The sequence below is a fragment of the Mesorhizobium sp. M3A.F.Ca.ET.175.01.1.1 genome (assembly GCF_004791945.1).
In the GTDB taxonomy this organism is placed as follows: domain Bacteria; phylum Pseudomonadota; class Alphaproteobacteria; order Rhizobiales; family Rhizobiaceae; genus Mesorhizobium.
In genome coordinates this window covers 1-230,686 of record NZ_SRTP01000010.1, presented here as the reverse complement: position 1 = coordinate 230,686, position 230,686 = coordinate 1, and the positions used below count along the sequence as shown (strand labels likewise).

The following is a 230,686-nucleotide window of genomic DNA, read 5'->3' as shown; positions in this document are numbered from 1 at the left end:
CGCACTCGCGTGATGCGACCTCGGCTAGGCTGAAGTGGAGACCGTCGCAGGGGTTGGTTTCCAAGTCGAGGGCCATCCACCAGAGGTCGGACGCCCCCGGAACGCGGAGGACGACCCCGCCATTCTCGCGAGCTCGGAGTTCGGGATTCGATGCGTTGTAGGTTTGTGTCGCCGCTTTGAAAAGACTGCGGTCGAGCGCCCAATCGGCGGATACCCCGCCAATGCGCAGAGGATAAGAGGCTGGCTGGATGTTGGCGTTCTCGGAGAAGGCGTTTCGATCTACAAAAAAGCAAAGGTCGCCCTCTCCCGAGGCGTCGACGAATGCGGTGGCCGAAATGCGCAGTTTGCCGAAATGGCCACATACCTCGACAGCGTTGAGTCTCCTGTTAGCCATTTCGGCGCCGGTGACAAACGAGTGATAATACACCATTACGCCGGCATTAATTAATGTCCGATCCAGCGCTACTTTGACGGCCTCCGGATTTAGCGGGACGATCCAATTGCCTGTCGCCCTGAGACGAACCGGGGCAACAGGGAGGCCCAATTTCCCAAGCTCGCTGAGCACCTCCATTGCGACGCCGCCGACTACGGGACAAGGCTCTTCGGTGTTGGCGTACAATCCGCAGTATGCCAGTACGGACGATGTAGTGGCTGCCCCGCCTGCGAAGCCATAGCGCTCAATCAGAATGGTTCGCGCGCCCGCCCTTGATGCCGATGCCGCCGCCGCAACCCCTGCAGAACCGCCGCCTACGACAACGACATCAAACTCCAGCTCTGAAATAGTAGTCGATCCATCCATCACTTAGCACCGAGAAGAGGGTGCACGCGCACCTCACGAAGCTCTTTTGCTTCACCTGAGGCGGGATCCCTAATTTGGAAAGCTTCAGTAGGAATGTCTTTAAGCTAATCGACAGGTATGAACCACGTCCGATCACCGATCGAGTTTCTCCCCGCAGGCGAAATCACTCAACGAGCTCGGCTTCGACGCCCGCAGGGACCCACACTTCAGCTAAACCGCAAGGCACTCTCTATAATTTGCAGAGTGTCGTTTGCCTCAGATCGTATGTTCTTGGGGTGAAGGCGGCTCACCCTCGCAGTAAGCTGAATCGGAGGTTGCTTCGGAATGGCCGAGGCCGAGCCCAAGCTTAGCGAGGATGAACCGTGGATCAGAATAGCAGACTTTTCGACTTTTCATCGGACTGGACGTGTCAAAATTGAAGATTTCGGTTGCCGTGGAGCGGGGCGTGTGCGTAGTGGTCGCGCCGTCCATGATACCAAAGCGCCCTGGTTATCGGGTGAAGACGAACCGCGACGCGGTCAGCCTGGCAAGGTTGCATCGTGCAGGCGAACTGGTGGCAGTCTGGGTTCCAGATCGCGGACACGAACCATGACGATCTCGTGCGGGCTCGAGAAGTAGCCCAGGAGACTCAGAAGCGGGCGCGTCAGCAGCTTTCAGTCGTTCCTGCTTCGACATGGCCGCATCTATTCGGGCCGCTCATCCTAGTCGCTTGATCGACTCTGAAGTTCGAGCATCCGGCGCACTTCATCGTGCTCAAGGAATATTGCCAGGCGATCGAGGATGCCGAGGTGCGCTTGAAGAGTCTGACCGATCTGATCTCGGAGACCGTCAAATCCTGGACGATGGCTCCTGTTGTCGAAGCCTATTAGGCGTTGCGGGCCTCGTTCCGTCAGAGAGCTCGACAGGTGAACATGTCAAACATGGTGGGATCACTAAGGCCGGGAACTCTCGAGCCCGTCGCATGCTGATCGACGGCGCATGGGCTTACCGTTCCCCGCGCGGCTAAGTCGATCCAAGCAAGTGCAGTTGGAACGCCTGCCGAGAAGCGTTCGCGAACAGCGTGTAAAGGTCACCTCCGCCTCTGCTCACGCTATTGAAAAATGATCCTCGCGGGCAAGCATAAGGCCGTCGCGATCACTGCAATCGCGCGAGAAATGGCGGCATTCCTCTGGGCTACTGGCCGGGAAGTGCAACCAGTTCATCAAGCTTAGCCAAGCGCCCCGCATAGCAGCGCGCATCAGAAGGGGCAAACATCGATCATCTGCTGATGCCCAACGTTGGAGGCAGGGCTCTAGTCGAGGAATCTTCGATGGAATTGAGTGGCCGACGACGTCGATGCCCGTGCTCAGAGAGAAGTAGCCCCAGGCGTGCACACGGAAATGCGGTATTCAACCCGCGGATAAGAGTTTGCAAACCATTGTCTCGACGCCAGGTCTTCCTACATTGCTTCCCTGCAGCACTTCGTGTCAATCTTTTCCACCGTCCCCAATCTCTTCGTTCCTGACGGTTCAACCAGATCCGCAGCCCAGATCCGGAACCCCCGCCTACGCGCGAAGGCGAGTGGAACGCTATCGCCGCTCAAATTGACTTGATTATCTTGTCCTTTTCTCCGCTCGCCCGCGCCAAAACAATGTGACAGCACCAGGAGCGACTTAACCATCAAGACGATTCGGGAAAGGTGCCTCGACGCATCGCTGCCCTCGAGGCGTACTCTTCCGCCCGAGCACGACATCCTCCCAAGCTTCGCGTTCGGCGCCGTACGATGTCCGACAATGTCGGATACGCAACTTAGCTGAGCAAGATCTATCCCGTGCCTCGAAACGGTTTCTCATTTTGGCATGGCACCTGCATCTCATCGGCAAACCACGTTATGGACTGGACGGTTACCCAAGGCAAGGAGCCAAAATATGTGCGGCATCTGTGGATGGATTGATTTCGATCGTGACCTAGGAAGTCCCCAAGCGCGCAGGGAGCTTGCCGACATGACGGCCAGCATGGCGAACCGCGGTCCGGACGACGAGGGGACTTGGATCGACGGGCCTGCGGCACTGGGACACCGCCGCCTGGCGATCATCGACATCGAGGGCGGTCGTCAGCCGATGACGCACCAGGAAGACGGCCGACCGGCGTTGGTGCTCGTCTACACGGGCGAGACTTACAACTACCGCGAGCTGCGTCAACGGCTTGCCGCCTCGGGCCATCGGTTCGACACGAGCAGTGACACCGAGGTGGTGCTGCGCGCCCATCGCGAGTGGGGCCACCGCGACCCCCGCAGCGCCGTGAGCGAACTCAACGGGATGTTTGCCTACGCACTCTGGGACACCGCCAAGCGCGAACTGCTTCTCATACGCGACCGGCTCGGCATCAAGCCGCTTTACTACTACCCGACCGAGCACGGAGTGTTATTTGGCTCCGAGCCAAAGGCGATCCTCGCCAATAGTCTCGTGGAACCGGCCATGGACGCCGACGGGCTTCGTCGCACCCTATGCTCCATCCCCGACCCGGACAGCACCGTGTTCCGCGGCATGCGTGAGGTACGGCCCGGCCACATAGTCCGCGTAACCCGCGACGGCGTCAAGGAGATGAGCTACTGGCATCTCACCGACAGCGGGCACACCGACGACGTGCCTACCACCATTCGGCGCGTCCGCGAGTTGCTCGAGGATACGATCCAGCGGCAGCTCATCGCCGATGTGCCGCTGTGCACACTCTTGTCCGGCGGGCTTGATTCCTCGGCCATGACTGCACTGGCCGCGCGCTTCAGCGACGAAAGGATCCGGTCCTTCGCCGTCGACTTCGTCGGCTACACCGACAACTTTATCCCCGGCCCGGGGCGCCCCACTCCCGACGGGCCGTACGTGCAGGAGGTCGCAAAGTTCGTTGGTACCGACCACACGGACATCACGTTGTCCGCGCACGAACTCATGGACCCGGACGTGCGGGCCGCCACTCTCCACGCCCGCGACTTGCCGTTCACTTGGGGCGACGCGGACAGCTCGCTCTACCTGCTGTTCCGGGCCATACGGCAACACTCGACGGTGGCCCTGTCTGGGGAGGCGGCGGACGAGCTTTTTGGCGGCTACTCTAGGTTCCACGATCCCGCGCACATTCAAGCCGACACGTTTCCGTGGCCAGAATCGGATATTGCCCGGCAGTCCCTAGACCCCGGCCTGGTCGAGAAACTCGACCTCCCCGGCTACCTCGACGCGCAGTATCGCAGGGCACTTGCGGAAGTACCCGCCCTGACCGGGCCGGCCTCGGCCGATCCGCACGAGCGTCGTATGCGCGAGGTCTGCTACCTTTTTCTCACGCGTGAGCTGCCGATGCTGCTCGACCGCAAGGACCGGATGAGCATGGCGTGGGGTCTCGAGGTGCGAGTCCCTTTCTGTGACCACCGCCTTGTTGAGTACGTGTTCGGCGCCCCATGGGCCCACAAGACATTCGACGGGCGCGAGAAGAGTCTTCTTCGGGCCGCCACCGCGGACCTGCTCCCGCTATCGGTGGTCCAACGAGTGAAGAGCGCGTATCCGGTTATCCAGGATGCCACCTACGACAAAATGCTGCGCACGCGGTTCGCCGCGCTGCTGAATGACCGCAATGCGGCAGTTGCACCGCTGTTGTCCGTCGACAAATCCCGCGCGTGGCTCAATGCGACCGACAACCTCGAGGGGGTAGAGCATATCCTGACCCTGCAGGATTTCCTGACCGATTACAACGTGAGCCTCACGATCTGAAACGACAGAGGGGCTGCCGCCCGATCACATGGGCGACGTATAGCGGCCAATCCGATGATGGTGCGCAGTGGCAATTCGGCCAGCCGATGACGGAAACCCGATGAAGGAATGCTCACAACCCGCACGCGATATCTATTTTCCCAACGTTTGCGATTGAGGTCGAGGTGTTGTCGCCGTTCCAGTGGGTAAGATGGGATACGCTATCTCCGATAGCTTTCCGGTCAGCGCATTAATGAAGGCAACGAGCAGGTCGACTTCGTTTTGCGTTAACTCTTCGCCAAGTTGGGTGGTCCCCATCATGGCGACGGCCTGTCTCAGGTCCCAAACCTTGCCCGAATGAAAGTACGGCGCGGTGATTGCCACGTTGCGCAGCGGTGCCACGCGGAAAACATACGAATCGTCGGCTGCATTTGTGACGGCAAATCGGCCCTTGTCGTTCTCCGGCAGAACGTCGGCGCTAGGCTTCTCGGTGCGCATTTCGCTGATTGTGAGAAGCCGTTACAGGCGATGGTGAGCGCTCGTTTCATTCGATCGTGGTATTTCGCGCGATCATGAGCGGCCGTTTCGACCGACGTGTTGATTGATTCAGGTGTTTGAGGCGCCGTCAAGAGGGCGGGCGCAGGCATTGTGTTTTCGCATGCTTTCTCGGTGAGCTGAAGGCGGTGAGCATTGTGAATGAGGCGATCCAGGATGGCATCGCCAACAGTGGGATCCGCGAATGCTTCATGATGTACCTTTCCTTGATCGCCTGGTCCGTTGCAGTCGGCGTTGAAGTTGATCGATCTGGTCGCTGGAAAGGCTGATCTGCCAAGGCTGGCCTTTCGTGCTTTGCCGACCGCGGATAAGGCCCTGGGCGAGGTAGTCGAAGATGGTTTGAGCCGTCACGCCGATCGCGGTGGCTGCGCCCTGTACAGAGTAGGTCCCATCAGGCCAGCGTGTCGGATTGGCTGCGACACCGTTAATCTTGGCTGTCGGGATTCCCAGCGGTGGCGCAGAAGCCAGACGTTCTCGTAGGTGAATGGTCTGCCTCGGGCTGAACGAATGCCCTCGTCGTTCAATTTTTTGGCGATTTGCCTGTCCATATCGCCCGCAGCATTGAGTTGCGTGATCCGCTCACGCACAAGCTCGAGTTCGCCATAGTCTCGATCGTAAGATTGAACTCGGCGTTGGATTTGATGTTGGCTGGTTGCGCCGGTCTGCCAAAGAATCCTGATGGCGACCTGGCCGCGTATCTTCTTCTGGTCGAGAACGACCTCCTGCACGATAAAGCGCAAGATACGTTTGCGGTCTTCTGGTTGGGTGGTTTCTGAGTGCCAGATAGCCGGCAAATTCTCGGCGAGTTGCTGAAGCGCCCGCGTGATCCTGTGTCTGTACCACCAAGGGCTCTCGGTCTCTCCACCGACGATATTCCTGCTCGATCTCATCGACCCACCGCAGCTTGTCTTCCCATGCCTTTTCGAGGGTTCTGGCGACGAGACGATTTTCCGGTTCCACGGTGTCGTATTGTCGTCGAGCCCGCTCGGCGTCATACCGCGCACATTCCCGCCGTAGCGTCCATTGTTTCTCGAGGCTCCGCGTTTCCTCCGCAATCTCGTCGAGCGCAGCGATGGCGATGGCGATTTGGTCAGGTTCCAACGCCTTCAGGAGGGTTTGGGCGACCAACTCATCTACTGCGGGCGCCCGAACCTCCTGACAGAGTGAGCTGCCGGTCTGGTTGCGGTCCGCCAGGCAGCAGTAAACGGGGCATGCACTGTCCGGGCCGCTGTAGCGCACGGTCATCCGCCGCCCGCATTGGCCGCAAACCGCCAAGCCCTGCAGCAAAGCAATGCCCTTGCGCGGCGAGCCGCGGTGGCCGGCCTCGTATCGATTGGTGTTATCGGCGAGGCGTCGCTGATTGGTCATGAACTCCTCCCAGTTAATATAACCAGGGTGTGCGTCTTTGATCAACATCCCAGTCGTCAATGGCCACCTTCGAGGTTGCGCGGTGCGAACGCGGACCTTGGCGGACCGCATTTATTCGGCGCCAGCCGTAGACATATGCGCCGGCATAGGCCCGGGTTGTGCAAAATATGATGGACGTGGGCGATGGTGGCGTCTGGCCACACCAGCTCATGGGGTCCCGGCCCGCGGAGCGGCCGCACAGGTATGCGTAGGTCGTGCGTGCGCAGGTAACGCATAACGCGTCGCGCGGTCTGAAACTCTTTAAATTTGTCGAAGATCAGACTTAGCCTAGCCTGAACCTCTTCATCAGGGTTGAACACGATCTGGCCGGAGCGGTTGTAGGTCAAGCCACCTGGCAGCGGTATGCGAAGCTCGCCCCGCGCAGCCTTCTGCCGCTCCCCTTGATGCAGGCGGATGCGGATCTGGTGCAACTCCGCTTCGCTCATGATCCCCGAGAGCCCTAACAGCAGCCGGTCGTGATAAGCGCAGGGATCGTAGAGACGTTCACCATCGGCGATGATAACGCCGAACAATGAACACAACTCGAGGAGTTGATGCCAGTCCCGGTTGTTGCGCGCCAATCGAGATGCATCGAGGCTGATCACCAGACCCGCGTTGCCGAGCCCGATCTCGGCGATGAGCCGTTGGAAGCCGCCGCGCTCGACTTGGCCGTTTCCTGATTTTCCAAGATCCTCGTCGATGACGACGACCCCGGCGGCCAGCCCAATCTGACGGCGCGGTCCACCAAACTACTGAAGTTCGGTGCTTTCCTGGTGGTGGGGCACCTGGTTTATTGAGGATTGGCGCACATACACGTAAGCGAACTTTGAACGTCGGACGGCCATGACCGCTCGTCAGGACTGCTCGGAATAGCCGTTTGGTGTCGCGCGCATCTACTACTACGACGCTCCTCCGTCCCTTGGAGACGGCAAGATGCCGGTAAGCGGAGAGGAACATCCGTTAGCTGTGACCGACCGAGCGCGGCACGCCCAAAGTCTTTACGATCAGCTGGAACTCACGGACGATATGCACTTCGCATGGGCGAGACACGCCTGTCGCGCTTTCAGTGGAAGCTGAAACCCGCCAAAGCCGCACAGCTGATCAAGAAGCCACGCGAACTGGTGGACGGAGACTTTAGCCTGGACATCAATCAGAAGGGTGTCGATATCCGAATCGGCCTCGATATGGCGCGGCTGGCGTTGCGGACATGTGTTCGAGCATTGGTCGTGGTCACCGCAGACAGCGACTTTGTCCCAGCCTTTAAATTCGTGCGTCGCGAGGGTGTCAAGGTAATGCTGTGCACCCTTGGGCACAAAGGAGCGCCGCGGACTGTCAGGAATCTTGTGCGTGAGGCCATGATGATGGAAAGGAGAATCATCGCATAGACCATTGAGAAGGAACTTCTGGGCCGGTTGCTTGCTGGACGCGACCCACAGGAGCTGTTTGCCAGGGACGGTTTATTCGACGTCTGAAGAAGGCGCTTTCGGAGCGGATACTGAACGCCGAACTGGATGATCATCTTGACGAGGAGCAAGCCGAAGGGCTGGCGAACCGCCGCAACGGACATTCGAAGAAGACGGTTTGACGGGCACGTCGAAGCTCGAACTTTCGATCCCGCGTGACCGTGCCGGCTCCTCCGACCCGAAGTTGATCGCCAAGTATCAACGCCGCTTTCCCGATTTTCGACGCCAAGATCGTATCCATGTATGCGCGCGGCATGAGCGTGCGCGAGATCCGCGGCCACCTGGAGGAACTCTATGGCATCGACGTCTCGCCGGACCTGATCTCGGCCGTCACCGACGCCGTGCTCGAGGAAGTCGCCGAATGGCAGAACAGGCCGTTGGACGCCTGCTTTCCCTTGGTCTTTTTCGACGCCATCCGGGTCAAGGTCCGCGACGAGGGCTTCGTCCGCAACAAGGCGATCTACATTGCGCTCGGCATCCTGCCCGACGGTGGCAAAGAGATATTGGGTATCTGGATTGAGCAGACGGAAGGCGCCAAATTTTGGCTGCGCGTCATGAACGAGTTGAAGAGCCGAGGTGTCGCCGACATCCTGATCGCCGTCGTCGACGGCCTGAAGGGCTTTCCAGAAGCCGTATTCCCGCAAACGGTCGTGCAGACCTGCATCGTGCATCTGATCCGCCACTCGCTGGAGTTCGTATCTTGGAAGGATCGCAAGCCTGTCGTGCCGGCGCGCGGGCGATTTCGTTATTTCGTAGCCTTCAGCTTCTGTATCCGACGCAACTGGGTCGAATTTCAGTTCCATGCGGCGACCGAACGGCGCAATAGCTGTTTCGCCACCGCTCCTCGCTAAGTTCGGGGTCCGAAGACACCAAAATGGGGGCGCTACTACAGTAACGGCTCCTTAGCTATGAGCGGGCATTGTGAGCGTGGGCGTTGCCTCGCGCCTACCTGACCCTCCGCCTTTGACGGCGCAGCCTTCGCCTGGTGCCGGCGACCGACGCTTTCATGTATCCCACCCCCCAACTGTTTGCGTCGCGGCCGCCGGCCGGCTGCGGATTACTGTTGGGTACGGTGGTAGGTTCAGCCAATCCGAATAGTCTGGACCTCCAGGCCTTTCTTGCCCGGCCCCTGCTCAAACAGCACCTTCTGTCCCTCGGCCAGCGCGCTGAGCCCAGAGCGGGATAGCGCCGAGGCATGAACGAAGACGTCTTTACCTCCGCCTTCAGGCGCAATGAAACCGAAGCCCTTTTCGGCATTGTACCACTTCACGGTGCCTCTGGTTGCGAACTGCGTTTGCGGCCGAACGATGGCTGTCCCACCGGCAGGCGCATTTGCAGAACTTTTCGGAATTTCCTCTCCGATCTCCAGTACTTGCGCTACCTGATGTCCCTTTTTCGTTTCCTCCAACGTGACCTTCAGATGCGCTCCTTCGGCGACACCGTGGCTTCCAATCGCCTCCAACACGCGCGAGGGCAAATAGGCCTCTGTGCCGTCTGAGGCTTTGACGAACCCAAACCCCTTGCCTGCGTTGAACCACTTTACCTGGGCGTCGACAGGTGCCGCGACCGCCGACGGTGGCCGCTGAAAGAAGTTGGGTACGATAGGCTTCTCCGGAAAAGAAAACGGCTCGTCGTCATCTCGATGCCGACGCGGCCTGCAATGGTCTTTGTACCTGCTCATGTTCTCTCGGCTGGCGTAGAAGGAGGCGTTGAGCGCCTATGAATAAGCTGGGACGGCTGGCCGATCAACAATCGGGGTTGTTTTCGCAGCAGCGTTTCCCTACCCGCGAAATGTCGTGGCACCCGTCGCCACTTCGTCGCGCGCCGTAATTGCCGCCCCCTTGCCCACGCCATTCACGCGCGGCATGCTTGCCACATGCTCGACCCTTTTGCTCCCGACAGCTACATCGTGCGCGCAGAGGCCCGCATTTATCGGAATTGAGCCGGAGATTAGGCGCACCCTCGAGCTGCCGATGGCGCTCAACCTTGCCCAACTCCACGAGGTGCCCCAGGCCTCCTTTGCTTGGACCGATAGCCATTTGCACCAGTTCAACATCGGCGGCATCATCTATGGCGCGCCGGAGTTCGACGACGACGGCTTCACCGCCAATCGTAACTTCGAGGCAACCGAGTTACGGATGGTCGATTTCGTTTTTTCCTGCGATCCCGACGAACAGCCCATCACGATCCTCTATGAGTACGACTTCGGCGACAACTGGCGCCATCTGCTCCGTCTGGAACGCCTTCCGCGCGACGCAGGCGTCAATTATCCTGGCTGCAATCCAGCTGGCCGGTCAGGGCCGCCAGAGGACGTCGGCGGCCCGCACGGCTATGCCGAGTTCCTCGAAGCATGGCGCGACAGCAGTCACGAAGAGCACAAGGCCAGGCGCCGGTGAGCCGGCCGCAAATTTCATCCCGAAAACTGCGACCTCGACGCCATATGCAAGGCGATCGCCAAGGCAGTGCGCGCCGCACGAGGAAACTACCGCTTCCGCCGCCAACCCAGGGCAGAGTTGTCCGCACGCGACAGAAACCGATTCAAGCTCAAACCCGCCAGCAAAATGTAAGGCAGCATGGCGAGCGAATAGTGACCACAGTTCAATTCCAAAACAGTCGGCCTGGCTCCAGCGTCCTTGAGCCTCTGCATGAACCTCGCCGAGAGCTCCGGCAACACCACTTTGTCTCTCTTGGCCAACACAACGTGAAGATCGAGATCAGGCCGTGCCAGACTATGTGCGTAATTCTCCAGGTTAAGTGGAGCCCAGGCCCTTCCGAGATCGGTCAGCTCAATCTCGGCCTCAAGGCTATCGCGTATCGATCGTGTCGCGCGGCCCGTCCAGACCATGTCCGCCAGACTCCCCGCTGTCAGATACAACGAGGCTTTTGACACGGCGGCATCGCGCGCAGCAATCAACCCCGCGACCCAGGAACCTAAGCTCATACCAAGAACCGAAATCTCTCTGTAGCCTTCGCTCTTCAACCAACGTATGAGCTTTCGCCCGTCCAATACCCCCTGCCTCATTGACTGGACCGTTCGCCCAAGGTTGGGGCTAAGCATATAGTCGGCGTAGGCGGAGCCGGGACGGCTGCGCTCGAAGTGATAAGGCATGGCAATCTCGACAACGGTGATACCACGCCGCGAGAAAAAACTGGCAATCTGACGGTTCCGCGCGCCGGCATTCCAATGGTGAAAGATCACCATCGCCCGATCGAACGACCCGCTTTCCGTGATTTTCGCCCACACAACATTGTTCGCCGCGATATCAGTCGCAATGTCCGATGGAAATCTTAGCCACTCATCTTTCCGGTCGAAACGCTGATCGCTCTCGCTCGGCTCATCGAAAAAGGCTGGATCGGCCACGGCCTGGTCGGCAAGGACACAAAACTCTTCGATGCTTGCAATCTTCCCCGCGCCTGGAAAGGCACGGTCCGCGTCAAGGATGAAATCCGTTGTCTTCTTCCCTTCCTCACCGCGTCGCGCACGCCGCTCATCCCAACGATCAAGCCAGCTATGATACACTGTGATTTTTTCCTAATTCGCTTGCTCGCCATCGCCCAAATCCGGGATCACATAGGCCGTATATCGCGAGCAGCACTCCAAAGCCCAGCAGGATCGAAAAGCCAGCAAATGCATCGATCAGCAAGTAGCCCGAAACGAGTAACGCCATGACCGCGGACATCTTCCACAAAGGAACCTGAACCCGATTTCCGACGCCTAAACGGGTGATCCCGTACACAAACACAACGCAGGTCGAAATAGCGATAAGCAAGCTGCTGTAGTGCGTCGGCATCCTATAGGCGACCCCGTCGCTCACGTCGTTGCCGCCATACCAGGCTGAAGACAGATCGCCGACCAACCAAGCCACGATATTTTCTCCACGCGATGTCAGGTATGCGCTTTGGACCTTCATGCACATGGCGATCAGAACGCCCAAAACAGTACATCGAAAAATCCCGCGCATCACCCTGAGGCCGACTTCATTGGCCCTATGGCGATGGTCCGCCTCCGGTCCACTTTTCGACGCTCCGCCAATTCTCCAAAGGTCATGGACAATCGTGTAAAGCAAAATGAGGCCGACAAAGAAAAGGTAAAAGCACAGGCACATATAGAGGTAAGCGAGCCCGGTGAACACGACCTCTTCCGGCACCGATATGAGCTCAGGGCGCACAATCGCCAACTTGCCCCAATCGGTCGCATAATTGCCACCGCCTTTCATCAGCGGGAGCAAACACACGCCGATCCACTGAAAAAGACCGGCGAACACCACACAAATCAAAAAAACAGCCCAATATGAATACGAAGACGCTTCGACGCTGTGCGCCCAAGCATCGTCGCTTTTCACCTGGTCGCCCTCCGCGACCAGCTTCAAGCGCCCGTCATTTTTCCAAAAGACAAGCAGCTCTGTCACGAATGCAAAAAACAGGGGCAAAAGCACCATGAAGAGGAACGTCCAATTCGGCGCCCAGAGAAACCCAACCTGCTTAACTAGGCCATCCGCCCGGACGTAGGTAGCGTCGTGAATCCCAGTAATATACGACAAAAACCCGAGAGCGGCGGCACCCGCAAACACCGAGGCCGGTAAATTCAAGGGAGATCCGCGACTGAAAAGCGCCTCCGATCTCCTCGCCAAGCTGAAACGCTGCCTCGGCCGCTTGGCGTCGGTATCCCGCACCAGCTCCGCCGGGAACCCTGACTCGTCATCGAAGGTCGTGGGCCGAGCCATATCTGGAACCGCCAGCGCGACGTCGCTTGCAGCGCTCTTCCGTACCCGTCTCTTGGCCGCTAGTCGCGATTGCGCCGCACTCAGCTCCATCTGCCATTCGCTGGTAGCCGCCGGATCACCGCAGCCAAAAACCCTCGCCAGCCAACGAATGTTGGCAGCGCTAATTCCCTTGTCGTTGTCTTGAAACCAAAGCTGCACCGTTCTGAGATCGACCCCGATCCGGTTCGAATCAATCTGCGAAATCGCCTCTGCAAGAAGCTCGGGCGTCCATGGGCCTGCTGGAAACCCATCTTTGCCCAGTGGCCGACCGGCACCTGCTGCCGCTAATCGTTTGAATAGTTCCTTGAGGTCGCTCCCGTCTCTCGGTGGCGGAAGAAATAACTTTCCATTCTTAAACAACAACTTGCAGGCTCTGATTTCGCTTCGTTTCGTATCCTATCGTGCCATCGTTCCTGATCAACGTATTTTTCGACTCGCTGCAACGGGCGAGGGGCGGCCGTGAATCACTCGGAGCAGGACAATGGCTGTTGAACTGGCGTGCAGAAACGGAGAGGTGCAGGAGGCGGACGCAGTCGTCGATCTGATCGCGGCGCACCGCCGCGCCATTTCAGAGCTGGAGTGTCTCGGAAAACGTATGATGCACGCCGGAGAGGCCGAGGCGGCGCTGATCGGGCCACGGCTTGACGCCGTTTTGGCGAACGAAACGGTTATTCGACGGCGGGCACCGATGGCGCCGGTGGCCGATGTTGGCGAGCTCAAAATGAAGGCCGCATATTTCGCGCGGCTCATCTTCCTTCGGACATAGCTGGCAAGAGGATGGCGGCCCTTGAGAATAAGGGGATACAGCCTGACTAGATCAGCGGGGAATGTGATTTCGTCGCCATGACGCGCACAAGAAACTTCCACTGGCTACGCATGGTAAGTGACCGCGGACTCGCCCCATCGAGGGCGATTGCGGAGCTCGACCGGATAGGCGCTGCCAATCGGAGACTTCAGCGAATCTTGCGCTTGCGCTGGCAACCGATCAGATTGCCGCTGACTTGGATTATCAGACGAGATATGCGACGGGCGGTTGCCAAGTTGATTGCAGCTGAGCCCACGAATGCGCCGGACGCTTGCGATAAGATACTTGGTGTCGCGGCCGTCTTGATCGCCACTGGCACCGACATCGGTGACGGACAACAAGCCCGGCTTCTTGCGTCCACGGCACGCTTCCGGGACGAAGTCGCGGAACTGCTTTGCTCGAAGCAACCGAAACCGAAATCCGAAGCCAGGTTCGCCAGGCGGATCAGGCGCTAACGCCGCAGATTGAACCAGTGCCGGGACACAGACCCGTCTTTGGCAGAAATATCGAAGTAATACGGCTCCCCGCGCGACGGACGTGGCATCGAAATCGTATCACTGCATCCGTCGCGTCGGCTGCAAATTCTGCCGCCCCTCTGGACGCAAAGATTCGGTTCACTGCTCGGCCCGTGACCAACCTCGGAATATCCAACCGTCCAGCCCGCCGGACAATCGGCGTATCTTTCGTAGCCGGGCGAGCCGGTGCCTGCTTCGGGGCAGGTGGGCCACGAGAAACCCCAGCTGCTCATGGCCGAGATCAATCGATCCATGGGCGGCTGGCAGGCAGGCACGCTATGCCAGGATGGGTTTGATGACGACGCGCATAAAAGCACTTCGCAACCCCACTCGCTGGCCTGCGTGTCAACAACCGCGGCTGCTAGCGAAGCCAATGCGCTCGACGCGAGGACAATGGTGGACCTGATGAGCCGCATGTTCATTTCTCCTGAGCATCCAAATTCAGCGGTCTGATCGGCGCGGCCGTTTGCGCGCGTCGGCGAATGGCGGAGAGATTTCTCGCGCTCGCTCAGCCAGTAGATTGAAGTCGGCGACCGGTTGTCTCTGCAGCGTTCGATCGACGGCCCTTCCGCGCCACTCGTCCATGTCGAGCACGTAGGTGGCCCACATCCCGTATCGGGCCGTCATGGCGTGGCGTTGCCACGCGTCGTACCCTGGAAGGGCAGGGGAGGTGACCAGCGCCCAGCCGACCCGCAGCATCTCGACAGCGAGGTCGCGTCCCCTCGTGGAACAGGCACCGACATAGGCGCCGTCTGAATTAAACGCGGTCGCCCGACACGTCACGTGATCGTCGCCGACCACCCTCTTGAGCCAAGCCTTGGCAAGGGGGCCGCACGGCACGGGTTTCAGCACAGTGTTCTTGCCGTATCGGGTTGGATCGAAGGCCCATTGGGACAGTTCGCACACATCTATACCTGCAAGACGGACTTTCTCGGCCGATCGCGGAAACCAGAGTGTCCGTCCATCGATGACCGCTACCCGGCCGACGATTGCCTTAGAGATAGTTTGGCTCGAAGACGGCCCCGCTCCCGGCCCGATGGCGTCGGCCGGCCAGCTAGGGGAGACGGCAACCGACAGCGCCAGAAGAGCAGCAAAACAGGTCGCTCGCATTCTCATTGGATCGTCGGGCTCCGGGCCGCGGCACGACCGAGCAGGATCGCCGGATGCTGCACGTCCTTGAACTGCCACAGGCCAGCGTGCTTTTCGCGCGCAACCTGTTCAGCTACGGCATATGCGGGCGAGTAAGGAAGGCCGTCCGCCTGCAGAGCGGCGAAGGCGTAGCCAGACGTGATTATCAGATTGCCAAGATCCAACTGATCGGCGCCGACTGTCGCATAGCAAACGACATGAGTAACTTTGGCAATCGTCGCTATCGGCGAGCAGACCGGCTTGGTGTCAGCAATGAATGCCGCCATGACAGCAAGGGAGGCTTCGCCGCACGCCTCTCGGTGGCCGGAGCTGTCGGCATAGTACGTGCCGCGGAGGCAAGACTGGACACCGTAGAGGTGATACCTCGCACCGGCGTCTGTCCAGCTGTCGCCGCTCTCGAGCGCCACGCCGGGCCGGAGGTTGAAATAGCCTGCGGGGGCGGCGGCCACAGACCCCGAAATCACGGCGGCCAAGACGACAGCGAGCAATCTCATTTCGTCTTCATCCGGGGATCTGCCCACATGCCGTAGCCGCCACCCCGGCCAGTCTTTTCTGCCTGCTCAAGATCGGGCCGTGCGAGGCCTCCGCCCGGCTTCTTGGCAAGTCGATGCGTGCCGAGCGATACCAATTGCTCCTCGAACATGTCGACCGTGTCGAGACTGCCGGGGTAGTTGTAGTAGCCGTAACAGGTCGCGTCCTGGATAGGCGCGTTGGCTTCGCTGACGAAGGCACGGCAATAAATCACCTTTGGCGACTTCAACAGTGTCTTGAGCCCTTGCTCGGCATAGTCGGCGCAGCTGCCGGCGAAGTTCTCGCGACGGTTCACCATGTCGCCCTCGCAGGGCTCGATACCGAAGAGGTGGACGGTGACCTTGTCGTCGACCGCGAAATCGGTCGGCGAAACCGTTTTGAAGCCACTGGCTGAGGCGAAGCCTTTACGATCCGTGACGCCGCCCTTGCCGTCGTAATATTCGACGACCAGCACGGTTTTCCCGGGTGCGGCGAGCGAACGGATATAGGCCTGGTCGACGGGACCCGCGGCAAGCGCTGGCATGGCCATCAAAAGGGACAGACCAAGGCTGCTGAGGCAACGTTTCATAGGGGCCGTTTTCCTCGGTTGCGGGCGGTGGGGCGAATTGCAATGTGCTCTTTTCGCATTCTCGACGCAAGAAAAAATCATAGGCAAATTGACATTCTTTTTTATCTGACATACCGATTCCTGCATTCGACGTTCCGCCTCGGATGATCTGGAATGGCCTTGTCACGTTTTCACTCGCAAGTTTTGCACTACGTCGCGCCAGTCCTGCTCGCGACCATAGGAATGCATTCCGTCGGCTCGGCACTCTCGGCAGAACAAAGGCGTGAGACTGCGCAATCTACCGTCAGTTCCACTCAAACTGCGGGTCCAGAGACCGATTCCGACGCAGTGGACAGCGTCTTTCGCAATCGTTGGCTCGATGGTGCCCGGCAATACGTTGTTTCCGCAGACGGCAAGCTTCAAACGGCCGACGGTCCATTTGGCGACGTCGATGCGAAAAGAGCAAGCAGCGTCGAGTCTGCCAACCATGGCTCTGACCAGAAGAGTCAAATTGACCCTTCTGCGGTCAAGACTGTATTCCCGTGTGGCCCATCACCTTTAACGGCAGCGGAAATTGCTCGTCTGGTGGTCGATGCGGCACAAAAGTACCGGGTCGATCCCGCTTTCGCGCTCGCAGTCTCGGCAGCCGAGAGCCGTCTGGACCGCGATCGCAACTCGCCCAAGGGCGCTCGCGGGCCGATGCAGCTCATGCCTTCGACCGCAGATTTTCTTGGGGTCGCCGACATTTGCGATCCAGCCGAGAACATCGACGCTGGAGTCAGGTTGCTGAAGTCGCTGTTCGAGACCTACCGCAATCCGCTGATCGTAGCGGCCGCCTACAACGCCGGCGAGACCAACGTCCAGAAGTATGGGGGCGTCCCGCCATTCCCGGAAACCGTCCGCTTCGTCGCCGAGGTGATCAATCGCCAGATCGGACAGCCCCTGCCAAGGGCGGAGGGCGAGGGCACGAGAAGGACGGGCTCGGGAGCCAACGACAACGTTGTGGCCGGCGTGCTGGCCAACAGCAAACCGCGCCAGTGGGTTGGCGGCGTCATGCAATTCTAGAAGGAGGCCGACATGAAGAACTACATCCTCTCGCATTTAGGGTCGCCCGCCGCGCGGCCCGCATTGCTCTTGCTGATCGTTGCGGCGCTGGCGGTCACGGCCGCTGAACCGGCCCTCGCCCAGCAGACTTCGGGCGCATTCGCACCGCTTGAAACGGCCGTCCAGATGATCGTCGATTTCATCACCGGGCCTTTCGGGCGGCTGCTGGCGATCATCGCGGTGATCGGCCTGGGCTTCCTCGCCTTTGCCGGACGGCTTTCCTGGTTTACGGCCGGCGCCGTGGTTATCGGCATTGGCCTTGTCTTTGGCGCCCCGGCGATCGTCGACCAGATGATCGCGGCGGTCGGGAAGTGAGCCATGAGCGAGATCTCCGACGACAAGCCCCATCTGACGCCGCTGGTGATCGGCCTGACGCGGCCGCCGATGATGTGGGGTATTCCGCTCACCGCGTTCTATCTGATCATTGGCGTCACGCTGATCGCTTTCCTGGTCACGACCAGCTTCTGGGCCGCGACGATAGCGCCCGTTGCATACCTGGCGCTCTTCGCGCTCACCAGCCGAGATATTCGCATCCTTGACCTCGCCCAGGTCGCCGGTCGCCGCACGCCGCGGACGCCGAACAAGCTGTTCTGGGGCACAGACTCTTATGGGCCATGACCATGCTCAATGTCGTTGCTGATGAGCTAGGCTTTGGACGCGAGCGCCGGCGCGAACGGTCGATCGCCTCGCATATCCCTTACATGCGCCACCTTTCTGATACCGTCATCGGTCTCGAAAGCGGCGCTGTGCTCAGCGTCATCAAGCTCGATGGCCTGTTCTTCCAGACCGAGGACCAGGCCGAGCTCAACATGCGCGCCAGCGTACAGAACACGTTGATCCGCGCGCTTGGATCAAGCCGCTATTCGCTGTGGTCGACGGTGATCCGCAGACAGGTCAAGCCGGAGCTCGGCGGCTCGTTTTCCGATCGCTTCTGCGACCTTCTGAACGGACGCTACATGACGGCGCTTCGCGAGAAGCGCATGTTCACCAACGAGCTCTACTTGACAATCGTGCGGTCCGGCATGCGCGGTCCCTTGGGAACCGCCGAGACGATCTCACGAGTGTTCGATCGATCCGCACGGCCGGGCGTGCGTCAACAGCGAACCCATGAACGCATCAGCGAGCTGGAAGAAGTCGTCGGCAACGTCACACCCGAGCTGCAGAAATACGGCGCGCGTGCCCTCGGCATTACCTACCGCGACGGCGACCCCTATTCCGAACCATGCGCCTTCTTCAACGCCATACTGACCTGCGGCCTGTCGCGGGACATGCGGCTGCCTCGCATGGGTATCCGCGGCTATGTCGGGACCTCGCGGCTGCACTTCTCACGGCGCACTCTGCAGGCGCAGGGTCCCACGGAAGTCGACAATCGCTTTGGCGCGATGCTGTCGATCAAGGAGTACCCGCCGTTCTCGGGCCCGGGCATGCTCGACGGCCTGCTCCAGATCAACCACGAGTTCATCCTTACCCAGTCCTTCACGCTTGCCGACAAGCCGGTCGCGCAAGAAAGGATCTCGCGTCTGCAACGGCAGATACGCGCTTCCGACGAAGCCGGCAGCACGGTCGAGACGGACATCGACTTTGCGCTCAACAGCCTGGTCAATCAGGAAGCCGTGTTCGGCTACCACCATTTCAGCCTGCTTTGCCTGTCGCGCGACCTGGCTGGTCTCGACAGGGCGGTCTCGGAACTCGGCGCCTGCCTCACCGACATGAACGTCAACTGGCTGCGTGAAGACCTCAACATGGAAGCCTCGTTCTGGGCGCAGCTTCCCGGCAACCATGCCTACATCGCGCGCTCCTGCATGTTGTCGAGCGCCAACTTCGCAGGCTTCTCTTCCATGCACAATTTCGCAACAGGACAGTCATTGGGTGTGCATTGGGGTCTGCCGATTTCGATTCTTGAGACGACGTCGCAGACGCCCTACTGGTTCAATTTTCACCAGCGTGACGTCGGGCATTTTCTGGTCACGGGGCCGACGGGGTCCGGCAAGACCGTCGCGCTTACCTTCCTGCTTGCGCAAGCGTTTCGCGTTGCGCCCGAGCCTCGGGCCGTTTTCTTCGACAAGGACGAAGGTGCATCGATCTTCATTCGAGCCGTGAACGGCAACTACGAGGTTCTTCAGCCAGGGCAGGCGACCGGCTTCAATCCGCTGCAGCTGGAAAACACGCCTGCGAATCGAGAATTCCTGGTCCGCCTTCTGAAGGCCATGCTGTCGCCCGCCGGCGGTCACGGCTTTTCCCAGGAAGAAGAAGACACGCTCGAGCGAGCAATCAGGCGCATCTGCGAGGAGCCGGTCGAGCAGCGGACGCTCGTCAATCTGTCGGGACTTCTCATGGGGCGTTCGCGCTCGGACGCCAACGACCTGCAGTCGCGGTTGAGGCCATGGTTCGAAGGCGAGAAAGCATGGCTCTTCAACGCGCCACGCGACGCGCTCTCCTTTTCCGGCCGGCGCATCTTCGGTTTCGACATGACGCACGTCCTCGACAATGAAGACGTGCGCACGCCGGCGCTGATGTATCTATTCCATCGCATCGAAGAGCTGCTCACTGGCGATCCCGTCCTGATCTTCATGGACGAGGGCTGGAAGCTGCTGCAGGACCCAGCGTTTTCCAGCTATATCGTCGACAAGATGAAGACGATCCGCAAGCTGAACGGGATCGTCGGCTTCGGCACCCAGTCGGCCGCGGATATAGCCCGGGCGCCGCAATCGCATACGCTGATCGAGCAGTCGGCGACGAACCTGCATTTCCCGAACCCGCGCGCGGATGAGGAAAGCTACATCCGCCGCTTCGGTCTGACGGCCAAAGAATTCGCCTTCATCCGCAACACGCCGCCGGAGCGGCGGACCTTCCTCGTCAAGCATGGCAACGATTCCGTCATTGCCCGGCTGGACCTTTCAGCGATGCCGGAAATCGTCAAGGTGCTGTCCGGCCGCAAGGACACGATCGAGGCCTGCGCGGCGCTGCGTGCCCGCCTTGGTGAGGACCCGGCGGCGTGGCTGAACGAATTCTGCGGCTGGGGGAGGACGGCATGATCCGACGAATTCCCCTATTGCTCGTCCTTCTCGCGACGCCGGCCGCAGCCGATATTCCGACCGTCGATGGAACCACCCTGGATGAGCGCCAGGACCGGAACGACAAGATCACCGAAATCGATCATGTTGACCGCGATCGCTACACGACCAACGAAAGCGTCACCTGCGCGGTTTATCGACCGGGCCGCAGGGATGATCCGGTCGCCGCGGCCAACGCAAATCCATCGATCGCAGGCATGGTGCGGCGTGTCGCGCGCGAGGAAGGGATCGATGAGAACCAGTTCCTGGCGCTCGTCTATCAGGAGAGCCGGTTCAATCCTTGCGCCAAGTCCGGCGCCGGCGCCATCGGGCTCGGCCAGCTCATGCCGGGCACGGCCTCGGACCTCGGCGTCAATCCTTATAACATCGAGCAGAACTTGCGGGGTGGCGCCCGCTATTTCAAGCAGCAGCTCAAGCGCTTCGACGGAAACGTCTCGCTGGCGCTCGCCGCCTACAATTCCGGTTCGGGAAATGTCGAAAGCTATGGCGGCATTCCGCCGTTCCGCGAAACGCAAGATTACGTCCGCATTATCACGCAGAAATGGCTGCCGGCGTTTGGCGGATCGGACAAGTCGGGCATTCCGCTGAACTATGGCGGCACGAGCACCGCCTACGAGGGCATGCGTGCCAGCACCGTCAATGCGATGGGTCGAACCAGCGCCACGGGCGACGGGTCAGGCGATGTCGCATCCTGGTTCGAGCAGTTCGGTTCTGTCGCGACCGGCACGGTGCAGGACAGCTGGGACCAGAATTCCGGCGCTCGCAACGCCAACATCGATATGCTGAACCGCATGATCGGGCTCAGCGCCAGCTTTGCCGATCTCGTCAATTCCAGGAACGCGGTCACGCTGAGCGACATTTCGGGCGCCAGCCGCTCCGGCCGCTACCAGGACGGTGACGAAGGCGACCCTCAATCCGTTACCGGCTTCTGCGACGACCGCACCGGCCTTGTCGGGGATGTCGAGGCGAAGACCTGCGCCCGAAAACCCGACCAGAAGACCGAACTGCTCCTCGTTCCTCAATGATTGGAGGTTCCTCATGAGACGCATCCTCTTGCTTGCTGGCGTGATCTCCATTGGTGCGACGGCGGCGCGCGCCGACATTCCGGTGATCGACAAAACCAACTACGCCGTCGCCAAGGATACGGCGGAAAAGACCTCCAAGATCCTCGACACCAACAAAGATATCCTGACGACGGTCGAAAAGACGCTGCAGGCGGTTACCGGCGACCGCGGCAGCGATGCCGGATCGCTGAAGGACCTCGCCGTCGGCAACGGCTTCAGCGTCACCTCGGTTCCGTCCTTCGACAGTCTTCTGCAGAGCGGCATGCCGAACTTCGGCTCGATGGGGCCGGAGATCGCCAAGGCGGCAACGCTTTTCGTCAACGGCCTTCAGCTGGTGAAATCCCTCTCCGGCAAGGACGACAGCTCGCTCGCCAGCGACAAATCCTACGAGGAGCTGGTCAAGACCGTGCTTGGGGTTTCGGCCCTGATCAACGGCTCGCAGCAGGCCGTCGAGACCCGACGGACTGCCCTCGAGGGCGCGGGGCAGGGGATCGGAACCTCTAAGGATATCAAGGGCTCGATCGATCAGAACACGCAGCTTCAGGTGCAGACCGGGCTTACCTTGAACGAGATGATCGGCACCATGAACGGCGCCGTGCAGTCGCTGCAGGCCGACAACCAGCGCAAGCTCACCGACATCTCCAACACCAGAAAAGCGCTCACCTACGAATGAGCGCAGTGAAGGTTTCAACGGTTATGACCATTGTCGCGATCATACTCCTCACGACCGGCTGCGGCACGCCGAAGGAGAAGACCGCGCCCTGCAAGCGGCCTGCCAATGTCACCAGCTACGCTGAGGATCCGCGTGTCAAGTGCGGACCAATGCGACTGGTCAATCCGGACCGCAGGGCGGCATTGGCGGCAATCAATGATCTGACCGGGCAAGCGGAGTAGGGCAGGGCGGTGGAGGATTTCATTGGCGAGCTGCTGCAGCGTATCGACGCGTCGGGCCAGAATTTCTCGCAGCGTGCATACGAAGCGCTGAGCGCAGATCTCGAGCCGCTGCTTCGGGTGCTCTTCGTTCTGGTCGTATTGTTCTACGGAACGCAGCTCTTCCTCGGCACGTCGCGGCTGAGCGTTGCCGAGATCGTCAGCCGTCTTGCCCGCGTCATCATTATATTCATCCTCGTCGGCACCTGGTCCAATTTCGACGCGCTTGTCTATGACTGGCTGACCAAGGTGCCGGAGGCCGCCGGCCGAGCCGTGCTCTCCGCGTCGGGAACTGGCGTGACCGAGCCGACAAACGGCCTTTCCCAAATCTGGAAGACAGCCAATGTGGCGGCCTCGACCTTTTCCGAGCAGGCCGGTTATTTCTCGGTGCTGCCGGCGCTGATCGGCATGGTCATCATGGTCTTTGCCGGCCTCTTCGTCGCGATCGCGCTTGGCATCCTGGTGCTCGCCAAGGTGATCCTCTGGGTGCTGCTGGGCACCGCGCCGATCTTCATTTCCTGCATGCTCTTCAATCCGACCCGCAACTACGCCATCGGCTGGCTGAACCAGTCGCTGCTTTACGCGCTGATCCCGCTCTTCGTCTACGTCATCGCCGCCTTCCTGATTGCGGCCATGGCTCCTGAACTCACCAAGATCAACCAAATCTCCGGCAACCGGGAGCTGAAGCTCAGCGACTTCGCCGCCTTCATCATGCTTTGCCTCGCCGGCTCGTTCGTTCTGATCCAGATCCAGTCGCTTGCCCAAGGCATTGTCGGCGGCCTGGCGACGCCGATCGGGCAGCGATCCCGCTCCTTCACCGACCGCGGCATCATGTTCGGTCGCATGGCGATCGGCACATCGTCACGGCAAATGCAGGCCGCGGTTCATCGCGTGCAGGCGCAGCTTCATCCGCCGCGCAACGTGGCCCGCGAGGCCATGCAGCGCGCCATCACAGCCAATGGAACGCCCGGATAGGCGCTCGAGCCCAACCAATGAATGTCCATACCAACCTCGACGGAAAGCATGGCAGACAGCACCGACGACAGACTGCGATCGTACTTCCAGCAAGGCGATATCTGGGAAGCAGAGATCATCAAGCGGGCGAAACGCTCGAGCCGCATCGCCTGGTTCTTCGCTCTGGTGTTTGCCAGCATTGCCGCACTCAGCCTTCTGGCGGTCGTTCTGATGCTGCCGCTCAAGAGCTTCGAACCGTACCTGGTCGAGGTCGACAGGAACACCGGCTACATCGAGTTGAAGTCGGGTCTCACCCGGCCAGCCAATCTAACCGAACAGGAGGCGGTAACGCAGGCCAATGTGGTGCGCTATGTCCGCAATCGCGAGGGCTACGATCCATATTCGATCGACGAATATTTCGGGATCGCAGCACTTCTTTCTACAGGCGATGCCGCCCGCGAATTGCAGGCGCTCTACAGCGCCGTCAATCCGCAAAACCCCGCCAAAGTCTATGGCAAGCTGAAGCGGGTCCTGGTCGACGTCAAGTCGGTCAGCTTTCCAAACAATTCGACGGCGATCGTGCGTTTCTCAACCACGGAGAAAAGCGAGACCGAGGCCGTCGACCGTCATTGGATCTCCGTCGTGCGCTACCGCTACACCGACACGCCGATCAAGAACGAATGGCGTTTCGAGAACCCGCTCGGCTTCCAGGTCTACGACTATCGCCGCGACCAGGAGACCGTGACGCCGGGGAGCCCGTGATGAGGAAGGGAATGGTCCTCACCACGGCATTATGCCTCGTCGTCTTCGGCTCCGCCGCCATCGCGGCGCAAACGCCAAAAGGCGGGTCTCTCGATCGACGCATCACCAGCGTGGTCTATCAGGAGAACAATGTCGTCCAGGTCTTCGCCACCTACGGCATCTCGACCATGATCATTTTCGATGAGGACGAGAAATTCCAGACGATCTCGCTCGGCGACACCGAAAGCTGGCAGGTCGTCCCGGCCGATAAGGGCAACATCCTCTTCGTGAAGCCGATCGCCAAGAACGTGACCACCAACATGAACGTCGTCACGGACAAGCGCATCTACTATCTGGAACTGCGCGACAACGCTCCGGAGGCGGGCAGGGAAGTCTTCGGCATCCGCTTCGTCTACCCTGAAAAGAATCTTAATGCGGCCCTGCGCAAGGAGGCCGAGCAACGCGCTGCCTGGCCGAATATTGCCGGCATCGACAAGGCCAACGTCAATATCGATTATTCATTTTCCGGCGATGCGCGACTGAAGCCGCTCATGATCTTCGATGATGGCGCCAAGACCTTCTTCAAATTCGACCGTCGTGTGCCAGCGATCTTCACCGTCAACCCCGATTTCTCCGAGACATTGGAGAATTTCCGCAGGGAGGGCGACTATATCGTCGTCGACGGGACCGCCACGCAGTTCACCCTGCGCGACGGCGACCAATGGGTCTGCATCTTCAATCTCAGAAAACCCGATTTCGGCGCGCCTGATCCTGGTGTCCTTGGACCGGTCGAGGATCCTTATGCGACGAAGCGCAGGAGGAGCGGCAATTGATCCAGCGTAGCCCCGAGCTCGAGGTCCTGGCGAGCCGCGACGAGCCGGCGATCGCGGACAGAAGCGTTCGGCGCAAGCAGGTCATCGGCGGCGGCGTGCTCATCCTGATTGGCATGGTCGCGGGCTATTTCGTCGTTGCCGACGGGCGGCCTCAGCAGCGTGATATGCTCACCGGCGACGAAGAGTTCTCAACCACCACGTTTCGGCCGCCATCCTTTGCGCGCGACGGAGAGCCGCAGCCGAAACCGGCAGAGCCGGAAGTCCTTCAAATCCCGCCACCACCCCCACCACCGCCGAAGGAGGAAGAGCGTTCCGACACGACGGAGTTCAACGTCCCGCCTCCGCCACCGCCGGCGGCGGCGCCCGCACCTGATACAGCAGCACCATCGCCTGAGGATGAATTCCCGAAGCGCTATCGTTCGAACATGGTGGTCTTCGACAACAAAGGCTCAAGTGGTGAGCGACTCGGATCGGCCGCCGGGGAAGGGCAGGGCGCGACCGTCGCCGGCGAGGACCGCAACAGCAAGTTCCTGGCGTCGGCAATCAGTCTGGGCGACCGCACGGCAAGGGCCAGAAAGATTGACCGCATCGATGCCCTGGTGCCGGAAGGAACGCTGATCCCCGGCATTTTGGAGACCGCCATCGTCAGCGACCTGCCCGGCCAAATCCGCGCCATCGTTTCACAGGACGTCTATTCGTTCGATGGGCGGCGCGTTCTCATTCCGACAGGCACGCGCCTCATCGGCGAATATCAGTCCGACATTGTACGCGGTCAGAAGCGCATTTTCGTAATCTGGACACGGATGCTGCGCGATGACGGCGTCAGCGTCCGTCTCGATTCCATCGGCGCCGATAGCCTTGGCCGCTCCGGCCTGACTGGCCATGTCGACAACAAGTTCCGGGAACGCTTTGGCGCGGCGATCCTTCTCTCGATCGTCGGCGGTGGCGCGAGCTACCTGACCGGCTACGGCAGCCAATCCGTGAGCAACAACAGCGACAACAGTCAGCGCGCAGAGGACATCGCCCGCACCACGCTCGCGCAGACCTTCTCCGACATGGCCAACCAGGCCCTCGGCGACAGCCTCAAGATTCCGCCGACCATCAGCGTAGCGCAGGGCGAACGTATCTTTGTTTTCGTACGGCAGGATCTCGACTTTTCCGCGCTCTACGATGATCCGGTATCCGAGGCGCTTAAGGAGATCCGTCATGAACGTGGTCTCAACTGAATTCGGCCGCAGCGATCGCCACTATTTTCTCTACCGCGCGCTGGACCCGCTCAAGCCATTTCTCGATGATCCGCGTGTCGTCGAAATCTCGATCAACCGGCCAGGCCAGGTCTATGTCGAGCGGCTGGGTGACGAGCATATGGCGTCCTTTTCCGTGCCGGAGCTGACGACGGCAGAGATCGTCAACATCGGCGAGCGTGTAGCGGCCTCGACGAACCAGTTCATCAGTCCGGCCAGCCCGGTCCTAAGCGCCGCCTTGCCGACCGGAGAGCGCATCCAGGTCGTTCTGCCGCCGGCGGCGCCCGATGGAGGCGTCGTCTCGCTGCGCAAGCAGGTCGTCAGCGATTTCAGCCTCGACGACTATCGCGACAAGGGCGCCTTCGACCATGTTTCCGTAGCCGTTGGCGGCATGAGCGATGTCGACCGCGAGCTGATCGAGCTTCTGCGCAAGGAGGATTCCTACAACTTCATACGGTCCGCCATCGCGAACCGCGTCTCGGTCCTCATTAGTGGCGGCACCTCGAGCGGCAAGACGACCTTCCTCAATGCCTGCCTCAAATCGGTCGACGAGCGTGAGCGCATCATCACGCTCGAGGATACGCGAGAGCTGTTCCCATCGCAGCCGAATGCCGTGCATCTCCTGGCCTCGAAAGGTGACCAGGGCACTGCCAGCGTGACGATCCAGAGGCTGCTCGAAGCCTCGCTTCGCATGCGGCCCGATCGCCTGTTCGTCGGCGAGGTGAGGGGATCGGAGGCTTTCTCTTTCCTGCGCGCCATCAACACCGGGCATCCCGGCTCGATGACGACGGTGCATGCCGACACGCCGCTCGGCGCTTATGAGCAGCTTGCAATGATGGTCATGCAGTCGGGTCTTTCAGCTGCTTACCCGAAGGCAGACCTGATCTCCTACATCCGCAGCGTCATCCCGATCGTCATTCAGCTTCGCCGCGACGGCGGCCGTCGCGGCGTTTCCGAGATCTTCTTCGCGCGTGGGAAATGATCATGATTGGCTCCCTACGACTCGTCTACATCGCGTTCTGTCTGGCGATTGCCTTCGCCACTTGGCTGCTTGGCTATGGCCTGGCGCTGAAGCTTCTTTACGGTGACGGCCGCATCATTCAGGCAACGATCACCACAAACCCGTGGGCGCCTCTCCAGCAGCTCGCTCTTTATGCTAACAATCCTGTACTGCGAAGAATCGGTCTCGGCGCCGCGATCCCCGCGCTCCTCGTCGCCGGCATAGTCGCCTATGTCGGTCTGCGGCCCGTATCCAATCCCCTTGGCGACGCACACTTCCAGAACGCCATGTCACTTCGCCGCGGTAAATGGTTTCGACGCAAGGGGCACATTCTCGGGCGTTTCGGCCGCCAGATCCTGCGCGTCGATGACGAGCGTCATCATCTGGTCATCGGACCGACACGATCAGGGAAGGGGGCTTGCTACGTCATTCCGAACGCGCTCGCGCATGAAGGCTCAATGATCGTTACCGATCTCAAGGGCGAGATCTTCCGGTCGACCGCTGGCTATCGCAAATCGAAGGGCAACCAGGTTTTCCTCTTCGCGCCCGGATCGGACCGGACCCACCGCTACAACCCACTGGACTTCATTCGCACCGACCGCGGGGACCGCACGACCGACATCCAGAACATCGCCAGCATCCTCGTTCCCGAAAGCATCGATTCCGAAAACTCGATCTGGCAGGCGACGGCACAGCAGGTGATGGCCGGCGCGATCAGCTACATTAACGAGAGCGTCTTTTATCGCGGTCGCCGCAATCTCGGCGAGGTCACAGCCTTCTTCAACAGCGGCGTCAACCTGCAGGCGCTGATGGAATTCATCAAGGAGAAGGAGCCTGGCCTGTCGCGCTTCACCGTCGAGAGCTTCAACGCCTACATCGCGCTTTCCGAGCGCGCCGCGGCCTCCGCGCTGCTGGACATCCAGAAGGCACTGCGGCCTTTCCGCAACGAGCGCGTGGTCGCGGCGACGTCGGCCACCGACATGGATCTGCGTTCCCTGAAATACAGGCCGATCTCGATTTATCTGGCGCCGAACATTACCGACATCACGCTGCTGAAGCCGCTGCTGGCGCTGTTCGTCCAGCAGACGCTCGACACGCTCCTGCTCGAGCATGATCGCCGGTCGCTATCGGTTTATTTTCTTCTGGATGAGTTCCGGCAGCTGAAGAAACTCAGCGAGATCACCAGCAAGCTGCCCTATGTCGCTGGCTACAACATCAAGATGGCCTTCATCGTCCAGGATCTGAAAAACCTCGATGAGATCTATGGCGAAACCGCACGGCAATCCTTGATGGGAAACTGTGGCTATCAGCTCGTCCTCGGCGCCAACGACCAGGCGACCGCCGAGTCGGTCTCAAAAAGCCTTGGCCGTCGTACCGTCCGGTATAAGACAGAATCTCGGACGATCGAACTGATGGGGTTGCATCGCCGCACCAAGGTGGAGCAACTGAGGGAACGCGATCTGATGATGCCGCAGGAAATCCGCCAGCTCCCGCCTGAAAAAATGCTCGTACTGGTCGAAGGACAGAGCCCAATCCTCGCCGACAAGCTGCGCTTCTTCGCCACGAAGCCGTTTCTCGAGCGGGAGGCTTTCTCACGCAACCACGTCCCCTCGGTGCCAGCGATGGAATTCTTCCCGCCGATGGCCGTGCCAGCGACCACGGGGAGCTACGCCAGTTCGGGTGAGGAGCATGAAATTCTCTCCCATTTGCCGCCTACGGTTGGGTCATTTGACCCATCGCAGGAAAATGACAGCAAAAAGTCCATTGTGAAAGGCAACACGGCTGTCGCCTCTCAAAGCTCTCGGCGTCGCGAACCGCATTTCGAGGCGCTGGAATCGCGCTTCGATTCAGCTACGGCGAAATTGAAGAAACTGGTGATGGCGAAATCGACAGGAGGCCCGAGAGATTGGTCGATGGTATTTGATGAGACCGTTCCAGACGCTGACTTGGAACGCGGGCTGGAAACGGCGTGAGCCAACCATATCGGATGGATACCTGCACTCAGGATTCGGTGAGCCAGTTTTCGACCACCAGCCCAGGCACACGGGAGAATTCGCGCTCATTGTCTGTGACCAAGACAGCGTTGATGGCGAGAGCTTGTGCTGCGATCCAGGTGTCGTTTGCACCAATGGGTGTACCGTGACGCTCAAGGAGGGCACGGATTTTTGCATAATGCCGTATTGTGTCCTGGTCGATGCCGACCAGCGGTAGGCGCTGCGTCAAGGTGGCCAGACGGGCGCGATTGCGGTCACCATAGGCACTTTTCTCCGCGCCGAACTCCAATTCGCCCATTACGATCGCAGAGAGCCGGATAGCGCTTATTTGCTGGGCCTCCAGCCGTTTTCGCACCTCCGGACGGCCTTTCATGGCTGCAATGAGAATATTCGTGTCCAAAAGATAGAGCGACGCCACGATCTAGTCGTCCAGCGAGGCCACATCCTCCGCAGGCTTGTCCTCTGGTGCAACCAGATCGAACTCGTCGGCATCCGCCCAAAAATCACGAAAGGCGTCGGCGGCAACACGGCGATGATCAGGCACCATGCGCGCGATGACCTTGCCATGTCGGGTGACAGCAATTTCCTCGCCCGCCTCGACTTCGGCGAGGAGCCCGGAAAAATTCGCTTTTGCCTCAACGACGGAGATACTCTTCATCGGCCGCAAGTCCATTATATGGCCACATGGCCAGAATATAGAGGCTAGGGTAGTTTTCGTCAAATGCTTGACCGGCCTTGTAACTTGAGATTGCTTGATGCTGGATTGCCATTTTAAGTTGCATAATCTATCTTATGGAACAACCTAACGCGTTGAAATAAAAAGGTCATTTCCCATCTCATTCCCTTAACAGCCGGATGTCCAGCTCGATTCGCTCGACGCGCGCGATCTGAACCGCTGCGGCCGCAAAGTGGCGTGGATTGATAAGGACATTGCGGTCAGGGCTATCCGCGATCGGTACGATTGCCGACGGAACAAAGAGCAGCGCGGTATCATTTGCGGTGAGCCATCCGTCGCCAAGACGCTGCGTCATGGCTTCCTGCTGGCGCCAATCTGCAGGAAGGTCACCGACGGATCGATGCGATGCCGGTATCTCATCCGGGATATCGTATGCCACCATGGCGAGCGCCGGCAGTAGCGCGGGGTCTTCAATGTGGACAAGCTTCTCCAGGATGCAGAGCGAGGGCGACGTGGCGGCGTAGGTGACTGGATGCCCGACCGTATTCCAGCGGCCATCGAACAGCAGGCCGTAGCCGCCGTCCATCGCATTCGCATACTGGAGGCTCGAAAGCCGCCACAACCGCATCAGGCGGCGGCGCCCCAGGCGATCTTCCCGAGGATGGTTTCCACGACGCGGGCGCCGGCCTCGGTCTGGGCGACGCTCAAAGGCGTCTCGCCACCCAATTCGCCGAGCTCCTTACGCAGCCACCGATTGGCCTTTGCTGCATCCCCAAAGGTCTCTTCCGCCAGCGCCTGGATGCGAACCAGTCTCACGGCGCGGTCGGACTCTTCCACAGTCAGCGGCTGGTTCTTCTCGGCCCGATGGCGACGGGTGCGCTGCGGGATGACGAAGCGCTCGATCTCCTGCTCACTGAGGCCGGCAAGCGACAATCCCTTCAAGGCGGCCAAGGGCAATCTGCGACGGACGATCATAGCGAGATCTGCCTGAGAACGAACATCTGTTCCCAGCACGCTCGGTCCCCCGAGCTTGCGTGAAACCTCTTCAATGACAGCAATGGCAGTGGCCATAGTTCAACTCCGGCAATGTGCCTACAAATTTAGGGCATATTGCCGGAAAATACAATGGCCGGAATGCTGATGCACGCCACTAGCCCAAAAACCAATCCCGAACGGGTAAAAGCCAGCTTTCGACCGCTTTGTAGACGTCGACCAGCCACGTCTCCATAGCACCCAGCTCATGCCCGAACAAAATCAATGGGCCGATGACAATCAGAGCCAACAGCGCAAATCCCACAAAGCCATCCGGACGATCAGCACTGTCGTCGGGCGGTGGAAGCGGTTTGATGTGCCAATGCTGCCTCATTGTCCTGACCTAGCGTTCCTGCTCGCTACGCTCGCGGTCGTGCCGCTGCTCGACTTCACGCTCCAACTCGCGCAAGCGCGGAACCTGCTGCTGTGGCGGATCCGCCCGGTACTCCTCATTCAACCTCGCCGCACGGCTGCCCGGTTCAGACCGTCCAGATGTAACCCGTACGTTATCGTCACGTTCCTGTTCAGCTTCCGCTCTGCGCCGGCTCTCCATGTGGATTTCGTTGTTCAGATCGTGTCTGATCGTTGCCATATCGCGGATGTAGCCGTTGCCGTCGAGAGCGGCTCGGGCAGCCTCCCGCAACAGATCGGCGTATCGGGTCTCCGCCTCGCTCAATTTTGCGATCCGGGCGTCACGCTCGGTTTCTGTTTCGGCAAGGCTCGAAGCGGGTGATCGGCCGTCGCGATTTTCCGGGTCGTAAAGGCGATGAGCGGCGATCCTTGCGGCGTCGATGCGGGCGAACAACTCGTCACCGGCTCGCACCATCTGCTCGTCATGCTGTCGTGCAGGGAGATTCCTTATAGGATCGTACATGTCGATCGCCTGCTGGGAAGCACGATGCTGAGCCTCCTCCTTCAGCGCCTCCTGCAGGTTTTCCTCTCCCTTCGATTGTTCGTAGAGATAGGTGTTCCCGTCGAGTGCTTCCCGCGCGTAGCGTTGAAGCACGGCGTCATATCGACTTGACGCCGCAAGATAGTCAGCGCGAATGGTTGCACGCTCGTCATCGGATAGGTCACTGCGGGAATACTCATTAGAGAACCTTGTCGTGGCGCGCTCAAGTGATTGGGTGGCAGCATCATACCCGGCCAAGATCTCATCTCCTTCACGCACAGCCCTTTCGCCATGGCGAGCGATGGCACTGTCGAAGAGATCGTCCCGCGAGACGCGCGCCTCGCCATCGAAGCGCCCTCGATCCGGGTTATCTTTCACCTTTCCATCTACTGTGCCGTCAGCACTGGCCCGCTCCGCCATCTGGAACTTGACCGCATCCTGCGGAGGCCGCGGCGCGTCCCGTTCGCCTTGACCCTGTGGAGCAGCCTCGAGACGCTCGGCCTGAGCCTGTTGCTCCGAAAGCTCCAGATACTCGCGACGGATATCCACCACCTCGCGTGCCGTCGCGGCGATCTCGTCGAAATCCTTTTTCTCGACCGGCTCGATCGCGGCCTCGACGGTTGCGAGCACTGCTTCGACGCGCTTTTCATAGGCTTCGAATTCAGTTCGTGTCATCGAACGCATGGGTAGGCCTCCAGCTGCGACCAATTTCTCCAACTCTACCATATTGGCATTCATATTTGTAACATTGTGCGAATTCTCAAATTTATCGATGTCGATGTGACTTTCTCTCAATGCCATCTGAAGGCGATCTATCTGTGCGGTCGCAAAGTCGGCGACGGCCTTGTCTGGATCGGCATGCTTGATCTCGCTCCAAGCCTGGACCGCTTCGACAGCATAGCCGGCGCTGCGCACTGATCGGGCCGCAGAGTGCCGGTTGGTACGCTTGGCATCGTAGCGGACCTGTGTAGCCCTGCTCGTGCCTTCATGCTCGGTCCGCCCGGCATAACTCACCGGCCGCACCTGGTTCCGCCCATAGGCTGGCGGATTGCCAAATTCGCGGCGGTCGGTCATCTCCATGTCGATGCCGTGCTCCCTAGCCTTCTCGGCCATCAGCGCACGCCATTGCCGGAATATTTGCGGGCTGGTCACGATCCGATCACCCGTCTCGGAGCGCATGGTGACGATGACGTGGGCGTGAATATGCGGCCGCCGTCCGCCCTGCTCCGTTTCCTTCGGATCGTCGGCCGGATCATGCAGTGCGAACACGTATCGGTGACCGCCGAACTGCTCACCAAGAAAATCGCGCACCGCGGCCTGGAATGCCGTTACATCTGTGCCGGCGCGTGCCGAGACGATGAGATGCATGACGTCCCTGCCCTTGCGGCTGTGCAGCTCCCGCCGCCATTCCTTTTGGACCAGGTCGCCGGCTTTTTCGAAGTCTCCGATGATGCGGGCCGTCTCATCGCGCACGACACCCTGTTGCATGCGCTCGACCAGATCTCGTACCCGCGCCGTCGCGAATTCCACGCCATTGCCGTAACCGCGAAACCAGAAACGGACTTCCGCTTCTCGTCCGACATCGGAATTGTCTACCCTCTCCTGGACGATCGCCGTTGCCTTGGCGTCAGCGGTCAGGCGCTCGCCGCCTGGGTCGCGCAGCACCACGACGCCCCGCACCTCGAGCTCGCCAGCGTTCTTCTCCTCGACAGCATAGACAAAGCGCCGGTCACCAAGCCCTGCCTTCAGGATCTCACGAGCAAATTCTTCCCGATCGTCCATGCCCGCGACTGATGCCAGGGTAATAGACGCATGAAACATGCCGACATCGCGGCTGGCGGTGCGGTTGTCGAAGAGATGCTCCCAGTCCCCGCGCAATTCGGCGAGCGCTTGCTTGCCGATGATGCGCTCGCCCTTTTCGTTCTCGACCGGGAGTTCACCGGAACGCGAGGCGTAGCTCATCATGGCTGCCGCGCGGATGCCGCCGCCATAGGAGGCAAGCTTGACCACCGCCGGCTGGCTTCCGCGGGCGAGCGCCGCAAACCGAGCATGCATTGGCCGGCCACCACCGGTTCCGCGGAAAGCAACGACGCGGCCTTGCCGCCGCGCGCCGCCCCAACCACCAACACCCGCCGGCAGATGGGCAACCCCTCCCCTTCGCGGCCGGTCCCAGTCGAGATCCTCGTGCTCGCCCATCTGCAATTCATGCAGCAGCGCCGCGCGCCGGCGCTCCCAATCCCGCTCGAAGGCGCCCAGGAAGAATTCCATCACGTCGCCTCACCGCGCCGGCCAGCGCCGGCACGCTTGGTCATCGCAGCGAGCTCGGCCGCGACCGTGGTTGCGATCGCGCGGGCATCGTCGATTGCTCCTTTGAGATCCGAGCCAGCCACAGACCGACTTCTATTAAGGGCGCGAGCAATCTGATTGAGGTTGCCGCCAACGGCCCGCATGTCCTGGATGAGCATCTCGAGGACCGCCCGATCTTCCCTGTTCATGAACGGCCGGACGCCAGCGCCCTCGAGCGAGAGCGACCGGATAAAAGCCGAAACGGAAAGACCGGCTTGCTCCGCCGCGGTTTCTACAGCTGATATCTCATCCTCCGCAAAGCGGATGTGGGCGACCTTCTCCCGCCTAGCGGCCCGTCGTGAACGCAATGCGTCCGGCGCTTTCATCGGCGATCTTTCCTGCCTTTGCGGCCGCAGGCCGCGGATCGAGGGCTTGTCCCTCGATTGTCAGGAAAAATGTATCACATTTTTCCGTATCCTGCCAACTCAAAAAGACATTGATTTGACGCCAACATCGCCATCACTCCATTTTTCTATGGTCAATACGACCCTATATTTCTATACTCGTGTAAGCGTGGAGTCATACGAATCCACATCTCCACGGACATGGATTCGTGTGTGAGTAGAAACACATATTTGTAGGAGAACGCAGGATGCCGACCGTGATCTCCGCCATCAACGGCAAGGGTGGCGCAGGCAAGACCACCGCGCTCATGAACATTGCCGGCGAGTATGCCTTGCGGGGCCTGACCGTCGCGATGGTCGACATGGATGCCCGCAGCAATTTGACCAAGTGGTGGAGCGACTGCCGGGAAAAGGAAGCGCAGGCAGAGGGGATCGATGTCCTTGGCCATAAGACCGCCAAAGCAGTTAGCGCCTTTCTGGATCGTGCAGCCGACAGTTTTGACTACGTTCTGATCGACACGCCGGGAGAGGACACCGCGATCATCGATCCGGTGATCGGATGGTCCGACCTGGTGATCTCGCCGATCCAGGCATCGAAGCGGGAGGTGCTCGGGGCGATCGATTGTTTCGAGTCCGTCCTGCGCGTCAACGACGCGTTCGGTCGCGATTGCCGGCATGGCGTGCTGCGGACGCGCGTCTCGCTGACCGTTCGTCATACCGAGCTTTATCGCAAGATTCGTCCGATCATCGCGGACAAGGTCGGCACCTATCTGTTTCGGACCGAGGTGATGGAGCGCAACGTCTACAAGGACATCCAGAACGGCATCGGCACGCTGCAGATGCAGGATTTGACCGAGGCAGTCGCCAAGGCGCGCCGCGAGACGCGGAGCGTCGTCGAAGAGATCGATACGCTTCTCAACCTTGGCGGCGAAAATGGGGAAGTGGAATGAGCCGCCGGGAAAACCTGTCGCTTGATGAGTTCGCGACAGCGCCTCGAAAGCAGATCGCCGCTGGCCCCGTCAACGTGCGCCAACAAGACATAGCGACCAGATCGCCGGAACCGCCAAGCAGCAAGCCGGAGGTCGAAATCGACATCCGGCAGCAGGCAAGAAAGGCACTGCGGCGGGTGAAGCGCGAACGGGTGAAGGGAGAAAACTTCTTCGTCAATGTAAGTCTCGACCGGCAGACGAAGCGCCGGTTGAAGCTGGCATCGTTCACTGCAGAAACCTCGATGCAGGCGATTATCGAAGCGGCGATCGTCAAATATCTCGATGAGATCGGGGCTTGACGAAAGAGGAGATTTGATCCGCGGCTAATTTTCCTGCTAGTTATGTCAAATTGGCTCTACTTTCTATTGAATTAGGGCCGATCGGGGCGAACGCGTAGGTCAGACCGACGCGCATTTTTGGGCAACAGAGAACGGGCAGAAGCCGCCGCCATGGCGATCAAGGATGTTCAAAAATACATCGAGGAGCAGGGGCTCGTCGAAACGACCGATGAAGAATCGGAAAAGCCGATCTACAGGAAGCCCGGCTTTGAGGGTATTCTAAGCTTTGGCGAAATGGAGCAAATATTCAGCCAGTTCATCCGCGAGCACCGCGACGCCAAGCGGCTGAACCGCGCGCAGATGGGTACAATGGTCGGCCTGCACGAGACCATCTTCGCGCGCTATGAGCGGGCCTTCTCCAAGCTCCAGGCGACGCGGCTGATCCATCTTTGCGAAATTCTCGACTGTTCGCCGGTGGAGATGATTCACGCAGCAGCCCCTCACCTGTTCGGGGAAACCCGGAAGGAAGCCGACGACAAATTGAAGCTGATGTTGCGTATCTTGGACATGCCGGCATCGACGGCATCCAGCCTGCTCGGCATGATCGAAGGATTGGTGGGCGAACGCGACCGCTCAGGTCAGTCATAAGGGAAAAAGAGGCAAATCCCGGCGTGCGCAGTGTCCGCCCGCCCGCGACCTGCCGGTCACGCGCCCGCTTCGCGCTGCAGTCGTCGGGGATGCGCGCCGGCGGGCCGACCTTCGCGAGAGGATCGTCACGCGAATGCGCGGAGACCGCTTGCGGGCTCGGGGAGCGCCATTTGGGGCGCGAGTAGAGCCGTGCCCGAAGGGCCTCGCCCAACGCTTCCTTACCGAAGACAAGCCAACCATGCGTCGGCCGACGCTGCGATCCATCATCTCCACGAATCGGTCCTGCGGGATCGATTCAGCAATGTCGTTGGACGCCACTTCCGCAGGAAGCGAGACTCCGGCCATGGATCACGAGAAAACAGTGCCAGTTCATCTTCACCGCATCGACCCGTCACGGAACATGCGGCGTTTCTATATGCTCGCCATCCAGCCGACCCTGTTCGGCGGCGCCTCCGTCATCCGCAACTGGGGAAGGATCGGCACCCACGGCCAGTCTATGATGGAGACGTTCGACAGTGAGGATGACGCGGCGAGCGCTTCGATGCGACTCGAACGTACGAAGCGTCGCAAGGGATATCGCGACAGCAGCGCCGCGTGAAATCTGAGTCGCAGAGTAGGACGAAATAGCCAAGAATCCCGCGATTTTCGGTGGATGCGGGCGTTACTCGAACGCCTGCCCTACCCTTACGGCGAATTGGTTGCCATAGGGGAGGGATTGATCCACCAGCGAGGAGAGTTCTCGACATGACTACAGCGACCGAGATTGCCGACAAGATTGCCGCAACTCAGAACCTGACCATGGCGCAGGCCAAGGCCATTGTTGACGGCGTCTTTAAGGAGATTGCGTCCGCGGCGGCGAGCGGGGCCGAGACGAACATCCCCGGCTTCGGAAAATTCAAGGTGAAGGCGACGCCGGCCCGTGAAGGCCGCAATCCGGCTACCGGCGGAACGATCAAGATCGCGGCCTCGAAGAAGTTGGCCTTCGTGCCGGCGAAGGCCGTGAAGGACGCGCTCAACGGCTGAGGCCGACAAGCGCGTCCAATGCGCGACACCCCTAGAAGGGCGGATCGCTGCTGAAGAGGCTTTCCTGCTCGGCCCAGATCGCCTCGCGCTCGGCCAGCGCCATCGCCAGCTCCTCCTTGATCCAGCGCCGCTCGTCGGCGTCGACGGCGTTCCGCAGCTCGGCCCGAAGCTCTTCAATGTGTTGATCGATCGACATCGTCATCTCCTTGATGTTTGTGAAGGACGACGCCGGCGGCGATGGCGGGCCGGAGGGGTCAAGGATCGCGCAGCGACCGCCGGAGGCGGCGAGTGGGGGAGCCGAAATGCGCAAGCATTTTGGGGGACCGCTCGTCCTTGAGGCCTTCGGAGCGCCATGGCACCATGGGACGACCTGAGCAGACACCCCGTGCCCGGATATGCGACCGGAAACCGAGAAGCACGCGCGGCACCGTCCCGTGTGAGGCGCCAACGTGACCACCGTGACAGGTCAGCGTTGTGATGACGTTCGACGGAGGCGGCCCGGGTTGGCAAAAAAAGAGGCCCGTGCCGGACGCTTGCCCGGCACGGGCCTCTTTCGTGGCTACTTCGATCGCAGATGCCGCAAGAATGCTGCGAGCGGGCCGTCATGCGGCTGTCCGTCAGCGCCCTTGGCGAGATGTTCTACAAGCAGCAGTGCGACATCGTCGGGAAGCGGCATGAAGTCGAACCCGCGTGATCGCGCTGCCGCGTGCAGCGCGTCGAGCGTTTCGTACTCGCAGTCGCTGGTGCCGAGCCACAAAGCGAGATCGTCGCCGCTCTCTTCGGGGAACGCCTGCAGGAACAAGGTGCGAAGCGGCGGATCATAGCCGATGACGGCGTTGGGATCGGAGCGGTGGTCGCTGGTGACGGTGATGGTGTAGCGGCTCATTGAAGCCTCCTGATCGGGTGGAGCGAAAAGAGAGCCGGCCCCTTGCGGAGCCGGCTCGCTGCGGTTCACTGGGGGTTGTTCCAGAGGATGACCTTCTTGTTTTCCTCGCCGCCCGGGGCGGGAGCGAGATTGCCAAAGATGACGCCGATCTCGGGGGCTTCGAGCTTGACCGAGAGGTATTCCTCGCCCGAACGCTGGGAGATGCGGTGCCAGCCGGCTCCGATCTCGAAGCCCGTGCGCTTGTTGACGATGCGGTAGTCGGGGGCGTCCTCGCGCGACTTGTTGGTGTTTGGGATGAGGGTGATCGGGGCGTTGACCCGGAGCGTGGCAAAGACGCCTTCCATCGAGCCGTCGGCCTTGGTGGTGAGATTTGCGATCGTGGTGGCCATGGTAGTTCTCCTTCGGTTGCATCGGGACCATTCCCGATGGCGCCAAAGGAGAGGGCCGTCCTGCTGCGGTCATCTCGGCGAAAATTCTGGAAAATTCTATTTGCCGAAAAATAGCGGGCAGGCCCTTCGCCTGTCCGCAGACAAAAACAGAAATCGAATTTTCCTGAATATTCGCCGAGTGTACCCCCAACGGGGGTTGACCGCACAAAGCAGGCGGTCGTCTACAAAGGCGACATGAAACGGGAATGGCCCCGGATGCAGCAGATGGACAAGAACTCAGGCCGCCATCGCTTGGCCGCACACGCTGCCGGATCGCCGGAACATGTTTGTCGCGCACCTCTCGGGTCATGTCGTCTGCGTTGTCACATCTCGAACAGCAGCCTGGCGCGTGAACTGCCCTGTGCGTTCGGTATGGCGGCACAGCGGTTTTGAGATCGGAGCCGACTGGCCACGAAATTCAAGCCATCGCTGGTGATGCCTCGCTGCCATGACGGATGACCGCGCAGGCCAGGATGTTCGGCAATCTCGCTGCCTCCCCCGGGTGGCGAGGCGGGCAAGATGATTGTCCTGCACAACGCCCTGCGGCTCTGCGCGTGGGCCGGTTTCGAAAGGGGCCGGCTCCGGCCACTCATACAAATGGAGTTGGGGGCTCGGGCCGGATCAAGCATCGGATCGCACCCGCCTGGCTGTCGGCGGGACCGCACCTACATCATCCTGGCAACGCCAGACGCTCGTCCGGCGTCATGCGGGCTTCGGCTTGGCGGCGAATGTCGGGATCGGCATGGCGGAGCATGGCGCACCAATCTTCCACATTGTACGTGGTCGCCATGCTGCCCCTGGCCAGATCGTAAATAACGCACGGCTTGTTCGAGATGGCGAGCCGAAGCACGTTGACGGCCGTGCCGGCTGATGAGCCGTCCCAGACCATCATGCCAAAGTCGGCCCGCCGCGCCATCTCCCGGTCTTTGACGGCGTGGACCCAGCACCCTCTGGCATCCTCAGGAGAAGGAACATGGTAGGCGGCCCAGTCGCCCAGATTGATGGTGTGGAACGGCCCCGCTACCGACAGCATCTAAGTGCTAGAACGTGGTCGTTGCAAGCAACGCCACAAGGAAGGGAGCCGTTCCGTGAAGCAGGTTAACACCATCGGCCTGGATTTGGCCAAGAACGTTTTTCAAATTCATGGCGCCGACGCCGAGGGCGCGCCGATTTTCAATCGCAAACTGCGTCGAGCCGAGCTGCTGGTTTTTTTCCAAAAGCTTCCGCGGTGTCTGGTTGGTTTGGAAGCGTGCGGCGGTTCGCATTATTGGGCGCGCGAGATTGCGGCGCTCGGTCACGACGTGCGGTTGATCCCGCCGATTTATGTGAAGCCCTTCGTGAAACGAGGCAAGACGGACGCCGCCGACGCCGAAGCGATCAGCGAAGCCGTCACCCGCAAGACCATGCGTTTCGTTCCGATCAAATCGGCTGATCAACAAGCGGCGGCCATGGTGCTGAGGACGCGCGCCCTTTTGATCCGCCAGCAAACTCAGGCGATCAACGCGCTTCGCGGGCATTTGTCGGAGTTGGGCGTTGTTGCCGCCCTCGGCACGGCTAAAGTGGCTGCGTTGATCGAGATCGTGCGGGACGAGGAGGACGTTTGCCTGCCAAAAGCCGCTCGATTGGCTTTGGCTGAAATCGCCGATCAGATCGAGGCGCTGACGCGTCAAATCGACAAGCTCGAACGAGGGATCGTCGGCGAGGCGAAGCGCGACGAGGACATGCGACGGCTGACGACAATTCCGGGCGTCGGAGCGATCACGGCTGCTACCGTCAAAGCGCTGATCCCGGATCCCGACGGGTTCAAATCCGCCCGTCACTTCGCCGCCTGGCTAGGACTGACGCCAAAGCCCCATTCGAGCGGTGGCAAGGAGCGGCTCGGCGGCATATCGAAAATGGGCAACCCGACGCTCCGCTCGCTGCTTGTTTGTGGCGCGACGTCGGTCTTGCGACGCGTGAAGGGCAACGACAAAGCGCCGCGATGGCTAGTCGCGCTTTTAGCGCGACGGCCTTTCAAGGTCGTCGCAATCGCGCTCGCCAACAAGATGGCGAGGATCATCTGGGCGCTGCTCACCAGGGGCGGGACATACCGAAATACTGGCGCGGCGAGCGGCGCGGCACACGCCTGAGCCGAACGACGACCAGGACGGACTGGCCGGCGCGACGCCGGACAGAGGCGAGGTGCAAAATTAGACGATGATCCACGGGACGAAATCCCGAGGCGAGAGAGGCCGGCGCGACAATGCGCTTAAAGCGCGTCAGATTGATCAGCCCCTCGCATCGCGAATTTCATCGAGGCCAGCGGTCTTAGACCGCGCTGAAAGGCCGGACATATGACCGCACCGATCCCGCTGGATGAAATGTCTGCAAAAAGTCCTTGCCCGCGTGGCCGTTCCACATATGTTGCGGGGTTCCTTGCCGGCATGGAAGACCCCGACATGCTCGTACTTGTAGCCCGCAAGCAGGCCCTGCATTTCGGCATCTGCTCCCGGCGCGTCACCGATCAGCACGCCGTGCTCGGCCGCAACGATCGCGCCGATGCGTTCGATCGCGGGGACCGGCAGCTCGAAGATGTCACGCGAACCGCCAAGGAATATTATCGTCATTGGTCGCTTTCCTTTCTCTCAGATCAACCGCCCCCCGGCCCGGCCGCCCTCTCCCTCTGGGCCCGCGCGAGGGATCGTCACCCGAAGTCCGAGACGGCGAAGCCGGCTCGGGGAGCGGCGGCACGCCGCGAGTAGAGCCCGGCCGGCCGGAGGCCGGCCCGCCCAACCCGTGTCGGAGGACTTTTGGCCACTCTCCATCCTGCGCTCTTTCGCACCGCGCTCCCGCCGGATTGCTGACCGGAACGGGTGTGCACACGCGAAGAACCCGACCGTGAGCGGGTCGGATTCTTCGACGCGGGGAATGAAAGCGGCGCTCACGCGCCACCTTCCGTGAACCGCCAGACGGGGATGCCGAGTCGTTGAGCCTTGTCGGCCAGGTTCTCGGTGATGCCGGAGCCGGGGAAGACGATCAGTCCGTAGGGCATGACCGAGAGCAGCTGATCGTTTCGCCGGAACGGGGCGGCCTTCGCATGCCGGTTCCAGTCCGGCTTGAAAGCGATCTGCGTGACCTTGCGGTTCTCGGCCCAGCAGGCGGCGATCCGCTCGGCGCCGCGTGGGCTGCCGCCATGCAGCAGCACCATGTCCGGGTGCTTCTCGCGGGCTTTATCCAGCGCGTCCCAGATCCGGTCGTGATCGTTGCAGTCGAGGCCGCCGGCGAAGGCGATCCTGGTGCCGGCTGGCACCAGCACCTCGGTCTCGGCGCGACGGCGCGCGGCGAGGAAGTCGCGGCTGTCGATCACCGCCGCCGTCATCGCCTGATGGGAGACCTTGGAGCCGGTGCGCGGCCGCCACGCCGAGCCGGTCTGTGCTTCGTAGAGGTCGGCGGCCTCGTCGCGCATGATTTCGAGGACGTTGCGGCGCTCGATATAGGTGATGCCTTCGGCCGTGAGCCGTTCCAGCTCGACGGACTTCACCTCCGAGCCATCCTGCTCGCGTTGGCTCGACCGCTGCGCCTCCTCGTTGCGGTCGAGGCTGCGGCCGACGCGTTCGGCGGCACGATGGAAGACGTTTGCGAAGGACCAGAGCAGGTCGTCGAGATCGGGTTCGAGCCTGGTGTCGCCAAGCATACCGGCGAAGGTCTCGACGATACCGGCAAGCCCGGCCCGGATCACTTCGTCGTCGGGAAGTGGCCGAGGATCCGGTTCGTCCTGATGCGGGCGATGGCCGTACATCTGCAGTTCGAGGATGACGCGGTCGGTCGGCGAGGAGGCGTGGTAGTGCTCGTAGGCGTCGTCGAAGGGAAGCTCGTAGGTCATGGCGTGTCTCCGTCGGTTGTGGCCGCGCTATAGCGGCCTGACAGCGCATCCCGGCCGCGCTCCGGGCGCGGCCGCACCGAAGGCCGGAGCGAAGCGGAGGACGGCGCAGCCGTTGCGGCCGTGACCGGGGGGTGGCAGGGATCGCCTCTCAGGCAGGCCGCGGGCGCGGCCTTTCCGGCGGACTGCGCGCCCATGGTTGCGAGACTTCCGGTGATGCCGCCCTACCCGCCTGTAGCCCCTTGACCGCTCATCCCGACGTCAGGAACTGACGGGCATCTTCCGGGGCGAGCTGATCGCTGAGCCATGCCGCGAGATGGGTCGCACCGCGATGGCGCAGATCGTCGTTGAAGTCGCCGAGCTGCGGGCGAAGCACTATAGCGAGAATGCCGGCCTCGCCTGCGCGCCGGCTGAGCCGCTCAATGCCATGTCGGCCGGCAGCGTCGGCATCGGCCGCGATGTAGAGGCGGCGGCAGTCGGGCGGGAAGGACAGGCCGGCAAGATGATTGGCCGAGGTCGCGGCGGCCACCGGCAGTGCCGGCATCACGACGCGGAGCGAGGCCATCGTCTCCAAACCCTCGCCGGCGACCATGACCGAAATTGATGCGCCAAGCTCTATGCCGAGCCAGATGGCGTTGCCTAGAAGATTGCCGAGCGAGCGGCGCGGATCGGCAACCGGCGCCTTTCCGTTGCCGTTCGAATCCAACCAGGTGCGTTGCAGGCCGGTGACGCGTCCGTCGAGGGAAGTGACGGCCGCGATCAACGCGGGCAGGGTCTGCGTCTCGCCGGTGACAAGATCGCGGTAGTAGCAGCCGGGGTGGAAGCGCAAGGCGCGTTCACGCGCGGCGAGCAGGATGCCGCGGCAAGCAAGATAGCGTTCGGCCAGCGTGCCGGCGATCGGCTGCGACATGGCGAACAGGCGACGCGCGGCGTCGGGTGAGCCGCGTGCCGCGGCTGGCTGGCGCTCCGCGCCGGAGTCTTGCGCCGGCGGTCGCGGCATGGCGAGGAAGCGGCGCGCCTCGTCCGCGACATCGCGGAACTCGATAAGCCCGCAGCTTTCGCGAATGACATCGAGGAGATCGCCGAACTCGGACGTCGCCTCGTCCACCCACTTGCCCGCCGGGCCTTTAGCGTTGCTTCTCAACCGCACATGCATGGAGCGGCCGCGCGTGTTGCGCACGTCACCGACGATCCAGTGATTGCCCGAACGATGGCCGTTAGAGAGATATTCGCGGCACACCGCCTCGGCATGATCGCCAAGACGGCGCGCCAGCTCGGAGGCCGAGCCGGTCATGATCGCCTCCTATCAAGCCGCCGCCGTGCGGTCGGTGACGCCGGTGAGCCGGTGGCGATCGAGAAGCGATGCGAGCATCGCGGAGCCTTGCTCAGCCGTCGGGATGAACAGCCTGAGCTTCCAGGAGATGATCTCCGCGATCAGGCCCAATGCCTTCAGGCGCGGCACCATGGCGTCGGTGAAGCCGATCAGCTCGACGCGGTAGTCGTTCATGACGCGGCTGCGGCGCAGGACCAGGCCATCGGCAAGCTGCAGGCCGATCCGTCCCTCCACAAGTCCGGTCCAGGCCTCCTCCGGCGCCAGTGTCGGGACATTGTCGATGCCGAGATTGCGCAACATGGTGGCGACCAGCGTCGGCGCGATGTGACGGCCGATGATGCGTTCTCCGGCATCGGTCTGGATCCGGTAGACCTGGCAATCATGGTCCGGCAGCCGCCGCCAGATCGGCAGCAACAGGCCGGTGACGATGTGGAAGGTGCTGGTCGTGAATTCCGGAACGGCGGTGACTTCTGCCTGCCACAGCTCGCAGAACAGCCTTCGGTCGGCGGGCTGCCAATGAGTTTCGGCAAGGGCATCGAGACCGAAGCGCAGCTCGTCGGTCGGCCGCAGCAGGCGCACCCGGTGCTCTATCGTCCCGTCGTCGAGCATCAGACTTGCCGTCGGCAGCTGGATCGCCGCGCGGCTTGACCGCGCGTTGACCAGGAGAACCGACTGCGGTTCCGCGCGTGCGATCGCCAGTGCTTCGGACAGGCCGAGCGGGCGGATGCGATCCTTGCGTGCCACGGTCAGCACATGAGACTGCGCGCCGGAGACCGGATGCGTGTAGACTGTGCGGCGATCGGTTACGATGATGCTTTCCGCCGTGATCGTCTCCAGCCCCTTGTCATAATTGCCCGCGGCGATGGCGCCTTCTATTCTTGCCGTCATCAGCTGCTCGAACACTTCGAACAGCAGGTTCTGGGTTTCGATGCGCAGCGCCAGCAGCCGGTTGAGCCAGGTCGTGATCGGCGGCAGCTCGTCGCGCAGACCGCCTTCTTCCGTGGTGAGAGACAGCCCGGTGACCGCCTCGAAGGTCGTCAGCGAGCAGCCCTCGATCTTGCCCTGGTGCAGCAGATAATAGAACTGACGTAGCGCCGCACGGGCGTAGGGGCTTTCGAGATTGTCCTCGGACCGGAACAGCCCTGCCCCGCCGGTCTGACGCTGGCCGCGGGTGATCGCACCAAGCGTGTCAAGCCGTCGGGCAATGGTCGACAGGAAACGTTTGCCGGCCTTCACATTGGCGGCCATCGGTCGGAACAGTGGCGGCTGCGCCTGGTTGGTCCGGTGCGTCCGGCCGAGTCCCTGGATGGCGTTGTCGGCGCGCCAGCCGGCTTCGAGCAGATAGTGCTTGCGCAGTCTCTGGTTTTTCGCGCCGAGATCGGCGTGGTAGGAGCGGCCGGTGCCGCCGGCATCGGAAAAGACCAGTACAGTCTTGTCGTCATCCATGAAGCTTTGAGTCTCTGCGAGATTGGCCGAGCCGGGCCGGTTCTCGACGGCGAGCCGGTCGATGCCGTCGCGACCGGTCTTTTTGACGATGCGGCGCGAGCGACCGGTAACCTCGGCGACGGTGTCGGTGCCGAAATGGTGGAGGATCTGGTCGAGTGCGCTGCCGACGGGCGGCAGCGAGGCCAGCTTCTCGATCATCTCGTCGCGGCGGCGCACAGCCTCGCGGCACTGCACGGCATTGCCTTCTGCGTCATGCACAGGGCGTGAATAGACGTTGCCATCTGCATCGGAATATTCCTCGAAGAGCTGGGTCGGGAAGGAATGCATCAGATACCCGAGCACAAATTCGCGCGGGGTCACGTCGACGTGGAGGTCGGACCATTCCTCTGCCGGGATCTCGGCCAGCCGCCGTTCCATCAGCGCCTCGCCGGTCGAGACGATCTGCACGACCGCCGAATGACCGTCGGCGCAGTCCTGCTCGATCGCGCCGATCAGGGTCGGCGTCATCATCGAGGTGATGAGATGACTAAAGAAACGCTGCTTGGTGCTTTCGAAAGCCGAGCGTGCTGCGGCTTTGGCATTGCGGTTCAGCGTGCCGGTCTCGCTGGTGATATTGGCGGCCTCGAGCGCGGCGGTCAAATTGTTGTGGATGACCTGAAAGGCGTCCGCATAGGCGTTGTAGATGCGGATCTGCTCTTCCGTCAGTTCGTGCTCGAGCAGGTCGTATTCGACGCCGTCATAGGAGAGCGATCGCGACGTGTAGAGGCCGAGCGATTTGAGATCGCGGGCGAGCACCTCCATGGCGGCGACGCCGCCATCCTCGATTGCCGCGACGAACTCGGCGCGGTTGGCGAAGGGAAAATCCTCGCTGGCCCAAATCCCGAGCCGCTGGGCATAGGCCAGATTCTCGACGGCGGTTGCGCCGGTCGCGGAGACATAGACGACACGGGCGTCGGGTAGCGCATGCTGAAGCCTGAGGCCCGCCTTGCCCTGCTGTGAGGGTGCCACATCGCCATGTTCGCTTTTGCCTCCGGCGGCGTTGGCCATGGCGTGGGCTTCGTCGAATACTATGACGCCATCAAAAGACTTACTTGTTCCTATCGCGCCTCCGGCGCTCCCCGCCTCTTGGCTCACCCAATCAATGATCTGCGCAATGCGAGACTTCTTGCCGTCGCGCTCCTGCGAGCGCAGCGTCGCATAGGTCGTGAACAGGATGCCTTCGGCAAGGCGGATCGGCGTGCCCTGCCGATAGCGCGAGAGCGGCTGGACGAGAAGCCGTTCCTGCCCGAGGGCAGCCCAATCGCGCTGTGCGTCTTCCAGCAGCTTGTCGGACTTCGAGATCCAGATTGCGCGCCGACGGCCCTGCAGCCAGTTGTCGAGGATGATGCCGGCGACTTGTCGCCCCTTGCCGCAGCCGGTGCCGTCTCCCAGAAACCAGCCACGGCGAAAGCGAACAGCATTCTCTGCGCCGTCGGGAGCGGCCGCGACGACGTCGCAGGTTTCATCCACCGTCCAGGCGCCGGCGAGATGGTCGGAATGGGCTTCGCCGGCATAGATGACGCTCTCGATCTGGGCATCGGATAGCAGCCCTTCATCAATGATCGCATCAGGAAGGAGAGGCCGGTACGACGGTTTCGGCGGCGCGACAGCGGCCATCGCCGCCGACTGGACGAGCGGGCTCGGATGGGGTTTCGCACGCGGGATGTGAATCGACTGCAGCGCATAGCGCTCGTAGATCGTGTCAGTGAGGCGACCGCCCGCCTCGGGTATCCAGTCGCGCAGTTCATAGGAAAGAGGAACAGCTGATGTGCTGGCCGAGGTGGTCGGACGGACTGGCTTCGCCCGGGCGACAGGAAGAACTGGCCGCGTGCTCTTCGCGACAGCAGCCGATGCTGCGATCGGCGCAGCTCTGGCAGCAGAGCGCGCGGCCATGTGCGTGGCGGCATTCCGCAGGATTCCGTTCGACAGGGCGCCGATCGAATCCGGAAAGCCGCCCGGTGTGCGTGGCGGCAGGTCGGAAATCCAGGAGAGCAGTGTCTCGACATCGGTAGCCTTGCCCGGCGAGGCCGCGAATGCGGACGGATCGGACGCTGGCCTCTTGTCGATGATGGTCAGGCGGGTTTCCGCCGTCGTGCCGTGGCGGGCGTAGACGCGACCATCGATCGCTGCGGTGAAAACCACCCTGCCCTGCTGCTGGAGCCGCTCGAAGGCCGGCCGCCATTTGGGGTTTTCGGGCGAGAGCCCGGTGCCGGTTATGGCAACCAGGCGACCGCCAGCGCGCAGACGGGCAAACGCTGAAGAGACATGCCGCCATGCTGCATCGGCGACATGTCCGTCGACATAGGCGCCCACGGTGAAGGGCGGGTTCATCAACACCACGGATGGCTCGACGGCGACGTCGAGATGATCGTCGATATGGGCGGCGTCATGCCGAGAAACCGGAACGCGCGGGAACAACAGGCCGAGCAGATCGGCGCGTGTCGCGGCGATCTCGTTGAGCGCGAGCGGGGCCCGGGCAATCTCGGCATGGACGGCAAGAAGGCCGGTGCCGGCTGAAGGTTCGAGAACGAGGTCCGAAGAGGAAATCGCGGCAGCATGAGCGGTGACGAAGGCGAGCGGCAGTGGCGTGGATAACTGCTGCATGGCCTGGCTCTCGTCGGAGCGCCGCGTGTGAGTGGGGAGGAGTTCGGCGATGCGTTTCATCATCGCCAGCGCCGCCTGCGGCGAGGCCGATCGCGACAGGATCGCCGAGCCGAAGCGGCGCAGAAACAGGACCTGAGCGGCTTCCAGCGCCTCATAGGCGTCCTTCCAGACCCAGAAGCCTTGCGCATCGGTGCCGCCGAAGCTGTCGGTCATGGTCGCGCGCAGCGCTGCGGTGGTGACGGGCTTGCCCTGTTCCAGGACGGGAAGAAGCCGGGTGGCCGCCTGATGAATCGCCTGGGCGGTGTCGATGGTGCGGATCGCCGGCGCGGCAGGGGGAGCGACCGTCCGGGCGACGGTCGATGTGGTGGTGACGATGTTCATGGAGATGTCCTTCGAGCGAGAGTGTCCGCCCTGCCGGCGCGCTCTCTGCGCTCCGGCAAGGCCGCACTCCTCCCGGCCCCTCTCTCCCTCCAGCGATGTGGGCCGAAAGAACCGGCGAACGACTCTTGGACTGACGGCTAGGTGTCGCTGCTGTGCGGCGATCCGGGCCACGGCGGAACGTCCGGCGAGATGTCGCGTGCTTCAAGCGCGAAGCCTGCTAGAAGCGCGCGCAGGTCGGTCTCGCTCTGGATGTCATCGATCTTAAGTTGCGCCAGACGTAAAATTAGCGCCGCTGTCTTTGGAAACAGGGGGCGCGCGCCGTCGAATTCGATCGCCTCGGCGATTTCATCACGGCCCTCCATATCGACGCGATCGATATAGGAAATGAGCCCTTCACGGCGCTCATCGGCTTCGATGGATTCCGGATAGCTCGCCGAGAGCATCATCTCACTGGCAAGCTGCGGGGCCGCGGCAATCGCGTCAGCGTCGTTGCCGGCATCGATTGTCATACTGTCCCAGCAGCGAAGCCAGAAGCGGAGCTTGACGACATATTCGGTCATTGCCCGATCTCCCCTGTGCCGCGTGAAGTCGCGCGAACGCAGGGCTCAGCTGGCGCAGCCGTGGCGGTGTTTTCCAAGATTTCCAGTACGACGGCGTCGTAATCGAGTTTGTACGCAAGCGCACGGGAGAGAAGAAGGATGGCGTGCTTTTCCGGCAACCCGGGCCAAGTTTCTGTGACGACACGCAGGATGACGGCGCGATCGCGAGGGAAGGCATATGCGTTGATTGCCCATTCGATCAGGCCTGGAGCATGAACGAGCGGGCTCGATCGAGTCGATATGTCGGCATGTGAACCTCCTGAGGGGTGGGGCGGAGCGATCGCTATTTTTGCTCGTTGGGGTCTCGGCGTTCCTCGATGATCGCCCTGGCTTTTTCGACCGCTGCCATCGCCTTTGGCAACCAGCGTTCGAACTCCACCTGCGAAACGCCCATGGGTCGTGCGACGAAAGCGAGCTGGTCGAGCAGCTCAGAGAAATGATCGGCCTTGCGTTGGATGGTCTCGTCGAAATGCGACGGTACTGGGATCTCCTTGCCCTCATAGGCGGCGCCGCCGCCTTTCCAGATGCCCGTGACATAGGTGGGGCCGGCGCACTCATAGTCGGGCAGTTCACTCGACCAGTCGTCATCCTCGATGGCGAGGCGACATGCTTCTTCGGGCGTGGCGGCGTCGTAGACTCGATGTCGGTAGTTCGGCATGCGGTAGGTGGTTTCGATCGTGAACCTTGGCATGGTCTTGCTCCAGTCATGGAAAAGCGATGCCCGACGCAAGCGCCGGGCAGGGAAGGGAAGTCGGGGACTCGGTCCGGTTCCAGTCGGCGCGCCGAAACCGGCGATCGGTGATGTCGTCCTGATCGATTTAGTTTCTAGCTAGGTGATCAGGACGGTGCGGAAAGGAGGGATTTCGGCCGGTCGGGCACGGTCGACGACGAAGACCTCATCCGCATTAGCTTCGAAAAGCATCAGGATGCGATCGCCGACCGCGACACACTCATTGATCCAGTGACGGTCGGTATCGCGGTACTTTTCAGCGCGATCGGGCGGCACGTAGACGATGGTAAAATGCGACAGCGGCTTGCCCGTCGGTGCCGCATAGAAGTATTCCTTCACCTCGATCACGACACCCCCGGTGCCGTAGGAGGTCGAGACCGTATCGCCGGACCGAACCAGATCGGCGACGGTCGGGGAGCCGGGCGGTGTGCGCCGGTATCGGCACCTGTCAGGAGCTCCAAGGTCGGCAGTGTAAGTGGAGTGCGCCTCCCAGGTCGGCTTGTCCGCCGGTCGCGGCGGCTTACGATGGTTTCGCATCGTCGCCCCCTCCCCTCCTCGACCGTGCGTGGACTGCCGGCATGCGGCTGTCGATCTCTTCGTCGGTCAGATCCTCCAGAAGCTTGAGGGTGGTGCCCTGCCCGACTGTGTAAACAAGGATGGTCCGTTTGCCATGATGCTCCGATGGCCAGGCATCGGGGTCGGTCTCGCCGGCGATGCCTCTGAAGTCGGCATTCGTGGCGGACCAGATCGCCTCGAGCTTTTCCTCGCGCGTCATGCTGTCGACCGCACCCGTCTCATGCGCGATGATCGCTGCCCGCATGGCGTCGGGACTGCGTTTGTCGGAGAGATCGCAGAAGCCATGGAACCACCGTTCGCGGCCGCGGATCCTGATCGCGAAGAAGACGCTGGTGACATTGCCGGACTTGTATTCGGACATACCGAACATGCCGGTTCGCTGGAAGAGCGGCGGCAGAAGTCCGAGCATGAAGTGGTATTCGCTGGCCGAAATCTCGAACCACTCCGACGCATACGGCACGCCGGACAGGGGATCGACACCCGGCGTATCGCTGTGACGATTGAAGAGGGCAAAACATCTGCGACCGGGTCGCGACGCCCTCGAACACCTTTCGGAACGTGGGATGGGTGGACATGACATGCCTCCGGAATAGCCGAGCCTCCCGCCGCGCGGGGGCGCCGCGCGAGAGGGGGGTCGGCGGGTGGGGGGTCGTGGGGCTGCTTCAGGCGGCGTGGCGATCGGCGGAATGTGTTCCATCGCGCGTGACACCGGTGATGGCGCGGACGGCGGCGGCGAGCGCCGGAACATCGTCGAGCATGTCGAGCGCGACGAAGTGGTTGGTTCCGCCGGTATAGTCCTTGCGGCCCTTGCAGGTCCGGATCAGGATGCCGTGGCCGGAGGACATGCCGAACTGGCCAACCTGGATGTATGCCCGGTCAAGGTGCAGGGTAATTTCGCCGGAGACGGCGATACCCGCCTTGTTGGAGCGCAGGTCATAGCTTCCCCGCGGCAGGGCAAGTTCGGCAGCGAGTTTCTTCAGCCGCGAGCGGGCCGTGGTGTGAAAGCGTCTTTTCTGCTGCTCGTCATAGGAGCAGCTTCTGGTCCAGTCGAACATATCGATCTCCATGAAACGGAACAGGTCCGGCGATCACTTGCGCGATCCCGGGCCTGTCGGTGGCTGGGCCTATGGGGTGCGGAAAGTCAGGCGGCCGTGCGGCCCTCGATGACGTCGGCGCCGACCTCGTCGGCGGAGACTTCTTCGAGATAGGCTCGGCTGTACCGGTTGTTCGCGAGCCAGCGTTCGGCCGCCTCGCGGCCCCTGGCGAGATGCAGGAGTTCCGGGTTGTCGCCAAGATCCTGCAGGACGCGTACCATGCCGATCTCGGGACGTTCGACGATCTCGAAACGCAGGTCGCTCTCGACGGAGTAGGTGCGCCGGACTGAGACAATGACAGTACCGGCCTGGCCGAAGTCGCCCTCATGAAGGGTAAAATATGCCGGCGAGCTGTAGGTCGCGCGCGTTCGCGGCGGCTCCTTCTTCACCAGGCGGCCGGTGCCATTGCGGCTCTCCCACGCGGAGAGCTTCTGAATCGGGCCGGCGGTCTTGCCGTGCCGTCACAGTAGCGGATGACGCTCCCCAGAGGGGCGGAATCGTAGACGATATGGGCGGACATGCGGAATCTCCATGTCGGAAACGAAAAGGGGCCCGGCGGAGATGCCGGGCCCGGTGCGGAACGGGAGGCCGATTACTCTGCGGCCTCGAGCCGATCTGTTTCCTCGTCGGCGACGGTCGGTTCCTCGGACGCTGTGTCGGCGAGGAAGGCAGGCAGATCGGCAGCATCGCCGTCGAGAGCCGTCTCGTCTGTCACATCCTCTGTGACGGTCTCGCCGGCGTCGTCTGCCGCGTCGTCACCAGCGAGGCGCAGCGGCTCGGGCAGCCAGGTCGACCCTTCGAGAAGACGGGCGGCCTCACGGGCCATCAAGTCCTTCTTCATGTGGTCGATCAGTTGCGCCGAATCCGCGCCGCGGGCCTCGCGGACCGCCTGGACGATCCGAGCCTTGGTGACGCGGCCAAGGTAATTGGTGACGGTCGGTTCCCAGCCGGCGGTGACCATGTCGAAGCCAAGCGTGGCGGCGAGCGCATCGGCATGGGCAAGCGCGCCCGGCCGCCTGTTCCAGGGCTCGACGACGGCGTTCAGCGAGAGCGATACACAGTGCGCGAATAGCGCCTTGCGGCTCGCTTCGTCGAGGTCGAGCAGGAAGTCCCAGAGCTTGTCGCTGTCGGGCATATCCCGGTCCCATGCCTCGTGACGCTCGGCGATCTCCTTCGCCCAGGAGGTCTCAGCAAGGCCCTGGACCTGACTGAGACTGTTGCTCGCAAGAGTGATTTCGAGGCAGCTGTCCTTAGCGAAGCGATAGAACACCTGCAGCACGAGGGCATGGAGAACGGCGACGAAGGCGATGTCGACGTTGCTCGCGAGCGCGTTGCGCAGCGCCAGCGTCTTCTGCGCGGTAAGGTCGAAGACAAGCCGTTCCGGCAGAGGCTTGATGCCTTCGTCCTCGGGTTCCTCGGTCGCATCGGATCCGCCATTCGTGGGCCGGCCGTTGACGACGACGCCATTAGCGCCGTCCTCGTCGGACTGCGACGCGTCGCGATCCCCGCCGTCGGCCTTCTCGTCATCGTCCATCTCGGCGCGGGGCTCATCCTCGGGACGAACGAAACCAGCTTCGACCTGCAACTGGCCATTGGCGCCGAGCGTGATGAACGCGCCGGCAATGGCCTTCTGTGCCGGATCGTAGACCTGGGGACGATCGCCAAAAGCGTCGAGCTCGGCGCCCAGCTGATCGAGCCTGTCCTCGGTCACCTGGTCGGCGTCCTCCATCTCGGCATATTTGGCGTCGAGCGCATCGTACTCGGCCTTCACCGCGTCGTGGCGGGCGATCTCCTCTGCGCTCATCTCAGCCGGTTCGGCATAGACCCGCCGCATGCCGGAGGTGTGGCCATAGGGGAAGCTGATCGCCGCCTCGACCCACTTCCATCCGTCGGCGCGGATGGTCTCGGCGTCGGCCTTTAACCTCTCGAAGACCAGTTGCTCGAGCAGTGCCGCATCCTGGAACCAGCCGCCGGAATCCTGCTCGAACAGGTCGCACAGAATGACGCCGCCAGCAGCTTCGTATGCCTCGGCGCCGACATAGACCGCACGGCGATCATCGGCGCGAACCGTGGTCTCCGTCAGCAGGCGCCGGATGTAATAGGGCTCCTGCATATGCGGATTGCCGGAGATGCGCTCCCAGATCTGCTCCTGTCGAGCGTCGTCGTTGGAGATCGAGAACGCCATGATCTGCTCGAGGCGGATTTCATCCTTCTCGTAGAGTTCGAGCAGCCTTGGCGAGACCGAGGCGAGCCTCAGCCGCTGCTTGACGGTCGCCGCCGACACGAAGAAACGAGCGGCAATCTCCTCGACATCAAGGCCCTGATCCCTTAGTGCCTTGAATGCACGAAACTGGTCGAGCGGATGCAGGTCCTCGCGATGCACGTTCTCGGCAAACGAGTCTTCCTCGGCCGAGGTCGTTCCGCTGCGATTGACGATGCAAGGGATCGGTTCGTTCTTCGCCAGGCGCTTTTGCTTGACCAGAATGCCGAGCGCGAGATAGCGGCGGCCGCCGGCGGGCACTTCGTAGGTGCCGGTCTCCTCGCCGTCTCCATCGAGGACGGGACGAACGTTCAGGCTCTGCAAAAGCTTGCGCCGACCGATGTCCTCGGCGAGTTGCTCGATGGTGACGCCGTCCTTTACCCGGCGAACATTCTGCTGCGACAACACAAGCTTGTCGTAGGCGATATTCTCCGAGGGGTTCATTGCGATCTTCTGAATGGCGCTTTTTGCCATGATCAGGGTCTCCATGACGGGCGGCCCGGGAACTATCCCCGAACCTCCAAACCCGTCAGGAACCCTCCCCTCCGCCCTCTGCCTCTCGCGGCGCCGCACCGGCGCAGCCCGGCGGCCTCGACGCGGTTCGGCAACATCGACCGGGTCCAGCCTTGCGCAGCGCCGTGAGCATGCGTGCATGATCCATGAGAAATGTGGATGAGCGCCTGGCGATCGACGGTGACCGTCTTGCTGGTGCTGCGCATCCGATCGTGCCGCTCATGCAAGGTCTCGCACTCGTCCATGGTGATGCAGAGATGGAGAATGGGGCGACCGCTCATGACGCGGTCCTCCGTTCGGGCGGTGCGGACATGGCTCCGACACCTGGGATGTCGCCGTCAAGCTCGGTTGCAAGCCAGGTGCGGATCCCGACCGGATTGAAGAACTTGACCACCGGGACATGGTCGCGATCGCTCTGGCGGCCGTTGGCGAGGAACTGTTCGCGCTGGTCAGCTGTTAGCAGCGGCATTCGGGTCTTGGCGGTATCGTGCATGGGTCGCGCTCCATGACGGACGATCGAAAGCCCGCCTTCCGACCTCGTGGTCCGTCGCGACGAAAGGCGCCGCCCTCATGGTTGTGAGGACGGCGCCTTGAAGTGGCGATGAAAGGGACGCCGGCTTGCGATATGTGGATCGCCGGCCTGGGCGGGGATCAGTGAACGAGGTCGAGGAGCTTCTTGGCTTTGCCTTCCATTTCGAGCCGCACATCCTGGTGCTGCTTGTCGCGCGCAACGCGGGTGATACCTTGGACGAAGTCGAACACCGATGCCGGCGGATGGCCTTCGTCGGTGAGCACAGCATCGATAATCTTGGTGGTTTCGCCTTTCGAGAAGCCGCGCTTGCGCAGGAATGTCGTCCGATCATCGTCGTTGCGGGCAACAACGCGCTCGCGCGCTGCCTTGATGCCGTTGACGAAGGGCATGGGCGAGGATTCCGCGAACTGGATCAGCGCCGGTTCGGCTTCCAGCGCAAAGCGCGAGGCAGCGTATTTGGAGTGACGGATTGTGATTTCCTGGAAATCCTCGACCCCCCAAAGATTCCGATTTTGGCAAACGGCTCGCAGGTAAAAGCTTGCAATTCCTAGGGTTTTAGCGCCGACCTCGCTGTTCCAGGCGTAGAACCCGCGGAAGTAGAGATCGGGTTCGCCGTTTGGTAGTCGCCCGGCCTCGATCGGGTTAAGATCGTCGACCAGGAACACGAAGATGTCGCGGTCCGAGGCATAGAGCGTTGTCGTGTCCTTCGAGATATCGACGTTGGGGTTGTAGAAGCCTGTTGACCAGTCGAGTACGCCCGGTACCTTCCAGCGCGTGTCGCCGGTGCCGTTGCCGGCGATCTTTTGAACGGCGTCGATCAGTTCTGAGTCGAATATTCTGCCGTAATCTGGACCTGTAATGGCTCGAAGCTCCAGACGGCCGTTCTCGATCTCGAGCGTTTTTACTTGCTCGGCGCGGTGCGTGGATAGGCCATACTGCAGATTGATCCCGGCAAGCGCGGCTGGCAGCTGGCGCAGATAAGTCGTAGGCGCACCGACCAGGCTGGCGAGTTGGCCAAAGCTCCAGTGTGTCGGCGTAACCGGCATATTGCCATCCGGGAGCATGAGGGTGAGCCGCTCGGGATTGTCGCGGGATGCTTCGACGCGGATCGCCTCGCTTTCCACGATGCGCGTCTTGCTGCGTTCGGACCGCCGCTTCACAGCACTGTTGAGGTCGGTGAGCGACAGGTAACGGTCGTCGTCAGGCCGGTTGAACCATTCCGATGACACGCGCCCGATACGCTGGCCGCGGCTGACATCGACCTTGTAACCATTGGGCGTCGTGCGTGACGGCGCCAGAATCTCCATATGGGTCATGATCTTTCTCCGCGACGGGTGCCGGGAGCCTCTCTCCTGGCCTCGACCCGCCATCGCATCACGGCCTCCCCTCTGCCTCTCCAGCGCCGGCCAATGCCGGAAGGGCACCAACGCCGCGATCGCTCATGCCATAGGAACATCAATTATCTGCACCGAAGGCCTCGGCTGCGTCAGTCATTCGTTGCAAAAGGCAAACTCGGCGACTGCCCTGCTCTGGGTCGCACGATTATCCAAGCGAGCGGGTTGCGCTTGTTGCAAAGGCGTGACTCAATGGGCTCACAGGGATGCGGCGGCGACCTGGAGCTTTGGAGGTGATGCGGCGGTTCAGGATTTGTGGTTCGCTCTATAGGGAGGATGCACCTGAGCTTCAGGAAGCTCTGACGATCGCTTATCAACGGCACGAGCGGCCGTTGTGCATGTGCCGGGGCGACGGTCTGCCCATGTACATCGCGCGCATGGGCGGCCTTTACGTGATCAAGCGCATGCCGCTCAGCGGCGACGAGCACGATCCCTCATGTGCGTCTTACGAGTCGCCATACGAGCTTTCGGGTCTTGGCGCCCTGATGGGCAGCGCCATACAACTCGACCCGCAGACCGGGATGGCGGCGCTGAAGCTGGATTTCAGCCTGTCGAAGATCGGCAGTCGCGCGGCCTCGCCGCAGGCTGGTCCGGGCTCAGACAGCGTTTCGAGTGAGGCGAAAAAACTGTCGTTGCGCGGGCTGCTGCATTATCTGTGGCACGAGGCGGAGCTGACGGTCTGGACATCGCTTTGGGCGGGAAAACGTCATTGGTGGAATGTGCAATGGCACCTGCGTGAGGCTGCAAAGCAGATGGTCGTTAAGGGTCGCCCGCTGGCCGAGACGCTGTATGTGCCGGAGGCATTCCGAGCCGAGAAAAAAGACGTGATCGAAAGGCGTCGCGCTGAAGCGCTGGCGCCGCTGGCGACTTCGGGATCGGGTCCACGCAAGCTGATGATCCTTGTCGGCGAGGTGAAGGAGTTCGAGCCGGCTCGCGTTGGTCAAAAGCTGGTCATTCGCCACGTGCCGGGCTTTCCGTTCATGGTCGAGGATGACCTGCATCGTCGCCTGCGGACGCGCTTCGAACGGGAATTTTCGTTGTGGGAGGCGGACGACCGCTCCCATCTTATCGCTATTGCCACGTTTGGGGTCAATGCGGCGGGGCTTGCGGTGATCGAGGAGATCGCAGTGATGGTCGTGAATGAGAACTGGATACCGTACGACTCCGTTCACGAACGGAAGCTGGTCGACGTCCTCGCAAGGATGAGGGACAAGAGCATCAAGGGATTGCGATATAACCTGCCGGCGGAGCAGCCGATCGCCAACGCGATGATACAGCGCCTCGGTCAGTCGATTGCGCTCTACATCGTGCCGGCTGGAGTCGACAACAAATTTGAGCTGATGCTGAACGACATGATCGAGGCGCGCCCGCAAATCGGTTCGTGGATCTGGCGCGTGAGTGACGGCGAGATGCCGTCACTACAACTGTAGCGGCCGCCTTAAGCGGCCGCGACAGGGCCGCCGCAAGCGCCTCGACGAGTTGAAGACTGGAGACGGGCCCGGCCTACCTGTCCACCTGAAAAGACAGGTCAGCTGAGAGCTGGTTCGCCTGGAGCTGCTGCTTGAACAGATTCAAATCTGTAGAGCCGAACGCAATGCGCTCCTTCGGTCTCAGGTCAAGAAAGCAACCAGCCTCACGAAATGCTCTGGGCATAAAGGGAATTGGCGTTGAGGTCGCCACGATTTGTGGACGGAGGCACAATATTGCCATTTCGATAATCCCCGGCGGATCGCCTCCTACGCGGGTATTGCCCCTACGCCGTGGCAAAGCGGTTCAATCGATCGGGAACAAGTCGAAGGCCGGCAATCCCCGCCTCCGGGTCACGCTTGTACAGACGGCTTGGCTCTGGTTGAGGCATCAGCCGAATTCAGCGCTCTCCAAGTGGTTTCGCGAGGTCGTCGGAAGAAATCAACGATCGTGGCGCTGGCGCGAAAATTGCTCGTGGCACTTTGGAAGTACGTGACATCAGGTGTGGTGATGGAAGGCGTCATCACAAACAAATCCTGATCAGTTCTGGCATCCAGGTCGACGAACCGGGGGTGCGCATGGCTAACCGCCGTTTTGCTAGAATGGTCTCGTCGTCCTGAGCCTGGCCGCCGTATGCGGGATATTGGTGCAGCCGAATTTTAAGGGCGACCGGATGTGAGGTTGATGGGCTCAGCTGTGAGCCGTGTCTTGGAATTGGCTCAGACCTGGATTCTAAAATTTCCGGAGGTTAGCATGCAGCATTGACAACAAAGGTCCCATGTGAGCGGACCCCCCCTGAGGGTTGATCGTGGAAGATCCGGAACAGGACCAGGAAAGCCATCGCAGAAGAGCGGGGTTGGGTTGCTCCTATGGACACCGCCAACGCGTGCCGATCTTGCGGACTGGATAAGCGCCGAGGTTTTGTGCCCCAGCAGGCTGATTGTTCAGGTGAACTTGCTGCCGTGAGCCCGCGAACCGCTGCGATCCTCAGAGGTCGCAACCACGATATGGCCCGAAGACGCCAAGCCGGCAGCGCCGTGCACAGCCGCGCACCCGAATGGCGACGCCTTGAAATCAGAACCGCGCTCGCTGCTGGCCCGACGGAGCTAGCGCGCAATCGCTCGGCTTACCCAGGCGCGATCATGGCGCTGGCAATCGCAATGGAGAGAGGGAGTGACGCAAATGGGCGCCGCAAGTTTAATCGCCGCGCAGGATCTTTGCTTCAAGCGCGGCCGCGACGAAAGCTCTGCGGGCGGCCGGTGGATGGCTCTCACCGCGCAATACGCGCAGACACGCGTCCATCGCTGCCTTGCGCTTTTCCGTTTCACGCGTGAGATCCCGCAGCAAGATCGTGGCCGCGTCATTGACATCGAACACGACGCGCTCCGCGGCGTGACGGCTCAGCTGGATAACGACCGGCCGCTCAAATCTGCTCAACTCACCGTTCCCCTCAAGTCGTGCGGCAAGGTCCGCTCGGCCCAGCTTTATGCCTCACCCGAGGTGACAGAGACAGGCGAATAACCCGAAAGCCCAACTCGATGCCTCGGCGGCTATCCGATCGCCATAAGCACTGTCATCCCGGCTTTCCGGAATTACCAGCGATGATGGAGATTCTTCCGCCCTTGTCCGCGCTCGGTGAAAATCTGAACGGAATACCCCCAAGCTTGGCTACAATCCACCCGTCCCTACGCGCGCCGCTTCTTGCAGGCGGCGATCCACTGCATGGCAGAGATTGGATCTTCGAGGATGGCGACCTGCCTGGCGAAATCGATAAAAGCATGGTGCGCGGCGGTCACGGGCTCCCATCCTCTGCGTCAAAGCAAGCCCGAAGAGCGGTCTGGTGGGTCAGATCTCTTTGATCCTCAGGCCAGTCGTTGAGGAAATCGATGGCGTCCGCGAGGCTCGCAATCTCTTGGACGATGTAGGTCGCACGCTTCACGAAAATAGGGCTCCCGAAGTCCTCTGCATCCATGCGCTCCTCCCACTTGGCGAACGCTTGCTTTGCACGAGCATTCCTCGGCAACCATCGCAATGTGCTGTCCGGACCGAGACGGTTCAAGGGGCTGGATCGAAGATTTCTCCTTGGCGCAGGTGCCTAGGGGAGGTTGTGGGAAGATGCGCAGCGCAGGTTGATTTTCGAGGCCGTCAAAGGCGGCGAAACGAAACCCATTCTGCTCGAAAGCAGTTTCATGAACCGCAAAACCCCCTCGGCGGGTCCGACCGATTTTTTGCCGGAAGCTGTCGGCATCAGGGTAGAACCATCGTGTGCCTCAGGCCCGCAATTTGGGACCCAAGTGCTACGGGAGCCCTGACTTTGATTGCATTCTATGGCTGCCTTCATTAATAAAACCGATCCGCCGCCGTTTATCAAAGCAGGAGCATTGCGTGACAGAAGAAGCCGAAAACAATACTGACGCCCTCATCGAGCTTACCGCCGAAGTCGTGTCGGCCTACGTGTCGAACAATCCGCTCCCCGTGGGCGAGCTTCCGGCTCTAATCGGCCAGGTGCATACGGCGTTGAAGGGCACGATGGGTGGCCCGGTCGCGAAGCCTGAGGATCTCAAGCCTGCCGTTCCCATCAGGAAGTCGGTCACGCCCGACTACATCATCAGCCTGGAGGATGGAAAGAAGTTCAAGTCGCTGAAGCGGCATCTGGCGACCCACTATGGTCTGACGCCCGAAGAATACCGGGCGAAATGGGGACTATCGGCAGACTATCCGATGGTTGCCCCGAACTATGCCGCCGCGCGCTCAGCTTTGGCGAAGACCATGGGCCTCGGCAGAAAACCCGATGAGGCCCAACAGGCCGCACCGGCAAAGAGGAGCCGCAAAAAGGCGGCCGCTTGATCGTCCCGGCTTGTTTGTTGGCCAGGTGCCGTTTGAAAGGCGGGACCTCCCGGCTTCGGCATCTCTGCGATCCAGGCGAACTCGCCTACGTCCCGCAGCGCTGACATGATCGTGGAGAAGGCCTCCTTGTGTCTGCCGGACCTCGGGACGGCTCGTCGAGTTGTCAGCCTTCAAAGGTTGAGAGCTCAGCATGGCTGCAGGGGGCTACCGGACCATAACGATGCTGCCCGACTGATCCGACAGGGGAAGCCGAAGGTCCTCAAGGCGCATTAGTGTAGATTTTCTGTGCCAGCGTGCTTTGGCAGCAAGGCCTGCGGTTCTTTTGGTTAACCGAATACAAGGCGGAGGGCTAACGGGCATAATTGCGAAAACCTGGATCAGGTTAGCTCGGCGATGACCTAAGGGAAGATCGCGTTTTCACTATCTTCGAATTTCCAAAACCCTTGGCTTCCCAACTGGGCTGTCCAAATTTGCGGTTGAAATTTACTTTTTCAGAATTGTTCGGTGTTAGGGGACCGACCAATACGCAGCTGACTACTCTAGCGCGGGGGAGTGTAAGAGTGATGCAGCGTCTGTCTGCCGCAAGGCTCGGCGACCTCCTGGCGGGAGACCTGCGTGCTTTTGGCGGGCCCTCAACGATCGAACCGCTTGCCGGCCGCATCAGGGCGGAGCAGGTCAGTATCGTGCTTCGCAGCACGCTTCTTGGCATGGCTGCGAACATACTCAATGCGGCCACTTTTGTTATCGCGGTCTGGGGCTCGCCCGACCAGACGAAAGCCATCCTCTGGGCGAGTGTGATCATCGCCGCCGCTGGGTTCGTAGGCCTAAGAGCGAGATCATCGTTTCAGTCAGTCAAACCAAGGTCAGTGTCTCGCCGGACAACGCAAAACCTGGTGCGAAACGCCTTCCTGTTCGGCACTTGGTGGGGTGCACTTCCCGTTCTGTTCTTCGGAGGAGCAACGAGTGCCGCCCAGGTTGTCATTACCTGCCTGAGCGCTGGCATGATCGCAGGCGGTGCCGCTTCTTTTTCCACGATTCCTATTGCGGCCGTCGCGTATACGCTGCCGATCTTCGTCGGTTCGGCGGTTGCGATTGTGTGGCTGGATGGAGCCGTCAATCTGCCCGTCGCAATCCTGATGGTGAGCTACGCCATCACGCTGTTTCGTGCCGTGCTTGCTCACGCGTCCGAATTTACCCGACGCTGCATTCTGCAAGCGGAAAGCGAAAATGCCATTCGCAGGGATGTTCTAACGAGTTTGCCAAACCGGTTCAGCTTCAACGAGCGGCTGGAAAACGCGTTGGTGGACGCAAAGCAGTTTGACCAGCACTTTGCGTTACTCTTGTTCGATCTTAACAATTTCGACGAGGTGAACGATCGCTTTGGCCGCGCAATAGGGGATGCCCTTTTGGTCGAAGTGGCTGCGAGACTTCGGAAATCGACGCGGGAGAGCGATGGCATCGCGAGATTGGAGGGCGACGAATTTGCTATAATCGTCACGTGCGATATTAGGCCAGATCAAATCAGGTCCTTAGCCAAACAGATCATCGATGGCATGCGTACCCCTTTCATGATTGAAGGACGCGAAATATATTGCAGGGCCTCTATCGGTATCGCCTTGGCGCCCACTGATGGTTTGGATGCCAATCAACTCCTGCGCTGCGTCGACACCGCGCTGCACAGGGCCAAGACGCTGGGGACGGGTTCCATCCAGTTTTTCAGCGCAAACGACGATGAAGCTGCCACAAGGCGCCATGCCCTTGAACGCGATCTGGCATCTGCGCTCGCCAGTGACCAGCTTTGGCTTGCATTTCAACCCTTTCTCGATCTCGGGAGCGATCGCATCCGAGGTTTTGAAGCGCTTCTGCGATGGCAGCATCCCACCCTTGGCGCGATCGCTCCCTCGGAGTTCATACCTATCGCCGAAGAAACGGGTTTGATTCACTCCATCGGACACTGGGCTGTCAAAACGGCTTGTTCGGCGGCTGCGCGCTGGCCGCGCGACTTGCGGGTCTCCGTCAACCTGTCGGCAGTGCAGCTTAAGAACAAGGCCTTGCTAGATGGAATTTTAGAGGCCTTGGCTGAAGCCGGTTTGGAGCCGCGGAGACTGGAGGTCGAGATTACAGAAAATGTTCTGATTTCGAATTTTGAAGAAACAATTTCGTTATTACAATCGTTAAGTTCGCTGTCCGTAACAGTTGCTCTTGACGATTTTGGCACTGGCTATTCATCACTCACTTATCTTCGGAAATTGCCTCTTTCGCGGCTCAAGATCGACCGATCTTTTGTCCAGGATCTGCTCACCGATGCGGACTGCGCCGCGATTGTGAGATCATTGGTTGAGTTGGCGCATGAGCTTCGAATTGAGGTGACGGCCGAAGGCGTCGAAACTCCCGAACAGCTCGACTGTCTGCGCCGCGTCGGATGTGATGAAGCTCAGGGCTATTTAATCGGGAAACCTGTCCGGATTGACGACATTCCTGGCATTGCTGCGAAGCCGTTTGGTCGGAAGCAGGTACTCGAATAGCGGGACCGGCACCTTGGCGGCGATGGTCTGGTTGTCTCGAATCTCGACGGGGACGGCCGCCTTGCTCAGGTAGGCTGAAGGCCGCAAATCCTTGTGCAAGCACTGGCAGTAGCCCTGTGACGAAGCATCACGTCGGTCGAGCGGCGCCGGCGCTGGTATCGGGAGGAGAAGGAGCGGGTGTTCGCGGCGACGTTTGAGGCAGTGGCCAGGCGCGGGGTACGTCGAGACGGCATTGCGTCGAGATTTAGCAGATTTGAGAAGCGGGTCGTGTTCGGGTTAGCCGCCATAGCTCAGAGCGCATCGTGTTCAATGTTAGTGATGCTGCCGCTATCCTGCTGCATGATCTTCATCGTCAGACCGAGAAAACGGAAAGGCAGCGATGGACGCCTATTGACGTGGTGAGGCCCATCCACCAGCTGCTCGAAAAGCTTTCGATGGAGCCGCGCTTGAAGCAAAGATTATGCGCAGCGATTGACCCTTGCGCTGGATCTCGATCTCGGCCGACGACATCGTCGACCGCAAGCGCCAGCTCGAAGCGGATTTTCCGCTTAAGCGCTTTATTCAAGTTTTGGCCGTAGATTCTGGGATGTGCCGCTCGTCGCCGCCTCAATCATTCTTGGTGGGCTGTTCGCCGCGACCGCATTGCCGGTTGCCACCTGTGGCCGCATTCGTCGGAGGCAAAAGAGTTTCTCTCAATTTTGCCAGCCGCCACGGTTCAGTCGAGATTACATGCGAGACGGCCGATAACGGAAAGCAAAGGCTCGCAAAAAATGAGTAGAGTGGCTGGATCAGTTGAAGATTTGGCTGCGCCGACGACGTTTGCGCCCCTCATGCAGCCGACCTTTCGTTCGATCTGGCTCGCTACCCAGGTCTCGAGCCTCGGCTGGTTGATGCAGACTGTCGCCATCAGCTGGCTGATGGCGACGATCTCGACTTCCGATCTGATGGTTGCGCTGGTCCAGGCTTCATCGAACCTGCCCGCTTTCATCTTGTCCGTCTTCGCCGGAGCCCTCGCCGATAATTTCAGCCGTCGCAGGGTCATGTTCGCCGGCCGCTGCCTGATGGTGATAGGATCTGCAATGCTGACGGCGGTTGTGGCGCTGGGCTTTGTCAGTCCGTGGATGATCCTCGGCTTCAGCTTCCTGATCGCATGCGGCGGTGCTCTTCACGATCCCGCCTGGCAGGCCTCGGTTGGCGATATCGTCGACCGCCGCGATGTCCCGGCTGCCGTGACCCTGCTCTCCGTCGGCTTCAACACGGTCCGGACCGTGGGCCCGGCGCTCGGCGGCATCGTGGTTGCTTCGTTTGGGCTTTTGGCAGCTTTTACCGTGACCACACTCACCTATCTGGTCCCTTTGGGCACGATATGGCGCTGCAAGTGGCAGGTTCGCTCTTCGCCTCTCCCGCGCGAGTCAATGAGGACGGCGATCTATGACGGGCTGCGCTTCACGGCGATGTCTTCGGAAATCAAGGCGGCGATCGCACGCGGAACCCTGTTTGGCCTGGCAAGCATCGCCATTCTCGCACTGCTGCCGCTGGTAGTCCGCGATCATCTGGGAGGCGGACCGCTCGCCTATGGCACGCTCATGGCGGGCTTCGGGACGGGCGCCGTCTTCGCCGGCATCTCCAACGGCACATTCAGACGGAGCTTGTCGCAAGAACGTCTGATGAAGCTCGCGTGCGTCGCCTGCGCGGCCTGCTCCCTCTCCCTTGCACTGACCTCTTCGATTCCGGTGGCCGCACTTGCGCTCGCCTTGGGCGGCGCCGGCTGGGTCACCGCCTGGTCTGGGGTTGGCGTGAGCGTGCAGTTGGCGAGCCCGCGCTGGGTCGTGGGGCGCACGATTTCGATCTACTATGCATTGATAGATGGCGGCATCGCGGCCGGCAGCTGGGTATGGGGCACGGTCTCCCAAAGCCATTCCCTGACGTGGGCGCTGGAGGGTTCCGCTGGAGCGCTGCTGCTCGTCGCCGCAGCTGGCATTCTGTTTCCTCTACGCGAGCGCCGCGAGTCCGAGCCCGATCCTTTGGAGGAATTCGACGCCCCAGCTGTCGCTCTCAATTTGAAGCCGAGAAGCGGTCCTATCGTGGTCAAGGTCGAATATCGGATAGCCGAGAAAAATGTCGAGGCCTTCCTCGAGCTCATGCGACAGCGCAGGCATATCCACAGCCCGCGTCGGTGCTCGGAACTGGACGCTTCAGCGCAACCTGCAGAAGCCCATGCAATGGACAGAGACATTCCGCACGCCGACCTGGACGGACTACCTTCGCCTCAACCATCGTCTCACGGAAGTAGACAAGGAATTGGACGAGCGTGTCTGCCAGTTGCAGGCGGGAGAGGCAGCGCCTCAAATGACGCTATCGATTGAGCGGCCGACCAGCCCGCCTCGTAAACGCGCAATCCTCCCACTTCCCCGTCATTGAAGCCTGACCGTCACGTCTAGGCACCAGCGATTGCTAATGTTGGTACTGCTAATGGTCGTGGCGAGCGCGGAACAACCACCGCGATTCGATGGCCAGCGGCGCAGATGTACAACAGGCTGTCTCGCGCGAGTGGGTACGCAATATCCTGTGTCCGCGACAGAAGCCAAAGACCAATTTCATCCGGTCAGGACGTGGCTCCTAACAGCCTCCCGGATGCGGACACCATGCGCGTGCTGGGTTGATGTGGAAAATGCGTGGACGACGGCACGCGATGGGCTTAGACGAACTTCGCAATCCCCCAAGCGCCGAGAGCACTATGAAGCAGCAGCGACCCTTTGTCGTCGAGATCAGACAGAAGCGTGGCCTCGTAAAGCGGCCAGAGTCGATCTGGGCTGGCATCGACCTGGCCGCCATCACGAACGATGTCGCGAAAGCAAACACGAAAGGTGCGGTCGCTGAGGCGACGCGGCAAGCCGATTGGTCCTGGCGAAAATCTTTCCCAGCCCGTGTTCACCACCTCTGAAGAAGTGTCCCAGGCCAAGGAGATGACCGTGCCCGATGCATCGCCTCCGGAGCCACCAACGATCGAGAAAGCGCCGGTTCCGGATGCATCGCACACACCGACTGGACGAACTCGCCGCAAGAAGCGGTGGCAGAAAGATGTTCCTCTGCCGCGAGGTGAACGATGGAAGCGGCGCCTGCCGTGGGCGCTGCGCCAGAGCCGGGCTGAGCGGTAGGTCGACTGTTCAACGGGCCAGAAGGAGAATAAAAGCGTGCCTGCGGCCCCCTCACTGGCGTACCGCTTGCTCAAGACGATCCGTAAGCGCCAATGATGATCGATCAGAGCCTGCCCCGGCACTCCGCTGACCACATGCCGGACGCTGCCGAGGTCGAGCGCGTGGCTGTGGCGCACAATCGTGTCCTCGACGTGCAATCGACCGCGGCGAGCGCGTCTTCAAGTGCCAGTGCGCCGGTCGCCAGAGCAGACCAACTGGCTCCTTCGTAACGAGCCGAACCCCTTCAGGCCACCGCGTCCGGCGAACCGCTCGGCGATCGCCATCTGGTCGGCTCGAAGCACGCTGACGCAGAAATGCCGATGCTGGTTGATGGCTCCCCACGTTGACGAGTTCAGGTTGATGCTGACCACCATCACCTCGGGTTCGACAGACAACGAATGGGCGGTGGTCGTGTCCGCTTCGTTGACTGTCTAGCCGCGCTGTTTCGTCTCCTCGCGTTAGCGGAAGTTAAATTTAGAGCGTTTCAGCTTGCCGCAAATTAGGGTCTCGATGGCATGTTTGCATGACTTTTGGGGCGGGCAGGAAGACTGATGCGCGGACGGGGATGGATCAAGGCCTTGCGTCAGGATGAGGCGCGGCAGATGCGTGTGCGCATCGCGGAACTGGAGCGCAACCTCATGGCGACCACGCCACAGGGGCGCCATCGACGTTTCGAAGCAGGGAATGAACTTCGCATTGCGAAATTCCGCCTCGAGCGGCTCGAGGAATGCATCGCCGGAATAGCGGAAAAATGTGGGGCTTAGCGGATCTCGCCGCTCTCGAAATTGCCGCGCTCCGGCCGAACTGTGCCCCCGATGCTATGATCACAAAGCTGGTGGTTTGACGCCGGTCGAGAGCATCTCTTCAAGCAGCGCTGGGCGGCAGACGCGCAGGCGGCAGGATGAGTCTGCCTGGAGACAAACGCAAGGGGTTGGTTGGTGCGGACGAGGGGCAAACGCCTTCCGGAAAAGGGCTTTCCCTCCCACGCGTATCTTCCACAGGTAGGCAGCTGCACCCGGTGCGCCATCCTGCAGGACACAGCTACCATAGCGAGGCAATCCCGGTTGAAGAGGCGTCGTTTGACTCGGGAGATGTTCCTCTGGGGCATCGACCTCTTCATCATGGCTATTACTCGGAAGCCCATGAGTCTTGGGAGATCTGTGGCGCTCAAGCCATCGGCTTTCGGAAAGACCGGCGACGCTTCGTCTCAACGACTATTCCAGCCGTATTTTTCGCGTTGAACACGGCCGTTTGCTTCGGCTTCGGTTGGGGCGGGGCATCAGGCACCCTTGGCTCCGGCGTCTTCTTGGTCTCTTCCTTGTTCTTGCGGGCGCACAGCAAAGCCTTGGCGCTCGCCGCCTCCGCATCCGATACCTCGCCGGCCGGCTCGCCATCAAGATCGACCCGCACAGCGCCAGCATTCAGTCTCGCCAAGTACCTGGGCATGCTGGTATAGGCGCGCAGGGCTCTCCTCAATTCATCATCTGACAGTTCGCCGTCCAGCACGCGAATGTCATGATGGATGCCGATCCTAAGCGGCATGGGCGCTTTCGGATTGAACGCCGCAGGCCACTTTGCCGATAGATGCCGGAAAAGCTGTGCGGGCGATTTCCCTCGGTTGGGGGTCGTCATGATCAAGCCTCGCCCGATTTGTTTTGTTCCCAGTTCGGACGCTCCGTAGCACCCATATATGCAATGATTGTGGACGCCTGAAAAAGTCGCCGGGCAGGGGCAACGCAGCGCATCCTAGCTTCCAGATGAATACCGTTGCCCTCCCAATCTCCTCGCGACTTCTGAGGAACGGAAACGATCAATCGGACGACCAACCTTCCGAACGCGCAAGAACTGTCGGCTATGCCGTTGGGCAAAGGACGGCTGCCCCGAGTTAATCGGCGGCAACTTGGCATGGGAAGAAAAAACAATTCCAATCAAGAAGCCAGCCGCGAAACGCTAGGCTAACGCCTAAGGTCCGGAGCTCGCCTTCTGCTCAACGCCATCACAAGGATGGCGTTGAGCAGCGTAACGAACCCTACATCCTGATGATGCCAAGCCGTCCTGGACGTGTCGATCTAGTACCCGATTTAGCGTAATAACGAAAAAAGCTTGCAGTTTTTTCGACACGCCGCCGCTCAAAAAGTCCCATGTTCGCCTTTGGCAACGGCTGGCTGGTCATGCGAGCTTCCTAACCGGGGCGGCTATTCCAAACCGATCGCTCTGAAGCTGCCCGCACCCGCTCGTCGCTAGCCACCGCGCCCGCGCCAGATGGGATGTCCAAGCCCGACGTGCCCGTTCCGGCTGGCGCTCTGGGTCAATGTTCAAGATGGCTCGTGCCACCTTGCGCCAGTCGAGGCCCATCTCCTCCGACATCAGCAGGACGGCGTAAGTCTGAAAGTGCGCCACGTCGTAAGGCGTGACCTCGGCCAACTCGGGTGTTTCATTATCGATCCAGGCCTCCTCCTCCTCCTTTGGGGGCGCGTCGATGTAGCGGCCAATCGAGGCCAGGTGCTCCGCAATCTGATAACGCAAGTGATCGCGGCTGCCGTAGCGCGCATCGATTTCGCCGAGCTTCTTGTACAATCCCCTACGCTTGCCGCGCGGAGCATCGGTATCGCCCAGGGAGTAACAACTCGGACCGACGGCGCAGATATCGCAGCCGGTTGCGACCACGTCCTGCACGAATGCGGGAATGTCCTTTTCTTGCATGCGCTTCATTTCAATAGGCCTCTTCTGATTTCACATTTCCTTATCACAGATCACCCAATTTGCAACCTTGCCGTGCAATCTTGGGCGTCACTGCGGCGGCCGCGCAGAAAGGGAGCAATACCCAAATCTTGAGTTCTTCGCGCGTCGGTTCTTCCTGCACAGGGAAGATTTAATTCTCTTCCGGGCTTCGGGTGAGGCGCGCGCGGCGGATTCACTGGGCTGAGCTGTGAGGGAAGGTGCTCGCGCGTTTAGCCCATCGAACACTATGCCGACCGAGGAAGATTGGGCGAAGCCAAAGCTCCGCCCGGTGGACACCCCAACCCACGCCGACCGTTAACTGGGGCTCGGGCGAATGCGTAGACGTGGGGACAAAGCTCTGGGACAGTTGGGAGGATGATGCGCTCGTCGCGAACCCGGAGGCGCCGGTCTGCCAGACAAGTGGTCGTAGGGAATCGGCCCACGCTCTCAGTTAAATCAGGAGACATGATCCGAAAACCGAAGCTTTGCGAGCTCAGTTCCTGTCCCGCTTAGTGGCTATTTGTGTTCTCTATTCTGCCATACGCCTAATGAGATTGTCCCACCTGATGACCGTCCCTAACTTGGCTGAGATCGAACGCTCGCCGCGTCTTCACGGTCGGCAGAAAGGCGCGCCCTTCCGTTGCGTTACCTACGCGGGTGTCGCGTTTGGACCAGTTTTATGCAAGTGCGAGCACCAAAACACCGTACAGGTACGCCGTTGACGAGCGGCCCGGCATAGTACACGTTTGATTAAATCGGTTTAGCCGCGTCACCTCACAGAGCACGGCCACGTTCTGCAACATGCACCACCAAGCAACACGAACCAAAAATAGCAACGCTCGGGAAAGCCGCGACATCAATTTGGACTTGATCGCGGTTGTCGCTGCCGTGACAGACCGCGAGCCTTGCGTCCTCACCATCGGAGAGCAGGATGCATTGCCCTCTGGGCCGTTCGAGCTCAGCCACCGATCGCTGCAGTCTGGCCTGAGGGACTGGGTCGAACAGCAGACAGGCCATCCGCTGGGCTATATCGAGCAGCTCTATACCTTCGCTGACCGAGACCGCATCGAGGCTGGGCGCCAACAGCGCAACATCTCGATCAGCTATCTTGCGCTGACCCGGCAAGAAGCTATTGCCGTGTCACGCAAGAGCGACTGGAAAAGCTGGTACGCGTATTTTCCATGGGAAGACCACCGGTCCGGCGCGCCGGAAGCGCTGAGCATCCTGCACCGGCCTCTGATGGCCTGGGCGAAGGGTGCCAGCAGTATGGCAGCCCGGCGCGAACGCGGTCAGCGCGCGGCGATCGCGTTTGCCCTCGACGATCGCCCCTGGAACGAGGACCTTACGCTGCAGCGCTATGAGTTGCTTTTCGAGGCGGGCCTAGTCGAAGAGGCTGGCGGCAACGCGAGCATGACGCTCCCGGCAACAGTGTCAGGCAAGGCGATGGTCTGCGATCATCGCCGGATCCTTGCGACTGGCATCGCGCGGCTGCGCTCCAAGATCAAATACCGGCCGGTGGTCTTCGAGCTCATGCGACCGACCTTCACGCTGCTGCAACTGCAGCGAACCGTGGAAGCGCTGGCCGGCCGGCTCATCAACAAGCCGAACTTCCGCAGGCTCGTCGAACAGCAGGAGTTGGTCGAAGAAACAGGCGAAACCGCCCTCGATACGGGCGGGCGGCCGGCAAAGCTCTTTCGCTTCCGACGCGAGGTCCTCGATGACCGGGCAGTTGCCGGAACAAAATTGCCGCTTTCGCGGGCTTGACACCTTTATAGTCGACGTAGATATATGCCGCTTGTTGTCAGCCTGAATATAAGCGGAGGCGCGGATGATTGGCGCGTTACCTACGGCCGCGTCACTTTATGAGCGCGTCCGACGCGTAATCCCGCCCGTGGAATGGCCGGCCTTTGCCGATGACATCGAGGCCATTCTGGCGTTGAAGCGTGAGCGCAATGCCGTCATCCTCGCGCACAATTATCAGACGCCAGAGATCTTCCATTGCGTGGCCGACATCGTTGGCGACAGCCTGGCGCTTGCCCGCAAGGCAATGGTGGTCGACGCGGACGTGATCGTGCTCGCAGGTGTGCATTTCATGGCTGAGACGGCGAAGCTTCTCAATCCCGGCAAGACCGTGCTCATTCCTGACCTTGCCGCCGGCTGTTCGCTGGCTGACTCGATCACGGCCGAGGACGTGCGCCAGATGCGCCAGCGCTATCCCGGCGTCCCGGTGATCACCTACGTCAACACATCCGCGGCCGTGAAAGCGGAATCCGACATCTGCTGCACGTCGGGCAATGCGCTGGCCGTCGTGAAGTCGCTCAATGCGCCTCGCGTCATCATGCTGCCCGACGAATATCTGGCGAAAAACATCGCGGCGCAGACCAAGGTCGAGATCATCGCCTAGAAGGGACGCTGCGAGGTGCATGAGCGCTTCAGTGCGAACGACATTCGCGATCTGCGCGAGGCCCACCCGGGTGTGACCGTACTTGCCCATCCAGAATGCCCACCGGAGGTGGTCGCTGAGGCCGACTTCGCCGGCTCGAGTGCGGCGATGTCCGACTATGTCGAACGACACAAACCGGCGCGCGTCGTGCTGATGACGGAATGCTCGATGAGCGACAACGTCGCGGTCGAGCATCCGGACGTGGATTTTGTGCGTCCGTGCAACCTTTGCCCGCACATGAAACGCGTCACGCTTCGTAACATCCGCAGCGCGATCGAGGAAAACCGTCACATCGTCACCATCGATCCGCGTGTAGCCGAGCGGGCCCGCTGGGCCGTCGAGCGCATGCTCTTCGTATGACCCCAGACATCCATGACATTGGCGGGGCGCCGGTCATTATCGGCGCTGGCATCGCCGGCCTGATGACCGCGCTTCACCTGGCGCCACAGCCGGTCGTTATTCTTTCTCGCGCTCCGCTCGGAACCGAAACCTCAAGCACGTTGGCCCAAGGCGGCCTTGCCGCGAGCCTGGGGGACGACGACAGCCCCGAACTCCATCTGACCGACACGCTTGCTGCCGGCGACGGCCTTTGCAATGAAGCGATGGCCAGGCGGGTCGTCGAGTCAGCCCCCGCAGCCATCGACCACCTCATTCGTCTGGGCGCGCCCTTCGACCGCGCGTTAGACGGAAAACTGCGGCTCGGCCTGGAGGCGGCTCATTCGCGGCGCCGCATTGTCCATGCCGCCGGTGATGGCACCGGCCGCGAGTTGTTCCGCGCGCTGCTCGCCGTGGCGCGGCGAACCCGTTCGATAACAATCATGGAAGGTGCGACAGCCCTTCGCCTGGTCGTTGCAGAGGGCGGCATTGTGGGCTTGTTGGCCGTCCTGCACAGTGGCGTGTTTGCTTTGCCCACCCGCCGTGTGGTGCTTGCGACTGGCGGCATCGGCGGCCTTTTTGGCGATACCACGAACCCGCTTTCCTCATACGGGCATGGCCTTGCGCTGGCCGCCTGCGCCGGCGCGGAGCTTGCCGATCTGGAATTCGTGCAGTTCCACCCGACCGCGCTCGACACGCCGCGCCGGCCAATGCCGCTTATAAGCGAAGCGGTACGGGGCGAAGGCTCGGTGCTGGTGGACGAATACGGTCACCGCTTCCTTGCCACTATACCTGGCGCTGAATTCGCATCGCGCGACGTGGTCGCCCGCGCGATCGCCAATCAGCTCGCCGCCGGGCATCGTGTCTATCTCGACGCCCGGCGATGCCTCGGGCAAAAATTCGCAAAACGCTTCCCGGCGATCGACGCCGCTTGCAAGCAGGCCGGCATTGATCCGGCCATGGAGCCCATTCCCGTGCGTCCGGCGGCTCACTATCACATGGGCGGCGTGGCGGTAGACGCTGAAGGGCGCAGTTCCGTTGGCGGCTTGTGGGCCTGCGGCGAGGTCGCATGCACAGGGCTGCATGGCGCCAACCGTCTCGCCAGCAACTCGCTGAGCGAAGCCGTTGCAACAGCCGCCTGGGTCGCGGCAAGTGTGGCCGGCACCTCAGCCGGCTGGCAATGGCCCAGGCTGCCGGCAGTCTTTCCATTGCGACCCGACCCCTCACCTGTACGCCAACTTGTCTCCAATACGCTTGGCATCTTTCGAAATGGCAAAGCGCTGCTCGAGGCGATCTCGACCCTTCTGCCGATCGCCGTTGGCGAGACGGCCGCGGCCGACCCGGCCCAGGTTGCGCTGTTGATCGCGATCGCGGCATTACGCCGCGAGGAGAGCCGCGGTTCGCACTACCGGTCCGATTTTCCTGGGCGCGATGCTGCCGCCCTCCCCTCGCGACTGACGCTCTGCACAGCCTTTGAGAGTGCCGTCGCGCTCAGCTGGCAGAGATCCGAACGGAGCCGTTGATATGACTTCCCTTGCACCGCTTCCCCAGATGATCATGGAACCCATCGTGCGCAGTGCCCTTCTGGAAGATTTTGGCAGAGCCGGCGACATCACCAGCGATGCGATCATCCCCGCCGATTGCAAGGCGACGTTTGCATTGACTGCGCGGCAGGCTGGTGTTGTGGCCGGGCTCGATCTGGTCATGTTTGCCTTCCTGCTGGTCGATCCTGGGATCAGCATGCAGTTGCGGTGCCCCGAGGGCGGCAAGGTGTCGGCGGGAGAAACCATTGCAATTGTAACAGGGCCGGCGCGCAGCCTGCTGACGGCCGAGCGGACCGCGCTCAATTTTCTCTGCAAGCTGAGCGGCATCGCAACGGCGACAGCCTCGCTGGTCAATGCGGTGCGGGGCTATAACGCAAAGATCGTTTGCACAAGAAAGACGACGCCTGGCCTGCGTGTCCTGGAAAAATATGCCGTGCGCGCCGGTGGCGGCGCCAACCACCGCTTCGCGCTCGACGATGCCGTGCTCATCAAGGACAATCACATCGCCATTGCCGGCGACATCCGCACCGCGATCGAGCGGGCGCGTGGCGCCATAGGTCACATGGTCAAGATCGAGGTCGAGGTCGACACGCTGGATCAGCTTGAGATGGCGCTGCAGGCGAGCGTCGACGCCGTACTCCTCGACAACATGTCGCTCGAAGACCTTGCCCAAGCTGTGGCGATGGTCGGTGGCCGCGCGATCACTGAGGCCTCGGGCCGGATCACGCGAGCGAGCGCCCCAGCAATTGCGGCAACCGGCGTCGATCTCATCTCGGTCGGCTGGCTTACCCATAGCGCTCCCATTCTCGACATTGGCCTGGATATGCCCGCGGACCGGAATTGCCGCAGGCATTTGAACTGAGGGACAGCGCATGAACCGGGACCGCAGGAACTCCTTTGGCCGCAGACTAACTCGCGCCACCACGTCTTTGGTTCCACCGACCGCTGACCCAAGCCTGCTCCTTGGCGGACCGAATAGTTCTAGCGGCGAGGAGAAAGCGACGGGCCAGGGGCAAACAAAGGACCGCGTGGAAGCACTTGGCTTTATTATCTGCCGGCTCGACGAACTGCGGGAGATGGCTGCCTCTCACGGACTGGAAGCACTCGGTTGCCTGTTGGATGTCGCCTTCACCGAATCCTGCGACGCGATCAGAAGGGAGCGTTCTTGCGCTCAAGCCGAAGAAGGCACGCGATAGGCGCAACGAACGCGAGGCACAGGGGCCAGGATCGAAAGTCGCTTTGGAGGAAGGGATGCGCAAAATCGTTGCCGGCAAGCTGCACGGCATCCATATCACCGAGGCCAATCTCGACTATCACGGCTCGATCACGCTCGATCCCGACCATTGCGAACAGGCAGGCATGCTGCCGATGGAATTCGTCGAGATCTGGAACAAGAATTCGGGCGCGCGGATTTCGACCTATGTCATCCTCGGCGAACGCGGGTCACGCTGCTGCATTCTCAACGGCGCCGCGGCCCGCACCTGCCAGCCAGGCGACCAGGTCATCATCTGCAATTCAGTCTATGTGGACCAGGCGGAGCTCACCGCGCTCAAACCGCGCGTACTGACCTTCGACAAGGATAATCGCGTCGTCGATCGTCTGACCTATTCGGTCGAGCGCGATGCGGACGGACGCTACAGCTTCTTCATCCTCGACGAAGCTCGCACTCCCCTGCCCGTGCCGGCGCTGGTGGGCAGATCGTGACGGGCTCCCAAGTCCGTTTTCTTGGCCGATACCCCAACGTTTTGCTGATGGAGGTGGAATGAACGTGGAACTTGCCTCGGACCTGACATCGGACCCTCTCGGTTGGGCCCATCCGCCCTGGACGCGGGCGGAAGCCCAGGCGGTCTACGATCTTCCCTTCAACGACCTGCTGTTCCGAGCCCAGACGATCCATCGTGAAAATTTCGATCCCAATCGGGTGCAGCTGTCGCGCCTGCTTTCGATCAAGACCGGCGGCTGCCCGGAGGATTGCGGCTACTGCAGCCAGTCGTCGCATCATCACTCCGGCCTCAAGGCCTCGAAGCTGATGGAGGTTCAGCGCGTCATCGCCGAGGCGAGGAAGGCGCGCGACGCGGGCGCCACACGCTATTGCATGGGAGCTGCATGGCGCAGCCCCAAGGAGCGCGACATGGAGGTGGTCGTCGCCATGGTCGAAGGCGTGAAGGCGCTCGGCATGGAGACCTGCATGACGCTCGGCATGCTCGACCTCGGCCAGGCACAGCGGCTGAAGCAGGCCGGCCTCGACTATTACAACCACAACATCGACACCTCCGAGCGCTACTATAGCGAGATCATCTCGACCCGGACCTTCACTGAGCGGCTGGATACGCTTGCCAATGTCCGCGACAGCGGCATCAAGGTCTGCTGCGGCGGCATCGTCGGCATGGGCGAGGAGAAGGCCGACCGCATCGACATGCTGGTGACTTTAGCCAACCTGCCGGAGCCACCCGACAGCGTGCCGATCAACATGCTGATCCCGATCGAGGGCACGCCGCTCGGCGAGGCCGACCCCATCGAGCCGATCGAATTCGTGCGCACGATCGCGCTTGCCCGCATCATGATGCCGAAATCGCATGTACGGCTCTCCGCCGGCCGCACGGCGATGAGCGACGAGATGCAGGCTCTGTGCTTCTTCGCCGGCGCCAACTCCATCTTCGTCGGCGACACTTTGCTGACCGCCGGGAACCCTGGAGAGGACAAGGACAGCGCGCTGTTTCGCCGGCTTGGCATCAAACCGATGGAGCGCGAAGCCCAGTGAAGGGCCGAGCGAACGGGCGCGCTTTGCTCGACCGCTACGAGGCCAGCCTGCGCGGGCTGGCCCGCAAGAGCCGGTTGCGGACCCTGAGCGCCCGCGCCGGCCTCGACTTCGCCTCCAACGACTATCTCGGCCTCGCTCGCTCGAAGCGCCTGGCCGAGGCGGTCGCGGCGGCGCTCGCTGCGGGTACGCCCGTCGGAGCGACCGGCTCACGGCTGCTGCGCGGCAACGACCCCGAGCATGAAGCGCTCGAAACCAAGGCGGCCGCGTTCTTCGGCGCCGAGCGCGCGCTGTTCTTCGGCGGCGGTTACATCGCCAATTTCGCGGTGCTCACGACCTTGCCGCAGAAGGGCGACCTGATCGTGCTGGACGAACTCGTCCATGCCAGCGCACATGAGGGGGCGCGAGCCGGCCGCGCCGAAGTAACGGAAGCCGCGCACAACGATGCCGGCGCCGTGAACAGTGCGATCCGAAACTGGCGCGCGAGCGGCGGCGCGGGCCGCGCCTGGATCGTGGTCGAGAGCCTCTACAGCATGGACGGCGACCGGACTCCGCTCAATGAACTGATCGCGGTCGCGGACCGGCATGATGCATTCCTGTTCGTGGACGAGGCCCATGCCACCGGCGTCTATGGCCCGGACGGGCGCGGGCTCGCGCACGATCTCGAAGGCCGCGACAATGTCGTGGTGCTGCACACCTGCGGCAAGGCGCTGGGCGCATCCGGCGCGCTGATCACCGCGCCCGCGGTGCTTTGCGACTATCTCGTCAACCGGTGCCGTCCCTTCATCTACGCCACCGCGCCTTCGACACTGATGGCCGTGGCGGCGGCAACGGCGCTCGACATCGTCGCCGACGAGCCGGAGCGCCGCGACCGGTTGGCGCGGCTGGTCACGCTTGCAGGCAAGAGGGCCGAGGGCCTTGGCTTGCCTGCAAGCGGTTCGCAGATCCTGCCGATCATCGTCGGCGACAATGCCCGCGCCATGGCGCTGGCAGCGGCGTTGCAGTCGCGCGGTTTCGACGTGCGGGGCATCCGCCCGCCAACCGTGCCCGACGGCACGGCAAGGCTGCGCATCTCCCTGACGCTGAATGTCGGCGAAGCCGACGTCTCGGCACTGTTTGATGCTTTGGCTGCAGAATGGGAGCGCGTCCGATGACGGTGCAGATTGTCATTACCGGCACCGACACCGGCATCGGCAAGACGGTGTTCGCATCGGGCCTTACGGCGCTTCTCGATGGCATCTACTGGAAACCGGTGCAGGCGGGCAACCGCGAAGAGACCGACAGCCAGGTTGTCTCTCTTCTGGCAGGACTGTCTACCGACCGGGTGTTGCCGGAAGCCTGGCGCCTTAGAGAGCCGCTGTCCCCACACCGCGCCGCCGAGTTGGACGGGGTGGAGATTGATGCAGGTCAACTCGCACTGCCCAAGACGGACCGTCCGCTCGTCGTGGAGGGCGCCGGCGGGCTGATGGTGCCGTTGAACAGGCGCACACTCTACATCGACGTCTTCGCACAGTGGAACGCGCCGGTGGTGCTTTGCGCCCGCACCGTGCTCGGCACCATCAATCACACGCTGCTCTCGATCGAGGCTCTTCGCGCCCGCTCAATCCCGCTGCTCGGCGTGGTGTTCATCGGCGAGAGAATGGTCGATACGCAAAAAACGATCGTCCAGATGGGCAAGGTGCGTGTGCTTGGTCGTCTTCCCTTTCTCCAGTCGCTGACACCTGGAACACTTTCCGCGGCCATGACGGCTTCGTTTAATGCCGCCGACTTCGCGGAGATCCCACATTGAGCCGCTCCGCTGTCTGGCATCCGTTTACCCAACATGCCACCGAGCCGGTGCCGCCGTTGATCGTGCGCACCGAAGGCGCCTATGTCGAGACACGCGACGGCAAGCGCATACTCGACGCGATTTCCTCCTGGTGGGTCATCACCCACGGCCACCGCCACCCGAAGATCGTGGAGGCGATCCGCGAGGCGACCGAGACACTCGACCAGGTGATCTTTGCCGGCCTCAGCCATGAGCCGGCCGAGCGATTGGCTTCGGCGCTGGTCGACATGGCGCCGGCGGGCCTCGACTGGGTCTTCTTTTCCGACAGCGGCTCGACCAGCGTCGAGGTGGCGCTGAAGATGGCGCTAGGCTTTCACCGCAACAACGGCGCGCCGCGTTCGCGCATCGTCGTCATGGAACACAGCTATCACGGCGACACCATCGGAACGATGAGTGTCGGCGCGCGTGGCGTCTTCAACGCCGCTTACGAGCCCCTGCTGTTCGAGGTCGACACCATCCCCTTCCCCGCCGCGGGCCAGGAGCAGAAGACGCTCGACGCCTTCGAACGGCTGGCGCGCGACCGCCAGGTTGCCGCACTGATCGTCGAGCCGCTGGTGCTCGGCGCCGGGGGGATGCTGATGTATCCGGCCTCAGTTCTCGCCGAACTCAAGCGTATTGCCGAGCGCTCGGGGACGCTTCTCATCGCCGATGAAGTGATGACCGGCTGGGGCCGCACCGGCACCATGTTCGCCTGCGAGCAGGCAGCGGTCGCGCCCGACATTCTGTGCACGTCCAAGGGGCTGACGGGCGGCTCGCTGCCGCTCGCGGCGACGCTTGCCACCGATGCGATCTTCCGCGCGCATTATTCCAGCGATCGGGCCAGGACGTTCTTCCATTCGAGCTCCTACACGGCGAACCCGATCGCCTGCGCGGCAGCGCTCGCGAATGTCGGCATCTGGCGTGACGAACCCGTGGCGGAACGCGTGGCCGCCCTATCGCGAATGCAAGCGGAAAAGGTTGCACGGTTCAGCCAAGATCCGCGTTTTGAGAATGTGCGCACGGCCGGCACCATCACCGCGCTCGACCTCCGTGTCGGCAATGCAGGCTATTTGGCCGAGGTCGGCCCCAAGCTGCGCACCTTCTTCCTCGAGCGCGGATTGCTGGTGCGACCGCTCGGCAACGTCATCTACGTGCTGCCGCCCTATTGCGTGACATCGGGCGAACTCGACCGCCTCTACGCGGCAATAGACGAGGCGGCCGCGCTTGCGGGCGGCGCCAGATGAACCGCACGGCGCGCATCATAGGCCTCGGCCATCACGTGCCGGCGCGCAGGGTCGGCAATGCCGAGATCGAGGCAAACCTTGGGCTGGAAACAGGTTGGATCGAGCAGCGCACCGGCATCCGGTCGCGTTTCTGGGCGGAGCCCGGCGACACGCTTTCCGGACTGGCGACAAAGGCGGGCGACATGGCGCTCAAGGCCGCCGGCATCGATCGCAAGGAGATCGGCCTGTTGCTTCTGGCCACGTCGACGCCGGACCATCTGCTGCCGCCGAGCGCGCCGCTGGTGGCGCACAGGCTTGGCCTTGAAAGGGTCGGCGGGGTCGACCTGGCCGGCGCCTGCGCGGGATTCATCTATGCGATGACCTTCGCCGACGGCTTCGTGCGGTTGCACAACAAGCCGGCCATCGTGATTGCCGCCAACATATTGAGCCGGCGGATCAATCCGGCCGAGCGCGCGAGCGCCGTGCTGTTCGCCGATGCCGCGGGCGCGGTGGTGCTCGCCCCGTCCGGCGATCCCGGCCACGGCATCCTCGGCTCATCTTTTGCCTCGGACGGGTCCGCCTATGGCCTGATCCACATCCCGGCCGGCGGCAGCAACCGTCCCTTCGCGGAGAAGATCGACATCGCCGAAACCCGCATGACCATCGCCAACGGCCGCGAAGTCTTCGCCAAGGCGGTGGAAATGATGAGCCGCTGTTCCATGGAAGCGCTGGAGGCGGCCGGCCTTTCGGCGCTGGACGTCGCCCGGTTCGTGCCGCACCAGGCGAATGCCCGCATCTTCAACGCGGCCGGCAAGTCGCTCGGCATCGAGGATGAGCGCATCGTCAAGACCATCGCCGACTATGGCAACTCGTCGGCTGCGACGATCCCACTGTCGCTGTCGGTTGCCCACGGCGCCAATCCCTTCCGGCCGAGCGAGAAGCTGCTGCTGGCCGCCGCGGGCGCGGGGCTAGCCGGCGGGGCGCTGGTGGTCGGTTTTTAACCCGGCTGATTCCACCCGATGCAAAGCAGCGCCTAAAAAAAGTTCCAAGCTCGACGTTTGAGGTCTCATTGCGCTCATAATAACGTGACGGGGCATGTGCGGAGGCAAGCAGTATATCGCCACGTCCTCTGGATTCAGGCAGCGGCTTGACGCAACGTTTCAGGACGCGGCAGCGCCACCTCGAGATTGTCGATTAGCCGCGTTTCGCCAAGCCACGCAGCGACAAGCAGCCGCGCTGTTCGATCTAACGTGAGCATTGGGGCAAGATCACTATCCGCGCGCAATTCGAGGTAATCGACCTGTGAGAGACCGGCGGCGAGGATCGCCTCGCGCCCGACACTCAGCGTGCGAGGTACAGATTCTCCTGAACTGATCTGCCTGGCGGTTTGGACCAGGACTTCAGCCAACCGAGGCGCCCTGTTGCTATCAGCCAAAGTGAGCCGCGCGTTGCGCGACGACATCGCCAGGCCATCGGCTTCGCGCACCGTCGGGCCAGCGATGATCTCGATTGGAATATCGAGGTCACGGACAAGCTGGCGCACGACCTGAAGCTGCTGAAAATCCTCGGCCGAAAAACGCCAGGTCGGCCCCAGTCTGCAGAAGCAGCTTCGTGACCACCGTCGCCACGCCATCGAAGTGGCCGGGCCGAAACGTGCCGCAAAGCCCGTCGCTCACACCGCCTGTCGAAACGGTGGTCGCGAAGCCTGGCGGATACATGTCGGCGGCATTGGGAGCATAAAGGATATGGGTGCCGACAGATGCGAGCTTGGCCGCGTCATCATGTTCCGTGCGCGGATAGGCGGCCAGATCAGCCGCATTGTTGAATTGCGTCGGGTTGCCGAACAGCGTCACGATCACTCGATCAGCCTTGGCAAGTGCTGCCCGCACGAGGCTGAGATGCCCTGCATGCAGGGCGCCCATGGTGGGCACAACAGCAATCCTTAGGCCCTCGCGGCGCCAGGCGGCAACGATGCTGCGCAGTTCGGAGACGATGCGGACGATCGCGGTGCTCATTCGGCTGCGCCCGGCATCCTTTGCGTATGCCGCGATCGCTGCCTCGGCGTCGCTTCCCAGCGCTGCATAGCGCTTGACGAATCTTGGCCGAAAAGTGCCAAACAGACCCAGCATGTCATCGACAACAAGGATCTGACCGTCGCAGGCCGGCGATGCACCGATACCGATTGTGGGAATCGCCACTTGCTCTGTAATCAGCCGAGCAAGAGCTTCCGGTCTCTTCTCAAGAACGACGGCGAATGCGCCGGCCTCGGCCACCCCCGTCGCATCGCGCAGGATCCATCTCCGACGCATAGGCGCGAAGATAGCGACAGCTGAATTGGTGGTGGGTTCCGATCTCGGCGCGGCGAAGGCGCGAGAAAAAGCTTTTGGCCTGATTGGTGCAGGCGCCGTCGTCTGAATAGGCGTGCTGGTGGTTGATGCGCTCGACGGCGGTCGTTGGCCTACGAAATCGCAGGACTTGCGGCATACCTTCCCATTTGCTTCGAATCCTTAGGGTCTCTGAACCTACCTCATGGCCGACGTTCGGCGCTCGTGATTGAGCCTGTCCCAAGCGGCGCGAAGAAGCACGTCCATCTCATCTTGTATCTGCCGACGCGAAATGTCGGAAACAAAGACTCACAGATATGATACCGCTCATCCGGCGCGGCCTGGACGCGGTCCCTCGGGATAAACCACTCTCCCGTCGGCGGATCATTCCGAGAGTATGGTTTAGGTTGCTTGACGTAGTAGCCATCCTTAGTAGGTCTCACGTCGCTGGACTCGATTGGATGGCAATCTCGATTGCCGCAGCACCTAAGATGAAGAACAGGGTCCGTCTTGCCTGTGTACCAATCATGGGCGTTGGCATTGCCAGCCAAGACAACCCACACGAACGCAATACCCCCTGGCAACCGCGTCATGGCATGGGCCCTCGCATTTAAATTCCATATTAGTGATAGCCAAAGCGCAGGCCTGAAGCCGTATTGACGGGCGCAGAGGTTCCAAGAGCGAAGCGCCGCTGACCGACCAGCCCGGCCACGGATGGACACGCTAGACGACCTTGTCACACGCACAGTGGCGTTCTGCGAATGCTGCTGACGCCCACTGCTACCGACAGGCTGTCATCCGAACAGGTCATCGTCGCAGCCCGATTTTGGATTTTCTGTAAGTCACCGGGATCGGCCATGCTCACCCGTTGATCAACAAACGCCGTCTCAAGCGCGAGCCTTTCGAATAGGTCTCCCTTGCGTTGACCATCATTCTTAGCAAGCCGCGCACCATCGAACCCCCGGTCATCTCAGCTCTCTTCTCTTTATCTCGGAAGTACTCTTCGGCAACCGCGTGGTGCATTCGAAAAGAGATCGACTGCACAGGGATGCAGATAAGTTCACGTCATGTGGTCACTTCAGCGCCCGAGGGACTCTCTTGCGGTGGCGCGGATTACTCACTGACAAACTTGACCATTCCGGACTTCACGCAAGCACATGAAGTCCGGAATGAATGTAATTGCCACAAAATAAGGTTGCCACCTTTTGCTTTGTTTATTCGGTACTTGACTCTCGGGTTACAGATCCGCTGTGAGCCAACGCCTATTAAACATATCTAATTTTATCGCGCGAGCCCTGTTTGCGATTTTCCCGTTTATCCTTCGCGGCGATGCTTGCATTTTCGTCTACGTCGGGGTTATGGCAATCATGGGTTGTTAAGTCAAGCTTGTCCTGAACAAGAGAATGTGAGAGTTGTGCGCCGCTCAAATTGTCGCTCAGGCATTACTGTTATCGGTAAAAAACAACGGAGAGCCGGCCAGTATTACAATTGCGCTTCACGGGTGAATTAGTTGTTTTTGTCGATTCTGCGCTGGGCGGCCAGAGGGGGGTTATTGACAATGGTTGAATCGATTGAAATGACACTGGAAATATGGGCCTCGGCGCTGCGCGAGGTGAAGTCCCGGATCAGGAGACTTTTCCCTCAGGAACGTGTGGCGATTTCGGCCGGACTTTTCCTTGAAGGTCTGCTCCGGGATGCGCATCGCAAAACCGGGTGGATGCGCGCCGAGGCTGCCGGTGACCCTGGACCGTGGCGTCAACAGGCCATTCTCGGAAGGGGCAGGTGGGACGCAGACGCCCTGCGCGACATTGTGCGCGAATATGCCCTCGAAACGTTGGCTGACGCCGAAGCGGTCCTGGTGATCGATGAGACGGGTTTCGTCAAGCAAGGCAAGACGTCCTGTGGGGTAGCGCGGCAGGTCAATGTCTCGACGGGCAAGATGGCCAACTGCCAGATCGGCGTGTTCGCCGCCTATGCATCCAAGCACGGGAATGCTTTCGTCGATCGCGTGCTGTATCTGCCGAGGGCCTGGACGGAAGACCCTGCCCGCCTGGCGCGGGCCCACGTGCCTGCGGGCAGGACTTTCGCGACAAAGTCCCGCCTAGCACTTGATATGATCGCGCGTATTGTCTCAGCCGACGTACCCTTCAGTTGGGTAGCCGTCGACTTGGTCTACAGTGGCGTCGACATCGAGATGGCCCTACGACGCTGGTCCAAGGGATACGTGCTCGCCGTTAGCGCAGACCATCATTTCGCTTTCCGAAATCGCCTTTTTCCGGAAGGAGGAACGGCCGAAGATATCGCACGGAACCTCGATCTCTCCGTCTGGCGGAGCTTCCCCCCAGGAGAGGCGCTCCAGGCCTCTAAATCATGGGCTTACTGCCCGCTCACTGACACGGACGTCGCGCAATTCGATAAAACCCGCTCAGGCCTCTGGACCGCTGGGCTCTTGATCGTACGCGATGCGAACCAGGCTCTCAGCTACTTTTCAACATGGTCTCCAGTGGGAACCGAGATCGAAACCTTTGTCGCAGTGCACCGATGCTGCAGGATTGTCGAGGAAGGCCTACGCACGGCGAAGAACGAGCTGGGTCTCGACCATAACGAAACCCGTTCTTGGCACGGATGGCATCGCCACGTCTCGCTCGTCATGCTTGCATTCGCGATGGTGTCGACCGTTCGCCACAAGGCCAGCCTCGACCCCTCGGGAGCGGTTGGAAGGCTCATGGAAACGAGCCGCCGCTTCGAACGCTTACCGAGGCCTCCCAGGAAACCGAAGCCGGGATCGCTCGGCGCCGCGGCGGCCGTGCCATGGCAAGATCAATCCCGCGAACGTAGCCGCAAGCCCTTGCCGGTCAAAACGCAATAGTAGCGTGAGGTTTCCATCATGAATTTGTCCGTGAAACGAGATCCACCCCACTTCCGAGATAGGGCCGACCAGGCCGCCGGATTCGCTTGGATTGGGAGAAATGAGGTGGTCATGCGACAAAATGCCATCATCGGTGACTGTATGTGGATCGAGACATCCGACCCTGAGCAAGGGCGTCGCGCGAAGCTCTGAGAGGGTACGGGTTTCGGGTTGGAGCGAGTTTCAGTTGTCTTTGGGGAGAACGCCGTTTGGAAGCCGGGATTCCAGTGAAACAGTCCAGAAAGTTGCAGAACTTGCACCATGCCCAGGCAATGTTGAGACAAATTCGTCAGACGGCGCAGGCAGATGGTGAGAGCCTCCTGACCTATTTGGTCGAGATGGCTTACCTAGAAGCCAGCGATCGAATTCGGGCAATTTGGTATGCTACCCGGGCGGATTCCGAGGGCGGGCGCACTGGCGAAGACAATGGCCCACCGATCTAGGCCCTCCCCTTACTTGGACAAGCACGTAATCTTCGTTGAGAGGTTAGGCTCGATCCTCAATCGGCCGGTACTCGAAGTAAACGAGATGCAATCCCTTCGATGGCTGCAATGAGACCTAGTGGGAATGTGCAGTTTGCGCCTTTTGAGATGATGCCTTCAATTTGCACCGCGCGTTTGGACCACCAGAACGTCTCGAATAGGAAGGCTTACAGAAAGCAAGGAGCATGATTATGATTGACGGCAATACCGAGCGCACAAGCGCAGAAGACAACAATACAGAACAGACGGGCGTGATTGAGGAGAATACTGAACACATTAACGTGGATGAGGAGATTGCCGAGGAGCCAGGCGTGGATTTACTGGCCCTTACGGCAGATATTGTCGCGGCTTACGTCCGGATGAATGCGACCCCTGTTGCCGGGCTTCCGGACTTGATCGCTAGTGTCAATTCTGCGTTGAGGGGGATTGTCGTGCTGCCGCCTGATTCAGAAGGCCCCGGGCTCGTTCCGGCAGTCAACCCCAAGCGGTCCGTGTTTCCCGACTATATCATCTGCCTAGAGGACGGAAAAAAATACAAGTCCCTTAAACGGCATCTCAAAGCCCATTTCGGCCTGACACCCGAGGATTATAGAGCAAAATGGGGACTTGCCCCTGACTATCCGATGGTGGCGCCCAATTATGCCGCTCAGCGTTCTCGTCTTGCAAAGTCAGCTGGTCTCGGCCGCAGGTCAGACGTCAAAACACCAGGGTGAAGATTCAACCTCGCTGCTTGCTCGCGCCTTCTGGACTTTTTGCCACGGCAAACGCATCCTCCCCTACGGAGTGATGGTGATGGGAAAGCGGTTCAGCCATGGCGTAAAGGGCGAACAGCACGTTGGCGCACGCTTCTCAAAGCCCGTTTTGCAATCGTTCTAGCGCTGATTGTGATCTCGTCTGCCGCCTTATGTCGCGGCCGACGACCGACCGGGCTGCCCGCTCGAACTCCTATGGACGTCATCGAGCGAGCCCCACGGGGCGCAAGGCAGGTTATGACGTTATGACTTAATGGAAACGTCGACGACCGGGGCGAGCGTATTTGTCGCTTGCCGGTCAAGGAATATTACCTGGCCATGCGTGCAAAAACCCTGGGCTTCTCCTCCGAATGGGAAGCATGTGGGCCCGGTTGGCGAACGGCCAAAGTATGAAGAAGCCTAGAACGTCCCTTCACGGATGTAGCCGCGAAATCGTGCTGTTGTAGCGATGGGCAACCTCGCCCCTCGTTCCCCGGCGGCCAGGCGGACCGCCTTTCTCCTATCTTCGCTATAACAGCGGCGGTCTTGCGGCGGACCCTCCGCCTTTTCGAGGGACGCGTGCCCCAAATGAGCATTGGAGACGAACAGCGTTTCTCTCTGGCAGCTAAGAACAGCATCCGATACTTTATCGTCTACATATTTGATAGACATACTTGACCTCGTGAGCCATTTCCAAGGAGCAAGACGAGGATGTCAGCTGTGGAGAGATTTTCGAGAAGGAGGTTTGGCGCCCTCGTGGCCGCTTTTGCGGTGACCTTGGTTGCTTCTTCCGCCCCTTTCGGGGCCAAGGCGGGCAATCCGGGCGCGGGTAAGCTGCCGTCCAAAATTCCGGAAGGCACTGTGCTTCGCATCGGCGATCCCGAGACGCAGCGGGCTCTGGAACTTTCCGGACTGATCGATCAACTGCCGTTCAAGGTCGAATGGGCCAATATCAGCGGCGGTCCACAGACAATCGAAGCTTTTCGCGCCAACGCGCTGGACGTCGGATCCGTCGCCGACATTCCGCCCATCCACGCGACCTGGACGGGCCTCAAGGTCAAGATCATTGCCGCGAAGTTCCGCAAGGAACCGGTTGCGCACCCGATTTATCAACTCGGCATTGCGCCGGGCGTTGAGGTCAAGACGCTCGCGGATTTGCGTGGCAAACGGATCGCCTTCAGCCCTGGTCAGGCACAAGGCGCGCTGGTGCTGAGGATGCTGCAGGCTGCAGGCCTTAAAAGAGAGGATGTCACTCTCATCGAATTGCCCAGCAAGGGTGATGCCTATCCGGTGGCACTTGCCAGCAAGCAAGTCGACGTCGCACCGATCTGGGGTGTCCTCGTCACGCACTATCTCCACCAGTATGGCGCCGACGGCGCCACCACCATCCCACACGGCCTGCGCGACGATCCAGCCCATCTCTATGCTCCACAGGCTGTGCTTGACGACCCGGCCAAAGCTGCCGCTCTCGGCGAATATGTGCGCTACTGGGCTCTTGCGACCCGATGGGTGCAGGAACATCCCAAGGAGTGGATCGCGGGCTACTATGTCGCCACCCAAGGCCTCAACGCAGAAGATGGCCAGTATCTCGTCGACGCCAACGGTCAGTTCGACATTCCCTCGGACTGGAACGATGTGATCGCGCGCCAGCAGGCGACGATCGATCTCCTGGCCAGGGAACTGAACAGGCCCACGATCAAGGCCGAGGACCTTTTCGACAGGCGCTTCGAGACGATCGCCGCAAATGCGTTGAACGCGTCCTGACGCCCGCTTCCCGAGATGGAGACGACCCAGATGAACGCAATCTCAAATACGGCCGCGGTTGCACTTCCCATTCCGTACACATCGGATGAAAGGGGGTTGATTACGCCCGCAGTACAGGCCCGCAAGACCGCGACGAGGCGTCGTCTTGCGCTTGGGCGAGCGATCCCGTTCGGCGCGCTGATCGGGCCCGCATTTCTTCTCGTGATCTGGTCCATCGGCAGTATCGCCGGCCTGATCGACCCAAGAACGCTGCCGGCGCCCTGGTCGGTTGTCGGCACGGCCATCGATCTCATCGCCGAAGGGAAGCTTCAGGATCATTTGATGACGTCTGCCTGGCGGGCGGCACAGGGGCTGGTGTTTGGCGTCCTGATCGGGACCACCCTCGCCCTCATTTCAGGTTTGTCGCGACTCGGCGAGGCCATCATCGACGGCCCCGTTCAGATCAAGCGGGCGATACCGACGCTCGCGCTGATCCCGCTGCTGATGCTGTGGTTCGGCATCGGCGAAGGCATGAAGGTGACGACCATCGCGCTGGCTGTCCTGATACCGATCTATATCCAGACCCACAGCAGCTTGCGCAGCATCGACAGCCGTTATGTCGAACTGGCCCAGACCTTACGAATGGGCTACGGCGAATTCATCCGTGAGGTCATCCTGCCGGGCGCCCTTCCCGGCTTCTTCCTCGGCCTGCGTTTGGCGGTGACCTATGCCTGGCTATCTCTGGTGGTGGTCGAGCAGGTCAATGCCACCAGCGGCATCGGCTATATGATCGATCTGGCGCGCAACTACGGCCAGACCGACATCGTCATCGTCGGCCTCGTCGTCTATGCGTTGCTCGGTCTCGGCTGCGACGGCATCGTCCGCCTCTTCCAGGAAAGGTCGCTGTCATGGCGTCGCACCTTGGCGGACTGAGCGGCGCGCCGCTGGTGCGGGTCGAGAGCCTCGTGAGGAGTTTCGGGCCGCGGACCATTCTGGACGGCCTCAGCCTCGACATCGAAAAGGGAGAGTTCGTTGCCCTTCTCGGCCGTAGCGGGTCCGGCAAGAGTACATTGTTGCGCGCGCTCGCCGATCTCGATGACAAGGTCTCCGGGTCCGGCCGTCTCGAGACACCCGATAAGAAATCGGTGGTGTTTCAGGATGCCCGACTGTTGCCGTGGAAACGCGTGCTGGAAAACGTGGTTCTTGGCCTCGACCTGCCGGATGCCGCCGAACGCGGACGGATAGCTCTAGAAGAGGTTGGCCTGAGCGGCCGCGAGATCGCATGGCCGGTTGAACTGTCTGGTGGCGAGCAGCAGCGCGTGGCCTTAGCGCGCTCGCTGGTTCGGGATCCTGAACTGCTGCTTGCGGACGAGCCGTTCGGCGCACTCGACGCGCTGACCCGCCTGCGCATGCACGATCTGCTGCGCCAGCTCTGCGCCCGTCACCAGCCAGCCGTGCTGCTGGTCACCCACGACGTTGACGAAGCCGTGACGCTGGCGGACCGGGTCTTGGTGCTCGACAATGGCGCGATCGCCGCCGACATCGTCATCGATATCCCCAGGCCACGCGATCATGGCCACCGCCGGTTCGGCGAGATCCGCTCCGAACTTTTGCGTCATCTCGGCGTCGAGACAAAGCCTGTGCTGCCGGTCTGAAGGCCCCCAAAAGATTTCTCGCTCAGCCTCACCCCCAGGAGGACCAACATATGCCCGCCCAATCACGACAGTTGAAGCTCAATCTTTTCATCTATCCTGGCGGCCATCATGAAGCCGGCTGGCGCTACAAGGATTCCGCCCCAGATAGAGCGCTGGACATCGCCTATTATCAGGAACTGGCAAAAAAGGCCGAGGCGAGCAAGTTCGACGCGTTGTTCTTTGCCGACGGGCCCGCGCTCGCCGACAACATCCGCTACGCGAGCCGCTTCAGGCTGGAGCCGCTGACCTGGATTTCGGCGCTCGCCGCCGTAACGGAAAGAATAGGGTTCATCGCGACCGCCTCGACCACCTACAACGAACCCTACAACCTGGCCAGGCTGTTTGCTTCTGTCGATCATCTGAGCGGTGGGCGCGCCGGTTGGAACATCGTCACGACGGGTGACGAGTCCGCAGCGTTGAATTTCGGCTTTGACCGGCATCCAACCCACGCCGACCGTTATGAGCGCGCCGGCGAGTTCGTTGATGTGGTAACCAAGCTCTGGGACAGCTGGGAGGACGACGCTCTCGTCTCGGACCGGGAGTCCGGCATCTTTGCCGACACCGACAAGATCCACCCGATCAACCACATCGGCAAATATCATCGGGTGAAGGGTCCGCTTACGCTTCCGCGCTCTCCGCAGGGGCGTCCGGTCTATGTCCAGGCGGGTTCATCGGAAGACGGACGGTCGTTCGCAAGCCGCTATGCCGAGGCGATATTCACAGCCCATCAGACTCTCGGCAACGCGCAGGAATTTTATGCTGACATCAAAGCGCGGGTGAAGTCGGTTGGCCGCAACCCTGACCACGTCAAGGTCTTGCCCGGCATCAGCCCCTTCATCGGTTCGACCGAGGCGGAAGCTAGGGCTCTGCAAGACGAGTTCAATGAGTTGACGCAACCCGAATATTCCCTTCACCAGCTACGCCGCATCGTAGATGCCGACCTTTCCGGCTACAATCTGGACGGGCCATTTCCGCGCGAGCTCATCAGTGTCGAGGGCGAGCGCGGTGCGAGCAGCCGCTTCCATGTCGTGCTTGACATCATCGAGCGCGAGCATCCAACCGTCCGCCAGTTGCTGCACCGCCTCGCCGGCGCGCGCGGGCATTGGGTCCAAGCCGGGACGCCCGAACAGATCGCCGACAACATCCAGGAATGGTTCGACAATGGTGCGGCGGACGGCTTCAATATTATGCCGCCCTATCTGCAGGGCGGGTTCGACGTGTTCGCCGAGGAGGTGGTGGCGATCTTGCGCCGGCGCGGACTTTTCCGGCACGACTATGAGGGGGCAACGCTGCGGGACCATTTCGGTCTGCCGCGTCCTGACAATACCTTCAGCCAACCGCAAAAGGCGAGCGCCTGATTATTGTGGTCCATGTGTCACATTTTTCAAGACCGCTGTACGGTAGAGTGACCAGTAACGCAGTAAGACGGCGCAGACCGTTACGCTCTTAACAAGAGACCAATCTCCAGAGGGACCTCATCAAGATCCGGCCCTCGGCCGGCTGAAAGAGGCCGAATGGCAATGGAGCGCTCACCAGGTGGATTGGATGATCCACACCAGATATCTGCACGGATCACCTCCCAGAAATGGCGGGTCGGTCCTGGAATAGGGCCGCCGTCGCGAGCCTTTCGGGGCCGCGGAGGCTTCTTTGTCTGCTGTCCCCAGAGGGAAGGTTGCAGCAAATCAGAGTTTGCAGCGAGTGCACCATCTCGTCGACCCCTTTGCACTCAGCAACGCAGGCGCTATCGTTCACTTTGCGATTCGTCGCCTGGAGGATCTATGCGTCAGCAGACAAAGCCGTTCGTTGTCGAGAAGAAGACGTCCCGAAATCTCAAGACCGACAACCAGAAGACATCGATCTGGGGGAAGTTGGATTTGACGCTGAGGCAGGATCTTGCAGCGCAACGATATGTGCCCGAAGAGACGGCCGCTGCAGGGGACATCACAGACTCGTAGAAGGGAACATCACCTGCGATACGCGGCTGATGGCCCCCAATGCCTCGACTGGCGCGATGTTGGCGTCAGGCTCTGCCCCTCCAACAACGATCCATGCGCTCTTCGCTGGGTTCCAGCTGCGACGCCTTCGCCGGCGGGTAATCAGCTGAATCCGACAATATCACTGCGTTCATGCCTGTCTTAATCACGACATCAACGCCGTTCCAGCCCATCAGGGTGTCGCCCCCCGCAATTTGGGACTGGCAATCTTCGTCGCGCTAACATTCGGGCAGCACAAGGGGGTAGTCGGCGCGCCCAATTTCACGTCAGCTTCACAAATCCGTTGCGACGATTTCGTAACATGAAGGGCGCGGCTTTGCTTTGCGGCCGTTCCCCGAACAAGGATGAAAAAATGTCCAAGATCACCGGTAAATCCGAAATGATCGAAAACGTCGAATTCTCTCCCGTCGACCCGTCCAAGGTTGCCGAGCGAGTCCGTGCTGTCGCGGACCAGAGCATTGAGCAGTCGAAGGAAATATTTTCCAAATTGAGCTCGGACGCTGAAACGGCTCAAACGGCTGTCAAGTCGACCTTTGAAATGGCCAGGACCACCGGCAACGAACTCCTCGTGAGGACGCTTGCCGCACTGCAGGCCAATGCCGAAGCCGGCTTCACGCACCTCGAAGCGCTGGTTGCCGTGAAGTCGCCGTCTGAGTTCCTCGAATTGCAGGCCGCATTCCTGCGCAAACAGATCGAAAATTCGGCAGAGCACGTAAAGGCAATCCAGGCATTGATGTTGAGAGCTAGCGAGGATGTGTCGAAGCCAATTAAAGATGCCTTTGAAAAGGCCTGGGAAATCCGCAAGGCCGCCTGATTGCTTCAAGCAATCCGGGACGAAAGGTCAATACCTCGTCGACTGTCCCATCAAGCAAGACCGGACCCGCGCCGGTCTTTTCACATTTGAGCCGACAACGTTGTGCGCTGGTGCGGCGGTCCAGGCATCACTGAAAGGAAGCACCGGCAGCCTCGATCATCGACCCGCAATTTCGGCCGCAGGCTCAAGCCCTACGGAGACGCACCAACGGGAACAAACAGCTTGTCGCCATTATGGTCGACTTCCACCAGTTCCGGCCTTTGGTTCCTGCCCTCCGCAAACCCGCGATGGAAGATGATCGCATTCATATAGGCGAAGGTCATTGCGAGCGCGGCGGTGCGCAATGGGTAGTCGACCAGGGAATGCACGAGTAAGAACGCTGTAGAAAGGAACGCTGCCTTCTGAAAAGAGTCCCGGCGGATTCCGGCAAACGCAAAGAGAAGAAGGGATAGGTACAAAGCTATCAGAACGGCAGCGATCACGCCGCCTTCGAAAGCAATTTCGAGATACTCGTTATGGGCATGGTTCACATACGCGCTGAAGATCATCTCTTCTTTTTCATACATCTGATATGCCCTTTGGAAATTCCCAAATCCGACACCAGTAACCCAATTCTCCTTGATTCCATCGATGGTCGTGCGGGCAAACTCCGCGCGCCCGAAGGTAGGATCAATTTGTTTCGCGTTGATCGTCGTCCACGCTCCGATCGTGTAGACGGAAAGCCCAACGAAAAGGGCAAAAACGCCAAAACCACTTGTTCTCGAGCGAGCTGAGAGAAAGCAGATGGATATCACGGTTATGGCCAGCCCGATTAGCACGCCGGCACGAGATCCCGCCGCCAAAAGGAGCAGCAGAAGCGCCACCAGACCAATCGCCGACGACAACAGGTGCCCGCGGAACAGGCCATGATAGATAACGAAGGGAATGGAGACGAAAAGCAAAGCCGCAAAATGGTTCGGATTTGCGAAGAGGCCAGCATTGATCGTGAACGGCAGCAATCCCTCGATCGATATGTTGTCTGATACCGAGTATTGAATCGCCCCAGCCAATCCGTTGCACATTACTCCCATGAAAAAGAAGGGGAGCAGGCCATAAACCTGCTCTGCGCGCGAACGCATCACAGCCAGGAAAAAAGCAGCTGATGCGGCGACATACAGCAAACACTCGATTGTTCGCCCTACCCCGATGCTGATGAACCGAGTTTCATCGATCAGCCAGGGACAACCTAGGAGCGCTTCCGGCCGCAAGCCGGCAATAAGGCTTGCAGGCAGCGGGACGATTTGAAGCGAAAACAACGCCAGAATCAGGAAAAGCAGGTAGAGAACCGATCCGGGGATTGCTTGATTCGTGGGTCGGGAAAAGGCGAGAGCAACCGCGATAAATGCCGAGATCTCGATCACCGTGTCCGTATAGAGTCCGGACGCCGTGCCCCCGCCTATGAGCAAGGCGGTGAACAGAACCGATCCGAGAAGATATTTTTCCCAGTCTGACCGCCGCGCGCTCAATATGAAAGTCTCTCAATGCTGAGTTTGTGCATGACCAGTGTGCCGATATAGCGAAACCGCCAACTCTCTGCGATCGCAGCGGTTTCCAAACGCAACATATCCATCGGGCATCCGGCCGGCCCAACCGAAAATTCTTGGCTCAGACTCTGGCGGTTGAAGGTGCCCTCCGGGACGGTAAGCCGCGCTATTTCGCTCGCCGGATCCACGCATCTGATAGCCCAGAACAGTTCTTTGGGGAGCTTCAGGTTTCGCCCGGATGCGACCAACGAAATCCGGTAGGAACCGGGCGGCAGTTCGATATATTGTTGGAGAGCAGTGTTCTTAATCGGCGTATCTAAAAACCGAAGCGTGGCCCCGCCGTCGCCTTCCACTGCATCCTGGGATGTCGCAAACGTAACCTCGACACCCGGCTGATCGCGGACCTGCCAATCGAAGGGCTTCCCATCATAGCCGGGTTCGAAGGTGCTGTTGAAAACATAGCCACCCAGCATTCGCTCCTCACCGGACAGAGTGAAAAGAAACAGCCGATAAGCCTGTTCATATTCCTTCTGAACGATATACCCCGTGATCACGGAGGACAGTTCCCCGGATTTCGGTGGGGCATCGGACCGGACCAGGTCAAGGAGCAATTGATTTGCAAAATCGAGCCCTTGGCGCGTTTTTCCCAGGACCGAGAACAAGTTCGCCCGCCACGGCGCTTGCGCCGCAATTGCTGCCAGTATGGCGTGGTATCCGTCCGGGTTCGAAAGGATTGCCGGAAGGCCCTCCGCGACGGCCGGAAACTGATCCGGCCAGCGCCGCAGTAATGTATCAATCTCGCTGATAGCCTTGGAAAGATCGCCGATCTCGACTGAATGGCCAATCGATCTCTTGAGCGCATGGATTTCCGTTTTCGACAGCTTTCGTGCCCGATCGAAAAGCGCATAGGCGTCATCCTGCTTGCCTTGGCGGTATTCGATCTCCCCCATTAAACTATAGAGGCGTGCGTCACCAACGTTATAGCGAAGTGCCCCGCTCGCCCTGGAATACAGCGCGTCAAGATCAGGGGGGGTAGCCGTATCATTCAGGTCGCCTGCAACGTCGTCTATCAGCGCATCGACATTCAATGGATCAAGCGCCATTGAAATGCCTGGCATGTCCGTCTCAAGCAGTCGACTTAGCCCGGTCGACGAAGCCGCTAACACCAGAACGAATGCGACGAACCAAATGCTTGAACGTCCAAGATTTCGCGCGAGCGGGCCGGTCTGCGCCGTCATCTACTTTACCCTCGATTTTCTGGGTAGCGGTGCCGTAGTTATAATATTGGTAGTTCATGTACTTGTACGCGTAGTTGTAATCGAACTTATTTACCGCAAACTTCGACATAGCGGCCCCGACCACGTTCGCGCCAGCTGCACGGAGGCGCTTCAATGCAGTCTTAGCCGACTTGCGGGTCACCTGGTTGGTGGAAACAACCATCAATGTGCCCTCGGCCAAACGGCTGAGGATCGGTGCATCTGAAAGGCCTACGATCGGAGGAGCGTCGATGATCACCACGTCGTGCCGCTTGCCCAGGCTGGTCACGATCACGGCCATCTTAGGTGAAGACAGAAGATCGGCGGGGTTGGGGGGGATCGTCCCTGAGGTCAGAACAGTCACATTAGGGTATTTCGTCGGCCTAAAGATGGTCGCAATGTCTTCTCTGCGAACGGTGTTTGTCAGGAGGTTGCTCAATCCGATCGTGTTATCGAGACCGAACAGTCTGTGAAGGTTGGGCTTTCGAAGATCCGCATCGACAAGCAGCACTCTTGCCCCAAGTGCTGCGAAATCCTGGCCAAGCTTGAACGCCGTCGTCGACTTGCCTTCGGCTGGCTCTGAACTGGTGACCAACAGTGACCGCGGAGCCCCTTCCGCGCCGGAAAACTGCAAGGACGTTCGGAGCGACCGATAGGCTTCGGACAAACCTGATTTCTGGTCTGCAATGCTGGCAATCAGCTCGCGATCGTCGACATGGGGCAAAATGCCGAGCATGGCCAGCCCGAGTTCCTTTTCGACCTGCTCGGGATTGGTAAAGGTATTGTTCACCAACTCGATAACGTAAATAATCGAGCCGCTGATGGCCATGAAAAGTGCCAGTGCGATTGCGAGATTGATGCCCAGGCGCGGCGAATAAGGCGCCGTCGGCTGCGTCGCGAAATCCACGATTGCGGCATTCTGTGTCTTGAGTTCTGAACTAACTCCGACCTCGTTTAATTTGGCAATAAGACTGTCATACTGAGACCGATTTGAGTCGACTTCACGCTTTAAGATTGTGTATTTGATATTCTTGTCGTTGAAGACAACCTGCTGCCTTTCCATGTCAGCAAGCTTGTCTTTGAGATCGGCCTCCTTTTTCTGGGCCTCTTGGTATTTCAGCCGCAGCGAATCAGTGATCGCGAGCACGCCGTTATTGTAAACGCGCTGCAGCTCCTTGATCTGGGACTGCAATTGCTGCATTTCCGGAAAACCCGGCTTCAATATGCCGAGCTTCTGTTGATACTGGCTATTCAGATCCGCCAGTTTATCGCTGAGTACCTGCAGCCCCTTACTTTCCAGCACTGGACCCAGGCTAACACCACGTCCCTTGTCAATCTGATCCACTACCGACCCGGCGTCTGACCGCTCCTGCGCTGCTGCCTGGAGCGCTGCATTCAGAGCAACGATGTTCGACGCGATAAGCGACTTGTCGTCACCGGTAATTGTAATGCCGGCATCCCTTGCATACGCGACGAGCTCTTCCTCGGATTTCTGCAGCTTCTGCTTGACCTGGGAAACCTGCTCCTGGATGAATTGCCGCGCCAAGTCAGACGTTTCGCTGGTCTGGTCCACCCGCTGATCGATATAGCTCTGTGCAACCTGGTTGGCCACATCGCTGGCGTATTTTGGCTTCTGGTCCAAAAAGGTGATCGACAACAGGCTTGTGTTGGTCACCAAACTAACCGTCAGATCGTCCAAAACGCGCTTGATCGCAATGGCTTCACGTTGCTCGGGCGTTTTCTCTTCGATTGCGGGAGCTTTAGAGATGCCGAACGCCCGGTAGAAAATGTTACTGATCGAAAAGCCCGGTTTCGGAAACAGGAAGTCCGGCTTCTCGCTAAGCCCGAGTTGGAAGACGACGCGTTGCGCCAATGCCCGGCTCTTCAATTTTTCCCGGGCGGTCTGGAAGGCTCGGATATCGCTGTTTTCGGAGACCAGCTCGATGTCCTGGAAGACCTTCGCCGAAGGGACCAAAACCTCCAGCTGGGCGGTTGCCTGATATTTCGGCGTCTGCATCATGGTCACGACGACGCCGGCTACAAGCCCTGCGGCCATCATCATGGCGATCAGCCATCGATACCGGACAACGTAGAAGAGCAACTGGAGCGGATTAAACTTTTGATCCTGTTCAGCAAAATCGCGTCCGTATTGGGTGTGATTTTGGCTGCCGTCATAGTAGAGATCCGAAGACAAGGCTTGGCCGTGTCTAGGAGCTGGTATTCGGTGCTGCCTGCTACGATCAAGCATAGTGCGGGCGTTCCTGATCCATACGGAATTGATTTGCCAGCCTGACTAAGGCGCGAGTACGCCAATCCTGACTGCAGTTGACGCAACGCCGAGAGCGTCCTTGAGGTTGTTCAAGGCGATTTTCGATTTCGAAGGGAATACGATCACCTTATCGCCACCGTAGATGCGTGGGTTGCGGCTCTTGCCGGAGCGAATATTCTCGACGTTGTAGTTGGCGACCAGTGTGTTTTGACCGTTACTGCGATAAACAAAGACTTTTCCCGCATCGCCGATGTTATTAAAGCCTCCGGCAAGCGCGATGGCGTCAATCAATGAAGCGTTGCTCGCTACGGGATAGATTCCGGCCTTGTTGACCTCGCCATCAACGGTGATGCGTTGTCCTGCGGAATCCTTGACGAAAATTGTAACGTCGGGTGACTGAAGGTACCGCTCGCCGTACCCGGTTTCGATTTCCTTCTCCAACTGACGGACGGTTTTCCCTGCTGCAGGTACGGCTCCGATCAACGGGAGCGAAATTTGCCCGCTGGCATCGACCTGAACCGTCCTGTTCAGATTGTCGACTTGGAAGACGTCAACCTCGAGCACGTCATTCGGCGACAACGGCTGTTCACTGCCGTTCTGGGTATTTTGAGGAGCAGGAAGATCCTTAACAACCTGTAGAGCGCCACCGCCGGAAAGGGCGACCGACGATGATGATGTGAGTTGCAGCGCATCGACCGAAGGCGCCGTTGTGCTGGTGCAGGCCGACATCGCAAGGGAGCCGAGCACCAGCATCGTGGTGATCATGGCGCACTTCTCAAAACAACGCATTAGGAGGACACGCCCTTTAGCAGACGACCAAGTCTCCCGAGGTGGCCGACGTTGTCGGGAGGTGATTTGTTTGCAAATGCTTTTCCAACGGGCTCAAGCGGTCGGTTCGCCAATATGTCGGTCGGGCGCGTTACCACCATATGGTAAGCCTCATCTTCCCCGCACCGTTTTGCGGCGGCCTCAACCGCCCGCGAAAGGCCAGGTCGACGGCGATCGGCGCTGTGTGTATCGGACGCGATAATATCTACCCTACCTTCGTCTATGAGCTTTTCCGAGTAGTAGAGAGCCGTACGCCCGAAGGCGCCAATAATCGAATCCGCAGTAATCTGCATAAGGCACCCGAGCCTATTCAATCTTTCGATCACGTCATAATTCGCCTTGATCCAAGTTAGACGCTCCGGATGTGTGAGAATGGGAACGAATCCAGCCTCTATGAGGCGCAAAGCGAGCTCTTCCAACCGCGGAGGCAACACATGGTGGGGCGGCTCGAACAGAAAATAGCGCGACCGGTTCAAAGTTGGGATTATACCGTTCGCCAGCTGACTAGGAAGGTCGGGGGCTATGTGGACGTCGGCGCCTACATAGAGGGCAAGCGGTATAGCAGCGCGCAAGAACGCTTGCTCCAACGAATGGATCGCTGCAGCAATATTTTCTGTCCGGTTTTCATACATGCCAGGCACCACATGGGGAGTGCACGCCATGTGGGTTATTCCGTCGGCTACCGCCAGCCTCGCCATTTCCAGCGAAGTAACAAGGTTGGGCGAGCCGTCGTCGAGACCAGGCAAGATATGAGAATGCAGGTCAATCATAAGCGTTCTTGGTCACGTGACAGCAACACAGCGATTACGCTGCAAAAAACTCGAACACGCCACCCGGTTCAAAGCGGTTGACACATTTGACAACCGCAGAGCGCCGCTCGCAGAATTCCAGCTATCGGTTTGAAGAATTGCCATCTCCGTGAAGGCGGAGGGTGAGCGCCGTCATCGACAGAAAGCCGAAACAGCACCCAACCGACAGCGAAGGCTCATCCTTGCCCCTTTTGACCCCATCCGGCCGCATTCCAGACGAGGCTAGCGGCTCACCCCGTTATCATCATTCTGGGTAGCCGTAAGCACACCGGCAGTAATGAGCGCGCCTGCAAAAAATGTTTCGGGCAGGCCAAATGCAAACCTGCCGGACGGGCCAATGGCTCCGGTGTGCTCCGGGCTTATGGCGGCCGCGGTGTGTTCGGGTTTGACGATCTTGAGACAGATGTTGTTCTCGACACGCGAAATGTCGAGACTTGAGTTCGCTGGCACGCTTAGCTTGCAACCACCGACCCGAACGGACGCCAAGCCGTTGGCACCGACCTGCAAACGACTGCCGAAATCCAAGGCGCTTCCCTCTTTGGCGGGCCCATAACCGGCCGTCTGCGAAACCATCACATTGCCACTTACACTTTGAATCGATCCGATTGGATTTGCCGGTCCCTGATATGCCGTTGCACAAGTGCACGATGCATCTTGAGCGAAAGCCGAAACTGAGCCAAATCCGAATGACGCGACCATCCCGGCCAGCGCTGCTTTCAAAACAATGTTCATGTGCCTCGATCCTTTGTTTGCGCCCTACAGACGCGCCCAAGTCAATATACCGCGATTAGCGCCTAACAGCTTTTCGCTCGGATTCCAAGCTATTTCGCATGTGCGATATGAGCCTTAGATATTACCGCGTGACTGTTATACAACAATATATTAGAACTACAGAATATTTGAATTGTAGACATATTCCAAGCGTTCCCTCGCGCGTCTGACGCCGCATGAGGCTATCTACCTATTTTTTCTCTGTTCACTTATAGATTACCGCGAAATATCACTTTCTTGCCACCGCCACCGTGCTCGGATGAACATCTCTCTCTCTGCTTAGAAACGTCGTTTCCGCTGAAGCGACGGCCCTGCCTCGATACCCGTGGAAGCATCGGGCCGTCACGCGGCACTTTAGAGGTCAAGATCAACTCGATGAGCACGCTCAAGTGACACCACGCTGCGACAAGGGAGCGAAGTATGGACCGCCGTCAATTTCTCAGCGCAACGCCAAGCCTTGTTCTCATCCCGGCGAGTCGGTCCGGCCAACCCGTTATTGGACCAAGCAATCCAAACGCAAAGGCTGCAATTTCACACAGCTTCGCGACCGTCGCAGCCTGCTTGGCCGATACAATGCTTTGCTATTCAGAAGGCATTGGCAGGGTGCAGATTCGCGCGGGTGAAATCGTCGAGGCTCAAGGCTTCCACTACCAGGTAGCGGCGTCTGTCGCCGGTGACCAACACATCACAACCGCGGGCGGAGTGAAGCTATACGTTGTTCCAGGAGATGCTGGGTTCAATGTCTTAGCCTTCGGGGCCGCCGGCGACTACAGCAACCTCACCGGGGTTGGCACGGACGATACGGGGCCAATACGGGCAGCCTTCAAAGCCGCCATGACCGTCGGACTTCCCGTTCATCTCCCAGGTCGCCAATACCGGATTACGGACACCCTGTGCATGCCGAATGCTGACTACAAGTTCTCGTTCAAGGTGATCGGCGACAGCGGCAACTCGACCCGCATCTGGTTTGATAACGCAGTGCCCAAAAAGAATATGTTCTACAGTGACCTCAACATCAGCTACGTCAATTTCGAGGACATTGAGCTCCTCGACAGGACCCCGGGCACATCAAGGGCGATCCAATTTGTCGGTACTTTGTCAGGTGGGCCGGCGTGGAAGCACCTGTTCAAGGGCGTTCGGATCGTCGGTTTCCAGGAGGGGGCGCGGTTTGACGGCGGGGCCACCATCTTTACAGACGCCTATCAGTCAGAGGTGATGTTCCTGCACAGCAAGTTCAAGAATTGCAGAAAGAGCCTCATCTACAACAACATCCAGGCGGTCAATCACCAGCTGATTGGCCTCGACATTGAGAACGACGACGTGGCCGACGCGAGCGAGAAATGGCCAATGATCGTTTTCGAGCGCGGAAGCTTCATCAACCATCTGGGCGGCTCGGTCATCGGGTACGGCCCCTATGTGTCCTTTACTTACCCCGGAGTCGGTGGCGCGTTTCAGGTAACCGCACAGTTTGCAAGTCGGGGTGTTCGTATGGAGGCCCGTGGGGATGGCCCCTTTATCGACCATCACACGGCAAGTGATATTTCGGTAAGCAACGCCTTCAGGCTGCGTTTCGAAGACATGGCCGTCAGAGCAAGCAGGTCCGCGAGCCCTATCCTGGCTAGGTTTGGGGGCCGCGTGTACGCTCGGTTTGACAATGTGCACTCCAATGTTCCCATGGACGTGCAAGCCTACATGACCACCGACCTCGGAAGGCACTCTGAAAATGGAAAGATTGACCTCAACGGTTGCCGACGCCTGAATTACAAGCGCGTGTCAGACCAGGCGGCCTATGGCAGCGCCGCTGTGCGCGCATCCGATCGACGAGCTATTCCGGCAGAGATCAGCATGGAGGAGGAGGGCCCTGCAGGGACCGTGGTGGATGGCTACTACCAGCTCACAGCCGACCGGAAGACAATCTACTCCGGAAACTGGCAAGTCGCCGAGTTGAAGACGTTAACGTGGGCGCCGAGCGACGTGAGTGGATTTGGTGGCGGAAGCAATCCCGCCACCATGCAGGTCTTCCTCCCGCAGTACGCCAGGCCCTGTAAGTTCCGGCTGCTCTGCGATGACGTCAACGCCGCGGCGGCCATTGTGTTGGATCTCTATTTTGTGGTGGCCGGCAAAGATGTCTTAGTGGCCTCGCTTGCCCCACGAGATGGGGGACATTTCGAAGCGAACATCAGAGGCCCCTCAAAAACCCTGGTGATCTGGATCGCCGACGGCCTCGACTGGGACGGCAAAATGAAGGTCATAAAATCTGGATCGAGCGACAGCTTTGTCGGCCTGATCATGATCGACTATATGTAATTTCCGTAACGGACGGACGGCCGCGGCTGCCATTTGTCCAAATTTTTCCAAGGCCTGAAAGGGCCAGGATTGGAAGAATTACGAACCACGCGCGGGCCCCAAACGCAGCCATCCCACCCCAGAAATAGGTGAGAAGGGTTGCGTCAAATGCGATCAGAGCCGCTATGCTGTCATTTCCTGAAAGCCAAACGAGTGCTCTCCTTGTCAGGATCACTGACGTAAGTACGATCAGCAACCCAATCGGGTATGCCTTTCCTAAAGTGAACAGCTGATCACCAACAAAACCCAACGAGACATTGTAGTCGTCGCCAACACCGACGCGTCCCCATAAGTAATCGACGGAATAATACCCAGCTCCCACTGGTTTTCCAGCCCAATGGTCCCTGGGAAACCAATTGAGGTAGAACAACTCCAATTGCTTCAGGTATGGCCCCAACCCAACATCGCCATAGCCCAAGCCGGTTCGAAGGTACTCTGTGAACCGCATATGGTCGGTGACGCCGACAGCAGCGGAGCTGGTGATGCTGTTGGCGTCTTCACCTCGCACGAGCATGGCCCATATCAGCAGAGCAGGCATGGCCAACACGAGATAGGAAAACCTGATACCGATCCGATGGTACGAGCACAGCATCGCAAACGGCATGATGAGGTACGCGGCCACAGCGAGCCTGCCGTATCCGCCCCAATAGAGGAAAAGATTTCCGCCGATGGCTGCCTCAAACAGTAGAAATACGATTACGGACCCAGGTCTTTTCTGGCCGCTCTTTATCAAGTATTCTTGGAAATAGAGTGCAACACCAATGGGTATCATCAAGCTCATTTCAGGCCGCGGCGCTACAATTCCGACCAATACGACCGACGACAGGCCAACAGCGAGCCCGCACCACTGAAGCCACTTTCCAGAATGTATAACCGGAATGAAATCCGGGGTGTTGTCAAACACCCTGAGGATGTCCGAGAAGATGATAAAGATTGATATGATCACGGACGCGTCCACGCCGTCAAAAATAAGTAGGTTCGGAGCGAAAGGCACATAGAGCAGTAGGAAGGCGATTCCGATCACCATATCGAGCGGAGAGCGAAATTTAATGAGGCACAATTTTGCTGTATGGCAGGCGATTAATACGAACAAGTAGTTAGATGTATAAAGTTCGGTGATCGACTGTCCTATGATGCAGAGCGCAATGGTCAGATACGTGATGATAACTAAGGCAGAGCTCAAAATGGCCCCGCCCTTTTTTTCACTAATACCAGCAAGGTTATGCAACGCTGATAACCCCCCGCTCCTGGTCGGTACCCACATCGACCCTCTTTACCGCGCGCCGGGACACAACGCCGCCCGAGCCCCGTTCTCGCCGATCGTGTAGAACCTTGTGCGAGCTCAGATAGCCCGCACTGAATGGCGGGCTGCCTATCAATTCGGTATCAACAACCCGGATAAGTATCCCCTGCCTGAGCCGGCTGTCCGCAGAGCAAGCCCCTTTGGGTGAGATCAGCAGCCAGATCACGGCCGTCCGGCATGGAACACTGGACAACCAGGGCATCGCCCAGCCTGGATCCGGTTTTTCCATCGCAGGGGGTGCCTGCCCCCACGGGTCTGCAATTCAAGACAATTCCCTGGAAATCTCGACGGGCAGCCGTTACCATGTCGCGTAGAGCCCGCCGTTTCGTTAACGCGGCCCCGCACAGGACAATTTTGCGGCCTCCCACCCGCAGATCGTCTATCGAGGGAATGGTGAGCCGCCCGGTGAATGGCGAAAGCGTGGCGTGGGGCTGTGGGCGTGGGTTACCTCTCTGGGAGAGTATGACAGCCATGAAGCCGACGGCAAACACAAGCCCGATAGCGGGAATAGCGACCAGTTTATTTCATCGTGCTGAGCGGAGTCCTCGATTCAGATTCCTGACGGGCCACTGCTGCCAACTGCGCGTGGCATTCAGGCCAAGACCCACCCCTATGGCACACCCCATCGAGGTGATCACGCCGGCGGGATGGCGTGCGCTGTCGATCCCTGAAGCAGGAAAGCAGCGACTGGAAGTGGCTAGGCGCCGTACCGATGCTCCAAGGCGGTGGCAATTCGCTCGCAAAGCAACTCTGAGGTCACAACTGTGAGATGGAGACGGAGGCGAACGCCGTATGGATCAACCAGAGTGGTGACAATACCCCGATCGGAGTATTCGGCGAGGTCGAGAACATCGGCGATGATAAAATCCCCCATTTCGCGCAGGCTCTTGGGATGCTCGTGAGCCGGATTTTCCTCCCAGACAGGTGGCTTTCCGGGCAGGCCCAACCTTATCCGCTGGAATTCGGCGTAGCCCTCGGCAGCGTCCTGAGCGTTGAACGAACGCCGGCTTACTTTGCCGTTTTCAATGACCCTGACCACCCACCGACCGTCGACGTGTTTCAATTGTACGTCGTTTGGTTCTCCGGCAACCATGTCCGCAATCCGTTTCATTAATGACAAGAACAATAAATGGCGCGCCGCTGCATCGTGCCGTTGCCAATTCGATCTGGGATCTGGGTCACCATGATCCACGCCCTGTTCTGCATGTTCGCCGGCGAGCGCAGGGCGCTAGGCGGTCAGCCGTCGCGGGTGAGTGGCAGTACTCCCGACCGGGGCGAGCCTCATCCGGGCGAAGCCCTCAGCGCTATGATCAAGGCACGGAAAGTGCGTCAGCGATCTGCGCAGCCGCCTGCTCGGTGGAAAACCGTTGATCGAACAATCGCCTGCATCGTCCGGGCAACTCGGCATCCGTTTCTACCTGCACCAGCAACCTTTCAGCTTTCGCGACCAGTTCATCTAGCTGATCGCTCTGGCACTCTTCGCCAACCCGCTCGCTTCGGATCAACTCGGCCAGGTCGTTGCCTGGGTTCAAGCGCACGAGTGCAGGGAGGCCACTTTGCATATAAGTCAGGAACTTGCCTGGTATGTTGTGAGACCTGTGGCGGAGATCCAACGAGACGATTCCTATCCGGCACTGTGCGTAAAGGTCCGGGATTTCGTCGGGATCAATCTCGTCGAAAAAGACCACGTTGGTGAGGCCGAGAGCTTGCGCTTTTTCTCTAAGTCTTCGAGCCTCGCTGCCTCGACCGACCAGCAGGAAACCCACGTCGGTCCGGGAGGCCATTCTCTGCGCCAAGTCCAATACAATGCCGACGCTTTGAGCCACACCCATGTTGCCTGCGTACACGAACAGCTTGCGCCCGGCCAACGGCGTCTCGCTGACACGGATCGAACAACGCACGTTTGAAGGCTTGTCCAGCCAGTTCTGCAACACCTCAAGGACACGCCCCGACCTCCGCCGCCACCGATTGAAGTAAGCCAGGTTGCCTGGCGTCTGGACGCCGATCACATCAGCAATCGAGTATTGGTAGCGCGCGATGGCATCAAAGAAACGGTACGGCAGACCGCGGCCCATCAGACCCATATCAACGGCCCATTCGGGAAAAATGTCACGAATGACAAGATATCCCTTGCAGCCGCTTTCGCGCTTTAGCGCGCTGACCATGGGGCCATGGAAGATTGAGGGAGCATACCAAACGATCCCGTCCCATCGCTGCCCTGCCAGCGGGCTTTTGCGCAGATTGCGCAACATGGCAAAAGGCATAACGAACTCGTTCCAGGTCCGCCTCACATAACCAATTTCCTTGGTAGGCGGCGCTCGCAGGCGCAGCACGGTTACTCCGTCAAAGTCTTCGATCGCCCAGGGGCGGTCCAATTCGGCCGCTGGCAGCATCACTGTCAGCTGATGCCCTTGTCGCGCGAATTCCCGCGAGAGGTCTCTCAGTTGCACTGCCCCCGACGTGCGCAGCGGCGGAAAAGTGTCCGCTATCAAAGCGATCCGCATCTGCCCCCGCTCAGTGCTTCTTCCATACAACGCGGTTCACATAATCGGTATAGCTATGGATTATGCGAACGACCTTTTCACTGACATTGGGTACGTCGTAGTCGGCAACCAAACGAAGCCCGCGCTCTGCCCCTCGGGGCTGGCTTTCCAGGATCGCAAGGCCCTGGCAGACCCGGTCCACGTCCAAGCCCACCATCATTACCGCCCCCTCCTCCATTCCTTCGGGACGCTCATGGGTTTCGCGCAAGGTAAGCGCCGGAAAGTTCAAGATGGAGGACTCCTCCGTGATCGTACCGCTGTCGGACAGAACCGCTTTCGCATTCATCTGCAGGTGCACATAATCCAAGAAGCCGAAAGGCTTCATGAACTGGATCCTGGGGTTCATTTCGATGTTCAGGGAGTCCAGCCGCGACCGGGTGCGGGGGTGGGTCGAAACAATTACCGGAATGTCATGATCCTGCGCTAAACGATTGGCTATCCCAGCTATTCGGGTCATTATGTCCGGATCGTCGACGTTTTCTTCGCGATGAGCACTCATCACGAAGTACTTCCCTTGCTCGAGAGAAAGTCGACCCAAAACATCCGACTTGTTGATTTCGTTCATATAGTAGGTGAGCACCTCACGCATCGGGCTGCCCGTTACGATGATCTGTTCGGGCGCAATCCCTTCTCGCAGCAGATAGCTTCGCGCAATCTGGCTGTAAGGCAGATGAATGTCGGCGACATGATCAACTATGCGGCGGTTGATCTCCTCCGGAACCCGCGAATCGAAACAACGATTGCCGGCCTCCATGTGAAAAATAGGTATCTTCAACCGCTTCGCGGCTATTGCCGCGAGGCAGCTGTTGGTATCCCCAAGTAGCAAAACCGCCTCAGGGCGTCGTTCGCGAAGCACCTGATCCGTTGCCGCGATCACACGTCCAATCGTTTTGGCGGCCGTGCTTTCTGACGCTTCAAGAAACACATCCGGCGGACGAATCTTAAGCTGCTCGAAAAAGATTTGGTTCAATTCATAGTCATAGTTCTGGCCCGTATGCACGAGGCATTGGTCACACGATCGATCCAATCGGTCGATTACCCGCGACAATCGGATGATCTCCGGGCGCGTCCCGACGATCGTCATAACCCTCAGACTATTCACCATCCGCTCCACATTCTTGCCCCGCAAGGCGGAACCGCGCGCTAATCGGGCTGCAAGGCACTCAGTTATTTCCAGACGAAAGCGGCATCTGCTAACTACGAGCTAGCGCCCCCTTCAGAGCACTAAGCTTGTTATATTCCAGATAGCTATCATACATTTTCAAGATAAGTATCGACCACGCATCCGGTATAAATCCCGTTGCTCCCCTGAATAAGTCCGAATTCAAGGATCGATCGACAGTGACCGTCGTGTCGGGGATGATATCTATCTTTTTTCCGTAGATCCTCGAGATCAAGGAGAGAAGATCGAATTTGGAAATGGGATCAGCTGAGACATGAAACAGACCCCTCAACTCGGCATTTGGCACGACAAGCTCTTTAATCGCCCGCGCCAATTCGACCGCTGGCAAACCTGAAAAAATAGCGTTCTTGTAGCCTTTCACCTGGTCAGTCTGGCTCAAAAACCAGTCAACCAGACTTTTCGAACTCTCCAATTCGTGACCGATGATTGACGTGCGGAGTGTCACTGCATTCGGGTAATCCACCTCCCCTAGAAACTTCGTCCTTCCGTACAGATCGTTTGCATCGGCAAAATCGGTTTCCAGGTAATTGCCCTTCGCGCCCGAAAAAACACAATCCGTGCTCACATGCACTAAGCGGGCTCCGGTCATGCGGCAAAGTTGCGCCAGGCGGTGAGGGAGAGAAGCGTTGATTGACAGTGCCGTGAGATGGTTTCGGGAGGCGTCAAGCTGTTTAATGACGCCCACACAGTTTACTACGACATCCGGTTTGGTGTCGGCAAACAGGGCCACCAGATCTCCGTCGTTCCGAACGTCGAGATTGGGTATTAGGATCCAATGCTCATCGGGCAGAAAATAGCGTGCTTTGGCCGATGATCGGAGCGTACCAATCGTTACAAATCGATTGTCGGCGGCGAAAACGCGGAAGACCGCATTTCCCAACATGCCGCCAGCGCCCAGGACGAGGATTCTGTTTGTCTTCACGTTGCGCATCGTCTTTCTGGTGAGCGCTGAGCAATAGCGCTAAATGGACCGCAGAGTCTTACCGCGTTCGGCTCACTCTTCTGGCTCAACATGCTCCCCGCGTACAATAGCTTGCACAAACCGAAGCTTCATCAACAACGTCTGCATCTCTTTGACACCCAACCTCGCGGTGTTGTGTGAATTGTAGTCGGTCGATTCCGAAATCTCGATCTCGCCCTGCTCGAAGAATTTCCCATAGTTCAGATCGCGCAGATCTGGCGGAACACGGTAGTAGTTGCCGAGGTCCTGGGCCGCCACTTTTTCCTCTCGGCTGAGCAGGACTTCGAATAGTTTCTCGCCGTGTCTCGTACCTATTATTCTAATTGGATGGTCGGGAGCGCCCAGGAGCTCCGTAAGCGCTCTAGCCAGGGTCTCGATCGTGGCCGCCGGCGCCTTCTGCACGAAGATCTCACCGGGATTGCCATGCTGGAAAGCGTAGAGCACCAGGTCGACCGCGTCGTCCAGTGTCATCATGAAACGCGTCATGGCAGCATCGGTGATGGTGATCGGCTGGCCAGCGCGAATTTGGTTGGTGAACAACGGGATCACCGAGCCGCGCGAGGCCATCACATTGCCGTATCGGGTAGCGCATATGGCCGTATTGTTGCTCAATCGCGACTTGGCGACGATGACCTTCTCCATCATCGCCTTGCTGATGCCCATTGCATTGATCGGATATACGGCCTTGTCTGTGCTCAGGCAGATCACACGCTCCACACCGGAGTTTATCGCCGCTTCCAAGGTGTTCTCAGTTCCCAGGACATTGGTTTTGACGGCTTCAAGCGGGTAGAATTCGCAGGAAGGCACCTGCTTGAGTGCGGCAGCGTGATAAATGAAATTGGAGCCCCGCACGGCGTTGAGGACCGACTGGTAGTCGCGAACATCACCAATGTAGAACTTAAGTTTTTGATTGTTGTATTTTTTCCGCATGTCGTCCTGCTTCTTCTCATCCCGGCTGAAGATGCGGATTTCAGCTAGGTCAGAATCCAGAAACCGCCGCAAAACAGCATTTCCGAAGGAGCCAGTACCGCCGGTTATGAGGAGGGTCTTGCCGGTGAACATCGAAAGTCCTTTTCTATTTCAATTGGCTGCAACGGAACGGAACATTTTGAGAGTGTCCGATCGCGCCTCGTCGGTTGCGGCGTAGCGGTTGGCGAATTCAAGCGCGGCTTTTTCGAGTGATCGCTGTTCTTCGGCATCCCTGTCCGCTGCACGCGCCAGTTGCTGTCGCCACACGTCAACGGAAACGAGGGGGATTACCGTGATTGCGCCGGTTGAAACGGCGCGCCAGGGTGTCCGATCGCTAACCAGCACGGGTGTGCCGGCGCGCAGAGCTTCAAAGATAACATGCCCGAAATTTTCCCCCAGAGTGGGGAACGCGAACAGATCATATGAAGCAAACGTCGCTGAAACCTCATGAGGCTCGAGCGCTCCACGGTATTCGACGGTGATGTGGGTTGGGAGGCGTTTGATGATGGTCTGGCAATTCCGCCAATATGCAGGGTCCTCTACAGGGCCAAAAATGCTCAGCTTGATCTTGCGATCCACTCGGGAGAGAATCTCGAGGAGGCCTGTGAGATTCTTCATAGGTGAGATGCGCGATATGAAGGCAATGCTTAATTCGCCCGCCCTTTTTCGCTGACGTTTCAGGCGACTAAAGCTTTCACCTGCCGCGGACACCGGATCAGCCGCGAGATGGATTTTGCCCCGTGCATGGGGAAACTGCCGCTGAATATCTTCAGCTTCCAGTAGGGTCGAGGCGTGCCAGTGCACATCGCGATAAAGCCCAACTAGCTTGGCACAGCTCAGATAAATTCTTTTTTTAAAACTCTTTATCGACAGCGCGCCTGCAGAGAATTCGCCACGTGGCGCGATGCAGACACTCGCGCCATTTCTCCAGACCAATCGCTGCTTGAGATAGATCGAAATTGATGATCGATAGCCAAAAAAGCTGTTCAGGTACAAAACGTCGAAGCTGTGAAGCTTCGCAGCTTTGGCCACGTGCCCGGCATTGAATTTTTTGGGGTCAGCATAGTATATCAAACCGTTCGGCGAGCGCACCCACCTGTTGATACGGACTCCCGGATACGGCTCGTCGGAGCCCAAATCACGATCTCTCGTGAAAATCGAAAACTCAATGTTGCTGCGCAGAGCTTCACACATGTTGGCAAGCGTACGAATTGGTCCGCCCGCCTTGAAGCCCGGCAAATAAAAATCGGCAACACAAAGGACTCTGATCTTGCTCATGTCCGCAAAAGAGCCGTTGTCGGCAAGCCGCCGCCTTCAGATGTAAGCTTTAGACTTTGAAAAGTTGCGCTTTAAGCTGCGCTCTTTATCGCTGGCAGACCGTGCAATAACCCGGCCTTTAGCAATTCTCGGTAGATATGCTCAGCAGCTTGAGCGGCTGGCACACGGTCCAGCATTAGATTGAGTGTTCCCGGCAACGTCGACAGCCAATAGGCACAGACGAAATCATGATTGTACTGATCGTCCCAACCTATCGGGGAGGCCAGGCCGCCCGAGATTATACGGCGGAGGTTGGCGGGGTTTACTATCGGGACGACGCCCTTGTGGAATTCATAAAACACACGGCCATACAGAAAAACGCGCTTTTTGAGCAGAAGCGCCTCGTAGCCAACAGTGCTGGTGAGGGTGATAACCCCTACAGACGATTTGATCAGCTCCTTTGTCGGCTCATGCGGCCCTAACAACCTGACATTCGGCAGAGACCGAATACGCCTGTAGAAATCGAGCGTGGGATATGCCCAGGCACTAATATGATCCTTGACATACAAGCGGGTGCCTTCAGGCAGACTGAAGGCAATGTTACGGATCACCTCATACTCGTCGAGGTAGGCTCCAGCGAGGATCGACGTAGAGGCTTCGGGATGGAAGTGCATCGGGTACAGAAGAAATCGTTCTCCCGCTACGGCCTTTTGATACATGCCACGAACGGTGCCCGCTTTGAGACGTCGACGGACATTGCGCAGAAAGAGGCTTGTATGTGTGCGCAGGGGATTACCGATCTGGAACGAATTGGTCCGACTGTCGGACACGTGGCGTAGCAGCGCCTTGATCCTGGCAAGACGGTCGCGCCTGAAGTACCGCTTGAGCAAGGCGATGCGTTCCAGGCCATTGATTTTCATGTAATCGGGAACGATCGTCTCGATGTTGGCGATGTAGTCCTTCACCCAGCGGTGAACATCTGGTTCCACCGTCTTGTAGCCACCTCGGATCGCTGCAAAATTTCTCTCAACAGAGTCATCTGCCAAGGGATCCCCAGAAACTGAAAACCGGCCTGGCAGCCGAGATGCCCCTAGACCAATATAAACGGCTCGCCGTTCCTGGGCTACGAACAGCGCGAAATGTGCAAACGTATTGGAAACATTCTCATATAGAACGAGTTCCGTCCCATGCTTTTCAAATATCCTCTCGAAAAATGTCAGTAACGCACTTTTTAGGCGGTCAAAAAAGTCGAGGTCTGCACTATTGCCCCAGATGCCATAGGTCTGCGCACGCTCGAAGTCCGACAGTAAGGCAGAGTTCAAATTATAGCCGGAATAGCGTTCTAGGATGTCGAAATCCACCTTATGGTTCGCAAAAAAGGATGAGAAGTCATAAACTGCGGCGAAACCCGCCGAATCCAGGCCGTTCTCCTTGCGAGAAAATGCGCTGTCTACCGCGACCGCCACGGTGGCTCCGTCGTTGCGGAAACGCGCCGCGAGCGCATTGAAAAAATGAAAGTATTTCGGCGCGCTGTTCGAGAGAAGCAGAATGTTCATTTTGCCTGCCAGCTACCAATCAGCTCAGCGCGCACTGCTGTCGGGGAATGAACGTCCTGAGTCACCTGACGGCCCAATACAGCTTCGAGATTTTTAGGCGCAAGGCCAAAGCCTGGTCGCACACTGCGTATGCTGTCTCGAGTGATGACATCACCTGCCTTCAGGTCCCGTACAAAATAGAGCGACCGGCGGAACTTCACGTTCCCCTGCTCGCTCGATTTGCGTCCATAATCGACCTTGCCGAGCGCCTTCCAAGCCGTTTTCGTGCCGACACACAATGCCGCCAGTTCGGCAGGCTCGAGTGAGAAGCTGTCGTCCGGACCGCCGCCGCCGCGGTTAAGGGTGAAGTGCTTTTCGATGATCGAAGCCCCCAAAGCCACACTGGCAATGGCGGTGGTATTGTCCAGCGTATGATCAGAAAGGCCTGTGACCAGTCCGTACCGCTCAATCATGTCGGGTATGGTCTGCAGATTATAATCATCGGCCGGTGCAGGGTAGCCGCTGACGCAGTGCAGAATTGCTAATTCGCTGCAGCCGCCCTCACGCGCTGCCTCTATCGCTTCGTGGATTTCCTCTGCATCCGCCATCCCGGTCGAGATGATCATCGGCTTGCCGGTGCTGGCTGCGTATTTGATCAACGCCCAATCAACAGCTTCGAAGGAGGCAATCTTATAAGCCGGCGCATTCAAGTCTTCCAGGAGATCGATCGCCGTGCTGTCGAAAGGCGAGCTAAAGATCGTAACGCCGAGCTCGCGGCTACGGTCGAAGAGGAGCTTGTGCCAGTCCCACGGCATATGCGCTTCTTCATAGAGATCATAGAGTGTGCGCCCGTCCCACAAGCCGCCGTCGATGCGGAACTCCTCCCCCGTGCAATCAAGCGTGATCGTATCGGGCTTATAGGTCTGCAGCTTGACGGCATCTGCCCCGGCCTTCTTGGCCTCCTCCACAAGGTGCAGGGCCGTTTCGACGCTGCCGTTATGATTGGCGGACAATTCGGCAATGACATAAGGGGGCTCACCCGGCCCGATCCGGCGCCCGGCGATCTGGATACAGCTCAACTGGGTTCTCCAACAGGTTTCATCGATTCATTCCAGTCGCTTCTGAGCAACCCGAAGCAGACGAGGGAGCGATAGGCCCCCTGGATCCGTTGTTGCTCCCGCAATACGCCTTCCCGAACAAAACCTAAGCGTTCGTGCAGCGCTATAGAGGCCGTGTTGAAATCCACTGCCTGGCCGCAAACCTTATGCAGATTCAATTCGCCAAAGGCATATTTCAACGCCGCGAAACCGAGCATTTTCCCGGTTCCTCTCGCTGCGTTCGGGTCAGCATAAAATCCCCAGTTCGACGCCCCGGCGTCAGCGACATTGTCGAATTGGACGAAGCCGATAGGTGCTTCTCTATCCACGACTATGAGCAACCGGCGTGTAGCCTCATTGGTCGACCGGGAAAACCAATTCCGGTGCTCCTCCAGGCCAATCTCGTGCTGGGTAAACATGAAACGACGCACGTCCCAATGATTTCGCCATGCGAGCACCATTGGCAGATCGTCAGCCATCATCGCCCGAACGATCGGGTCAGACATATTCTTCCACCATCCGGTCGGCGACCCGGCTAACGCCCTCTCCGTCTGTAATCGCAGCGGCTGCTTTGCTTAGGCCGAAGAGAAACTCACCGATCGTCCCTGACACGAAGCGCTCCTCCAGTACCGAAACGAGTTGCGAGGGATTCCTGACAGCGACCGCGGCGCCCGAGACCTGCAGGGCCGAGGCCACGGAATGTTGGTTGTCCGCGAGCGCAAAAACGAAGCTGGGCAAGCCCACGCAGCAGCGTTCCCAGGACGTGCTTCCTGCCGCCCCGACAGCAAGGTCGCTTTCGGACATCAACCGCGCCATGTCGCTCACGCCAACCAGAACCTGAGTCGAGTACCGCATTGCTTCCGCACGGATCCGCACCGCGTCCTTCCACGGCGCTTGCGGTCCCATGACGACTGTGATGCGCAAAGTCGAAGGTAAGGTACCCTCGTCGAGCGCATCCAGCACAAGGCCAGTGACATTTTGCTTGTCCACGCCACCCATAGTTAGGAGCAGGTGTTCGAGTTTAGGTTGAACCCTACGAGCAAGACTCGCTGCGCGCAGCTCGGCAAACTCAGGCCGCAGTAGCGCATATTCCGGTCCGAGCAATGTGACGGCATCGGCGCCCAGGAGGCTGTCGTAGTCCTCTTTCGTGCGGCCAAGGCTCTGGTCGAGCAACAGATCGCAATCGTGGGGGCGATCAGCCAAGTCATCGATCACCATCAGGTATTGACAGGCAGAACGCAGCGCTTCCTCCCAGCGGCGGTCCAGCCCGTAATGATCCACGACCAGACAGTCCGCAGACCCAATGGCTTGGTGCGTCTCTTGGGCATCTGTTGCCCAGTCCGTCCCCAGCCAGTAGGCATGGGGTGGCGCCTCATGCGTCAGCGTTATGTCCTCTGGAGGCCTTGGCAGCGCAACGGTCCTGTGGCCACGCTCTGCTATCAAATCCATAAGATGGCCAGTGTGTAGGCGGCAGATGAATAGGCATTCTGCCCCGCGCTCCCGCAGCGCGTCAGCCAGCGTGAGACAACGCATGACATGGCCGGTGCCAATCTCGATCGAGGCATCAGTTCGAAAAGCGACCTGCACGGGTTTTAATTACCGCAGAGCATCTCGGGTCATTCCGATCCTGGTTCCGGGCTCAGGATCCGAAACATGCATTCCGCCCGCTCCCAGTCCTCGGGTGTGTCGATGTCTTGCACACGATGACGTGGCAACAACACTGGGACGCTACCTTGCCCGAACACAGGCTTGTTCTTGAGCCAAGCCTCGGAGCGGCCCCAGTAGAATTGACCCGCATCGTGCCAGGCCTCCTCGAGGTCTTGCGAGCGGGTCCCAAGATGCTCCGGTTGGAACATTGCCACGCGTTGGCCGGCCGTGATGCGCAACGCCCTTTGGATCGGAAAGGCGTAACTCGTCACCGAGAAGGCGAAGTCGGCTTCCGTCGACCGAAGCATGTCCAAACCTTGTCGCAGATCGCTCGCCCGTACAAATGGCGCGGTGGCGTAGAGGCAACAGACCTCTTTGGCAGCAGCCCCCGCCGTCGCGAACCATCGGATGGCATGCGCCACGACGGGAACGGTTCCTGTGTGGTCGTCAGAAAGGTCGCCCGGGCGCTGGAAAGGCGCTTCGGCGCCGTATTCTTTTGCCGCTTCGGCGATCTCAGCATCGTCGGTGCTGACGATGATACGGTCGAAACAGCCGCTTTGTATGGCCGCGCGGATCGACCATGCGATTATCGGCAGCCCACCAAAGGTGCGGATATTCTTGCGCGGAATGCGTTTCGATCCCCCTCGCGCCGGAATTACAGCGAGCCTCACAGCCCCATGGCCTCGCGCAGCACCTTAACCACGAAGACCTGGTCCGCGTCGGTCAACGCCGGGTGCATGGGGATACTGATGGCCTCTCGATAGTAGCGCTCAGCCTCTGGGTAGTCGCCGTTCCGGAAGCCCATCATCTGGTAATAGGGTTGGGTGTGCACCGGGATGTAATGCAGATTGACCATGATGTCCTTGGCGCGAAGTGCCTCGAAAACCTCCAGATGCGATGCGCCTATGTTCTCCAGCTGCAGCCGGATCACATACAAATGATACGCGGAATAGCTGTCTGGGTGTTGCCATGGCAGCGTCAGCGGCAGATTGGCCAGGAGCGTGCTGTAGCGGTCGGCGATCTCATGGCGCCTCTTCACGTACTGGGTCAGGCGGGCAACTTGACTCACGCCTAACGCAGCTTGCATGTCCGTCATGCGGTAGTTGTAGCCAAGAGCCACCTGTTGATAATACCAGGGGCCGTCCATTGGCTGCGTCATGAGCGAAGCCTCTCGCGTGATGCCGTGGCTTCGCAACAGGCCCAAACGTGTTGCCAGTTCATCGTCGTTGGTTAACGCCATCCCGCCTTCAGCGGTTGTGACGATTTTGACCGGATGAAAACTGAACACCGTAATGTCGCTGTATCGCCCATTTCCAACCGGCTCCCCCTTGTAGCGAGCGCCGATAGCGTGCGAGGCATCTTCGATGATCTTGAAGCCGTATCTTTTACCTAGGTCGTGAATGGCTTCCAGGTCGCATGGCTGGCCTGTGTGATGTACCGGCACCACAATCTTGGGCAGACGGCCAACCTTTTCGGCTTCAATAAGCTTTTCCTCCAGAGCCCTGGGGCAGAGGTTATAAGTGCGCGGGTCGACGTCCACGAAGCTCACTTGAGCCCCGCAATAAAGCGCGCAATTCGCCGAGGCCACGAAGGTGTTCGGCGTTGTCCAGAGAAGGTCACCCGGCCCGAGCCCCAGAGCCAGACAAGCGATGTGAAGTGCTGAGGTGGCGCTGTTGACGGCCACCGCATGACGGGCTCCCGTGTGCGCAAGCACACTTTGCTCAAATTTCGGAATATTGGGACCTTGCGTTAGATTGACTGATTTAAGAACATCCACAACGGCATCGATGTCAGTCTGCGTGATATCTTGTTGGCCATAGCGGATCATAGGTGACGACCGTATTTGAGCATTGCTAAACCGTTGATTTTAGCGCGATCTGTTTCTGTCGAGCTGGCCGTAGGCGATCGCTTTCCAGATGAGGATCACCGTGAACGAGATCGTCATTCCAATGGGAACGGCCAGTTCGGCGTGGGTTTTGCCGAGCCACCAAGTGGATCCGATAAATACCGGCAATGCGGCGATGTGACTGTAGATGATGGGCCTGTCGCACCCGCGGGCATAGAGAGCATAGTGAGGCACCATACCCACAGCGTTGACGATCGCTGCAACTGCAACCCATGGATACAAATCAAGCGCGTCCAGATAGACTGTCTTGCCCACCCAACCGAGCAGGTAAGGCAACGCCACCCAACTGACACATCCAAAGGCAACAGAAACAGCTAACGTCTGGAAAAACATCTGCCGAACCGTCGTGCCGGCAAGCTCGTACTCGCGCTTGTGGCTATGGCTGATCAATGCTGGGTAGCTGAACGAAAACACCCCCGCATCTAGAAAGACCATCAGCGTTCCTGCGACGCCAAGGAACAACACATAAGCACCCACCGCTTCTATTCCGCCAAGATCCTCCATCCAATATCGATCGGCGGTCTGGATGCCACGCAAGGCGAGAGTTGAAACCAGGAACGCCGCGCTGACCGAGATCCCTTTTCGAACCCAGCGCCAATCGACTGGCCTTGACCAGCCGCCTATCGGAAGTTGCCTGACTCTCCAAACACCCAATGCTGCCGCAGCTAAGCCCGAGCACGCCCAAAGGGCCATGATCACGTCCAGATTCCGGCTTCCTGGAAATCCGATCATCACGACCACGGCCGCGATTGCCCAACTGCCCTGCCGCACGAACAGGGTTACGCTCGCGGCGACCTGATCCGACAACACGATGAGAAGACGCGAGACCTCCTGGTTGAAATGCTCCAGTGCCAGAATTGGAACGAACCACCATAGCAGCGAGGCTGACCAGCCCTCGCCCTTCAAGATCAAGACAACCGGAGGCAGGACAAACACGTAAAGAAGGCCGCACAAAGCCAATTGGCCTTTCAGCATAGCCCCTCGCTGATCGTCAGAGACTTGCAGGATCTCGCGCGAAGCGAAGATATAGAAGTCAAGGCCAACCAAATAGAGGCCGTAGATGACCGTGGCGGTGAAAAGGCCGTAATACCCGACCGATTTCGGATCCACGTACCTGGCCAGGAAAAATACGAACAGAAATCGTGTAAACAGAGTGCCGAACCGCAGACCGATATTCAGCAGGCGGACCGCCCCGGCAACAAAACGCTCATTACCCTGCGCAATGGATGCGGACGCAATCCTCAATGCCCAGCCTCGGCGTGAGCTTGCAATCTCGCTCATTTAACGAGCGCCAAAGCCAGTGAGGACAGTTCTCACTGTACGGAACACAATTAGCAGGTCCAACCACGGCGAAAAGTTCTTGATATAGTAAAAATCGTAGTGAAGTTTCTCTAATACCTCCCCAACTGCCGCAACATGCCCTTGGTTAACCTGCGCCCACCCGGTGATGCCCGGCCGTACGATGTGCCGATACCGATAGAACGGCAATTCGGCTTCGTACCAGCGGGAGAGAACGAGGGCCTCGGGTCGAGGTCCTATCCAGCTCATTTCTCCGCGCAGGATATTGATCATCTGAGGCAGTTCGTCGATCCTCGATTTCCTCAAAAACCTACCCAATCCTGTGATGCGCGCGTCACCGGCCTTTGTAATGGCCTGTTCCTTTTCGTCAGCAACGTGAGCACTTGTTCTCATCGTTCTGAATTTGTAGACCTGATACACCTTTCCTCGATAACCCATCCGTTGCTGTCTAAACAGGGCAGGCCCTGGTGAGTCCAATCTAATGAGGGCGGCCACCAAGAGGAGCGCTGGCGACAGGAGAATCAATACTGCCAGCGCCGCAATCCAATCGAGCGCTTGCTTGACTTTCAAATAGGCTTGATTGGGATTGATCGAGCCGAGGGTGTTCTCGGAAAGATGCTCGATCTCGACGCGGCCTGTGAGGGACTCGCTGATCTGTTTTGTATGATAGACGGGGGTACCAGAAAGCGCACGATCTGCGATATATCGTTCCCATTCGTTTGAAAGATCGGCCCGAAGGTCCGCGACCACACCGCTTGCATGTTCTACGATTTCGTTAGACGAACGAATCCAATGCCAACTCACGCCCGGTATGTTTTCGAGGCGATCGACATTGCCGCCAGGGATGACAGCCAACTGGTATGGATCCAGTCGTCGGGTCGCAACGCTTAACGCAAAGTACCAAAACGTCGACTGAACAAAGCTGGCGGCCACCTGAAACCGGCTGTAGTCGATGCGCAGAAAGAAAATGGTCAGGAACACGAGGCCGTAAGCTAACGCGAAGGTAGGCAAGATGTATCCTGCTGCAGCTACTCCCGGGAAGGTCCCAATCCTCCGGTAGAGCAAATATCCCGTTAGGTGTGCGATGACCACCGCAACAATCGTGATCTGCATGTTGGACGAGTAGATCACCCCAGGATCAACAGAACTGCGGATAAGCGCCGGAATCAGAACTGCAAATGCCAAACCTCCTGCAAGCTGAAATCGCATTTGCAAAAGGAGATGCCTCTGATTTGGCAAATTGATAACGCGAACATTCATGTTCATGTTTGCTATCCGGCTATTTTGGCGCGTCTGCTGTCACGCGGCAATAACGAGACCTTCGAGATCGCCAGGTTGTTGGACCCGAGCCGCTGACGAGCGCTGCTGGCCGACCTTTGGGTCGACAAGTCTTTGGACATCGTGTGGTTTGGACGGAATAGAACAGATTGTTGCGGTCGAGGGCGCCAACGGTGCCGCATTTTGCCCGACAGTGCTATGAGCGGCACAAATGGTTTACTTAGGCGCGGAAATCTCCCCAGTGGCGCGCAAAGTCCCACAACAACTGTGCCAGGTCACGGCTACCGCACTCCCGGGTGCAGCCGGAATTTTTCATGCGTAACAAAGTGGGCGCTCAATCATGCAATAACGCGCTTAGATCACGCAATTGCCACAAGACTGTTGGATTCGAGTTGAATAGGAATTTCGCCGTTCATGATCGCTACTAACACTCTGGCCCGTCCTGTCGAATCAAGTCGGTCAAGGCGACCCATCAGCTCGGCGAAAGGGCCTGATAGAATTCGAACCGAGGATCCCAGCTTGAGACCGCCACTGAAATCAAGCAGACCGTCCTTGCCAGTCAACGCGATGAACCGCTCAACCAAACCGGAAGGAACTGGTGAGGGTCTATCCCCGCGCATGATCAACGAGCGAACACCGATAGTTCCGTTCACTGCGCGCCAGCGCTGCTGTGTAACGTCCAAAGCAACAAACATATACCCTGGGAAATACGCTGCTGTCCGTGTGTAAGTCCGCCGGGCATGACGGATGGTTTTCGCCGCGCGCGGCACGAACGACGTAAATCCCTGCCTTTGAAGATGTTGTTCTGCTATATTTTCTCTGCCAGCAAATACGCCGGCTGCATACCAACGCACACCAACGGGGGTGGCGATGGCGTCCTGCGACGCTCCGTCTCTTCTGACTTCGATTCCCGTGTTAGTCATAGCAGGACTTTCGGTTTACCTTACTCGCCGAGCAAGTGACTCACTTTGCGTTGATATAACTTTGGCGGAAATCTTTTTCCAAGGTGCTCTGTGCGTCAGCACGGTGTACGATACTGATTGACGCCACGTTGTGAATCGCGTGTCACTAATATAACTCCTCGCGGCCCGCTTGGACTTCGACACATCACGTACGTTACTCAGGGTTCGAGCCGTGCGTCTGCACATTGCTTCTTGATTTCATGGGTATGTAAGGTTGTGTTGCCTGGAGTTCCGTTGTGTTCAGGTTGCGGACCCATATGATGCTCGCCTGAGAAAAGCAAGCGGGGAGTTGGACTGTCGCAGTTGGTATAATCGATTAAATATCATGCTCATTGGGCCAGACAGAAGCCGGAATCGCGGCCAATTTCATGCGGTGCAGATGCTTTTGACGTTTCCACAAACCCTTGTCCCTGCATATTTAATTGCCGGCAGTTGTTTGCGTATTGCTGCAGTCCGTGGCCAAATGACGCGGTCTCGTTTTGCTGTTCTTTCGTTAGGCCAGACCGTCGGGGCGAGGCACCTTGATAAACAGCATAGAAGCGTGGCTGGTCGGCAACACGCGCGGTCCTGTCTTGGTGTAATTGGGAACGCGTGTCTCGGTGTCACGCAGCCGTCAACATGACGACTTACTTGTCTCACTCCTGTTGTATGACGGCATTTGTCGGCAGCTACTGGCAGCCTTATTACTGTTGCGTTTTACGCCAGTGCTGAACAGTCGGTTTTATCGCTTTGCTAATATGCTTGGCTGATGATGGACGTTATCCGTATATTGCTTTCGGTGTTGTTGTAACGTAGTTCATCGTTCTGTATTGATGCGGGGAGAACTGTCGACATGTGCGGTATCGTTGGAATTGTTGGGCAATCGCAGGTCGCGCCGCTCATTGTCGATGCCCTGAAGCGGCTGGAATATCGCGGCTACGACTCTGCCGGCGTCGCCACCATCGAGGAGGGCGAACTCGGACGCCGCCGCGCCGAAGGCAAGCTCGTCAACCTCGAACGCCGACTGCAGGACGAGCCGCTCGACGGCACGATCGGCATCGGCCACACGCGCTGGGCCACCCATGGCGTGCCCAACGAGACCAACGCCCACCCGCATTTTTCCAACGGCGTCGCCATCGTCCACAACGGCATCATCGAGAATTTCGCCGAGTTGCGCGACGAACTCACCCGCGACGGCTACAGCTTCGCCTCACAGACCGACACCGAGGTGGTCGCTCATCTGGTGGCGCGCGAGCTCGCCACGGGGCTGAAGCCGGTCGAGGCCGCGCATGCGGCGCTGAAGCGGCTTTCGGGAGCCTTCGCGCTGGCGATCATGTTCAAGGGCGACGAAGACCTGATCGTCGGCGCCCGCAACGGTCCGCCTCTGGCTGTCGGCCATGGCGAGGGCGAGATGTTCCTGGGCTCGGACGCCATCGCGCTCGCGCCCTTCACCAACGCGATCACCTATCTCGAGGACGGCGACTGGGCGGTGGTGCGCCGCAACAGCGTCGCCATCTACGACATCGACGGCAACAAGGTCGACCGCAAGCGCCAGCAGTCGCTGTCGACCAGCTTCATGGTCGACAAGGGCAATCGCCGGCACTTCATGGAAAAGGAAATCCATGAGCAGCCGGAGGTGATCTCGCACACGCTGGCGCACTACGTCGATTTCGTCTCCGGCGTGTCGAAGCCGCTGGAGCTGCCCTTCGATTTCGCCAAGATCGGCCGACTGGCGCTCTCGGCTTGCGGCACGGCCTATCTGGCCGGGCTGATCTCGAAATACTGGTTCGAGCGCTATGCGCGGCTGCCGGTCGATATCGATGTGGCCTCCGAATTCCGCTACCGCGAGATGCCGCTGTCGGCCAACGACGCGGCCTTCTTCATCTCGCAATCGGGCGAGACCGCCGACACGCTGGCCTCGCTGCGCTACTGCCGTCAGGCTGGCATGAAGATCGGCGCTGTCGTCAATGTGCGGGAATCGACCATGGCGCGCGAATCCGACGTCGTGCTGCCGACGCTCGCCGGGCCGGAAATAGGCGTCGCCTCGACCAAGGCTTTTACTTGCCAGCTGTCCGTCTTGGCGGCGCTTGCGGTGCGCGCGGGCGTGGCTCGCGGCGCGATCTCGCCCGATCAGGAAAAGCAGCTGGTGCGCGAGCTTTCGGAAGCGCCGCGCTTCGCCACCCAGGTACTGGAGCTCGCAGAGCAGATCGAAGGCATCGCGCGCGAGCTGTCGCGCCACAAGGACGTGCTCTATCTCGGCCGCGACACCAATTTCCCGCTGGCCATGGAAGGCGCACTGAAGCTCAAGGAGATCTCCTACATCCACGCCGAAGGCTATGCCGGCGGCGAGCTGAAACACGGGCCGATCGCGTTGATCCATGAGGACATGCCGGTGATCGTGATCGCGCCCTATGACCGCATCTTCGAGAAGACGGTGTCGAACATGCAGGAAGTGGCGGCGCGCGGCGGCAAGATCATCCTCATCACCGACGCCAAAGGCGCTACGCAGGCAGGCATCAAGACCATGGAGACGATCATCCTGCCCGAGGTGCCGGAGATCATTGCGCCCATCATCTACGCGCTGCCGATCCAGATGCTCGCCTATTTTACCGCTGCGGCCATGGGCACCGACGTCGACCAGCCGCGCAATCTGGCAAAATCGGTGACCGTGGAGTAGGGAGACCTATCGCAAAAGCGGAAACTTTCTTGTCGCGAACCCATTGCTACATCGCAATTTTTTTGATTTCCGGCCGGAAACTACGTTGGATGTTTTTGGGATGGTTACGGAGACCTGTAGGAGATCGGAAACTAACTTATTCCGTGCGGGAAGCGGCTAAGCCTCTGCGTAACAAAATTGAGGTGCATAGGCCGTAAGTTGAAACCTCCAAACTTCGGCTGAAGCGCTTGGAGGGCGCGGCTGAGACATGTCACCAGTCACCCGTGCCCATGCCGATGTTGATGCGGAAGAACCAGGGGTGGAGCCTTGGCGGAAAAGGCTTGGGCCCCAACTGTTCCAGATAAGGCGCTTCAATGGCCGAAACGGCCGTGCCGTCGCGATCCTTGTCGACGAAAAAGCTGGCCCCGCGTTCTATCCGAACGTGTTTGTGACGGCTGCCTTCGTGAAGGCGAATCGATCTCCCGAGACGTGCGTGAAGGCTTTGGCCAGCATCGCTATGGCCAGATGCTGGGCAAAGTCGAGAGGAGCGGATCTAGATCTCCAGCTAAGGACCGGAGATTTGCTCAGCATCGAAGAGGTCGAATCGCTGGCGGACTACCTGTTGCTCTCGGCAAGGGTTCAGGCAGAACAGATTACTCCCGTCAAAGACCATGGGGCCGGTACGCAAATCCTCAGGCCATTCGGATCTCGTCCGCAGCAGGCAATGGCTGCCGACAGCCGATTGGCGAACCCGAAGGAAGCAGCCGTTCGGATCCACTACGTCGCCGAGTACTTCGATTGGCACCTCAAGCTTCGCTTGGGATCGCTCGAAAGGCTAAAGCGGGAAAGCGCGGATCTCCGGACGCTCGGCGAGCAGCTGCTGTCCAGGTTGCGCCAGCGCGGGCGCGGCTTCAACATATCGACATCCGACGACGAAACCCTCGAAGGCATCCCGGCGGAGATGGTGGACAAGATCACGGCGGCGCTTGCGCCGGGGTCTCCTGATAACCCATTCGAGCCTGGGTTCGTCCAGGACCGGAACCACCTTCTGTGGCTGCTCTACGCAAGCAGCGGTGCGCGCCGTGCCGAAATCCAGTCGGTCCTGGTTCGAGATGTCGTTTACGCGAACCGGACCGTGTTCGTCAGACGATCAAAGACACAACCGCGGGACGTGTTCATCGGCAAAGAGGGTGCCGAGGCATTCGATTCTTTTGTCGAAACGCATTGGTCCCGGTTGCCGAAAGCGGCCCGGAAGCATGGCCAACTCTTCACGGACAAACAGGGTAGGCTGCTGTCGCTCAGGCAGGTGAACCGGATCTTCGAGCGGATCCGAGCGATGTTGCCGGATGCTCCCGACTACCTGACGCCTCACACGATGAGGCGGACTTGGAACGACCGCTTCAGCGAATTGGTCGACCAACAGCCCCCGGACAAGAGAATGGATCCTGAGCAGGAGATCCGCATCAGGAACAAGCTTCAGGGGTGGTCACCGCAGTCGGAGATGGGAGCGCAGTATGCCCGTCGCCATATCCGAAAGCGGGCCGATGACCTCGCAGAGAGGCTGGCCAATAACATTATAGAGCGAGGATCAGGTGAGCACGGCAGAGCCGAAGAAGAGAATTAAGGACGACGCCAAAGACGTCGCGCTACTTGATGGTCGAGTTGAGGCGATCTTACTGACGGGAGTGACGTGTATAAGTAGCGATCAAGCGAGGCATCGCTATGATTTTGGCTGGAACGACCCGAGCCTGACGTGCTGTCGTTCTGCTACCGCGATCTTGCACGGCATGTTCTCCACGCACTCGCTCTCCTACGTCCAGGCGTGTACCCGATATGTCGGGGCCGCCATTGCTGAGGGAAGGAGAGCCGGCCGCCCAATGGAGATGCTGGGGCTTGTTGATATTGCTGAGTGGCCTGCAAGGCACGGGTTGGCGACTTGGCCCTTTTTGCGGGCCGTACTGTCGCGATGGACTGAATCCGGTTTGCCAGGTCTTGAACCGGAACTTATCGCCTTCTTGACTGGCCCGGAGGCTTTTGAGGAGCGATACGAGGGGCAGTACTTCGCCCTTGTAGCAAACGATCCCGAGCGTGGCGCCTTAACTGAACAGGAACTGCGAAGCGTCAGAGACGGTGTGAATCGAGCCTTCGAAGAAGGCGGGATTGACCTCTCCGAATGGGCGCTAGTCTGGTTCCTAATCGCTACCGGAGTGCGCCCCGTTCAGATTGCCCGCATGAGACGTGGCGACGTGATCGTGACGTCAGGGCCAGAGGGGAATGAGATCACGCTTGCAATCCCACTAGCAAAAGGCGAACAGCAGGTCGGCACGGCACGATGGAAAAGGAAGTGCCCGTCTGTCCTTGCCGACGTGTTGCTACGCTACCTGTGGGGGCCGGGAGACCAAAGCCATCCTGACGCTTGCCTCTTCTTCAAGCGATCGGATGAGATCCAGAACCGAATCCAATCAATCTTCCGCCGCGTGAAGACTTGGTCAGATCGGCTGGGTGGACCCGTTCCAATCTTTCCCTATCGCTTCCGGTATACGCTGGGCACCAGAGCTATCGCGCTCGGAGCGACAGACCACGAGGCGGCTCGTCTCCTGACCCATCGGTCGACAAGTTGCGTTCACTACTACCGTGCGGCGCTCCCGACGCTTCAGAAGCCCATTGCTGACGCGATCGGACCCGAAATGGGGTTCATCGCCAGCGTCTTCCAAGGCCGACCGATCGACACCCTCGAAGAGGCGACCCGGAAAGGGCAGCCTGGGGCGGTGATCAGGGACTTCGCCCACCTCGTCGGGCAAAAGCTCGGCGCTTGCGGCACGATGGCGAAGTGCCATCAGGACGCGCCTCGGGCTTGCCTGACTTGCCACAAGTTCGAACCCCTACGCGGAGCGCCTTGGGAGCAGTTCCTCCAGGTTCTGGAGGAGGACCTCGAGAGCGAGACGGAGGATCGGATCAGGCTGATCACGGAAGAGCAGATCGATGCCGTCCGCGCCATCATCATCGAACGTGACGCGCACGCGAGGGCCGCCCAGTGAGCGGCGTCGTTGTCCCCTTCGTCGGCCGCCCGGAAAAGACGGCCCGCGAGAACCTCGCGGGCTTCATCGAGCATGCCCGCGCTCTGCCGTTCTTCTCCGGCGAGAATGCCTTGCCGTGGGACGCTCTGACGTGGGACCTCCGGGAGCGATCGAAGTCGAGGGGCAACCGCAGTCTCGTACTCCACTTCGTCGACTTCGATTCGGCGGGCCGGGGAGCCGGAAAGACGGGGGCCGTGGCGATCGGGAAACCGTTCCTGGAGACGGCGAAAGCCTTGGTCGCCAACGCAATCCTCTCCGGGCAGGTCAGTCGGCCCTACCGATGGTTGTTGGCTCTGCGAGCCGTCGACAAGGCGTTCCGAGAGATTGGCGACGAAGCCGACCTGGTCGCGTTGACGCCGGCCGTCCTCGACAAGGCTGTGTCGTTGATCCGGGCGGAGCACGACGACAAAAACGGCTTGGCAAGTTCCCTTGAGCAAATCGCCGGGTTCGCGGCCGCGAAGCACCTGACCTCCGTGCATCTCGCCTGGAAGAGCTCGGCCCCGACCGTCCGAGATCAGCGCCGTAGCATCCAGGTGCGGGAAGACGGCTCGTCGAACGTCATCGAGAAGCTGCCGCACCTCAAGTGCGTGCTGGACCTCGCGAGCGTCTTCTTGGGCGCGGAGACCGGGGCGGACGCGGTGACGACGGCGTGGTTCGCGCTGGCGATGTTCGCGCCCAGCCGTGTCTCCGAGATCCTTGCGCTGCCGGTCGGGTGCGAAACCGAAATGGGCGGAGTGTACGGGATATCCTGGCGGCCCTCGAAGGGCGGCGAGCCGCTGACGAAGTTCGCGACCACCCTGGAGTGGGCCGACGTCGCGAGGACCGCGATCCGCCGTCTCAAAGCGATAGGCGAGCCCGCAAGACGGGCGGCCGCCTGGTACGCCCGCAATCCCGGCAAGCTCTACCTGCCGCCGGGGTACGAGCATCTGCGCGACCAGCCGCTCACGCAGCCAGAGGTCTACGCCATCCTCGGTGTGCAGGGAGAGTTCAACAACTACGCCCTCAGCCGGATCATCGAGCCGACCGAGCACTGCACGACGGATCCGGCTCGTACGGGCGGGAGAGGTTGGACGAGGCTCTACGACTTCGGATCGTTGCAGACCTATGTCGTTGAGCACCTTCCCCTCGGCTTTCCTTACGCCGACAGGAAGTTCGACCTTATGGCGGAGGACGCGCTCTTCTGCGGCCCCAGACACACGATGCGCGGCAACGTGGCAGTCCAGGCGAACGTGCCGGACCTGATCGATCCGGGCCGCATCTACAAGGATCTGAACCACCCGAGCTCCACCGTCTTTCGTCCGGCACGGCCTGCTCAACCCGGAAACCGGACAGCCGTGGACGCTGACCAGCCATCAGCCGCGGCACCTGCTGAATACGCTGGCACAGTCCAAGCATCTGTCGCAGGCGCTGATCGCGTTTTGGTCCGGGCGGAAACGGGTCGACCAGAACAGCTGGTACGACCACATCCCGCACGAGGTCTTCATCGAGCTCTATGCGGCGATGGGCGGCGACGCACCCCGGGCGGTGAAGGCGACGGGTCCTTTGGCCGACAAGGTCGCGGCCCGCGCCGGCAAGGAGATGATCTCCGGCGAGGACGCGCTCCGCCTCGAGGTGGGGTCGGTCATATCCACCCGGTACGGCCTCTGCCGGCACAACTACTCGCTCACACCGTGCCCCAAAGACAAGAACTGCATCGGCTGCGGCGAGAACTCCTTCATCAAGGGAGACGAGAGGCACCTCTCCGAGATCCGCGTGCAGCTGGCCGTCAGTGAGCGGGCCGTTGCCAACTGCATTGCGGCGATCGAGGAGGACGAGCCGGGCGTCGACCCGTGGCTCGAAAAGCACCGGGAGGCGGCCTCGCGCTGGGCATTGGCGCTCCGTCTTATGACGGACCCCGCCGTCGAAGACGGCGTCCTGATAACGCTGCCGCCGCCCAAGGTGTCCCAGACGAAGACCGGCCTGGCGGCCGCCATCCGGTCGGCCGAGCTCCCGTCGGCCGGCGGGGCGGACGACTTGGCGGCGTTCATGCGGATTACCAGGGAGGGGTGATGTCGAAGCGGCTGTCGGACCAAGACATCGAGAAGGCGGTGCGGCTGCTCGACGCCTGGACGGGCAAGCTGACCTGGGAAAGGTACTTGGCCGTCCTCGCGACGGAACTGGGCCAGACCTACACCAAGGCAGGGCTGCGCAAGCAGCCGAGGATCCTCAACGCGTGGGAGATGACCCGAAAGCGGCTGGACGACAGCGTCGAGGCGGCCGGAGCGCGCAGCAACGGCGACGCGGCCATCGTCCACGCTAGGGAGACGATCACGCGATTGCGGAACGAGAACGAGCGGCTCCGGCAGGAGAACCAGGACCTGTTGGAGCGCTTCCTGCGCTGGTCCTACAACGCCGTGACCGAGCGGGGGATGACGCCCGAGCAGCTCGACCGCGAGATCGTCGTACCCCGCAGGCCGGCCGAGAGGCGCGCCAAGTGACCCGGGGCGTCCAGCAGGGCGAGGAGAACGTCCGGCGGCTCAGGGCCTACCTCAAAGGGCTCGAGACGGCGCAGCGCTGTCTCCCATCACGTGACGGCCGGCCGAACCTCTCGGCCATCGCCGACGCCTGCGGCTTCGACAGGGGCGTGTTCTACGCCAACCAGACCGCCAAGCTGTTGCTGGACGAAGCTTACCGCAATCTGGGGTTGGAAGAGGCAACGGTCGCTGCCCCGACCGCCTTTGACCAGGCAAGGCTCCGGGAGGAAACGAAGGCCAGGGCCGACGTGAGGTCGAAGGCGCTGGAGGAAGAGGTGCTCCGTCTGCGAGCGGAGAACGCCAAGCTGCGCGAGGAGAACGAGCGCTTCAGGGCGCTGAGGAGACTCCTCGCCGACACCGGGCGGATCCCGTGACGACCGCCGTCACGCTCCAGGTCACGTCCTTCCACGACGGTCCGTGGGGCGGCGGCGTGCTCCTTGGGCTCGGCACCGACGGCGGCCGCGAAACGCTTCGCGCCAGGATCCCGGGCCGGGTGCTGCCCCGTCGTCCCGTGCCCGGCGAGCTCTGGCGGGTGACCGGCAGCCTCGGCGCATACCCGGTTCGTGACCCGAGGACCGGGTCGGTCGAAGAGGTCGAGCACATCGATGCCGCCTGGGCGGCCCCGGCGATGCCCCGGGGAGCCGCCATCCGGCGTTGGATCGCACGCAACCCGGCCATCCCCGGGGTGGGGGAGGGCTATGCCGAACGCCTCTGGGAGGCCTTCGGAGGGCGGCTGTACGACCTGATCCGCACCCGGGACGTGGAAGCGCTCGCGGAGGTGCTCGACCGCGCCAAGGCGGCCGCGATCGTCGACGCCTTCGGTCTGCTGCTCGACGAAGTGACGGCCCTCCAGGAGCTCGACGAACTCGGCATCGAGGGCGCGACGGCGAACGCGGCCGTACGCCTTTTTGGGGCGGACGCGGCAAGGCGCTTCCGCGACAACCCCTACGCCATGACTTTGGCCGAGCCCTGGCGGAAGGTCGATGCCGCCGCGCTCGCGAGCGGCTTGGACCCTGCCGATCGTCGCCGCATGCTGGCGGCCGTCGATGTCGCCGCGGCACAGGCCTTCCGGACGACAGAAGGCAGCTTCGGCGGACATACGGTCGTGACGCGTGACGCACTGCTCCGTCGGGTACGCCCAATGCTTGCGCCCCTTCCTGCCCGGACGGCAGCCGACGCGCTGGAGGCGGCGATTACCGCCGGCGTTCTCCGCGAAGTCTCGAAGGAGCGCTACCAGGCCCGCGGTCCGGACCTGATGGAGCGGGAACTCGAGAAGGCGATCGCGGGGCGCCTCGCCCGATCGAAGCCCGACGTGCCAGTCGCGACCCTCTTGGCCGCCATCGCGGAAGTGGAAGCAGAGACGGGCGTTCGGTTCGAAGCGGAGCAGCGCGAGGCCGTGTTCGCGGCGCTCACGTCCGCCGTGTGCGTGATCGACGGCGGCGCGGGGACGGGCAAGAGCACGATCGTGAGGGCCGTCCTCCACGCCCATGCCAAGCTCGGCCGAGGCGACGTGGTCCAGGTGGCACTGAGCGGCCGCGCCGCGAAAAGGCTGTCGGAAGCGACCGGCCGGCCAGCGATGACCGTGTACCGGCTTCAGAAGGACCTGGAGCTCGGGAAGCGCTCCATGCGGTCGGGACTGGTCGTCGTCGACGAGTTCTCGATGGTCGGCACCCCGGACCTCTGGCAGCTGCTCACGGCCCTGCCCATCGACGTCGACGTTATCTTCGTGGGCGATCCGGCGCAGCTTCCGCCGATCCGGGCCGGAAACCCCGCGCAGGCGATGTGCGCCAGTCCGGCCGTGCCGAGGGTGACCCTGGCGAGGATCCACCGCCAGGCGGCCGCGACCGGCATTCCCGAGATCGCGGATGCGATCAGGCGCGGCGCTCTGCCGGAGCTTCCGCCCTTCGACGCCCGCCATGCGGATCGACCCGGCGTGTTCCTTGCGTCGTGCCTGGAGGACGCAGTTCCCCAGACGGTCATGGATGTTCTTGCCGCCGTCGCCGGGCTTCACGCCCCGGGAGGAGATCCCGTCTCGAAGCTGCATTCGACCGACGTGCAGGTCCTGGCGATGGCCCGACGTGGCCCTGCCGGTGCCATCGGCCTGAGCGACGCCATCGAAAGCCGCTGGCTGTCGGCCCAGGCCGCAGTGCACGACTGGGGACTGCGGATCGGGTCGAAAATCCTTTGGGTGCGGAACTCCTACGATCGGCCGACGGGAACGAGGGATGCCGCCGGCCAGGAGCAGGCGATCGACCTCATGAACGGTGCTCTCGGAGTGGTCCGGCGGGCGACGGAAGCGGGGGCCGAGGTCACCTTCGACAACGGGCTGACGGCCGAGATCTTCGCGCCGGACCTCGCCGACCTGGTGCGCGGCTGGGCGATCACCGTCCACAAGGCCCAGGGCTCGGCGTTCCGGACGGTCGTGATCCCCGTGGTGCGCAGTCGCCTCCTGGACCGCGCGATGCTCTACACGGCGGTCACCAGGGCCCGCGAGCGGGTCGTGCTCGTGAGCGATCCGTTGCTGTGCCGCGAGGCTGCCGAGCGCCCGCCTCATTCGGCGCTGCGGCTGCAGGCGCTCGACTTCGACGCGGCTCGACCTGACTGACAGCCCTTTGTTCGACCTGCCAGAGGCGGGTCGATGTGTTGGGACGCCCTTCGTCCCGACACCTCCTCATGGGCACGGCGCACAGCGCAGGTCAGGGGAGGACCAGAGCCACGCGCAGTCGCGCGCAGGCGCCTTCGCCGAGCACGGCGAGCATGGCGAGGACCGGACCTTGACCGAAGCGAGCACCGTGGCGTCTGATACCAAGAGTCATGGAGTTTGACCGACATGCGCCCACTCCCGCATTCCGATTGATTTGATGGTTTGGGGCGCTGCGAGGAGTTTCTGCCAAGCCTCGCAAGCGGCGTCGATGATGGCGTCGTAATCGTCGAAGACGCGGTTCGAGAGCCAATTCTGCCGCAGATATTGCCAGACGTTTTCGACCGGGTTCAGTTCCGGGGAGCGCGAGGGCAGGAAGATCGCCGTCATGTTTTTCGGCATCCTGAGATTGGCGGTAGTGTGCCATCCGGCCCGATCCATGACGAGCACGGCGTGCGCGCCCTTTTCAACATGGCGGCTGATCTCGTCGATATGGCGTTGCTCGGTGTCGGCAAAGGGCAGAGCCAGAGCGGCACCGGCGCCGCGCGCCGGGCAAATCGCGCCAAACAGATATGCGCTCTTGTAGCGCTGATCGGCTGGCTGGCGGGGCCGGGTGCCCCGCCTTGCCCATTGCCGCACGATGCCGTTCTTCTGGCCGATGCGGGCTTCATCCTGGAACCAAAGCTCCACCTTCGTGCGCGGGGGCAGGTCGCAAAGATGCGCCTTCAGCGTGCGTGGCCAGTTTTTTTGAACTCCTCGACAATATGGGCGTCCTGGCCCGGATGATGCGGGCGCGCGCTGATGTGCGAGAAGCCGAGCTTGTGCAGCAGTTTCCCGACATAGCGCGCGTCGTAGTCCACGCCGAAGCGCTCCTTGATGGCGCGCTTCAGGTCGATGCGCCGCCAGCGCACGACGCCGTCAACGGCACGGTCCGGCCCCGTCTCCACCATCGCAGCCAATTCGCGCTGCTGGTCTGGCGACAGCCGCGACAGCGGACCAGGCGACCACTGATCGAGAAGACCGTCGGGGCCCGCAGTATTGAACCGGTGCACCCAGTCGCGCAGCGTCTGCCGATCCATCCCGCCGATCCGCGCCGCATCGGTTCGGTTCATCCCGTCCAGAACCGCCGCGATCGATAACAGCCGGCTGCTCTGCCGCACATCCTTCGAAGCCCGCGCAAGGCGTCGAAGTTCGCTCGCCGAATAGTCATCCCGTAATTTCACCGCTGAACCCATCGCCGAATCTCCTTCGGCATCAGGGAATCACGGTCCACCTGCGACACAAAATCACGAAAGAGTCAGCACCCGAGACCGTTGGTATGATGCTTCCAGTGCCCGGTTGCGGCAAGAACCGGAGCGGAAACTTTTGCGGCCGATTCGGCTTGGTTCAGGCCCGATTCGACGGCAAAGTATCCGCTCGCGCTGGAGCTGTTCGAATTATGGGGTGCGAAACCCAAGGAAACTGGGCTATCCAACGCACAGTTACCGTTGGGAACGTCCTATAAGTCGAATAGGGATCTGAGGGCAAGCACATGTATTTTCCACGATTTTTGGTATTCTCCGCATGCGCGCTGATGCTTCTTCTGGCTTTGGCCTTCATTGCGACCTGGTCGGTCTTTTATTCGGTAATTTTGGCCACCCTTGCGGCTCTCGCGTTGCAGGTCGGATACTTTGTGGCTGTTGTATACCTTGTCATTCGCGGCGATCCGGCTAAGCGGGAACAATCATCTGTAACTGACGAACGCGCGTTAACGTTTCGGCCCAGGCGGAATCGGAGCTCCGTTAAATGCGCAAGGATGTGAAGCCCCGCGGTCGTATATGATGACGTCAATGTTCGTCAGGTCGCGGATTGCCAATCGAAGCCAGGCCGGGATCCAGATCGGCGCGGTCGTCAATATGCGGGATTCGACCATGGCGCGGATCCGATGTCGTGCTGCCACTCTCGACCAAACCCTTTACGTGTCAGCTGCCGGTGGCGGCTTCGCTCGCGTGCGGGAAGGTGCCCACCTTTGCCAAAAAGAAAGCAACTTGGCGTTCTAAGATCTCTGCGCAATGAGCATTGACTTCCTCCATGAGGAAAAGAAAGCACCTAGGCTGCGCCATGCTGAAGGCGGATGGACAATGGCTTTGCGTATCAGAATGCCGGGTGGCACGCTCAAGGTGAAGACCTATCGCGAATTGCGCGACAGCGAACGGGACCGACGCGTGCCAGTATGGAAGTTGGGGGCGTTCTACGTGATCTGGTCGTCAGGCAAGCACGTGACCCGCAACAACAATCATTCAGAACCTTGATACGCACGGCCTGAGCTCGGCCGAAAGTTCCGGACATGCCTTGCGAATGGACCTGCCTGAGCATCAGCCACGTGGCATTGCCGGCGTTGCCCCATGCCAATTAGCGATGCTTTTAGCTGGCACGGCAGCGACGGGGTGCAACTGCTCGGGACGTTCAGTCGTGCCTCTCCACGGCGTGCGGAAGGTCATACGCTTCACGTATCAGAGAGATATGCCGTCCCGCCCGATGGGGAGCGACCCACTTTCATCGCTCGTGCTTGTATCACTTGTTCCCGCCCCTTTGAACGCGCCGAAATAAATGAGCCCCGCTAAGGCTACAAAATAACCCACTTGGAGAATTATGGCGACGAGCACCGTCCAACCTGTCGTTCGCCAGATTGAACCGGTTGCATGGTAAACCCAGCCTGCAACGACCAGCATGGTGGTCGTCGCGCCGACAAGAAACCTTGGAAAATACATTCCCCCAACCCGCGATTCCGGTAGGTTCTGCGCCCCAGCAGCCCATGCGCACTTAGATATTCATGTTTCGCGCGCACTTGCAAGAAAGATTGAGGGTTTATCCGACTTTGGCCGAAGAAGTTTGGCTTGGCCTTAACTTTGTCAATGCTGCATGTCCCACAGCTCCAAGCGTGCTTTCGAAGAGCCTGGTTCCGGTCTTCAACAGGAGTCTCGTCTTTTCCGTGGCCGGCGGCGGGGATTGGCCGGCGCGTCCTGGTCTACCTGTCTATAAAGGCCGTTCAATATGGGACTGGCGACCTACGGTTACATGAAAGTTACATGACAGGAACCGAAGAGACTGAATACCCTGCCATCCATTTGAAAAACTTGGCGCACCCGGCGCGATTCGAACGCATGACCCCTTCCTTCGGAGTGCCCCAAGGGTGAAATTACCAGAATATCGAAATATGTAATCATTTGTTATTCCGTCATTTTTTGACAGTCGATACCAATCATTACTTCCATTTTCATGTAACATTTGCTATAAATCGGTTACAGGGAAGTTACATGAAATGCCCAAGATATTTTTGACTGACGACATTGTTTTTGACGCGAATTGCCCGACTGACAAGGACCAGGAGCTTTATTGGGATTACGCGGTGGTAGTGAACGGCCAAATTCGTAACGGGTTGGTTGCCGGGCTTGGCCTCCGTGTTACCGGTCTAGGCCACAAGTCCTTCGTCCACGCCTACCAATTCGATGGCAAGCGCTGCCGAAAAGTTCTGGGCTCCACCACCACTATGAGCGTCGCCTCCGCCCGGCTGGCAGTTGTTGAACGAGACCAGAAGTTGAAGGCCGGAAGGATCCCGACCTGGATCGGATCGATACACGCCGCAAGCACTTCCTCACCGTGCGCGAGGCCATCGACCAATATTGGGGGAAGCCATGTCAGCGGGCTGTCCGCTGGCTATCGCTACAACTTCGCGATCTTCGTGGCTCACTGGCTACGGCCGGCGCCGACGGTGGTCACTCGCCGCGGGTATAACAGCAAGCGGCTGTATAAGGACTTCGGAGCAATGTTCGCCGATCGGCCGCTTACAGCCATCAAGCCTATCCATATCGAGGAATTTTTTTCAGCGGCAGTTCACCTCTCCTTACGTCTTTAACAGCGCTCTTCGCCATGTTCTGGCCCTCTACAACTGGGCCATCCGGATGCAACTGGTCGACATGCGCAATCTGTGCAGCCCCATACGCGCTCGCAAGCTGATCCGACGCCGGCGCGATTATAGCACCCAGCAAATCCAGCAGATTGCCCGAGCCATCTTCTTTCCGGTCATGGATGCTCCGCCAGAGATCGACAATCTGACCGGCTTCGCGAAGCGGGACATGGCGCTGGTTCGAGGGCAAGTTCTTACCGCCAACGACCAGATGCAGGAGTTCTGCAATTATATGGGCATCCTCTTCCTGACCATGGCCCGCCCCAGCGACCTCAACAAAGCCGAATTCGATCATTTCGACCTGGAGAAGCTGGTCTGGCATAAGCACAACACCAAGGGTATCCAGCTGTCGCGCTCGCTCTACGAATACGCCTACCGCTCGGTGCCGATCCATTCCCGGGTTGCCGACATGGTGCAGGCCCAGCGCCTGCGCTGGCCGGAAAGCAGGCTGCTGTTCCCATCGCACACCGACCAGACCCAGCCCCGCGACAATTTCCGCAAGGGGCTCGAGCGGTTCAAGGCCCTCCCTGGCGTGCCGGCCTATTTCCAGCTGTATGACCTCAAGCGGATCGCCATCTCGCTGATGCTGACCGGCCAAGGGGTGTCGCACGAGGCCATCTCGCATTACGTCGACCACAAGGGAAACCTCGAAACAACGATGATCTATGATCTCGGCCTCGTCGACCCCCTGCGTCCCGTCACGCAAAAGCTGGGTGACCTCCTTGGCATCTGAGTGCTTGACGTCATTTTTGGGCTGTGGCGCAATGATGGGGCGCCGATGTCTCGGTGCACAATCCACAACAGAATGATCGGTTTATGGAAGCGATGCAGGCGCTGGTGCTGACCAGCATCCAGTTGCGCGACATGCTGGCGGAGGCCGCAAAGCAAGGAGCAGCGCTCGCAGTCCAGGAACTTCGCGCCGACCTTCGCCAAGCGCCGGAAGACGTCACGGTGCAAACGCTTCGCAGGTACCTCGCTGACCCTGCTTCTGTTGCCAATCCGCATGAACATTGGGCCGACAGCGGCGTCATCCGCCGGGTTCAATCGACGGCAAGTGGCAAGCCCAAGTCCACGGCATGGTTCATGAAGTTTCAAAGGCAAACCGGCCTCAACCAATGTGCGACCCGGCAAAGTTCCGCCTACGGCCGGCGGCGAGAATGGACATTTGCGGACATCAAGCTGGCATGGGATGCTTATTACCGAAGACGGTAGGGGACGGTGGAAGTGGCAATTGAAGAAGGCAAGTATCCGGGCGAGTTGGCGTCCCCGCAGCAGATTCACGAACTGGCTGAGGAATACCGGAAGGCGGCACACCAACTCCTTCCCCTCGGCCGGGCCGGCAAACCCCTCACCCGAGCTCCCTTCAGATTGTCGGCAATCCACGCGATCGAACTTTACCTGACCGCATTGTTGCTCCACCGCGGGCACAATCCCAGTCAGATCCGAAAGATGCACCACGACTTGTCGGCGCGGACGGAGCACACCACAGCGGCAGGGCTCCGCCTTCGTGCGAAGACTGCCAAACACCTCCAGTCCCTCAGCCAGAACCGGGAATACCTCGTCACCCGCTACGGGCCGGAAATGTCCGCAACGGCCTCGCAGATAAACCGCCTTACCGCCACCCTGGAAGAGGTGGCGGCAAAGGTCACGGTTTTGATCGCGAAGTCCCCCAGGCAGCAGGTAAACCCAGTTGCCGCCGCAGAGGTTCAAGTCCTAGGCTCAGCAGCCTCGTCGTCTGCGGCGCCCGCCAGGTGAGCGACGTGAGGCATTAGAAATACATCAACGAGGTACGCGGCGTAGTCCAATGACATCGGCAGCATGGATGCGGTGATTTCATTGTCGATATAACTCTCGGCATCCCAATAGCTCCGAGTCAGTTCCTCATTGGCCGGCTCCATCCGCTCGATGATCCTTTCAAAAGCGGCGTTAGCGGCATCGATAAGCACTGCACGGTCGGGTCCTGTGACTGGCAGGGACGCAATAACGGCATGAGTATCCATGACGGCTGTTTCCTTGATGGAAGGGCGGTCTCTTGCCTCAGCATTTTCGGTCGCCAGGCCGACGCTGGTTATTGAAGGTGGCTCGTCGAGGCGCCAGGCGCCACCTTATGCTCACATGCGCATCGGCAGGATACTCGGGAATCTCGGCGAAGCAATCCAACCGCCTCATGAAAGATTCATGATCCTTTGCTAAAGGCCCATTCGGGGGGAAGTTCAATGGACGAAAATGGACCGTACAGGGAAGCGTATCGCCTTGAGCGCATCGTACGCGGCGCAGCCAGTATCATCGTGACTTTCTATTCAGCCAAAGAGGCACGGACGATCATCCCCAGCTTGAATGATAATTACCGGTTGATGCAGGGGGACAAGCAGATCTGGCCCAGTGAGGGTTCATCCGAACGTCATCGCTAGGCCGCAGCTTAGCGAAGCCGACTTCGATCGGCTCCCAAGAAAGCACTCCTGCCCGGTTTCGGCCGGGCATCTTTTAGCTGTCGGCAAGCGCCAGTTTCGACCGGATCGCGCTGATCGCGTTCAGGATGGCATCCGCGGCATGAAGGTCGAGAGCAACATCCAGGATACCTTCGGTCGTCCGTATCGACAGGACACCAAGAGTGCCTAGCTCATCCTTCACGGTGCCGACGTGGATTTCGGTTGGCACGAAAGGCCTTGCCTTATCCGTCCGCTTCATCGTTCACCTATGCTAAGGCGTGAGACACAATGGCTGAAACGGGTCGAGCGTTCAAGCGGCCTTGGGTTGTGGCCAGCCCCTTCTCAATTCATCTTAGATGTTGCGCCTGCAGTCGGGAAATCGTGCTGCCGCTAACCTTGAACGAGCTGGCCACTGCGCCTTTCGCCTCCCCGGCTGCCAGCCGTGCCAGCGCTTCGACACGTTGCTGCATGGACAGTTTCGGTTTGCGCCCAAATTTGACCCCCATCGCCATAGCGCGGGCGCGGCCGTTCGCCGTGTTCTGCAAAATCCTGCGGCGCTGCCATTTGGCCGCCCATCCCACCAGGAATAAGACCAGGTCCGACATTTCCGAGGTGGTATCGATGAACGGCTCGTCGAGGAGCCGGAGCCCGGCGCCAGCCGCCGTCACGGTTCGCAAGATACTGAGCAGGTCGAAGGGGTCGCGGGCCACCCGGTCGCTGACGACGGCATAGACTACATCGCCTGCCTTCAGGCCTCGCAGCAGGCGTTTGAGTTGCGGCCGGTTAGCGTCCTTGCCGCTTTGCTTTTCAAAGAAGATCCGCTGACAGCCTGCAGTCTGGAGCCGATCGATCTGCGCGGTTAAGTCCTGCGCTTCTGTTGAGACTCGCGCATATCCGTACTTCATTCACATGCGCCTGCCTGTTGCTTCAAAACTCACGACATTTGCAAGAGCCGTTACGGGGACGTTTTTGCCTCGTTTTCGGCTTATCTGTCAGCTACTTTGCTCAAAACTTGAGCAGAAAAGCTCTCCGCGCGCGATGTGGGAGGCGTGCGCAAATGTCGTGAGTTTTGGTTAGAGGATCGGGAATCCCTTCCTCAGCAAGCAGGTGCTTCCTTGTCCCGCAGAGCCGCCACTGCCCGCCTCTTGGGTGGTCCTTCTCTTAGCGTGCACTTTCGTCGCCTTAGCAACCTTCGAAGTTGGCCAACTGCGTGTCTTTTGGCGCTCGCGATAGGGGGCTGCTCCGACGACAAACCCAAGCACATCACCATGGATGCCTCTCACATCCCGCTGGCTGATATCCAAACCCCAACCGTCATTGCGCAGGCCCGCCTCGACACCAATGCCGCAATCACCGGCATCGACGCCGTGGCCGGCGGCGATGCTCCGATGTCCGTCGCCGATATCGAGAAGCGGTTGAAGACATTGGGTTTGCGGTCAAGGTCAAGAAAGGCAACTTCCCATTGTTCTTCGGCCATGCCGACGGCGTTCAACACGGGACCATCGACCCCGAGGGGCGGTCGACGATCTCAGCCGCCAAGGCGTATTCGCAGGGCGGACGAAACATTTTCGAAACCCTCCGGGTCGAGATGATTTTCAACCATGTGGAAGTGATCGACGACCAATGGGCAGCAGTCATCGGAGAGCTTCCCCCGGCAAACTGGAAAAAAGCTCTTTGTAGCCAATCGTCATCATCCAGTTCGCCCGATCGAGATGGCTGCGGGCGGCTCTGCGAGCTCGTTCCGGCTCAAGTTCAGGATCGATGCCGAGGATCTCCAGTGCCATTTCCTCGTAACTCGCATTATCCGCACCGGCGTCCAGGAACTGCATATAGGTTGTGAAATGCTCCCTGTCGTATGTGGTGAGACTATCCGACCACGGGACTTCGGTCGGAACGGCTGTGTCCGACGACTGGCGTGATTTGAATTCCATCGACATCTCGCTTTCAGTCAGGTGCAAGCCCACCCCTACACGCCAGAGTAGCGCCAATCGGGACGCTTTCAACCCCTCTGGCTTTACTTGGGAATTCGATCGGCTGGACTCGGTCGATCTCGCCTGCAGGTTATTCACGCGCAAGAACGGCCAGCTTTTTGTCGAGCTGGGGATCGGTGTAGCCTTCCTCCAGAACCCTTAGGATCAGCTTCATAGCGGCTGCCTGCATGCCCCCGCGGTCGTCCTCGGGCAGGAGATCAAGAACAATTGCAATAGTGGCCGGATCTTCGGAAACGAGCGACGGAACCAGTTCCTCATTAGGGGTGATCCTCTCCGTGCCGATGATATCGGCCACGATCGGCAGATAGAATTTTCGGACATGGTCCTTGTGATAGGTATCCGCCCTCTCAATCTTTTCTAACTTTTCGGCGTCGCCTGAAAACGCCTCACGTAGGGCCAAGACGACCGCATCGCGGATTTGGTCAGCCTTCACCGCTACCTCTTTGGCCGGCCCGCCGACACTCACGGCAAACTGGATGAGTTCATCGAGGCTTTGCCGGGCTTTATGCAGGTCGCCGACTGTCATTGGCGAGGGCAGATCCCCAATGTCCTTTGCGAGAGCGGTCAGTAAGCCTTGGGCCAACAGGAACTTGTCGTGGTCGGTCTTCCTGGCTTCAGAAAGCTCTTCTGTCGAAACGATCCGCCTGGACGGCCCAAAATATGGGTTGTTCCATCGTTTGATCAGATAGGCTTCGCGCGCACCGGGGCTGTCCGACCATTCCAGTTCGTCTTTTTCAGCTAAATGGGTCCGTCTGGGCTCGCCTTTAGCTCCATAGACCGCAAATTTGACGGCCTCTAAGCCGGCGGCCTCCCGCTCGGCAGGGGTCTTGGCCTTGCCCCACTGAGCCCCGAGCCGCTGAATCTCTTGTTCTTCCTCAAATTCCCGTAGCGCTTCTCCGCCCGCCCGTCCCGCCCGGAACCCCGCGATAAAGTCTCGCCAGAGCTTTCTGATTCCCACTGGGTGTCCCCCGGCCTTTGCGTTGAATCGTCCAATCGGCATGGGAGGGGACAGTAGCAGATTACACCTAAGGGTTGGACACTGCTGACGAGTGCCATGACCTAATTGCATGCCGCGCTGCGGCTCTTGGACGGCTTTGGAGCTGCCATTGCTGGCGGGTATCCCACATAGTCGCGAAGCGCGCGCCCTGGCGGTTTCGCGACTCAACGCCGTCCCGATGGACGGCGTTGACCGACGCCGGGTGCGTCTACACCCGGATACGCCCGAGTCGCCGAGCCTCGCTGGCATAGACCGACAGCGGCTTGTCCGCGTCGAAATACAGGTCCCGCTCAACCGGCAGGCCAAGTTGCCCGCGCAGCGCGAACAGCTCAGAGAGGCTGACGTTGCCCATTTCCGGACAGCCGAGCCCGAGGTCGCAGAGTCCGAACGCGATATCCGGGTCATCGGGTCGATTTCGGTCAGGAGCCAGGTAGCACCGGCGTCCGGGGTGAACACCTTGACGACCGGGACGAAGTCGATTTCGTGTGCCGTTCCGCGAAGGGGCTGCTGCTGGCGACCATTCGCCAGCAGCTTTTCCCGCAGACTCTGGGTGAGGATCTGCATGGCCGCCCCCCTACTCGTCGGACTTCGGTGCACGGAGGACAACGCGGCCGTCGATGGGCAAGGCCTCGAGGAGGAGCGTGCCGCCCTCGCCGTCGTCGTGGGCGAAGAAGGAGCCGATGCGGGTCCAGAAGCCCTTTTGGCCTTCCTTGCCGTCGCGTACGGTATAGGCGTGGTAGAGCGGCGATTTCGGCTCGGGTTTCGTTTCGGAGTTACGTCTGTTGGTCATGGTCTTTTCCTTTGGTTGCTGGTTTCTGTCCCGGAGGACGGTTCCAAAGGAGACGGCGCACTGAGCCGGCTTGTCCCCAACACGGGAGCGCAGCGAATGGAGCGGGCAGGAACAGGAAAAGACGGCTGGGCCGGATAAAAGGAACGTCATCAGCTCCGGGCAAGACAGCACCAGGAAAGGCCGTTAGCCGACAGACAAGGGCAGAACGTCAAGCCGGCTTGACGCCAGAGCGTCACATCAGACGACAACGAGCCCAGGAAATGAAGGTTTCGCCATGGAGCAGCTGCCACGTATAGCCATGGAGCTGCGCGTCGATCAGGCCGCCCCTCCCGGTCCCGGTTGTCGTGAGATGCATACCTGCGGCCCGATGCGGTTCGAAGGAGGTGCAACCGGGAATGAGAAGCTCCGGCAGTCTGCTGGGCCATGCTGCAGGCATGGTGCAGGCTTAAAATCGCGATTAGGCGAGGCAAGGCAAGAATACGTTCGTCATCCCGTGCGAGACGAGATTGCCGTCAATCGAAATATCCTTTTCGATTCCGCGCGCGGAACAGGAAGTGAGTAATGCCACTCACAATGCAACTGTAATACTAGCGTCTCTTTCGGTCATTGCTACCCGACGACAGTAATGTTACCCGGTATTTCGCGAGGTGACCTCCGGCTGCGCAGGCTGGCTGTGGGAGGACGTGAGCCGATCTTACCTTGATGGGTGTTCTATGCATGGGGGAAAAGAATCCAGGGAGCAGCGGCGTCGGCGCGTTCTCAAAGGAGCGTCCATTCTCACAGGCATTTCAAATTCGGAAGTCAAGTGCACCGTTCGCAACATGCATTCGCAAGGCGCGGAGCTGCAAGTGTCAATTGACGCGCGCGTTCCAAATGATTTCCTTCTTTACATCCCGACTGATGGGGTAGGTTATAAGGCGGTGGTCCAGTGGCGCCGAGGGGACAAGCTCGGAGTTATGTTCTTGGGCACAGAGCCTAAGCCACATTGGCACTACGGTTGAGTGTGCGACCGGCTTGAGCCTATTCCAGCCAAATAATGGAAACAGGATTCTTTGCACCCTCAACCGTGCGACGTAGACCACGACGTGACCTATCCTCAGTAGAAAGTCGCGAACGCTGCGAAATTGCGCGTGTAGAGCTCTTAGCCAGAATATTCGCATATTGCACATTCCGGATTTGGCGGGTATGGGAATCTGGGGGGAATTGAGGAGAACAAAGATGTCCCTGGAATCAGGCAATAGTCTCATCGAACTTACTGCTGATATCGTTTCCGCTTATGTCCAGAAGAACCCGGTGCCGGCATCTGGATTGCCGGATTTGATCGCTAGTGTGAATTCGGCATTGTCTAATATTGGAAATGCAACTCCGCCTGAAGCGCCTAGCCTAAAGCCGGCAGTTAATCCCAAAAAGTCGATTTACCCGGATTATATCATCAGCCTGGAAGACGGTCAGAAATACAAGTCACTTAAGCGCCACCTTTCAGTCAGACACGGCCTGACGCCTGATGAATACCGGACGAAATGGGGATTGGCAAAAGATTATCCCATGGTCGCCCCGAATTACTCGGCAGCCAGATCAGCACTCGCGAAATCGCTAGGCTTGGGGAGAAAGGCGGCTCCAGTCAAAAAGTCTTCCTCGAGGCGCAAGGCGAAGGCCTAAGGCATGGACAAGACTAGGTCGGAGCTTTGGACCCGAGCAAAGGATCACCGCAATCACATCGTCGCCCGTCACGATTGGCGCACCTCGTCAGAAAAAGGAAAGTCATAAGAGAAGACGGCGTTTCTCGTTTCTCTCGCGTAGTGAGAAAATATATACCGTAAAGCAATATAATTTGGTAAAAAAGGGCTGCGGATGCGGCCCTTTTTGTTGGTAACCTTGGTCGTTCCCTCGAACGAAGGCTTATTCGGCCGCCCCTGTCGCGCAGCCGTCACAATTCGCACCTAAACGAAAAACCGGTGCGTCCCGTGACTGACATTTCGGGACGCCTTGACAGTCAGTTGGGGATGTCAAAATGCAAGACAGCAACCTGTCGGGTCGCTGCATCCGCTGCTGCCATTTTCGCTTCCCGCTGTAGCCATTCAAATCTCGGCCGCAGCCGGTGACGGGAGCGAGGGGCGCGCAAGACAGTTACATGACCAGATTTCAAAATCGAACAGACGGGGTCTCGCAGGATGCCTTGGCAGACCTGGTGGCGGAAGCCGTGCAACAGGCCCTGATCCAGCACGGCATTGTTCTCGACACACAAACTCTGGTTTCAGTCAGCGCCATCGCCGGCAGCCTCGCCGCCTCCGTCCCCTTCCTTCCACAAGCAAAGCGACTCGCGATCGGCTCTTTCAAGGGCGAATGCGCTGCGCTCGCCCCGGAATTCTTCCGGAGATTGGGGGAGTTCGCACGCGGCGGCTCCGCCGGTGCCAATCGCGCGGATGATGGCGCGATGCCAGCAATCGCAGCACCCTCATCAGCGAAGCGGACAAACGATCTGCAATCGGCGCTGATTGAGGACTGGGCGGGCGAAGTCGCCGGATCGACCTTTCTGGAAGAGCATTTCCGCATACCGCGCTCGACGCTGCATCGCTGGCAAAGGCGCAATGAGGTTATTGCCTTGCGCAAGGGCGGCCGCAAACATGTCTTCCCGCTCGCCCAGTTCGTCGACGGCAGACCGGCATCGGGGATTAGCGAAGTGATGTCGGCAATCGGGAATCCACGGCTGGCGTGGTTCTGGCTGACGCGCCCTTCGCCGCAACTCCACGGACGCATTCCGATCGAGGTGCTCAAGCAGGACATGGTATGTGACGTCGTGTCGGCTGCCCGCAAATTTTCATCGACTTGAGCTTCTTCCCCGGGCCTATGCCGTCGCTGCAGCTTCCGGCACACGCAAGAACAGGAAGTTCAACGTGATGTTCCACGGCACCTTCAGCCTTGGCATCGTGTAAGCTGGCACGATCCCATCCTGCACTGAGCGCCTCTTTCTGGTATGGTGGCCGATATGGGGCGTGTCGGCGAACGGCAGCGCCAACGCCGCACAATCCCGAGCTTCGGACAGATGGCTCTAAAGAGATAGGCGCTCTCTTAGCGCTGGTCAGTGCGCTGGTCAGTCGGATGGCGGCAATGCCTCGGGTTTCTTGAAAGGTGAGCGCGCAGAGTGCGAATCCCTTTTCCGCCCAACATGATATTCTTCATAAAGTCCTCTAAATCGGTTTAGTGAATATATAGTTCAAATCTAAATTCGTGTTTCACTCGTGCCAGTTGTTTAATATGTGCCATTTTCATGTAGAAAACGTGATATTTGCGCAACAATACTTTCATAAGATTCCAAAAGGCCTGCTTCGAAGACAATCTCTGTTGAACGACGCCGCGGGTTAGGCCATGTCGGGGGCGAAAGGGCGGCGCGATGCGCTTCTTTTTCAATAGTTGGGGATGGGGTGGCAACGCTGCCCTTCAGCAAAGAAATCAAACCCGTTTTAACTTTTGTCTGGAGATCTGAAAAATGAACATCAAGAGCCTTCTTCTCGGCTCAGCTGCGGCCCTGATCGCAGTTTCCGGTGCCCGCGCCGCCGATGCGGTGACCGTCGCCGAGCCGGAGCCCGCTGAGTACGTCAAGATCTGCGACGTCTACGGCGCTGGCTACTTCTACATTCCCGGCACCGAAACCTGCCTGCGCATCGGCGGCTATGTCCGTTACGACATCGCCGGTGGCGACATCGGGTCGTTCGATGGTGCTAAGAACGTCGATCACCAGGACGGCTCCATCCAGGACACCTGGAAGAAGAATGCCCGTTTCTCGCTGAGGACCTGGACCGGCCAGGAAACCGAACTCGGGACTCTGAAGACCTACACCGAGACCCGCTTCAACTTCGGCAACCGCAACGCTACAGCATCCGTCGTAAGGGGCGTCGTCACCGACAACCCCGCCGTCAACAAGGGCGTTACGCTGAACTTCGCCTGGATCCAGCTCGGCGGCCTGCGTGTCGGTAAGGACGAATCGGCCTTCGATACATTCATCGGCTATGCCGGCAACGTCATCAATGACACGCTGGTTCCCTATGGCGATTTCGACACCAACGTCGTCCAGTATTACTTCGACGCCGGCAACGGCTTTTCGGCGGTGGCTTCGCTCGAAGAGGGATCCGGCACTGTTGGCACGATCGACAGCTATGTTCCGCACGTGGTCGGCGGCGTGAAGTACACACAGGGCTGGGGCGCGATCAGCGGCGTCGTCGCCTACGACAGCAACTACGAAGAAGTGGCCGGCAAAGTTCGTCTGGACGTCAAGCCGATAGACAACTTGTCATTGTTCATCATGGGCGGCTACGGCACCGACGACAACCTCAACGATGATGCGGGCAACGTCATCGATGCTCACGGTCGCGGCTTCTACAAGCAGTGGAGCGGCAACTGGGCAGTCTGGGGCGGTGGTACGTATACCATCAACGAGAAGACCTCGTTCAACACCCAGCTGTCTTATGACGAAGGCAAGAACTTCGGAGTCGCAGCCAATATTGCCTATGAAATCGTCAAGGGCTTCAAGGTCACGGCCGAAGTCGACTACTTGCACGTCGGCAATGACACCGTGACCAATTGGACTAAAGCCGACAAGAAAAACAACATTGGGGGCATCCTCCGCTTCCAGCGTTCATTCTAACGATCACCCCTGAACCACAGCGTTGGCAGCACGCGAATGCGTACGCGGTGGCTTCCCAACCCAGCCTGCGCTGGCTAATGGGATACAGAAAACAGATCGGCGGTAGTTAGGTCTTCGCCCCCCATGACCCAGCATGCCGGCCGATGCGAAGGGCGCCCTTGAAGAGGCGCCCTTCGCACCCCTAGCAATCGTCCCGATCCCGCCGCTCTCGCCGCGCCATTTTGGCCAGAAAGATTATTGCAGGGGCAAGAAGCGCCTGGCGCTCAGGGTAACGTAGCGTCTCGGTTACCATCACATCGACGAGGAACGAGCAATCATCTCCAACAACTGATCCAACGCCGCCGGCGCAGCGATGGAGGATGGGGACGGCTTCAACGTCATGCCGCCCTATCTGCAGGGCGGGTTCGACGTGTTCGCCGAGGAGGTGGTGCCGATCTTGCGCCGGCGCGGACTTTTCCGGCACGACTATGAGGGGGCAACGCTGAGGGACCATTTCGGTCTGCCGCGCCCGGATAACACATTCAGCCAACCACAAAAGGCGATCGCCGAACTGTCATCACATCGAGTCAGGTCCGCGACTGACAATTGGGCAGCCAGCGGGGATCAGTAATGCAAGACGGCAATCTATCGGGGTCGCATTCTTTCCTTTTATAGCCATTCAGCTATCGGCCGCGGTTCGGCAAGGAGCTCGGCCAGTAGGCGGTTGAACGACCAGATCTCCAAAACCTGCTGGACGGAATTTCGCGGGAAACGTTGGCCGGCTTGGTGGCGGATGCAGCACTACCGTCATTCCATGCCGCACGGCTACTCGTTTTCCCAGCACGATCGCCGGCAGCGTGCCGTCGCGTCGCCACCATGTGGTCTGCCGGTCGAAGAACAACAAAGAGAGGCCGCGTAACGGCCTCCTGATCGAGATCCGACCTGCTCTTATGCCAATCACGCTGAACATGTGCCTGCGTAAAGTGTCGAATTGGTTGAGCGGAAGGGGCCCACCCGATGCTTCCGCTCAGCATCGAATGACCCCATTATAGCCGACGTTCCGCAAACTCCATCCGATTGGCGGCTTCTTTTTGAAATCTGCTCCCTCGCTTAATTCGACCAAGTCGATAGAGTTTGGTGACACAGACCGTTATGAGGGAGCCGGCAAATGTCGAGCAAGTTAGTGTTAGGAATATCGGGCAATCTTACTCGCCCTTCAAAGACAAGGGGGTTTGTTGACCACATAGTCGGACAAGTAGCGAAGAAGATTGGCGCATCATCAGCTACTTTCGACATCCAGGATTTAGGTCCTTCCTTTGCGCACTCCAAGCGGCTTGGCGACCTTGATCCATCGGCCAGAAACATCGTCGAGCAATTGTCGAGCGCCGCTGTCCTGGTGGTCGGCTCGCCGACGTTCAAAGGCAGCTACACTGGATTGTTCAAGCATTTCTTCGATCTGCTGGAGCCATCCTCGCTTAAAGGAAAGCCAATTATCCTTGCGGCGACTGGAGGCGGAGAACGTCATTCCCTCGTCGTGGAACATCAGCTTCGGCCGCTCTTCGGCTTCTTCGAGGCATTGACCATCCCGACAGGCATCTACGCGTCCGACCGGGACTTTGCCGATGGCGTCATCATATCCGAAGCCATCCGCAACCGCACGGAACAAGCCATATTCGAAGCGTGTCGGCTGGTCGCAGAGACGGGCAACGTCAGCCTGGCCGCCTAGGCATTGTGCGGCCGAAAAGGACGGCGCTGGCAACTTGGTAGCCACGCCGCCGAAATCCAAGCCGATCGTCCGCTCCGGTAAAGCGCCGTGCTCCTCGTGAATTGTCATCGTTGCTGAAAAGGAGACTGAAGGTGAGCAAGGTTGGGAAGCTGCGGCTTGGCGCCTTCATGTATCCAGCTGGCCACCATGTGGCGGCATGGCGCCACCCGGACACCGCCGCGGATGCGACGACGAGCCTCACGCAGCGCATCGCGTTTGCCCAGGCGGCAGAACGCGCGAAGTTCGACCTGATCTTCCTGGCGGATGGAGTCGCGGCCCATACGGATGATCTCAAATCCCTCTCCCGGACCGACGAATGGGCCGTTGGCTTCGAGCCTCTGACGCTGCTGTCGGCACTTGCCGTCGTGACAGAGCGGATCGGCCTGGTGGCAACAGCCTCCACCACATTCAATGAGCCGTTCAACCTGGCCCGCAAATTCGCCTCGCTCGATCAGATCAGCGCCGGCAGGGCCGGCTGGAACCTCGTGACCTCGTCCAATCCGCTCGAATTGGAGAATTTTGGCAACATCAGCCAGTTCGCGCATCAGGACCGCTACGCACGAGCGGAAGAGTTCGCCGATGTCGTGCTCGGCCTATGGAACAGCTGGGAAGATGATGCCTTCCTGCGCGACAAGCATAGCGGCCTCTTCTTCGACCGCAAGAAACTGCATATCCTGGGGCACCGCGGACGCCATTTCCGGGTGCGCGGACCGCTGACGGTCTCGCGCTCGCCGCAGGGTCACCCGGTCGTCGTCCAGGCCGGCTCTTCCGAGGCGGGCAAGGAGTTGGCGGCCCGCACCGCGGAGGTTGTCTTCACCGCCCAGCGGACGCTCCCGGAGGCGCAGAGCTTCTATGCCGACCTCAAGGGACGGCTTGAGAGGTATGGCCGCCATCCCGATGATTTGAAGATTATGCCGGGCGTCTTTCCAGTGGTCGGGCGAAGCGAAGCCGAGGCCCGCGAAAAATTCGAGCAGATCCAGTCGCTGATCCATCCCGACGTCGGGCTGGAGCTGCTGTCGAACCTCTCCGGTGGTATCGATCTTTCCGCCTATCCGCTCGACGGGCCGTTGCCCGACCTGAGCGAGACCGAGCGGGGCAAGAGCCGCCAGCAATTGATCATCGATCTTGCGCGGCGAGAAAATCTCAGCATCCGTCAGCTCTACGAGACCATCGCCGGGGCGCGCGGCCATTGGCAGCTCGTCGGGACGGCCGAGACCATCGCGAACGAACTCGAAGAGCGCTTTAACAAGGGCGGCGCCGACGGATTCAACATCATGCCGCCGACCGTGCCCGGCGGGCTCGACGATTTCATTGAGTTGGTCATCCCGGAGCTGCGCCGCCGCGGCCTGTTCCGCACCGAATATGAGGGCCGCACCCTTCGCGAGAACCTCGGCCTGAAGCACCCCGCTCATCGGGCCCCTCACCGCGAGCCGGGCAGCCAGGCGGCCGAATAACCGAAGTCCCGATCAACCAACCGGCAAAGGGCCGAGCCACGCCGGCGGCCCAACCAAGGAGCAGTCCCCCATGACCACATCAACCCAACCTCGCCCGGCCTTATCCGCGCTGACGATCAAACCGGTCGCTGCGCGGATTGGCGCCGAGATCGCCGACTTCAAGCTCTCGGGCGACCTCTCCGACGAAACGATAGCAGCCATCAATGCAGCCCTGCTGCAGCACAAGGTGATCTTCTTCCGCGACCAGGACCAGCTCACCGATACCGAGCAGGAGCGTTTTTCCAAGCGCCTCGGCAATCTTGTTCCACATCCAACCGAGCATGTACGCAATGGCACGACCTCGATCCTTGAACTTGACTCGTCGCGCGGTGGTCGCGCCGATGCCTGGCACACAGACGTTACCTTCGTCGATGCCTATCCCAAAATCTCGATCCTGCGCGGTGTGACTATCCCCGAGGTCGGCGGTGACACGGTTTGGTCCAACACAGTGGCCGCCTACGACAGCCTGCCACCGGCACTCAAGGCGACCGCCGAACAGCTGTGGGCAACCCACAGCAATGCCTATGACTATGCCGCACAGCGCCCGCATGCGAGCGAGGCCGATCGCCGCCACTATGAAGAGGTCTTTGCTTCCACCGTCTACGAGACCGACCATCCCGTGGTGCGCGTCCATCCGGAAACCGGCGAGCGCTCACTCATACTCGGCTCCTTCGTGCAGCGTTTCGTCGGCTATTCGAAGAGCGATTCCGAGCAGCTCTACGCCCTCCTCCAGTCTCATGTCCTGCGCATCGAAAACACGGTGCGCTGGCGCTGGCGAGCGAACGACGTCGCCATTTGGGACAACCGTGCCACCCAGCATTACGCCGTCAACGACTATGGCGACAGCGCCCGTGTCGTGCGCCGCACCACTCTCGACGGCGACGTACCGGTGAGCGTCGACGGCCGCCACAGCGTCACCCGTAAGAAGCTAGTTCGCGACGCCGTCACCCGCGCCGCCTGACCCTTCCCTCCAGCTAGGATCCTCACTCATGAAATTCGCGCATATCGCAGCCCTGATCGGCGGCCTTCTCGCCACCGGTCCCGCGTCGGCCGAGACCCTCATCCGCATCGGTTATCCCGGAACTGGCATCGACGACCGGCCCTATGCCTATGGCGACTATGTCGCCGTGGCCAATGTGCAGAAGCTTGTCGAGGCCGAGTTCAAGGACGTGCCCGACACAAAGATCACATGGACGTTCTTCCGCGGCGCCGGCCCGGCTCTCAACGAGTCGCTCGCCGCCGGCCAACTTGATTTCGCTGCCGGCCTCGGCGATCTGCCTTCGATCGTCGGCCGCTCGCGCGGCCTTCAGACGAAATATCTGGCTTCGGCCGGGAGCCACGATGCGCTTTATCTCGCCGTACCCCCGGATTCGCAGCTCAAGACGGTGGAGGACCTGAAGGGCCATAAGGTGGCGCAGTTCCGAGGCACCAATTTGCAGATCGCCACCGACCGCGTCCTCGAAAAGCACGGCCTCGCCGAAAAAGATATCCGCTTCGTCAGTCTCGACTCGAATTCCGCCACGGCCGCGCTCATCTCGGGCAATGTCGAGGCTTCCTTCGGCGGCTCGGAATATCTGGACCTCGCCAAACGCGGCGCGGTCAAGATTATCTACTCGACTAAGAACGACGACCCGACCCTCGGGCGCAACGCGGGGCTCCTCGTCACCGCGGAGTTCGAGAAGGCCCACCCAGAGTTCACCGCCAAGGTCGTGCGCGCCTTTGTCAAGGGCGCGCGCTTCGGCTCGGATGAGGCTAATCGCCAGGCAGTCTTCGAGCTTTGGTCGAAAGCAGGCCTGCCGGTCGAAAGCTTCGAAGGCGATTTCAAAGACGAGCGTCTGGCCCACCGCCTGTCGCCTGTCGTCGATGACTTCATTATCGCGCGCTACAAAGATCAGGCGGCGCGCGCCAAAGACTACGGCTTGATCAAGAAGGACGTCGACATCGACAGCTGGTTCGAGACCAAGTACCTCAAGCAGGCCCTGGTGGACCTGAAGCTCGAGAACTACTGGTCCACCTTCGACGCGAAAGGCCAGAAAGCGACCGAGGGCGAAGTCGAACACACCAAAGCGGCGAGCAACTAAGATGGGCGCCGGCCAGCGCGCGGCCCAGACTGGCGATGGGAACAGCATCGCCGGTTTTGCTCCCAATCGGCGCCGCATGCTCCCGGCTGCCGGCATCCTGGGTCTTGGCCTGGTGGTGCCGCTGGGCCTTTTGACGGCTTGGACGGTGGCAGCTCTCCTAGGCCAATTGCCGGAGCAGATCCTGCCGCCGCCCTGGGTCGTGTTCGACACTTTGTTGGATGGCATCCAGGACGGCTCGCTGCTTTCCAGCACGGTCACCAGCCTTGCGCGCGTTGCGGAGGGATTTGCTGCGGGCGCGCTGGCGGGCCTGGTGTTTGGCACCGCGGTTGGCCTGTCAAAGACCCTTCGCGACTTCGTCGATCCGCTGTTCCTGGCCCTCAGCCAGGTCCCGACCCTCGGCTGGATGCCGATCATCATCCTGATAGTCGGGATCGACGAAGGCCTGAAGATCATCGTCATCGGCTGGTCAGCCTTCATTCCAGTCGTACTGAACACCTGCCAAGGCGTGCGCGACGTTCCGGAAGCCTATGTGGAGCTTGGCCGCGTCCTTTCGTTCAGCCGATGGTCGAAACTTACGACGATCGTGCTGCCTTCCGCCGTGCCGTCAATCTTCACAGGGCTGCGCGAAGGCCTTGCCAACGGCTGGCAGACCCTGGTTGCGGTAGAACTCATCGCATCGTTCGAAGGACTCGGATACCTGATGGCCTATGGCCGTCAGCTCTTTCAATTGGAACTCGTTCTTTCGGCCATGATCGTCGTCGGCCTCATAGGATTGGTGATCCATGGCCTGCTCACGCTTGCCGAAAACCATCTGCAACGCTGGCGTCCGGAGACCCCACGATGAGCCTGATCACGATTATGGGCCTGGAGCGGCTGTCGCACGGCGTTCCTATCGCCCCACCGCCCTTCCGCTTTATCGGCCGACATCTGCGACCGCTTGCCTTACCCATTACGCTGCTCGCGATTTGGGAGTTGCTCGCGCACGCCGGCCTTGCTGACGCGCGTTTTGTGCCGCCGCTCGAAGCGGTGGTGGCCCGTGGCATTGCAGAGTTTGGCGACGGCGGCCTTGGCTTCAATCTACTGGCGAGCCTGGAGCGCGACCTGATTGGTTTCGCCTGTGGCAGTGTGGCCGGGATCACGCTTGGTTTGGCGATCGGGTTTTCCCGCATAATTGAACGCCTGCTCCGGCCGGTGCTGCTGGTACACCGTCAGATCGCCCTGTTCGCTTGGGTTCCTCTCATCTCGATGTGGTTCGGTGGCGGCGAGGCCGGCAAGGTCGTCTTCATCGCGCTCGCGGCGTTTCAGCCGGCCCTGATCAACACCTGGCAGGGAGTGTCCGGCATTCCGCGGAGCTATCGCGAGCTTGCCGACGTCCTGACCTTCGGCTGGTTCGACTTTGCCTGGATCATCGCCATCCCGGGTGCGCTGCCGCAAATCTTCACGGGCCTGCATTCGGCGCTGATTTACGCCTGGACCGCTACGGTGGGCGCCGAGCTTCTGCTCAACATCGCACCCGGTCTCGGCGGGCGCATGAACGAGGGCCAGCACCTGTTCCAAATGGATCTACTGTTGCTGTGCATTCTGCTGCTCGGTGGCGTCGGCGTGGTCTTCAATGTCGTCGCCGGCGCCCTGGAGCATCGCCTTTTGCGCTGGAGGATCCCATGAGCGACCCTGTCGCCACGCCCGAACGGGGACGTGGCCAAAACCACGCTTTGGAGATTGCTGACGTCAGCAAGAGGTTCAGGGTCGCCGGCCGACAGGTCCAGGCCCTGTCGCATGTCCATCTTGCAGTCGGCGAGGGCGAGTTCGTCAGCATCGTGGGATCGTCGGGGTGCGGCAAGTCCACTTTGCTGCGGCTGGTCCTCGGCCTCGACACTGATTATGACGGCGAGATCCGGGTCGATGGACAAAGGGTGGAACGGCCGGGTCTCGATCGCTCGATCGTTTTTCAGGAGCACAGGCTCTTGCCCTGGCTCAATGTCGAGGCCAATGTGGCGGCGGCGCTGCGCCAAAGCGGGTTGGCCGCGGCTGAGCGGGGCCAACTGGTTCGCGACCATCTGCATCTCGTCGGCCTCGAGCAATTTGCCAAAGCCTATCCTGCCCAATTGTCCGGCGGCATGGCGCAGCGTGTGGCGATCGCCCGGGCGCTTGTCACCAAGCCGCGCTTTCTGCTGCTCGACGAGCCCTTCGGGGCCCTCGACGCTCTGACCCGGCTGCGCCTGCAGGACGAACTTCAAAGAATCGTCCGCAACGAGGGCACGACCGCCGTGCTCGTCACGCACGACGTCGATGAAGCAGTCTACCTTGGAGATCGGATCGTCGTCATGCATCCCCATCCCGGGCGGATCGCCACGATCCTACCCGTCACCGACGCAGTCTCCCGCGACCGCTCCGATCCGAATTTCATTGCCCTTCGCGACGAGGTGTTGTTCCGCCTCGGCGTGTCGCGAAACCGGAAACGATGCTGCCGCCGAAGTTCGCCGCAGCGCCTGACCGCCGGCACCTCTCAAAGCGGCTCTCACCCTCGCTGAACAGGGAGGGTCGCAGTCCCGGCCAGCAACTGCCCTTGTTCGTTCCGTCGCAAGCCGGAGGCCATAAATTCCCGAGTTCATGACCGTTGAAGGGTGGGGGCTGCCGAGAGTCCCTCGACACTCACTCACAAGCCCAAGGGAGAAAGCCGGGGCAAAGTATCCCCTCGCCTGTCATGTCGGCTACGCAAGGAAGGCCCTGTGCGCTCGTTTCGGTCGCTCTCGACTAAGGTGCAGATCCGAAAGTAGCCGTTCAGCGAAGGGGACACATTCGTTCACTGAATGGCGCTAAGCTAATTACACCAAAATCACCGCGAATGCCTTAGCCGCCCCCCGCTCCGTCGCCGCCTCAAACCGTTTCAGGAGAATGCGCCCCACATCAGGAGCGTATACAGATGCCGATTTCCTGGCGCGGGTTGTTGTCCATCATGTCAGCCGAAAGGCAGTTCTGGCTAGTTATCACAGCCACGTCATTGTCCGGTTCCTCGACACGTTTTTGCAAAATGCCGCTCCTACGGCTTACCTTGGTCGATCGACGCGGGCGTCGAATGCGGGGGCTGCATCCTGATCGCGTGGCCCGCGCCAATAATTGAAACGATCGCTGAAACCCAAAGAAGAAGTTGGATTGTTTTTACAGTCGAAGGTAAGCTGGATGGCTTCAAGGTCACCCGAAATTCACCATCCAGCTTATTTAGGTTATTGAGATACCCATTAAATGCACGCCCGAATCTCCCCATGATATGTATGAACGCAATACTCAGAATTACACAAAATAAAAAGATGACCTCTGCAACAACCGGATCGCTCTTCAGCTGAGAAACCGCAAAATACCACAACCCTCCTAGCGCGACGGTAAAAAGCGGAGGGATCTTGTACAAAATGTCGTTCATCGAGCGGAAGTGCGCATACTGCTCTCGATAGATATCCGCTATGCGGATATGTCCCGCGGCGCTGTGATTATGCGAATTTTCTTGCAGTGGTTCATTCGCTATATGGTTCGACATCTGAAACCTCATCGTTCGATTCTCATTAGCATCGAATGCGGGTTTAGCGCGGGAAGATTTTGAAATGGGGCATCCAATCTATCTCGATGGTTTTGCCACTCTACCGCTTGCGCCTGAAGCTCGCGAGGCTATGCTTGCCGTTTGGGCGCAACCGGGCAATGCCGGTTCGCCCAACGTTTCAGGCGAGATTGCCGCCCGCACGATTGCCGATGGCCGCGGATCGGTTGCCGACCTGATCGGCGCGGCGGCGAGCGAGATCACCTTCACGTCGGGCGCAACCGAAGCCAACAATCTCGCGATTTTCGGCGTGGCACATGCTGCTCGCAGATTGGAACCGAACCGAAAGCGCATCCTCGTTTCAGCGGTCGAACACAAGGCTGTGTTGGAGCCTGCACATGCCTTGCAGGCTGAAGGATTTGAAATCAGCATCGCTCCCGTCGATCATCGCGGTCAGCTTGATCTCGCTGAATTTGCGAGGCTCGTCGACCAAGATCTCCTGCTTGCATCCGTGATGATGGTCAACAACGAGACCGGCGTCATTCAGCCGGTCAAGGAAGCTGCCGCCATGGCACATGAGGGCGGCGCGCTTTTCCATAGCGATGCTGCGCAGGCTGCGGGCAAGATCGATGTCGACGTCGTTGAGCTTAATGTCGACTACCTCACCCTTTCGGCCCACAAATGCTATGGCCCGATGGGCATAGGCGCCTTGTATGTTGCCGCATCCGCGCCAAAGCCGGTTCCATTGACTTTGGGTGGCGGCCAGCAAAGCGGCCTGAGGCCGGGAACAGAACCGGTCGCATTGATTGCAGGCTTCGGTGCGGCAGCTCGAGTTGCAAGCCACCGGCTTTTATCCGACCAAGAGCACTGCTCCGGGTTGATCGACCGTTTGCTTGAGACGCTTGAACAACGGCAGCTTCGTCTCCGAAGGGTCAGCGGCAATGCGCCAACGGTCCCAGGCACGGCGTCCATCCAGCTGTTCGGCATCGATGCGGACGAGCTCTGCGCCCGCATCGCACGCCACGTATCGCTTTCAACGGGCTCAGCATGCACCTCAGGGCAAATCAAGACTTCTCATGTTCTTGAATCTATTGGCCTTTCGGAAATAGACGCTCGCGGCGTTATTCGGATTTTCTGTAATCGCTACCAGAATTCTGACGAGATACTGAGAGCCGCCAACCACATTGTTGAAGCAGCCGCGCTGTCTCGCCTTGAAACTGGAGAGCTTCACCAGTAAGGTCCCCTTCATGGGACGCGCTACGATAAAGATCGATTCGAGAGTGCAGTTTGCGGGACATGAAACGTTCCCGCTCCGACTGCTATGGTTGAAGAAGGCCTTCGATGCAATCGGCGGCGGAGCCGATTCGAGAACATTTCAGGAACAAGATGCAATAACCCGATTTGGCGTCGGACGCAATATGGCCGTGTCGATGCGCTATTGGGCGCTCGCTTCGGGTTTCTTCGCCGAAGATGATCGCATGATTGCACCAACCGGGCTTGGTCACGCCATTCTCTCCGACGATGGCCTCGATCCCTACCTCGAGCAATCATCAACGATTTGGCTTGCTCATTGGCATATGGCCAGCACGCCGGCGATGACGACAACTGCCTACTACGCCTTCAATTTGCTCAATGCGATCGAGTTTGATCCGGCGATGTTGCTCGACCAGCTCATGGCCTTGGTCGAGAGCAACGGATGGAGGGCAACGCGTGGAACACTCAAGCGCGATGTCGAGGTTTTCTTGCGCAGCTATGTGCGGCGCGCGGATACTCTCAATGAAGACGCAGCAGAGCCTCTGTTAGCCGAGCTAGCATTGATCCGGGAAGCTCGGCTTGGCGGCTGGTACGAGTTCGTTCGCGGTCCCAAGCCAGGCCTCCATGACGCCGTATTCGCTTACGCGCTTGGTCAGTTCTGGGAACGCTCCGGCGGTTCGACCACTTTGACGGCTGAACAGATTTGTTATGGAGCAGGCTCGCCAGGCCGCGTTTTCAAACTCGACGAAGACAGCGTGGTTTCTCGGCTGATGCGGCTTGATGATCTGACCGCAGGTGCTTGGCAATGGGTCGACACGGCCGGTCTTCGCCAGATCCAGCGCTCGTCCGAGTTCGATCCGACGAGGGTTCTTTCTCTCGCCTACCCACGCAAACCCGACCGTCAGATCGCAGCATGAGCAAGCTTGCCAGTATAGTTTCCATTGATCGCCGTTTCGCGCGATCGGCGCGGCTCGACGCGGACCTGAACGGCACGCCGCCCTTGGTCGGATACGTTTTGCAGGCAAGCGTCGCGAAATCTCTGCGTACCCTTGGTGAGAGCCAGCGCGACCACCATCAAGGCGCTTACACTTGGACCGGTCCTTATGGCGGTGGCAAGTCGAGCGCTGCCTTGCTGCTTGCGAACCTCGTGGCCGGCACGAAGAAGAACCGGAAAATTGCTCGAGATATTGCTGGTGAGCCTCTTTCGACCCTGTTCAACCAGGCGTTCCCGGAAACTCGCGGCCCCTGGAACGTCGTCGCCGTTACCGGAAGCCGGACACGGCTCCGGGACGCAATCGTTGAAGCCGCACGCAACGCGCTTGGTTGGTCGCCGAATACCGCGTCACAGTTTGCAGCAAGCGATGATCGCCTTATCAAAGCTTTGATCGCGGGTGGCGAAGGCGCATCGAGCGGAACCCTCCTCATTCTCGACGAACTCGGCAAGCTTCTTGAGCACGAAGCGCTCGAGGGTGGCGACGTCCATCTGCTTCAGGACCTCGCTGAGCATGCCTCGCGCAGCAATGGCCGCTTGGTCGTTATTGGCATTCTGCACCAATCGTTCGACCAATACACGGCGCGTGCTGCGCGCGACGCGCGCCAGGAATGGCGTAAGGTTCAGGGCCGTTACCAGGACATCGCGTTCCTTTCGGGCGCAGACGAAACCGTTGCGCTGCTTGGCAGGGCCATCGCCGCTGAGCGCGCTGATAACGATGCGTCCTGCGCCCGCACCGTTGCTGAAGCGGTCGCCAAGCGCCGTCCGACGGACGTTGACGTTCTGGCGGACGCGCTTGCTGAGACATGGCCTCTTAACCCGGTGAGCGCACTTCTGCTCGGACCGATCTCAAGAGCGCGCTTCGCCCAAAATGAACGAAGCGTCTTTGGCTTCTTGAGTTCGGCTGAGCCCTCCGGCTTCAAGGAGTTTCTGGAGACGACCGATCTTGAGGGCGGGACCTACGACCCCGCGATGCTCTGGGACTATCTTGCGGCGAACTTCGGAATGGCCCTTACCGCGGGTGTGGACGGTAATCGCTTCAGCCTCGCATTCGAGGCGATCGAGCGGGCCGGTGTCAAAGGAACTAGTCTGCACGTCGCATTGACGAAAGCGGCCGCGATCATCGAGTTTTTCCGCAACGGGTCTGGCGTCGTGCTCGCAGACGACTTTTTGAGCGCGTCGGTACCCGGCTTCGCGATGAAAGCGATCAGCGGAGCAATCAAGGATCTCGTCGATTGGGCTATTCTGATCCGGCAGCCACGCCTTGGCGGATATGCCCTTTTTGCCGGCAGCGACTTCGATCTTGAGGAAGCCATTGGCCGGGCTATCCAACCGGCGGATTCACCTGAGCTCGCCGACATTCCGCGCCGCGTCGGCCTCGGCTTTGCCACGGCCAAACGGCATTATTTCCAGAAAGGCGCGCTCAGGACTTTTGAGATAGCGCTGCAGGTCGTCGGCCCGAACGATACGATCGAGTCTTTGACGAGCGGCATTTTGGCCCGCGCTCTTCATGGCAGCGGCCTTTTGCTATTGCTCCTCGGCGACGGTTCTTTGACGACGAAATCAGTCAATCAACTGGCGCAGAAAGCCGCCAAAGCGCTGGCGACTAAGGAGCGTGTGATCGCCCTAGGCGGGGCAAATGACAGCTTTGCCCTCCGGTCAACGGCCGCAGAGTTGTTGGCGGTCGAACGCGTTTTCCGGGAGCACCCCCAGCTAGAGGGCGACCGGATAGCGAGGCGGGAGATTGCCGCGAGACAATCCCACTGCATCGATGAGCTTCATCGGGCGCTCGAGACGGCGTTTGAGAACGCAAGCTGGTACCTGGCGCCTCAGCCGAGCCAAGCCATTCGCGCACCGCTAACGGTCGTTGCAAGTGCGCTGGCCGACGCCGGTTTCTCCAAGGCGCCGATTATCAAGAGCGAGTTGCTGCAGCGAGACAAACCGTCATCGAATTCGATGGCGGCTTTGCGCGAGCTGGCTCACGCAATGGTCAACTCGTATGCAGATGAGCAGCTGGGAATGACCCAGTATCCCGCCGAGCTCGGCCTCTATCTTACCTTGCTTCGACCATTCGGATTGCACAAAGAGATCAAGGCCGGCATGTTTGGCTTTTCGGAACCGGACGATACCCAAGAAGGAACATCGCTCCGCCCTGCGTGGGATGTAATCGACCTTGCCGGCGAAAAGCCTCTCGATGCCGTCTATGCGGAGTGGGCTCGGCCGCCCTATGGCATCAAGGCCGGCGTCATGCCGGTGCTGGCGCTTGCCTACATGCTTGCCAAGCGCGAGAGCGTCGCCGTCTATATCGACGGAGTGTATCAAACAGCAATCGATGACGTCGTCGTCGACAAGCTTCTGCAGAAGCCTGGTCTCTTCCGTTTGAGGCGGATCGACCGGTCCGTGCGCGAAACCGCGTTTCTCAGTGGGCTCGCGCAGCTGCTCGGCGTCGACCATCACGGAGCGTCATTGCCTGTCGCCGCAGCACTCTTTCAGCGCTTTGAAGAGCTCTCACAGTTCGCAAAGCGTACGACCACCCTTGATCCTTTGGCGGTGAAAATCCGCGCGGTGGTGGTGAAGGCAGACGATCCCGAGCGACTGCTGTTTGACGATCTTCCGGCTGCTCTCGGCGAAAAGCTTGCCCCGGAGACCGTCTACCATGCCCTTGAAGCGGCTGAAGCGAGCTATCCGGCGCTGCTCGAGGAGTTGCGTCTGGCACTTGCAAAGGCGCTCGGCATCGATGCCCTGAGTTTCGCTGGAATTGCGGAACGCGCATCGGTGCTCAAAGGCCTGACGAACGATTACAATTTCGACGCCTTTGCAGATCGCGTCGCAGCGATGGAGCTCGGCAAAGGCGACATCGAGAGCACGGTCAGCGTTTTGTTGCATCGCCCCGCCCGAAACTGGTCGGACAGAGACCGGCAGGAAGCTTTGACGGAAATTGCGCGATACGGGCGCCGTTTCCGGGAGCTTGAGGCTCTGGCGATCGTGCGGGATCGACGCTCCCAGACCGAGGCCCTTGCACTTGTCGTCGGCCTCGATCCCAAGACGCCGCCCTTGATGCGTAGTTTCGAACTAAGCGAAAGCGAGAAGGTAGCTGCAGCAGGGATCGCCGATCGTCTTGTGGCGTCGCTCAGATCAGAAAACAAGAGTGGCCGACTGCAGCTTGCTGCACTGGCGCGTGCAGTCGCCATGATGGCAGCCGATGGCGAAGACGAGGTTGGCAGGCAATGAGTGGGGAACGTCATATCCTCGGTCTATCGGGCGGGCGCGACAGCGCGGCGCTCTCCGTTTACATGCGACAGCATCATCCAGAGCTGCCGATCGAGTATTTCTTCACAGACACCGGTAAGGAACTGCCTGAGGTCTATAGCTTCCTTGATAAGCTCGAAGGCTTCCTGGGTAGGCCGATCCAGCGGCTTAATCCCGATCGCGACTTTGATTTCTGGTTGGACGAATATGGCAATTTTCTCCCCTCGCCTCGCACCCGGTGGTGCACGCGACAGCTGAAACTCCGTCCTCTGGAGCATTGGCTGCAAAAGGATCTGGAAAGCGGGACGATTGTCCACTCCTACGTCGCCATCCGCGCGGATGAGCCAAGCCGCGAGGGTTATCAAGCCACACACCCCAACATGCGGGTCCGTCTTCCCCTTCGTGAAGCAGGGGTCGATCGTACCGGCGTCATCGAAATACTCGAGCAGTCCGACGTCGGCGAGCCAGCTTACTATCAATGGCGTTCCCGGTCTGGCTGCACATTCTGCTTTTACCAGCAGAAGATCGAATGGGTTCGGCTCGCCGAACATCATCCGGATCGCTTTGCAGAGGCCGTCGACTACGAAAAGACCGCATTACGAGACGGCTCGCCATTCACGTGGAGCCAAGGCGAAAGCCTGACGGATCTGATCTCGCCCGCACGGGTCGAACAGATCAAGGCGGATTACGAGAAACGCCGGGAGCGATTGCGACGCGGCCGGCGGATCAATCCGCTATCTGGCAGAACCTCGGAGACGATCGACGACGTCTACGGGCTCGACGAGGCAGCAGCTAGCTGCGTCGTCTGCCACAAATAAGTAGTCCTGCGTCTTGTCAGCCACATGGGGCCGAAAGGCAGAATTGCGAAATTATAATACTTAAGAAAGGAAGTCCCGCAACCACTTCAATACCGCGGTAACCGGAGCAATCAACGCCTGATATGTTTTTATCCACGGTTCGACCGAAGCATATACGGCGGCTCCCGCGTTGAAGATTTTCCATAGATTATTGACCCAGCCAGCAGTCTGGAAATCGTGTGCTTTGCTAGGATCTAACTCCCCTAGAGGATCAATTGGTGGAGCGATATGACCATCGGTGGCGTCATTCTCAACCTTGGCAATCAGAAGCTCAGGGGATGATGCTTCCTTGATCGCATCGGAAACTCCTTCGTCAAATATTGCTGGCGTTTGAGCATCGATAACACCGATAATGTCGTAAACTGCATCAATCGGAAGTGGGGAATCGATGTGACCTGACCGTACTGATCTGTAAAAGTCCTCGACTTCCGGGTAAAACGCACGGAGCGCGATGTGTTGCTCCAGAAGAATTTTTAGCGACGCAGCGAAAGCAAATGGTAAGATCTCCCGCTCGGCGAAAAACATGTACCTAATTATTCTAGCTGCCCCGTCAGCCAACAGTATATTTCCCGGATCATCTTCAGTTGGCAGCCACCTGATGTAGGACTCCAGCTCGCTTTTATAGTCATTCCTAACTTGCCACACCTGCTCTTTCAGCTTCAAGATCAAGTCTTGGGACTTTACCCTGCACGCCTCCAGACGAGGAGCATGATTGCGCCGAGATGTCGCAAAGGGAAAAATCGGCCTGTTCGCCGAATTTTCAACGACAGCAATTTTGTTTGCGACCCAACCATAAGCAATCGGTGTAGGAACATGATCAATCGCATCAATCTCATGGGCTGGCTCAAAAGAGCTTGACCTATCGGCTGACGAACTGGGCGACGCGTCCACTGACGCCGCCTCGAAAAGATCGCCTTGACCCGTTAGATTAGAGAAGACTGTCCTCAGATGTTCTGCGCTGGGCCACAACTCCTTCTCAAGCAGATTGATTTTATTAAACAGTGGTGGGATCAGGTTGCGACTGTCACTGTCGCTTTCATTAAGTATCGCCAACATAAACAGCCGAAGAGTCTTTCTCTCGGCTTCAGATTTCCAAATATCGATATAATCTTTACCAATCTCCAAATGGTCAACTTTTGCGAGCAATTTGGCCTTAGATGCCGGAGCCCCATGAGAAAAGTCGGAAGACCCGAGCGATTTGCCGTTACAGAAAAAGGTCCAGAGCCGATCATTTGTTAGATGCCAGAGAGGCTTGTAACCGTCCTTCCCCCGATCTGGGTAGAAGGGCGAAACGTAGTCAGAAAAGCGGTCGCAAACTAATTTTGCATCTATTTCGGCCGGCTCGATACGCCCTTCATCAGCCAAGTCGATCATCGCGATTACACAGACAGGTTTAAAAAACTGAGCTGCCTCTGATCGATGTTTTCTGATCTGCCGTATAAGCGTGCTCCAGTTTGTGTGACCCATTAATGGCACCCCTTCAACATCCAAATGAAGACCATATATCGTGTTCGCGAAGCGCCGTTCATTCGTTACTTCCAAGTAGTGTCACTTTGGTGATCCGTGAACACGAATAGCTGGATGTGTAGAACCATGCTTTCGGATCAGCCACCCTCTAAGCACCAAGATCGACCTCGAAGTGTCCAGACCGACATTGCACGGCTGGTTATCGCTTCAGTGGCGACGAAACGTTATCCTTGTCAGAACTTATAATGGCGTCCACCGCAGCGTCGATATCATCATCGGACAAGAACGGCGCTTGGGCGTAAATGATCGCCGGCTCGCCACTCAGCCTTGCCGCAAGGTGGCCGAGCCCTAAAAGCTGTTCCGCTCCCTTCACGCCAAGTGCGATTTCGGATGTTCCGACGCTCGCAACCTTCAGGATCAATCTGTTGCCGAGGTTGTCGCGTAGCTGCATTGGCATGACATTAGCATCGGGCCGTTGCGCCGCGAAGATCAGATGCATGCCGGCGGCGCGTGCCTTCACGCCCAAGCGCGAAACATTGGATGTCACCGCGGACTTGTAATCCTCGGTCAGCATCCATTCCGCAAATTCGTCATGGATCAGGAAGACGTATGGAAGCCGCTCGGAAAGTCCGACTTTCGAATTGAACGCTCGAATGTCGCGAGCCCCCTTGGACCGGAACAGCTCATAGCGGCGCTCCATCTCTGTGACGAGCCCCTCCATGACCTCAACCGCCCGCGCCTGGTCGACAATCACCCCGCCCTGCAGATGCGGCAGCCGCTCGATTGCCGCATAGTCGACACCCATCTTCGGGTCGATCAGGTGAATGTGTGCCAGATCACTGGAATTGGTCGCAGCGATATCGAGGAGGAGCGCTTGGATCAGCACGGATTTCCCCGACCCCGTTGCGCCCGCAACAAGGGTGTGGGGCTCATGCTGTTGACCGCCGGCGAATGGGCCACCAAGGTTCAGATAGAGGATATCGCCGTCGAGTTCCTTCAGGCCTAACACGAAGGAAGTATTGACGCCCGCGGCATTGCGGTTAATTTCCCGTCGGCCCCAAACATCCCAAAGAGAAACGACCTGTCGCTGCGGCCGCGCTACGCCGACGACGATCTCGCCCGGCAATGGCGAAATCGAGATCAGCCTAAGCCCATGCGTCGTCAGAAGGGATGATTGTTTCGCTTCGATGTCTTCAACGCGCAGACGATCCGACCCCATGAAACGGATCAGCGCGGCGTTTGGGGTCAGGCGCGTCCCCACGATCTTGGCCTGGAGATTGTAGCCGAGCAGGGCGGAGCGCAGCTTTTGTGCGGTGCTGTCCAACCATTCACGTTCGTCCGCTGAGTTTTCGCGCGCTTTCTGTGCGCGAGCTTCGACTAGGGCGGCAATGCCGAGGTCGACGCCGGCGCGCGAAAATTTGTCGGGCGTCGGAGCAGTCGTTTCGGTACGCGGCAGGGCTGGAGCACGCGGTTGCATGTTCGTCAAAGTCGATCCAGAGATGGTAGACTCGTCTTCGTCTTTGCTTTGGGTCGCGACTGAGGCGGGGGCGATTTCCCCGCTGGACAGGCCGCCGCTATCGCCGCTCGCGGCGACCGATCCATTACCGTTTGTGCCCGGTTCCACGGCCTCGATAACGATTCCGCCTTCGGGATCGCCCTCGTCGTCATCCTGATCATAGTCGTGGCTGATGGGCTGTTCGATTACAGCAATCGAATGCTCTTCTTTGATGGCCTTGGTCCAATCCACCCGCGGCGCCGGATGGCGATAGCTGACCGAGTTCCACGTGTGCTTTTCGCCGAGCTGGGCGCGAAGTTCGGTTAGGCTCTGTTTGGCCTCGTAAGCCTTGATCAGTTTGCGAAGCCCCTCGCGCGTAAAGGTTTCCTGAAGGCCCATCTGGATTTCCGGCAACTCATCTTGCTCTCCCGACGAACTGCCGTCCGTCGCGGGGCCGGAAACGAAAATATGCGAGTAGCCGCGCAAATCGATCGGGACAGCACCGCGGCGAATGCCGTCACGAACGCGTTCGAGAAGATTTGCCTGACCCAAGGCTGCTGTCCCGTCCAGCAGCAAATCGGAGATCCGGGAAAGCCAGAGGTCGCGATCGAGGCGTCCGGGATCGCCAAACAGGGCGTCATCGATACGGGCGACCGTCTGTCGCAACTGGCTGCGTGACTTGCGGCTCGCCTCAGCCAAACCGGATTGGTCGACGTATTTCGCTTCGGTGACGATTGCCCTGAGCTTTGGAAGACCATCCTCGCCTGTCGAGAGGCTGATGCCAAGGATGTCGGCGATGCCCTCTTCCTTTTGCCCAAGCCATTCCGCATAATCATCAAGGAGGAACCAGGCAACGGCTGCGCGCTCACCAAGCTCCTCTTCGACCAGGGCCCGGCTCAGCACCAAACCGATCAGCTCGCCGGCCGAGACGCCCCGTTTGGCTGCACGCAAAACAATATCGCCCGATATGGCATTGGCGTCTTCGATCATTCGCCGGGCGAGACCTGCAAGGCGGTCGTCGTCAAGACCCAAGGACAGTTCCGCAAGCCGCCGCTTGACCAGCACGTGAAGTATTCGCAGCTCCGATGTCGACGATACGACCATGTTGCGGCCGTGGGTGCGTTGGCGACGATACCGGATCACGTTGATCCCTTGGGCAGCAAGCTGCCGCTTGTCGAGAAGATCGTCATAGGTGGCGACCCACTCCGCCAGTTTATGCACCTCGTCGAACATCCCCTTCAGGCCACCATCCTGGAAAGAGATCTGGCGGGCTGGCAGATAGTGCTCGTCTGGACCATGCGACTGGCGCCGAACAACGTTCGCGACGGCGTCGATATACGCCCAACCAGCATCTGGCTGACGCGGGCACGTCAGGTAGCTCGTCGCCTTGAGTTCGTCTTCGGCGGTGACCCGCCGGTACGACCAGCGGGCCGGTACGTGCTCCAGCAACGAAGGATTATCCTGCAAAGCCGGAACCGGAAACCACTGTTCACGCGCTTGACGGGACACAACGTCGTGCAGGAACGCTACGTCTATCTCGCGTGCTCCGCCCGACTTTGATCCGCCCGCAACGTCGAGCATGACGCCGATACGCAGCTTCGACATGAAATTCCGCGATGTCTCGCTGACCACAACTGCATCGGGATCGTTTTCCGATCGTTCAAGCAGCTCGGTGTAGACTCCAGACAACCGGGCACGGTCGCGATGGCGGACCAGCACATTGCAATGGACCTCTTCCTGGTCCTGCACCGAACTCAGCGCGCTCACGGTTGCGAGCGGCAAGCCGGCCGCATCGCAATTGTAGAGCATGATGCTGAGATTTGACCGCTCGTGCGGCTGCAGGTCGAGATAGCGTTCAAGCAGCGCGCGGATCTGTCTTGCGGCCTCCGACGGGTCAACGTCCGTGGTTGCCTCAGACGGATCACGGACTGGCCGCTCGACCAGACTGTAGTCGTTGACCGTGCTTGTTTCCGTGAGCAGGACAGGTTCGCTGCCGTCATAGCCGACGGCCACTTCAGGATAGAGAGGATGGCTGAGTTCGTCGCGGAGATCGCTGAAAAACAGACGCGAGTCGCCGAAGTTCACATCGACATCCGACAAGAGATAGTCGGCCAAGCCAGCCACCGATCGCATTTTAGCCACGACACCAGCCAAGCGCAGCGGGTGCCAAGGCGCGACAATGGCTGACGGCGCGCTCCCCAGTACTTCGATCGTCCCGATCCGCAGCACCGGCTCCCAGATATCGCGGCGGTTAAGATCACCTATGGCATTCTTAGCCAAACTGTTCAGCAGGGCGCCGTAGGCGTCAGCCTGCGCGATGAGGGTGGCAGACGCGTACCCGGACGACTGCAGGAATGTGAGTGCGTCGGTATACAAGGCGACGAATTGTTTCCACGCCGCAGCAATGTCGTCAGCGCCCGCCTGGGTGATCCGGCCTGCCTCCCTTGCCTCCTTCAAGAGTTTTGGGAACAGCTTCGCAAGGTCAATGCCGGTGCTCGTGCGCGGGATGAGCGTTCCAGCATCCTGCCCGAAGGCTGGTTGCAGCGTTCCCGTATCGTTGAGAGATACCGACTGGAGGGCACCCTTTCGACTAACCGATAGACGGGCAACGCTGCTGCGTCCGAACGGGCGCTTGATGAGGCGGCCGAGATCTTTTGGCAGCTCCAGACCGATGGCTGCTGGCTGGCCGGTCCACACGAGCTGAACGGTTGCCCGCTCCCGTCCGGCTGTTAGCGCCACATCGAATTTGATCTGCAAGGCACTTCGTGCCGTCGATTCATTTCGGCGGTACTTTTTTTGACGTGCTTTCGCGCGATCGAGCAGTTCTTCGTAGCCAAAGAGATGACTCACGTCCCATTCGACGGCTGCACCGAAAAGCGCCGGCAACCCTCTGTAGCGCAGGCCGAAATACAGGCCAACGTCAGCATTGAGGTCGAGCCACTGGTTACGCGATCGCCTGGCCGACTTAATGCTCAATTTCCGGGGTCCACCTCCGAGGTTCACCTGGCCAAACAGACGTTCAATGACTCGCAACAGGCCTCCAAGGAAATCTGTGCATTCGATCGGGCGACCGAAGACGAAGCGCTCCCACTTGACCCTGAGAGCCTTGTCTTGCGCGAGATCATCCCTGTGAGCCTCGAAAAACTCACGATCGTCCTCCCGCGTCTCCTTCAGCGACCGCCCCTTAAGAACGCGAAGGTATTCGTTGTCGGCTGGGCTCAATCGGTCGGGAAACGTGAACTCGAAGAAATTGATTGTCTCTTGCGCGAGCGAGGTTTTCTTCAGCTTAATCCCGGAAAACAGCTGAAGAACGCTCTCAGCCTCCCATTCGAAGAGGCTGAGCGCTTCTGCTTCTGGGCCCCAACCTGGCGCGGCCTCAATGAAAGCATCGATGGCGGGATGAACCACCGCCGGGATATCGTCCCGCACCTCCGAGAACTGCTCTCTCAGCTCTTCATTTTCGATAAGCTGGCGATTGGGACGCTGCTTGACCATCAACGGTTTGCGCTCGGCGACGAGCTTTTCGAACAGCTTTTTCCACCGACGCGGGACTTCGCGATCGCGTTCGCCAAGCCCCAAAAAGTAACCGCTGTCGCGCGGCAGGCGCAACGCCGGCAATGCCCATCCGAGGGCATCCGTGACCGGTACCGCATCGGTTTCGATACGCGTCCGGGTCATGGCGACATAGGTTGCAATCTGGTGGAGCGTCCAGTCATCGGCCGCGGTCAGCCCCTTCAACGCAGCCATCCAGGTCGCGATCTGGCTCTCGCTCAGACCAAGGCCGACGGCAGCGGCCTCGACCCAAGGTCCCGGCTCTTCCGTCAGCTGTTTGGCGCCTATCAGGGTCACATCCCCGAGGGAGGCACCTTGGTCTTCGTCTGTGTTGGCAAAAAGAAGTGCGGGACGGTTGTAGTCGGCGTGCCGGATCGCCACCATCCGCTCGTCCGTCATCACGCTGTCCGGAAGTCCGAAAGGTGAAACCAGGCTGCGCGGCAGCGCAATGTTCAGAAGCTCTGTCGCTTTCGTATCCGTGAGCAAGGCCTGGGTGATCGCAGCAACCTGCTCGCCGGTCAGACGATCGAGAAGATATCGCGCCATGCCATCTTCCGGCGACAGCGCGTCAAGACGCAAACGGATCGATGTCGCGCCGGCGGCGCCAATGAGATCAGAGGGGTTCACTCGGCTCTCGCTCTCTGGAATGGGTTTTCGACATAGGCGCAGCTGTCGGATAGGCGTCTGAGAAGACCCAGGCTTGCCAATCGCTCTTCGAGGCGATGCGCATTGTCCGAAAAGTCTTCCTGATCTGCGGTCCCGGCATCGACAAACGGTCGTGCCTGCGCATCTCCGATGACGATTCCATACCGCTGATGTAAGCGCACCAGGAAGTCTTTAAACTCAAGCCTGTTGTCCACGCAGGCCACGACGAGGGTCTTCAGCAACCGATCGGTTGGTGCATACCGCACGCGCCGGCTCGATCGACGTGACGACAATCCGATTGCCCGCGACCATGTCGCATGAATTTTGCCCACGTGCTGTTTGTGACGGGTGGTTGCCTTCCTGAGCAGCTCGTCAAGCAGCTGCTTCGGATCGCCGACAGTCTCGTCTTCGTCCCCGTCTGGCCATCCGAACTCGCGTTGCATCAGGTCACTGGCCCTCAAGAGGGGTTCGTCAGATGCAACGGCGGCCGTCCAGGCCGGCGTCTCGGCAATGCGCATGATAAAGCGCTCGATTGCGAGTTGCGGCAGCATATTGTTGTGTTGATAAGAGTCGGCCGACAGATCCCGCACAACGGACTTTTTGGGCGAGACGATTTCGCAAACGAGCTCGACGGGAGATTGATCAAGCAGCTCTCTTGCCCGATCGAGTTGATAAAGAAGCAGATTGAGGCCAGCAGTGGTTACAAGGTGCGGAATAGCGTCATGGCCCGGAATCGGCAACTTCAGGATCGAAAGCCAATCTTCCGCCATCCGATCGAAGACAAGGTGCTGCGAACACGGCAGATAGGCGCCCCCACGTTCTGCCTTGGCGAGCTGGACATCCCCCTGGAGCGCGAGCGCCATCGCATCATACGGCGCCGGTTGATCCAGAAAACGGGATGTGAGCAATATGCGAAGCTCGTCAGCGTGCTTGCTCCTGCTTAACATGAGGTAGAGGATTTCGCCTGTGCGGGCGAAAAAGCGTCGATCGTTCGAGACGCTGCCATTCGGTTTGACGTTGACGTCTTCGAACAGAGAATGCGGCCCAAACGGGAAGACGAATTTAGAGCTCCACCGTTTGTTGCTCGACCCTTCAATCGCCGAGCCCTGGAGGAAGTTCAAGACAGCCGCGAAATCATCGAAAGTTTCGAAGCGATCGCGTAGATATCTGAAATCAGGCTTGTCGATGCCGCCGGCGGTTTCCGCCATCTTATCGAGCCAAAGCGACCATGCCGCGTCGTCTGACCCCGCTTCGGCCCGAACCGTCATAACATGGGGATTGTTGAACACGAGGTTGCGCAGGCGCAGCTGAAGCTGGGGCTTATATGAGAGGCTGTTATAGATTCCCTCGCTCAGTGCCCGGCCTTCACGGTGCTCCGACAGAAGCACCGTCAGAAACTCGAGAAAGGTCAGCCAGGGTGACTGCTCGTCATGAAGGCGGTGTCCCCAGATTGCTTCGTCGATCCAATATGCAGGCCCGGTGCGTTCTTCAAACTGGGTGGGGCGATCAAGAAATTCCATTGTCATACTCGCACGATCACGCGTCGCGGCTGAGCGCGGCCATCGGAGTTGATGTCGATAAACCGCAGAACGAGTTCGCCGTCGGCCGTTACATCATCGCCATCGAGCTTGCGGCGGTTCTCGGTCTCCCGCAGCAGCCGCGCTTTGAAGGCCAGTAGATCTTCGTGGCACTCAAGCGAAAAACTGCTGGGCAGGGCACCCTCGGCGACGCGCCCGAGAAACTCGAACCTAGTCGGAGACAATGCCAGGAACACGGGAGGAATTTCGATGCCTCGCACCAGCTTGACCGAGACTCCGAAGTTTCGGCCTCCTTTGTCCGGGACAATGCTGACCTCTTCGCCGCTTGCGCGAGGCACCGAGATGATTTCGTCGAGCAGCGGACTGCGCTTCGACTGCGAAAAGCTGCCAGACGTCGCAAGCACGAGCTCATCCTGGTTCTGAACCAACATCCCGGTGAAGATACGATTGAGACCGCGGACGATCATGCTGACCGCCTGCCGGGGCGCTACCTGTCCGGCGGCGATTTTCTGTGCCGTTTCGAGGTATAAGCCAGCGTAACGAAACACGCTAAGGTCCCAGAGATCGTACTCGTCGATCTTGGACTCCGGCATCGTAAAGAACAGGCGCTGCCGTTGGGCCCGAAGCGCTCCGAGGAAAGCGTTGCGTTCATTAGGATCAGCGCCCTCGAGGTAAGTGCGTTGAGCACTGGTGAACGCGGCCGTCGCTCCATACACGGGATCCGAGACGACAAGTTCATCGTAGTCGGCCTTATAGGCCGGATCGTCAGCGCCATAGACGAGCAGATTATCAACCCGGTTGCTCGTCTCAGCGCCGATGCCGAATGCATTCAGCTTACGGAAAAGCTCTGTCTTCTCCGCCCTGCTCGGCTTCAAGTTCTCGCCAAAAATGTTGCGGTAGATGCTCGCAAGATCGAGATGTCCGGCGTCCTGCAACGCAGGCACGTCGGCGCATGTCATCAATCCGTCCCGCGCGTCGGGATGACCGAGGAGACTGTTGGCGATCAATGCCAAAAGTTGACGCACGGGAAAATGGCTTCCGTTGCGCTCGCTGAGTTCAATGATCGCCGCGAGTCGCTTTTTGAACGGATCATCTTCGCCGACGCCCATGAGACGTCGGCGATTTTCGAAGATGGGACAGATTGCGCCGTCGCTGCGCGCGGAGCAGCCGTCGCACCCCTGCCACCCTTCATGCTCGGTTATCGCCTCGATGATCGCCGTTATCATCTGAGCCGCCGGGGATCGGCTGAGATCTCTCAATTCGAGAAGAATTCCCGGGTCGTTCGTCACGCCCGTCACCAAGAGGTCTTCGACAACCTGGCTCGCCCGTTCGATCTCCGGCGTTTTCGGCGCGGATTTGAATTTCTCGAGGAGCTGCCCGTGATTGGCAGCAAGGAGGTAGGATGTTGCGGCGGCCGGGTCCGCGATGTCGGCCGAAAATTCAGCGATCAGCAATGCGCTTTCATCATCGCGCAGTTCGCTCAAATCTTTGACGACGACAAGTGAGCGGCCCTCGCCAAGATCCAGACGCTGAACCTTGTCGCCCTGGTTCCAGAGGTTCGAATCGCCGCCGAGCTCGATCCAGACCTCTCGGCAATGATATGTTTTTCCATCGCCGGCTGTGCCGGTGATGATGTATGACACTGGGGAAGGGCCGCGAAAGTTTTCAACGAGCTCGTCCCGAAGTGGCGCGGGGAGTGTGATCGGTCGGATCTTGTGACGTCGCAACGCGCGCTGGATCGTCTCGTCATACATATTGTCATTGGTGGGGATCGGCCCGTAGTTCCTGAGAAACCGAACCCACGCATGTATAGATGGCGTTTCCGACACGCGCCGTCCCCCAAGATTTTGGCAAAGTTGTAGACGAAGGAATGATTCGCGCCACTAATTTAGCAGCAGCCACTGACTCGGATACAGAGCATTGTTCATTATCGTTTCGGACCTTGTCGCCCACTCACAGACTTCGGAAGGGCGCCTGAAGACCGAGGCGCGACTATCGGTAGCCTCCAAACGATCGACCAACAACTCGGTAAGCGCTGCCGACAGTCCACGCGTCTTGCGTTATTTCCAACTCTTCACCCTCTCCGACGTGGTTCGAAAGCCAAATACGATACAACACTTCCTAGAACACTAACGCCACGATGAAACGCAGTCATAGGATCCCCCACGCACGAAACCTTCCCCTGCCCGTCATCTCGCGCAAATTGAGCTCGCCGACCAGGTTCAGTGCCCCCTGCTTCGAAACTTTTAGCGTCTCTTGGATCATGCCGGTGAAGACAACCGGACGCGACAGCACCAACTCGACCAGGTTTGGCAACTTGGAACTGGCTCGGCGATGGCGCAGCCGTCGCTCCATCTGGCTTTTCGCCAGCACCAGTCGGTCATGCTCCTTCAGTCCAGCCATTGCCGCTTCCTGGATGGCGTCGACGAACGCCAACACGCGGTCGCTTCGAACCCGTGCGCGCCGGCGCTCCCTCGGGATGTTCTTGGCGCCGAGATTGAGGCTCGCAAGATGCCCCGCCGCGACCCCTTCCTGCCTGAGTAGCGCGCCGACCAGCAGCGGTCCAAGCCAGGCAGCGTGCTGCAGGACCTCTATCTCCGACCAGGCATCGAACAGGACCGCCGCGCGCAGGATCGCCGGCAGTTCCCGCGTCTTAGCGAGCACGTCCTGCCATTCGGCCAGACGCGCGTCCTCATCCCAGTCGAGATCGTAGACAAGCGCTGGGCGAGCAGGCTGCGAGGTCGTTTCTTTTCGGGCTTGCACCGCCCCACCGTCCAGCACCTTGGTGGTCCGTTGGAGCACCGCGTCGATTGCCGCCAACTCTTGCGCTAACGGATCCGGCTCGTCCACGTCGATCGGCTCGTCGGCGCCAGGTGCCGGGACAGAAATCCCCTCCCCTTCCCGGCCACTTTCGGCCGCCGCCATGTCACGGCCGGCGAGGTGACGAAGGCCATCGCGGCCGAGCGCCCAGTCCGGGGTGCGGGCTATGATTTGGCGACGGGCGCGAAGCACGGCATGCGCGCGTGTGAGCTCGTGGGTCGGCGTGCGGACATCCATATGGGCATCATGCAGGACGAGATCCTCGACATGAACGAGTTCGCCCTCCAGCCAGAGCGCGCCTGCAGCGTCGGCAAAATTCTGGCGTTCGATCCAGCCGTCGCGAACGCTCGAGCGGGCCAGGCGCTCGTCGAGACGCGCCAACAGCTCGGTGGCGCGGGCAACCGGCCCGATCAGGGTTTCCAGAGGCAGCTTGGCGGCGTCGTAAGCCATTGATTTCACGTTAGCTGATTCGCAATAGTCCAGCTATCTACCATTTAAGTGGACTTGCTGCGGGCTCACTCTGGGTGCCACCATAACTATCGATAATGACCTGTTATCGATAGTGATTGTTTTTGCGGCGCAAATCAGTCACTTTTGGCCCCCAGAGAAGGCCGCCGGCGACGTCCCGTGCGGCCGGGAATGACGCAAGGCGCTATTCCGCCACGCGAGAAAGGCCGCCTGCATGAGCGAAGAAAAACCCGTCCGCCTGCCCGACCCCGCCTCCGTCGAAACCGTGCTCGCCTCTCTCGAGGCGCAGTCGGCCGACGCCGAGCTCGCCCCCGCCCTCAATAAGGCGTTTCCAGGCTTTGCCTTCACCGTCGTGACGATCGACGACCCCTACTGGCGCAACCCTCACGGCGTTGTCGCTGCCGATGGCACGCGCCGCGGCGATCATCGCGCCTGGATCGAGCGCGAGCTTGCCGAACTCAACGGCGATCTGGCTGCGTTCTGGATCCGGCATCGCGAGGACGGTGAAAAATTCGCCGAATGGCGCGGCGCCAGCGCCTTTGCCTTCACGCCGACCGGTCCGGGCGTCGCCGATTTTATCCAGCTCTCGCTCGGCCGCGAGATCGAGGTTTTGGCCGGACCCGTGGTGGATCCCGACTACCGCCCCGACAACGCCGATCAGCTCTTCGAGCCGACCTGGGTTTCTCGTGATTCCGCCGCCGAGGCGCAGCAGCTCGCAGGACCAGTCTACCGGCTGCGCGGCCGCGCCGGCGGCGGCATCGTTCACATGAGGAGTTTTTTGACGCGCCGGAAGCGTATCGAACGCGAGCAGCGCGAGGCAGGCCGTCCCGAGCTGGCGAACCGTGTCATCCGCGAGGTCGGTCCCGACGGCAAACGCGACACCGCGTTTTTAGACGCCAATCCGGACTGGTTCGATTTTGTCCCACGTGAAAACCGCTTTTTTGCCGACTGGGAGCGGTCGAGCGCTTGCGGCCACCGCATCTTTGACCATTGGGCCTTCGACATCCACGATCTTGAGCATCGTGGCCGGCGCGAGATCGGTTTTATCCCGCGGCCGCTCAAAATGCCCCCCGAGAAGCTGGCGTTGGAAGACGGTATTTCGGTGCACCGCCTGATGGAGCGGACCGAGGCGATCGACGCGGAGGTGGGCCTGCCCTTCGCCTGGTTCTTTTTTATGACGCACGGGCACTGGGTCGATCCGGACGTCGGCGATGCGATCGCTGAGGGCCTGCGCCAGGGACGGGTGCGTTTGCCCGATCGAGACGCCGCCGTGCTGCTCGCCTGGGCCGACAAAAAATATCTGTTCTGAGCCGCCGTCATGGACCTTCGCCTGTCAAAGTCCGTACCCGACCAAAAACTGCGCCGCGCGGAGGCGCTCGATGCGCTGGATTCGGTGCTGCCATTCGACCGGCGCGATTTTCTGGCCGAAATCCTCACCGACGACGATGTCGCCACACTGCGCCATCTCGCTAACGAAGGCATCGGCGAGAATTCGCTGCGGGCGCTGGCCTCCGACCTTGGCTACCTCGAGGCCTGGTGCCTGGCCGCCACCGGTTTTGCGCTGCCCTGGCCGGCGCCGGAGGCGCTGCTGATCAAATTCGTCGCCCATCATCTTTGGGATCCCGTAAGACGGGAAGCCGACCCGGCGCATGGGATGCCGGAAGACGTGGCTGTAGCGCTGAAGTTGGCGAAGCTGCTGCGTGTCGACGGTCCGCACGCGCCCGCCACCGTGCGCCGTCGGCTGTCGAGCTGGTCGACGCTGACCAAATGGCGCGGGTTGAAGGGAAAGTTCAATGCGCCAGGCCTGCACGGCGCCATAAAACTGGCGGTGCGCGCCAGCGCCCGGCCGCGCGGCCGCAAGAGCAAGAAAGCCGTGACCGCCGACATTTTGACCGCGCTCCTAAAAGCCTGCGCCGGCGACCGTCTCGTCGACGTGCGCGACCGCGCCCTTCTCATCACCGCCTTTGCCTCCGGCGGCCGCCGCCGCAGCGAAATTGCTTCGCTCCGGTTCGAGCAGATGGTCGAGGAAGAGCCGGTACCCGCCGATCCCAAGGCTCCCGACAGCGAAAAACTGCCGTGCCTGTCGATCCGGCTCGGCCGGACCAAGACGACACAAGCCGACAGCGACGCCTTCGTGTTGCTGATCGGCCGTCCGGTGCGGGTCCTGCGGGAGTGGCTGGAGCATGCGAACATCAGCGAAGGCGCCGTGTTCCGCGGCATCGACCGTTGGGGCAATCTCGAAAAACGCGCCCTGACGCCGCAGGCGGTGAACCTGATCCTGAAGCGCCGCATCGCTGAGGCAGGCCTCGACCCGCAAGCCTTTTCCGCACACGGCCTGCGCTCGGGCTACCTCACCGAAACCGCCCGCCGCGGCATTCCGCTGCCGGACGCCATGCAGCAGTCGCAGCACCACTCGGTCCAGCAGGCTTCGAACTATTACAATGACGCGGAGCGGACGCTCGGCCGGGCGGCGCGGGTGATCATATAGATCCGGATGATGGTGCAGGTCGCTCGCGGCGCGCGCATGCCGTTTCGCGCGGAACGCGCCGTGCACAAGCTCCCGCCCTTACGCTGCACGGAGATGTCGAGACCAAAGGCCGCGCCCTGCACAAAGTGCACAATGATCCCAAGGCAACTGACCGCGGGAAATCGAACCTCGGATCCCGACCCGGCAGATCGATGATAAGCGCGTCGAGGCGCGGGATCGAATTGACCAGGACCGCCTTTGGAAAATGTCCGGACAAGCGGAGTTCCGCCAGTGCCGTTCGCGCCGCGATGCAGGTCCTTCAGCTTCATACCGACACCCATGAGACCGTCCCCGTGCTCATCCCGCCATCCTCGCCGTGGCGCCGTTCGCCTTCAGCGCCGCCATCAGCATCGGTCCGACCGAAAACGCCCCTGCCCTGGCCTTGTCAGTCAGCACGCGCAGGTATCCGCCGGCGGAATTGATGTGCTGAGCGCGTTGCAGGATGCAGGCAATCACGATCGCGGCGGTTTCCTGGCCCATCGCATGGCAGGCCTCCTCATACGCCGACGGCGAGACGCCAAGGTAGCCCCGCACCTGGGCGGCGGTAATCATGAAATCGCGCCAATTGCCGATGCCGGCGACGGCATAATCCGCAATTTCGGGGCAGGCCTTCAGCACAAGCCCCAGCGGATAGGTTTTCGGGGGCTCTGCGGTCCTCGTCTTGGGCTCGGCCGTCGCCCCGCTTTTCTCTAAAGCTGGTTCAAATTCAAAAATAGAGTCGGTATTTGAATTAGATTGCTGCCGCTCGTTTTGAGAGTCATTGCCGCTTGGATTCATGGATTTCATATGAGTTTCCAGCAGCTTATCCACTTCGTCGTGTAATGCGGCCAGATCGGCTACGATCCGTTCGAGCTCGGCAATGCAGGCTCGGCGCGGAATTGCCTCCACAATGCCGCGGAAACGCTTCCACAGGCCTCCCCAGTCGCCCGGAACATCTTCCTCGACAGCGGCCTCGATCAGCTTGTGGATGTCACGGCGGTGCAAGGTGATCCGCTCGCGCATAAGCCTGAGTGCCCCGTTGCCGGCGCGAACGAGTTCGGCGGCAGCCTCGAACTCGTAAGCACGGGCCAGCAGCGGCGCCAGGGAGAAGCCGAAGGCTTCCTCGACCTCCCCTCCCCTGCCCTTGCGGGCATAACGCTTGCCGTTCGGGCTATCCCGACGGATGATCAGTCCGCCATCAACAAGACCCGCCAGGTGCCGCCTGAGCGTGGCATCGGGCATTCCGTGCGCCCTGAGCGACAGCTGAGCGTTCGAGGGAAAGACGATCAGTCCGTTCTCCTCACTCAACTCACTGTCAGGATAGAAAGATAGCAGCGCATTCAGCACGGCCAGAGCACGATCGCCGATGCCGACGATGCTCTTGCCTTCGCAGAGGTTGCGGTAAATCTGCCATTTATCGACGACCCTGCCCTTGGGGATCTCACGTGACTCGTTCTGCGCTGCCAGCATGGCAAGCGACATCGGCCGCCGCCCAAAGGGCGTCGTTGCAATAGCCGTCTCCATTTTCTTTCACCCTCGATTAGGCAAAAGAAATCTGCTCGCCAAAACGACGCCAAAGACTCTTGACAGTGATTCGCGAAAATGTGATTCTCAGCTTGCTTAAGGATGAGAAGGGCTTCCGCGACGGTGACGTTCGGGGGCCTTTTTCTTTTGCGGTTTCAGTCTCCCGTTGCTTCCTTGGTGGACATCCGGAACGCCAAATAGAGGTCATCCAGTTGTCCGGTGATGAACTCAGCGAAACGCGACCCGTCCGCGGCCTCAAGGGTGACGATGGCCTTTTTCGCGGACTTCTTCAGGGTAACGCTAACTGATCTATCCGTCGGCGCCCAAGATTTGATCGGCTCTCTCCGAGTTGATGCAGGAATCTTGCCTGGGGGTTTTCCCGCCAAATGTTGGGCCAGCATTTCCAATCGCTCATCGCTTGTGGCTGCTTTGAAATCGTCGGAGCCCATCAGCTCCTTGACGGCAACTCCCCCCTCCCTGACTTTTTTTGCAAGATCGTACCAACGGTCTCGGCCGCTGTTTTTGGCGGCGCCGATGGCGGTGATGATTTCAGGCGGAATGTCCTTAGTGACAGAAATCATCTTCGAGACAACGGTTTTGTCGACCGATAACGCTGCCATGATGATTTCGCGGTCGTAGCCTTTGCGCTCGAGGTTGCCAGCAAAGGCGGCCTTCTCAATGAATGAGAGATCAGCTCGGGCGCTGTTTTCCTGCCCTTGGGCTATCACATGGTCCCTATCGTCCAGTTCCTTGACGACCGCCTTCACCAGTCTCCCGAGCACCTTAGCCGCCCGCGCGCGTCGGTGGCCGAATACAGTCATGTAGCGGCCGATCACGCCGGGATGTGGACGCACTAGGATTGGGCTATCCTGCCCTCTCTGCCGGATGGCTTCTACCAGCTCCTCAAAAGTCTCTTTATCATCACCTATGCGATCTGAAACGAACGAGATGTCGATCATATCAGGATCGAGTTCGATGACTGTAGCGCCTTCAAGGAGCCGGGATTCAATCGCCTTTGCCGCCTGCGCTTTCTCGGCGAGCTCATCTATCGATCTCGTTATGGCCCCGAAAGCACCACGGCTGCGGTTTCGCTCCGCTGCTGGGAAGAGATCACTCCCCGGATCTGAGTTGACTGCGGTCAACTTTCGTTCCGTGAATGAGGTGAGGAGGTTCTTTCTGGACATCAGCGCCCCCATGCCTTGTGGATCAACTCTGTGATCTCGGAGTTGACGCGATGCACCGATTCTATTGCGCGGTCGTACGTTGACCGTGTGAACTGGGAGCGTTCGACCTCGTAGAGTGTCTGCTTGGTTATCCCTGCATCCGAGACCGCGGTACTTTTCAGCATCTCGTTGACGAGGACATGCTGCTTGAACAGCGATCGCATGAAGGCGACCATTTGGCTCTGGGGGCCGTCAGTAGGCTCGTAGCGGGTAACAAGGTAACGAAGCCAGTCGAGCCGCATGTTGGCTCCTGCCCTCTTCAGGGTGCCCATGACCTCGCCCATCATCAACAAGAACTGGCACATTGACATCACATCAAGCATCTGTGGATGCACGGTGATCAGGATGCCGGTTGAGGAAGAGAGCGCGGTCAGTGTCAAATAACCAAGCTGAGGTGGGCAATCGATGATGACTACATCGTACTGGTCTGCAACGTCAGCCAAGGCCTCATCGAGACGTCCGAAAAAGATGCGGCCCATGGAGCCGTCCTTTTGAGCGAGGGCGAGGGGGGTATCGTATTCGAATTCCTGCAGCTCGAGATTTGCGGGCACGATGTCGAGATCCGGGAAATTTGTCTTCTGAACTAGCGCCGACAGCGGCTTTCTTTCGTCGTCATAGCGTAGGGCTTCGTAGAGGGATTCGTTATGGTCGACCTCCGGCTGAAAGCCGTGCAGGGCGGATAGCGAGGCCTGCGGGTCAAGGTCGATGGCTAGAACTCGGTGCCCGGTTAGCGCGAGATGCTGCGCCAAGTGGGCTGCCGTCGTCGTTTTTGCGGAGCCCCCCTTGAAATTGACGACTGCAATTATCTGCAGGTGTTCCGTGTTTCGACGGTGCGGAACGTACTTTGCTGCCGCCCGGCTGTTTCTATCCAAATACTGGCGCATCTCCAGTAGCTGCACGGCCGTGTATGAACGGCGGCCGGACGGTGTTACCATCGGCAGTGGCCCCTTGCCTTCGAGAGACAAATTCTTGAGATAACCGCTCGTCACATTGAGATATTGCGCAGCCTCCGACAACTGAAACGGTCGCAAGGTTTTCTGTGCATTCGGCGGGAACATTTCGAGCCGATGCTCGTGAAGCATTGCGGAGAGGTCATTGGCCTGCTGCGTGATTAACAGATCGACTTCTGCAATCTCTTCCCGGATCATCATATTCATCGAATTTTTCCGCACATGCGTTTCTAAAGCCGATACGGCCTACTAACCGCATGTAGCCCTGATTCTTTCGGTCCGGCAACAGATTTAATACTAACGAAAGGTTAACAGAGGTGTCGCCCGTCCTCAGTTGACTGCAGTCAACTTGGCTACTGGAAGTCGACTCACGTGACACCGCGCATTTTGCCATCAAGGATCCACCTGACGTGGCGTCGGAGCGACGGTTGAATAAACACGATCTGCTCCCCGGCGCAGTGTGGCGATATCCCCGTCTCTGAGGATCTCGGCCAGAAAATCGCGCCTGGTCGAATGGGAGCGCAGCATCGAGCGCGTCCGCACGCGCAGTTTTCGTCGACTACTGCCTTTGGCAGATGTGCATCCGTCCAGTCTTTAGAACAGATAGCGCCGGTCGGCTCAGGCGAGCAACACGGCGGCGTCTCGATCGCGCAACGCACCCGTCCTTGGCGCAGGCCTTCAGCGATTGCATCACCGACCCCCGGATCGAACGAGTGCCGATGCGTCGTCAGAAAGAACCAGGCGAAGGGCAGGCCAATCTCGGCGTCGACCGCCTCGGTCCCCTCCATCAGGCGGTGCATCGAAGCACCTTTTCCAACAGCAGCTTCCGGGGGGCATTTTGGCGGCCGCGGAATAAAACCGACCTCGCGCCGGCCGCGACGCTCCAAATCGTGGATGTCAAAAGCCCAATGGGCAAAAAATTTGTTCGACAGATCCACTCGACTGGTCCCAGTCTGCAAGAAACCGGTTTTCGCGCGACACGAAATCGACCCAGTCGCGATTGGCGCCCAGGAATCAGTGCGCTCTCTGGCCTGACCTCGCGGATGACGCGGGCCTCAAGCTCAGGTCGTTGCGCCTGTCGCTGCTGTGCTTCGATGCGGGTCCGGCGCGCTAGGAAGCTCTTCATGTGGATGATGCCGCCACCCGTGTGGCAGCGCAGCCGGTAGACGGGTCCGGCAAGGACGGGCGGGTCGGTTACAGGTTCACGCCGCACCCAGGACGGGTCGAACAGATCGTCGGCGCTGTAGGGACGTAGTCGGGATAGACGAGCGACCCAGCCAGGTATTTGATCTCGCGGCCGAACGAGATCTGGACGAAGTTGGCGACGCCGCGGCCGGTGGGGGCGAAGGCAAAGACGCTCGTTCCGCGCCATTCGGCGATTTTTGGTGGGCCGATCGGTGCCGGTTCCAGAAGGCGGTGAGATTGCCGCCAAGCGCAGCCAACTCGCCGGGCGAGCGACATGCTTGTCGGATAGCCGCTCGACGCCGACGGTCTTGTTGCCTTTGAAGATGCGCAGGACGCGCGAGGCTCTCGCGATGCCGCCGAGGCGGATTCAGCGCAGTCTGAAATCATGATGGCTGGATGGATTTGGAGAGCGCGCGTACCGGCCGTCGTTGCCGTTGGCGTAGCCAGTCGTATTGGCCAAGCGGTCGTTCATTCGTCGCCGGCGAGACCGTCGAACGCCTCCATCAGCGCATCGACGATCGCCTGGCCGAGCACCTGTGCTGTCTCGGCGATCTGGGCTTCGTTTCCCCTGCGGGCCGCGGTGGCGAGTTCCGAACCCTGATCCGTCAGGATCGCGGTGGACCTATCGATTGCCCATTGCGCAAAATCGTTACGGCTGTCGATGATCCTGATTTCCATCGATGCGCGCTCCTGCGTTTACGATTTGTTGGCCAATTCGGGCTAAGGTCAGGGCGCGCGATGGGTATTGCGTTCGCGCCAATACACTCCTCGAGGCTTGCAGCGTCAAGCTCACTGGGCAAGCCGTTTCGCCTCGCGCAGCCCGCGATATCGGCCGATACGGGGCTTATTTTCCGTCGCTGAGACCGATCATGCCGGGATTTTGACGGAAAGGCACCCCTTGTTCGATTCAAACGGGAAGGGGAGGGGGCTTTTCTCCGACCTCCTACAGGCCACTCGCCTTGGTGAGATTGACCCGGAATTGGTCGCGGCGCCGCTGATACTTTCGGGTCATCTCGGCCGAAGCATGCCCGAGCTGCTTTTGCACGTAGCGTTCGTCGACCTCGGCCGAGGAGGCGAGGCCCGCGCGTAGCGAGTGCCCGGAAAATTTCATCTCCCGCTCGCCCTCCGGAAGATCGCCGCGCACGCCGGCGGCCAAGGCCGCGCGCTTGACCAACCGGGCCACCTCCTGGTCCTTCAGCCGCTCCGAGCCAACAGCCTTGCCTTGGCCGGTGACGCGGCGGAACAGCGGTCCGTGCGCGATGCGAGCGAGCTTCAGCCAGGTCTGCAGGGCGACGACGGGACAGGTGGCGTCGGGCGAGCCGCAGCCGATCTCGACCTCCCGCCAGCCGGTCTTGCCGCGCAGCGTCACCAATATGGGGCCGGAACAAGAGCTGTTCAGAATCTTGCGCTAAGGTCGAACGGAGAGTGAACACCCGGATGTTCGCTGTGGATACGTCATTTGCCTCCTGTACCGCTGGGCTGCTTTGGACAGAGGCTTGGACTACCGTTCTCGAGTGGAGTGGGAAAGTGGCTCGACGTGCGCTTCTCAAAGAACACGAACGAAAGACGCTACTCGACATTCCGATCGACGAAGACAGTCTGATCCGCCACTATTCTCTTGTGCCGGCCGATTTGCTGGAAATCCAGCTACGGCGGCGCGAACACAATCAGCTCGGCTTTGCGATCCAACTCTGCTTGATGCGCTATCCCGGCCGGCCACTGTTGGCCAACGAGGTTCCGCCGAAAGCGATGCTTGACTATGTTGCTGGGCAAATAGGTGCAAGCTCGACCGGCATTCAGGTTGTATGCCCGTCGTGAGGAGACCCGCAGCAATCACATTGCTCATCTCCTGGGTTATCTACGGAAGCGAAACGCAACTGCCGAAGATCGGCGTGCCGCATTGCTGACGGCAATTGAGATGGCCTCAACAACAGACGCCGGTGCTTCGATAGCTGGCGCCATTGTGACGGAGTTCCGCAATCGAAATTCGCTGCTCCCCGGCGGCCAACATTATTGAGCGGATGGGGATCGCGGCTCGCGCTATCGCTCGTCGGCGTGCGGAAAAGATGCTGATCGAAGGCTTTTCCTCTGATAGCCTGCAAGACCTCGACCGTCTTCTGGAGGTTGACCAAACGATCGGGCAGACGCGCTTTCATTGGCTGCGATCAGCGCCGGATGCGCCAAGTGCCTCAAACCTGGTCGGGCTGACCGAACGCATCGCCTATCTGCGGACGCTGGGGATGGATCCGAAACTGCAGGTCCGCATATCATCGGGTCGCTGGGATCAGATGATCCGTGAGGGCAACGCCACACCGGCATGGCTGGCCAACGACTTCAATGCCAGCCGTCGACACGCTCTGATCGTGGCGCAGGTCATCACACTCAGCCAGAAGCTCACCGACGATGCTGTGACAATGTTCATCAAGCTGATGGGAAGGCTATTCTCTCAGGCCAACAACCGTAAGAAGCAACGGCACATGGATTGCAGGCCCGATACCGCAAAGGCGCTGCGCATGTTCCTCGACACGATCACTGCCCTGCAATCGGCGAACGACTACGGCCGGAATGCATTGGAGGTGCTCGATCAAGAAGTTGGATGGCACCGGCTGCTCCGAATGAAGCCTGAACTTGAGTCGATGGTCGAGGATAACGAGGCGTCGCCATTGACCTTAGCGGCCGAGCAATATGCGACCGTCAACAAATATGCCTGTGCGTTTCTGCAGGCGTTCACATTCCGCTCAGCGCGTAGCTACGACCCGCTTCTTGTCGCAGTAGATGTATTGAAACGCCTCTGTGCCGACAGGCGACGAACGCTCCCGGATCGCGTTCCTGTCACTCATCTCAGTCAAGCCGCTCGAAAGCTCATCTTCGGGCAGGATCAGCCTGATCGGCGTCTGTATGAGATCGCAACATTTGCGGTTTTACGCGATCGGCTGCGATCTGCGGACATCTGGGTCGACGGCAGCCGATCGTTCCGACGGATCGACGAGCATCTGATGCCGCGGTCAACGTTCACAACTATGAAGGAGCAGGATCGACTCGGACTTGGTGTGCAGGGAGATGGCGCGGCCTGGCTCGCGGAGGCTCGCCAGATGCTCGACTTCAACCTGAAGCGCCTTGCGCACAGGGCTCGATCCGGAAAGCTCGAAGGTGTTCGTCTTGAAAATGGAACGTTGATCGTCACGCCGATCGCCGGTGAGGTGCCTGCCGCAGCCGACGAATTGAATGCCGAGATCAGCGAGTTGTATCCCCTGGTCGAGGTACCGGACCTTTTGAGAGAAGTGCACGAATGGACCGGCTTCGCCGATCATTTCACGCATGTTCGCACGGGTGACAGCCCCAGGAACGTCTCGGCCATGCTGGCCGGCGTGCTGGCCGATGCAACTAATTTGGGGCCGAAGCGAATGGCGAGTGCGTCGAAGGGCATCAGCGCTCACCAGATCGGTTGGATGCGCACCTTCCATGCTCGGTCGGAGACCTATCGCGCAGCTCAGGCATGCATCACCGATGCACACACCCGTCATCCTCATTCCCGCCTCTGGGGCAACGGAACAACCTCATCGTCAGATGGCCAATTCTTCCGCGCAAGCGACCGAGCCGCAAAGCGCGGAGATATCAATCTACATTACGGCAGTGAGCCTGGATCGAAGTTCTACAGCCATCTGTCGGATCAGTACGGCTACTTCAGCATCCTGCCCATCAGTCCGACCGAAAGCGAGGCTGCCTATGTGCTAGATGGGCTATTCGACCAGGACACAATCCTCGACATCCAGGAGCACTTCACGGGCGGCGCCAGCGATCACGTGTTCGGGTTGTTCGCCTTGATCGGCAAGCGCTTTGCGCCTCGGCTGCGCAACCTCAAGTCGGAAGTTCCACACCTTCGAGAAAAGTGATGCCTACCCGGCGCTGTCGAACCACATTGGCGCCCCGATCAACACCACCCTGATCCTCGACCATTGGGACGATCTGCTCCATCTGGCGGTGTCGATCACGACGCGATCCGTGGTGCCGTCCACGATCCTCAAGAAGCTGTCCGCGTCTCCGAAGGAAAGCCAGCTCGCAAGGGCGCTGAGGGAACTGGGTCGTATTGAGCGCTCGCTGTTCATGATCGAATGGTACTCGAGCCCGGCACTACGGCGAAGGTGCCAAGCTGGCCTCAACAAAGGCGAAGCTGCGCATAAAACTGAAGCGCGCCGTCTTCTTCCACGAGCGCGGCGAAATCCGTGATCGGTCGTTCGAAAGCCAGGCGTTCCGCGCCTCCGGCCTCAACCTTGTCGTTAGCGTGCGATCGTGCATTGGAATACGGTCTTTATCGAACGGGCCGTCACCCACTTGCGCAAAGTGCATCGCGAGATTCCGGACCATCTGCTCAAGCACGTCTTGCCGCTGAGCTGGGACCACATCAATCTAACCGGCATCTACACCTGGGATGCAGAGCATCAAATGCCTGAAGGCTTCCGGTCGCTCAGACTTCCGACCCTAATCCGTTCAGCGGCATAGGGTTCACGATCCGTTCGCTCTTAGCGCAAGATTTTGAACTGCTCTTGTCCTGGCCCCTAAATGGTCCACATTGCTGTCGGCTTCGGCAAGACACTCGTCGACCAGCGCGCTACCTGCCGCTCCGGGACGGAACCGTCGTCCGGCCTCTGGAGGCGCCAACTTCACCGCGACGGGACGGGCGTTCGGAGCTCAAGTTCGAACGAGGGCTTGTCTACGTCAACCCGAATGGCGGCGCCATCGCGCTTTGCCATCCGCTCGGCATGTCCGGCGCCCGCGTCACCGCACTGCGGCGATCGAGCTTCGCGGGCGCAGGAGACGCTACACGCTCGCCACCATGTGCATCGGCGTCGGCCAGGGCATAGCGATGCGCTGGAAGGGTTTGACGGCGTCCACTGATCAATATGGCAAGCCGACGTCGCTTTCGGCCAGCGCGGTCGACGCCGCTTTGGAGTGCACGAGATAATCGAGCTCGGCTTCCGGGTCGCTGGCCGAATTCGCCTGTGTCAGGGAACCGATGCAGCATCGTCATCAGCCGCCACGAAAAGCGCACGGCTTTCCACACCCTGGCCAGTGCCCTCTGTGAATAGCCGTCTAAGCCCACCACCGAATGTCACGGCGGTAGTCGCGAAGCCCTGCAAAGAGATGGCGCACATCGCTGGCGGCGAGGCCCTTGGCGCCGGTCGGCGGCACGATATGGGCGGCGTCGCCGACCAGGAACAGCCGGCCGAAGCGCATCGGCTCGGCAACGAAGGAGCACAACGGCGCGATTGACTTCTCGAAGGACAGGTGTCTGTTCATTGGCGCGCATGAAAGCAAGCGTCAATGGCCTCGGCCTGACGATCGATCGGACGCTATACGAAGAAGAATTCCTCGATGCGCTGCTTGGCCTTCCGCAGCACCGGCAGGATGTCGCCCTCCATCGCCTCGACAGAAAAGCGTGCCGACTGGGTCGACACATTGATGGCCGCGACGGTACGGCCGGCGCGATCATTGATCGGCACCGCGATCGAGCGCAGGCCGAGTTCCAGTTCCTCATCGACAATGGCGAAGCCGTCCGCCCTCGCCCTATCGATGGCCTTGCCCAGCGAGGCACGATTGGTGATCGTCTTTGGCGTGCGCCGCTCGATGGTCGCTTGCGTCAGGAAGCTCTTCAAGTCATCCGCCGCCAGGCCGGAAAGCAGCACCCGCCCCATCGAGGTGCAGTAAGCCGGCAGCCTCGTGCCGACGTCGAGCGCCACGCTCAGAATGCGCCGGCCGGGGATGCGCGCGACATAAACGACGTCCTCGCCCGACAGCACAGCCGCGTTGCAGGCTTCGTCGAATTTCCCCGCCACCTCGCGCATGATGGGCGCCGCGAAGGTCCACAGCGATGCGCCGCCGAGCCATGTCCGGGCGACGGTCAATAGGCGCGGCGACAGCGAAAACAGCCGGCCGGATTGCGTCGCGTAGCCCGTGGCAACCAGTGTCAGCAGAAAGCGCCGGGCGCCCGCGCGGGTGAGACCCGCCTCCTCGGCCATCTCGGTCAGCGTCGTGCCGGCCGGATGGCGCGCGAGGATCTCCATCACCGCCAGGCCGCGTTCCAGCGAGCCGACATGGTCGCGCGAGCCGGCCTCTTCTTCCACCACCGCTTCCATGACGTTGACTCCCAATTCAGGCCAGATTAGAAAGTATCACACATAAAACATATGTTCGCAATGCGAACTTCGTAGTCTACGGAGCCTTGAGATGGTCAAGTTCCTGCCGCTGAAAGAGGCGGTCGCGGAAAATCTGCATGACGGCGACACCGTCGCCTTCGAGGGCTTCACCCATCTGATCCCGACCGCCGCCGCGCATGAGGCGATCCGCCAGGGCTTTCGCGACCTGACCCTCATTCGGATGACGCCCGATCTGATCTACGACCAGATGATCGGCATGGGCATGGCGAAGAAGATCGTCTTCTCCTATGCCGGCAATCCGGGCGTCGGCCTGCTCAGGCGTGCCCGCGACGCGATCGAGAACGGTTTTCCGCGATCGATAGAAGTGGAAGAGCACAGCCACGCTGGCATGGCCAATGCCTATGAGGCGGGTGCGGCCGGCCTGCCATGCGCGGTGTTTCGCGGCTATCGCGGTGCCAGTCTTGCTTTGGTCAATCCCAACATCAAGTCCATCATCTGCCCCTTTACCGGCGAGCAGCTTGCCGCCGTCCCGGCAATCCGGCCGGACGTCACCTTCATCCACGCGCAGAAGGCGGACCGCGAGGGCAACGTGCTGGTCGAAGGCATTATCGGCATCCAGAAGGAGGCCGTGCTGGCGGCCAAGCGCGCCGTCGTGACGGTCGAGGAAGTGGTCGACAATTTCGACGATCTCCACCCCAACCTCACCGTGCTGCCAAGCTGGACGATCGCGGCGATCTCGGTCGTTCCGGGCGGCTCGCACCCCTCCTACGCGCATGGCTATTACGAGCGCGATAACGCGGCGTATCTCGAATGGGACGAGATCGCCGCCGACCGCGACCGCTTCCAGGCTTGGATGAAGGAGAACGTCATCGAGAGCAGCGCGGACGGCTTTGCCGGCCGCGTCGAGCATCTGAGGAAAGCCGCATGAGCGACGCCGACAATCCGGGTTTCACCCCCAACGAGATGATGACGATTGCCGCCAGCCGCGCCTTGAAAAGCGACGATGTCTGCTTCGTCGGCATCGGCGCGCCATCGGCCGCCTGCAATGTCGCGCGGCTGACCCATGCGCCCGACATCACGCTGATCTACGAGAGCGGCACCATCGGCACAGCGCCCGACGTGCTGCCGCTGTCGATCGGCGACGGCGAATTGTGCGAGACCGCCGTCACCACCGTCGCGGTGCCGGAGATGTTCCGCTACTGGCTGCAGGGCGGCCGCATCTCGATCGGCTTCCTGGGTGCCGCCCAGCTCGACAAATTCGGCAACATCAACACCACCGTGATCGGCGATTATGCGCATCCCAAGACCCGGCTGCCCGGTGGCGGCGGCGCGCCGGAGATCGCCACCTCGTCGAGACAGGTCTATATCACCATGGTGCAGTCGAAGCGCGGCATGGTCGAGAAGATCGACTTCTTCACCTCCTTCGGCCATGGCGACGGCGGCGACCACCGCAAGCGCCTCGGCATCGACACGGCCGGCCCGACGCTCTTGATCACCGACCTCGCCATCTGGAAACCCGAACCGGTGACCAAGGAATTCACCGTCGTGTCGCTGCATCCCGGCGTCACCCGCGAGCAGGTGCAGGACACTTGTGGCTGGACGGTCACGTTCGCCGAGGGTCTTGACGAGACGCCGGCGCCGACGGAACTCGAGCTGAAGACATTGCGCGACCTGCAGGCCCGCACCAAGGCAGCGCATGCCGGAACCGCCAAGGGGAAAGCCGCCTAGATGACCGAAGCCTTCATCTGCGATTACATCCGCACCCCGATCGGCCGCTTCGGCGGTTCGTTGTCCTCCGTGCGCGCCGACGATCTCGGCGCCATCCCGTTGAGGGCCCTGGTCCAGCGCAACGCTGGCGTCGATTGGACCGCTGTCGACGATGTCGTTTATGGTTGCGCCAACCAGGCCGGCGAGGACAACCGCAACGTCGCGCGCATGGCTTTGCTGCTTGCCGGCCTGCCGCAGGACATTCCAGGCTCGACGGTCAACCGCCTGTGCGGTTCGGGCATCGATGCCGTCACCATCGCCGCGCGCGCCATCAAGTCAGGCGAAGCCGAGCTGATGATCGCCGGTGGCGTCGAATCGATGAGCCGCGCGCCCTTCGTCATGCCGAAGGCCGACACCGCTTTCTCGCGCAACGCCGAGATCTACGACACGACCATCGGCTGGCGTTTCGTCAATCCGCTGATGAAGAAGCAGTATGGCGTCGATTCCATGCCGGAGACCGGCGAGAATGTCGCCGGGGATTTTTCCGTCGGCAGAGCCGACCAGGATGCGTTCGCTGTGCGCAGCCAGGACAAGGCGGTCGCCGCGCAGGCCAATGGCCGGCTGGCGAAAGAGATCACGCCGGTGACCATCCCGCAGAAGAAGGGTGATGCAATCATTGTCTCGAAAGACGAGCATCCCCGCGCCGGCACCACCATCGAAGCGCTGGCCAAATTGCCGACCCCGTTCCGCCAGGGCGGCACGGTGACCGCCGGCAATGCGTCGGGCGTCAATGACGGTTCCGCAGCGCTGATCATCGCCTCGGAAGCGGCGGCGAAGAAGCATGGCCTGACACCGATCGCCCGCATCCTCGGCGGCGCGGTCGCCGGTGTGGCGCCGCGCATCATGGGCATCGGCCCGGCGCCGGCCACCAAGAAGCTCTGCGCACGTCTCGGCCTGGCGCCGGAGCAGTTCGATGTCATCGAGCTCAACGAAGCCTTCGCCGCGCAAGGCATCGCCGTGCTGCGTGAGCTCGGCATCGCCGAGGATGCCGCGCACGTCAATCCGAACGGCGGCGCTATCGCCCTCGGTCATCCGCTCGGCATGTCGGGCGCGCGCATCACCGGCACGGCGGCGCTCGAGCTGCGCGAGCGCGGTGGCCGCTACGCTTTGGCCACCATGTGCATCGGTGTCGGCCAAGGTATCGCCATCGCGCTCGAGCGCGTTTGAGATCGACAGGCGAACGCCCAGGGGTGTGCCGAGATTCAGGCCGAGTCGAGAATGGTTCGTTGTTGGACTGGACGACACCTTGTAGGTTGGGCACATGGCACTCAAACGGATGGACAACTTAGGAATAGTCGTCGATGACGTCGCGGAGGCGGTCGATTTCTTTCGCGAGCTCGGCCTCGAGCTCGAAGGGCAGGCCACGATCGAAGGAGAATGGGCCGGACGTGTCACTGGACTGGGCGACCAGCACGTCGAGATTGTCATGATGCGCACGCCGGACGGCCACGGCCGGCTCGAGCTATCCCGCTTTCTCAGGCCGTCTGTCGTCGCGGATCACCGCAACGCGCCGGTGAATGCTTTAGGCTACCTACGCGTGATGTTCACCGTGGACGACATCGACGAGACGCTCGAAAGGCTCCGCAAGCGCGGCGCGCAGCTCGTAGGCGAAGTCGTCCGGTATAAGGACGCGTACCGGCTCTGCTACATCCGCGGGCCTGGAGGGCTCCTCATCGGACTCGCCCAGGAACTCAACTGAGCGCAATACCAGGCAGGTTGACCCGACCTGAAATCATTGGGCTCTAGTAGGGTAGCCCGACGTAGTTTTCCGCCAGCGCGGTCGACGCGGCTCTCGAATGCACCAGGTAATCGAGCTCGGCTTCCTGGATGCGCTGGCCGAACTCGCCCGTCTCCGGAAAACGGTGCAGCATCGTCGTCATCCACCATGAAAAGCGCACGGCTTTCCAGACACGCGCCAGCGCCTTTGACGAATAGGCATCGAGCGCCGAATTCGACTTCTCGGAGAAGAATTCGCGAAGCCCGGCAAAGAGATAGCGCACGTCGCTGGCGGCGAGGTTGAGCCCTTTGGCGCCGGTCGGCGGCACGATGTGGGCGGCATCGCCGACCAGGAACAGCCGGCCGAACCGCATCGGCTCGGCGACGAAGGAGCGCAGCGGCGCGATCGATTTTTCGAACGATGGCCCGGTGGTGACGGCGGCCGCCGTCTGCGGCGGCAGGCGGCGGCGCAACTCGTCCCAGAAGCGGTCGTCTGACCAGGCCTCGACGCGCTCGTCGGCGGGAACCTGCACATAGTAGCGGCTGCGCTGCGGCGAGCGCATCGAGCACAGCGCAAAGCCGCGCTCGTGGTTGGCATAGACCAGCTCACGGTCGGCCGGCGGCACCTCGGCCAGCACGCCCAGCCAGCCGAACGGGTAAGTCCGCTCGAACGCGCGCCTTCCGGCACCGACCTGCGGCTGACACCGTGATAGCCGTCGCAGCCGGCGATGAAGTCGCAGTCGATGCGATTGCTGACACCGTCCTTGTCGTAGGTGACGAAAGGCGATGCGCCGCCGAAATCGTGCAGTGCGACATTCGCGGCTTCATAGACAGTGGCGAGCCCCGCCGCCTCACGCTTGTCCATCAAATCATGCGTCACCTCGGTCTGGCCATAGACGGCGACATGCTTGCCACCGGTCAGACCGGTGAGGTCGATGCGGTGCAGGCGCCCATCGAAGGCGAGCGATATGCCGGAATGCGGCAGACCCTCGGCGTGCAACCTATCCGCCGCGCCTGCCTCGCCGAGCAGGTCGACGGTGCCCTGTTCGAGCACGCCCGCGCGAACACGCCCGAGCACATGCTCGCGGCTCGACCGCTCGAGAATGCTTGTCTCGACACCGATGGTGGCAAGCAGCTGACCGAGCAGCAGGCCGGAAGGCCCGGACCCGATGATAGCGACCTGTGTGCGCATTAGATCCCTTCACAGATGTCGTTCTCCCAAAACCGCTGGGCACCTTTGGGCGACATGCATCAGTGTCCAAGGCTTTCGATCTGGGCGGCCAGTTCAGCGGCAAGCCTGAGCGCCGCCGCCGTCGCCACCACCATTTGCGGCAGGACCAGCCATTCCAGCGTCCAGGCCGCGCCGGAGCGCTCCTGCTCGTGCACCAGCGCGGGGTGCATCCCGGCAAGCTGGACGGCGTTGAAGCGGGCCAGCGCCACCAGCGCCTCCGCCTTTACCGGGTTCTGCTTGTACGGCATGGCCGACGAGCCGCCGCCGCCCGAAAGTCTGATGTCCGTGCCGGCCTGCGCCATCAGCGCCACGTCCTGCCCGAATTTGCCGAGGCTGCCGGTCACCAGCGACAGCCAGCCGGCGAACTCGGCAAGCGCATCGCGCTGACTGTGCCATTGCGGCGCGTCGGCAAGACCAAGTTTGGCGGCAAGTGCCGCGCGCACGGCCGCCGCGCTGTCGCCGAGCTTTTCCAGCGAGCCGGCGGCGCCGCCGAACTGCAGCACGAGCAGCCGGCCACACACCTCGGCAAGGCGAACCTGATGACGTCCGAGCGGCGCGCGCCAGGGCACAATGCGGTCCGCCACGGTGATCGGGATTGCCGGCTGCATGCGCGTCATCGCCATCAGCGTTCTACCGCCGAACTCCTCCTCGAGCCCCGTGAGACGCACGATGTTTTCACTGAGCAGCAGCCCGATATGCTCGACCGCCTCCCGCAGGCGCAGCACCAGCGAGGTGTCGATGACATCCTGGCTGGTGGCGCCGAAATGAACGAATTCGCGATACTGCTCGCCGACGATCGACTTGATCTGGCGCACCAGCTCCGGCACCACGACGCCGTCCCTGGCGACGCCGGCGCGCAGCCCCGACGTGTCCGGCCGGAACAAGGCCAGCGCCTTGACGATCGCCGCTTCGGCATCACGCGGGATCAAGCCGCATTCGGCTTCCGCCTCGACCAGCGCCCACTCGAAACCGAGCATCGCGGCGATGTCGGCTTCGACGGAAAAATGCCGCGTCGCCTCCTCGTCGCCGAGCAGGCCGGAAAGCAGCGGATGATCGAAGGGTGATACGGTCATGTCGTGGCCGGTCAGCTGTCGAAGAAAACCGTCTCCTTCTCGCCCTGCAGATGGACGTCGAAAACGTAAGTGTCGGCAGTGCGCTCCGCGATCAGCGTCGGTAACCGCAGGCGATGTTCGATCCGCGCGAGGATAGGATCCTCAGCATTGGCCTGTTTCTCGTCGGAGAAATAGAGCCGCGTGTGCAGGCCAATATTGATGCCGCGCGCCACTATCCACAGCGTGATATGCGGCGCCATCAGGCGACCGTCGCGGAACGGCACGCGGCCGGGCTTGATCGTCTGGAACAGGCAGATACCGGTTTCCATGTCGGTCGGCTGCCGGCCCCATCCTAAAAAATTCGGATCGGCCGTGCCGCGCAATTCCGCGGGCGAATTGTAGAGCCCGGCGGCGTCCGCCTGCCAGATCTCGATCAGCGCATCCCTGAGCGGCGTGCCGGTGCCGTCGAGCACGCGGATGCGCAATTCGATACGCTCGCCCCTGGTCTGGTCGTTGACCGTGGTCGAGCCGAGGTCGCTCGCATAGACACCGCCGATGCCGCAGAAATTCGGTGTCAGCCCGATATGCACATAGGGTCCGGCGGTCTGCGAAGGGCTCTCCTTCAGCCGGTCGAGCGACTGCGCCATCAATTGCCCTCCGGCCTGTTCTCGAACAGCGTCGAGCGCCGCCCGCGCAGCACGATGTCGAACTTGTAGGCGAGCGCGTCCATCGGGATGGTCGACTGCATGTCGAGCGCGGCGATCAGGGCTTCGACGGCGGCCTTGCTGGAAATGCCGCCGACGATCGGACAGCGCCAGATCAGCGGATCGCCGTCGAAATACATCTGCGTGATCAGCCGCTGCGCGAAGCCGTGGCCGAACACCGAAAAATGGATATGCGCCGGGCGCCAGTCGTTCGGGCCGTTCGGCCACGGATAGGGCGCGGGCCTCACCGTGCGAAAGGCGTAGCCGCCGTCCTCGCCGGTAATGGTGCGGCCGCAGCCGCCGAAATTCGGATCGAGCGGGGCGAGATAACCGTCCTTCTTGTGGCGGTAGCGGCCGCCGGCATTGGCTTGCCAGAATTCGAGCAGCACGCCCCGCACGCCCTTGCCGCGCTCGTCCAACACGCGTCCATGGACGATGATGCGCTCGCCGATGGCGCTCTCGCCGGCCTTGGCGAAATTGTGGATCAGGTCGTTATCGAGCTCACCGAGCATCGCGTGCCCGAACACCGGACCGGTCAATTCCGACAACGTGTTGTCGAATGACAGCAACGCCTTCTGCGGCGAGCGCAGGACCGAGCTCTTGTAGCCCGGCGTGAAGGCCGGCGGATGCCATTGGCAGTCGCGCTGGAAGAAAGCGCCGGTTTCCGGCGAACGGTTCGAGCCTTGCTCAGCCATGGGCCGCCTTTGCTCCATCCATCTGCGCGAACACCTCCTTGGCAATCTTGAAGGCACGATTGGCCGCCGGCACGCCGGCATAGATCGCGACGTGCAGGAAGGCCTCGCAGATGTCATCTCTTGTAGCACCAGTATTGCCGGTGGCGCGCACATGCATGGCGACTTCCTCGTCATGGCCGAGCGCGGCAAGCAGCGCCAGCGTCACGATCGAGCGCTCGCGCTTCGACCAGCCGGGCCGCGCCCACACCGTCCCCCATGCAGTCTCGGTGATCAGTTGCTGGAACGGTCGGTCGAAATCGGTCGCGGCATCCTCGGCGCGGTCGACATGCAGATCCCCGAGCACGGAGCGGCGGACTTCGAGACCGGTCCGATAGCGGTTCTTCGTGACATCATCCATGAGCAGACTTTCCCTCAGGCAACGAGGCGACGAAATCGCGGATCAAAGTGGCGAGCGCTTCGGGCTGCTCGATGCACGGGATGTGCGCGGCGTTGCGGATCACTTCGAAGCGTGCGCCGGGGATCAGTTCGGCCAGCGAACGGACGAGATCCGGCGGCGTCGATCCGTCCTGATCGCCGACGATGCAAAGCGTCGGCACCGCGATGCGCCGCGCGCTGTCGGTGAAATCGGCGTCGCGCACGGCCATGCACGTGCCGATGTAGCCCGGCAGCGCATGCCTGGTCAGCATGTTGCGGCAGCCGGCCAGATCGGCGGCGCGGCTGGCATGGAAATCCGGTGTGAACCACACCTTCATAATGCCGTCGGCAATCGCTTCGATGCCGTCTCGCTCGACCGTCGCGATACGAGTATTCCAGCTCTCATTGGTGCCGATCTTATGCGCGGTAGCGCTGAGGATCAGCGCCTCGACGCATTCAGGCCGGCGGGCATAGAGGCCCTGCGCGACCATGCCGCCGACCGACAGGCCGAAGAGCACCACCTTGCCGAAACCGAAGTGATCGACGAGAGCGCCCAGATCGTCGACATGATCGTCGATCGAGCGCACGCCACTTCCGATATCCGATAGCCCATGGCCGCGCTTGTCGTAAACCAGCATCGGCATTTCGCCGGTCAGTTTGGCGACGACATCGTCCCAGATCCGGAAGTCGGTGCCCAGCGAATTGATGAAGACGATCGGACGCGACGTGCCCGTCGCCTCTATAAAGCGGTGATGCAGCGCGACGCCGTCTATGCTGACGAATGGCATGATTTCTATCCTCCAAAGCCACATTGCACGAGCAGTTTGGTTCGGTAAAATGATATTTTGCGGCGTTTCATTAACTCTGAGGTTATCGAACCATGGCCGAAAGCCGGATCCGCTTCCGTCATCTGCAAGCGTTTCTCGAAGTCGCGCGGCAAGGCAGCGTCGCGCGCGCCGCCGACTTCCTGCATGTCAGCGCGCCGGCCGTGAGCAAGACCTTGCGCGAGCTGGAAGAAGCGCTCGGCATTGCCGTGGTCGAGCGCGACGGCCGCGGCATCCGCGTCACGCGTCTCGGCGAAATCTTCCTCGGCCATGCCGGCTCGGCGATCTCGGCGCTCAAGCGCGGCGTCGATTCCGTGCGCCAGGACGGGGCCCTCAATCGCGACCCGATCCGTATCGGCGCGCTGCCAACCGTATCGGCGCGTGTGATGCCGCTCGCCATCAATCTGTTCCTCGAGGAGAATACCGGCGCCGCGCTCAAGATCGTCACCGGCGAGAACGCGGTGCTTCTCGAGCAGTTGCGCGTCGGCGCGCTCGATCTCGTCGTCGGCCGCCTCGCGGCGCCGGAGCATATGACCGGCTTCTTTTTCGAGCACCTTTATTCCGAGCAGGTGCTGTTCGTGGTGCGAGCCGGACATCCGCTGTCGGAACCCGGGACAGACATCTTCGCGCGGCTCGACGAGTTTCCCGTGCTGATGCCAACAAGGGAATCCGTTATCCGGCCTTTCGTCGACCGGCTCTTTATCACCAATGGCATGACCGCGCCGGCCACGGAGATCGAAACCGTTTCCGATTCCTTCGGCCGCTCCTTCATGCGCCAGAGCAATGCCGTATGGATCATCTCGGCCGGCGTCGTCGCCAATGAGATCGCCAGCGGCGCCTTTGTCGCCCTGCCGGTGGACACGGAAGAGACCAAAGGGCCGGTGGGCTTGACCATGCGCACCGACACCGCGCCCTCGCCCGCCTTCACAATTCTCTTGCAGACGATCCGCGAGGCAGCGCGGCACCACGCCTGACGATAGCTGTATCGTTATCTTGACCAGGTTGCGGCAATAGGGTGAAATCGGGACGCAAATGAACATCTTATCCTAGAACGTCATGCGCCTTCTGCTTGGTTTCGGCCCGTACCGCTGGCTTCACAACCTACAGCTCTTTTGTCCGATAGCCAGAAATTGCCATTGGGCGTCACTGCGGTATGGATGGTATCATTCACTGGATGCGCGACGTCCGGAGCGGCCGCCCGCACCGCGCTCGGCACCATCGATCACGCCCTGCTATCGATTGAGGCCCTGCGGCGCGAGCCATTCCGCTCATAGGCATCGGCCTTCATCGGCGAAGAGGTCGTCGATACGCAAAGGACAATCGTGGAATTGGGCGGGGTGCCGCAGCTCGGCCAGCCTACCGCACATTGATCCGCTGACGCGTGAAAGGTGGAGAGATGCGGTGGCTGCCGGCTTCGACCTTGCCCCTGATCACCTGAGGCGAATGATGCTGCAGTCTCAAGTCTGGCATCCATTCACCCAGCACGCTTGAGGCACTATGAGCCCTGAAATCGTGCTGACGGAAGGCGCCTATCTCCACAAGGCCGACGGCACGCGTATCCTCGACGCTATTTCCTCCTAGTGGGTCGTCACCCATGGCCATCGCCATCCCCGGATCATGAAGGCCATCGAGACGACCGCATCGAGCCTCGACCAGATCATTTTCGAGGGCTTCACCCATGAGCCGGCCGAACGGCTGGCCGAGGCGCTTGTCGGCCTCGCACCCGCCGGCCCGGTCGCCCGTATGACGCCTGTTACTCCGGCAGTTTCGGTCAACGGCCGAATTGGGCTCGCGTGGTATTGCTGCCGGCGCCACATAACGCCGGTGCATCCAAAACCCGGCTGTCACAGCTCTGATTTCTGACCTGACCCACTCTTCATTCAAAAATCGTCTTGACGAACCTGAACTTGCCCGCGCCGCCGGAAGGCTCAACTTCTAGAAGTTGGGGCCATCATGGCCACGAGAAGTGCACGTTCACGCCCGACGAAGCGGACCTCGAAAATTGGTGGCGCGGCGGGTCTTCGAGGAAACTTCCACACCTATGGCGTGCGCAAGACTTGGTGGTAGCTCACGTGGCAAGCTTCGACGTCGCCAACCGCGGCCGGCGCGGCCGCGGTCGTGTCGTTTCGCAACAAGCCTTTCTCGCCCTTGGAAGATGCGGCCATCGATGACGCACTCAGCGGGGCGATGCTCGCAGCGATGCGCGGTGGGCGAGCTATCTTCAGTGAGACGTTGAGTGTTTTAGGCCCGTACTTCTCAGGCTGGGTCGTTCGCGTTAACCCGTCAGATGCTGCGCGAGCAGGAAGCCGGAACCGCGGCCAAGCCCGGATCCTGGATGGGTCGAGGCTCCGATCAGATAAAGACCTTCGACATCGGTCTTGTGATTGACGCTGTGCTTGAACGGCCGCCACAGCAACGCTTGGTCGATGGTGGAGGAACCGCCGTAGGGATCGCCGCCCACCAGATTGATATTCATGGCCCCGATATCAGCGGGCGAATAGGCGCGACGTGCTATTACGGATTCCTGGAATCCGTCGATATGCCTCAAGCATAGCCTCCACCCGATCGGCATAGGCCTCGCGCAAGGTCTCGGTCCACCGACCGTCTTCCGGCGGACCCAGCAAGCCGGCTGCATCGCCCTTGATTAAGCGAGGCGCCTCCGGCATTTGCAGCCACAAGATGGCCTTACCTGGCGGGCAGCGCGACGGGTCGAGCACATGCGGTTGCTGAACGCAGATCGTCGGCAGTTCCGGGAGCATACCGCAGAGGGCTTCGTTGCAAGCCTTGGAAACTCCGTCGATGCCGGCGGTGAGATGCACGACAGCAGCCTGGGCCAGTTCGGCGTTCTTCCAGGCCGGCATCCGATCGAGTGCATAGTGCATCTGGAAATTGCCCTTGCCGTGGCGAAACTTCGCGATCGCATCCGGCTCGTTCATGACTTGGGCGCCGCCAAGCAACCTTTCATACAGCTGGGTCGGCGTCATCGAGCAGATGACGCCTTTCGCGGCGGAAAACTCCGCGCCCGAGGCAATGCGAACTCACGTTCGGGGGCCTTTTTCTTTTGCGGTTCAGTCTCCTGTTTTCTTTGCCTGTTCCGATTCCCGGAAGGCCACGAAAAGTTCGTCTAGCCTATCAGCAATGAACGCGCCGAAGGTCGACGCGTCCTTCGATTTCAAGGCTAGCGTAAAGATCTTTCCCGTATCGGTGATCTTGGCGCGTACGGACTTGTCCCCTGGCGTCCAAGCTCTGTCTTGCGACTTCGCCGGCGCGCGGGCACGATTCGGAACGGAACTCAGGAAGTCAACAATCGTGTGAAGCGGATATCGCTCTGAAGCGACGAAAAGTCTGCGCTCTTCACATAGTCCGCTGCCCTGAGCCCATTTTCATGGCGCTCCATTAGCTTTGCGAGTTGCCACCAGCGATCTCGACCTATGCCCTTGGCCGCTCCGACCGCCAAAATAATTCCCTCGGGGACATGGCTGGTAACCGAGGCATCTTGGAAAATGTCGTATCGTCCAGCGCTAGCGCCAGCTTGACGGTCTCAGGCGAATGGCCGGCCTTGAGGATACGCTCGGCAAATAAGGTCCGTTCAATGAAGGACAGATCTGCCCTGGCAGCGTTCTCCTGCCCCTGGGCTATCACATGGTCCTTATCGTCCATGTTCTTGACGACCGCTCGAACGGGCCGGCCCAAATGCCGGGCGACCGCCTTCGGTGTCCAAAGACAGTCTGATAGCGCCCTGGCGCCGATGGATGCGGCCTGACCAGGACGGGGAATCTTGCCCGCGCTCCCGAATTGCCGCCAGCAGCTCAAGGAACTCGTCATCAGCGTCGTCGATACGATCTGAAACGAACGAACTGTCGATCAGGGCGGGATCCAGATCGACCACGGAACTCTTGGACAGCTCCTCAAAGGATTGCATGATCGACCGCGAGGCGCCTCGAACGGCGTAGTTGGCGACGTCCCGCACCTCCGGGGCAGCAGCCCCTGCCCCCATCACGCTTCCGAATACGTCCTTGCGGGCCATTCAATCGCAACTACGAAGCGTCGGCCGCCGACAGTCTGGACGCAGCGCTCGCTGTGCTCGACGAGGCGTTGTCATCACCTCAAAGAACCTGACCGCCTCACCAGCGATCAACCGGGGGAGGGGAGGGGGCTTTTCAGAGCCCGGACGCCTTGGTGAGGTTGACCCGGAAGCGGTCACGCCGCCGCTGATACCTGCGGGTCATCTCGGCGCTGGTATGGCCGAGTTGCTTCTGCACATAGCGCTCGTCGACTTCGGCCGAGGAGGCGAGGCCAGCGCGCAGCGAATGGCCGGCAAAGAGCTTTCCGCGTTCGCCTTCCGGCAGGTCGCCGCGTACGCCGGCCGCCAGCGCGGTCCGCTTGACCAGGCGGGCGACCTCCTGGTCGTTGAGCCGATCGGCGCCAACCGCCTTGCCCTGGCCGGTGACGCGCCGAAACAGCGGTCCGTGCGCGATACGGGCGAGCTTGAGCCAGGTCTGCACCGCGACAACCGGGCAGGTGGCATCGGACGAGCCGCGCCCGACTTCGACCTCCCGCCAGCCGGTCTTGCCGCGAAGGGAAACGAGCATGCCCTTGTCGAGGATCTCGATCCAGCCGCGGCCGTCCTCGGTCTGGTCGCGGCCGACATCCAAAGCCACGATCTCGGAGCGGCGCAGGCCGCCGGCAAAGCCGAGGAGCAGCATGGCGCGGTCGCGCAAGCCGCGTAAGCTTCCGCGTTCGAGCGTTTCCAGCATGGCGATCAGATCCTCGGGCAGAATGGCTTCTTTCTGCCGGGGAGGGGTGGCGTGGCTGTTGCGAATGCCGGCCAGCACAGTGGCGATATGCCGGTCTTTTCTGTCCAGCGGCTGGCCACGCTGAGAAAAGTTCCAGGTCAGCGACGAAAGCCGTCGCTCGATTGTCGAGACGGCGTTCGGCTTCTTGTCGCCCGTTAGCTTGCCGGACGCGCAGGCCGTGATGTAAAGGCCGACGACCTGCGGATCGGGCGGCAACACATCGAGATGCTGGCGGCGCGCCCAGGCGCAAAAATGCTTCCAGTCGGCGGCGTAGGCGCGCCGGGTGTTGGCCGAGCTTGCCGCCTCGACATAGTCGCGGGCACGATCGGCGAGTTTTTCCAGATGCGCCGGCACACGCGTCTGGCTGCCGCTGATCGGCAGGGCAGGGGAGGGGGCTTCCGCAGGCTCGTCTTCCGGTGCCTCGCGAGGAGCCGCTACTGCGGTACAGCGAAGCTGGATCGAGGGTTGGCGGATAACCTGCCCCGTTTGCAGACAACGGCAGCAAGAGAGGAGGGACGGGGCATCTGCCCTCGCAAGCACATCATCGCCGTTCGAGGATCTTTGGGTAGATGCCGTCCATGGGGAGCGGCTCATCGATCAGTCGTTTAGAGGAGCATCTGTCGGTTAGGTGTCGCCAAACGATATCGTCCGGTTACTGCTCGTCAGACGATGCCCGAAGCCCTTCCATTATCAGGCACCGATGCGTGATTCCACCATCCTTGGCGACGTCGTTCCAGGTTTCGGTGAGCTTGTCGGGTGTCTCAATCTTCTATCAGGCAGATCCGGCGTACGTCTCCGAACTCAAGCGCCAAACGCTTGGGGCTCACTATGCGCGGTTCGCTGCAATCAACGCCGGCATATCGGCTTCGAGAAACTCTCAGCCGCTGCAGGTGAATTGAGACTCAGGAGCATTGAATCTCATGATTGGGTGCAGCGGTTGGGCGAGGTGGGCGCAATCTCGACGTTTAAGTGCAGTGCGACAGCCGGCCTGTTATCGAAGGAGAAGCTGCTCGCGGGCGACATCATGCTGGGGTTTTCCAACGACGGCGACGGGGACTCTGGCATCGTCGGCGACGAATAAACGGGCCTCGCCCGACGCTGACTTCTGGCCATCGGAATGTAGCGCAGCTGCTCAAGACGCGCTCGACTACCACCCGCCGTGGCTTCGCGCCCTGGTTCCGCAGCGTGACCCGCTCGGCAACATCGAGATACGTTAATTCCACAATGCTTTGCGCGGCCGCTCCCGCGACGTCGAAGCGGTTCTTGCGTTCCTGAGGCGGATCGGCCGCCAGTTCGACATCTCGCCAGTTCTGATCGGCGAGTCGCCATTTACGATTTCATCAACCAGCGAGATGGCAAGCCGGTTCGACCTGCACGGAGTTGCCGCGGTGGTAGTACGGCGAGGAGTTCCTCGCGCTCCTCGACAGCTTCGAAGCCGCCTTGCCGCTCGCCTGCATTTCCAATCTTTCTGACGAGAAACTGGCGCGAGAGATCTTCCGGCTTTCGAAGGGACTGATAGGCGAGATCGTGGCGATCGTCACGACGGCGGCGATCGCTGCGGTCAGGTCTGGCACGGAGCGGATTACGCAAGCATGCTGACATCCTGCGGCGAGCTGCGCCTCTCCGTACCGGGCATGGATGCCAGCAGGGTCCGTATCGGATCATCGTCGAAGCGGGGGAGGTCGGGCGCCCGCCGGTTCCATTCTTTGGCCGGCACCTTCAACGTCTTCGCGTTTTCCTGGAGGTTATGGCCGACCACGGCAAGCGTCACGCACCGCTCCAGATCGGCGAAGCTAAGGCGGGCGGGCCGCTCTTGCGGATATCCATCGCGATCCGCCACGGATCGGCCCGTCGATCCGGGCTGCGTCGCCAGTACCGCGTTGAGTTCCCCCGGCAGCCTTCCGACCGCGCCCGCCCTCGTGGACGCGGCGGCGGTCCCGGTAGCGGATACGAATGCTATAGTCCTCGGATCCACGCTGGAAGGCCTGCCCTTCGAACTGCTTGGCGGAATCGGTGACGGGCGCCCGCGGTCGGCCGAACATCGGCCAGCCGTGCGGCGCCCCACGGTAGAAAGAACGGCTCGGTGACCCGTCTGACGCGGCGCACCGACGATCGAATGCGGTGTGGACGAATTGCGAGCGTTTCGGCAAATGGAACAGCGTATGGAAGCGGTTGGCCGGCTGAGCAAAGCCGACGTCTTCGAGGCATTCTTCGACCAGCTCGCCGCGCTCAGTTCGTCAGCGCATCTGGTGCAGATGTTCGACAGCACCGTCGTCCGCGCCCATGTCTCGGCGGCGGGCGCAAAAGGGGCAGAAGGACCAGGCGCTCGGCCGCTCGCGCGGCAGGTTCTCGACCAAAATTCACCTGAAGACGGATTTCGACGGCATCCCATCGCCTTCGACCTGACCGGCGGCGAGAAAGGCGATGCGCCGCACTTTTCCATCCTGCTCGGACTTGGTCCCAACGTCGATCCGCGCGCGGGCAATCGGCGCTCTCGCCGCCGGCTTCATCTTGGTCAAATCCGTTCACACCCCCTAGTACCTCTGCACAGAGGTTATGACGGGCTGAACCGGCTGAAGTTTGGGTAGGATGTTGTGGTCGACGAGCAGTCGGATGCTGCGCGCGACGCCGGACTGCCTGCGGATCAGGCCGGCGCGTCGAGGGTCAACACCATCTGGTGGACGGATGGCAGGGTGACGCCGAAATAGCGTTGCATGTCGCGTTCGGCCGGCGGCTGGCGGCTATCTGCATATAAGCCCGGATGAAGGCGAGGTACTGGCCCTGTTTTTCGGTGAAGCTGGGATCCGCAGACGTTTGCCCGCCACATTTTCGATTCATCCGGAACCCTTGGCAACCGAGGAGGCCTTCCGGATGAATCTACGCTATCGTGTCGATCTCGACCAACCCGAACGCGACGAACTCAGCGATGCTGGCAGGCGGCAAGCAGCCGGCGCAAGCTCAAGCGGGCGCATATCCTGCTCGCCGTCGACGCGGGCTTGGGTGACGAGGTCATTGCCGCGACGGTGGTGGTCGGCGGCTTCACTGTCTACCAAGCGCCGCTTCGTGGAGATGGGTCAGGAGGCGGCGCTCAGCGAAGAGCCACGCGCAGGCGCGCAACGCAAGCTGACGGGCAAGGAAGAAGCCCTGCTAGTGGCCACCGCCTGATCCAGCCCGCCGCCGGGCCGCGCCCGCTGGACCCTGGAGTTGCTGGCCGGTGACTTCGTCAAGCTGACCGATCACCAGGAACTGCCTTGATCGTCGCATCGATAGCTATGATCGCCTCGTCGCAGAGACCGCCGCCTGGGAGCGCCTGCGAAACACCAGTGGCGCTCGCATCAACTGGATGTTCTCCACCGAAAACGCACGCCTTAAGATGGCCAAAGCCTATCACAAGCCGACTTCTAAAGAGTCATAACCTCTGTGCACGGGTACTACTAGGGGCTTTCTGGCCGGAAACACTGACAATCTAGAATTCCATTCTACGACAGTAAGTTTTTGCAACAGAGCCGGTATTTCTGCACAGATCCTGCTTTAACCGCGTCCCGCTGTTCCAGTAGCGTGACGCACCGTAGCGCGAGATCGATCGATCGGTAGCAATGGTGAGCGATCAGCACCAAGTGTTTGAGCTGCTCGTCGGACATCATTTCACCGCGCGAGACATCACGCACGTAGACGATATCGGCTTCGAGCAGTTGATTGAGTGGCTTGCGGGGATCGTTGTCTATCACACAGGGTGAAATCGGCCAGCGCTTCACCGCCGCAAAGCAGTGTGGAATGAACCCCTGCCGCCGCAATTCCAGATCGAGATCGCCAAATACAGGCTGATCCTTATACAGCGTGATGAAGGAAACTTCAGTTTGAACCGCCACGGCTTGCGAGAGCTTTGCTGTTCCTCCGAGAAGAACCGCGAGTTCACTCCCCTGCACGTCCATCTTGAGAAAATCGAGATTATCTATTTCGGAGATCGCATCAAGCTTCGACGTCTGCAGTCGGATCTGCTGAGTGACCTCACCGGCTGCCTTCAAGACCTCAAAGAGCCCGAGTGTTACCGGGTCAGGTTCGTACAAGCTGGTCATCCCTGACGCGCGGCAAATATTCAGCGTGTGCTCTGCGCCGTCGCCGATAGCATAAGGTAGATAGCGCTCACTTGGCCCTTTTTTTCGATTCAGCTCAAGCAACGCCTGCTCTTGGGGTTCAAAGCCCGTCACGCGGCACAGCCCTGCCGTAAGCATCGGCGCATAAGGTGGAGGGCCGTCAATTGGGTTTGACCCGACGTCAACGACTTCGGTGAGCCGCAGCGGGGATAACAGATCGAAAAAGGCGTCCGGCATCTACAGTTTTTCCTTTCTTCGTGTCCAGCGCTCGGTCGCCGGATCGGGCAATTTGCTTTTCCGCAGCGTTTTCCAAGCCGCGCCGGCCCCGGTGGGCCGGTGTCGTTTTCCATTTAATTGCCAGGCTCGCGGTGCAACAGTTTCAAAGAGTTAGCCGTGCAAAAAAATTGCGAATGGCCACTTGGAGCCACACGCCGAGGCGTTTGGCATTGATTTGAGAAACCAGCCCGGAGTGCGACCGCACATATTTTATGAAATCCGACGAAAAACCAAACGATACATTGCGATAGCGTAGAGGTAGTTGCAGTTGGATTGAGAATTCTGACAGCTCCATTTCAGGTTAAATGCCAAACCGATGCGAAACAGCCGCATTCTCACGACTGCCTTCTTCTGCAAAGCGACACCTTACTCAACAACGAAATCAATAATCATGCCAATTTCGGAGAATGGCTCCGAGAATAGCATTCGTGGTGATTTTCCAGTGACTTACATCGACACGCCGAATAGAGAAGAGCCCTCAATCGCTCATCGGTTTCGAGGGCGGCCTGATTTTTCGATGTGGCGTAGTCTATATTGCGACGTTTTGTGCCTGGGATGTCTGGTTTGCGACATTGCTGAAGGTAGGCCATGGTTGTTCATCAACGTTTTTCTCCTTTGGCACGGTACGTGCGTTGCTGTCCCCATATGTCTCACGAGTCGAGTAGAGAAGCTTGTCGGAAACTGATTCGCATTGGCTTCGGGGAAGAGTGCGGTGGAACGTGATCCTTACGTCCGAAGCCGGCTGAATTTCAGTCTGATTGGCACGGCGGTCTTATCCTCCGCTTTCAAGGGACTTTCGCGACCCGTTCGATGTTTTTGGCCGTGGATTTTTGGAATTGATCGTTGATGGAGGTTGCTATGCTTGGTATTCAGTCTATCCATTCGAACTTTCCAAATTTGATTTCTGTTTCCGAGGACATCGACTATGATGCAGGCTATCACCAGTTCATACAACATATTGACGGAAATGAAGGCGGCATACTTTACTGCAACTATGCATCCGACATTTACCGAAAGAAAGCGTTGGCTTTCTCCGATCCGGCGATTCGAATAGATTCCTCTTCGGAAGGGATGAGAGTCTTCGCCCGCGGCGGCATTGGGTCCGTCATTTATCAAGACTTCTTCGGACCAATACTTCAGAGTTTATCTGCCCATGATCCATCTTTCGGCGTTCCGCTTCAGTCATTCCTTAACGGTCTTCTTCGGTGCGGCGTTTCCGAGTCACTAAATAACGGTGACTTGCTGGGCCTGTATGGTGCATTCGGATTCGACATTGCATTGGACGTGCATCGCATCCCGAAAGTGAAGCCGCGGGATACCCGTCATCGGAATGCGGTTCTCTATTTTCCCACGACCTTTCTTGAGTTTGATCCCGAAGCCCGATCGGCACGGCGTGTGTCCTTCTTGCTCGCTGAAGACCGGCAGAACACGCCCGAAGAAGTTCATATTCATAAATTCGGTTCTTCGGCTAAATCTTCGCGGCGAGGCGGCTCAGAGCCCTTCAGTCCGCTCACTGAGCACATGGATTCCGTGGCGAAGGTCAAGGAGCATATCGGCAAAGGAGACGTCTTTGAAATCGTAATGAGCAAGCGGTTCAGCCGACCGCTAACTGAATTCCCCAGCGCAATCTTCGATCGAATTTGCCGGAAGAGGCCAGCTCCTTACAGCTTCTTCCTCAATCTCGGAAGCTCCGAATACCTGCTCGCCACATCGCCGGAAATGCTTGTAAGAGTCCGGGCAGAGCAGGTGGAGGCGCGGCCAATAGCCGGGTCCATCGCGCGAGGCAAGACAGCGGTCGAAGATGAAGCCCACATCCGCACCCTCCTCAACTCTGATAAAATCAGGGCGGAACTGATGATGTGCTGCGATGTCGCCAGGAATGACCTGTCCAAAGTGTGCACGCCCGAGTCCGTTGCGCTACGCGCAAATCGTCAGATTGAACTTTATTCAAACGTCATTCACACCGTCGACTATATCACAGGCACACTCGCGCCTGGCTATACAAGCGTAGACGCCCTCTTTGCCCACATGTGGTCAGTGGCATTAACGGGCGCTCCAAAGGCCAAGGCTCTGGAATTAATTGAAAGATACGAACCTGTGCCGCGGAACTGGTACGGGGGTGCTGTCGGCTATTTGCGGCTCAACGGAGAGATAGATACGGGCATCCCGATCGCGATGATGCACATCATCGATGGGACATCTCATATTCAGGCCGGGTCAAGTATCACATGGGACTCTGTCCCATCGGAGGAGGTCGCTGAAGCCAACAACAAGATCTCGTTTTTCGCAGATGATGCGCCAAATCCTTCACAGGTCCGGTCCGGAAAGCGGAAAGCTACCGTACTCCTAATCGATTTCGATGACTCATTCACCTACCTCACTGCGGGTTTGCTTTCACAGCTCGTGGATGAGGTCGAGGTCGTCAATTACAGGGACGCCATTGATGCACTGAACCGGTTTTCTGCGAACGCGTTGGTGCTATCGGCCGGTCCAGGGCATCCGGCGGAATACCCGTTTGACGAAATCTTGAAGCATTGCGAGGTGGAAAGAGTACCAACGCTTGGAATTTGCCTTGGATTCCAGGGTATCGTCCAACACTTCGGCGGCATTATTGATCGACTAAGAGAGCCCGTCCACGGCAAGCACGCGGAACTCCGTCTAAAGACACCGACTTCTCTCTACCGCAACGTCTCAGGCTGTCCCAGCGTAGGACGCTACCATTCCCTCTGCGCTTCCCTTAGCAGTTTACCCCCAGACCTGCGTGTGACTGCGACCACCGACGACGAAATAATCATGTCCGTCGAGCACCAGACTTTGCCGATTTACGGCGTCCAATATCACCCGGAGTCGATCATGAGCGTCCATGGGGACATAGGCCTCATGATAGTAAAAAACTTCATTGACATCGCAGTCCAGTACGAGGTGCCCCAGCATGAACGCCGATCCCCTTAGCATTCTTGGCCTTGCTTCGTCGGAGCCGGAATATTCGAGCAACAGCACGGGTGTTGGAGGCGCGAGGCATTTTCTGTTTAAGGAACTCGCAAGTCGCTACCAATTGACGACGGTTTTTCAGCCGAAGCCGTCTGCGCCAACGGCCTTAGCCTCGAAAATAGCAACTTGGGTGCCCAATCGCGAAATCGCACAACGAACATACAAGCGCCACCGATGGGTATTCCAGGCAAAGAGTCGCGCGTGCGAGCGCTATATCAACGCGCTACAGCCCAAGCCTTCCTTGATATTCCAGTGGGAGTTCTTTTTCTCGCCGTACGCAGGCGAGCGAATCCATGTACCGTACGTTGTATACAATGATTGGACAACCAGATTGAGTGCACGCGAATTTCCCGAGTGGGCGTTGCCGCGTGTGCGAAAGCACATTGACAGGCTTCAGGGCGAGCTGATGCGCCGGGCAGCCTATGTTTTTACCTTTTCCGATAAGGTGCGCCGATCTGTCATCTACGACTATGGCATCCCAGCCGAGAAGGTTGTGACGGCTTTTGCCGGTGTTAATATCGCCCATTTTCCCGATCCGATCCACCGACCGGACCGCGACCGGGTCACGATCCTTTTCGGCGGAAACGATTACGCCCGCAAGGGGCTCGGTACGCTTCTTAAAGCCTTCCGTGTTCTCCGGACTGAGCTTCCTTCGGTGGAACTTATCGTCTTCGGGGATCCTGGGCCGAATTACGTGGTGCTGGAGGAACCGCGAGTCAAACATCTGGGACATATTTCAGACAAGGGGAAAATATCGGAACTATATGCAACCGCCGACATTTTCGTGCTCCCGACCAAGGCCGAAGCCTTCGGACACGTTTACGCCGAAGCGATGGCTCATTCTCTGCCTTGCATTGGCACGAAAGTCGGGGCCGTCAACGAGGTCGTCCTCGAAGAAGAAACCGGGTTCCTGATCGAGTCCGGTGACGCGGCCGGCTTAACTCAGCGATTGCGGAAGCTCGTTACATCCAGAGAGCTGCGCATCGAGATGGGGGACCGAGGCTACAACCGTGCGAACAAACATTTCAGGTGGGATAAAGTCGTGGATGTAATGGCACCCTACCTACGCCAAGCGGCAGCAGGTCGAATTTGAAGCCCACTATCCCGCTCGTCCCGACGGCGGCGGTCGCACTCGTGGTCGGATTGCAGAGTGCGGCCATTACACTCAACCTCGCGCTATTCGCGAGAGCGCGAATTGGCATGACAGAGGGCGAGACCGCCGCTTTCCAGCTTCGGCGATTGAGATACCTCTGTTCCTACTCCTAGAGCACGTCCTGCGGTCGATGAATCGATTGTGATGTTATAGCTGCGTTTTGTGCTGATTCAGCGCGGCAAGCGGCGGCGCCGTTCGGCGTGGGAGTGTCCAGCGGGATCCGCTGGATTGCGCGGGCGAAGATCGGCGAACTGGCGCCCCGCCCACAGGGCCGCCGCCGCACCTCCAGCCTCGATGCGCATGAAGCCTTCATCGTCGGGCTGATCGAGGAGCGCAAGGACATCACGCTCAACGAGATGGTGGGGCGGCTCGTCGCCGAGCAGTCGGTGGGCATCAGCCGCAGCGCCTTGTGCGCCTGGCTTTGCCGCCACGGATGGACATTCAAAAAAAGTCCGCGCACGCACTGGAGCAGGACGCCACTGGAAGACCAGACCTTCACCGGAGCGCTGCGGCTGACGGGCATGACTGCGCCCTTCGTCTACGACGGCGCCATGAACGGCAACGTGTTCCTGGCCTATGTCGAGCAGGCGCTGGTCCCGACATTGTCAGAGGGCGACGTAGTCGTCATGGACATGTGTGGACGCCCCCGTCAGCGCAAGATGCGTGTTTCGGTAATTCCCGGTTTCCGTGTTACGCCTATGCGGCCTTTTCCATCTCTCGTCTGCGTGAATGCTTCTGTTCGTATTCCTCCGGAGTTAGATAGTCGAGCGCCGAATGTAGCCGTTGCTGGTTGTAGAAGGTATCGATGAAGGCTCCGATCCGTTTGCGCGCATCGGCCGCATCCTTGACTCCCATACGGGCCCGCGGCACGTCGAACGCCGCATCAGAGGCCGGACACATGTCAGCACCCGACCACGCTCCTCATCTTCATAAAAGATTCTTCTTGCGTGCGCATTTCGCAAAAGCCGGACAGGGTTTCCGCTAATTCCCGGACAGTGGTGGAGTGCACCCCCAGACTGAGACAAGGCAAATCGCGGACAGTTCCCGTGCAAGAGAGGAAACTGGGGCATGGCCGGACGGCAAAGAGTTATTGATGAGGACCAAAAGCTATAGCTTCTCCAGCGCATGGAGGCGGGCGAAACCGTCAGCAAGTTAGCCGACGAGGTTGGCATCAGTCGCCAACGACTTTACGAGTGGCGTGATCACCTCAGGCTTCGTGGTAATCTGAAGTCACGTCGGCGCGGCCGGGCCGGCCAGATCGATAACAGGAGTTGACGGGGCCGCGCAGGTGCAGAGCGCAGTCGACACGCCGGCACCTCAGGAAAAGGCGCTGACCATTGAATTGGACCCGCTCCGCGAAACCTCGCGCGCTCAAGGCGCGTATCCATGGTCTGGTTTTCCCGATCCCGTCTCGTGCCCGTTGCGCCATACTCTCCGTTCGACCCTCTCACACTTTGGAAACCCGCTCAGAGGAGCGGGCTATCCCGCCAAGGCTGGTATCCGATAGGTTCCTCCATTGGCCAGTAATGCCCCAGACGATGCGCGCCCGTCTTGTTAGCCAGGGCGACGATCACCAGCATGGGTCGCGCACGGCTCAGCATCCTCGAGAGCCACGGATCAGCCGTCGCGCCCTTTGCGCATTGCCCAGCGCACGGTAGCGCTGGCCCCGATGATCAGCAGCCGACGCAACGTTCGTTCACCCATTCGGTACGTTTCGCCCAGCTTTTGCTTTCCGCCCGTGGACCGTTGCCGCGGTGTGAGGCCAAGCCATGACGCTTAGTCGCGGCCTCTCTTGAAGGTTGCAGCCGAAGGCGCTAACGCTGCAAGAGCTGTTGCGGTAATCGGCCCTACCCATTATTCTCGTCCGATTTTTTTGGAGGCGACTAGTAAGATTGCGGCACTTTCGCGGGACTTCTCATTCTTCTGGGAATCGCGCTTCTTTCCTTTGCTGCCCTGTATCTGGCTCGTAGCAGGTATTGACAACCCGAAGGTTTTGTCAGCGGTCATCTCACTAACACCGAGCTTTAACGAAAGCGATGTTCTCCGTAACGGCGTTCTGCCCCACGTCGCACCGACCTTTCCCCTGTGAGTCCGCCTGGCCGATACTTCGCAAAAGCCGAATAGTCATCTCCGTTAATTTGCGATTTTTTTAAAATATTTCTTGTCGTACCGTCGTTTCGTTAGCCGCCCACGTGTTCCGCGCGAGGTGGGACGACGGGAGGACAAAGCACCACGAGGGTGCGTACCGACACAAATTGGGGAACTTAGATATGAGGAAAGTTTTGACCGCCACAGCGGCGACGTTGACGCTGTTCGTGATGACGATTGACGCTCACGCTGGCGCAGCGATCGATAAGATTAAGGCCCGTGGTGAGCTTTACTGTGGAGGTCAACCAGAAGGATTGGGCTTCCACACGCCCGACCCCAGCGGCAATTGGAAAGGGTTTGCGGTGGACTATTGCCGCGCGCTCGCCACCGCGCTTTTCAACGATCCGAGCAAGTTCGTCTACAAGCCAATGTCATTCGTGCAGACGTTCACCGCCTTGCAGACTGGCGAGGTCGACATCATCACGACATCAACGACATACACGGTCTCACGCGACGCCGTCCTGGGGTTTGAATTTCCCAGGGTCTACTTCTATTCGGGTAACGCGTTCATGGTCAAAAAGAGCGCGAACGTCACCAGCCCCAAAGATTTGAACGGCGCATCAATCTGCAACATCACAGGGTCCACCAACATCTCGAGCGTTGACGACTACTTCCGCAAGAACGGCATGACATACACCCAGGTCAACTTCGATAAGATCGACGACGCGTTCAACGCCTACAAGTCGGATCGCTGTGACGCCATCAGCCAAGAGCCACCTGTCCTTGCCTCCTTCCGCACGTCGCTCGGCAACCCCGATGACAATATCATCCTTGAGACAACGATCTCGAAAGAGCCGTTCTCACCGGTCGTGCTAGAGACCGACCCAGCATGGACGAATCTCGTTAGGCTGACCATCAACGCCACAATCACGGCTGAGGAACTGGGGATCACCTCCGCAAACGTCATGGAGATGGCCAAGATGAGCCAAGACCCGGAAGTGCGTCGTCTGCTCGGGGCCGAAGGCGACATCGGTAGGAAAATAAATCTTGCCAACGACTGGGTAGTCAAAGTCGTGAAGGCGGTCGGCAATTACGGCGAAATCTACGAGCGCAACCTCGGAGAACAGTCCGCTTTGAAGATCCCGCGCGGTGTCAACAATCTCTGGTCCAATGGCGGCCTCATCTATTCGCCGCCGTGGCGCTAAGTGAGATCGGATCGCTCTGACATGCAAGCGACATCCACCACTCCCGGCTCTGCCGCCAAGGCACCTTGGCGGAGTCACGCCGCACCGGTCGCAGCAGCCGTGGCAATCTTAGGCCTTGTTGTTGTACTGGTGACGGTCGGGCAGCATAAACTGCAGCAAATCGGGCTCGGCGTCGGCTTCGACTATCTATTTGCCACTGCAGGATTCAGCATCTCGCAGAGCGTCATTCCGTTGCTGCCAGGTTCGACGAACCTGGCAGCAATCGGGGTTGGTCTCGCCAACGCTCTGGTCGTCGCGTTGACCGCCGTGGTCGGATCGACGCTGCTGGGGCTGGTGGCGGCCCTCGCCAGGCTATCGAGCAACCCGCTCGCGGCGCGTATCGGGCGCTTGTACGTGAATGTTGTCCGAAACGTGCCGCTGATCATCTTTCTGGTCTTTCTGTATCGGGCGCTCCTCCAACTGCCGCCACCGCGCTCAGCGCCGGCGACGTTCGGCGCGATCTACTTCACCAATCGGGGTATAGTCGTTCCGTCTCTGGAATTCTCGACGCCATGGCTATTCGTCGGGGTGCTCCTCGCCGTGGCCGGTCTTGCGGCTTGGCACATGAAATCGCGTCTTTGGCTGGTTCCAATTCTGGCATGCAGCGCGGTTGCGGTCATACTCGGGACTGCCCAGTACCAGACACCTGCGTTGGCAGGGTTCAGCATCAAGGGCGGCTTCACATTCAGTAACGAGTTTGGGGCGTTGGCCTTCGGCATCGCCTTCTATTTCGGCGCGGAGATGGGGGAGGTCATCCGGGCAGCGATTCTCTCGGTACCCCGCCCGCAGTCGGAGGCGGCAGCGGCGTTGGGACTGCGCAGGGGACAAGCGTTCCGTCTCGTGATCGCGCCACAGGCTTTGCGGCTCGCAATCCCGCCGACGATTAACGTTTATGTCAACATCATAAAGTCGACGCCGTTGGGCGTGACTGTCGGCTACCCCGAGATCATGTCCGTCACATACCAGATCATGCAGAATACGGGCCGCGCCATCGAGTCCGTCGTCACCCTCGCGTTTGTCTTTATGGCCATCAATGCTGCGTGCTCTCTCCTCGTCAATTCTCTGGACAGGAGGCGCCGATATGAAGCAGCAACTTGAAGCCTACTTCGGAAGGCCCGCGAAGTCCATCACCACGGCCGTCCTCGGTGCGCTGGCGCTGGCGTTCTTGTGGTGGATCTTCCAATGGGGAATCGTCGACGCGACCTGGACAGGGGACGCTTCCCAATGCCGCGCGAACCTCGGCGGGGCGTGCTGGACATTCCTGACCCACAAGATGCCCTTCATCCTGTTCGGATTCTACCCTCCCGAAGAGTTCGGGCGGGTCGTCGCGCTTTGCGCGGTCTTCGCGGCGTGCCTGGTGCTGTCCCTCGTGGCGATCTCGACCAGCACTAAGTCCTTGCTTCGCGCCTTGCCACTCCTCTGGCTGGTGCAACTTGTCGCCTCCGTCGTGCTCCTGCGCGGCGGCGTCTTAGGCCTCGCCCCGGTCCCTGAGCGCCTCTGGAGCGGACTTCCGATCACGATCGTCCTGTCGGTAAGCACCATCCTGCTCGGGCTTCCGCTCGGAACCTTGATCGCATTGGGACGTAAGTCGCGGAACGGAGCGGTGCGCATGCTGTGCCTATGGTTCGTGGAAGTGATGAGGGCGCTGCCGATCATCGCCGTCCTGTTCATCGCGACGATCATCGTACCCTTGTTCCTCCCGGCACAGCTCGACATCAGCACGCTTTTCCGCGCTCTTATCGGACTGCTATTGGTCGCTGCCGCCTATTTCTCCGAGATTGTGCGAAGCGGTCTCAACACGATCCCGCACCCTCAGTACGAGGCGGCAGACAGCCTCGGGTTCACGAAGCTCCAGAGGGCGCGTCTGGTCATTCTCCCCCAAGCGTTATCGTTGGTCGTCTCGCCGCTCGTCAGTCTGGCCGCCAGCCTGCTCAAGGACACGACCCTCATCGTCATCATCTCGCAGTTCGATCTCGTAGGCACGGCGCGGCTGGCGATATCCGATCCGCAGTGGACCGGATTTTCGGCCGAAGGGTTCGTCTTCATCGGCGTGATTTACTTCGCAATGTGTTGGTCGGTCATAAAATTCGGGGAAATGGCCGAGACGCTGATGTCGGTCGGCCGACGCCGATGACCGTGCGAGTTCCAAGGGAGTTCAAACTTCGACTGCACAGAACGACAAGGTGCCGCGATCGAATTCACGGGTGTTAGCAAGTGTATGGAAATTTTAGGGTGCTCCGCGACGTATCGCTGACCATTCCAAAGGGCGGCCGCGTCGTCCTCTGCGGACCATCGGGCTCGGGCAAGAGCACGCTTATCAGATGCATCAACCAACTGGAGACCTGCCAGGAGGGCAAAATCCTCGTGGACGGCATCCACGATGACAACAAATTGAAGGCGATCGACTCAATCAGGCGGGAAGTGGGTATGATCTTCCAGTCGTTCGCGCTCTTTCCCCACCTAACCATCCTCGAGAACTGCATGCTTGCGCCGATCCACGCACGGAAGATGTCCGCGCGCGACGCCCAGGCGTTGGCGACTGAACACCTCGAAAAGATGCGGATCGCAAACCAGGCCGATAAATATCCGATCCAGCTCAGCGGGCGGCGATTTGCGCGTGCGCTTTGCATGCGCCCGAAGATCATGCTCTTCGACGAACCCACATCTGCACTCGATCCCGAGATGGTAAAGGGAGTCCTCGACACAATGGGCGCGCTTGCCGCCGACGGGATGACGATGGTGTGCGTGACGCACGAGAGGGGTTCGCCCGTCGCGTCGCTGACCGCGCGGTCTTTATGGATGGTGGCCAGATCGTGGAATCGGCGCCGCCTGATGAGTTTTGCGACACCCCTAGCAATAGCCGCACAAAGGCGTTCCTCGGACAAATTCTGTACTGAACGGTCGCCACGCGGCGCGACCACAATCAACCGGAGACTGCAATGAAGGTAATCGTAACCGGCGCAGCCGGACAAATTGGCCAAAGACTGGCCCTGGATCTGCTCAAGCAGGGCAACGAAATTACGTGCCTCGATCTCGCCACGGCTCCCGAAGGACTGGAAAGCGTGTGGATACAGAGTGACCTCGGCAACCTCGATAAGCTCTCGGGCCTCATGAAGGGATTCGACGCTGTCGTTCACCTGGGAGCCATTTCCGATCCGATCGAGTGGGAGCGCTATCCCGAAATCGTCGAAGTGAACGTCATCGGAACGTTCAATGTTTTCGAGGCGGCCCGCCGCGCCGGCATTAGGCGAATTGTTTTCGCCAGCTCTATCTGCGCCATCGGTCCGATCTCATGGGTCAAGCCCTGGACGCCGGACTATCTGCCGATGGACGATGATCATCCTCAACAGCCGGACGACAATTACGGTGCGACAAAGCTCATGGGTGAAATCCTTGCCCGTGGGTTCCACGTCCGCTACGGCATGGAAATCCTTTGCCTGCGTTTCACCGGAGTTCTGTTCCCCGACAAGCCGCAGTCGATCGCTCGTTACCAAGACTGGCTCGCCGACCCGGATGGCGAACTCGTCAACCGCATGTGGTCCTATCTTCGCAGCGAAGACGCATTGGAAGCCATCGAGCGCGGGCTCAGAGCACCGAAGATCGGATACGAGCGCATTCTCCTCGCCGCGCCGGATTCCGCGGTTGGTACCGCCTCGCTCCAGGACCTCGTCGCCCGCCATTTTCCGCAACGTCTCGCTGAGATCCAGTCGCTGGAGAAAGTGGCTGGTGAGAACCCATCCCTAGTAAGCACGCAGCGGTGCTTCGATCTGTTCGGCTGGAGACCGAGCCGCTCCTACAGGGAGGTCCCCGATCTTTCCCACTTGACAGGAGAAAACGATGTCCGGACGGCAGTTTAGTCTCGGCTCAATCGCTCTGGATATGCAGGATCTGTCGCTGGAGGACATATTCCGGACGACAGTGGCCTGGGGCCTTGAGCATGTCGATCTGTATTACAAGGTGAACTACTCCGACTTTAACGTCGCGCAGATCAAGCGGCTGCAGTCGGCCTATGGCGTTCGGGTCCATTCCGTTAGCACCCGCGGCATGCCGCTCTCACATAAGCAGGACCCGAAGGAGCAGCTCGAGATTGTCGCCCAGGCGCTGGAGCAGGCGGCGGAACTTGGCGCTGGCTATTCGGAAAGCATGGCGGGCCCGGCGAAACTCGACACTGACGGGGCAATCGACCGCTACGTCGAACTCGTTGCTCCTATCGTCCGCCGGGCTGAGGAACTCGGCGTCACGTTGCTCGTCGAAAACGTCTTCAACCGCGACGACGCCAAGGACCCGACGGCGAGTGTAGACGGCACCCGTAAACTGCTTGAAAGGATGGGATCGGAGAATTACGCCCTCTGCTGGGACATCGCCAACTTCGCGGTCAACGGCGAAAGCACCTACCCGCGGCCGTACGAAATGCTCAAGCCCTGGATCAAGTACGTGCATCTCAAGGACACGGTACCTCAGGCGTCGTGTGATCTGTCCTACCAGGAGAGAAAGCGTGTGATGGTCGATCCTGAAAGAGGCGCTTTCGTCTCAGTGCCCCTCGGCAAGGGCATGGTCGATGTGAAGGATATCGTGAACCGTCTCATCGCGGACGGTTTCCAGCATCCGGTCACTGTCGAACTCTTCTGCGGAGACCAAAACCGTGACGATTACTGGCGTCCAACCGAAGCATGGTTGAGATCGAACGGCCTTCTCGCGTAACGATGCAGGTGACGCTGGCGCCGCTCCGGATCGCGGTAGCACGGTGCAGCGGAGAGGACCGAATCCCCAATGCTAGACCCCAAAGGCCTCAGAATACTCGTCGAGTTGAATTCCCGCGGCACGATCACCGCTGTCGCCGAAGCGCTAGCGCTATCGCTATCGGCGATCTCGCAGCGCCTGGCGCAGCTCGAAATGTCGGCGGGTGTACCGCTCACCGAGCGGGTTGGACGACGGCTTCTCCTCACCGAGGCGGGTCAGCGGCTGGTGGAGCACGCGACGACAATTCTTGCGAAAATGGAGCAGGCCGAGACCGAACTTGAAATGCTCTCTGGTTCAATCAGCGGCATCCTGAGAATTGCATCGCTCGAGACAACTCTAGGTACGATCCTGCCGAGAGCGCTTCCAGCGATGGTACGCAAATATCCCCACCTGAAGATCGAAACCCAGGAGATGGACCCGGAAGAGGCGATACCAGCGCTTATTCGCGGCAGCTTCGACGTCATACTGATCGATGACTATCGGTACATGCGTCGGTCGCGTCCGCCTGAAATGGTTGCGATCCCGCTGTGTTCGGATGCAATCGTGATTGGAATGCCGACGGCACACGAATTCGCTAACGAAGCTCAGAAATTCAGGCTGGGTGACCTGGCGGGTGAGATTTGGATCAGCACCAGCGCCGGCAGCGAGTTCTCGGAACTCCATGCTTATGTCTGTTCCACCTTCGGCGGCTTCAGGCCTGACGTCCGCCATCGAACCGACAACTTCGGCGTGGGCCTTGCCCTCGTCGGGAGTGGATGCGGCCTTGCGATGGTACCGCGTTTGGCAACGTCGTTTGCGCCATCGAACGTGGTTTTCCGACGCCCGGTTGACTTCGCAATAGACCGGACCGTTTACCTCGCCATCCGAGAGACCAGCGCAGCCAGACCGGCACTCAATGCATTCCAAGCTGTTCTCCAGGAGGTCGCTGCCGAGACGCAGTTAGAACTTTCACAAAACGGAGAGGCCACGCAAATTAGCGGCTAAATCTAAAATGCGGGAGTCTCCGACCAATCTGTGCAGTCCGTCCGATCTCAAATGTCAGTTGAGTCCCTGCTTCGGAAGGGTAGGTTTGGCAAAGCTGGAAACAGTCTGGGCGCCGTTGTTCAATCAAAACGCATGTAGGCCGCATCAGGCTTTTTTGGGCAGCCGATATCGGTCTGCGCGTTGTTCGATGCAGCTGCCGACGGCGACAGTCCAAAGCAAAGGCGAAGTAAACGTTACCTGCGAATACATATCCCTACCAGAGCACATTCCCCACGCCACATCTGCCATCGCCAGTTGCAGTCGAACCAAGAAAATCGTGCATGCCTACGATGAGTATGAGTGACGTGTCTTTGACGAGGGCGATCATTGTGTTGATCAGCCCAGGCAGAGCGACAATGAGGGCTTGCGGGAAACAACCAGCTTCTCGCCAAACCATGTGACAGCACCATTGGCACTCGGCTGGGCTTGTCCAATGATGGGGGCGCAGCTTCTGCTGTCCGGTCATGGCCACAAAGGCCAGGACAACCATAGCGACGACTGCAATCAGAGCTGCGGCAAGGTTGCTCCGCCGCACTTTGACGCGGCGGTGAGCTGCAAGTGCTTTCAGGCTCGGTTGTCGGCTCGCTCCGCATCGCGTCACTGGAATCGGTTCACGGCACCGTGCTACCCAAGACTCTGGCGTTGATGGAGAAGCAATATCATCGGGTGAAGATCGAGACTCAGGAGATGGATCCCGAAGTCACCATTCCGGCTTTGGCGCGGAGGAGCTTCGATGGGATACTTATTGACACTACAGCTACATGCGACGCTCCATTCCTGAGGAAGTAGAGCTATTTCCTGTTTGCACCGATCCCATTGTGATTGCGTTCCCGAGCGGCCACCCGTGCGCAGCCGGACAGGAATTCCGCCTCGGGGATCTTGCTAAGGAGGCCTGGATCAACACGAACGCGGGAAGCGAGTTTTCCGAGCTACACGCGCACGTGTGCTCAACGATCGGCAATTTCCGGGCCGATGTGAGGCACAGGACCGACAGCTTTCACGTCAGCCTCGCGCTTGTCGCCAATGGCTGCGGCCTCGCCATGGTCCCCGAACTGACCATGGCGTTTGCGCCGAAGAGCGTCGTCCTTCGCACACCAATCGACTTCACGATTGATCGGATCGTGAGCCTGGCTATTCGTACCCATCCGGTGAAGACCGCAGACGTGCGTATCCGGCGGCCATGAGCACCTGAGCGGGGAGACGCGATGATATTCTTCGAGGAGGAGTTTGACCTCCTCGATGCCTTCATCGGTGAAGGCCAAGATCCCGTCGTCATCGTTGGCCCCGTACACCCAGATGACACCGTCCTCGGGCTCGAGACCGTGGGGCAGGTCCTGGATGAGCGCTTCGCTGACGCCGAGTTCGCTGGCGACGCGCTCGACGGTGTAGACGTGATGCACCTTATTACGCTGCATGATCAGGCCGCAGCTGGTTGGGTCCGCAGTTTTGCGGACCTCCAATTCCACGGCAGCAGATCATCGACTTGATGGGCCGGATAGGCGGGCAGTCGGGCGAGGACGTCGGCGAGCCAGGCCTGCGGGTCGATATCGTTCATCTTGGCGCTGACGATCAGGCTGTAGAGAACGGCAGCGCGCTGTCCGCCGCGATCGGAACCGCAGAACAGCCAGGACTTCGGCGCAGGGCTCGCTCGGCTGCATTGTTCGATAGGCAGATCCGCCCATCATCGAGGAACCGGGTGAAGAATGACCAGCGGCGCAGCATGTAGTTGAAGGCCTTGGTCAGGTCGTGTCCGCGCGAGAGCTTGTCGCGCGTCTCGATCATCCAGCGCTCGAGTTCGGTGATCAACGGCGCGCTCCGCTCCTGGCGCACGGCGTGGCGTTGGGCTGGCGACGGGCCGTTGATCGCGCGCTCGATATCGAACAGGGCATCGATGCGCTTCACGGCTTCAACCGCCAGCGGATAGACCAGGTTGGGCTTCTCGCTGCGCGCCTTCTTGCGCGCCGCCGCTTCGATGTCGGCCAGCTCGAACACTTTGCGCCGGCTGTGAGCCCAGCAGCTGGCCTCCATAACAGGCGCCGGCTGACGACCCGTCGCATAGAGATCGCCATAACCGCCAAAGGCATCGGCCTGCAGAATGCCGCTCCAGCCGGCGAGATGCGCCACGGGATGTTCGCCTCGACGATCGCGGGAATAATAGAACACCGCCGCCGGCGGATCGGCGCCGCCGAACGGTCGGTCATCGCGCACATAGGTCCATAATCGGCCGGTATCGGTCTTGCCCTTCGCCAGGACCGGAACCGTCGTATCGTCGCCGTGCAGGCGTGAAGCGGCCAGCACATGGGCTTCGAGCTGCTTGAACAGCGGCATCAGCGCCGCGGCGCCGGCGCCGACCTAGTCGGCGAGCGTCGACATGCTGAGCGGCACGCCTTCGCGGGCATAGCGTTCAGCCTGGCGGTTGAGCGGCTGATGCTGGCCGAACTTCTCGAACAGGATCATCGCCAGCAGGCCGGGACCGGCCCAGCCACGCGGGGTGGCGTGGAACGGCGCCGGAGCCTGGCTGATCGCCTCGCAGTCGCGGCAGGTGAACTTCTCCCGCACGTGCTGGATCACCTTCCATTGCCGCGGCACCACCTCCAGCGTCTCGGTGATATCCTCACCCAATTTGCCTAGCCGATGACCGCCGCAGCAGTGACAAGCAGTCGGCGCGGGCTCGACCATGCGTTCGCGCGGCAGATGCTCGGGAATGGCTGGCGCGCCGGTCGCTTGCGCGCATAAGGCGCCACCTCCGTGGTCCGGGCCGCGGCCTGCTCGGCAGCGATCTCGTCTTCCGTCGCGGTGCTCTCGAGTTCCTCGAAGGTGAGTTCCATCTGGTCGTGCAGGCGGGCTGAGCGTTCAGAACTCTGACCATGCAGCGCCCGCTGCAGCTTCCGGATCGTCAGATGCTGATGTGCGATCAGCGCCGCATCATCCGATGCCTTGGCCCTGGCGACCGCCAGTTCGGCCTCGACCAGCGCAGCGCGCGCGGCCTCATCTTCGGCTCTGGTCAGCACCGCTCTCAGCGCGCCGATATCGTCCGGAACAGCATCCTGGGCGGTGGCAACCATGCTCTGGAGTGAATCATAAAACGCGTCCGCTGACTCGCGGAAAATGGCGCAAACTCAAAGAAAAACTCAGCCCGCGCGCTGCGGTCGGAACGTGTGGCGCGGGTTGCGCCAATCGATTCCGTCGAGCATGTAGGCGAGCTGCGCTGCGGCCGCGGAAGACATAAAGATCGCCGGCAAACGGTTATGTGGCGCGCCACATAATGCAGAGCGTTTTTAGCTTGGCGTCGCGCAGAAAGGCGAGTGGCGAGAGCGCGCTGAGGTGGATCGCGACGGTGAGCTAAAAACGTGTTGGACTAGGCCGCCGGCACGGGTGGCCCGCTATGGGCATTCAATGAATCGCCATCAGGAATGGAGACCGCGGGTGCCATGCGGCCGGGCGAGTTGCAGGTGTCGGGTGCGAGGATAGCGAAAAGGATATCGATCCGGCGAAGGGACGATTGGCACTGTGACACGCCGGGAGAGGCTGGCGGGCATGGCGGCGGCGCGCTTCTGCGCGGAACCTGCACGGTTTTGTGCAGATTCCGACGATTTACCGGACGGCATTCCGATCAAAAGCCGGACGCGATTCCGAGAATTGACCGGACGCGATTCCGATTAAAAACCGGACAGTTTTGAAGCCTGGATAGTGCCTTTGGGTCAGCAACCTGGGCATGCATCTCCTCGCCGGTAGAGGAGAGATGCATGCCGAAGAAAGGAAGGCTGACCATGAGACAATTGAGACAACTGCTTCGACTAAGCGCGGACGGTATAAGCGTTCGCGACATTGCCACCATGCTTGGAATCGCCCGCAGTACGGTGCAGGACAACATAGAGCGAGCGAGTGCCGCCGGGCTTTCCTGGCCATTGCCTGCGGAGCTGACTGACGATGTTCTCGAACATCGGCTCTTCTCCCGTCAGGGCGTCAAACAAGGGATACGCCGCCGCGCCGAGCCCGACTGGGGCGCGCTGACGGTCGAACTGAAGAAGCCGGGCGTGACGCTGTCGATCCTGTGGGAGGAGTACCGGGCCGTTCATCCTGATGGTTACGCTTACAGCAGGTTCTGTGACCTGTTTAGAGGCTTCGAGCGGCGCCTGACGCCAACGATGCGCCAGAAGCATGTCGCCGGTGACAAGGTATTCGTCGACTATTCCGGTAAGAAGCTGCCGATCGTGGACCGCAAGACCGGCGAGATCCGCGAGGCCGAGATCTTTCTCGGGGTGCTCGGCGCATCGAGCTACGCCTTTGCCGAGGCGACCTGGAGCCAGACCTTGCCGGATTGGATTGGCTCGCATGTGCGCATGTTCCGCTTCTTTGACGGCGTGCCCCGCCTGATTGTCCCCGACAACCTGAAGTCTGGCGTGAACCGGTCAAGCTTCTACGACCCAGAGATCAATCGCAGCTTCGGCATGATGGCTTCCCACTACGGCGTCGGGGTTCTGCCGGCGCGGCCGAGGCGACCAAAGGATAAGGCGATTGTTTCATAGTGAGTCCTGTTCGGTTGACGGCACGGCAATTGAGGCACGGCGGGCGGCAACGGCGTTTCGGCCCGGGCGGCCTTTGATGATCTCGAGGTCGTGAGGAATGTCCCACAGACCACGGTTGAGACTGTCGCTGCAGACTTTGGTGATGAGCCCCCGGCGTCCCCATTGATGCACCGTGGTCTCGGCGACAGCGAAGTGTTCGGCCGCTTCCTGCGTGGTGAGCAGACCACAATCCCGCAGGCGCTGGCGACGGCTGGGCAGGTTGTAAGCTCCACGGATGAAGGCGATCTTCTTGAGATTGAACGGCTTGCCCTCCCAGGTTCGCAGGCCATCTTCATTGAGGATATCGGCGATCTCGCGATCGCAATGTCGGTCGAGCAAGCGGTCGACCTTGGCGACGAGCTCAGGCTTGAACTTGCGGATTTGGGCGATCGGCAAAGGCCGCTCCAGCGTCAAGGTGCGGGTCGCCCCGCCGGATAGTCGCACGTTTGCAGTAATCGTCTCGGCCTTGACCAGGGTGACGTCGGCGACCAGCAGCCGCAGGATACGCTTGCGCTCGCGGACATCGATGCGGGGATCGCTCCAGATCCGCGGGAACTGCTCGGCAAGATCGCGGACACGTTGCTGCGTCACGGCATCGAGGGCAGCGGCTTCCTCGGGCGCGCGTCGTTCATAGTCCTCGACGACGTCGGTGTGGAGCCGCAGCTTCTCGTTCCACTCGGCCTCGAGAGTGTCGGCAACGAGGCGATTGTCGGGATCGACCTTCATGTAGCGGCGCCGGGCGAGCTCGGCGTCATGACGCGTCCGCTCGATATGCTGTCGGCGCAACGTGTCCATCTCGGCGGCGCGTGCCTCAAGCTCGCGCTGCACCGCCAGGGTGACCTCAAGGGTCATCGGCGCCATCAGCTCGACAAGCAATGCACCCACCGCCGGGTCGACGACTTTGCCGGGCACGGACTGGCAGACCTTGCCGCCACGGCGGGTGGCAGTCTCCTGGCAGATATAGGTCGGGACAGGCTGACCGTGCTCCTGGCTGTAATGGACGCCCATGCGCCCGCCGCAAAGGCCGCAGAGAACTCTGCCTTGGAGCAAGGCGGATCCTTCGCGGACCGGCCCGGCGCGGCGCTGCATTCCATAGGCTTGTGCATTGGCGGCGAGACGCTCCTGGTTGGCCTTGAAGCGCTCCCAGTCGATATAACCCGGATGCAGGTCGGGCATGACGAACCGCCAGTCAGCCATATCCACCTTGATCTGCGAGACGCCGCCGCCCGGCCGGGGCCGTCCACGCGTTCGACCGTAAACGAAGGCGCCGGCATATCTCGGATTGTGCAGGACCTGGAGGATGCGGGCGTGCCGCGGCGGCGCCCACATGAGTTCGCCTTTGTGCGGTCCCTTGCGCAGTCGTCGCGGGAGCAGGATACCTTCGTCGAGGAAGAACTTGACGGTTCTGGTTGCGCTGCCCAGGCGCTCGAAGGTCGTGAACACCATGCGGAGCGCGGCCTGCACCTCGGCGTCCGGGTCGAGTGCGAGGGTGCCATCGGGCAAGTAGACCAAGCCCACTGGCGGCCCTATCTTCAGATCGCCGCGGCTTGCCTTGTTGAGTTGGCCGCCGCGCATGCGCGCCTTGAGGAAGTGCAACTCCGCTTCCGACATCGTTCCTTTCAAACCCAAAAGAAGTCTGTCGTTGAAGCTGGCCGGGTCGTAGACGCCATCCTCATCGAGGATGAGGGTGCTGGTCAGGGCGCACAGCTCAAGCAGCCGGTGCCAGTCGGCGGAGTTGCGAGCCAGGCGCGAGACCTCCAGCCCCATGACGACGCCGGCCTTGGCGAGAGCTACTTCGCTGACCAGTTCCTGGAAGCCGTCGCGGGCAACGGCGCTGGATCCCGATTTGCCCAGGTCGCAGTCGATCACGTGGACGCGTTCGACCGGCCAACCGGCGGCAATGGCGCGATCCCGCAGCCCATACTGTCGCTGCGTGCTCTCGCCGTTCTCGGCGACCTGTCGCAGCGTAGACTGACGGATGTAGAGGTAGGCGTCGCGCCGAAGGTGATCGGCGGTGACTTTGAGGTCAGGCATGTGCTGGCTCCGCGGTTAGCGTGACAACAAGGCTGGCAAGGATGAGGGTGAGCTCGCTGGTGGCGATCGCGCCTGCCGACGGGGGGCGATGTACCGGGCAAGGCGGCGTAAAGTTGGGTGTTGTCGTTGCGGCCTTGATCCAGGCGACCATGCCTTGACGGCGCAGGGTTACGAGTCCTGATCCGGTGATCAGCCGGGCGCTGAGAACCGCGGCGCGCAGTTGTTCGTATGTGCCGACAAGGCTGGTCGCGCGGACGGTTAAGGCAGATCGAGTGGTTTTTTTTTGGGCGCCATGGCCCGCTCCAGACTTCGCCGGTGCACCCTGACGCCAAAGCGTGTGGCGATAGCGTCTACACGTTGCGGCACGGTGAGGTCGGGCCTCGTCGTCCTGAGTTGGTCGATGTAGGCGAGGACCTCGGCGGAGATCTTGTGTCCGCCCTTTGGGCCCCGCTGCCGGGGCACCAGCCCGGCGAGGCCCTGGTCGGCCAAGGCGCTCTGAGCTTTGTAGAAGGTTGGCCGCGAGACCCCGAAGGCGCTGGCGACGTCGCTGATTGGCACGCGATCGGCCTGATGGCGGCGCACCATCTCGTAGCGGACCTGCACAAGGTCCCTGGCATCGAAGAAGGGATTGCCGGCAAACAGCGTGTCGCGCACGGCCTCGGGGTGGGGGTTGAGTGCGCCGTCGCGGGCCAAGGCCTCGGCCTTTGGGTCGCGTCGTGCTGGCTTTTGCTTCGCCATGACCATCATCCAAATTGATTCGTAAATATAAATACGCCTTACATGATGAGGCGTCAAACAAGGTCTCTTCACGACGCCCGAGACAAATCCAGCAATTATGGGCATATCTGCGAGATCTGAGGAGGCGTTGCGGCGTAATTTGTCTTACACAGGCGGCGTATTTAACCTTACGCATCCTCCGCCTCCACCGGCGCAAAGATCCGATCCAGCAGCGTGAGCAAATCCAATAGGTCGACCGTCCGGAACGCCGCGCGCCCGGCCGCGACGCGCCGGAATGCGTCAGGCTGCTCCATGTCCGTCATTGCGGCAGCAATCGTGGGCAAGGTCCCGTCCGCCGCCCGGTAGATCACCCGGTCGTCGCCCCAATGCGGGCTGCGGCTGATCATGTCGAAGGTCTGGCCCTTAAGCGGGTGGAATGGGTGGGTAATGCGGACCGTGAGGCCGGTCGTCCCCATACGGGCTGCAGTTGACGGCTTTATCCAAAGCCAAGGTCGAAAGCGGCGTCCGTTTCGCTCAAAGCTGCATTCTCGGCCGGCTGCGGAACCAAACTTTCTTTTCACTGGACGAAGCCAATGCCGCTATCCGGGAGGCTGTCGAGCGGATCAACACCCACGTCATGCGCCGACTTGGCCAGTGCCGTCGCGACCTGTTCGAGACGATGGAACGTCCAGCGCTCGCCGTGCTGCCGGCCGAGGAATACGAGTTCGCCGAGTGGCGGCTGGCGCGTGTATCGACAGACTATCATGTCGAGTTCGAGCGCTATTTCTACTCCGTGCCGCACAGCCTCATTCGAGAGCAGGTGGATGTCCGGGCGACGAGCCGAACGATCGAGATCTTCTTCAAGGGCAAACGCGTCGCTGCCCATCAGCGCCGCTATGGTGGGGACCGTTTCGGAACCGATCCGGACCACATGCCCAGTTCGCACCGCCGCTACGCGGAATGGTCGCCGGAGCGCTTCCGGCGCTGGGCTCGCTCGATCGGTCCACAGACCGAGGGACTCGTCATCGCCATCCTTGCCAGCCGGCCGCATCCGGAACAGGGCTTCAGAACATGCCTGGGCGTTCTCAAGCTCTACCAGGTGATCGACACGGCGCAGGCCGAAGCCGTTTCGGCCCGTGCGCTCGAGATCGGCGGCCTGAACTGCAAAAGCATCAGCGCCCTCATCAAAACCTACAAAGCGTCCAGGCACACCGCCGAACCTGCCGCCGTCGGCGCGCACGCCAATCTTCGTGGCCCCGGCTACTTTCACTAAGGAACAATCAACGATGCTGACCAACCCTACCATCGACATGCTGCGCGACCTCGGTCTTTCCGGCATGGCCAGCGCTTTCCGGGAACTGGAGATGCAACCGGAGACAAGAGCCCTCGAGCACGGCGAATGGCTTGCCCTCTTGCTCGAACGGGAGGCGACAACGCGCCGTCAGAAGCGCTTCGAGGCCAGAGCGCGAGCCGCCAGGCTACGTCATGACGCCCAGCTCGAGAATGCCGATTTCCGTGCAACTCGCGGTCTCGATCGCAATCTCTTCATGAAGCTGGGGACATGCGACTGGATCAGACAGCGCCATAGCCTGCTCCTGATCGGACCGGCCGGCGTCGGAAAGAGCTGGCTGGCCTGCGCGCTCGGCCACAAGGCATGCCGCGAGGACCTTTCGGTCGCATACCACCGTGTGCCGCGCCTCTTCGCTACGCTCGCCCTGGCCCGCGGAGACGGCCGTTACGCGAAGCTGCTCAAGAGCCTGGCCAAAACCGATTTGCTTATCTTAGACGATTGGGGGCCTGAGAAGCTCAACGACGAGCAACGCCGCGATCTCCTGGAAATCGTCGAGGATCGCTACGAGAAGCGTTCCACCATCGTCACAAGTCAAATTCCCGTGGATCACTGGTACGACATGATCGGCGAACCGAACTTGTCATGAGACCTTCCTCCTTGATCGCCTGGTGCGTGCGAGCCTTGCTCGTAGCGTGTTGATTTGGTCATCCGAGAGTTCGATTTGCCACGGCTGCCCCTTCGTAAGCTGGCGCCCGTCGAGCAAGCCGCATGCGAGATAGTCGAACACAGTTTGTGGTGTGACCCCCAGGGCGGCCGCTGTCCCTTGAACCGAGTAGGTTCCATCTGGCCACCGGTCGGGATTGGCGCTCGTCCCGTTGATCTTGACGGTGGGGATGCCCCAACGTGTTCGCAGAAGCCAGACATTCTCGCCCTTGAACGCGCAGCCGCGTGCTGCGACAAAGCCTTCCGCGTTCAGCGCCGCTGCGATCTCCTTGTCCATTTTGCCCGCGGCGTTGAGTTCGATCACTCTGCTCCGCAGCTGCTCCAGATCGATGTAGTCGCCATAGGTGTGGACCCGCCTCTGGAGAGCGTGCTCGCTGGTCGCTCCCGTCTGCCACAGGATCTTGAACCAGACCTGGCCCTGGAAGCGCTTCTGGTCGAGGACGACCTCGCCAATGATGAGGCGCAGGATACCCTTTCGCTCGGCCGATGTTGTGGAAGGGGCGTGCCAGATGCCAGGCAGGTCTTCTCCCAGCTTTTGAAGCGCTTGGCGGTCGGACTCGCTCAACACCTGGGGCTCGTTGGACCGCCATCGTTCATAATCCTGTTCGATCGCCTCGGCCAAGCGCAACTTCTCTTCCCACCCGCGCTCCAACGACCGAGCCACCAGGCGATTTTCCGGCTCGACCGCATCATATTGGCGTCGTGCTCTTTCCGCCTCATAGCGAGCCCGCTCGCGCCGTAGCGCCCACTGCCGCTCAAGCTGACGCGTCTCCTCTTCGATCTGGCCCAGTGCGGCGATGGCGATAGCGATCTGGTCCGGTCGCAAGGCTTCGAGCAGGATACTTTCGACGTGCGTATCGACGGGCAGCGCACGAACTTCCTGGCAGAGCGGCCCGCCCTCCTGATCGCGGTCGGCGCGACACGTGTAGACGGGGTAGTCACCGGCGGGACCGCTATAGCGTAGGCTCATCCGGCGACCGCACCGCCCACAAACAGCGATGCCCTGCAGCAGGGCCGCTCCCTTGCGCGGTACGCCCGAATGGCCGGCTTCGTAGCGATTGATGTTGTTTGCCAGTCGCCTCTGGTTCTCCATGAACTCCTCCCAGCCGATATAACCAGGGTGGGCGGCCTGAAGGCAAACCTCCCAGTCGGCGATGGGGACCTTGACCGTCTTCGGGCGATAGACATCATGGCGAAGCCGCCCGCCTTCCATCCGGTGCCGACCATAGACATATGCCCCGGCGTAGGCAGGATTTTGGAGAATGCTGAGAACCCGCGCACTGTCGGCCTCGCGCCACATGACATCGTGCGGCGCGGGACCGAGGAGCGGGCGCACAGGCAGTGGCAGGTCGTTCTTTCGCAGGTAGCGCATCACGGCCCGTGCGCTGTGAAGCTCGCGGAATTTGGCGAAGACCAGGCTGAGCCGCGCCTGCACCTCCTCATCGGGATTGAGAATGATCTCGCCCGAGCGATCATGCGCCAATCCAGCGGGAACAGGAAGGCGCAGCTCGCCGCGTGCCGCTTTCTGACGTTCGCCCTGATGGAGCCGCTGCCTGATCTGGTGCAACTCCGCCTCGCTCATGATGCCGGACAAGCCGAGCAGCAGGCGGTCATGGTAAGCGCAGGGATCGTAGAGACGTTCGCCGTCGGCAATGATAACGCCGAAGAGCGCGCACAAATCGAGGAGCTGATGCCAATCGCGGCTGTTGCGGGCAAGCCGGGAAGCGTCGAGGCTGATGACTAGGCCGGCATTGCCCAATCCGATCTCCGCGATCAGCTTCTTGAACCCCACCCGCTCGACGGTCCCGGCTCCGGATTTGCCAAGATCTTCGTCGATGACGTGCACGCGTTCATGCGGCCAGCCGAGGGCGACGGCACGGTCGACGAGGCGGTATTGCAGTTCCGTGCTTTCCTGATGATGCCGCACCTGGTTCACGGAGGACTGACGGACATAAATGTAAGCAAGCTTACCGCGATGCGCGGCCGTCACACATTCGACCGGTCTATTCGGCGCTCTCAACATGCCGATCCGCCGCTATCGGCACGCCCGTCGATCGCATCCGCAAAAGAAGTCGCGCGACGCTCTGCGTGATCTGCTTCTGCGTTTCCGCCGGCAGGTTGAACCACAGGCTTGGTAGTTTCGCTGCGGCTGGGACTGGAACTCTGGTGACTGTCTGGGACGCAACGCGGCACGGATTCGACTGAATGCTCATCGCGAATCACCTCCTCGACACGGGAGGTCAACGTGCTGTTCAAATGGTGCAGCAATGTGAGCAGCGTTCGGCCGTTGATGCGAGCCAACGATTTCGACGCGCCTTGTTCTTCCGGCGACGCCTCCGCAAGGTCGGTCACCGAGCGCCGAATTGAACGGCGGCGCCCGTCAGGTAGTCGGACAACGACGAAAGCCGGACCGCGCGCAGAACGGGAGGACACGAGTTCCAGTCGCTGACCCGCAAGGCCGTGACGCGGGTCGATGACTGTTAAATGAGACACCACCCCGTCGAGAATGGTGGCAGCATTGGATGTTTGGTGATCCGACCATCGCCGATGCCGTTCTCGACCGCCTTGTTCATAACGCCTACCGCATCGAACTTTCCGGTGAAAGCATGCGCAAACACAAGGTCCTGCCAGCCCCAGACACAACTCCCGCTTGACCGAAAACGACTTCGTCGACAAATATCAAAAACGACCCAGAGGCGCTCTAAGCCGTCCGGCTTCGCCTCGGAATCGCGTCCGGTATTTTATTGGAATAGGCGTCCGGTTTCGTCTCGGAATCACCGTCCGGTTTCATTGGAATACGCACCAGACGTCGCGCCAGACAGCATTCTCACCTTTGCCGAGATCACTGCGATCGACCGGATCGACGCGTCCCGAACGCGACCGCGCCTCCAACGGCCCACGCTCGCCGCTTACCTGCTGCAAATCGCCATGCTTGGCGGCTATCTCGCCCGCAACCATGATCCGCCTCCCGGCAATATGGTCGTCTGGCGCGGCATGCCCCGCTTGCACGACCTCGCCTTCGGCATCTCCGTTGGATCAAGCCGACGATGTGGGTAATCGAAAGCTTCGCCGGATGGGTACCGTGCATGAGGTCGTCTGATGGACGGACTCGAGGTTTGGCGCTCAGTACCCGGCGGGACGGCGGGTGTGGTAGTCAGTCACCTGCTGATAGGCGTGAGCGACCTTGAGCAGTATGGCCTCGGAACCGTGTGGGCCGACTAACTGGAACGCCACAGGGCGACTGTCATCGGTGTAGCCACAGGGCAGGGTAACCGTCGGATTGCCGGTTGCATTGAACGGCGAAGTGAAGCGCATCAATGCATTCATATCGTTGGCCATGGTGTCGCGCACTTCTTTCCACGTCGGCGTTCCCTTGCGGAACACCGGTATGACAACCAAGTCGATATCCTCGAACAGCTTCCGCATCTTGCCGCGGTATTTCTGTCGCTCGATGAATCCCTTGCCGAGCTGGATGGGCGTCACCGTTAGTCCCTGCTCAAGACCATTACGGATCCACTCGCCATAGCGGTTGGCCTGGGATGGGTAGGTGGCCTCGTGGGCCGCCGCCATTTCGACCCTGCAAAGCGCCATCGTGTACTTGAGCAGCGTGTCGATTTCGGGGAACTTGATCGGCAACGGTACCGCCCTGATCTCTGTGAGCACCTCCACCGCGTCCTTCACGAAGCCGACGGTCACCGGGTCGGCATCTTCACTGATGAAATCCCAATCGACACCGATCTTGATGCCGCGAGCGCCGTAGACGCCATCGAGCGCGGCGAGGTACCCTGGCACTGGGGTCGACAGCGAGGTCGGATCGTTTGGATCGTACCCGGCGAGCGCCTCGAGCATCGCTGCCGCATCGGCGGCTGAACGAGCTATCGGCCCCAGATGATCGAAAGTCGCCGCGAGGTCGAAAATGCCGTAGCGGCTAATCAGGCCCCAGGTCGGCTTGACGCCGGTGAGTCCGTTGCAGGCCGACGGGAAGCGGATGGAGCCGCCGGTGTCCGAGCCGATGGAGGCATAGGCGAGACCGGCGGCCGGCGCGATGCCGGAGCCGGACGAGGAGGCGCCGGTCCAGAGGTCCACCTTCCACGGATTGACCGGCTCGGGCATCTCTGGATGATGCTCCATCGTCGCGCCTTCGGTCATGTGCAGTTTGCCGAGCAGCACGGCGCCGGCCTCGTCGAGCTTTTTGACCACGGTGGCGTCATAGTCCGGCCTGTGGTCTTCGTAGATGATCATGCCGCCGGTGGTCTTGATCCCCTTGGTGAAGCAGAGATCCTTGACCGCCACCGGTATGCCGTGCATCGGCCCGCGATACTGACCCTTGCTGATTTCGTCCTCCGCGCGCTTTGCCTGGAACAGGGCAAGTTCGGCGGTGACTGTGGTGTAGCTCTTGAGGCCGGGGTCGACGGCCTCAATGCGCGAAAGTATCGCATTGGTGACTTCGACGGGCGATACCGCGCCACTCTTGATGGCGTCCGCCACCTTGGTCATTGGCTGATAGTGGATATCGCTGAGGGTCATTTCTATTCAGGTCTCCTGAGGGCCAAATCAATTGAGCGAGGGGTGCCACTCGGTCGCCTGCTGATAGGTATGCGCGGCGCCGGTTAATTACATCTTTTCCACTATCACGGATTGCCTCGTGACGTGTGCCGTTGTTTTGAACGGTGAAAACCTCAAAGGCCTTGGCACAGGCGTGGTCAATTATCAGGAGCCTTGACACGAACCA

189 protein-coding genes and 35 pseudogenes (1 of these 224 cut by a window edge) are annotated in these 230,686 nt (G+C 60.2%); 113 read left to right on the top strand and 111 right to left on the bottom strand.

What is annotated here, in order from left to right; genetic code table 11:
* Positions 1-799 carry part of the coding region annotated (locus tag EN818_RS22325; protein ID WP_135905390.1) for an FAD-dependent oxidoreductase on the bottom strand (this coding region is incomplete at its 3' end). The annotated region extends 196 nt beyond the left edge of the window, so 799 of the 995 annotated nt are shown.
* 448 nt (positions 800-1,247) lie between these two features.
* On the opposite strand from EN818_RS22325, the pseudogene EN818_RS22320 reads away from it, so the two are divergent.
* Both EN818_RS22320 and asnB read left to right on the top strand, forming a co-directional pair.
* Positions 1,248-1,784 (top strand): annotated as a pseudogene (locus tag EN818_RS22320) (transposase); the annotation flags it as partial.
* A gap of 853 nt (positions 1,785-2,637) precedes the next feature.
* Positions 2,638-4,533, top strand: coding sequence for an asparagine synthase (glutamine-hydrolyzing) (gene asnB / locus EN818_RS22315; protein WP_348631417.1), 1,896 nt, complete (start codon positions 2,638-2,640; stop codon positions 4,531-4,533).
* Positions 4,534-4,665: 132 nt separating this feature from the next.
* Here asnB and EN818_RS22310 read toward each other — a convergent pair.
* Positions 4,666-5,001: pseudogene (locus tag EN818_RS22310) on the bottom strand (cytochrome C peroxidase); the annotation flags it as partial.
* Between the two features lie 117 nt (positions 5,002-5,118).
* A pseudogene (locus EN818_RS33280) lies at positions 5,119-5,246 on the bottom strand (ATP-binding protein); the annotation flags it as partial.
* Between EN818_RS33280 and EN818_RS34355 the strand changes: the two are divergent.
* Complete coding sequence (locus tag EN818_RS34355; RefSeq protein WP_281036012.1) at positions 5,205-5,336, top strand: hypothetical protein; 132 nt, start codon at positions 5,205-5,207, stop codon at positions 5,334-5,336. The pseudogene EN818_RS33280 and the gene EN818_RS34355 overlap by 42 nt on opposite strands.
* A gap of 310 nt (positions 5,337-5,646) precedes the next feature.
* Here EN818_RS34355 and EN818_RS33275 read toward each other — a convergent pair whose 3' ends face one another.
* Both EN818_RS33275 and EN818_RS33270 read right to left on the bottom strand, forming a co-directional pair.
* Positions 5,647-6,435 (bottom strand): zinc ribbon domain-containing protein, encoded by a 789-nt coding sequence (locus tag EN818_RS33275; protein WP_210237126.1) that lies wholly within the window; start codon positions 6,433-6,435, stop codon positions 5,647-5,649.
* 56 nt (positions 6,436-6,491) lie between these two features.
* Positions 6,492-7,175 carry a recombinase family protein gene (locus tag EN818_RS33270; RefSeq protein ID WP_245518858.1) on the bottom strand — a complete coding sequence of 228 codons (684 nt, stop codon included), beginning with the start codon at positions 7,173-7,175 and terminating at the stop codon, positions 6,492-6,494.
* Between the two features lie 336 nt (positions 7,176-7,511).
* Between EN818_RS33270 and EN818_RS22295 the strand changes: the two genes are divergently transcribed.
* Both EN818_RS22295 and EN818_RS22290 read left to right on the top strand, forming a co-directional pair.
* The gene (locus EN818_RS22295; RefSeq protein WP_135905386.1) at positions 7,512-7,859 is read left to right on the top strand and encodes an NYN domain-containing protein; all 348 of its coding nucleotides are present in this window, start codon (positions 7,512-7,514) and stop codon (positions 7,857-7,859) included.
* A gap of 3 nt (positions 7,860-7,862) precedes the next feature.
* A pseudogene (locus tag EN818_RS22290) lies at positions 7,863-8,668 on the top strand (IS256 family transposase); the annotation flags it as partial.
* A 350-nt stretch (positions 8,669-9,018) separates the two neighbouring features.
* Here the strand turns inward: EN818_RS22290 and EN818_RS34350 are convergent.
* A complete protein-coding gene (locus tag EN818_RS34350; protein ID WP_135905384.1) occupies positions 9,019-9,618 on the bottom strand; it encodes a cold-shock protein in 600 nt (199 codons plus the stop codon).
* 184 nt (positions 9,619-9,802) lie between these two features.
* Here EN818_RS34350 and EN818_RS22280 point away from each other — a divergent pair.
* A pseudogene (locus EN818_RS22280) lies at positions 9,803-10,504 on the top strand (plasmid pRiA4b ORF-3 family protein).
* Here EN818_RS22280 and EN818_RS22275 read toward each other — a convergent pair.
* Together EN818_RS22275 and EN818_RS22270 are read right to left on the bottom strand one after the other, a co-directional pair.
* Positions 10,420-11,457 (bottom strand): dienelactone hydrolase-related enzyme, encoded by a 1,038-nt coding sequence (locus EN818_RS22275; RefSeq protein ID WP_135905382.1) that lies wholly within the window; start codon positions 11,455-11,457, stop codon positions 10,420-10,422. The pseudogene EN818_RS22280 and the gene EN818_RS22275 overlap by 85 nt on opposite strands.
* The gene (locus EN818_RS22270) at positions 11,447-13,060 is read right to left on the bottom strand and encodes a hypothetical protein (protein WP_135905429.1); all 1,614 of its coding nucleotides are present in this window, start codon (positions 13,058-13,060) and stop codon (positions 11,447-11,449) included. Before EN818_RS22270 ends, EN818_RS22275 begins: the two co-directional genes overlap by 11 nt.
* A 121-nt stretch (positions 13,061-13,181) precedes the next feature.
* Between EN818_RS22270 and EN818_RS22265 the strand changes: the two genes are divergently transcribed.
* Both EN818_RS22265 and EN818_RS32805 read left to right on the top strand, forming a co-directional pair.
* Positions 13,182-13,466, top strand: a complete 285-nt coding sequence (locus tag EN818_RS22265; protein WP_135905380.1) for a hypothetical protein — start codon at positions 13,182-13,184, stop codon at positions 13,464-13,466.
* Positions 13,467-14,251: 785 nt separating this feature from the next.
* Positions 14,252-14,473: a hypothetical protein gene (locus tag EN818_RS32805; protein WP_189523830.1), complete on the top strand. Its 222-nt coding sequence runs from the start codon at positions 14,252-14,254 to the stop codon at positions 14,471-14,473.
* Here EN818_RS32805 and EN818_RS22255 read toward each other — a convergent pair.
* Genes EN818_RS22255 through EN818_RS22245 form a run of 3 tightly spaced genes read right to left on the bottom strand, consistent with a single transcriptional unit; the run spans position 14,462 to position 16,268 of the window.
* The gene (locus EN818_RS22255; protein ID WP_135905427.1) at positions 14,462-15,130 is read right to left on the bottom strand and encodes a thermonuclease family protein; all 669 of its coding nucleotides are present in this window, start codon (positions 15,128-15,130) and stop codon (positions 14,462-14,464) included. The genes EN818_RS32805 and EN818_RS22255 overlap by 12 nt on opposite strands.
* Positions 15,131-15,132: 2 nt before the next feature.
* Positions 15,133-15,663 (bottom strand): thermonuclease family protein, encoded by a 531-nt coding sequence (locus tag EN818_RS22250; RefSeq protein WP_135905376.1) that lies wholly within the window; start codon positions 15,661-15,663, stop codon positions 15,133-15,135.
* Complete coding sequence (locus EN818_RS22245; protein ID WP_135905425.1) at positions 15,660-16,268, bottom strand: hypothetical protein; 609 nt, start codon at positions 16,266-16,268, stop codon at positions 15,660-15,662. The genes EN818_RS22250 and EN818_RS22245 overlap by 4 nt, the downstream gene beginning before the upstream one ends.
* 153 nt (positions 16,269-16,421) lie before the next feature.
* Between EN818_RS22245 and EN818_RS22240 the strand changes: the two genes are divergently transcribed.
* Genes EN818_RS22240 through EN818_RS22180 form a run of 13 tightly spaced genes read left to right on the top strand, consistent with a single transcriptional unit; the run spans position 16,422 to position 29,164 of the window.
* Positions 16,422-17,312 (top strand): lytic transglycosylase domain-containing protein, encoded by an 891-nt coding sequence (locus EN818_RS22240; protein WP_245518856.1) that lies wholly within the window; start codon positions 16,422-16,424, stop codon positions 17,310-17,312.
* Positions 17,313-17,324: 12 nt separating this feature from the next.
* On the top strand, positions 17,325-17,666 hold the full coding sequence (locus tag EN818_RS22235) for a TrbC/VirB2 family protein (RefSeq protein WP_135905375.1): 342 nt from the start codon (positions 17,325-17,327) through the stop codon (positions 17,664-17,666).
* Positions 17,667-17,669: 3 nt separating this feature from the next.
* Positions 17,670-17,969: a VirB3 family type IV secretion system protein gene (locus EN818_RS22230; protein ID WP_128373842.1), complete on the top strand. Its 300-nt coding sequence runs from the start codon at positions 17,670-17,672 to the stop codon at positions 17,967-17,969.
* A gap of 2 nt (positions 17,970-17,971) precedes the next feature.
* Positions 17,972-20,386, top strand: coding sequence for a VirB4 family type IV secretion system protein (locus EN818_RS22225; RefSeq protein WP_135905372.1), 2,415 nt, complete (start codon positions 17,972-17,974; stop codon positions 20,384-20,386).
* Positions 20,383-21,450: a lytic transglycosylase domain-containing protein gene (locus EN818_RS22220; RefSeq protein WP_135905421.1), complete on the top strand. Its 1,068-nt coding sequence runs from the start codon at positions 20,383-20,385 to the stop codon at positions 21,448-21,450. The genes EN818_RS22225 and EN818_RS22220 overlap by 4 nt, the downstream gene beginning before the upstream one ends.
* A gap of 13 nt (positions 21,451-21,463) precedes the next feature.
* Entirely contained in the window at positions 21,464-22,162 is a 699-nt protein-coding gene (locus EN818_RS22215; RefSeq protein ID WP_135905370.1) for a type IV secretion system protein, read from the top strand.
* 23 nt (positions 22,163-22,185) lie between these two features.
* Positions 22,186-22,383 carry a hypothetical protein gene (locus EN818_RS22210; RefSeq protein WP_189523829.1) on the top strand — a complete coding sequence of 66 codons (198 nt, stop codon included), beginning with the start codon at positions 22,186-22,188 and terminating at the stop codon, positions 22,381-22,383.
* Positions 22,384-22,392: 9 nt separating this feature from the next.
* Positions 22,393-23,394, top strand: coding sequence for a type IV secretion system protein (locus tag EN818_RS22205; protein ID WP_135905366.1), 1,002 nt, complete (start codon positions 22,393-22,395; stop codon positions 23,392-23,394).
* Between the two features lie 48 nt (positions 23,395-23,442).
* Complete coding sequence (locus EN818_RS22200; protein ID WP_135905363.1) at positions 23,443-24,135, top strand: type IV secretion system protein; 693 nt, start codon at positions 23,443-23,445, stop codon at positions 24,133-24,135.
* Complete coding sequence (gene virB9, locus EN818_RS22195) at positions 24,135-24,947, top strand: P-type conjugative transfer protein VirB9 (protein ID WP_135905361.1); 813 nt, start codon at positions 24,135-24,137, stop codon at positions 24,945-24,947. The genes EN818_RS22200 and virB9 overlap by 1 nt, the downstream gene beginning before the upstream one ends.
* Positions 24,947-26,173, top strand: a complete 1,227-nt coding sequence (gene virB10, locus EN818_RS22190; protein WP_135905419.1) for a type IV secretion system protein VirB10 — start codon at positions 24,947-24,949, stop codon at positions 26,171-26,173. The genes virB9 and virB10 overlap by 1 nt, the downstream gene beginning before the upstream one ends.
* The gene (gene virB11 / locus EN818_RS22185; RefSeq protein ID WP_135905359.1) at positions 26,154-27,173 is read left to right on the top strand and encodes a P-type DNA transfer ATPase VirB11; all 1,020 of its coding nucleotides are present in this window, start codon (positions 26,154-26,156) and stop codon (positions 27,171-27,173) included. Before virB10 ends, virB11 begins: the two co-directional genes overlap by 20 nt.
* A gap of 2 nt (positions 27,174-27,175) precedes the next feature.
* Complete coding sequence (locus EN818_RS22180) at positions 27,176-29,164, top strand: type IV secretory system conjugative DNA transfer family protein (protein WP_135905356.1); 1,989 nt, start codon at positions 27,176-27,178, stop codon at positions 29,162-29,164.
* Between the two features lie 28 nt (positions 29,165-29,192).
* Here the strand turns inward: EN818_RS22180 and EN818_RS22175 are convergent, their stop codons facing one another.
* The 7 genes from EN818_RS22175 to mobC form a co-directional block, all read right to left on the bottom strand.
* Complete coding sequence (locus EN818_RS22175) at positions 29,193-29,603, bottom strand: PIN domain-containing protein (RefSeq protein ID WP_135905354.1); 411 nt, start codon at positions 29,601-29,603, stop codon at positions 29,193-29,195.
* A gap of 3 nt (positions 29,604-29,606) precedes the next feature.
* Entirely contained in the window at positions 29,607-29,843 is a 237-nt protein-coding gene (locus EN818_RS22170) for a type II toxin-antitoxin system prevent-host-death family antitoxin (RefSeq protein ID WP_127426854.1), read from the bottom strand.
* A gap of 178 nt (positions 29,844-30,021) precedes the next feature.
* Positions 30,022-30,489, bottom strand: coding sequence for an RES family NAD+ phosphorylase (locus tag EN818_RS22165; protein WP_135905352.1), 468 nt, complete (start codon positions 30,487-30,489; stop codon positions 30,022-30,024).
* Positions 30,489-30,932, bottom strand: coding sequence for an antitoxin Xre/MbcA/ParS toxin-binding domain-containing protein (locus EN818_RS22160; RefSeq protein ID WP_135905350.1), 444 nt, complete (start codon positions 30,930-30,932; stop codon positions 30,489-30,491). Before EN818_RS22160 ends, EN818_RS22165 begins: the two co-directional genes overlap by 1 nt.
* 79 nt (positions 30,933-31,011) lie before the next feature.
* Positions 31,012-31,227, bottom strand: coding sequence for a hypothetical protein (locus EN818_RS22155; RefSeq protein ID WP_135905349.1), 216 nt, complete (start codon positions 31,225-31,227; stop codon positions 31,012-31,014).
* A gap of 9 nt (positions 31,228-31,236) precedes the next feature.
* Positions 31,237-34,053, bottom strand: a complete 2,817-nt coding sequence (locus tag EN818_RS22150) for a hypothetical protein (RefSeq protein WP_135905347.1) — start codon at positions 34,051-34,053, stop codon at positions 31,237-31,239.
* Positions 34,053-34,457, bottom strand: coding sequence for a plasmid mobilization relaxosome protein MobC (gene mobC, locus EN818_RS22145; protein WP_135905345.1), 405 nt, complete (start codon positions 34,455-34,457; stop codon positions 34,053-34,055). The genes EN818_RS22150 and mobC overlap by 1 nt, the downstream gene beginning before the upstream one ends.
* A gap of 266 nt (positions 34,458-34,723) precedes the next feature.
* Here mobC and EN818_RS22140 point away from each other — a divergent pair, with 266 nt between their 5' ends.
* The 5 genes from EN818_RS22140 (at position 34,724) to EN818_RS22120 (ending at position 37,413) form a co-directional block, all read left to right on the top strand.
* Positions 34,724-35,425: a ParA family protein gene (locus tag EN818_RS22140; protein WP_135905343.1), complete on the top strand. Its 702-nt coding sequence runs from the start codon at positions 34,724-34,726 to the stop codon at positions 35,423-35,425.
* The gene (locus EN818_RS22135; protein WP_135905341.1) at positions 35,422-35,763 is read left to right on the top strand and encodes a hypothetical protein; all 342 of its coding nucleotides are present in this window, start codon (positions 35,422-35,424) and stop codon (positions 35,761-35,763) included. Before EN818_RS22140 ends, EN818_RS22135 begins: the two co-directional genes overlap by 4 nt.
* Positions 35,764-35,913: 150 nt before the next feature.
* Entirely contained in the window at positions 35,914-36,390 is a 477-nt protein-coding gene (locus EN818_RS22130; protein ID WP_127410621.1) for an XRE family transcriptional regulator, read from the top strand.
* A gap of 343 nt (positions 36,391-36,733) precedes the next feature.
* Positions 36,734-36,988, top strand: a complete 255-nt coding sequence (locus EN818_RS22125) for a WGR domain-containing protein (RefSeq protein ID WP_135905338.1) — start codon at positions 36,734-36,736, stop codon at positions 36,986-36,988.
* Positions 36,989-37,134: 146 nt separating this feature from the next.
* Complete coding sequence (locus EN818_RS22120; RefSeq protein WP_126092740.1) at positions 37,135-37,413, top strand: HU family DNA-binding protein; 279 nt, start codon at positions 37,135-37,137, stop codon at positions 37,411-37,413.
* 31 nt (positions 37,414-37,444) lie between these two features.
* Here the strand turns inward: EN818_RS22120 and EN818_RS32800 are convergent, their stop codons facing one another.
* From EN818_RS32800 to EN818_RS22105, 4 genes are all read right to left on the bottom strand, one after another.
* Positions 37,445-37,609 (bottom strand): hypothetical protein, encoded by a 165-nt coding sequence (locus EN818_RS32800; protein ID WP_189349945.1) that lies wholly within the window; start codon positions 37,607-37,609, stop codon positions 37,445-37,447.
* Positions 37,610-37,972: 363 nt separating this feature from the next.
* A complete protein-coding gene (locus EN818_RS22115; RefSeq protein WP_126092739.1) occupies positions 37,973-38,299 on the bottom strand; it encodes a hypothetical protein in 327 nt (108 codons plus the stop codon).
* A gap of 65 nt (positions 38,300-38,364) precedes the next feature.
* Positions 38,365-38,688: a DUF736 family protein gene (locus EN818_RS22110; protein WP_006205585.1), complete on the bottom strand. Its 324-nt coding sequence runs from the start codon at positions 38,686-38,688 to the stop codon at positions 38,365-38,367.
* A gap of 709 nt (positions 38,689-39,397) precedes the next feature.
* Positions 39,398-39,760 carry a hypothetical protein gene (locus EN818_RS22105; protein WP_189523828.1) on the bottom strand — a complete coding sequence of 121 codons (363 nt, stop codon included), beginning with the start codon at positions 39,758-39,760 and terminating at the stop codon, positions 39,398-39,400.
* 55 nt (positions 39,761-39,815) lie between these two features.
* On the opposite strand from EN818_RS22105, the gene EN818_RS22100 reads away from it, so the two are divergent.
* Both EN818_RS22100 and EN818_RS32795 read left to right on the top strand, forming a co-directional pair.
* A complete protein-coding gene (locus EN818_RS22100) occupies positions 39,816-40,856 on the top strand; it encodes an IS110 family transposase (RefSeq protein WP_135905335.1) in 1,041 nt (346 codons plus the stop codon).
* Between the two features lie 204 nt (positions 40,857-41,060).
* Entirely contained in the window at positions 41,061-41,468 is a 408-nt protein-coding gene (locus tag EN818_RS32795; protein WP_189523827.1) for a hypothetical protein, read from the top strand.
* A 179-nt stretch (positions 41,469-41,647) separates the two neighbouring features.
* On the opposite strand, the gene EN818_RS22090 is transcribed toward EN818_RS32795, so the two are convergent.
* The 12 genes and pseudogenes from EN818_RS22090 to EN818_RS22035 form a co-directional block, all read right to left on the bottom strand.
* Positions 41,648-42,589, bottom strand: a complete 942-nt coding sequence (locus tag EN818_RS22090) for a DUF2493 domain-containing protein (protein ID WP_135905333.1) — start codon at positions 42,587-42,589, stop codon at positions 41,648-41,650.
* Positions 42,590-42,836: 247 nt separating this feature from the next.
* Positions 42,837-43,880 carry a toprim domain-containing protein gene (locus EN818_RS22085; RefSeq protein WP_135905331.1) on the bottom strand — a complete coding sequence of 348 codons (1,044 nt, stop codon included), beginning with the start codon at positions 43,878-43,880 and terminating at the stop codon, positions 42,837-42,839.
* Between the two features lie 12 nt (positions 43,881-43,892).
* Complete coding sequence (locus EN818_RS22080; RefSeq protein WP_135905329.1) at positions 43,893-48,389, bottom strand: strawberry notch family protein; 4,497 nt, start codon at positions 48,387-48,389, stop codon at positions 43,893-43,895.
* 137 nt (positions 48,390-48,526) lie between these two features.
* Complete coding sequence (locus EN818_RS32790; RefSeq protein WP_189349943.1) at positions 48,527-48,949, bottom strand: hypothetical protein; 423 nt, start codon at positions 48,947-48,949, stop codon at positions 48,527-48,529.
* A gap of 322 nt (positions 48,950-49,271) precedes the next feature.
* Positions 49,272-49,679 carry a hypothetical protein gene (locus EN818_RS22070; RefSeq protein WP_135905327.1) on the bottom strand — a complete coding sequence of 136 codons (408 nt, stop codon included), beginning with the start codon at positions 49,677-49,679 and terminating at the stop codon, positions 49,272-49,274.
* Positions 49,680-49,817: 138 nt separating this feature from the next.
* Positions 49,818-50,255 carry a hypothetical protein gene (locus tag EN818_RS22065; protein WP_135905325.1) on the bottom strand — a complete coding sequence of 146 codons (438 nt, stop codon included), beginning with the start codon at positions 50,253-50,255 and terminating at the stop codon, positions 49,818-49,820.
* Positions 50,239-50,874, bottom strand: a complete 636-nt coding sequence (locus EN818_RS22060; protein ID WP_348631418.1) for a DUF1419 domain-containing protein — start codon at positions 50,872-50,874, stop codon at positions 50,239-50,241. The genes EN818_RS22065 and EN818_RS22060 overlap by 17 nt, the downstream gene beginning before the upstream one ends.
* Positions 50,875-50,956: 82 nt before the next feature.
* On the bottom strand, positions 50,957-51,349 hold the full coding sequence (locus tag EN818_RS22055) for a hypothetical protein (protein WP_189523826.1): 393 nt from the start codon (positions 51,347-51,349) through the stop codon (positions 50,957-50,959).
* A gap of 86 nt (positions 51,350-51,435) precedes the next feature.
* Positions 51,436-51,908: pseudogene (locus tag EN818_RS22050) on the bottom strand (hypothetical protein).
* A gap of 72 nt (positions 51,909-51,980) precedes the next feature.
* Positions 51,981-54,122 (bottom strand): ParB N-terminal domain-containing protein, encoded by a 2,142-nt coding sequence (locus EN818_RS22045; protein ID WP_135905321.1) that lies wholly within the window; start codon positions 54,120-54,122, stop codon positions 51,981-51,983.
* Positions 54,123-54,489: 367 nt separating this feature from the next.
* Positions 54,490-54,630: pseudogene (locus EN818_RS22040) on the bottom strand (DUF2958 domain-containing protein); the annotation flags it as partial.
* Between the two features lie 182 nt (positions 54,631-54,812).
* The gene (locus EN818_RS22035) at positions 54,813-56,009 is read right to left on the bottom strand and encodes a DUF932 domain-containing protein (protein ID WP_135905319.1); all 1,197 of its coding nucleotides are present in this window, start codon (positions 56,007-56,009) and stop codon (positions 54,813-54,815) included.
* A 314-nt stretch (positions 56,010-56,323) separates the two neighbouring features.
* Here EN818_RS22035 and EN818_RS22030 point away from each other — a divergent pair, with 314 nt between their 5' ends.
* Positions 56,324-57,517 (top strand): DUF1173 domain-containing protein, encoded by a 1,194-nt coding sequence (locus tag EN818_RS22030; RefSeq protein ID WP_135905415.1) that lies wholly within the window; start codon positions 56,324-56,326, stop codon positions 57,515-57,517.
* A 253-nt stretch (positions 57,518-57,770) separates the two neighbouring features.
* Positions 57,771-58,094, top strand: a complete 324-nt coding sequence (locus tag EN818_RS34480; RefSeq protein ID WP_348631416.1) for a transposase — start codon at positions 57,771-57,773, stop codon at positions 58,092-58,094.
* 657 nt (positions 58,095-58,751) lie between these two features.
* On the opposite strand, the gene EN818_RS22025 is transcribed toward EN818_RS34480, so the two are convergent.
* Complete coding sequence (locus EN818_RS22025; protein ID WP_245484275.1) at positions 58,752-58,931, bottom strand: DUF982 domain-containing protein; 180 nt, start codon at positions 58,929-58,931, stop codon at positions 58,752-58,754.
* Between the two features lie 415 nt (positions 58,932-59,346).
* Positions 59,347-59,526 (bottom strand): DUF982 domain-containing protein, encoded by a 180-nt coding sequence (locus EN818_RS34475; protein WP_348631415.1) that lies wholly within the window; start codon positions 59,524-59,526, stop codon positions 59,347-59,349.
* A 413-nt stretch (positions 59,527-59,939) separates the two neighbouring features.
* Here EN818_RS34475 and EN818_RS22015 point away from each other — a divergent pair, with 413 nt between their 5' ends.
* The 3 genes and pseudogenes from EN818_RS22015 to EN818_RS22000 all read left to right on the top strand — a co-directional run bounded on the left by EN818_RS22015 (position 59,940) and on the right by EN818_RS22000 (position 65,347).
* Positions 59,940-60,401, top strand: coding sequence for a MucR family transcriptional regulator (locus EN818_RS22015; RefSeq protein ID WP_127421322.1), 462 nt, complete (start codon positions 59,940-59,942; stop codon positions 60,399-60,401).
* Between the two features lie 563 nt (positions 60,402-60,964).
* A complete protein-coding gene (locus EN818_RS22010; RefSeq protein WP_135905413.1) occupies positions 60,965-62,926 on the top strand; it encodes an EAL domain-containing protein in 1,962 nt (653 codons plus the stop codon).
* An 830-nt stretch (positions 62,927-63,756) separates the two neighbouring features.
* Positions 63,757-65,347: pseudogene (locus EN818_RS22000) on the top strand (MFS transporter).
* A gap of 277 nt (positions 65,348-65,624) precedes the next feature.
* Here EN818_RS22000 and EN818_RS21995 read toward each other — a convergent pair.
* Together EN818_RS21995 and EN818_RS21990 are read right to left on the bottom strand one after the other, a co-directional pair.
* The gene (locus EN818_RS21995) at positions 65,625-66,281 is read right to left on the bottom strand and encodes a hypothetical protein (protein WP_135905315.1); all 657 of its coding nucleotides are present in this window, start codon (positions 66,279-66,281) and stop codon (positions 65,625-65,627) included.
* Positions 66,282-66,302: 21 nt separating this feature from the next.
* Positions 66,303-66,521, bottom strand: a pseudogene (locus EN818_RS21990) (flavin reductase family protein); the annotation flags it as partial.
* A gap of 153 nt (positions 66,522-66,674) precedes the next feature.
* Here EN818_RS21990 and EN818_RS21985 point away from each other — a divergent pair.
* Positions 66,675-66,887, top strand: coding sequence for a hypothetical protein (locus EN818_RS21985; RefSeq protein ID WP_066991369.1), 213 nt, complete (start codon positions 66,675-66,677; stop codon positions 66,885-66,887).
* A 403-nt stretch (positions 66,888-67,290) separates the two neighbouring features.
* On the opposite strand, the gene EN818_RS21980 is transcribed toward EN818_RS21985, so the two are convergent.
* Positions 67,291-67,755 (bottom strand): ProQ/FinO family protein, encoded by a 465-nt coding sequence (locus tag EN818_RS21980; RefSeq protein ID WP_066991372.1) that lies wholly within the window; start codon positions 67,753-67,755, stop codon positions 67,291-67,293.
* A 537-nt stretch (positions 67,756-68,292) separates the two neighbouring features.
* Complete coding sequence (locus tag EN818_RS34470; protein WP_348630948.1) at positions 68,293-68,835, bottom strand: hypothetical protein; 543 nt, start codon at positions 68,833-68,835, stop codon at positions 68,293-68,295.
* Positions 68,836-69,645: 810 nt separating this feature from the next.
* Here EN818_RS34470 and EN818_RS21960 point away from each other — a divergent pair.
* The 10 genes and pseudogenes from EN818_RS21960 (at position 69,646) to EN818_RS21915 (ending at position 79,995) form a co-directional block, all read left to right on the top strand.
* Complete coding sequence (locus EN818_RS21960; RefSeq protein WP_135905309.1) at positions 69,646-70,608, top strand: hypothetical protein; 963 nt, start codon at positions 69,646-69,648, stop codon at positions 70,606-70,608.
* A gap of 64 nt (positions 70,609-70,672) precedes the next feature.
* Positions 70,673-71,647: pseudogene (nadA, locus tag EN818_RS21955) on the top strand (quinolinate synthase NadA).
* Complete coding sequence (locus EN818_RS21950) at positions 71,644-73,185, top strand: L-aspartate oxidase (RefSeq protein ID WP_135905307.1); 1,542 nt, start codon at positions 71,644-71,646, stop codon at positions 73,183-73,185. The pseudogene nadA and the gene EN818_RS21950 overlap by 4 nt, the downstream one beginning before the upstream one ends.
* 1 nt (position 73,186) lies before the next feature.
* Positions 73,187-74,068, top strand: a complete 882-nt coding sequence (gene nadC, locus EN818_RS21945; protein WP_135905305.1) for a carboxylating nicotinate-nucleotide diphosphorylase — start codon at positions 73,187-73,189, stop codon at positions 74,066-74,068.
* A 389-nt stretch (positions 74,069-74,457) separates the two neighbouring features.
* Positions 74,458-74,910, top strand: a complete 453-nt coding sequence (gene panD, locus EN818_RS21940) for an aspartate 1-decarboxylase (protein ID WP_135905303.1) — start codon at positions 74,458-74,460, stop codon at positions 74,908-74,910.
* A 58-nt stretch (positions 74,911-74,968) separates the two neighbouring features.
* Positions 74,969-75,967 (top strand): biotin synthase BioB, encoded by a 999-nt coding sequence (bioB, locus tag EN818_RS21935; protein ID WP_135905300.1) that lies wholly within the window; start codon positions 74,969-74,971, stop codon positions 75,965-75,967.
* Complete coding sequence (locus EN818_RS21930) at positions 75,964-77,118, top strand: 8-amino-7-oxononanoate synthase (protein WP_135905298.1); 1,155 nt, start codon at positions 75,964-75,966, stop codon at positions 77,116-77,118. Before bioB ends, EN818_RS21930 begins: the two co-directional genes overlap by 4 nt.
* The gene (gene bioD / locus EN818_RS21925; RefSeq protein ID WP_135905296.1) at positions 77,115-77,753 is read left to right on the top strand and encodes a dethiobiotin synthase; all 639 of its coding nucleotides are present in this window, start codon (positions 77,115-77,117) and stop codon (positions 77,751-77,753) included. The genes EN818_RS21930 and bioD overlap by 4 nt, the downstream gene beginning before the upstream one ends.
* Positions 77,750-79,015: an adenosylmethionine--8-amino-7-oxononanoate transaminase gene (locus tag EN818_RS21920; protein WP_135905293.1), complete on the top strand. Its 1,266-nt coding sequence runs from the start codon at positions 77,750-77,752 to the stop codon at positions 79,013-79,015. The genes bioD and EN818_RS21920 overlap by 4 nt, the downstream gene beginning before the upstream one ends.
* Positions 79,012-79,995 (top strand): beta-ketoacyl-ACP synthase III, encoded by a 984-nt coding sequence (locus EN818_RS21915; protein WP_135905291.1) that lies wholly within the window; start codon positions 79,012-79,014, stop codon positions 79,993-79,995. Before EN818_RS21920 ends, EN818_RS21915 begins: the two co-directional genes overlap by 4 nt.
* Positions 79,996-80,129: 134 nt before the next feature.
* Here the strand turns inward: EN818_RS21915 and panC are convergent.
* The 3 pseudogenes from panC to EN818_RS21900 form a co-directional block, all read right to left on the bottom strand.
* A pseudogene (gene panC / locus EN818_RS21910) lies at positions 80,130-81,009 on the bottom strand (pantoate--beta-alanine ligase).
* 72 nt (positions 81,010-81,081) lie between these two features.
* A pseudogene (locus tag EN818_RS21905) lies at positions 81,082-81,303 on the bottom strand (3-methyl-2-oxobutanoate hydroxymethyltransferase); the annotation flags it as partial.
* A pseudogene (locus EN818_RS21900) lies at positions 81,290-81,436 on the bottom strand (transposase); the annotation flags it as partial. The pseudogenes EN818_RS21900 and EN818_RS21905, both read right to left, overlap by 14 nt.
* A 1,440-nt stretch (positions 81,437-82,876) precedes the next feature.
* Here EN818_RS21900 and EN818_RS21895 point away from each other — a divergent pair.
* The 8 genes from EN818_RS21895 to EN818_RS21860 all read left to right on the top strand — a co-directional run bounded on the left by EN818_RS21895 (position 82,877) and on the right by EN818_RS21860 (position 91,684).
* On the top strand, positions 82,877-84,187 hold the full coding sequence (locus EN818_RS21895) for an IS701 family transposase (RefSeq protein WP_135905289.1): 1,311 nt from the start codon (positions 82,877-82,879) through the stop codon (positions 84,185-84,187).
* A 712-nt stretch (positions 84,188-84,899) separates the two neighbouring features.
* A complete protein-coding gene (locus tag EN818_RS21885) occupies positions 84,900-85,421 on the top strand; it encodes a MucR family transcriptional regulator (protein ID WP_135905285.1) in 522 nt (173 codons plus the stop codon).
* Between the two features lie 729 nt (positions 85,422-86,150).
* Positions 86,151-87,203, top strand: coding sequence for an ABC transporter substrate-binding protein (locus EN818_RS21880; protein ID WP_135905283.1), 1,053 nt, complete (start codon positions 86,151-86,153; stop codon positions 87,201-87,203).
* A 30-nt stretch (positions 87,204-87,233) separates the two neighbouring features.
* Positions 87,234-88,115 (top strand): ABC transporter permease, encoded by an 882-nt coding sequence (locus tag EN818_RS21875; protein ID WP_135905409.1) that lies wholly within the window; start codon positions 87,234-87,236, stop codon positions 88,113-88,115.
* Complete coding sequence (locus EN818_RS21870) at positions 88,091-88,837, top strand: ABC transporter ATP-binding protein (protein WP_135905281.1); 747 nt, start codon at positions 88,091-88,093, stop codon at positions 88,835-88,837. The genes EN818_RS21875 and EN818_RS21870 overlap by 25 nt, the downstream gene beginning before the upstream one ends.
* 50 nt (positions 88,838-88,887) lie before the next feature.
* Positions 88,888-90,234 carry an LLM class flavin-dependent oxidoreductase gene (locus tag EN818_RS21865; RefSeq protein WP_135905279.1) on the top strand — a complete coding sequence of 449 codons (1,347 nt, stop codon included), beginning with the start codon at positions 88,888-88,890 and terminating at the stop codon, positions 90,232-90,234.
* Positions 90,235-90,654: 420 nt separating this feature from the next.
* Positions 90,655-90,831, top strand: a complete 177-nt coding sequence (locus tag EN818_RS32785) for a hypothetical protein (RefSeq protein ID WP_189523824.1) — start codon at positions 90,655-90,657, stop codon at positions 90,829-90,831.
* 391 nt (positions 90,832-91,222) lie between these two features.
* Positions 91,223-91,684, top strand: a complete 462-nt coding sequence (locus EN818_RS21860) for a phasin (protein WP_135905277.1) — start codon at positions 91,223-91,225, stop codon at positions 91,682-91,684.
* Between the two features lie 191 nt (positions 91,685-91,875).
* Here EN818_RS21860 and EN818_RS21855 read toward each other — a convergent pair whose 3' ends face one another.
* The 6 genes from EN818_RS21855 to EN818_RS21830 all read right to left on the bottom strand — a co-directional run bounded on the left by EN818_RS21855 (position 91,876) and on the right by EN818_RS21830 (position 99,101).
* Entirely contained in the window at positions 91,876-93,189 is a 1,314-nt protein-coding gene (locus EN818_RS21855) for an O-antigen ligase family protein (protein ID WP_135905275.1), read from the bottom strand.
* Entirely contained in the window at positions 93,186-94,325 is a 1,140-nt protein-coding gene (locus EN818_RS21850) for a hypothetical protein (RefSeq protein ID WP_245518853.1), read from the bottom strand. The genes EN818_RS21855 and EN818_RS21850 overlap by 4 nt, the downstream gene beginning before the upstream one ends.
* A gap of 7 nt (positions 94,326-94,332) precedes the next feature.
* Positions 94,333-96,657, bottom strand: a complete 2,325-nt coding sequence (locus EN818_RS21845; protein WP_245518852.1) for a polysaccharide biosynthesis tyrosine autokinase — start codon at positions 96,655-96,657, stop codon at positions 94,333-94,335.
* A 99-nt stretch (positions 96,658-96,756) separates the two neighbouring features.
* Entirely contained in the window at positions 96,757-97,497 is a 741-nt protein-coding gene (locus tag EN818_RS21840; protein WP_245518851.1) for a polysaccharide biosynthesis/export family protein, read from the bottom strand.
* Positions 97,498-97,520: 23 nt separating this feature from the next.
* On the bottom strand, positions 97,521-98,330 hold the full coding sequence (locus EN818_RS21835) for a CpsB/CapC family capsule biosynthesis tyrosine phosphatase (RefSeq protein ID WP_135905267.1): 810 nt from the start codon (positions 98,328-98,330) through the stop codon (positions 97,521-97,523).
* Between the two features lie 261 nt (positions 98,331-98,591).
* Entirely contained in the window at positions 98,592-99,101 is a 510-nt protein-coding gene (locus EN818_RS21830) for a hypothetical protein (protein ID WP_135905266.1), read from the bottom strand.
* Between the two features lie 459 nt (positions 99,102-99,560).
* Between EN818_RS21830 and EN818_RS21825 the strand changes: the two genes are divergently transcribed.
* Positions 99,561-101,447, top strand: a complete 1,887-nt coding sequence (locus EN818_RS21825; RefSeq protein ID WP_135905264.1) for a hypothetical protein — start codon at positions 99,561-99,563, stop codon at positions 101,445-101,447.
* Here EN818_RS21825 and EN818_RS21820 read toward each other — a convergent pair.
* The 16 genes from EN818_RS21820 to EN818_RS21745 all read right to left on the bottom strand — a co-directional run bounded on the left by EN818_RS21820 (position 101,428) and on the right by EN818_RS21745 (position 119,387).
* Positions 101,428-102,750 (bottom strand): hypothetical protein, encoded by a 1,323-nt coding sequence (locus EN818_RS21820; RefSeq protein WP_135905262.1) that lies wholly within the window; start codon positions 102,748-102,750, stop codon positions 101,428-101,430. The two genes, EN818_RS21825 and EN818_RS21820, sit on opposite strands and share 20 nt — an antisense overlap.
* A 736-nt stretch (positions 102,751-103,486) precedes the next feature.
* Complete coding sequence (locus EN818_RS32780) at positions 103,487-103,882, bottom strand: hypothetical protein (RefSeq protein WP_189523823.1); 396 nt, start codon at positions 103,880-103,882, stop codon at positions 103,487-103,489.
* A 217-nt stretch (positions 103,883-104,099) separates the two neighbouring features.
* On the bottom strand, positions 104,100-105,293 hold the full coding sequence (locus tag EN818_RS21810) for a glycosyltransferase family 4 protein (RefSeq protein ID WP_135905260.1): 1,194 nt from the start codon (positions 105,291-105,293) through the stop codon (positions 104,100-104,102).
* 10 nt (positions 105,294-105,303) lie between these two features.
* Complete coding sequence (wecB, locus tag EN818_RS21805; protein WP_281036011.1) at positions 105,304-106,437, bottom strand: UDP-N-acetylglucosamine 2-epimerase (non-hydrolyzing); 1,134 nt, start codon at positions 106,435-106,437, stop codon at positions 105,304-105,306.
* A gap of 88 nt (positions 106,438-106,525) precedes the next feature.
* Positions 106,526-107,446 (bottom strand): SDR family oxidoreductase, encoded by a 921-nt coding sequence (locus EN818_RS21800; protein ID WP_135905258.1) that lies wholly within the window; start codon positions 107,444-107,446, stop codon positions 106,526-106,528.
* Positions 107,447-107,509: 63 nt separating this feature from the next.
* Positions 107,510-108,538: a polysaccharide biosynthesis protein gene (locus EN818_RS21795; RefSeq protein ID WP_126089433.1), complete on the bottom strand. Its 1,029-nt coding sequence runs from the start codon at positions 108,536-108,538 to the stop codon at positions 107,510-107,512.
* Between the two features lie 18 nt (positions 108,539-108,556).
* Positions 108,557-109,723, bottom strand: a complete 1,167-nt coding sequence (locus EN818_RS21790) for a glycosyltransferase family 4 protein (RefSeq protein ID WP_135905255.1) — start codon at positions 109,721-109,723, stop codon at positions 108,557-108,559.
* A 71-nt stretch (positions 109,724-109,794) separates the two neighbouring features.
* A complete protein-coding gene (locus EN818_RS21785; protein ID WP_135905253.1) occupies positions 109,795-111,258 on the bottom strand; it encodes a hypothetical protein in 1,464 nt (487 codons plus the stop codon).
* On the bottom strand, positions 111,255-112,316 hold the full coding sequence (gene pseI / locus EN818_RS21780; RefSeq protein ID WP_135905251.1) for a pseudaminic acid synthase: 1,062 nt from the start codon (positions 112,314-112,316) through the stop codon (positions 111,255-111,257). The genes EN818_RS21785 and pseI overlap by 4 nt, the downstream gene beginning before the upstream one ends.
* The gene (pseH, locus tag EN818_RS21775) at positions 112,313-112,840 is read right to left on the bottom strand and encodes a UDP-4-amino-4,6-dideoxy-N-acetyl-beta-L-altrosamine N-acetyltransferase (RefSeq protein WP_210237125.1); all 528 of its coding nucleotides are present in this window, start codon (positions 112,838-112,840) and stop codon (positions 112,313-112,315) included. The genes pseI and pseH overlap by 4 nt, the downstream gene beginning before the upstream one ends.
* Positions 112,833-113,921, bottom strand: coding sequence for a UDP-2,4-diacetamido-2,4,6-trideoxy-beta-L-altropyranose hydrolase (gene pseG / locus EN818_RS21770; RefSeq protein ID WP_135905249.1), 1,089 nt, complete (start codon positions 113,919-113,921; stop codon positions 112,833-112,835). The genes pseH and pseG overlap by 8 nt, the downstream gene beginning before the upstream one ends.
* A 29-nt stretch (positions 113,922-113,950) precedes the next feature.
* On the bottom strand, positions 113,951-114,652 hold the full coding sequence (gene pseF / locus EN818_RS21765) for a pseudaminic acid cytidylyltransferase (protein ID WP_135905247.1): 702 nt from the start codon (positions 114,650-114,652) through the stop codon (positions 113,951-113,953).
* Positions 114,649-115,809, bottom strand: a complete 1,161-nt coding sequence (gene pseC, locus EN818_RS21760) for a UDP-4-amino-4,6-dideoxy-N-acetyl-beta-L-altrosamine transaminase (protein ID WP_135905245.1) — start codon at positions 115,807-115,809, stop codon at positions 114,649-114,651. Before pseC ends, pseF begins: the two co-directional genes overlap by 4 nt.
* A gap of 39 nt (positions 115,810-115,848) precedes the next feature.
* Positions 115,849-117,168: a hypothetical protein gene (locus tag EN818_RS21755; RefSeq protein ID WP_135905243.1), complete on the bottom strand. Its 1,320-nt coding sequence runs from the start codon at positions 117,166-117,168 to the stop codon at positions 115,849-115,851.
* The gene (locus EN818_RS21750) at positions 117,169-118,452 is read right to left on the bottom strand and encodes a sugar transferase (RefSeq protein WP_245487574.1); all 1,284 of its coding nucleotides are present in this window, start codon (positions 118,450-118,452) and stop codon (positions 117,169-117,171) included.
* 371 nt (positions 118,453-118,823) lie between these two features.
* Entirely contained in the window at positions 118,824-119,387 is a 564-nt protein-coding gene (locus EN818_RS21745; protein WP_127420296.1) for a transcription termination/antitermination NusG family protein, read from the bottom strand.
* 871 nt (positions 119,388-120,258) lie between these two features.
* Between EN818_RS21745 and glmS the strand changes: the two genes are divergently transcribed.
* The 8 genes from glmS to EN818_RS21710 all read left to right on the top strand — a co-directional run bounded on the left by glmS (position 120,259) and on the right by EN818_RS21710 (position 130,256).
* Positions 120,259-122,082 (top strand): glutamine--fructose-6-phosphate transaminase (isomerizing), encoded by a 1,824-nt coding sequence (gene glmS, locus EN818_RS21740; protein WP_135905241.1) that lies wholly within the window; start codon positions 120,259-120,261, stop codon positions 122,080-122,082.
* Positions 122,083-122,329: 247 nt separating this feature from the next.
* Entirely contained in the window at positions 122,330-123,685 is a 1,356-nt protein-coding gene (locus tag EN818_RS21735; protein WP_135905239.1) for a site-specific integrase, read from the top strand.
* Entirely contained in the window at positions 123,654-125,099 is a 1,446-nt protein-coding gene (locus tag EN818_RS21730) for a site-specific integrase (RefSeq protein ID WP_135905237.1), read from the top strand. The genes EN818_RS21735 and EN818_RS21730 overlap by 32 nt, the downstream gene beginning before the upstream one ends.
* Complete coding sequence (locus EN818_RS21725) at positions 125,096-126,910, top strand: hypothetical protein (protein ID WP_135905235.1); 1,815 nt, start codon at positions 125,096-125,098, stop codon at positions 126,908-126,910. The genes EN818_RS21730 and EN818_RS21725 overlap by 4 nt, the downstream gene beginning before the upstream one ends.
* Positions 126,891-127,187, top strand: coding sequence for a hypothetical protein (locus tag EN818_RS32775; protein ID WP_189523822.1), 297 nt, complete (start codon positions 126,891-126,893; stop codon positions 127,185-127,187). The genes EN818_RS21725 and EN818_RS32775 overlap by 20 nt, the downstream gene beginning before the upstream one ends.
* Positions 127,187-127,615, top strand: coding sequence for a hypothetical protein (locus EN818_RS21720; protein ID WP_135905233.1), 429 nt, complete (start codon positions 127,187-127,189; stop codon positions 127,613-127,615). The genes EN818_RS32775 and EN818_RS21720 overlap by 1 nt, the downstream gene beginning before the upstream one ends.
* Complete coding sequence (locus tag EN818_RS21715; protein ID WP_135905230.1) at positions 127,612-128,025, top strand: DUF6262 family protein; 414 nt, start codon at positions 127,612-127,614, stop codon at positions 128,023-128,025. The genes EN818_RS21720 and EN818_RS21715 overlap by 4 nt, the downstream gene beginning before the upstream one ends.
* On the top strand, positions 128,022-130,256 hold the full coding sequence (locus tag EN818_RS21710; RefSeq protein ID WP_135905228.1) for an AAA family ATPase: 2,235 nt from the start codon (positions 128,022-128,024) through the stop codon (positions 130,254-130,256). The genes EN818_RS21715 and EN818_RS21710 overlap by 4 nt, the downstream gene beginning before the upstream one ends.
* A 207-nt stretch (positions 130,257-130,463) precedes the next feature.
* On the opposite strand, the gene EN818_RS21705 is transcribed toward EN818_RS21710, so the two are convergent.
* Positions 130,464-131,527, bottom strand: a protein-coding gene (locus tag EN818_RS21705) for an IS630 family transposase (RefSeq protein WP_135905226.1) whose coding sequence is annotated in 2 segments (ribosomal slippage) — positions 130,464-131,041 and positions 131,041-131,527 — 1,065 coding nt in all. Because the reading frame shifts where the segments join, the coding sequence is not laid out codon by codon here.
* An 816-nt stretch (positions 131,528-132,343) separates the two neighbouring features.
* Between EN818_RS21705 and EN818_RS21700 the strand changes: the two genes are divergently transcribed.
* The 4 genes from EN818_RS21700 to EN818_RS21685 all read left to right on the top strand — a co-directional run bounded on the left by EN818_RS21700 (position 132,344) and on the right by EN818_RS21685 (position 135,450).
* Positions 132,344-132,583, top strand: coding sequence for a hypothetical protein (locus tag EN818_RS21700; protein ID WP_127420298.1), 240 nt, complete (start codon positions 132,344-132,346; stop codon positions 132,581-132,583).
* 1,010 nt (positions 132,584-133,593) lie between these two features.
* Complete coding sequence (locus EN818_RS33750) at positions 133,594-134,187, top strand: Arm DNA-binding domain-containing protein (protein ID WP_245518850.1); 594 nt, start codon at positions 133,594-133,596, stop codon at positions 134,185-134,187.
* A 46-nt stretch (positions 134,188-134,233) separates the two neighbouring features.
* On the top strand, positions 134,234-134,971 hold the full coding sequence (locus EN818_RS21690) for an integrase (RefSeq protein WP_245518849.1): 738 nt from the start codon (positions 134,234-134,236) through the stop codon (positions 134,969-134,971).
* An 83-nt stretch (positions 134,972-135,054) separates the two neighbouring features.
* Entirely contained in the window at positions 135,055-135,450 is a 396-nt protein-coding gene (locus tag EN818_RS21685; protein WP_135905222.1) for a hypothetical protein, read from the top strand.
* A gap of 494 nt (positions 135,451-135,944) precedes the next feature.
* Here the strand turns inward: EN818_RS21685 and EN818_RS21675 are convergent, their stop codons facing one another.
* The 8 genes and pseudogenes from EN818_RS21675 to EN818_RS21640 form a co-directional block, all read right to left on the bottom strand.
* Positions 135,945-136,238 carry a hypothetical protein gene (locus tag EN818_RS21675; protein ID WP_135905220.1) on the bottom strand — a complete coding sequence of 98 codons (294 nt, stop codon included), beginning with the start codon at positions 136,236-136,238 and terminating at the stop codon, positions 135,945-135,947.
* A 484-nt stretch (positions 136,239-136,722) separates the two neighbouring features.
* Positions 136,723-136,896, bottom strand: a complete 174-nt coding sequence (locus tag EN818_RS21670) for a hypothetical protein (protein WP_245518848.1) — start codon at positions 136,894-136,896, stop codon at positions 136,723-136,725.
* Positions 136,897-137,014: 118 nt separating this feature from the next.
* A complete protein-coding gene (locus EN818_RS21665) occupies positions 137,015-137,572 on the bottom strand; it encodes a recombinase family protein (RefSeq protein WP_127420302.1) in 558 nt (185 codons plus the stop codon).
* Positions 137,573-137,946: 374 nt separating this feature from the next.
* Entirely contained in the window at positions 137,947-138,159 is a 213-nt protein-coding gene (locus EN818_RS21660) for a hypothetical protein (protein ID WP_135905217.1), read from the bottom strand.
* A gap of 142 nt (positions 138,160-138,301) precedes the next feature.
* A complete protein-coding gene (locus EN818_RS21655) occupies positions 138,302-138,598 on the bottom strand; it encodes a DUF2285 domain-containing protein (protein ID WP_135905215.1) in 297 nt (98 codons plus the stop codon).
* A 130-nt stretch (positions 138,599-138,728) separates the two neighbouring features.
* Positions 138,729-139,616: a hypothetical protein gene (locus EN818_RS21650; protein ID WP_135905213.1), complete on the bottom strand. Its 888-nt coding sequence runs from the start codon at positions 139,614-139,616 to the stop codon at positions 138,729-138,731.
* Between the two features lie 247 nt (positions 139,617-139,863).
* Positions 139,864-140,219: pseudogene (locus EN818_RS21645) on the bottom strand (DUF2958 domain-containing protein).
* A 10-nt stretch (positions 140,220-140,229) separates the two neighbouring features.
* The gene (locus EN818_RS21640) at positions 140,230-140,445 is read right to left on the bottom strand and encodes a hypothetical protein (protein ID WP_135905211.1); all 216 of its coding nucleotides are present in this window, start codon (positions 140,443-140,445) and stop codon (positions 140,230-140,232) included.
* 713 nt (positions 140,446-141,158) lie between these two features.
* Between EN818_RS21640 and EN818_RS33745 the strand changes: the two genes are divergently transcribed.
* From EN818_RS33745 to EN818_RS21580, 12 genes and pseudogenes are all read left to right on the top strand, one after another.
* The gene (locus EN818_RS33745) at positions 141,159-141,446 is read left to right on the top strand and encodes a PilZ domain-containing protein (protein ID WP_135905405.1); all 288 of its coding nucleotides are present in this window, start codon (positions 141,159-141,161) and stop codon (positions 141,444-141,446) included.
* Between the two features lie 217 nt (positions 141,447-141,663).
* On the top strand, positions 141,664-142,104 hold the full coding sequence (locus tag EN818_RS21630; RefSeq protein ID WP_135905208.1) for a MucR family transcriptional regulator: 441 nt from the start codon (positions 141,664-141,666) through the stop codon (positions 142,102-142,104).
* Between the two features lie 472 nt (positions 142,105-142,576).
* Positions 142,577-143,275, top strand: coding sequence for an antitoxin Xre/MbcA/ParS toxin-binding domain-containing protein (locus EN818_RS21625; RefSeq protein WP_135905206.1), 699 nt, complete (start codon positions 142,577-142,579; stop codon positions 143,273-143,275).
* Between the two features lie 657 nt (positions 143,276-143,932).
* Entirely contained in the window at positions 143,933-145,087 is a 1,155-nt protein-coding gene (locus EN818_RS21620; protein ID WP_135905204.1) for a porin, read from the top strand.
* A gap of 364 nt (positions 145,088-145,451) precedes the next feature.
* Positions 145,452-145,697 (top strand): annotated as a pseudogene (locus EN818_RS33740) (hypothetical protein); the annotation flags it as partial.
* A 537-nt stretch (positions 145,698-146,234) separates the two neighbouring features.
* A complete protein-coding gene (gene msuE, locus EN818_RS21610; RefSeq protein WP_127420309.1) occupies positions 146,235-146,792 on the top strand; it encodes an FMN reductase in 558 nt (185 codons plus the stop codon).
* 167 nt (positions 146,793-146,959) lie between these two features.
* The gene (locus tag EN818_RS21605) at positions 146,960-148,285 is read left to right on the top strand and encodes an LLM class flavin-dependent oxidoreductase (RefSeq protein WP_135905403.1); all 1,326 of its coding nucleotides are present in this window, start codon (positions 146,960-146,962) and stop codon (positions 148,283-148,285) included.
* 70 nt (positions 148,286-148,355) lie between these two features.
* Positions 148,356-149,285: a TauD/TfdA family dioxygenase gene (locus tag EN818_RS21600; protein WP_135905202.1), complete on the top strand. Its 930-nt coding sequence runs from the start codon at positions 148,356-148,358 to the stop codon at positions 149,283-149,285.
* A 28-nt stretch (positions 149,286-149,313) separates the two neighbouring features.
* On the top strand, positions 149,314-150,405 hold the full coding sequence (locus EN818_RS21595; protein ID WP_135905200.1) for an ABC transporter substrate-binding protein: 1,092 nt from the start codon (positions 149,314-149,316) through the stop codon (positions 150,403-150,405).
* Position 150,406: 1 nt separating this feature from the next.
* The gene (locus tag EN818_RS21590; protein WP_245518847.1) at positions 150,407-151,249 is read left to right on the top strand and encodes an ABC transporter permease; all 843 of its coding nucleotides are present in this window, start codon (positions 150,407-150,409) and stop codon (positions 151,247-151,249) included.
* Positions 151,246-152,070 (top strand): ABC transporter permease, encoded by an 825-nt coding sequence (locus tag EN818_RS21585; protein WP_135905198.1) that lies wholly within the window; start codon positions 151,246-151,248, stop codon positions 152,068-152,070. Before EN818_RS21590 ends, EN818_RS21585 begins: the two co-directional genes overlap by 4 nt.
* Positions 152,067-152,936: an ABC transporter ATP-binding protein gene (locus tag EN818_RS21580; protein ID WP_135905196.1), complete on the top strand. Its 870-nt coding sequence runs from the start codon at positions 152,067-152,069 to the stop codon at positions 152,934-152,936. The genes EN818_RS21585 and EN818_RS21580 overlap by 4 nt, the downstream gene beginning before the upstream one ends.
* 509 nt (positions 152,937-153,445) lie before the next feature.
* Here EN818_RS21580 and EN818_RS21575 read toward each other — a convergent pair.
* Positions 153,446-153,949: a hypothetical protein gene (locus EN818_RS21575; RefSeq protein WP_135906549.1), complete on the bottom strand. Its 504-nt coding sequence runs from the start codon at positions 153,947-153,949 to the stop codon at positions 153,446-153,448.
* A gap of 52 nt (positions 153,950-154,001) precedes the next feature.
* Between EN818_RS21575 and EN818_RS21570 the strand changes: the two genes are divergently transcribed.
* Genes EN818_RS21570 through EN818_RS21555 form a run of 4 tightly spaced genes read left to right on the top strand, consistent with a single transcriptional unit; the run spans position 154,002 to position 160,246 of the window.
* Positions 154,002-155,171: a cysteine desulfurase family protein gene (locus EN818_RS21570; protein WP_135905192.1), complete on the top strand. Its 1,170-nt coding sequence runs from the start codon at positions 154,002-154,004 to the stop codon at positions 155,169-155,171.
* A 10-nt stretch (positions 155,172-155,181) separates the two neighbouring features.
* Positions 155,182-156,105 (top strand): DUF4007 family protein, encoded by a 924-nt coding sequence (locus tag EN818_RS21565; protein WP_135905398.1) that lies wholly within the window; start codon positions 155,182-155,184, stop codon positions 156,103-156,105.
* A complete protein-coding gene (locus EN818_RS21560; RefSeq protein WP_135905190.1) occupies positions 156,102-159,410 on the top strand; it encodes an ATP-binding protein in 3,309 nt (1,102 codons plus the stop codon). The genes EN818_RS21565 and EN818_RS21560 overlap by 4 nt, the downstream gene beginning before the upstream one ends.
* The gene (locus EN818_RS21555; protein ID WP_135905188.1) at positions 159,407-160,246 is read left to right on the top strand and encodes a phosphoadenosine phosphosulfate reductase family protein; all 840 of its coding nucleotides are present in this window, start codon (positions 159,407-159,409) and stop codon (positions 160,244-160,246) included. The genes EN818_RS21560 and EN818_RS21555 overlap by 4 nt, the downstream gene beginning before the upstream one ends.
* Before the next feature lie 60 nt (positions 160,247-160,306).
* Here the strand turns inward: EN818_RS21555 and EN818_RS21550 are convergent, their stop codons facing one another.
* From EN818_RS21550 to EN818_RS21530, 5 genes are all read right to left on the bottom strand, one after another.
* Complete coding sequence (locus EN818_RS21550; RefSeq protein ID WP_135905186.1) at positions 160,307-161,827, bottom strand: hypothetical protein; 1,521 nt, start codon at positions 161,825-161,827, stop codon at positions 160,307-160,309.
* Between the two features lie 124 nt (positions 161,828-161,951).
* Positions 161,952-167,426, bottom strand: a complete 5,475-nt coding sequence (locus EN818_RS21545) for an FtsK/SpoIIIE domain-containing protein (RefSeq protein ID WP_135905184.1) — start codon at positions 167,424-167,426, stop codon at positions 161,952-161,954.
* Positions 167,423-168,964, bottom strand: a complete 1,542-nt coding sequence (locus tag EN818_RS21540; RefSeq protein ID WP_135905182.1) for a hypothetical protein — start codon at positions 168,962-168,964, stop codon at positions 167,423-167,425. The genes EN818_RS21545 and EN818_RS21540 overlap by 4 nt, the downstream gene beginning before the upstream one ends.
* Before the next feature lie 2 nt (positions 168,965-168,966).
* Positions 168,967-170,736, bottom strand: a complete 1,770-nt coding sequence (locus tag EN818_RS21535; protein ID WP_135905180.1) for a hypothetical protein — start codon at positions 170,734-170,736, stop codon at positions 168,967-168,969.
* A 397-nt stretch (positions 170,737-171,133) separates the two neighbouring features.
* Complete coding sequence (locus EN818_RS21530; protein WP_135905177.1) at positions 171,134-172,252, bottom strand: RHE_PE00001 family protein; 1,119 nt, start codon at positions 172,250-172,252, stop codon at positions 171,134-171,136.
* Between the two features lie 232 nt (positions 172,253-172,484).
* On the opposite strand from EN818_RS21530, the gene EN818_RS21525 reads away from it, so the two are divergent.
* Together EN818_RS21525 and EN818_RS21520 are read left to right on the top strand one after the other, a co-directional pair.
* Positions 172,485-173,579, top strand: coding sequence for a hypothetical protein (locus EN818_RS21525; protein ID WP_135905175.1), 1,095 nt, complete (start codon positions 172,485-172,487; stop codon positions 173,577-173,579).
* A 9-nt stretch (positions 173,580-173,588) separates the two neighbouring features.
* Entirely contained in the window at positions 173,589-174,758 is a 1,170-nt protein-coding gene (locus EN818_RS21520; protein ID WP_135905173.1) for a tyrosine-type recombinase/integrase, read from the top strand.
* 336 nt (positions 174,759-175,094) lie between these two features.
* On the opposite strand, the gene repC is transcribed toward EN818_RS21520, so the two are convergent.
* The 7 genes and pseudogenes from repC to EN818_RS21485 all read right to left on the bottom strand — a co-directional run.
* On the bottom strand, positions 175,095-176,300 hold the full coding sequence (gene repC / locus EN818_RS21515) for a plasmid replication protein RepC (RefSeq protein WP_135905171.1): 1,206 nt from the start codon (positions 176,298-176,300) through the stop codon (positions 175,095-175,097).
* Positions 176,301-176,455: 155 nt separating this feature from the next.
* Entirely contained in the window at positions 176,456-177,484 is a 1,029-nt protein-coding gene (gene repB / locus EN818_RS21510; RefSeq protein ID WP_189523821.1) for a plasmid partitioning protein RepB, read from the bottom strand.
* A complete protein-coding gene (gene repA / locus EN818_RS21505) occupies positions 177,484-178,680 on the bottom strand; it encodes a plasmid partitioning protein RepA (RefSeq protein WP_135905169.1) in 1,197 nt (398 codons plus the stop codon). The genes repB (EN818_RS21510) and repA overlap by 1 nt, the downstream gene beginning before the upstream one ends.
* Positions 178,681-178,841: 161 nt before the next feature.
* A complete protein-coding gene (locus tag EN818_RS21500; RefSeq protein WP_135905167.1) occupies positions 178,842-179,411 on the bottom strand; it encodes a hypothetical protein in 570 nt (189 codons plus the stop codon).
* 256 nt (positions 179,412-179,667) lie between these two features.
* The gene (locus EN818_RS21495) at positions 179,668-179,934 is read right to left on the bottom strand and encodes a hypothetical protein (protein WP_135905165.1); all 267 of its coding nucleotides are present in this window, start codon (positions 179,932-179,934) and stop codon (positions 179,668-179,670) included.
* A 192-nt stretch (positions 179,935-180,126) separates the two neighbouring features.
* On the bottom strand, positions 180,127-180,336 hold the full coding sequence (locus EN818_RS21490) for a hypothetical protein (RefSeq protein ID WP_135905163.1): 210 nt from the start codon (positions 180,334-180,336) through the stop codon (positions 180,127-180,129).
* A 265-nt stretch (positions 180,337-180,601) separates the two neighbouring features.
* Positions 180,602-181,033, bottom strand: a pseudogene (locus EN818_RS21485) (tyrosine-type recombinase/integrase); the annotation flags it as partial.
* Positions 181,034-181,185: 152 nt separating this feature from the next.
* On the opposite strand from EN818_RS21485, the gene EN818_RS34345 reads away from it, so the two are divergent.
* From EN818_RS34345 to EN818_RS21475, 5 genes and pseudogenes are all read left to right on the top strand, one after another.
* A complete protein-coding gene (locus EN818_RS34345; protein WP_281036010.1) occupies positions 181,186-181,476 on the top strand; it encodes a DUF4158 domain-containing protein in 291 nt (96 codons plus the stop codon).
* Entirely contained in the window at positions 181,436-181,675 is a 240-nt protein-coding gene (locus EN818_RS34340; protein ID WP_281036009.1) for a DUF4158 domain-containing protein, read from the top strand. Before EN818_RS34345 ends, EN818_RS34340 begins: the two co-directional genes overlap by 41 nt.
* A 4-nt stretch (positions 181,676-181,679) precedes the next feature.
* Complete coding sequence (locus EN818_RS33730; RefSeq protein ID WP_245518845.1) at positions 181,680-183,551, top strand: Tn3 family transposase; 1,872 nt, start codon at positions 181,680-181,682, stop codon at positions 183,549-183,551.
* Positions 183,496-184,158, top strand: a pseudogene (locus EN818_RS33725) (Tn3 family transposase). The gene EN818_RS33730 and the pseudogene EN818_RS33725 overlap by 56 nt, the downstream one beginning before the upstream one ends.
* Before the next feature lie 212 nt (positions 184,159-184,370).
* Positions 184,371-184,540 (top strand): annotated as a pseudogene (locus EN818_RS21475) (3-oxoadipyl-CoA thiolase); the annotation flags it as partial.
* A 14-nt stretch (positions 184,541-184,554) separates the two neighbouring features.
* Here EN818_RS21475 and EN818_RS21470 read toward each other — a convergent pair.
* Together EN818_RS21470 and EN818_RS21465 are read right to left on the bottom strand one after the other, a co-directional pair.
* Positions 184,555-184,941 (bottom strand): annotated as a pseudogene (locus EN818_RS21470) (FAD-dependent monooxygenase); the annotation flags it as partial.
* Between the two features lie 68 nt (positions 184,942-185,009).
* Positions 185,010-185,780 (bottom strand): IclR family transcriptional regulator C-terminal domain-containing protein, encoded by a 771-nt coding sequence (locus EN818_RS21465; RefSeq protein ID WP_135905394.1) that lies wholly within the window; start codon positions 185,778-185,780, stop codon positions 185,010-185,012.
* Positions 185,781-185,883: 103 nt separating this feature from the next.
* On the opposite strand from EN818_RS21465, the gene EN818_RS21460 reads away from it, so the two are divergent.
* The 4 genes from EN818_RS21460 (at position 185,884) to EN818_RS21445 (ending at position 189,279) form a co-directional block, all read left to right on the top strand.
* Positions 185,884-186,741, top strand: a complete 858-nt coding sequence (locus EN818_RS21460) for a CoA transferase subunit A (protein ID WP_135905161.1) — start codon at positions 185,884-185,886, stop codon at positions 186,739-186,741.
* A complete protein-coding gene (locus tag EN818_RS21455; protein WP_135905160.1) occupies positions 186,738-187,541 on the top strand; it encodes a CoA-transferase subunit beta in 804 nt (267 codons plus the stop codon). Before EN818_RS21460 ends, EN818_RS21455 begins: the two co-directional genes overlap by 4 nt.
* Complete coding sequence (gene pcaF / locus EN818_RS21450) at positions 187,542-188,747, top strand: 3-oxoadipyl-CoA thiolase (RefSeq protein WP_135905158.1); 1,206 nt, start codon at positions 187,542-187,544, stop codon at positions 188,745-188,747. It abuts the gene before it with no gap.
* 94 nt (positions 188,748-188,841) lie between these two features.
* A complete protein-coding gene (locus tag EN818_RS21445) occupies positions 188,842-189,279 on the top strand; it encodes a VOC family protein (RefSeq protein ID WP_135905156.1) in 438 nt (145 codons plus the stop codon).
* Between the two features lie 43 nt (positions 189,280-189,322).
* Here EN818_RS21445 and pobA read toward each other — a convergent pair.
* The 6 genes and pseudogenes from pobA to pcaD all read right to left on the bottom strand — a co-directional run bounded on the left by pobA (position 189,323) and on the right by pcaD (position 194,180).
* Positions 189,323-190,488, bottom strand: a pseudogene (gene pobA, locus EN818_RS21440) (4-hydroxybenzoate 3-monooxygenase).
* A 59-nt stretch (positions 190,489-190,547) separates the two neighbouring features.
* The gene (locus EN818_RS21435) at positions 190,548-191,600 is read right to left on the bottom strand and encodes a 3-carboxy-cis,cis-muconate cycloisomerase (protein ID WP_135905154.1); all 1,053 of its coding nucleotides are present in this window, start codon (positions 191,598-191,600) and stop codon (positions 190,548-190,550) included.
* Positions 191,601-191,611: 11 nt separating this feature from the next.
* Positions 191,612-192,226 (bottom strand): protocatechuate 3,4-dioxygenase subunit alpha, encoded by a 615-nt coding sequence (gene pcaG / locus EN818_RS21430; RefSeq protein ID WP_135905152.1) that lies wholly within the window; start codon positions 192,224-192,226, stop codon positions 191,612-191,614.
* Positions 192,226-192,978, bottom strand: a complete 753-nt coding sequence (pcaH, locus tag EN818_RS21425; RefSeq protein ID WP_135905150.1) for a protocatechuate 3,4-dioxygenase subunit beta — start codon at positions 192,976-192,978, stop codon at positions 192,226-192,228. Before pcaH ends, pcaG begins: the two co-directional genes overlap by 1 nt.
* The gene (gene pcaC, locus EN818_RS21420; protein WP_135905148.1) at positions 192,971-193,375 is read right to left on the bottom strand and encodes a 4-carboxymuconolactone decarboxylase; all 405 of its coding nucleotides are present in this window, start codon (positions 193,373-193,375) and stop codon (positions 192,971-192,973) included. The genes pcaH and pcaC overlap by 8 nt, the downstream gene beginning before the upstream one ends.
* Complete coding sequence (pcaD, locus tag EN818_RS21415; RefSeq protein WP_135905146.1) at positions 193,368-194,180, bottom strand: 3-oxoadipate enol-lactonase; 813 nt, start codon at positions 194,178-194,180, stop codon at positions 193,368-193,370. The genes pcaC and pcaD overlap by 8 nt, the downstream gene beginning before the upstream one ends.
* Before the next feature lie 92 nt (positions 194,181-194,272).
* Between pcaD and pcaQ the strand changes: the two genes are divergently transcribed.
* The 3 genes and pseudogenes from pcaQ to EN818_RS33715 all read left to right on the top strand — a co-directional run bounded on the left by pcaQ (position 194,273) and on the right by EN818_RS33715 (position 196,079).
* Complete coding sequence (gene pcaQ / locus EN818_RS21410) at positions 194,273-195,190, top strand: pca operon transcription factor PcaQ (protein ID WP_135905144.1); 918 nt, start codon at positions 194,273-194,275, stop codon at positions 195,188-195,190.
* A 222-nt stretch (positions 195,191-195,412) separates the two neighbouring features.
* Positions 195,413-195,707: pseudogene (locus tag EN818_RS33720) on the top strand (AAA family ATPase); the annotation flags it as partial.
* A 6-nt stretch (positions 195,708-195,713) separates the two neighbouring features.
* Positions 195,714-196,079 (top strand): annotated as a pseudogene (locus EN818_RS33715) (aminotransferase class III-fold pyridoxal phosphate-dependent enzyme).
* Between the two features lie 412 nt (positions 196,080-196,491).
* Here EN818_RS33715 and EN818_RS21400 read toward each other — a convergent pair.
* From EN818_RS21400 to EN818_RS21390, 3 pseudogenes are all read right to left on the bottom strand, one after another.
* A pseudogene (locus EN818_RS21400) lies at positions 196,492-197,260 on the bottom strand (NAD(P)/FAD-dependent oxidoreductase); the annotation flags it as partial.
* A 24-nt stretch (positions 197,261-197,284) separates the two neighbouring features.
* Positions 197,285-198,243, bottom strand: a pseudogene (gene repB / locus EN818_RS21395) (plasmid partitioning protein RepB).
* A gap of 133 nt (positions 198,244-198,376) precedes the next feature.
* Positions 198,377-199,399: pseudogene (locus tag EN818_RS21390) on the bottom strand (site-specific integrase); the annotation flags it as partial.
* A gap of 313 nt (positions 199,400-199,712) precedes the next feature.
* Between EN818_RS21390 and EN818_RS21385 the strand changes: the two are divergent.
* Together EN818_RS21385 and EN818_RS21380 are read left to right on the top strand one after the other, a co-directional pair.
* Positions 199,713-200,093, top strand: coding sequence for a hypothetical protein (locus tag EN818_RS21385; RefSeq protein ID WP_135905142.1), 381 nt, complete (start codon positions 199,713-199,715; stop codon positions 200,091-200,093).
* A 136-nt stretch (positions 200,094-200,229) separates the two neighbouring features.
* Positions 200,230-200,605: pseudogene (locus EN818_RS21380) on the top strand (TniB family NTP-binding protein); the annotation flags it as partial.
* Here EN818_RS21380 and EN818_RS21375 read toward each other — a convergent pair.
* Positions 200,598-201,066 (bottom strand): annotated as a pseudogene (locus EN818_RS21375) (transposase); the annotation flags it as partial. The pseudogenes EN818_RS21380 and EN818_RS21375 sit on opposite strands and share 8 nt — an antisense overlap.
* Before the next feature lie 201 nt (positions 201,067-201,267).
* Between EN818_RS21375 and EN818_RS33265 the strand changes: the two are divergent.
* Positions 201,268-201,376, top strand: a pseudogene (locus EN818_RS33265) (IS5/IS1182 family transposase); the annotation flags it as partial.
* 507 nt (positions 201,377-201,883) lie between these two features.
* Positions 201,884-202,252, top strand: a pseudogene (locus EN818_RS21360) (helix-turn-helix domain-containing protein); the annotation flags it as partial.
* Positions 202,253-202,491: 239 nt separating this feature from the next.
* On the opposite strand, the gene EN818_RS21355 reads toward EN818_RS21360, so the two are convergent.
* Complete coding sequence (locus EN818_RS21355) at positions 202,492-203,343, bottom strand: FkbM family methyltransferase (RefSeq protein WP_135905140.1); 852 nt, start codon at positions 203,341-203,343, stop codon at positions 202,492-202,494.
* An 897-nt stretch (positions 203,344-204,240) separates the two neighbouring features.
* Here EN818_RS21355 and EN818_RS21350 point away from each other — a divergent pair.
* The 3 genes and pseudogenes from EN818_RS21350 to EN818_RS21340 all read left to right on the top strand — a co-directional run.
* Positions 204,241-206,334, top strand: coding sequence for a chorismate-binding protein (locus EN818_RS21350; protein ID WP_189523819.1), 2,094 nt, complete (start codon positions 204,241-204,243; stop codon positions 206,332-206,334).
* Positions 206,315-207,466 carry a glycosyltransferase family 4 protein gene (locus tag EN818_RS21345; protein WP_135905136.1) on the top strand — a complete coding sequence of 384 codons (1,152 nt, stop codon included), beginning with the start codon at positions 206,315-206,317 and terminating at the stop codon, positions 207,464-207,466. Before EN818_RS21350 ends, EN818_RS21345 begins: the two co-directional genes overlap by 20 nt.
* Positions 207,467-207,696: 230 nt before the next feature.
* Positions 207,697-208,158, top strand: a pseudogene (locus EN818_RS21340) (IS630 family transposase); the annotation flags it as partial.
* 918 nt (positions 208,159-209,076) lie between these two features.
* Here the strand turns inward: EN818_RS21340 and EN818_RS21330 are convergent.
* A pseudogene (locus EN818_RS21330) lies at positions 209,077-209,377 on the bottom strand (transposase); the annotation flags it as partial.
* Between the two features lie 419 nt (positions 209,378-209,796).
* Between EN818_RS21330 and EN818_RS21325 the strand changes: the two are divergent.
* The 7 genes and pseudogenes from EN818_RS21325 (at position 209,797) to EN818_RS21295 (ending at position 216,582) form a co-directional block, all read left to right on the top strand.
* Positions 209,797-210,819 (top strand): amino acid ABC transporter substrate-binding protein, encoded by a 1,023-nt coding sequence (locus EN818_RS21325; RefSeq protein ID WP_135905132.1) that lies wholly within the window; start codon positions 209,797-209,799, stop codon positions 210,817-210,819.
* Between the two features lie 21 nt (positions 210,820-210,840).
* Positions 210,841-211,956, top strand: a complete 1,116-nt coding sequence (locus EN818_RS21320) for an ABC transporter permease subunit (protein ID WP_135905130.1) — start codon at positions 210,841-210,843, stop codon at positions 211,954-211,956.
* Entirely contained in the window at positions 211,940-212,992 is a 1,053-nt protein-coding gene (locus tag EN818_RS21315) for an amino acid ABC transporter permease (RefSeq protein WP_189523818.1), read from the top strand. The genes EN818_RS21320 and EN818_RS21315 overlap by 17 nt, the downstream gene beginning before the upstream one ends.
* A gap of 80 nt (positions 212,993-213,072) precedes the next feature.
* Positions 213,073-213,755: pseudogene (locus EN818_RS21310) on the top strand (amino acid ABC transporter ATP-binding protein).
* A 42-nt stretch (positions 213,756-213,797) separates the two neighbouring features.
* A complete protein-coding gene (locus EN818_RS21305; RefSeq protein WP_135905126.1) occupies positions 213,798-214,715 on the top strand; it encodes an NAD(P)-dependent oxidoreductase in 918 nt (305 codons plus the stop codon).
* Entirely contained in the window at positions 214,696-215,559 is an 864-nt protein-coding gene (locus EN818_RS21300; RefSeq protein ID WP_135905124.1) for a sugar phosphate isomerase/epimerase family protein, read from the top strand. The genes EN818_RS21305 and EN818_RS21300 overlap by 20 nt, the downstream gene beginning before the upstream one ends.
* Before the next feature lie 69 nt (positions 215,560-215,628).
* Complete coding sequence (locus EN818_RS21295) at positions 215,629-216,582, top strand: LysR substrate-binding domain-containing protein (protein ID WP_135905122.1); 954 nt, start codon at positions 215,629-215,631, stop codon at positions 216,580-216,582.
* 304 nt (positions 216,583-216,886) lie between these two features.
* On the opposite strand, the pseudogene EN818_RS33705 reads toward EN818_RS21295, so the two are convergent.
* From EN818_RS33705 to EN818_RS21275, 3 genes and pseudogenes are all read right to left on the bottom strand, one after another.
* A pseudogene (locus EN818_RS33705) lies at positions 216,887-216,991 on the bottom strand (amino acid ABC transporter permease); the annotation flags it as partial.
* A 577-nt stretch (positions 216,992-217,568) separates the two neighbouring features.
* Complete coding sequence (locus tag EN818_RS34465) at positions 217,569-218,087, bottom strand: hypothetical protein (protein ID WP_348631419.1); 519 nt, start codon at positions 218,085-218,087, stop codon at positions 217,569-217,571.
* Positions 218,039-219,686, bottom strand: a pseudogene (locus EN818_RS21275) (IS66 family transposase). The gene EN818_RS34465 and the pseudogene EN818_RS21275 overlap by 49 nt, the downstream one beginning before the upstream one ends.
* A 681-nt stretch (positions 219,687-220,367) precedes the next feature.
* Here EN818_RS21275 and istA point away from each other — a divergent pair.
* The gene (gene istA / locus EN818_RS21270) at positions 220,368-221,150 is read left to right on the top strand and encodes an IS21 family transposase (protein ID WP_245518929.1); all 783 of its coding nucleotides are present in this window, start codon (positions 220,368-220,370) and stop codon (positions 221,148-221,150) included.
* Here the strand turns inward: istA and EN818_RS21265 are convergent.
* From EN818_RS21265 to EN818_RS21255, 3 genes are all read right to left on the bottom strand, one after another.
* The gene (locus tag EN818_RS21265; protein ID WP_135906199.1) at positions 221,145-223,223 is read right to left on the bottom strand and encodes a recombinase family protein; all 2,079 of its coding nucleotides are present in this window, start codon (positions 223,221-223,223) and stop codon (positions 221,145-221,147) included. The two genes, istA and EN818_RS21265, sit on opposite strands and share 6 nt — an antisense overlap.
* A gap of 258 nt (positions 223,224-223,481) precedes the next feature.
* Entirely contained in the window at positions 223,482-223,961 is a 480-nt protein-coding gene (locus tag EN818_RS21260; protein WP_128178319.1) for a helix-turn-helix domain-containing protein, read from the bottom strand.
* Between the two features lie 167 nt (positions 223,962-224,128).
* Positions 224,129-224,416 (bottom strand): DUF5372 family protein, encoded by a 288-nt coding sequence (locus EN818_RS21255; protein ID WP_135906200.1) that lies wholly within the window; start codon positions 224,414-224,416, stop codon positions 224,129-224,131.
* An 11-nt stretch (positions 224,417-224,427) separates the two neighbouring features.
* Between EN818_RS21255 and EN818_RS21250 the strand changes: the two genes are divergently transcribed.
* Both EN818_RS21250 and istB read left to right on the top strand, forming a co-directional pair.
* A complete protein-coding gene (locus EN818_RS21250; RefSeq protein WP_210237135.1) occupies positions 224,428-225,213 on the top strand; it encodes a transposase in 786 nt (261 codons plus the stop codon).
* 13 nt (positions 225,214-225,226) lie between these two features.
* Positions 225,227-225,877, top strand: a complete 651-nt coding sequence (gene istB, locus EN818_RS21245; protein ID WP_135906203.1) for an IS21-like element helper ATPase IstB — start codon at positions 225,227-225,229, stop codon at positions 225,875-225,877.
* On the opposite strand, the gene EN818_RS21240 is transcribed toward istB, so the two are convergent.
* Both EN818_RS21240 and EN818_RS21235 read right to left on the bottom strand, forming a co-directional pair.
* Positions 225,872-227,977 (bottom strand): recombinase family protein, encoded by a 2,106-nt coding sequence (locus EN818_RS21240; protein WP_135906201.1) that lies wholly within the window; start codon positions 227,975-227,977, stop codon positions 225,872-225,874. The two genes, istB and EN818_RS21240, sit on opposite strands and share 6 nt — an antisense overlap.
* On the bottom strand, positions 227,971-228,447 hold the full coding sequence (locus EN818_RS21235; RefSeq protein WP_189523879.1) for a DUF5372 family protein: 477 nt from the start codon (positions 228,445-228,447) through the stop codon (positions 227,971-227,973). The genes EN818_RS21240 and EN818_RS21235 overlap by 7 nt, the downstream gene beginning before the upstream one ends.
* A 23-nt stretch (positions 228,448-228,470) precedes the next feature.
* Between EN818_RS21235 and EN818_RS21230 the strand changes: the two are divergent.
* A pseudogene (locus EN818_RS21230) lies at positions 228,471-228,608 on the top strand (ATP-binding protein); the annotation flags it as partial.
* A gap of 133 nt (positions 228,609-228,741) precedes the next feature.
* Here EN818_RS21230 and EN818_RS32765 read toward each other — a convergent pair.
* A complete protein-coding gene (locus tag EN818_RS32765; protein ID WP_189523880.1) occupies positions 228,742-228,912 on the bottom strand; it encodes a hypothetical protein in 171 nt (56 codons plus the stop codon).
* Between the two features lie 165 nt (positions 228,913-229,077).
* Positions 229,078-230,481 carry an amidase gene (locus EN818_RS21225; protein ID WP_135906206.1) on the bottom strand — a complete coding sequence of 468 codons (1,404 nt, stop codon included), beginning with the start codon at positions 230,479-230,481 and terminating at the stop codon, positions 229,078-229,080.
* Positions 230,482-230,686 lie beyond the last annotated feature (205 nt).

Excerpts from the sequence above, each read along its gene's own strand:
- repC (WP_135905171.1), bottom strand. The coding sequence starts at position 176,300 with ATGGAGACGGCTATTGCAACGACGCCCTTTGGGCGGCGGCCGATGTCG.
- EN818_RS22255 (WP_135905427.1), bottom strand. The coding sequence starts at position 15,130 with ATGCGAGCGACCTGTTTTGCTGCTCTTCTGGCGCTGTCGGTTGCCGTC.
- EN818_RS33745 (WP_135905405.1), top strand. The coding sequence starts at position 141,159 with ATGCATGGGGGAAAAGAATCCAGGGAGCAGCGGCGTCGGCGCGTTCTC.
- EN818_RS21665 (WP_127420302.1), bottom strand. The coding sequence starts at position 137,572 with ATGAAGTACGGATATGCGCGAGTCTCAACAGAAGCGCAGGACTTAACC.
- EN818_RS21895 (WP_135905289.1), top strand. The coding sequence starts at position 82,877 with ATGGTTGAATCGATTGAAATGACACTGGAAATATGGGCCTCGGCGCTG.
- EN818_RS22105 (WP_189523828.1), bottom strand. The coding sequence starts at position 39,760 with ATGCTGTCGGTAGCGGGGCCGTTCCACACCATCAATCTGGGCGACTGG.
- EN818_RS21810 (WP_135905260.1), bottom strand. The coding sequence starts at position 105,293 with ATGCGGATCGCTTTGATAGCGGACACTTTTCCGCCGCTGCGCACGTCG.
- EN818_RS21520 (WP_135905173.1), top strand. The coding sequence starts at position 173,589 with ATGGACCTTCGCCTGTCAAAGTCCGTACCCGACCAAAAACTGCGCCGC.
- EN818_RS21455 (WP_135905160.1), top strand. The coding sequence starts at position 186,738 with ATGAGCGACGCCGACAATCCGGGTTTCACCCCCAACGAGATGATGACG.
- EN818_RS32780 (WP_189523823.1), bottom strand. The coding sequence starts at position 103,882 with ATGGTTGCCGGAGAACCAAACGACGTACAATTGAAACACGTCGACGGT.
- EN818_RS22245 (WP_135905425.1), bottom strand. The coding sequence starts at position 16,268 with ATGAAACGTTGCCTCAGCAGCCTTGGTCTGTCCCTTTTGATGGCCATG.
- pseH (WP_210237125.1), bottom strand. The coding sequence starts at position 112,840 with ATGTCTGACCCGATCGTTCGGGCGATGATGGCTGACGATCTGCCAATG.
- EN818_RS22250 (WP_135905376.1), bottom strand. The coding sequence starts at position 15,663 with ATGAGATTGCTCGCTGTCGTCTTGGCCGCCGTGATTTCGGGGTCTGTG.
- EN818_RS21825 (WP_135905264.1), top strand. The coding sequence starts at position 99,561 with ATGGACCGCCGTCAATTTCTCAGCGCAACGCCAAGCCTTGTTCTCATC.
- EN818_RS34350 (WP_135905384.1), bottom strand. The coding sequence starts at position 9,618 with ATGAGCAGGTACAAAGACCATTGCAGGCCGCGTCGGCATCGAGATGAC.
- EN818_RS21755 (WP_135905243.1), bottom strand. The coding sequence starts at position 117,168 with ATGAGCGAGATTGCAAGCTCACGCCGAGGCTGGGCATTGAGGATTGCG.
- EN818_RS32800 (WP_189349945.1), bottom strand. The coding sequence starts at position 37,609 with ATGTCGATCGATCAACACATTGAAGAGCTTCGGGCCGAGCTGCGGAAC.
- EN818_RS21595 (WP_135905200.1), top strand. The coding sequence starts at position 149,314 with ATGAAATTCGCGCATATCGCAGCCCTGATCGGCGGCCTTCTCGCCACC.
- EN818_RS21880 (WP_135905283.1), top strand. The coding sequence starts at position 86,151 with ATGTCAGCTGTGGAGAGATTTTCGAGAAGGAGGTTTGGCGCCCTCGTG.
- EN818_RS22130 (WP_127410621.1), top strand. The coding sequence starts at position 35,914 with ATGGCGATCAAGGATGTTCAAAAATACATCGAGGAGCAGGGGCTCGTC.
- EN818_RS22210 (WP_189523829.1), top strand. The coding sequence starts at position 22,186 with ATGACCATTGTCGCGATCATACTCCTCACGACCGGCTGCGGCACGCCG.
- EN818_RS21315 (WP_189523818.1), top strand. The coding sequence starts at position 211,940 with ATGAAGCAGCAACTTGAAGCCTACTTCGGAAGGCCCGCGAAGTCCATC.
- EN818_RS21570 (WP_135905192.1), top strand. The coding sequence starts at position 154,002 with ATGGGGCATCCAATCTATCTCGATGGTTTTGCCACTCTACCGCTTGCG.
- EN818_RS21745 (WP_127420296.1), bottom strand. The coding sequence starts at position 119,387 with ATGACTAACACGGGAATCGAAGTCAGAAGAGACGGAGCGTCGCAGGAC.
- EN818_RS21460 (WP_135905161.1), top strand. The coding sequence starts at position 185,884 with ATGGTCAAGTTCCTGCCGCTGAAAGAGGCGGTCGCGGAAAATCTGCAT.
- EN818_RS22010 (WP_135905413.1), top strand. The coding sequence starts at position 60,965 with ATGCAGCGTCTGTCTGCCGCAAGGCTCGGCGACCTCCTGGCGGGAGAC.
- EN818_RS22170 (WP_127426854.1), bottom strand. The coding sequence starts at position 29,843 with ATGAAGAGTATCTCCGTCGTTGAGGCAAAAGCGAATTTTTCCGGGCTC.
- EN818_RS21355 (WP_135905140.1), bottom strand. The coding sequence starts at position 203,343 with ATGCCGGACGCCTTTTTCGATCTGTTATCCCCGCTGCGGCTCACCGAA.
- wecB (WP_281036011.1), bottom strand. The coding sequence starts at position 106,437 with ATGGTGAATAGTCTGAGGGTTATGACGATCGTCGGGACGCGCCCGGAG.
- nadC (WP_135905305.1), top strand. The coding sequence starts at position 73,187 with ATGACTTCCCTTGCACCGCTTCCCCAGATGATCATGGAACCCATCGTG.
- EN818_RS32785 (WP_189523824.1), top strand. The coding sequence starts at position 90,655 with ATGCGTCAGCAGACAAAGCCGTTCGTTGTCGAGAAGAAGACGTCCCGA.
- EN818_RS21385 (WP_135905142.1), top strand. The coding sequence starts at position 199,713 with ATGCGTGATTCCACCATCCTTGGCGACGTCGTTCCAGGTTTCGGTGAG.
- EN818_RS21540 (WP_135905182.1), bottom strand. The coding sequence starts at position 168,964 with ATGGAATTTCTTGATCGCCCCACCCAGTTTGAAGAACGCACCGGGCCT.
- EN818_RS33275 (WP_210237126.1), bottom strand. The coding sequence starts at position 6,435 with ATGACCAATCAGCGACGCCTCGCCGATAACACCAATCGATACGAGGCC.
- EN818_RS21495 (WP_135905165.1), bottom strand. The coding sequence starts at position 179,934 with ATGTCGCTCGCCCGGCGAGTTGGCTGCGCTTGGCGGCAATCTCACCGC.
- EN818_RS21640 (WP_135905211.1), bottom strand. The coding sequence starts at position 140,445 with ATGACCAACAGACGTAACTCCGAAACGAAACCCGAGCCGAAATCGCCG.
- EN818_RS21555 (WP_135905188.1), top strand. The coding sequence starts at position 159,407 with ATGAGTGGGGAACGTCATATCCTCGGTCTATCGGGCGGGCGCGACAGC.
- EN818_RS21720 (WP_135905233.1), top strand. The coding sequence starts at position 127,187 with ATGTCGAAGCGGCTGTCGGACCAAGACATCGAGAAGGCGGTGCGGCTG.
- EN818_RS22125 (WP_135905338.1), top strand. The coding sequence starts at position 36,734 with ATGGATCACGAGAAAACAGTGCCAGTTCATCTTCACCGCATCGACCCG.
- EN818_RS22165 (WP_135905352.1), bottom strand. The coding sequence starts at position 30,489 with ATGCGGTTGTGGCGGCTTTCGAGCCTCCAGTATGCGAATGCGATGGAC.
- virB9 (WP_135905361.1), top strand. The coding sequence starts at position 24,135 with ATGAGGAAGGGAATGGTCCTCACCACGGCATTATGCCTCGTCGTCTTC.
- EN818_RS22220 (WP_135905421.1), top strand. The coding sequence starts at position 20,383 with ATGATCCGACGAATTCCCCTATTGCTCGTCCTTCTCGCGACGCCGGCC.
- EN818_RS22140 (WP_135905343.1), top strand. The coding sequence starts at position 34,724 with ATGCCGACCGTGATCTCCGCCATCAACGGCAAGGGTGGCGCAGGCAAG.
- EN818_RS22045 (WP_135905321.1), bottom strand. The coding sequence starts at position 54,122 with ATGGCAAAAAGCGCCATTCAGAAGATCGCAATGAACCCCTCGGAGAAT.
- EN818_RS21875 (WP_135905409.1), top strand. The coding sequence starts at position 87,234 with ATGAACGCAATCTCAAATACGGCCGCGGTTGCACTTCCCATTCCGTAC.
- EN818_RS22065 (WP_135905325.1), bottom strand. The coding sequence starts at position 50,255 with ATGCGAAACCATCGTAAGCCGCCGCGACCGGCGGACAAGCCGACCTGG.
- EN818_RS21435 (WP_135905154.1), bottom strand. The coding sequence starts at position 191,600 with ATGACCGTATCACCCTTCGATCATCCGCTGCTTTCCGGCCTGCTCGGC.
- EN818_RS21700 (WP_127420298.1), top strand. The coding sequence starts at position 132,344 with ATGAGCATTGACTTCCTCCATGAGGAAAAGAAAGCACCTAGGCTGCGC.
- EN818_RS21295 (WP_135905122.1), top strand. The coding sequence starts at position 215,629 with ATGCTAGACCCCAAAGGCCTCAGAATACTCGTCGAGTTGAATTCCCGC.
- EN818_RS21835 (WP_135905267.1), bottom strand. The coding sequence starts at position 98,330 with ATGATTGACCTGCATTCTCATATCTTGCCTGGTCTCGACGACGGCTCG.
- pseC (WP_135905245.1), bottom strand. The coding sequence starts at position 115,809 with ATGATCCGCTATGGCCAACAAGATATCACGCAGACTGACATCGATGCC.
- EN818_RS34470 (WP_348630948.1), bottom strand. The coding sequence starts at position 68,835 with ATGAAGCGCATGCAAGAAAAGGACATTCCCGCATTCGTGCAGGACGTG.
- EN818_RS21685 (WP_135905222.1), top strand. The coding sequence starts at position 135,055 with ATGGAAGCGATGCAGGCGCTGGTGCTGACCAGCATCCAGTTGCGCGAC.
- EN818_RS21960 (WP_135905309.1), top strand. The coding sequence starts at position 69,646 with ATGCACCACCAAGCAACACGAACCAAAAATAGCAACGCTCGGGAAAGC.
- EN818_RS21530 (WP_135905177.1), bottom strand. The coding sequence starts at position 172,252 with ATGGCTTACGACGCCGCCAAGCTGCCTCTGGAAACCCTGATCGGGCCG.
- EN818_RS21565 (WP_135905398.1), top strand. The coding sequence starts at position 155,182 with ATGGGACGCGCTACGATAAAGATCGATTCGAGAGTGCAGTTTGCGGGA.
- repA (WP_135905169.1), bottom strand. The coding sequence starts at position 178,680 with ATGAATATGATGATCCGGGAAGAGATTGCAGAAGTCGATCTGTTAATC.
- pcaG (WP_135905152.1), bottom strand. The coding sequence starts at position 192,226 with ATGGCGCAGTCGCTCGACCGGCTGAAGGAGAGCCCTTCGCAGACCGCC.
- bioD (WP_135905296.1), top strand. The coding sequence starts at position 77,115 with ATGACGGTGCAGATTGTCATTACCGGCACCGACACCGGCATCGGCAAG.
- EN818_RS21575 (WP_135906549.1), bottom strand. The coding sequence starts at position 153,949 with ATGAGGTTTCAGATGTCGAACCATATAGCGAATGAACCACTGCAAGAA.
- EN818_RS22080 (WP_135905329.1), bottom strand. The coding sequence starts at position 48,389 with ATGAACATCGTCACCACCACATCGACCGTCGCCCGGACGGTCGCTCCC.
- EN818_RS21445 (WP_135905156.1), top strand. The coding sequence starts at position 188,842 with ATGGCACTCAAACGGATGGACAACTTAGGAATAGTCGTCGATGACGTC.
- EN818_RS21320 (WP_135905130.1), top strand. The coding sequence starts at position 210,841 with ATGCAAGCGACATCCACCACTCCCGGCTCTGCCGCCAAGGCACCTTGG.
- EN818_RS22030 (WP_135905415.1), top strand. The coding sequence starts at position 56,324 with ATGCGGCGGTTCAGGATTTGTGGTTCGCTCTATAGGGAGGATGCACCT.
- EN818_RS32795 (WP_189523827.1), top strand. The coding sequence starts at position 41,061 with ATGACCGCACCGATCCCGCTGGATGAAATGTCTGCAAAAAGTCCTTGC.
- EN818_RS21865 (WP_135905279.1), top strand. The coding sequence starts at position 88,888 with ATGCCCGCCCAATCACGACAGTTGAAGCTCAATCTTTTCATCTATCCT.
- EN818_RS22115 (WP_126092739.1), bottom strand. The coding sequence starts at position 38,299 with ATGAGCCGCTACACCATCACCGTCACCAGCGACCACCGCTCCGATCCC.
- EN818_RS21300 (WP_135905124.1), top strand. The coding sequence starts at position 214,696 with ATGTCCGGACGGCAGTTTAGTCTCGGCTCAATCGCTCTGGATATGCAG.
- EN818_RS21560 (WP_135905190.1), top strand. The coding sequence starts at position 156,102 with ATGAGCAAGCTTGCCAGTATAGTTTCCATTGATCGCCGTTTCGCGCGA.
- EN818_RS21985 (WP_066991369.1), top strand. The coding sequence starts at position 66,675 with ATGCGCGGACGGGGATGGATCAAGGCCTTGCGTCAGGATGAGGCGCGG.
- EN818_RS22230 (WP_128373842.1), top strand. The coding sequence starts at position 17,670 with ATGAGCGAGATCTCCGACGACAAGCCCCATCTGACGCCGCTGGTGATC.
- EN818_RS21585 (WP_135905198.1), top strand. The coding sequence starts at position 151,246 with ATGAGCCTGATCACGATTATGGGCCTGGAGCGGCTGTCGCACGGCGTT.
- EN818_RS21690 (WP_245518849.1), top strand. The coding sequence starts at position 134,234 with ATGCAACTGGTCGACATGCGCAATCTGTGCAGCCCCATACGCGCTCGC.
- EN818_RS21535 (WP_135905180.1), bottom strand. The coding sequence starts at position 170,736 with ATGTATGACGAGACGATCCAGCGCGCGTTGCGACGTCACAAGATCCGA.
- EN818_RS22295 (WP_135905386.1), top strand. The coding sequence starts at position 7,512 with ATGGGCGAGACACGCCTGTCGCGCTTTCAGTGGAAGCTGAAACCCGCC.
- EN818_RS21605 (WP_135905403.1), top strand. The coding sequence starts at position 146,960 with ATGTATCCAGCTGGCCACCATGTGGCGGCATGGCGCCACCCGGACACC.
- EN818_RS21265 (WP_135906199.1), bottom strand. The coding sequence starts at position 223,223 with ATGCCTGACCTCAAAGTCACCGCCGATCACCTTCGGCGCGACGCCTAC.
- EN818_RS21980 (WP_066991372.1), bottom strand. The coding sequence starts at position 67,755 with ATGACGACCCCCAACCGAGGGAAATCGCCCGCACAGCTTTTCCGGCAT.
- EN818_RS21840 (WP_245518851.1), bottom strand. The coding sequence starts at position 97,497 with ATGATCACCACGATGCTGGTGCTCGGCTCCCTTGCGATGTCGGCCTGC.
- EN818_RS21240 (WP_135906201.1), bottom strand. The coding sequence starts at position 227,977 with ATGTTGAGAGCGCCGAATAGACCGGTCGAATGTGTGACGGCCGCGCAT.
- EN818_RS21735 (WP_135905239.1), top strand. The coding sequence starts at position 122,330 with ATGTCACCAGTCACCCGTGCCCATGCCGATGTTGATGCGGAAGAACCA.
- EN818_RS21590 (WP_245518847.1), top strand. The coding sequence starts at position 150,407 with ATGGGCGCCGGCCAGCGCGCGGCCCAGACTGGCGATGGGAACAGCATC.
- EN818_RS21255 (WP_135906200.1), bottom strand. The coding sequence starts at position 224,416 with ATGGGGACGACCGGCCTCACGGTCCGCATTACCCACCCATTCCACCCG.
- EN818_RS21820 (WP_135905262.1), bottom strand. The coding sequence starts at position 102,750 with ATGTGGGTACCGACCAGGAGCGGGGGGTTATCAGCGTTGCATAACCTT.
- istA (WP_245518929.1), top strand. The coding sequence starts at position 220,368 with ATGCCGAAGAAAGGAAGGCTGACCATGAGACAATTGAGACAACTGCTT.
- EN818_RS22110 (WP_006205585.1), bottom strand. The coding sequence starts at position 38,688 with ATGGCCACCACGATCGCAAATCTCACCACCAAGGCCGACGGCTCGATG.
- EN818_RS22215 (WP_135905370.1), top strand. The coding sequence starts at position 21,464 with ATGAGACGCATCCTCTTGCTTGCTGGCGTGATCTCCATTGGTGCGACG.
- EN818_RS21800 (WP_135905258.1), bottom strand. The coding sequence starts at position 107,446 with ATGCGCAACGTGAAGACAAACAGAATCCTCGTCCTGGGCGCTGGCGGC.
- mobC (WP_135905345.1), bottom strand. The coding sequence starts at position 34,457 with ATGAAAGCGCCGGACGCATTGCGTTCACGACGGGCCGCTAGGCGGGAG.
- EN818_RS21785 (WP_135905253.1), bottom strand. The coding sequence starts at position 111,258 with ATGAACATTCTGCTTCTCTCGAACAGCGCGCCGAAATACTTTCATTTT.
- EN818_RS22235 (WP_135905375.1), top strand. The coding sequence starts at position 17,325 with ATGAAGAACTACATCCTCTCGCATTTAGGGTCGCCCGCCGCGCGGCCC.
- EN818_RS22060 (WP_348631418.1), bottom strand. The coding sequence starts at position 50,874 with ATGTCATGTCCACCCATCCCACGTTCCGAAAGGTGTTCGAGGGCGTCG.
- EN818_RS22035 (WP_135905319.1), bottom strand. The coding sequence starts at position 56,009 with ATGACCCATATGGAGATTCTGGCGCCGTCACGCACGACGCCCAATGGT.
- EN818_RS32765 (WP_189523880.1), bottom strand. The coding sequence starts at position 228,912 with ATGGTTGCGGGCGAGATAGCCGCCAAGCATGGCGATTTGCAGCAGGTA.
- EN818_RS33750 (WP_245518850.1), top strand. The coding sequence starts at position 133,594 with ATGCCCAAGATATTTTTGACTGACGACATTGTTTTTGACGCGAATTGC.
- EN818_RS21620 (WP_135905204.1), top strand. The coding sequence starts at position 143,933 with ATGAACATCAAGAGCCTTCTTCTCGGCTCAGCTGCGGCCCTGATCGCA.
- EN818_RS22070 (WP_135905327.1), bottom strand. The coding sequence starts at position 49,679 with ATGCCAAGGTTCACGATCGAAACCACCTACCGCATGCCGAACTACCGA.
- EN818_RS22090 (WP_135905333.1), bottom strand. The coding sequence starts at position 42,589 with ATGACCTACGAGCTTCCCTTCGACGACGCCTACGAGCACTACCACGCC.
- EN818_RS21305 (WP_135905126.1), top strand. The coding sequence starts at position 213,798 with ATGAAGGTAATCGTAACCGGCGCAGCCGGACAAATTGGCCAAAGACTG.
- bioB (WP_135905300.1), top strand. The coding sequence starts at position 74,969 with ATGAACGTGGAACTTGCCTCGGACCTGACATCGGACCCTCTCGGTTGG.
- EN818_RS22085 (WP_135905331.1), bottom strand. The coding sequence starts at position 43,880 with ATGACCGGCTCGGCCTCCGAGCTGGCGCGCCGTCTTGGCGATCATGCC.
- EN818_RS21350 (WP_189523819.1), top strand. The coding sequence starts at position 204,241 with ATGCTTGGTATTCAGTCTATCCATTCGAACTTTCCAAATTTGATTTCT.
- EN818_RS21260 (WP_128178319.1), bottom strand. The coding sequence starts at position 223,961 with ATGGCGAAGCAAAAGCCAGCACGACGCGACCCAAAGGCCGAGGCCTTG.
- EN818_RS21790 (WP_135905255.1), bottom strand. The coding sequence starts at position 109,723 with ATGAGCAAGATCAGAGTCCTTTGTGTTGCCGATTTTTATTTGCCGGGC.
- pcaD (WP_135905146.1), bottom strand. The coding sequence starts at position 194,180 with ATGCCATTCGTCAGCATAGACGGCGTCGCGCTGCATCACCGCTTTATA.
- EN818_RS21850 (WP_245518853.1), bottom strand. The coding sequence starts at position 94,325 with ATGCCAGGCATTTCAATGGCGCTTGATCCATTGAATGTCGATGCGCTG.
- msuE (WP_127420309.1), top strand. The coding sequence starts at position 146,235 with ATGTCGAGCAAGTTAGTGTTAGGAATATCGGGCAATCTTACTCGCCCT.
- EN818_RS21750 (WP_245487574.1), bottom strand. The coding sequence starts at position 118,452 with ATGAACATGAATGTTCGCGTTATCAATTTGCCAAATCAGAGGCATCTC.
- EN818_RS22150 (WP_135905347.1), bottom strand. The coding sequence starts at position 34,053 with ATGGAATTCTTCCTGGGCGCCTTCGAGCGGGATTGGGAGCGCCGGCGC.
- EN818_RS22240 (WP_245518856.1), top strand. The coding sequence starts at position 16,422 with ATGGCCTTGTCACGTTTTCACTCGCAAGTTTTGCACTACGTCGCGCCA.
- asnB (WP_348631417.1), top strand. The coding sequence starts at position 2,638 with ATGGCACCTGCATCTCATCGGCAAACCACGTTATGGACTGGACGGTTA.
- EN818_RS21915 (WP_135905291.1), top strand. The coding sequence starts at position 79,012 with ATGAACCGCACGGCGCGCATCATAGGCCTCGGCCATCACGTGCCGGCG.
- EN818_RS32790 (WP_189349943.1), bottom strand. The coding sequence starts at position 48,949 with ATGACCGAATATGTCGTCAAGCTCCGCTTCTGGCTTCGCTGCTGGGAC.
- pcaH (WP_135905150.1), bottom strand. The coding sequence starts at position 192,978 with ATGGCTGAGCAAGGCTCGAACCGTTCGCCGGAAACCGGCGCTTTCTTC.
- repB (WP_189523821.1), bottom strand. The coding sequence starts at position 177,484 with ATGTCCAGAAAGAACCTCCTCACCTCATTCACGGAACGAAAGTTGACC.
- EN818_RS22265 (WP_135905380.1), top strand. The coding sequence starts at position 13,182 with ATGGCTGTTGAACTGGCGTGCAGAAACGGAGAGGTGCAGGAGGCGGAC.
- pcaF (WP_135905158.1), top strand. The coding sequence starts at position 187,542 with ATGACCGAAGCCTTCATCTGCGATTACATCCGCACCCCGATCGGCCGC.
- EN818_RS21325 (WP_135905132.1), top strand. The coding sequence starts at position 209,797 with ATGAGGAAAGTTTTGACCGCCACAGCGGCGACGTTGACGCTGTTCGTG.
- pcaQ (WP_135905144.1), top strand. The coding sequence starts at position 194,273 with ATGGCCGAAAGCCGGATCCGCTTCCGTCATCTGCAAGCGTTTCTCGAA.
- EN818_RS21580 (WP_135905196.1), top strand. The coding sequence starts at position 152,067 with ATGAGCGACCCTGTCGCCACGCCCGAACGGGGACGTGGCCAAAACCAC.
- EN818_RS21600 (WP_135905202.1), top strand. The coding sequence starts at position 148,356 with ATGACCACATCAACCCAACCTCGCCCGGCCTTATCCGCGCTGACGATC.
- EN818_RS21525 (WP_135905175.1), top strand. The coding sequence starts at position 172,485 with ATGAGCGAAGAAAAACCCGTCCGCCTGCCCGACCCCGCCTCCGTCGAA.
- virB11 (WP_135905359.1), top strand. The coding sequence starts at position 26,154 with ATGAACGTGGTCTCAACTGAATTCGGCCGCAGCGATCGCCACTATTTT.
- EN818_RS21870 (WP_135905281.1), top strand. The coding sequence starts at position 88,091 with ATGGCGTCGCACCTTGGCGGACTGAGCGGCGCGCCGCTGGTGCGGGTC.
- panD (WP_135905303.1), top strand. The coding sequence starts at position 74,458 with ATGCGCAAAATCGTTGCCGGCAAGCTGCACGGCATCCATATCACCGAG.
- EN818_RS21885 (WP_135905285.1), top strand. The coding sequence starts at position 84,900 with ATGATTGACGGCAATACCGAGCGCACAAGCGCAGAAGACAACAATACA.
- EN818_RS21795 (WP_126089433.1), bottom strand. The coding sequence starts at position 108,538 with ATGTTCACCGGCAAGACCCTCCTCATAACCGGCGGTACTGGCTCCTTC.
- EN818_RS22160 (WP_135905350.1), bottom strand. The coding sequence starts at position 30,932 with ATGGCCACTGCCATTGCTGTCATTGAAGAGGTTTCACGCAAGCTCGGG.
- EN818_RS21830 (WP_135905266.1), bottom strand. The coding sequence starts at position 99,101 with ATGAACATTGTTTTGAAAGCAGCGCTGGCCGGGATGGTCGCGTCATTC.
- EN818_RS21630 (WP_135905208.1), top strand. The coding sequence starts at position 141,664 with ATGTCCCTGGAATCAGGCAATAGTCTCATCGAACTTACTGCTGATATC.
- EN818_RS22225 (WP_135905372.1), top strand. The coding sequence starts at position 17,972 with ATGCTCAATGTCGTTGCTGATGAGCTAGGCTTTGGACGCGAGCGCCGG.
- EN818_RS21655 (WP_135905215.1), bottom strand. The coding sequence starts at position 138,598 with ATGGAATTCAAATCACGCCAGTCGTCGGACACAGCCGTTCCGACCGAA.
- EN818_RS33730 (WP_245518845.1), top strand. The coding sequence starts at position 181,680 with ATGGGGATCGCGGCTCGCGCTATCGCTCGTCGGCGTGCGGAAAAGATG.
- pcaC (WP_135905148.1), bottom strand. The coding sequence starts at position 193,375 with ATGGATGATGTCACGAAGAACCGCTATCGGACCGGTCTCGAAGTCCGC.
- EN818_RS21675 (WP_135905220.1), bottom strand. The coding sequence starts at position 136,238 with ATGGATACTCATGCCGTTATTGCGTCCCTGCCAGTCACAGGACCCGAC.
- EN818_RS21625 (WP_135905206.1), top strand. The coding sequence starts at position 142,577 with ATGACCAGATTTCAAAATCGAACAGACGGGGTCTCGCAGGATGCCTTG.
- EN818_RS21860 (WP_135905277.1), top strand. The coding sequence starts at position 91,223 with ATGTCCAAGATCACCGGTAAATCCGAAATGATCGAAAACGTCGAATTC.
- glmS (WP_135905241.1), top strand. The coding sequence starts at position 120,259 with ATGTGCGGTATCGTTGGAATTGTTGGGCAATCGCAGGTCGCGCCGCTC.
- EN818_RS22120 (WP_126092740.1), top strand. The coding sequence starts at position 37,135 with ATGACTACAGCGACCGAGATTGCCGACAAGATTGCCGCAACTCAGAAC.
- EN818_RS22135 (WP_135905341.1), top strand. The coding sequence starts at position 35,422 with ATGAGCCGCCGGGAAAACCTGTCGCTTGATGAGTTCGCGACAGCGCCT.
- EN818_RS22180 (WP_135905356.1), top strand. The coding sequence starts at position 27,176 with ATGATTGGCTCCCTACGACTCGTCTACATCGCGTTCTGTCTGGCGATT.
- EN818_RS21490 (WP_135905163.1), bottom strand. The coding sequence starts at position 180,336 with ATGGAAATCAGGATCATCGACAGCCGTAACGATTTTGCGCAATGGGCA.
- EN818_RS21225 (WP_135906206.1), bottom strand. The coding sequence starts at position 230,481 with ATGACCCTCAGCGATATCCACTATCAGCCAATGACCAAGGTGGCGGAC.
- EN818_RS32805 (WP_189523830.1), top strand. The coding sequence starts at position 14,252 with ATGGCCGAGATCAATCGATCCATGGGCGGCTGGCAGGCAGGCACGCTA.
- EN818_RS21345 (WP_135905136.1), top strand. The coding sequence starts at position 206,315 with ATGAACGCCGATCCCCTTAGCATTCTTGGCCTTGCTTCGTCGGAGCCG.
- istB (WP_135906203.1), top strand. The coding sequence starts at position 225,227 with ATGCTGACCAACCCTACCATCGACATGCTGCGCGACCTCGGTCTTTCC.
- EN818_RS34475 (WP_348631415.1), bottom strand. The coding sequence starts at position 59,526 with ATGGATGCAGAGGACTTCGGGAGCCCTATTTTCGTGAAGCGTGCGACC.
- EN818_RS22200 (WP_135905363.1), top strand. The coding sequence starts at position 23,443 with ATGGCAGACAGCACCGACGACAGACTGCGATCGTACTTCCAGCAAGGC.
- EN818_RS22055 (WP_189523826.1), bottom strand. The coding sequence starts at position 51,349 with ATGTTCGACTGGACCAGAAGCTGCTCCTATGACGAGCAGCAGAAAAGA.
- EN818_RS22155 (WP_135905349.1), bottom strand. The coding sequence starts at position 31,227 with ATGAGGCAGCATTGGCACATCAAACCGCTTCCACCGCCCGACGACAGT.
- EN818_RS21950 (WP_135905307.1), top strand. The coding sequence starts at position 71,644 with ATGACCCCAGACATCCATGACATTGGCGGGGCGCCGGTCATTATCGGC.